This window comes from Burkholderia sp. PvR073 (assembly GCF_054055695.1).
On sequence record NZ_JBSRXO010000013.1, the window covers coordinates 1 to 192,910 of the forward strand.

Below are 192,910 nucleotides of genomic sequence, written 5' to 3' on the forward strand. Positions count from 1 at the left end.
GATGGTGCCCAGGAGAGGACTCGAACCTCCACGATGTTGCCACCGCTAGGACCTGAACCTAGTGCGTCTACCAATTCCGCCACCTGGGCACGTTTCGCTTGCTGCGATGCGAAGACCGCTATTGTAGCGTGTTCGAAGAAGCTGTCAACACAATTTGAGCGACGGCGATAAAAATATCGTGCGTTGCATGGGCGGGGCATCAGACTCCGATCGGCTCCGCACGCTTAGCCGTGAAATTCCAGCGCAGTGCATCGCCCGTGTCGACGCGGGCGGGCAGCAAGCCGGCTGCGAGGAACGTATCGGCGATCTTCTGCTGCTCACCGAAATTCTGCGTGACCACGGCGCGCACGAGATAGCTGCGTCGCGCGTTGGCGCGCTCGATCGTCTTCGCGTCGAGTCCCCAGATCGGCGCAAGGGTATCGGCGGCTTCCCGCTGATGCTCGCGCAGCCACGCGCCGGCCTGTGACAGACGGTCGAAGACGATCTGGATGACGTCGGGGCGCGCGGCGGCAAAGCTGCTCGACGCGAGGTAATAACGCTGGTACGAAGCAAGCCCGTTGCCGTCGGCCAGAATCCGCACGTCGGGGTTCGAGTCGACGGACGCGACATACGGATCCCACGTAATCCACGCATCGACGCTGCCGCGCTCGAACGCCGCGCGGCCATCCGCCGGTGTCAGGTAATGGATCGCGGCGTCGGTTGGGGCGAGCTTGGCGCGCGCGAGTGCGGCAAGCAGCAGATAGTGACTCCCGGCAGCCTTCGTGACGGCGATGCGCTTGGCTCTGAGATCGGCGAGCGTGCGCAGCGTGCTGTCGTTCTTGACGATGATGGCCTGCGCTTTGGGCGACGGCGCTTCCTGTGCGACGTACACGAACCGCGCATGCGCGGCCTGTGCGAAGACGGGAACCGTGTCGGCCACGTCGGCGCTGAAATCGATCGCGCCGACGTTGAGCGCTTCGGTCAGCGGCAAGCCGCTCGCGAATTCATGCCACGACACGCGCAGGCCCAGCGGCGCGAGCGACTGCTCGAGCGTGCCGCGCGTCTTGAGCAGCGTGATGAGCGTCGACGATTTCTGATAACCGATGCGCAGGGTGGATGGCGTGTTTTCGGCGTGCGTCCGGATGCCGGCGGCGCTCAGGCCGGCGGCCAGCATCGCCTGCGCGAATGCGCGGCGGTTCATCGACGTCATGGAGCGGGTTCCCCGTTGGGTTCGTTGAAAGCAACGCGGCTAACGTACCAACGGGAAGGGCAATCGATAACCGATTAATTCTGCTATCGATCGGAGTGACGGGCATATGGTGCGGCCAGTGCGCGTAAGGCAAGGCCGGAAATGAAAAAAGGCCGGCATAAGCCGACCTTTTCAAAAAACAGATGGTGCCCAGGAGAGGACTCGAACCTCCACGATGTTGCCACCGCTAGGACCTGAACCTAGTGCGTCTACCAATTCCGCCACCTGGGCACGTTTTGCAGTAGCTGCCTGCTGCAAAGAAGCGAAATTATAGCGCCCCAATTATCCGTGTCAACACATTTTTGCGATGCGCCGCGAACCGGCCGCCGCGGCGCCTGCACGCGGCATTCGCGGTTATTTGGCGACACTGTCGGATGATAGAATGATCCGCCGCCGTCACTATAGAACTGTCTGACGGACACTTCTATGTTGATGCCGTGCACCATCAGTCAACGCAACGAGAACAATCATCGACAAACCCTTGAGCAAATATCCGTACCCCATTCCGAGCCGTGAAGAAATTCTCGGCGTGCTGCGTACGAGCGACGCGCCGCTGGCCGCCAACGACATCGCCGAAGCGCTGTCGATCAAGCGCCAGGAACGCGAGGGGTTCTTCCGGCGTGTCGCCGCAATGGAACGCGACGGCCAGATCCGCCTCGACAAGCGCGGCCACTACCAGCTCACTCATCCGTCGAACTTCGTTGCCGGTCGCGTGCAAGGGCATCGCGACGGCTACGGCTTCGTGATCCGCGACGACGGCCAGGACGACCTGTTTTTGCCGAACGGCGAAATGCAGAAGGTGATGCACAACGACCGCGTGCTCGCGCGGATCGTCGGCTACGATCGCCGCGGTCGGCCGGAAGGCCATGTCGTCGAGGTCACCGAGCGCGCGAACAAGCGCGTGATCGGCCGCCTGCTCAACGAGAACGGCGCGCTGATCGTCGCGCCCGAAGACAAGCGCATCGGCCACGACATCCTGATCACGCAGAACGTGAAGAAGGCGAAGGTCGGGCAGGTCGTCGTCGTCGAACTGACCGACTTCCCGAGCCGCCACTCGCAACCGCTTGGCCGCGTCGTCGAAGTGCTCGGCGATATCGACGATCCGGGCATGGAAATCGAGATCGCCGTGCGCAAGTACGGCGTGCCGCACGAATTCGGCCAGCGGGCGCTCAATGATGCCGCCGCACTGCCGGACGCGGTACGTCCGACCGACCTGCGCTTCCGCGTCGATTTGCGCGACGTGCCGCTCGTGACGATCGACGGCGAGGACGCCCGCGACTTCGACGATGCCGTCTACTGCGAGCCGACCAAGGTCGGTCGCGGCGACGGCTACCGCCTGATCGTCGCGATCGCCGACGTGTCGCACTACGTGCAGCCGGGCAGCGGCCTCGACGCCGACGCGCTGGAGCGCAGCACGTCGGTCTATTTCCCGCGCCGCGTGATCCCGATGCTGCCGGAGAAGCTGTCGAACGGGCTGTGCTCGCTGAATCCGCAGGTCGACCGCTGCGTGCTCGTGTGCGACATGGTGATTACCGCGCGCGGCGAGATCAAGGCGTACCAGTTCTATCCGGCGGTCATCCATTCGGCCGCGCGCCTGACGTACACCGAAGTCGCGGCCGTGCTGTCGAACACGAAGGGGCCGGAGGCCGCGCGCCGCGCGGACCTGCTGCCGCACCTGCAGGACCTGTACGGCGTCTACAAGGCGCTGTTCGCCGCACGCCAGAAGCGCGGTGCGATCGACTTCGACACGACCGAGACGTACATCGTCTGCAACTCGCAGGGCAAGATCGAACAGATCGTGCCGCGTCAGCGCAACGATGCGCACAAGCTGATCGAGGAATGCATGCTGGCCGCGAACGTCTGCGCGGCCGACTTCCTGAAGCGCAACAAGCATGCGGGCCTGTACCGCGTGCACGCGGGGCCGACGCCGGAAAAGCTCGAGAACCTGCGCGCGTTCCTGCGCGGCATGGGCCTGTCGCTCGGCGGCGGCGAGAAGCCGCATGCGAGCGATTATGCGGCGCTGATGGCGCAGATTCGCGACCGGCCCGACGCGCAGATGCTGCAGCCGATGCTGCTGCGCTCGATGCAGCAGGCCGTCTACAGCCCGGACAACATCGGTCACTTCGGTCTCGCGTATGAGGCCTACGCGCACTTCACGAGCCCGATCCGCCGCTATCCCGACCTGCTCACGCACCGCGCGATCTACGCGATCCTGTCGGGCAAGAAGTACACGCCGAAGGCGCCGGACGGCTTCGAGCTGAACACCGCGCTGTCGCCGCGCGCCCGCGCGATGCAGCAGGCCGACGACGAAGCGCGCGGCCGTTCGCGCGTGAATACCGCGATCTGGGAAGAACTCGGCCTGCACTGCTCGGCGAACGAGCGGCGTGCCGACGAAGCGTCGCGCGACGTCGAGGCCTGGCTCAAGTGCTACTTCATGCGCGACAAGCTCGGCGAGGAATACGGCGGGATGGTGAACGGCGTCACGTCGTTCGGCATCTTCGTGCAGCTCGACACGCTGTTCATCGAAGGGCTCGTGCACGTCACGGAACTCGGCTCGGACTACTTCCAGTACGACGAGATCAAGAACGAGCTGCGCGGCGAGCGCACGGGCATCCGTTATCGCCTGTCGGATCGCGTGCGCGTGCAGGTGAGCCGCGTCGATCTCGATGCGCGCAAGATCGACTTCCGCCTCGTGCGCGACACGCCGGTGAAGGTGCCGCGTCCGGCACCGGCGCCGGCCGTCGTCGGCAACGGTAACGATCGCGGCGGCCCGCGTGTGCGCTCGTTGCCGCCGGTGGAGGAAGCCGCGCCGCGTCGCAAGCGGACGGCCAGCGCACCGACCGCCGCGGTGAACGACGCGCGTGCGGCGAAGAAGAAGGGCGGCGCGCCGGCGAAGACGGCCGCGAAGAAGACACACGCCCGCAAGAAGTATTGAGCGTTCGGGGCGGCGCACGCGCGCGCCCTTGCAGTATCGAGAGACGCCGCGTTCTACCGGTCACCGGCCGGCAACGCGGCGCTTTCCTTTTCCATGGATCGCGGCTGCGCACGTCGCGCGGCCGCACGTTTGATCGAAGGTTGTTCCAGTCATGTCACGTCTGAAGGTTCTTTACGGTTTTCATGCGGTGACCGCACGTTTGCGGCACGATGCATCGACGGTTGCGGAGGTGCTGTACGACCAGACGCGCCGCGACCGCCGCATGCAGGACTTCCTGCACACCGCGAAGGAAGCGGGCGTGCGGCTGATCGCGGCCGACGAAACCCGCCTGTGGGGCCTCGCGCATACCGAGCGCCACCAGGGCGTCGTCGCACGCGTCGAGGACGTTCCGCTCGCGCAGAACCTGTCCGAATTGCTCGACGGCATCCAGGGCCCGGCGCTTCTGCTGGTGCTCGACGGTGTCACCGATCCGCACAACCTGGGCGCATGCCTGCGTGTCGCCGATTCGGCAGGCGCGCATGCGGTGATCGCGCCGCGTGACCGCGCGGTCGGCTTGAACGCGACCGCGGCGAAAGTCGCGAGCGGCGCGGCCGACACGGTGCCGTACATCACGGTCACGAACCTCGCCCGCGCGCTGCGCGAGCTGAAGGAAGCGGGCGTATGGATCATCGGCACGTCGGACGACGCGTCGGCGACGCTGTACGACACGAAGCTCGACGGCCCCGTCGCCATCGTGATGGGCGCGGAAGGCGAAGGCATGCGCCGGCTTACGCGCGACACCTGCGACGACGTGATGAGCATCCCGATGGCCGGCAGCGTGGAAAGCCTGAACGTGTCGGTTGCAAGCGGCGTGTGCCTGTACGAAGCGGTGCGGCAGCGGCGCGTGAAGGGCTGATTCGCCGGCTGACTGACGGGCCGACTGACGGGCTGACGCACGCGGTCTCGCGCGATGCGCGGGCCGCCATGACCCGAACGACGCGTGCCGCGATTGTGCGCGGCACGCGGCCCCGGAACTCGCGAACCATGACCCTGATTCGCCTCGGCGCATCGTGCGCCATCCTTGGCCTGCTGGCCGCCTGCACGTCGCCGTCGCTGATCGAGCGCGGCGGCTACTACGCCGACACGAGCCTGCACGCGCGCGGCGCCGATGCGCGGATTCGCTTTCTCGTGATGCATTACACCGAAAGCGACGAACCGAAATCGCTACGCACGCTGACGGGCGATTCGGTCAGCGTGCACTACGTCGTGCCGCCGCAACCGCGCATCGAACACGGGATGCCGGTCGTCTATCAGCTCGTTCCTGAATCGAAGCGCGCATGGCATGCGGGCATCAGCGAATGGCAGGGCACGACCGAGCTCAATGCGGCGTCGATCGGCATCGAGAACGTGAATCGCGGCCCGCTCGATCCGCAAAACCTCACCTGGCAGCCGTATTCGCCCGCGCAGGTCGATGCGCTGATTCACCTGTCGAAGGATATCGTCGCGCGCTACGGGATTGCGCCGACGCGCGTGGTCGGACACAGCGATATCGCACCGCAACGCAAGATCGATCCCGGTCCGCTGTTCCCGTGGCATGCGCTCGCGCAAGCCGGCGTCGGCGCATGGCCGGACGATGCGACCGTGGCCGCGCGGCTCGACGGTCGCGATCCGCACGCGCTCGTCGACGTGCGCGAATTGCAGCTGAAGCTCGCGCGCTACGGTTACGACGTGCCGACCGACGGCGTGCTCGACGTGCGCACGCGACGCGTATTCGCCGCATTCCAGATGCACTTCCGGCCATCCGACTACGCGGGCAATCCGGACGCCGAGACCGACGCGATCGCACAGGCGCTGCTCGACAAGTATTTCCCCGCTGCGCCCGCCGGCAACGCGTCGGCCAACGGCACGCCGTGACCGTCGGCGTGGCCGGGGCCGACATCCGCGCGGAAAAAGCCCGGGGCGTCTTGCGAGTCCGGTAAACTGGCGGTTTTCCGCAATCCCGCTGTATTCCCACCTCATGACTCAAGACGAACTCAAACGCCTGGTCGGCCAGGCGGCCGCCGATTATGTGATCCAGAACGTGCCGGAAGGCGCCGTGATCGGCGTCGGCACCGGCTCGACCGCCAACTGCTTCATCGACGCGCTCGCGGCCGTCAAATCGCGCTATCGCGGTGCCGTGTCGAGCTCGCTCGCGACGACCGAACGCCTGAAATCGCACGGCATCAAGGTGTTCGACCTGAACGAGGTCGAGTCGCTGCAGGTGTATGTCGACGGGGCCGACGAGATTGACGCAAGCGGTGCAATGATCAAGGGCGGCGGCGGTGCGTTGACGCGCGAGAAGATCGTTGCGTCGGTGGCCGATACGTTCGTCTGCATCGCGGACGGCAGCAAGCGCGTGCCGATGCTCGGCGCATTCCCGCTGCCGATCGAGGTCGTGCCGATGGCGCGCACGGCGATCGGCCGGCGCGTGACCGCGCTCGGCGGCGTGCCGGTGCTGCGCGTGACGCAGGACGGCGCGCCGTACATCACCGACAACGGCAACGAGATCATCGACGTGAAGGGGCTGCAGATCGCCGATCCGCGCGGTTTCGAAGCGCAGGTCAACGCGTGGCCGGGCGTCGTGACGGTCGGCCTGTTCGCCGAGCGCGGCGCGAATCTGTGCCTGCTCGGCACGGCGAACGGCGTCGAGACGATCGTTTATCCCGGTTAATCAAAACTGAATGAGAAGCAGTCCGTAATGGCGTCAAGAAGCCGTAATGGATTGCATGTTTAAATCTTGTTGAAGTCCCGGCCCGGCAAGCGCAGCGCGCTTTCCGGGCTTTTTTTGAAGCCTTATAAATCACCTCTTCCAAAAGAGGGATAACCCTGTCAGGTGTTTACCAGATAGCGGAATATCCCCGAAATCATCAACTTATAGATCATAAGAACAGTCGTAACCAGGGCCGGCGGAACTGCGGAGCAGGTGTTCGCAAATCGACGCACGGGGAGGTGTCATGGAGCAGGGCAAAGACCGGTCACTGGTCGCCAAAGTGATGGATGGGCTTGTCGCGGGTATCGTCGAGGACAAGTACGGCGGCATTCTGCCGCCGCAGGACGTGCTGTCGAAAGAGTTCGACGTGAGCCGCACGGTGATGCGCGAAGCATTATCGATGTTGCTTGCGCGCGACATGCTCGACGTGCGTCCGAAAGTCGGTACGCGCGTTCGACCGATGCGCGACTGGCGCATGATCGATGAAGACGTCGTGAGTTGGCGGTTTCGTGCGAAACCGGATCCGCAATTCATGCGCGACGTCATCGAATTCCGGATGCTGATCGAACCGCGCGCGACCGCGCAGGCGGCGGTCCGTGCCACGGCCGTCGACATCGCGGGTATCCGTGAGGCGTTCGACGCGTTCAAGGTGTTGCAACCGGGCGACCCCGGCTACGACACGGCGGACGAACTGCTGCACACGCGGATCGTCCAGGCGAGCGGCAATCAGTTCTTCCAGCAGATGGCGGCGATCGTGCGCGGCGCGGTGCGGCTCGTGAATCCGCGCGTCGTGCAGAAGGATGGCGCGCACGACATCGCGGTCAAGGCGCATGCGCGCGTCGTCGATGCGATCGAACGTCGCGATCCGCGCGAAGCCGAAGCGGCATCGCTCGCCCTGATCGATTTCAGCGCCGACGAGATCTCGCGCGATTTCTCCGTCGACGTGCCCATGCGCGCCTGAATCCACCCGCGTCGCTCAGCCGTGAGCCGGCGAGCCGTTTATCATGACGGCCGGCCGGCAGCGTGTCGGCCACCGTCATACGAACGACACGGAAGATCCGGATGAACGACTTCGACAACCGCCCGGTGCGCTTCGGCATCGTCGGCGCAGGCAGCATCGCACGCCGTTTCGCGCAAAGCCTCGCTCACGTGCCGGGTGCCGTGCTCGCCGGCGTGTGGGCACGCCGCGCCGACGCGGCAGCCGCCTTCTGCGACAGCTGCGGCGGCACGCCCGCGGCCAGCCTCGACGCGCTCCTCGCGAGCGACATCGACGCGATCTACATCGCGACCCTCCACGACAGTCATGCGCAATACGCGCAGGCGGCGCTCGCCGCCGGCAAGGCCGTGCTGTGCGAAAAGCCGGCGACGCTGAACGCAGGGCAACTCGACGCGGTGCTGGACGCGGCGCGCGCTGCCGGACGGCTCTTCATGGAAGCGATGAAGCCGCCGTTCTTTCCGCTGTACCGGCAGTTGCGTGCGCACTTGCGTGACGATCCGATCGGCGAGATCCGGCTCGTGCGCGCGGGCTGCGCGTCGTCGTCGGTGCCGGACGATCATTCCGTCTATCGTCTCGATCGAGCCGGCGGCGCGCTGCTCGACATCGGGATCTACGAAGCGTTTCTCGCGGTCGACTGGCTCGGCGCCGCACGCGACGTGCAGACGCTCGGCCGTGTCGGCGCGACGGGCGTCGACGTCTTCGCGAGCCTGAACAGCCGCCACGCGAATGGCGGCATCGCGCAGCTCTTTTGCGGGCTCGACGTGATGGGACGCGGCGACGCGCTGATCGCCGCGGCGGGCGGGCACGTGACGATTCACGAGAAGTGGTGGAACCCCACGCGGGCGACGATCCGCTATGCCGACGGGCGTACCGTCGAACTCGATGCACCGTTCGACGGTGGCGGCCTGAACTACGAGACCGCGCATTTCTGCGACCTGCTGCGCGCGGGTGAACTGGAGAGCCCGATCATGACGCACGACCATTCACGACAGATGATCGCGATGACCGACGCGGCACGCGCGGCGCTCGGCGTGCGCTATTCGGGCGAGTAGGCGGGAAGGAAGGGGCCGGGCGCGCATCCGCGGCCCGGCGAGCGATGCAACGTGCTCAGCGCCGCGCTCAGTGCCGCGCGGGCAGCGACAGGCGCTTTTCGTACCAGCGCTGGACCCATTCGAGGATCTGGCACAGCACCCAGTAGACAGCGGCGGCGGCAAGGTACAGCGGCAACGGCTGATAGGTCGCCGCGATCACTTCCTGCGCGCTGCGCAGCAACTCGGTCACGGTGATCACGGACACGAGCGACGTGTCCTTGATCAGGCTGATCAGGCTGTTCGACAGGCTCGGCACCGCGATGCGCAGCGCCTGCGGGCCGATCACGTAGCGCAGCGTCTGCCCCCACGACAGCCCGAGGCTGTAGGCGGCCAGCCATTGGCCGCGCGCGATCCCGTTGATCGCGCCGCGCATGCTTTCGGACATGTAAGCGGCGACGTTCGCGGACAGCGCGATGACGCCGGCCGGCGTCGGATCGAGCGAGATGCCGAGGCTCGGCAATCCGTAATAAATCACGAAGATCTGCACGAGCAGCGGCGTGCCGCGCATCAGGCTCACATACGCGCGCGCGAGCCACGCGAGCGCGTTGACCCAGATGCGTTCGAAGCCTTCGAGCGGTTCGCTTTGCCGGATGCCCATCATCGCGAGCATGACGGCGCCGAGCAGGCCGAACACCATCGACAGCACGGCGAACTTGACGGTCAGTACGGCACCCTGGGCGAGCACCGGCAGCGATTGGACGAGCAGGGACGTTGTCGACATGGAATACGAAGCGAGTGCGTGCGCGAAAGCGCAATCATAAACCGGACCGATAAAACAAAGGGCGGCATCGTTTCGGATGCCGCCCATTCCGGCCCGCCGTCAGGCGGGAAACAGAGGCGTGCTTACTTGATCGGCTTCGTCACGTCGATGCCGAACCACTTGTCCGAGATCTTCGTGAACGTGCCGTCGGCCGCGAGTTGCGCCATGGCGTCGTCGATCGCCTTCTGGAACTTCGGGTTGCCCTTCTTGAACGGGATGCCCGACGGATTCGCCGAGCCGACGTTCGCGCCCGGACGCAGCGGCAGTTGCGAGTTCTTCGTCAGGTACGCGAGCATCAGGCGGTCGTTCAGTGCCGCGTCGAGACGGCCCGCCGCGAGGTCGCGCAGGTACTCGGGCGCGCCCGGGTACGTCTTCACGTCGATGCCGGGCACCGACTTCGCCATGTCCATGTAGTTCGTGCCGAGCGCGACGCCGAGCTTCTTGCCCTTCAGGTCGTCGAGCGACTTGAACTGGCGCGTATCGTCCTTGCGCTGGATCAGCTGCGCGGACGAGTACGTGTACGCCGGCGAGAAGTCGAGCGTTTCCTTGCGCTTGTCGGTGATGCCGACCTGGTTGGCGATCACGTCGAACTTGCCGGCCTGCAGGCCCGCGATGATGCCGCTCCATTCGGTCGTGACGAACTCGGCCTTCACGCCGAGCTTCGCGGCGACGGCCTTTGCGATGTCGACGTCGAAGCCGACGAGCTCGCCTTGCGGGTTCTTCGAGTTGAACGGCGGGAACGTGCCTTCGAGGCCGACGCGCAGCGTGCTGCGTTGCTTCACCTCATCGAGGAGGTCGGCCGCATGCGCGGTGGCGGCGGCGAACGACGTGCCGATCAGGCCGGCAACGAGCAGCTTCTTCAGCAGCGAAATTTTCATCGTGTGAGCTTCCTTGCCCCCGGCGGGGCGCTTGAGTCTGACAATGGGGTCGATCATAGCAAAAATGCAATCGACCACTAAATATCGTTTGTTTATGACTATATTACGCGGTGCGTTCGCGCGCGATGGCCTTCACGCATTCGGCCACGAGCGCGGGGCCGCGATAGATGAAGCCCGTATACAGCTGGACCAGCGATGCGCCGGCCGCGAGCTTCACGCGTGCGTCCTCGCCCGAGAAGATGCCGCCGACGCCGATGATCGGCACCGCGCTGCCGACTTCGGCATGCAGCTTGCGGATCACTTCGTTCGAGGCGTCGAACACCGGGCGGCCCGACAGGCCGCCGGCTTCGTCCGCATGCGGCAGGCCCTGCACGGCCGCGCGCGACAGCGTCGTGTTGGTGGCGATGACGGCTTCGATCTTGTGGCGCAGCAGCGTGTCGCCGATTTCCTTCACCTGTTCGTCGTCGAGATCGGGAGCGATCTTCAGCGCGAGCGGCACGAGCTTGCCGTGCAGGTCGGCGAGGCGCTGCTGCTTGTCCTTCAGCGCGGCGAGTAGCGCGTCGAGTTCGCCCGCGCCCTGCAACTGGCGCAGGTTCTTCGTATTCGGCGACGAAATGTTGATCGTCACGTAGCTCGCGAACGGGTACACGCGCTCGAGGCAGTAGAGATAGTCTTCCGCGGCGCGCTCGATCGGCGTGTCGGCGTTCTTGCCGATGTTCAGGCCGAGGATGCCGCGATAGCGGGCCGCCTGGACGTTCTTCACGAACTGGTCGACGCCGTGGTTGTTGAAGCCCATCCGGTTGATCAGCGCGTCGGCCTGCGGCAGGCGGAACATCCGCGGGCGCGGATTGCCCGGCTGCGGGCGTGGCGTGACGGTGCCGACCTCGATGAAGCCGAAGCCGAGCGACGCGAGGCCGTCGATGGCCGCGCCGTCCTTGTCGAGGCCGGCGGCGAGGCCGACCGGGTTGCGGAACGTGAGCCCCATCACGGTGCGGGGCGCATCGGGCACGCGCGCCGACAGCGCGCAGGCGAGGCCCGTGCGGCCGGCCGCGCCGAGCGCGCGCAGCGTGAGGTGGTGAGCGTCTTCCGCATCCATCTTGAACAGGGATGCGCGGGCCAGCGGATAGAGGGAACTGAACACGGGAATTGGGCGGACGGCCGGAATGAATGACAACCCGCTATTTTACCGGGAGTTGCGCGGCAAGGGCGGGCTTCGCTTCGCGCGCGCCGGCGGGGGCGCTTCTCGTGCGGTGCGGCGGCGCATGCACGGGCGGAAAGGGTGCCCGTTGCAGGCGCGAAGCCGCGCCGCGGGAGGGCCCGTCAACCCGACCCGGAATGTCCGCCCGGCAGCGGCGCGCGCGCCAGTGCCGCGTCGACCGGCGGCAGCTCGACACGATCGGGATCGAGTATTTTCCAGCGGCCGTCGAGCAACCCTTCGAGTGGATGGAAGTTCGCCTTGTAGGCCATCTTCGGGCTCTCGCGGATCCAGTAGCCGAGATACACGTACGGCAGGCCGAGGCTCTTCGCCTGTTCGATCTGCCACAGGATGTTGTAGGTCCCGTAGCTCGTGTGCTGGTCGTCGGGTTCGAAGAACGTGTAGACCGACGACAGTCCGTCGCCGAGGATGTCGATCATGCTGACCATGCGCAGCTTGCCCGGCTCGCCGCCCGGCGCGTCGAGGTCGCGGAATTCGACGAGGCGCGAATTGATCCGGCTCTGCAGCAGGAACTGCTCGTACTGGTCGCGGCTGTCGCGGTCCATGCCGCCGCCCGCGTGGCGCGCGGACTGGTAGCGCATGTAGAGCGCGTAGTGCTCCTCGTCGTAGTGCAGCGGCGAGACGGTCGCGACGAGCGCGCGGTGCCGCTTCCACATTCGGCGCTGCGTGCGCGACGGCGTGAACGCGCCGACCGGCACGCGCACCGGAACGCAGGCGCGGCAGCCGTCGCAGTACGGGCGATAGGTGAAGACGCCCGAGCGCCGGAAGCCGGCCTTTACGAGCTCGGTATAGATGTCGGAGTTGATCAGGTGGCTCGGCGTCGCGACTTGCGAGCGCGCGATGCGGCCGTCCAGATAGCTGCACGGATAGGGCGCCGTTGCATAGAATTGCAGCGCCGAAAGCGGTGAAAGCGGCAGCTCAGTCGGGTGAGTCATGGGCAGCTCTCGATGCAGGGAAGGAGTGCCGCGCTAGCGCTCGATCCCGGAGGGCGCCGCCGGTTCGGCGGGGCCCGTCAGCGCGGCGAGCACGCGCTTGTCGAACTGCCACGGAATCGGCGGTTCGGCCACCGCGCGGCGCACGTGAGCAACAAAGGCCTTGCGTGCGATCTCGCGGCCACCGAGCGACGCTAGATGCGACGTATTCTGCTGGCAGTCTATCATTTCCAGCCCCTGCTCGCGAAGGTGGGCGACCAGCGTCGCCAGCGCGATCTTCGACGCATCGGTGGCATCCGCGTACATCGACTCGCCGAAGAACATCCGTCCGAACGTAACCCCGTACAGACCGCCGATGCGGCGCCCGTCGTGCCACGTCTCGATGCTGTGCGCGTTGCCGGAGCGGTAGAGCGACGTATAGGCGTCGATGATCTCGGCGGTGATCCAGGTGCCGCGCTGCCCGCGGCGCGGCGCTTGCGCGCACGCGCGCATCACGCCCGCAAAGTCATGGTCGACGCGCACTTCCCACGCAGGTTCGCGCAGCACGCGCCTGAGCGTCTTGCGCAGCGACGGTGACACCTTGAATTCGGCCGGTGCGAGGATCATCCGCGGGTCGGGGCTCCACCACAGCACGGGCTGGCCGTCCGAATACCACGGGAAGATGCCGCGCAGGTAGGCCTCGATCAGGCGCGACGGCAGCAGGTCGGCACTCGCGGCGAGCAGTCCCGGCGCGCCGGTCGCGGGACCCAGTGCGCGTTCGACGGGCGGAAACGGATCGTCCGGGCCGAGCCAGGGGACCATGGGGCGCGCTCAGCCGTTGCGCAGCGAGCGGAAGATATCGCCGGTATGCACGCCGTAGTCGCCGGCGGCGCGATCGGCGAAGAAGAAGCGCAGGGTCTGGCTGACGGTCGGGAACGCGATTTCGTCCCACGGAATGTCGGCTTCGTCGAACAGTTTGACTTCGAGGCTTTCCTCGCCGGCCTCGTAAGCCGGATCGACGAGCCGCGCCAGGTAGAACAGGTGGACCTGATGCACGTGCGGCACGTTGAGCAGCGTGAACAGGTTCTGAATCTCGACACGCGCGCCGGCTTCCTCGAGCGTCTCGCGCGCGGCGGCCTCGGCCGTCGTCTCGCCCATTTCCATGAAGCCCGCCGGCAGCGTCCAAAACCCATAGCGCGGTTCGATCGCGCGGCGGCACAGCAGCACCTGATCGCCCCAGACCGGCACCGTGCCGACCACGTTACGCGGATTCTGGTAATGGATCGTGCCGCAGTGATCGCAAATGAAGCGCTCACGATTGTCGCCCGGTGGAATGCGCGCGATGACGTCGTGACCGCAGACGGAGCAGAATTTCATGTCGAGTGGAAGGGACGAGGTGAATGCGAGTGTATCACCGGGGCGGGGCATTCTCGAACGCGAGCGCATGGGCGCGGCGTGCCGCGCGAAGCGCAACCGCGATGCGCCGGATCGGGCGTGGAAAAACAAAAAGCCCGGCGTAGAGCCGGGCTTTTTGCATGAATCGGGACGTTGGTTGCGGGGGTAGGATTTGAACCTACGACCTTCGGGTTATGAGCCCGACGAGCTGCCAGACTGCTCCACCCCGCGTCCGTCGAAGAAGTGAATTATATGGAGTATCCCGAACGCATGCAAGCACTTTTTGACAATCGCGTTGCAGGCGCTCGTTGGCAGCTTGTGGGGCCGGTACGGCGGGCGCGTGCGCTAGAATCGAACGGTTTGCTCGTGTCGTTCATTCCTGCAGCGAAGCCGTGCGATTGCATCGGTGCCGTTGCAACGCTCACTACTGTTACTACTGCATCGACGGATTCATGGATATCGCTCACGATCTGCAATCGATCGGCGCGCAGGAACAGGCGCTCGTATTTCCCCATTTCGACCCGGCCCGCGCCTGGGCGCTCGGCAACCGGATGCATGCGCTCGCCACGGCGCGCGGTCACGCGATCGCGATCGACATCGTCACGTTCGGCCAGCCGCTGTTCTACGCGGCGCTCGCCGGCGCGACGCCCGACAACGCCGACTGGGTGCGCCGCAAGCGCAACGTCGTCGCGCATTTCCGCCGCAGTTCGTATGCGATCGGCCTGCGCATGCAGCAGGCCGGCGCGTCGCTCGCGGACAAGCACGGGCTGCCTATCTCCGACTATTCGCCGCATGGCGGTGCGTTTCCGCTGACCGTCGCGGGGGCCGGCGTGATCGGCTCGATCACCGCATCGGGGCTGCCGCAGCGCGCGGATCACGAGTTCGTCGTCGAAGCGCTGTGCGCCGAGCTCGGGCACGAGTACGCCGCGCTGGCGCTTTCGAGGAGCTGAGCGATGCAGCTTCCGGGTTACGCATGGCTCGCGATCGCGATCGTCGCGGAAGTGATCGGCACGTCCGCGCTGCGCGCGGCGGACGGCTTCACGCGCTTCTGGCCGTCGGCGCTCGTCGTGGTCGGTTACGGCATCGCGTTCTACTGTCTGTCGCTCACGCTGCGCACGATGCCGGTCGGCATCATCTATGCGGTGTGGTCGGGCGCCGGCATCGTGCTGATCACGCTTGTCGCGATGCTGCTCTATCGTCAGGTGCCGGACGTGCCGGCGGTGATCGGTCTCGGCCTGATCGTCGCGGGCGTCGTGGTGCTGAACCTGTTCTCGAAGATGCAGGCGCACTGAGCGTGCGCCCGCGATACGCCGGATGGCTCACATGACCGATTCCGCTTCCGTTTCCGATTCGGCTTCCGCCGAAGCCGCCCAGCCCGACGTGCGCGCGTATGTCGCGAACCGCATCGGCTATCTCGAACTGAACCGGCCGAAGGCGCTGAATGCGCTGTCGGTCGGGATGATCCGCCTGATGCAGCAGGCGCTCGATGCGTGGCGCGACGACGCCGACGTGGTGGCCGTCGTCGTGCACAGCCCGCATCCGCGCGCGTTCTGCGCGGGCGGCGACGTGCGCTTCTTCCACGACGCGTGGCAGCGCGGCGACCGCGATGCGATCGACATGTTCTTCATCGAGGAATACACGCTCAACCACACGATCTTCACCTATCCGAAACCGTACATCGCGCTGATGCACGGCGTCGTGATGGGCGGCGGCATGGGCATTTCGCAGGCCGCGCGGCATACGGGCGGGCTGCGCGTCGTCACCGATTCGACGAAGATGGCGATGCCCGAAACGCGCATCGGCCTGTTCCCGGACGTCGGGATGAGCTGGTTCCTCGCACGCACGCCGGGCGCGATCGGCCGCTACCTTGCCGTGACCGGCGCGTCGCTCGACGCGGCCGGCGCCCTGTATGCGCAGCTCGCCGACGTCTATCTGCCCGATGCCGCGCTGCCGGCGCTGCTCGATACGTTGCGCAGCACGCGCATCGACAGCGGCGCGCAGGCAGTCGCGTGCGTGGCCGACGCGGCTGCCGCGCACAAGGTCGTGCCGACGCCCGACACGTCGGCGCTGGCCGACGCGCGCGCCGGGATCGATCGGCATTTCGCGCAACCCGATATCGTCGCGATCCTCGCGTCGCTCGACGCCGAGCAGGATTGCGCGGCCGTCGACGGATGGGTCGAGAAGGCGACCCACGCGATGCGCAGCCAGTTGTCGCCGCTGTCGATGGCCGTGTCGCTCGAAGTCGTCGAACGGGCGCGTGGCGCGACGATGGCCGATTGCCTGCGGCGCGATCTCGACCTCACGCGCTCGACGTTCGCGCACGGCGACGTGATCGAAGGCGTGCGGGCGCTGATCGTCGACAAGGACCACCAGCCGGTCTGGCGCTTCAAGTCGGCCGCCGATATCGACCGGGCCGACGTGCTCGCGATGTTCGACAGCCCGTGGACGCCCGACACGCATCCGCTGCGCAACCTGAAGGACTGACGCGCGCGCTATCGACGTGAAAAGCAAAAAGGCCGCCTGCGCATGTGCAGGCGGCCTTTTCATTGGCGGATGCCGGTCGGGCTCGGCGGCGGTGGGCACGGGCCTCACCGCGAGACGTGCGTCAGTCGTCGCCGGCATCGTCCGACATGAACGCGCGCATGAACACGAGCGCGCCGAAGCCCCAGATCGCGTTCGCGGCGAACCCTGACGCGAGCACCGGCATCATGTTCCCCGACGGCCAGATTCCGCGCAGCGGATCGATCGCGAACACGCGGGCGGCCGTCAGCACGATGCCGCCGAACACCAGCGCGCCGATCCACGGCGCCTCGCGGTCCGGCGACACGCGCAGCAGCCACGCCATCGGGATGGCACAGCACGCGCTGATCAGCGCGTTCGCAACAAATTCAGGAATGCCGAGCGGTGCGAATGGTTGCGTGGAGAATCCGGCTGCGGCGATCAGGTCGGCCGTGTGCAGCAGCGCGAGCGTCGCTTCGCGAAAGAAGAGGGCGGCCAGGAAGCCGGACAGGAACGGCAGGATGACTTTCTGCATCGGTAAGTGCATTGCAGGCGCGGTTGGCCGGGGCCGTCCGCGCGAAGTTGTTCGGATTGGTGCGCCATTATAGGGCCCGGCCGCCGCGATATTCGCTGGAGCGTCGTGCTAATCACGAAAGCGGAAAACTTAAGCTCAAAAAAATCGTTCCAAAGCCCCGCACCGATCCATAGACTGATTTCCCAGAAACAGCCGTGCAATCGCGTACTCGCCCGCTGCACGGCCTGACCGGCGAGCCATCCCGATTCGAACGCACATCATGCATGCGTCGCTCATCCGCGACGCGAGCAGGGCCTCGTTTTATCCAGATTCCGGCAAGGACAGTCAAGCAGGAGCAGCAGATGAATGTTTTCTGGTTTATCCCCACGCACGGCGACAGCCGTTACCTCGGTACCGCCGAAGGCGCGCGCGCCGCGGATTACGATTACTTCAAGCAGATCGCCGTCGCGGCCGACACGCTCGGCTATGAAGGCGTGCTGCTGCCGACCGGCCGCTCCTGCGAGGATGCGTGGGTCGTCGCGTCGAGCCTGATTCCAGCGACGCAGCGCCTGAAGTTCCTGGTCGCCGTGCGCCCGGGCATCGCATCGCCCGGCCTCGCGGCGCGGATGGCCGCGACGTTCGACCGTCTGTCGGGCGGGCGCCTGCTGATCAACGTCGTGACGGGGGGCGACGCCGCCGAGCTCGAAGGCGACGGACTGTTCGCCGATCACGACACGCGCTACGAGATCACCGACGATTTCCTGCACATCTGGCGCGGGCTGCTCGCCGCATCGCACGACAACGGCGGGTTCGACTACATCGGCAAGCACCTTCAGTCGAAGGGCGGCAAGGCGCTTTATCCGCCCGTGCAGCGCCCGCATCCGCCGTTGTGGTTCGGCGGGTCGTCGCCGGCCGCGCACACGATCGCCGCGGATCACATCGACACCTACCTGACCTGGGGCGAGCCGCCCGAGGCCGTCGCGAAGAAGATCGCCGACATCCGCGCGCGCGCCGAATCGCGCGGCCGCAAGATCCGCTTCGGCATCCGCATGCACGTGATCGTGCGCGAGACCGGGGACGAAGCATGGCGCGATGCCGAGCGGCTCATCAGCCGTCTCGACGACGAGACGATCGCCCGCGCGCAGAAGGCATTCTCGAACATGGATTCGGAAGGCCAGCGCCGGATGGCCGCGCTGCACGGCGGCAAGCGTGGCGGCCGCGACGCGCTCGAGGTGTATCCGAACCTGTGGGCCGGTGTCGGGCTTGTCCGTGGCGGCGCCGGTACCGCGCTCGTCGGCAATCCCGAGCAGGTCGCGGAACGCATGCGCGAATACGCGGATCTCGGCATCGAAACGTTCATCCTGTCCGGCTATCCGCACCTCGAGGAGTCGTACCGTTTTGCCGAGCTCGTGTTCCCGCTGATCAAGGGCGAGGGCGCAAAGCGGCCGTCCGGCCCGCTGTCGGGCCCGTTCGGCGAGATCGTCGGCAACAACTACCTGCCCAAGGCGAGCCAGAGCTGAGCGAAGGAGGCCTGCAATGACAACGAAAACGTCGACGACGGGCGCCGTCGTGGCCGCACGCGCGTGGCGCGCAATCGCGCCGTGGCTCGTGCCGCTCGCGCTGCTGGTCGTGTGGGAGGTCGGCGCGCGCGTCGGCTGGCTGTCGACCCGCGTGCTGCCTGAGCCGGTGGCGGTCGTGCGCGCCGCATGGTCGCTCGTGACGTCGGGCGAAATGTGGGCGAATGTGAAGGTCAGTACCTGGCGCGCGCTGTTCGGTTTCGCGATCGGCGGCGGTGTCGGCCTGGCGCTGGGGCTTGCGACCGGCCTGTCGAAAGCGGCGGAGGTCGCGCTCGATTCGACGATCCAGATGATCCGCAACATCCCCGCGCTCGCGATGATTCCGCTCGTGATCCTGTGGTTCGGCATCGACGAGAAGGCGAAGCTGTTCCTCGTCGCGCTCGGCGTGTTCTTCCCTGTCTACATCAACACGTATCACGGGATCCGCTCGGTCGACGCAAACCTGATCGAGATGGCGAAGAGCTACGGCGTGCGTGGCTTCGCGCTGTACCGCGACGTGATCCTGCCCGGCGCGTTGCCGTCGATTCTCGTCGGCGTGCGCTTCGCGCTCGGGCTGATGTGGGTGATGCTGATCGTCGCGGAAACGATTTCCGCGCAGTCGGGCATCGGCTACATGACGATGAACGCGCGCGAATTCCTGCAAACCGATGTGGTGGTGGTCGGCATCCTGTTGTATGCGGTGCTCGGCAAGCTGGCCGACGTGCTGGCGAAATGGATCGAGCGCGTGACGCTGCGCTGGCACCCCGCTTATCAATCAGGAGCAAAGGCATGAATGCGACCACTTCGGCGGCCGCCTACGGCCCGCTCGCCGGCGCGGACCTCGAGGCCGAACTGGCGCAGGCGCGCGTGACGGACGCCGCCGCACGGGATGCGGCGATCGTCGATCGGGACGGCGGCGCATCCGTCGTTCCGCTCGCGCGGCGGCGCACCGGCAGCCCTGCGCCCGACGATGCGGTGACGCTGTCGGGCGTCAGCAAGCGCTTCGGCACGCGTACCGTGCTCGACAACGTCGAACTCGGCATCGCGCGCGGCAGCTTCGTCGCCATCGTCGGCCGTAGCGGCTGCGGGAAATCCACGCTGCTGCGCCTCGTCGCCGGGCTCGAGGTGCCGAGCAGCGGTGCGCTCGTGACGCGCGGCGAGGGCGGCGGCACGCTCGACACGCGGATCATGTACCAGGATGCGCGGTTGCTGCCGTGGAAGACCGTGCTGCAGAACGTGATGCTGGGCCTTGGGCGCGGCGCGCGCGATCGGGCCCGCGCGGTGCTCGACGAAGTCGGGCTGCTCGAGCGGGCGAACGACTGGCCCGCGCAGTTGTCGGGCGGCCAGCGGCAGCGCGTCGCGCTTGCCCGCGCGCTGGTGCACCGGCCGCAACTGCTGCTGCTCGACGAGCCGCTCGGCGCGCTCGACGCGCTGACCCGTATCGAGATGCATGCGCTGATCGAGCGGTTGTGGCGCGAACATCGGTTCACCGCGCTGCTCGTCACGCACGACGTGCAGGAAGCCGTCGCGCTGGGTGACCGCATCCTGCTGATCGAGCAGGGACGCGTCGCCCTCGATCAGCAGGTACCGCTCGATCGACCGCGTGCGCGCGCATCGGCCGCGTTCGCCGCGCTGGAGGACCGCGTGCTGCAACGCGTGCTCGCGGGCGGACCGGGTGGCGCCGATCAGGAGGCGGCGCTTGAAGTCGATCACGTACGACCGGTCGGGCAGATTCGCTGGGCCGTTTAAATCCGGGCGGCGCAGGCCGCCCGTTCTCAGACTTTTTTGTTCGGAGCGATCAACCCGATGAGCATCACTGCAATCAACGTGCGTAACCAGTTCAAGGGCAAGGTGAAGGAGATCATTCGCGGGCCGGTGGTGTCCGAGGTCGACGTCGAGACGCCGTTCGGCATCGTCACGTCGGTGATCACGACGCGTTCGGTCGACGAACTCGAGCTGAAGGTCGGCGCCGAAGTCGTCGCGCTCGTGAAGTCCACCGAAGTGTCGATCGCGCGCCTCTGAGCGCGGTTTGTATGCCGGCGCGGCGCGGGCGGTCTGACCGTGCGCGACGTACCGGCTTTCACGTCGCGCGTTTGCCTCGGTATTCGGCGTCCGGACGAAGTGCTAGGATGGAACGACACCGACGCCGGAGGCCAACGCATGACCCCCATCCTTTCTCCCGAAGCCATCGAGGCGCTGAAGTGGATCGACCAGTTCGGCGACACCCGGGCGGTCCCCGCCGCGTTCGACGATGTCGTCTATGCGTTGCTGAACGAAGGGCTGATCTACCAGGCGGCTGCCGACCGCGTCGATCTGACCGCCGACGGCAAATCAGTTTTGTCTAACGAATACGATTGAGCGCACGGCGCCGGCCGCCGAGGCGGCTTGGCGCTGCGTCGCCACGGAGCGAGCGATGGAACCGAGAGGCAGCGATCTCGGCGATTTCAGCGAGCCGTACCGCGGCTACGAGATCGAGGTGAAGACCGAGCAGGTGTGGGACGGCGAGCATGCGCACTACCGCGTGCTGCAAGGCGCGGCCGTGCGGATCGACTGGCGGCTCGTGAAGGTCGACGGGATACTGCTCACCGAACGGCGCGTGATCGAGCGCGTACTCGACGAGGCGCGGCGAGCCGTGGACGCCGAACTCGGCGAGGGCGGGCCGGTCTAGTCAACCTGCCGGGCTGGGCTGGGCTGGTCACGTTGCGGTAAAATGCCGGGTTGTTTCCCGCGCCGCTTGCTGCCCCGAATTCCATGTCCGCACCGTCCTCGCTTCCTCCCCGCCGCGTCTCAGTGGCGCCCATGCTCGACTGGACCGACCGTCATTGCCGGTCGTTCCATCGCACGCTGACGCGCGATACGTGGCTGTATACGGAAATGATCACCACGGGCGCGCTGCTGTTCGGCGACGCGCAGCGGCATCTCGCGTTCACGCCGAACGAATCGCCGGTCGCGCTGCAGTTGGGCGGCAGCGAACGGGACGATCTTGCGCGCGCCGCGAAACTCGGTGAGCAATGGGGCTACGACGAGATCAATCTGAATTGCGGCTGTCCGTCCGAGCGTGTGCAGCGGGGAGCGTTCGGCGCGTGCCTGATGAACGAGCCGCAGCTCGTCGCCGACTGCGTGAAGGCGATGCGCGATGCGGTCTCGGTGCCGGTCACGGTCAAGCACCGGATCGGCGTCGACGCGGTCGAGGATTATGCGTTCGTACGAGACTTCGTCGGCAAGGTGGCGGAAGCGGGCTGCGAGACGTTCGTCGTGCACGCGCGCAACGCGATCCTGAAGGGGCTGTCGCCGAAGGAGAACCGCGAGATCCCGCCGCTCAAGTACGACTATGCGTATCAACTGAAGCGCGATTTTCCATCGCTGGAGATCGTGATCAACGGCGGGATCAAGACGCTCGACGAAGTCGCGCAGCATCTCGAGCATGTCGACGGCGTGATGCTCGGCCGCGAGGCTTATCACAACCCGTATGTGCTCGCGGGCGTCGACGCGCGCTTCTATGGTTCGACCGCGGCGGTGCCGACGCGCGAAGAGGCCGAGGCGAAACTGATCGAATACTGCGCGGCGGAATTGAAGCGCGGCGCGTATCTCGGCGCGATTGTCCGGCACGCACTCGGGCTGTATCGCGGCGTCGCGGGTGCACGCGGCTGGCGTCGCGTGCTGTCGGACAACAAGAAGCTCGCGCGCGGCGATCTGGCCGTGTTCGACGAGGCGCGCACGCATCTGAACGACGCCATCGAAAATTTTGAAAAAAATGCTTTGCAAGACGGAAAAGTGTTCGTATAATCTTGTTCTTCGCTGCTGAACACGAACGAAACGAAACGGCGAAGAAACAAAGCAGTATCAGTGGTGGCTGTAGCTCAGTTGGTAGAGTCCAGGATTGTGATTCCTGTCGTCGTGGGTTCGAGTCCCATCAGCCACCCCAAAATTCTTGAACAAAACAGGCGCTTAGGCGCCTGTTTTGCTTTCCGCGGTATGAATTTCAGAATTCACGCCGTCGCGTCCGCTGATTCAATCTTCCATCGATCGTAATGCCGATACGTCGTTTCCGGATTCGCATGTGCCGCGAATTCGTGCACGTCGGCGTTTCGATTCCTGATCTTCGTCGTGATCGGCCATTTCCCGTCGCTGCGATGCGACGTTCTATTGAATGCTTCCTGGCGGGACAAAACGCGGATTGCGCCAAGCCTGCACGCCATCCACGATCAACTCCGGTATCCAGTTCTTGACCTGATAGAAAGCCGGCCTCTCCATTTCGATCAGCCAGCCGGCGGGCGCCAGAATGTCGTAGAGTCGCCCTTCGATGTGCTTCGAGTGAGTGCCGATCAGAACGTAGGCGACCTTCTCATTGAGGAGCGAGAGACACGATTCGATCAAGGCAGCCTCACCGCCCTGGATGTCGATATGCAAGAGATCGATGCGATCTCGATCGCCGATTGCCGATTGCCGACTCTAACGAGATCATCGGCAAGATGTCGTGACTGCCGTTTGCCACGGCCTCGTCTTGCTGCTCTTTGGTCGCGCCGAAAACCGGCTCAAGCCCCCAGCTGTGGCCGGCATGCTCCTGACGAGGGAAGAGGGCGCTTCCCGCGCTCGCGGCTGCAACGCCGCGATGCAGCGTATATTCGCGCTGCGCGAACCCGTTGCGGGCGAGTGCTTCTCGGGCGAATTCAAGATGGCCTTCGTCGCCCTCGATGCCTACGACATGCACCTTTCGGCCGGTACGTTTGGCGGCCATACCAGTGTTATTCATCCAGCAACCCCACCCGCAACCCAGCTCGATCATAGTGAATGTATCGGGGCGCGCCAATTCCACGGCGTGCAATGCGGAGGCCCATTCTGCAATATCGGCATGCCAGTTGGCCGGCAGCGGAAAATGATCCAGTTTGCCGCCCTGATCTGCAAGAAATGGCAGAATTTTCGGGTCCACCAGCACACCAAGCCAGTTCGTCTGGAATCCAGGCGTTGGCTTTCTGTCGTGTACTTCATGACGACGCATACATTCAAGCGCGTCAAAATTGGCGTAATAGGCAAAGAAGGGCGTGCCGCGAGTCGCCTCCACTTGATTTTCCAGATCGCGAATCCTCTGTTCGGCGACCAGAAGCGCTTCGGCCAGTGCGTTACGGTTATCGTGGAGCTTGCGAATTGGACCGATCGAGCGGCCAAGACTTTTCATCAAGGTCATTCCTTCCACTCCTGCGTCTCGTGCTAGGGCGACTGTTATCGTGGGATGCCGGCACGAGCACTTCTCGCCCGGCGGAAGTACGCAACAAGCTTTCAGTGGGATCAAGATGATGCGCCATAGCATAGCGATCGAAGGCTTCGGGCGCTAGTCGAGCCACCACGGATATTGGATGGCCAGCCTTCGGAAGTTGCCTCTAGCCGGTCCGGTGTGATGTGCGCGGTACTGCTGCGTCGATTCGAGTGGCGTTATTCCCCGGAGCGTTCGGCCCATTCGCTATTCGTTTCGGGTAATTCGCACGCAGCGTTTCGATACCGCGGCCGGTGCCGTTGCGTCATTCGAACGATGTCACCCAGGCAACGCTGCGTCATTTGCGAACTCGCCAAGCCAAACGATCGTCCTGGCACGCCCGTCACACGCAAATTGGCGGAATAAGCCAGTGACTTGGCGCAAGCCGCCAATGCTTAATATTCTTACATCGGTGTAATGTATCGATTCCTCGTGCCCTCGACTTTCCAGGGCCGTTCTGTCCTGGCGCCCCGGAAGGCGCCGGGGCATTTTTTTGCCAACTGCGGCGCCGTGCAACATCTAATGCATTTCGCGATGCAATCCGCCGTTGAAAACATCGCGACTGCTACACTTTTCCGGCCTCGATTACGCAACGGAAGCGACCCCAGCATGCCGGAACCCCGAACCATCACGCTGCGCAGTGCGACGTCACATGACGCAGCGCACATCGCGCGCTTGCACACGCTGAGCTGGCAGAACGCATATAGCCATATCCTGCCCGCGGCCTATCTGTCCGATGAGGTGCCGACGGAACACGCGACGCGGTGGCGACACTATTTCGACCGCAACGAAGCGGAATGGGGCCTCGTGCTGATCGCGGAATCGGATGGTGCGCCCATCGGTTTCGTGAGCGCCGAAAGATCGGTCGATCCGGCACTCGGCGTCCTGCTCGATTGCCTTCACGTCCTTCCCGCACATCACGGAAGCGGTATCGGCAAGCGCATGATCGAAGCCGTCCGCGCATGGACGCGAAATATCGGCGTGGACAAGGTTCATCTTTTGGTGCTCGAGGGCAACGTCCGCGCGATTGGCTTCTACGAGCACAACGGCTGGCGATTGGCGGCCGTCGAAACCAGCGTCATCGGCCGGACGGAAGTCGCCGACCGGATCTACGTGATCGAGGCCTGACGGCCTGTCGGCATCGCATCGAACGGCTACCCGCTGCACAACCCATTCCGCAATCGACCAAGCGTCCGTGCGTCACTCGCCGCAATACCGCACGAGCAGATCCGCCTCCGTCTCATGCACCTCGACCGGCAGGCTCTTCGCTCCCGCATACGCCAGATAGCGTGCGCGATGCTGACCGTTCCGGAACGACGCGACGCCGACTTTCGACAGGCCCGGGATGCCGAGCAGCGTCCGCGTTCTCATCTCGCGAAACGTGATGAAGGGCATATCGGGAATCCGCGGCTCGGCCGGGTCGAGGAATTCACGGATGCCGGCGGCCTTGCCGGGCGCCCAGTACTGAACCGCCGGCAGCACGTAGTCGGTCGTATCGCGATCGGCGCAGGCGAGCAGCTTCGTCAGGTCGACTGTCACGACGCGATGCCGCGAGTCGTCGGATGCGAATACCCGCTTGAGATGCGTATAGGCATAGGCGGCGTGTCCCGGAAGCTGGATGATCCAGACATCGACGCCGTCATGTTGTGCCCGAGCGAGTGTCATTGTTTCCTTGGGTGGCGAAGCGATTTTTGTGGCGGGACGGTAGCAGCGCGGTCGCGGCTGCGGAGCCGGCAGATACCAATCGCGAAACATGATTTCACGAAAATCCGAAAAGAAAAATCGCTGATTCAAGGAAAAATGGAATCATGCGGTTTTGGCCATGCACGCGACATGCCAGAGGCCGCAGCGCGATATAAGAAATCGCCCGCATAAATCAAAAATCCGCACTCGAAATCATGAACAGAAGAACGCTGCTGACTGCAGGCGTGATCGTCGCTGCCCGGCACGCCTGTGTGCATGGCTCGGGGCATTCCGGTTGAAAGGGTGAGTTGCCGCACAGATGGTTGCACGGGCCACGATCACAATCTGATCGGTTGACCGTTCTACCCCGGCCCGGTCAACCGTTTCCCCGCTCGCTCGTGCAGGAGCGGGGCTTTTTGCCCGCCCGGCGCGTGCAAGCCGCGTCGGCGAAACCGGACAGGCGTTCGGCAGGCGGCGTTTCGCGCCCCCGGCATCCGTTCGCCTGATCCGCATGAATCGCTTTTCTCGTGCCTGAGCGGTCGCTTGGGCCCATCGCCGGTTACGGCCGGCGATGCCTCGGTCCCGGCGGCGCGCGTTCGCGCCGCCGGGATGCTTTTTGTCCCGAACCCGTCAAGGCCCGGTCGCCCGCAACACGCGTGTCGGCCGGATCAGCCGGCCTGCTCGACGCTGGTTTCCCAGCCGTCGTATTCGCCGCCGAGCGAGCGTACCTCGCGATTGATCTCGAGCGTATGGTGCGTGATGTCGGCCAGCACCATCGTGCCTTCGTGCGCAAACCGCACGGCCGATTTGCCGTCCTCGGTCGGTGCGACCGATTCGACCAGATAGCCTTTCGACTCGGCCCAGTCGGCGAACTGGTGCGCGTCGCTGGGCTCCGGGAAGTAGGCCCAGTGCATCACGCGCCGGCTCATGTCGCTCACGTCGCCTTTCTGCCGCAGCGCATCGAGCAGACGCATGTCGCGCATCAGTTGCCAGTCGTCGTCGGTCGGGTAGAGCGTGCGCCAGTACGTTTCCTTGTCCGGGTCGTCCTGGTAGGCGTACTGAAGTGCGTAGGTCGTCTGTTCGGCCAGCGAGTCGACGATGCCGGCTGCGGTTTCTTCGTCGAACGGCACGTAGAACAGGAAATCCTGGTTGCCATCGACCGTGACGCGGCCGACCTGCACGCCGTTTTTCGCGGTCACGGCTGCGTCCAGCAGATCCTCGATCTTCGTGAGCTCGGCGAACTCGTCACCGCTCGGCAGGCCCTCGGGCGTCGGATGCGCAAGCGTGACGCGTACGCTGAGCAGCGACGTGCGCGGATCGCTTTCGGCGATTTCCGCAAAGCTCTGATTGAAGCTGATGAAAGCCTGATGGTCGCCCATTCTGGCAGGGAAGGTTCCCCAGGCGTCGGTCATGTGTTTCTCCCGTGCACGATTGTCTGTTGACGGTTGCAAAGCGTCCCAATGTATCATCGAAAATCTCGCTGGCCGACGCCGCGCCGATGATTGCTGGCCCGGCTGGCCCGGCTGGCCCGATGGCAGTCGAATTCGCCTGCTATCGCGCGATCGTCGGCTTCCAGCGTCAGGCGTTCGCCCGGCCGCAACCGTTTCGAAGGAGATTCCGATGTCGATGTTCGCTGTGAATGGTGTCCGAATCGACGTGCTCAGTGCGCGTGTGACGCACGTGCGCTGGGCGGCCGTCAACCCGACGGATTGGTCGTGGGCGGCGACGCCGAGCGAGGCGTCGGTGGAGGAAGTGGCACACGCGCTTGCGGCGGGCAACGACGTTCATGCCGTGTTTGACGAAGCTGACGGAACGGCGGTGGGGCCGAAACTGAAGCGCGTGCTGTATCGCGACGCGTCGGCAGGGATCGAACTCGACATCGATGCGACGAACGAGTCGCGCACGCTGCGTGATCTTCCGCAGATCTGAACGGCGATCGGCCCGTGTTCCCGCGAGCCGCCCACAAATAAATCACGCTACGGAACACGAAACCATGCCCAGATACGCCATTGCCCCGTTGGGAGCCGCACTTTGTCTGATGCTCGCGGCCTGTCAGACCGAATCCATACAGCCGTCGCCCGAGACCGCATCGGCCGCGGTTCCGGCGTCGTCGCCGGCGACGCCGATTCGCGGAATCGGCCTCGCGCCGCACCTCGCGGCGCAGAGTCACTGGGCGGTCGGTCAATGCACGTCCAACGGCACGGTCAATGTGTGCAATTGACGGGAGCGGCCGAAACGGTGAGCGAAGCAAGCGAAACGAACGATTCCGGCTGGCATGTCGATCCGGTTGCGGGAACGGTGATCGGCGCATTGCCGGTGGTCCTGCCGGTCGACGGCCGCAGTTTCAGACGCAAGGCGATCCTCTGCGCGGTGCTGGCCGGGTTGGCCGCGTGCGGGTACGCGGCCGACCGGACGCTCTGGCCGGTGGCGGCGCTGGCCGCGGTGCTGGCCCTCGCGAGCGGCGCCTTCTTCTTCGTGTCGCGCCGCAAGATGGCGCTGCATATCGACGAAACCGGCTTCAGGCTGGTCGGTTCCGTGCGTGAAAAGCCGGTGACGCGGTGGCGCGATGTGACCGAGTTCGGGATGATCAGCGTCGCAGGCAACCGTTACATCGGCTACCAGTTCTCGGCGCACTCGCCGCGCACCAAGGTGCCCGACGGCGTGATGCTGCCGATCAACCGGTTCGCCGACCTTCCGCTCGATGCGGTTGCCGCGCTGCTCGAAGCGTGCCGCCGGCAGTTCGGCATGCCGGATGATCCCGTCGGCCGAACGGACTGATTCCGTGCGTCGTGCGTGATCTGGCCGGCCTGTCGCGCGCGATAAAAAAATCCCGGCATGCGTGTCGATTTCCGTCGAGCCCGTCCGTCGTAGCGTTGGAGACGTGCGCATCGTGCGTCCGTCCCGATTTCCGATACGACAACCGACTGAAGGAGCGACACCCATGGCCACGTCCGTCAACCCGATCCCGGAAGGAATGCGCACGCTGACGCCGCATCTGATCTGCGCCGGCGCAGCCGCAGCCATCGATTTCTACAAGCGTGCGTTCAACGCGACCGAACGGTTTCGCCTGCCGACCCCTGACGGCCGGCTCGCGCACGCGTGCCTCGCAATCGGCGATTCGACGCTGATGCTCGTGGATGAAATGCCGGAGCATGGCGCACTCGGACCGAAGGCGCTGAAAGGCACGTCGGTCTGCCTGCACCTGTACGTGCGGGACACCGACGCGGCGATCGCGCAGGCCGTCGCGGCCGGCGCAACGGTCACGATGCCGGCCGCCGACATGTTCTGGGGCGATCGCTATGGGCAAGTGGAGGACCCGTTCGGCCATCGCTGGTCGATCGCGACCCATCAGCGCGATCTGACGCCCGAGCAGATCGCGGAAGCGATGGCGAGCGCGCCGCCGTGCGGAAGCTGAGCGAGTTGGGCTGAGCGCGGCTCGCGGTTGCGGTTCCGGTTCCGGTTGCAGCGGCGCGCGGTTCGTCTTCGCTCACGCGCCGGCGGCCTTGTTGCGCTGGTTGTCCTCGGACCTGTGACGATCGGCTGAGTCGAGCAGGGCGGCCACCGTATGATGCCGCGCAGGTTCGTAAGCGGCGTGACCGACACTGAACCGGATCGCGTAGCCGCGTGCGTCGGCTGCGTCGCGCAGCGCGAGCGTCTGCGTGACGCGCACGACCGGCTCGCCGACGTCGGCCGGATCGGCGGCGCTCAACAGCACGACGATCCCTCGCTGCCGAGCCGGGCGAGTTCGCCGGCGCAGCGTTCGCGCGGCCGCGTGCGCCGACGGGCAGGCCGTTCGGCGCAGCGAGCGGCCTGCCTGCGTGGAAGCGGATGCCCGGCTGGCCCGTGACGAGCGGGTTGTCGTGGAAACGATCGTCATTGCGCGCATCCTGGATCACCGTCGTGTCGTTCGCGAGCCGCGCATGCGCCATGCGCGGAGAACGATGCAGGCGCTTCACGCGTGCACGAGATGAATTCGTGTCGGGTGCCTCAAGCTGTTCGGTGCGATGCCGTAAACAGGGCGAGTCAATCGTTCATCTATCGCACCATGGTCCGAATTCTGTACGCGGGTTATCTCGCGCTGGCGCTGTACCTGCTTTATCCGATGGTCCAGAACACGCTGACCTTCAGCACGGACTGCGTACTGCGCGCGCTGCCGGGCGGCAATCGCGATCTGCCGAAGTTTTCGTCAAGCGATGCGCATGCGCGGGCGAGCCGGTGTGTCGCGACCGCGCAAGTCGCGGAGCGATCGCCCGACATTCACTGATTTCATCGATGCCGCTGATCGCGGCGCTGTCATGCACGGTGTGCCGGCCATTCGGCCAGGTTGATCGGCGCGTCGTGCGCACCGATCATTGACGACATCACGAAGCGAATGCATGCAACGACATGCGTCGGCCGTGCCGCACGCGAATCGCGATCGCGTGCGTGCGATGTGTCAGTAAGACGAGCGGTACGGCGCGCCCTGGTCGAAGCGGCTTTGCCAATGCGCGAGGTAGCGCGACGCGAGCTGCGGATTGTTCCAGACCACGACGACGTTTTCGGAATTGCGGCTGGCTGCCGAAGCGCTGTAGTTGAACGAGCCGGTCTCGACATGTTCGGCATCGATCACGAGGTACTTGTCGTGATGGATGGCATAGGCGTCGATCGTGCGCGTCGGAATGCCCGCGTTGACGAGCAGGTTCAGCGCCTGCTTGCTGCTCTTGGCGCGATTGCCCTTGTCGTCCACGACGACCGCGACATTCACGCCGCGCCGCTTCGCGGCGAGCAGCGCGCGCGTGACGGGTGGCGACGTGAACGAGTAGGCGGCCACGCGAATCGAGGTGCGCGCGGTGCCGATCGCCTTCAGCACGAGCGCCTCGGCGCCGCCATCGGGCGAGAACGCCGATTCGACGGCCTGCGTGGCGGGTGCTTCATGGGTCGGCGTCGGCAGCAACTGCGCGATGAAGTCGATTGCCTGTTGCAGCAGCGATTCATTGTGCGTCTTGCCGAAGGCGGCGAAGGGTGTGGCAAGCAGGGAAGCGGCGAGGCAGGTGGCGGCGAGGCGTTTGCGCGACAACATCTTGGACAGCGAATGATTTTGAGACAGCGGGCCGTGAGTGTAACGCAGACACGGCGGCGCGGTCACGCCCGGATGCGAATGGAAGCGATGGCGTGATGGCGTGACGGCCTGCAGCGGTCGATGGGGCGGTGCTCATCATTCCGTGGGGTTTCCGCAGCGGCCGGATGGTCGCGCTGGTTGACGGAGGTCGATTGATCAGCGCGTGCGTGCGCAGGTGGAACGACAAGGTCCCGAATGAAGAAATACACGTGCGCGCTGGTGCAGGTTCAATGCGCTATGCGATTGATTAGATGGGAACAGCCCATCGAGCGCGGCAACGCGAATTCTCGGTAGGCTGAAACGCATGCAACTCGCATCCGCATGAGGACGCGCTGCGATGCGCGTGGCACGCGCGCTGCATCAGGCATCAGGCATCAGGCATCACGGCATCACGGCATCACGGCATCACGGCATCACGGCTCGATCGGCCCGGTCGCCGCAGGTGTGACCCATCCGGGGCCGGGCTCCGGCTGCACGTCGTGCGCATCGAGCGGCTCGCCGCATGCCGAGCACACCGCGACTGCATGCATCAGCTGACCACAGGTGTGATGGCGCAATTGCAGGGGCGGCCCCTGGCCGTCGTCCTTCCAGCGGTCGCCCCATGTCATCAGCGCGAGCAGGGCCGGATAAAGATCGAGGCCTTTTTTGGTCAACCGGTATTCGAAGCGCGGCGGGCGTTCCTGATACGCGCGCTTGACCAGCACGCCTTCGTCGACGAGGCGCGCGAGCCGCTCGGCCAGCACGTGGCGCGTGAGGCCCAGTTGCGTCTGGAACGCATCGAAGCGGCGGCAACCGAGAAAGGCGTTGCGCAGGATCAGCATGGTCCAGCGATCGCCGAGCACGGCGAGCGTGCGCGCGACCGAACAGTTCAGCGTACCGATGTCATCCCATTTCATCGTCGAGTCTCACGCGGCGGTTCATCAAAGAAGTGGGTTCGATTATAGAACTTACCTTCGACTGCAATGGGCGTCGGCTCGTTGACAAGCCCGAGACGGTTGTCAATAATGGGTTCCAATTTAGAACTTACTCGCGCGGCGACGCGCCATCAACCCGGAGACAACCCGATGAATCCGCTTTCCCTGTCCGGTCTCGATCTGCTGCGTGCCGCGGCGGCCGGAGACGTGCCGCTCGCGTCGATTTCCGAAACGATCCCGATGCGTCCGCTGGGCGTCGAGTTCGGCTATGTGAAGTTTTCGGCGCGGGCGGACGGCCGGCACCTGAATCCGCTCGGCGGCGTCCATGGCGGGTTCGCCGCGACGGTGCTCGATTCGGTCACGGGCTGCGCGGTGCATTCGATGCTCGACGCGGGCGTCGGCTACGGCACGGTCGACCTGCATGTGAAGATGCTGCGTCCCGTGCCGCGCGACGTCGACCTGATCGCCGAAGGGCGCGTGATTCACCTGTCGCGTTCGCTCGGCGTCGCGGAAGGCACGCTGAAGACGCCGGACGACAAGATCGTCGCGCACGCATCGGCGACCTGCTTCATTCAGCGGCCGCAGTGACGCACCGGGCGGCGGCGTGCCACCTCGGCCGTCCGACGTCACCCGAACGACGCACACGCGGAGGCGGCCACAATCCGCATGAGCGAGGGCGGCGCACATGCCGAAGGCCGCCTGTAAGCACGCGGCTCGGCTGTCTGAAGCGTTCCGTTCAATGTGATAGCGTTTCTGCTTTCCACTGACGTGACAGGAACAGCATGGAATACCGCACACTCGGCGATTCGGGCATCGAGGTCAGCCTGATCGGTCTCGGCACGATGACGTGGGGCGAGCAGAATTCGGAGCGCGACGCCCACGAGCAGATCGATTACGCGCTCGGGCAGGGCGTCACGCTGATCGACGCTGCGGAGATGTACCCGGTGCCGCCGAAGCCCGAAACCCAGGGCCGCACGGAGCAGTACATCGGCACCTGGCTCGCGCAGCATCGTGCGCAACGCGACCGGATCGTGCTCGCGACGAAGATCGCGGGCCCGGCGCGGCAGCCGCACAATCCGCGCCACATTCGCGGCGAAGGCAACCAGTTTGACCGCAAGAACCTGACCGAGGCGCTCGACGGCAGCCTCAAGCGTCTGCAGACCGACTATGTCGACCTGTACCAGCTGCACTGGCCCGATCGCAGCACGACGACGTTCGGCCGCTCCGCGTATCCGTGGGTCGACGATGCGTATACGGTACCGATCGAGGAAACGCTGGGCGTGCTCGCGGAATTCGTGAAGGCCGGCAAGGTCCGCGCGATCGGCGTGTCGAACGAAACGCCGTGGGGCGTCGCGCAATTCCTGCGCGCGGCAGAGAAGCTCGGGCTGCCGCGCGTCGCGAGCATCCAGAATCCGTACAGCCTGCTGAACCGGACGTTCGAGAACGGCCTGTCCGAGTTCACGCATCGCGATGGCGTCGGCCTGCTCGCCTATTCGCCGCTCGCATTCGGCTGGCTGTCCGGCAAGTACGAGAACGGCGCGCGTCCGGCCGGCGCGCGCATCACGCTGTTCGAGCGTTTCCAGCGCTACAGCAAGCCTCACGCCGTCGAAGCGACGTCGCGCTATGTCGCGCTCGCGAAGCGCCACGGGCTGTCGCCCGCGCAGCTTGCGCTCGCGTTCGTCAACAGCCGGCCGTTCGTACGCAGCAACCTGGTCGGCGCGACGTCGCTCGACCAGCTGAAGGAGAACATCGGCAGCATCGACGTGAAGCTGTCCGACGAGATCGTGGCCGAGATCGACGCGCTGCACGAACTGCAGCCGAACCCGGCGCCGTAAACGGCGAGCGGCCCGCGCGGCAGGCTTGCCGCGATGGGCCGCGTCCGACGCGCATCGCTGCGCGGTCGTTTCCTTTGCGCGCGGTTAGCGCATCCCGAGCCGCGTGCGCGCGACCAACAAGGCGACGAGACTCAGCACCGCGCAGCCCATCAGATACAGTGCGGGCGACAGCCGGTTGCCGGTCGCGCTGATCAGCCACGTGATCATGAACGGTGCGAAGCCGCCGAACAGCGTGACGCCGGTGTTGTAGCTGACCGCGAGACCGGTCGCGCGGGTCTGCGCCGGGAACAGCTCGGCCATCAGCGCCGGCAGCGCGCCGCAGTACGTCGCCTTCAGCAGGCCGATCCAGATCAGCGCGGCGAGCATCGTCGAGAACGACGCGTGATGCGTGAGCCACACGAACGTCGGCCAGACGGTCGCGAGCATCAGCACGGCGGCCGCGGCCATCACGCGGATCCGTCCGGTGCGATCGGACAGATGGCCGACGAGCGGCGTGACGAGCGTCAGCACGAAGCCGGTCGCGAGCGTCGCCGCGAAGCCCGTCGATGCCGGCAGCCCGAGCTGCTTGATCGCATACGTCGGCATGTACAGCACCATGTAGTTGATCGCGGTCGAGATCACGAGCACGCCGATCGACAGCAGCACGCGCATCTTCTGGTCCGCGAACAGCTCGCGCACGGGCGCTTCGGAGCGCGCCTGCGTCTTGAACTCGACCCCTTCGTCGACGTAGCGGCGGATGTAGAGGCCGATCGGACCGATCGCGAGCCCGAACAGAAACGGTACGCGCCAGCCCCAGCTTTCGAGTTGCGCGGTGCTCAGCGTCGACGTCAGCAGCGCGCCGAAGCCCGACGCGAGCAGCGTCGCGAGCCCCTGGCTCGCGAACTGCCAGCTCGACATGAAGCCGCGCCGCTGCGGCGCATGTTCGACGAGGAACGCGGTCGAGCTCGCGAATTCGCCGCCGGCCGAAAAGCCCTGCATCAGCCTCGACAGCATGATCCCGAGTGGTGCGAGGACGCCGATGGACGCGTAGGTCGGCATCAGTGCGATCAGCAGCGTGCCGACCATCATCATCCCGATCGACAGCAGCAGCGACGCCTTGCGGCCCGCGCGGTCCGCGTAGGCGCCGAGCACGAAGCCGCCGATCGGCCGGATCAGGTAGGACAGCCCGAACGTGCCGAGCGTGAGCAGCAGCGACGTCGCCTCGCTGGTCGCGGGGAAGAACAACTTGGCGATCGTCACCGCGAAAAAGCCGTAGACGATCAGGTCGAACCATTCGAGCGCATTGCCGATCGAGGCGGCGAAGATGATGCGCCGGATCTTCGCGGCGCTGGGGAGCGCGGCGTCCTGCGAGGTCAGGGTGGTCGTATTCATCGTGTGAGCAGGTCCCGAGAAAGGGGCGAAGCGCGTTACAGGGCGGCGCCGGCCGCGGCGGGTGCCGCGCGGCGAACGGGCGGCGCGGCGTCGCCGAGATCCCAGAAGAGGCCGGCCATCATCTGCAGTCCCTCGCGCACGACGCTCGCGAGCAGGTGCTCGTCGGGCGCGTGTTGCGAGCAGGCCGGATACGAGTGCGGCACCCACAGCGTCGGCAGCCCGAGCGTATCGGCGAACACTTCGTTCGGCAGCGTGCCGCCGAGATTCGGCAGGATCGCGGGCTTCTTGCCGGTCGTGCGCGCGAGCGACGCGACGGCCCAGCGGACCCACGGATCGTCCGGCGGCAGGCGCGTCGCCGGCGCGCCGCGTTCGACGTCGATCTCGACGTCGGCGAAGCCATGCGCATCGAGATGCGCGCGCAGGTGCGCATGCAGCGCTTGCCAGTCGGTGCCGACTACGAAACGCAGTTGGCAGTGCGCATACGCGACGGGCGGAATCGCATTGACCGGATGGTCGGGATTGCCGGCCTTGAACGCGAGGATCTCGAACGCGTTCCAGCCGAACACGCGCTCGGCGGCGGACAGGCCGGGCTCGCCCCAGTCGGCGTCGAGCGCCGGATCGCCGGGGCCGCCGCCGACGGACAGGTCGGCGAGGGCGGCGCGCACGGCGGCCGGGATCGGCGGCGGGCGCAGGCCCGCCACGCGGATCGCGCCGCGCGCGTCGACGAGGCTCGCGAGCGCGTTGGCGAGCACGGTCGCCGGGTTGCGCAGCAGGCCGCCCCAGTTGCCGGAGTGATGGCCGCCGTCGCGGGCGCGCAGGCTCAGCTTGAAGTTGACCGCGCCACGCGAGCCGAGGAACACGGTCGGGCGTTCGGCGGTGACGCGCGGCCCGTCGGACGCGATCAGCACGTCCGCCGCGAGCGCGTCGCGCTCCTGGCGGCACAGCGCGTCGAGGCCCGGCGAACCCGCTTCCTCGCCCATCTCGATCAGCAGTTTCGCGTTGAAGCCGAGCTCGCCGCCGCGCGCGTCGAGCACGCTCGCCAGCGCGGCCAGGTTGATCGTGTGCTGGCCCTTGTTGTCGGCGCTGCCGCGGCCGTACCAGCGATCGCCGTCGACGGTCAGCGTCCACGGCGACAGCGGCGCGCGCCATTGTGCGTCGTAGCCGCGCACGACGTCGCCGTGGCCGTAGATCAGGACGGTCGGCAGCGCGTCGTCCTCGTGGCGCGACGCGAGCAGAAACGGGCCGCCGCCGACGACGGGGTTCTCGACGATCCGCGACGTGAAGCCGAGGCGCGCGGCTTCCGGCGCGATCTCGTCGGTCAGGTAGGCGCGCAAGGCGGCACCCGCGCCGCTGTCCTGGCTTTCGGTGCGCAGGCCGACGCGGCGGCTCAGGGTTGTGAAGAAGGCGCCCGATTCGAACTGGTTCAGCGCGTGCTGGATGGCGGTGGTACGGCTCAAGACGTGTCTCCTTTGTCGGTTCTCCTGCGGGCGCGGCGCGCACGGCGGGGAGTGCGATCGATTCTAGGAAGCCGATTTTTTTGTCACAATGATCGAATTTCGAACATTTCGTTGCCGAAAAGGCAAAGCAAAGCGGCCCGGACGAGGGGCCCGGAGACAGAACGATGGCGGCTTTCCTGCATGGTCTTGCGCTGCGGTACTTCGTCGAAGTGGCGCGCACCGGGTCGATCAGCGACGCATCGGCGCGGCTGCACGTGGCCGTCTCGGCGATCAGCCGGCAGATCGCGAAGCTCGAGAGCGAGCTCGGCGCGCCGCTGTTCGAGCGCCGGCCGCGCGGGATGGCGCTGTCGGAGGCCGGCGAACGGCTGCTGGGCTTCGCGCAGCGCAGCCTGCTGGAGGCCGAGCACGTGATGAAGGAAATCGGCGGGCTGGAGGCGCTGCACGGCAGCCTGCTGAAGATCGCCTGCTCGGAAGGGTTCGCGATCGATTTCCTGCCGGGCGCGCTCGCGGGCTTCAAGGCGCGCCACCCGGGCGTCGACTTCTCGGTGTGGGTCGTGTCGCCGGCGGAGGCGACGCGGCGCGTGCGCGACGGCGACGCCGACATCGGGCTGACGTTCAGCCTGGCGCCGGAGCATGGCGTGCGCGTGGAGCACACGGAGCGTGCGCCGGTCTTCGCGCTCGTGCGGCGCGACCATCCGCTCGCGGCGCGCGACTCCGTGTCGCTCGCCGACGTCGCGCGGCACCCGCATGTGCTGCCGGAGGCCGGCACGACGGTGCGCCAGCTGATCGACATCGCGTGCGTGCTCGACGGGCTCATGCTCGAGCCGGAACTGACCAGCAACAACACCGCCGTGATGTACCGCTATGCGCAGCGTACCGGTGCGGTGATGTTCACGGGGCTGCTGTCGGTACGCGACCGCTTCGACTCGGACGGCTTCGTCGTCGTGCCCGTCACGAACCCGCAACTGCGCGAGCGCAGCATCCAGGTGCAGACCATGGCGGGGCGCGACCTGCCCGCGTCGGTACGTGCGTTTCGCGACCATCTGGTCGACGTGATGAGCGCCGCGTCGCCCCCGCCCGTTGCCGCGCGCGGCCCGGGACGCCCGGGCATGAGATAATCGCGAATCCGCCTTCCGTGCCCGTGCGGCTCACCGAGCCGCATCGCCCCTGTTCGACGCCAAATTGAAGAACCTGATTGTCACCCTCGATCGCGCCGGCGAGTTCGACGAGATCATCGACGTGCGCACGCCGCTCGAGTTCGCCGAGGACCATATCCCCGGCGCGCTGAACGCGCCCGTGCTCAGCAACGAGGAGCGTGTGATCGTCGGCACGATGTACCGTCAGGTGTCGCCGTACGAAGCGACGCGCGTCGGCGCGGCGATGGTCGCACGCAACATCGCGCGCCATCTCGACACTACGTTCGCCGACCGTCCGCGCAACTGGCGGCCGCTGATCTACTGCTGGCGCGGCGGCAAGCGCTCGGGCTCGATGACGACCTGGTTCAACCTGATCGGCTGGCAGGCGCGGCAGCTCGACGGCGGCTACAAGGCCTATCGCCGCTCGGTGTGCGCGACGCTCGACACGCTGCCCACGCGGTTCCGCTACATCGCGCTCGTCGGCCATACGGGCTGCGGCAAGACGCGGCTCTTGAACGCGCTGCGCGACGAAGGGGCGCAGACGCTCGATCTCGAGGCGCTCGCGTGCCACCGCGGCTCGCTGCTCGGCGCATTGCCGGGCGTGCCGCAGCCCGCGCAGAAGTCGTTCGATTCGGGCCTTGTCGGAACGCTGGAGCGTTTCGACCCCGCATGGCCCGTCTTCGTCGAATCGGAAAGCCGCAAGATCGGGCTCGTGCAGTTGCCGCTCGCGCTGATGGACGCGTTTCGCGCGGGGCCATGGGTGCAGGTCGAAGCCGAGCATGACGAACGCATCGCGTTTCTGCTCGAGGACTATGCGCATCTGTTCGACGAACCGGACGCGTTCAAGGCGCAGCTGGATCGACTGATCGGGCTGCACAGCCGGGAGGAGGTCGCGCGCTGGAACGCACTGATCGACGCGAACGCGCGCGCCGAACTGTTCCGCACGCTGATCGACAAGCATTACGATCCTGCGTATGCACGCACCTATCGTTCGTCGTACGACAAATCGAACCGCGTGCTGACGTTCACATTCCGGCCGAATGCGGCCGACGTGCGCCAGCAGGCGCGCGCGCTGCTCGACGCACTCGCGCGCTCCGGGCTCCCGGCGTCGCCCGTCGCCGGCGACGCAGCAGGATCCGACACCGACACAAACCAATCGACCACCACACGATGACGACCACACGCACCCAACCCAATCCGGCGCTCGGCTGGATGACCTTCCTGCTGATCGCAGTCGCGGGACTGTTCTACGTGAAATGGTTCCCGTACTACAACAAGGCATTCGTCGCCGCCGAGCATCATTCGATCGGCCAGTCGATCCTGATGGGCACGTCGGCGACCGCGCCCGAGCCGTCGCTGAAGGCGGCGCTCGACTACGCATGGGCATACGGCAAGGCGATCTGGCAGGCGATGGTGCTCGGCTTGCTGCTCGGTTCGGCCGTGCAGGCGCTGCTGCCCGCGCACTGGGTTGCACGCGTGCTCGGTCGCACGGGCTTCGGCAGTGTCGCCGCGGGCGGCCTGCTGTCGCTGCCCGGCATGATGTGCACGTGCTGCGCGGCACCGGTCGTCGCCGGCCTGCGCGCGCGGCATGCGTCGCCGGGCGGTGCGGTCGCGTTCTGGCTCGGCAACACGGTGCTGAATCCGGCCGCGCTGGTGTTCATGGGCTTCGTGCTCGGCTGGCACTGGAGCGCGCTGCGGCTCGTGCTCGGCATTGCGATGGTGTTCGGGATCGGCTATCTGCTGAACCGCATCGCGCGTCCCGAGGACCGCGGCATCGACGACGCGCAACTCGCTGCGCTGGTGGCCGGGCAGGCCGCGGCCGGCAATCCGTTCGTCCGCTGGATCAAGCTGCTCGCGCGCATGGCCGTGCGGCTCGTGCCCGAATACATCGTGCTCGTGCTGCTGCTCGGCGCGGCGCGCGCATGGCTGTTCCCGCATATCGGCCCGGACATCGGCAACCATCTCGGCTGGATCATCGCGTTCGCGGTCGCGGGCACGTTGTTCGTGATCCCGACGGCCGGTGAGGTGCCGATCATCCAGGCGATGCTGTCGCTCGGCATGGGCGTCGGCCCGGCCGCCGCGCTGCTGATGACGCTGCCGCCGATCAGCGTGCCGTCGCTCGCGATGCTCGCGCGTTCGTTCAAGCCGTACATGCTGGCGATCGTCACGGCCCTCGTCGTCGTGTTCGGGATCGCGAGCGGGCTGCTCGCGATCGCGTTCGGGTTCTGACGGCGACGCACGGGACGGCCAGCCGGCGCGCATGCCCGGCAGCCGGCGACCGGGCCTGCGGGATGGCCGCTGCGCCGCGCGCAGACCGATCCCGTCGCTTGATCGTCGTATTCATCCGGCGCCGCCGCTTCACGCATGCGGCGCCCTTTACAAGAAGCAAACAGGAAAACGCATGACCCAACCGAAGATTCATCCTCGACTCGAAAAGGCGCTGACGCGCGGCGATCTCGCGATCCGCCAGGCCAATTCCGCGCGGGCGACTGCCGTGCTGAACGCGCTCGGCACGATGATCATCGAGGCCTCCGCCACGATCGGCGTCGAGGCCAGCATCGAGATTCCGCAGGGCGACCGCATTTACGATCCGGTGAACGGCCTGTGGCCGCAGAAGATGCTGGTGTCGTTCGACGGCCCGGTCGACGAAGCCGACGCGGAAGAGCTGCGTGCGGTCTATCTGATCGCCGACGATCCGGGTACGCAATTCCGCGTCGAATGGCATCGTGCGGACGGCAAGCTCGGTCGCCAGGAAGGCGGCCCGCTGGCGACCGTCGCATTCCTGACCGACGTCGAGATTCCGTGGAGCGATGACGACGAGTAACGTCGTCTCAAAGTCTTCACATCGGGCCGGCGCCGCGCGCGCCGGCCGTCAGCGCATCATTCGCCGCCGGAACAGCCACGCGCAGACCACGAATCCGCCGATCGCATAGCCGGCGAGCACCGCGAGATGCAGGCCGACGTCCGTCGCCGGCCGGCCGAGCATCGCGGGCCGGATCAGTTCGACCGCGTTCGCGAGCGGCAGCACGTGCGCCGCGCGCTGGGCGATCGGCGGCAGCTGCGTGATCGGGAAGAACACGCCCGACAGCAGCAGCATCGGCGTCAGCACGAGCGTCTGATAGAACATGAAGAAGTCGTAGGACGGCGCGAGCGCCGTGACGATCATCGCGGTGCTCGCGAACGCGAGGCCGGCGAGCGCGATCACGGGCAGCGCCGCGAGCATCGACGGAAAGTGCGCATAGCCGAGCAGGCCCGCGACGAGCATGATCGCGACGCCCGACAACAGCGCCTTGCTCGCACCCCAGACAATCTCGCCGAGCACGATGTCGCCCAGCGAGAGCGGCGTGTGCATGATCGCTTCCCAGGTGCGCTGCACGTGCATCCGCGAGAAGCCCGAATACATCGACTCGAAGCTCGCGGACATCATCACGCTCGAACCGACCGTGCCGGCGGCGAGGAACGCGATATACGACACGCCGTCGACGTGGCCGAGCATCAGTCCGAGGCCGAACCCCAGCCCGAACAGGTAGATCATCGGATCGGCGAGATTGCCGAACAGTGAGGCGAGCGCGAGCTTGCGCCACACGAGGTAGTTGCGCCGCCATACGGCGATCCAGTTGGTCGCGTTCGCGGGCAGTGCGATCGCGAAGCGTGACTCGCGTGGCGGCGCGGACGGCGCGGCGGCGGAATAGTTGCGTGCGTCCATGATCGATCAGTCCTGCATTTCGCGGCCCGTGAGCCGCAGGAACACGTCTTCCAGATTGGCCGGACGATGCAGATAGCGCAACCCCGTGCGCCCCTTGAGTCGCGCACTGAGCGGCTCGGGATCGGTCACGTAGCAGAACAGCGTTTCGCCGCTGATCTCGGTGTGCTTCGCGAACGGCGCCAGCTCGTCGCGCAATGCGACCGGGTCGGGCCCGTAGATCTCGATCACGTCGCAGCCGATCTCGGACTCGATCAGCGCATGCGGCGCGCCTTCGGTGATCTTGCGGCCTTCCTCGATCACGCACAGCCGGTCGCACAGGCGTTCGGCTTCCTCCATGAAATGCGTGGTGATCAGGATCGTCTTGCCGCGCGCGAGCAGCGAGCGCAACCGCTCCCACATCAGGTGCCGCGCCTGCGGATCGAGGCCCGTCGTCGGCTCGTCGAGCACCAGCACGTCGGGATCGTTGACGAGCGCACGGGCGAGCGTCAGACGCCGCTTCGTCCCGCCCGACAGCTCGCCCACCTTTGCATCGGCCTTGTTTTCCAGCTTCGCGAATTCGAGCAGCGGCTGCACGAGCGCGCGCGCAGCCTGCGCCGACATCCCGAAATAGCGGCTGAACACGAGCAGGTTTTCGCGGACCGTGAAGTCCGGATCGAGGTTGTCGAACTGCGGGACGACACCGACGCGCCGGCGCGCATGCCGCGCGCGTGTCGGAACCGGTTCGCCGCACAGTGAAATGGCGCCCGCATCGGGATAGACGAGGCCGAGCAGCATCTTCAGCGTCGTGGTCTTGCCGGCGCCGTTCGGCCCGAGCAGGCCGTAGCATTCGCCGGCCTGCACGTGGAAGGAGAGGTCGTTGACGACGAGCTTGTCGCCATAGCGCTTTTCAACGTTCCGGAAATCGATCGGTGCAACGGACATGGGCAGGTTGTCGTTGTAAGCGGGCGCGGACGCGTTTCGCGGCCAGCCCGCGGGGCGTGCCGGCCGGCGAACGGATCGGGCGAATGCGTGTCACATGAGCATGACCGGGGCGAACGCACGTCGAGGGCACGAACGGGCCATTCTAGTGCATCGGCTGCGTCTCTTCAGCGCATGCCGGCGCGGCACGGTGCATGGGCGCACGGATCGTGCACCGCATCATCGCCGACGCTCCCCGCGTGGCGAATCAGCGTTTTCCATCCCTTGCGTCCTGAATTGCGGCGCACCATGATGAGTGCATAGGGCACGTAGTCGCGATAGGGAGGTTTCATGGCTAGCTACAACAAGATTCTGCTGTGCTACGACGGCACGCTCGAGGGACGCAAGGCATTGCGGTGCGGTGCCAATCTTGCGCTGGACCTGAAGGCGGAAACGCATTTGCTGTCGGTCGTCGACATGCGCTCGAGCATCGCGCAAAGCGCGGGGTTGCTGACCGACGTCGCGTGCGGCCGCTTCGAGGAAACCGCGCGCGAGATCCTGCAGGAAGGCGTGAACTGGCTGCGCGAGCGCGGCGTCCAGGCGGAAGGCCATTTCGCGTTCGGCTATCCGATCGACGAAATCGCGAATCTCGCGACGGAGTTGAAGGCCGACCTCGTCGTCGTCGGCCATCGGTGCCGCAGCGGGTTGTCGAGATGGTGGATGGGGTCGGGCAACACACAGCTGCTCGATCGCGTGAACTGCAGCATTCTGGTCGCGTGTTCGTCGGCCGAAGAGCAAAAGGCCGAGATGGCGCGCGAACGCGAAGCGGCCACCGCGAACGGCAAGTAACGCAGTGATCGCGTGAACGGCCGGATTGCCGGCGGTTCACGCGCGGTCGCGCGCAGTGCCGCAACAGCGGTATCGAACGCGACCGCCACTGCGATTGCTCAGGCGTGCAGGTCGATCGCGGACAGCTTCCACGAGAACAGGCCGAAGCGGCGGAAGACCGCCGCATAGCGCGTGCCGTCGGCGCTGCGCTGGTAGGTCACGACGAATTCATCGATATTCCGGTAGCCGGCACTCGTTTGCTGCTGATGACCCGTATCGCTCGGGCTCGCTGGTGCGGGCGCGGGCGCGGGTGCCGGTGCCGGCGCAGACGCAGCGGTGGCATTGCTGCCCGGCACGGGTGCGCTAGCCGGATTGGCCGGTGGCGCGGCCGGTGCGTTGCCGGGCGCACCGCCTGACGGCGGGCCCGACCATCCGGGGGGCCGCTCGCCCGGATTACCACGCGGCGGGATGCCGTTCATCAACGCCGCCACACCTTCCGGTGTCGCATAGGCATCGACCAGCGGGCCGATCAACGCAGATCCGATCAGCGCGCCAATCACCGCGAACGGATTGTCCTTCTTCACCGCGTCGATCCGGCGCATCAACTCTTCCGTGACCTGCTGCTTCAGGCTGATGCGCAGCGACGGAAAGTCGACATATTCGCTGACCGCTTGCGCATCGCGCGCGTCGATCGCCGATTTCAGGCGACCTAGCGCGACGTACGGTGACGCGTAGGCATAGCCGACCGCCGCCAGGACGGCGACGGCCAGCACGACAATCAGCAAGGGCTTGAGCCGCCACGCGCGGCCCGACGATCCAGTCACGATGCCTCCGGTGCGGACAGGTTCCGCAATCAGAGACCGCCGTGCGTGGACGATCGTTCCTCGTCGATGCAGCGATCGATCATCCGGCACACGGCATCGATCGTCCCGACCATGATCAGGCGCGACCGACCGTGATAGACGCGCACCGGCGCGCGGCGCGCCGGTTCCGCGTGATTCAGGCCGGCGTTCAGCGAGACCCGCGCGAATGCGGGAAGCGCCGACGGCAGCAGCGACGCCTGCCGTTCAACTGCGACTTCTTGGCTCACCACGGGCGCGGCCGCGGACAGCGGCGCACAGGGCGTGCGGCCGCGCAGGTGACGCAGGCGACCGAATTGACGGAAAGGCAGCAAACGGGAAAGGCGTTCCATGGTGTTCTCCTCAGCGAGACCGATTGTCAGAGTTCGCCCGAGCGGATCAGCCCGACGGCGATGCCTTCCAGCGCGAATTCCGCGCTGCCGGCCTTGACGAAGATGTTTTCGTAATCCGGGTTCTCCGCGATCAGCTCGAGGCCGCCGGGCCGGCGCATCAGGCGCTTGACCGTGACGTCGTCGCCCAGACGCGCGACGATGATCTGGCCGTCCTTCGCTTCCGTGCGCTTCTGCACGGCGAGGAGGTCGCCGTCGAGAATGCCGGCGTCGCGCATCGACAGGCCGCGCACCTTCAGCAGGTAGTCGGGCTTGCTCGTGAACAGCGCGGGATCGCACGCGTAATGCTGCGAGATGTGCTCCTGCGCGAGGATCGGGCTACCGGCCGCCACCCGGCCGACGAGCGGCAGCGACAGCTGCATCAGGCCGGCGTGCGGCAGCGTGAACTGGTGCGGCGCATCGTCGATGCCGAGCAGGCGAATGCCGCGCGACGCGCCGGCGGCCAGCTCGATCACGCCCTTGCGCGCCAGCGCACGGAGGTGTTCCTCGGCCGCGTTCGGCGAGCTGAAACCCAGCTCGGCCGCGATCTCGGCGCGCGTGGGCGGGAAACCGGAGCGCTCGATCGCCCGGCGAATCAAGTCGAACACTTGCTGCTGACGTGCGGTGAGTTTGGTCATGGCTTAACTGTATGGATAGACAGTGAGCTGTATTTTTATACAGTACTTCGCGAATTTCAAGTGTTACTTGAGGTTCGACGCGATCGCGCCGGTTCCGCTGCGATTTCGCGACGTCCGGACGCCGGTTTGTCTGCCGCAACCGTCCGCCCAGTCTGCGTTAGCACTTTTGAGTATTAAAAAATGAAGAACGATTATTTTTAATCATGTAACCCGTTCGCTAGACTGGCCCGACATCGCAACATCGACAACACTGGAGAACCAAGGATGGCGAAGCGCAACACGGGGCTGGTGGGCGGAGCGGGCCGCCTGATCGCAACACTCGCGCTGGGCGCGGCGGCGGCGCTGGGCGTCGTGACGCATGCCCAGGCCGATACGACGTTCCTGAACGTGTCGTACGACCCGACGCGCGAGCTGTATCAGGACTTCAACCAGGCGTTCGGCAAGGAGTGGAAGGTGAAGACGGGCGAGACGGTCAACTTCAAGCAGTCGCACGGCGGCTCGGGCGCGCAGGCGCGCTCGGTGCTCGACGGCCTGCAGGCCGACGTCGTCACGCTGGCGCTCGCCTACGACATCGACGCGCTCGCCAACAAGGGGCTGGTGAACAAGGACTGGCAGAAGCGCCTGCCGGACAACGCATCGCCGTACACGTCGACGATCGTGTTCCTCGTGCGCAAGGGCAACCCGAAAGGGATCAAGGACTGGGACGACCTCACCAAGCCGGGCATCTCGATCGTCACGCCGAACCCGAAGACCTCGGGCGGCGCGCGCTGGAACTACCTGGCCGCATGGTCGTATGCCGTGCACAAGCCGGGCGGTAACGAGCAGGGCGCGAAGGAATTCGTGACGAAGCTCTACAAGAATGCAGGCGTGCTCGATTCGGGCGCGCGTGGCGCGACGACGAGCTTCGTGCAGCGCGGGATCGGCGACGTGCTGATCGCGTGGGAGAACGAGGCGTTCCTGTCGATCAAGGAATTCGGCACCGACAAGTTCGAGATCGTCGTGCCGTCGGTGAGCATCCTGGCCGAGCCGCCCGTCGCGGTGGTCGACAAGGTGGTCGACAAGAAGGGCACGCGCAAGCTGGCGGAGGCCTACCTGAATTTCCTGTATAGCCCGCAGGGCCAGGAGATCGCGGCGCGCAACTACTACCGTCCGCGTTCGAAGAACGTGCCGGCGGAGCTGACGAAGCAGTTCCCGAAGCTGAAGCTGTACACGGTCGACGACACGTTCGGCGGCTGGACGAATGCGCAGAAGACGCATTTCGCGGACGGCGGCGTGTTCGACTCGATCTACAAGCCGCAGTAACGCGAACAGTCACGCCACGCAGCAAACCCATAACGACAGCGGCGCGCCACGACAGCGCGTCGCATCCCCGACAGCCGCCGGCGCGATTCCTCGTGCCGGCGTTTGCGTCGGACCCATGAGCAGCATCGACCCAGCAAGAGCATCCGATGACGACGTACACCTTTCGCAAGCCGAGCGCGCTGCCCGGCTTCGGCGTGACGCTCGGCATCACGGTGGCCTATTTGAGCCTCGTGGTGCTGATCCCGCTCGCCGCCACGTTCCTGAAGACCGCGACGCTGTCGTGGGACCAGTTCGTCACCGCCGTCACGTCGCCGCGCGTACTCGCGTCGTATCGGCTGACGTTTTCCGCCGCCCTGGGCGGCGCCTTGATCAACGCCGTGTTCGGCTTTCTCGTCGCGTGGGTGCTGGTGCGCTACCGGTTCCCGTTCAAGCGCCTCATCGACGCGATCGTCGATCTGCCGTTCGCATTGCCGACCTCGGTCGCGGGCATTTCGCTTGCAGCGGTCTACGCGACCAACGGCTGGGTCGGCCAGTATCTCGCGCCGTTCGGCATCAAGATCGCGTTCACGCCGGTCGGCGTGCTGGTGGCGCTGACCTTCATCGGGCTGCCGTTCGTCGTGCGCACCGTGCAGCCGGTGCTCGAGGATTTCGAGCGCGAGCAGGAGGAGGCCGCCGCGTGCCTCGGCGCATCGCGCTGGCTGACGTTCCGCCGCGTCGTGCTGCCGGCCGTGCTGCCGGCGCTGCTCACCGGCTTCGCGCTGGCGTTCGCGCGCGCGCTCGGCGAATACGGGTCGGTGATCTTCATCGCCGGCAACGTGCCGATGAAATCCGAGATCACGTCGCTGCTGATCATCACGAAGCTCGAGCAGTACGACTATGCGGGCGCGACCGCACTAGCGGTCGTGATGTTGGTCGTGTCGTTCCTGATGCTGCTCCTGATCAACACGCTGCAGTGGTATCTGCAGCGTCGTACGAGCAAGGGGGCGAGCGGCCCCGCGCCGTCGACCGCAACCATTGCCGCGACCGCCGCAGGAGGCCAGCAATGAGCCAGGAGTCCAGTGCCGTGCTGAACAACCCGTCCGCCGCGCGCGCGCGCGCCGCGAAACAGCCCGACCCCGTCAGCGAGTCGCGCGTCGTGCGCTGGCTGCTCACGGGCACCGCGCTGGCGTTCCTCGCGTTCTTCCTCGTCGTGCCGCTCGCCGCGGTGTTCTTCGAGGCGCTGCGCAAGGGCGTCGGCTTCTATCTCGAATCGCTCGCCGATCCGGACGCATGGTCGGCGATCAAGCTGACGCTGACGGTCGCCGTGATCGCGGTGCCGCTGAATCTCGTGTTCGGCGTGTGCGCGTCGTGGGCGATCGCGAAGTTCGAATTCCGCGGCAAGGCGTTGCTGACCACGCTGATCGACCTGCCGTTCTCCGTGTCGCCGGTGATCTCGGGCCTCGTCTACGTGCTGCTGTTCGGCGCGCAGGGCTGGCTCGGGCCGTGGCTGCAGGACCACGACGTGCAGATCATCTTCGCGGTGCCGGGCATCGTGCTCGCGACGATCTTCGTCACGTTCCCGTTCGTCGCGCGCGAGCTGATCCCGCTGATGCAGGCGCAGGGCACCGACGAGGAAGAGGCCGCGCGCGTGCTCGGCGCGTCGGGCTGGCAGATCTTCCGGCGCGTGACGCTGCCGAACGTGAAGTGGGGCCTGCTGTATGGCGTGATCCTGTGCAATGCGCGCGCGATGGGCGAGTTCGGTGCGGTGTCGGTCGTGTCCGGCCACATTCGCGGCGTAACCGACACGATGCCGCTGCACGTCGAGATCCTGTACAACGAATACAACTTCGCGGCGGCGTTCGCCGTGGCGTCGGTGCTGGCGCTGCTCGCGCTCGTCACGCTCGCGCTGAAGCTGCTCGCCGAGCGTCATCTCGCCGCCGAACTGGCCGGCGCACGCGATGACGTTCCCGCTCATGCCGGCCCCGTCGCCGCCATTTCGTCGAAATCGTAAAGAGGCAACCAGAATGGGTATCACTGTCCGTCACCTTCAGAAGCGCTTCGGCGATTTCACCGCCCTCGACAACGTGTCGCTCGACTTCCCCGCGGGCGAGCTCGTCGCGCTGCTCGGGCCGTCCGGCTGCGGCAAGACCACGCTGCTGCGCGTGATCGCGGGCCTCGAGCACGCGGACGCCGGCCAGGTCGTGCTGCAGGGGCTCGACGTCGCGTCGGTCGGCGCGCGCGATCGCCAGGTCGGCTTCGTGTTCCAGCATTACGCGCTGTTTCGCCACATGACCGTATTCGAGAACGTCGCGTTCGGGCTGCGCGTGAAGCCGCGCCGCGAGCGGCCGTCGGAAGCCGTGATCCGCGAGAAGGTGCACGAGCTGCTGAAGCTCGTGCAGCTCGACTGGCTCGCGCAGCGCTATCCGTCCGAGCTGTCGGGCGGCCAGCGCCAGCGGATCGCGCTCGCCCGCGCGCTCGCGGTCGAGCCGAAGGTGCTGCTGCTCGACGAGCCGTTCGGCGCGCTCGACGCGAAGGTGCGCAAGGAACTGCGCGGCTGGCTGCGGCGCCTGCACGACGATCTGCACATCTCGACGATCTTCGTCACGCACGACCAGGAAGAGGCGCTGGAAGTGGCCGACCGGATCGTCGTGCTGAACCGCGGGCACGTGGAGCAGGTCGGCAGCCCGCAGGACGTCTATGATCATCCGCAAAGCGCGTTCGTCTACGAATTCCTCGGCGCGGCGAACCGCCTGCCGGGCACGGTCGCCGGCCGTGGCTTCGTCGCCGAGGGCGCGGCGGCGCCGATCGCGGTCGATGCCGATTTCGCGGGCCCCGCGAACGCGTATGTGCGGCCGCACGACCTGCAGCTGTGGCCGGCCGGCGACGGTCATCGCGACGGCATCGCGGTGGACGTGCGCCGCGTGATCCCGCTCGGCGGCTCGGTGCGGGTCGAACTCGAGGCGCGCACGGGCGGCGCGCTCGAAGCGGAACTCGATCGCGACGCGTGGCGTGCGCTCGCGCTGCAGGTCGGCGACGGCGCGACGGCCGTGCCGCGCGCGGTCCGGGTATTTCCCGCACACTGACGTCCGAACCCGGTAAAGAGAAGAGGGCGGATACCGCTCCGGAGTGACATTCAAACAACGACAGCCTAAGAGGCATACCCATGAATTTTCAGCAATTGCGTTTCGTGCGCGAAGCCGTGCGTCAGAACATGAACCTGACGGAAGTCGCGAACGTGCTGTACACGTCGCAGTCGGGCGTGTCGAAGCAGATCAAGGATCTCGAGGACGAACTGGGCGTCGACATCTTCATCCGGCGCGGCAAGCGGCTCACGGGGCTCACGGAGCCCGGCAAGGCCGTGCACCAGCTGATCGAGCGGATGCTGCTCGACGCAGAGAACCTGCGCCGCGTCGCGCGCCAGTTCGCGGACCAGGACAGCGGCCACCTCGTCGTCGCGACCACGCACACGCAGGCGCGCTACGCACTGCCGAAGGTGATCCGGCAGTTCACCGACGTGTTCCCGAAGGTGCATCTCGCGCTGCGCCAGGGCAGCCCGCAGCAGATCGCGCAGATGATCCTGAACGGCGAAGCCGATCTCGGTATCTCGACCGAGGCGCTCGACCGCTATCCGGACATTGTGACGTTCCCGTGCTATTCGTGGCACCACACGGTTGTCGTGCCGAAGGGGCATCCGCTCGTCGGCCGCGAGAACCTGACGCTCGACGAAATCGCCGAGTATCCGATCATCACGTATGACCAGGACTTCACGGGCCGCTCGCACATCGACCAGGCGTTCACGCAGGCCGGCGCGGTGCCCGACGTCGTGCTGACCGCGATCGACGCGGACGTGATCAAGACCTACGTCGAGCTCGGAATGGGGATCGGCGTCGTCGCGGCGATGGCCTTCGATCCGCAGCGCGACACCGGGCTCGTCGCGCTCGACACGCAGCACCTGTTCGAGGCGAGCACGACGCGGGTCGGGCTGCGCAAGGGCGCGTTCCTGCGCGCGTATGCGTACCGGCTGATCGAGATGTTCGCGCCGCAGCTGAACGAAGCGGAAATCGCCGCGCAGCTGCGCGAAACGGTCTAACGGTGGGGCGATGGCGCGGCAAGCGCCCGCCGGACGTGCTGCGCGATGGCTGTCATGACGGCGGTTTCGCGTCGTCATGGCATCGTGTGCCCACGCATCGAACCTGCGATGGACGTCTTCGCTGACAATCCGGCTTGCCGCGAGCGGCGACCGTCACATATGCGCCGATTAAACAGAACAACAAGACGGCACATTCGAATGCCTTGCTCGACCCTCTCGAGCGGGCCACTTTCACAAAGATATGATTTAATCCGCCGGAGCGCGGATCGGCAAACCGCGTCGGCGCTGCTGCGCGGGCCGTTGCCGCTGGCGGCTCGGGCCTGCAGCGGCCAGCGCATCGCATCGCGCTGAATGAAATCGGAACAGTGCACACGTGGAAAACGCAAAGCGAATTCGATGGTCAAGCCGGATTCGACGAAGGCCGATCATTGAACCGAAAGCGGTTTCCTTCGCGATCGCGACGAAGCGGCGCCGCGGCCCCCGCTGTAACGCGCCGCAATCGGCACGCGTAATCGCGTGCTCCGAATAAACCCTTAAATATTGATCAGACGGGTTGCGCGTCGAACCGAAACGGTACAGCATAGCTTTCACTCCGCCGGCGTCCCGCCGGCGGTGGCGCGTCGACGACAGCGCGCGCCAGGCAGTCGGCCGTCTGCCCCGCTTCCATTCCTTGGTACCGACAAGCAGCATCGATGGCCAGTGTCCGGGTAGTGTGGCGCAAACGTTTGCTCGCATTAAAACAACACCAAACAACAATCCGGCCCAGCGGGCCAGTCGCCAGGAGATGTGTATGAATGTCCTCTTTCGCCGTCGCTTCCTGACCGCCGCGCTTGCCGCCGTCGCGGTCGCCGCCGCACCGGCCGTCCATGCGCAAGCGCCGGGCAAGCCGAAGGTCGCGCTCGTGATGAAGTCGCTCGCCAACGAGTTCTTCCTGACGATGGAAACCGGCGCGAAGGAATACCAGAAGCACAACGCCAGCCAGTTCGACCTGATCACGAACGGCATCAAGGACGAGACCGACACCGCGAACCAGATCCGCATCGTCGAGCAGATGATCGTGTCGAAGGTCGACGCGATCGTGCTCGCGCCGGCTGATTCGAAGGCGCTCGTGCCGGTCGTGAAGAAGGCGGTCGACGCGGGCATCATCGTCGTGAACATCGACAACCGGCTCGATCCGGACGTGCTGAAGTCGAAGAACCTCAACGTGCCGTTCGTCGGCCCCGACAACCGCAAGGGCGCGCGCAAGATCGGCGACTACCTCGCGAAGCGGCTGAAGGCGGGCGACCAGGTCGGCATCCTCGAAGGCGTGTCGACGACGACCAACGCGCAGCAGCGCACGGCCGGCTTCCAGGATGCGATGAAGGCGGGCGGGATGAAGGTCGTGTCGGTGCAGTCGGGCGAATGGGAGATCGACAAGGGCAATGCGGTTGCGTCCGCGATGCTCAACGAATACCCGAACCTGCGGGCGCTGCTGTGCGGCAACGACAACATGGCGATCGGCGCGGTGTCGGCCGTGCGGGCGGCGGGCAAGCAGGGCAAGGTGTTCGTGGTCGGCTACGACAACATCAACGCGATCAAGCCGATGCTGAAGGACGGCCGCGTGCTCGCGACCGCCGACCAGTACGCGGCGAAGCAGGCCGTGTTCGGCATCGACACGGCGCTCAAGGCGATTGCCGAGCATCGCAAGCAGGCCGACATGACCGGTGTGGTCGAGACGCCGGTGGATCTCGTGACGAAGTAACGCCGCCCCGACGCGGCCGCCACGCTCAAGAATCCGGGCCGGCGGCCGTTATATGGAGTGAGCGCGATCACGGCCACTGCATGCACATGCACTTGTGAGCGTCATACCCGCGCGTCGCGTGCGCGCGGCCGCAATCAGGATCGCGATGGAACCGACCTTCCAACCCTCCCGTTCAGCCGTTCCCGTGCTGTCCGTTTCCGGCGTGGGCAAGACCTACGCCGAACCGGTGCTCGCCGACGTCACGCTGACGCTCGCGTCGGGCGAGGCGCTCGCGCTGACGGGTGAGAACGGCGCAGGAAAGAGCACACTGTCGAAGATCATCGGCGGGCTCGTCGACCCGACGACCGGCACGATGCAGCTCGGCGGCCAGGCCTATGCGCCGGCGAGCCGCACGCAGGCCGAGGCACTCGGCGTGCGCATGGTGATGCAGGAGCTGAACCTGCTGCCGACGCTGACGATCGCCGAAAACCTGTTTCTGAACCGTCTGCCGCGACGCTTCGGCATCATCGACCGCGCGCGGCTGCATGACGACGCGCAGGCGGCGATGGCGCGTGTCGGGCTCGACGCGGTCGACCCCGACACGCCGGTTGGTGCGCTCGGTATCGGCCACCAGCAGATGGTCGAGATCGCGCGCAACCTGATCGGCGACTGCCGCGTGCTGATCCTCGACGAGCCGACCGCGATGCTGACCGCGCGCGAGGTTGAGCTGCTGTTCGAGCAGATCGACCGGTTGAAGGCGCACGGCGTGGCGATCGTCTACATCTCGCACCGGCTCGAGGAACTCGCGCGCGTCGCCGAGCGCGTCGCGGTGCTGCGCGACGGCCGCCTCGTGCACGTCGGCGAGATGGCCGCGACGACGTCGGACGGGCTCGTCACGCTGATGGTCGGACGCGAGATCGGCGAGCACATCGATCTCGGCCCGCGCCGGATCGGCGCGCCGCGACTCGCCGTGTCGGGCATGACGCGCGGCACGGCCGTGCAGGACGTGTCGCTCGAAGTGCGCTCGGGCGAAATCTTCGGCATCTCGGGGCTGATCGGCGCGGGGCGCACTGAATTGCTGCGGCTGATCTACGGCGCGGATATGCCGGATGCCGGGATGATCGCGGTGGGTGATCCGCTGAAGCCGGCGCGCATCGGATCGCCCGTCGATGCGGTGCGGCACGGCATCGCGCTGATCACCGAGGACCGCAAGGGCGAAGGGCTGCTGCTGTCGCAGTCGGTCACGTCGAACGTGTCGCTCGGCCAGCTCGAGCGGCTCGCGCGCGGCGGCATCGTCGATACGGCGCGCGAAACGGCGCTGGCCGAGCAACAGATCGACGCGTTGCGGATTCGCACACACGGCGCCGCGCAGGCGGTTGGTGAGCTGTCGGGCGGCAACCAGCAGAAGGTCGTGATCGGCCGCTGGCTCGCGCGCGACATGGGCGTGCTGCTGTTCGACGAGCCGACCCGCGGAATCGACGTCGGCGCCAAATTCGAGATCTACACGCTGATGGGCGCGCTTGCGCGCGAGGGCCGCGCGCTGGTGGTCGTCTCGAGCGACCTGCGCGAGCTGATGCTGATCTGCGACCGGATCGGCGTGATGTCGGCCGGCCGCATGACCGCCGTGTTCGAACGCGGCAACTGGACCCAGGATGCGCTGCTGGCCGCGGCGTTCGCCGGCTTCGGCCGCGAAGCGCTGCCGGAAGGCACGCGCCACCTGGATGCGCAAGCGGCGCCGCGCGCGGCTTCCGGTACTTCGACGACAGGACGACAGTAATGACCCAGCCTCCCGTATCCCCGAGCGACGCAGGCGCGCAGCAGGACGTGACCGGGCGCCGCGCGCGCACGCTGTCCGGCACGCGGCTCGGCCTGTCGAACTATCTCGGGCTCGCCGGTGCGCTCGCCGCGATGATCGCGCTGTTTTCGGTGCTGAGCTCGCATTTCCTGACCTACGATACGTTCAGTACGATCGCGAACCAGATCCCCGATCTCGTCGTGATGTCGGTCGGGATGACCTTCGTGCTGATCATCGCCGGCATCGACCTGTCGGTCGGCTCGGTGCTCGCGCTGGCCGCGTCGATGGTCAGCGTGGCCGCGCTGAAATGGCAGTGGGGGCCGCTGCCGGCCGCGCTGATCGGGATCGCGGTCGCGACCGTGACCGGCTCGCTGACCGGCGCGATCACGGTGGGCTGGCGGATTCCGTCGTTCATCGTGTCGCTGGGCGTGCTCGAGGCCGCGCGCGGCGTCGCCTACCAACTGACGAATTCGCGCACGGCGTACATCGGCGACGCGTTCGATTTCCTGTCGAACCCGATCGCGCTCGGCATCTCGCCGGCGTTCCTGATCGCGGTCGCGGTGATGATCGCGGCACAGTTCGTGCTCACGCGTACCGTGTTCGGGCGCTATCTCGTCGGGATCGGCACGAACGAGGAGGCCGTGCGGCTCGCCGGGGTTAACCCGCGGCCGTATAAAATCCTCGTATTCGCATTGATGGGCGCGCTCGCGGGGCTCGCGTCGCTGTTCCAGATCTCGCGGCTCGAGGCCGCCGACCCGAACGCGGGCGCGGGCCTCGAACTGCAGGTGATCGCGGCCGTCGTGATCGGCGGCACGAGCCTGATGGGCGGGCGCGGCTCGGTGATCAGCACGTTCTTCGGCGTGTTGATCATCTCCGTGCTGGCCGCGGGCCTGGCGCAGATCGGCGCGAACGAGCCGACCAAACGGATCATCACCGGGGCGGTGATCGTGGTGGCGGTCGTGCTCGATACGTATCGCAGCCGGCGCGCGCGCGCCCGGTAAGAACTACACAGAAAGCAGACCAGAGAGAAACGGGAAATGGCGACGATCAAGGATGTGGCGGCCATGGCGGGCGTGTCGTTTACGACCGTCTCGCACGTGGTGAACAATTCGCGGCCGGTGTCCGCGGACGTGCGTGCGAAGGTCGAGGGCGCAATCCGTGAGCTGAATTACGTGCCGTCGGCCGTGGCGCGCTCGCTCAAGGCGCGTTCGACGGCGACCATCGGACTCGTCGTGCCGAACAGTACGAATCCGTACTTCGCGGAGCTTGCGCGCGGCATCGAGGATCAGTGCGCGGCCAACGGCTATTGCGTGTTCTTCTGCAACTCGGACGACGATCCCGTGAAGCAGCGCAACTACTTGCGCGTGCTGCAGGAAAAGCGCATCGACGGGCTGATCGTCGCATCGGCCGGCGAGGACGCGGTGCTCGCGCAGACGCTCGCGCACGCGCATGCGCCGCTCGTCGTCGTCGACCGCAACATCGAGGGGCTCGCGGCCGACCTCGTGCAGATCGATCACGAACGCGGCGCGTACCTGGCGACGCGTCACCTGCTCGAACTCGGGCACGCGAAGATCGGCTGCATCACCGGGCCGACCGACACGGCCGTCAGCGCGATGCGCGTGCACGGCTTCATCCGCGCGATGGCCGAGCGCGGGATCGACATCGTGCCGGGCGCGATCGCGGAAAGCGATTTCTCGTGCCTCGGCGGCTATCACGCGGCGTCGCGGCTGTTCGAGTCGGTGCATCCGAGCGCGATTTTCGCGGGCAACGACCTGATGGGCGTCGGTGCGCTGCGCGCGGCGGCCGAGCGCGGGTTGCGCGTGCCGGACGACTGCTCGATCATCGGTTTCGACGACATCGAATTTTCCCGCTACACGTATCCGGCGCTGTCGACGGTCGGCCAGTCGGTGCGCGCGCTCGGCGAAATGGCCGCGCAGACGCTGATCGAGCGGATCGGCGGTGGCTCGACGGCCGCGCCGAGCCGTCGTCGCGTCGTGTCGCCGCGCCTCGTGCTGCGCGAATCGACGGCGATCTACCGCGAGCCGGCCACGCCCGGCGCTCGCGCATGACGGCGCGCACCGCGGGCGCCGGCCGCGTGACGGTGGTCGGCAGCCTCAACATGGATCTCGTCGTGCGGGCGCCACGGCTGCCGCTGCCTGGCGAAACGCTCGCCGGCCATGCGTACGCGCAGGCGGCGGGCGGCAAGGGCGGCAACCAGGCCGTCGCGGCCGCGCGGCTCGGCGCGCAGGTCACGATGATCGGCTGTGTCGGCGCGGACGCGCACGGCGCCGCGCTGCGGGCGGGCCTCGAGACCGAAGGCATCGATTGCGCGCGGCTCGCGACGAGCGCGGCGGCGTCGACCGGTGTCGCGCTGATCGTCGTCGACGACGCGAGCCAGAACACGATCGTGATCGTCGCGGGCGGCAACGGCGAAGTCACGCCCGAGACGGTGGCGCGGCACGAGTCCGCGCTGGCCGCGACCGACGTGCTGATCTGCCAGCTCGAGACGCCGCCGGACGCCGTGTTCGCGGCGCTGTCGGCCGGACGACGGCTCGGCCGCATCGTGGTGCTCAATCCGGCGCCGGCTGTCGCGCCGCTGCCGGACGGCTGGCTGCCGCTGGTCGATTACCTGATCCCGAACGAAGTCGAGGCCGCCGCGCTGACCGGACTGCCGGTGCGCAACCCGGCCGAGGCGGAAGTCGCGGCGCGTACGCTGCAGGCGGGCGGCGCGCGCAACGTGCTGATCACGCTCGGCGCGCGCGGCGTGCTGGCGCTGCCGGCCGACGGCGCGGCGCGCCACTATCCGGCGCCCGTCGTGCAGGCGATCGACACGACCGCGGCCGGCGATACCTTCATCGGCGGTTTCGCCGCGCGGCTCGCCGCGGGCGAGGACGTCGACACCGCGATCCGCTTCGCGCAACGCGCGGCGGCGCTGTCGGTCACGCGTGCGGGCGCGCAGCCGTCGATTCCCACCCTCGCCGAACTGGCCGAATAGGGCCAGGGCGCGCATCGTGGCCGGCGCCTGCGACAGCAGGCGGCCGGCCCTCTCTTCCTGGTCGGCCGGAACCCGACGTTCGCTCCGTCATTTCACGGCACGGGCCAGCGTGTTTCGCACCTATTATTCAGTTATCTGTAATAAACCGATCAATTGCGGAGAAAATTGACGTCAATACCATCAAGTTGTGCGGCGAACGGTCGTAAATGCATCGGGGCGAAACACTGTTTCGAAAAACGGGCCCGGCCCGTTCATGACGACGCAACACAGGAAGAATGATGGTGATCGGAAACCTGACGATACGTGCGCGCATCGGTCTGACGATGGCGTTTCTCGCGGTGCTGCTGGGGTTGATCGGCGTGCTCGGCGTGTACGGGATGACGCGCTCGAACGACGCGACGCGTGAAATCTTCACGAACCAGATGCCGAGCGCGGTCGACGTGGCCGTGTCGGAAATGTACGCGGCGCGCGAGCGCCTGGCGCTCGATCGCGCCGCGCTGCTGGCCGGCTCGGCCGACTCCGCCGCCGCGGTGGAGCGCAGCCGCGCGATGCGCGCGCAGTCCGACGCGTGGTGGCAAAAGTACCTCGCGCTGCCGCGCGGTGCGCAGGAAGACCGACTTGCGCAGGACGTCGCCGCGAAGCGGCAGGCGTTGCAGCGCGGCTGCGACGCGTTCGGAAGCGCGATCGCGACGGGCGACCACGACCGGATCGGCGAGGGCGCCAAGCAGCTCCAGATGCTGTACAACGAGCTTTCGGTCGCGGGCGAAGCGCTGCGCAATTTCCAGTTCACCGACGCGCAGGCGGGCTTCGACCACGCGGAATCGGTGTACGACACGCTGCGCGTGCTGTCGATCGTCGTGCTGGCGGCCGGCCTGGTCGCCGCGGTGCTGTCGTGGCTGACGCTCAGCCGTGCGATCGGCCGCCCGCTCGCGGACGCGCTCGCCCATTTCGACGCGATGGCCGCGGGTGACCTGCGCCGCTCGATCGTCGTGCATCGGCGCGACGAAATGGGCCAGCTCCTCGACGGCCTCGCGCGGATGCAGCGCGGCTTTGTCGACACGGTGCGCACCGTGCGCGGCGGCAGCGAGTCGATCGCGACCGCGGCCCGGCAGATCGCCGCCGGCAACATCGACCTGTCGTCGCGCACGGAAGAACAGGCAGCGGCGCTGCAGGAAACCGCGTCGAGCATGGAGCAACTGACCGGCACGGTGAAACAGAACGCGGACAATGCACGACAGGCAAGCTCGCTGGCCGCGAACGCGTCGGAGATTGCAAACAAGGGCAATACGGTGGTCGGCCAGGTGGTCGGCACGATGGGCGAGATCAACGACAGCTCCGCGAAGATCGCGGACATCATCGCGATCATCGAGGGAATCGCGTTCCAGACCAACATCCTGGCGCTGAACGCGGCCGTCGAAGCTGCGCGTGCCGGCGAGGAAGGGCGCGGCTTCGCGGTCGTCGCGGGCGAGGTGCGCAGCCTCGCGCAGCGTTCGTCGAGCGCGGCCAAGGAGATCAAGGCGCTGATCGACGCGTCGGTGGACCGCATCCGCACCGGGTCGACGCTGGTCGACGAGGCCGGGCGCACGATGAGCGACGTGATCGCCGCCGTGCAGCGCGTGACGGACATCATGGGCGAAATTGCCGCGGCGTCGGAGGAGCAGAGCGGCGGTATCGACCAGGTCGCGCGCGCGGTCGCGCAGATGGACGAAGTCACGCAGCAGAACGCCGCGCTCGTCGAGGAAGCGGCGGCCGCCGCGCAGTCGCTCGACGAACAGGCCGCGCGCCTGCGCGACACGGCGTCGGTATTCCGGATCGACGACGAAGCGGCGCGGCCGGCAGCCGCTCCCGCTGCACGTCAGGCGCCGCGCGCGATGCCCGCGCCGGCTGCCGTGCCGGTGAGCCCCGCACCGGCCGTGGCGCGCGACGATCGCGAGGCAGCGCCCAAGCGTGCGGCGCCGGTGCGCAAGCCGGCGAGCGCGTCCGCGGCGCCCGCGCCGGCCGCCGCGACTGCCGGCGGGGACGACTGGGAGACGTTCTGATTCGGGCGCGCCGCGCCTCTTTCCCCCGCATCTATCCCCATTTGGCAGCACACGACGCCCGCGACTTGCGGGCGTTGTCGTTTCGGCGACCGATGGAATGTGACAGCGCACATGAACGTTCGCATATCACCGCGCGTTGCATGTGCGCATCCGCGCTACGGGTATCTCCGGACGATGCGAAAAAAATTTGTAACGGTGCGCGCGGCGTGTCGTCGTAAACGTGCGCTCGAACGTCTAGTGATGAAGGGGGAGTGAAGGGCGCAGCGACGACGGAGGTGTCCAACGCGTGAGACGTTCCGATGCTGGACGAGACGTGGCGGATGCAGTTTCTGCGGCTCGGGAGATCAATTGTAAAGCGTCAAAATGCGTTGTCCAAGCGGTGTTGTGGAGAATGACGCACTTCATACGAAGAGTTCGTGAAAAAAAATAAGAAAGGGTTTAGGATGAATTCGAACGCGCTTGCTTCTGCGCAGTCATACGAAGGCAAGCACGTCTTCAGACTCAGGCGAGGGAGGTAGCATGGATATTTACAGCAGCTTCGCGAACCGCTTCGAAAAAACGCGAGAGGAAGAGCTCTCGCTGGAGGAGTACCTCGCGCTCTGCAAGAACGATCCGTCAGCGTATGCCACGGCAGGCGAACGCATGCTGGCTGCAATCGGGGAACCCGAACAAGTCGACACCCGCAACGAACCGCGCCTGTCGCGGATCTTTGCGAACAAGGTGATCAAGGTCTATCCCGCATTCCGTGAGTTCTACGGAATGGAGGAGGTGATCGAGCAGGTGGTCGCGTATTTCCGCCACGCTGCGCAAGGGCTTGAAGAGAAGAAGCAGATTCTCTACCTGCTTGGCCCGGTGGGCGGCGGCAAGTCGTCGATCGCCGAGCGTCTGAAGCAACTGATGGAGCGCGTGCCGTTCTATGCGCTGAAGGGCTCGCCCGTCAACGAATCGCCGCTCGGGCTGTTCGATTACGACGAGGACGGCCCGATCCTCGAGGAGCAATACGGCATTCCTCGCCGCTACCTGAAGAGCATCCTGAGTCCGTGGGCCGTCAAGCGCCTGCACGAATACAACGGTGACATCCGCCAGTTCCGCGTGGTGCGCCGTTACCCGTCGATCCTGCGTCAGGTCGGCATCGCGAAGACGGAGCCGGGCGACGAGAACAATCAGGATATTTCGTCGCTCGTCGGCAAGGTCGACATCCGCAAGCTCGAGCAGTACGCGCAGGACGATGCCGATGCGTACAGCTATTCGGGCGGCCTGTGCCTCGCGAACCAGGGGCTGCTCGAGTTCGTCGAAATGTTCAAGGCGCCGATCAAGGTGCTGCACCCGTTGCTCACCGCGACGCAGGAAGGCAACTTCAAGGGTACCGAAGGATTCGGCGCGATTCCGTTCGACGGGGTGATCCTCGCGCACTCGAACGAGTCGGAGTGGAAGGCGTTCCGCAACAACCGCAACAACGAGGCACTGCTCGACCGGATCTTCGTCGTGAAGGTGCCGTACTGCCTGCGCGTGTCGGAAGAGACGAAGATCTACGAGAAGCTGATCCGCAATTCGTCGCTGGCCGAAGCCGTATGCGCGCCGGGCACGCTGAAGATGATGTCGCAGTTCTCGGTGCTGTCGCGCCTGCACGAGCCGGAGAACTCGAGCTTGTTCTCGAAGATGCAGGTCTATGACGGCGAAAACCTGAAGGACACCGATCCAAAGGCGAAGTCGTATCAGGAGTATCGCGATTACGCGGGCGTGGACGAAGGGATGACGGGCGTGTCGACACGCTTCGCGTTCAAGATCCTGTCGCGCGTGTTCAACTTCGATTCGAGCGAGGTCGCGGCGAACCCCGTGCACCTGATGTACGTGCTCGAACAGCAGATCGAACGCGAGCAGTTCCCGCCGGAAACCGAGCAGAAGTACCTGTCCTTCGTGAAGGACGTGCTCGCGTCGCGCTACGCGGACTTCATCGGCAAGGAGATCCAGACGGCCTACCTCGAATCGTATTCGGAGTACGGGCAGAACATCTTCGACCGCTACGTCACCTATGCGGACTTCTGGATCCAGGACCAGGAATTCCGCGATCACGACACGGGCGAGAGCTTCGACCGCGCCGCGCTGAACGCGGAACTGGAGAAGATCGAGAAGCCGGCCGGGATCAGCAATCCGAAGGATTACCGCAACGAGATCGTGAACTTCGTGCTGCGCGCGCGGGCGGCGAACGCCGGGAAGAACCCCGTGTGGACGAGCTACGAGAAGTTGCGCGTCGTGATCGAGAAGAAGATGTTCTCGAATACCGAGGAACTGTTGCCGGTCATTTCGTTCAACGCGAAGGGCTCGGCGGAGGAGCAACGCAAGCATGAGGACTTTGTGAACCGGATGGTCGCGAAGGGCTATACGCCGAAGCAGGTGAGGCTGCTTTGCGACTGGTATCTGCGCGTGCGCAAGTCGTCATGACGCGCGCGGTACCGCGCCCGTGCGGTTCGTCCGTACGGGCGCCCTCAGAGGCGCCGCCCGCATGACGGCAGACGGCATGTGCGGCGAGCGTCCCGGCATATCGACTTTCGAGCGGGAGACCGGGAGTGCTTCATCAAATCATCGACCGCAGGCTGGCCGGCAAGAACAAGAGCATCGCCAACCGCGAACGCTTTCTGCGTCGCGTCAAGAACTACATTCGTCGTGCCGTCTCCGACGCGGTGCGCGACCGTAGCATCAAGGATATCCAGAGCACGCAAAGCATCACGATCCCGCGCAAGGACATCGCGGAGCCGAATTTCCGGCACGCGCCGGGCGGGCGTCGTGAATACGTGCACCCGGGCAACGAGGACTACGTCCGCGGCGACAAGATTCCGCGTCCGCAGGGCGGCTCGGGCGGCGGCGGCAGTCAGGCGAGCAACGAGGGCGAAGGGCAGGACGACTTCGTGTTCGAGCTGTCGCGCGACGAATTCATGCAGTACTTCTTCGACGATCTCGAACTGCCGCGCCTCGTAAAGACGCACCTGCTGACGGTGCCGAGCTGGAAGAACGTGCGCGCGGGCTGGTCGGCGGAAGGCACGCCGAACAACATCGACGTCGTGCGCTCGCTGCGGAGCGCGCTCGGCCGGCGCATCGCGCTCGGCTCGCCGCTCGTCAACGAGTTGCGCGAGCTCGAAGCCCAGCTCGAGGCGATGAAGATCGACCCCGAAGACCGTCGCGCCGAAATCGCGACGCTCGAGGCCGAGATCCATCACCTGAAAGGGCGGATCTGGCGGATCCCGTTCATCGATCCGTTCGATCTGCGCTACATCAATCGCGTGAAGCAGCCGCAGCCGTCGAGCCAGGCCGTGATGTTCTGCCTGATGGACGTGTCGGGTTCGATGGACGAGCAACGCAAGGATCTCGCGAAGCGCTTCTTCATCCTGTTGTACCTGTTCCTGAAGCGCAACTACGAGCGCATCGAGGTCGTGTTCATCCGTCACCACACGCGCGCCGAGGAAGTGGACGAGGACACCTTCTTCCATTCGACCGAAAGCGGCGGCACCGTCGTGTCCAGCGCGCTCGAGCTGATGCGCAAGGTGATGAACGAGCGCTACTCGCCGACCGAGTGGAACATCTACGGCGCGCAGGCGTCCGACGGCGACAACTGGACCGACGATTCGCCGAAGTGTCGCAAAATCCTGGAAGAGGATATCCTCACGAAGACGCGCTATTTCGCGTATATCCAGGTGGCCCCGGAAGAGCAGAACCTGTGGCTGGAGTACGCGCAGCTGGCGCTGTCGCAACCGCACCTCGCGATGAAGAAAGCCGAATCGGCTGCCGACATTTACCCGGTGTTTCGCGAATTGTTCGAAAAGCAGGTGGAAATGTCATGACGACCCGCCATCTGCACAACGAGTCGCGCGGCTATGCGCCGCGCCCTTCCGGCGACGACACGGCCGGCCCTGCCGCATCGCAGCAAAGCGGCCGGGTCGAACCGGCGCCGCCGGCCGCCGACTTGCCCGGCTCCGGGCAGAAGGAAGCGCGTATGAACGTTGCCGAACGCAAGCCGCTGCCGTGCCCGTCCGATTGGACGTTCGAACTGCTCGAGGAATACGACACGCACATCTCGCAGGTGGCCGAGCAATACGAGCTCGACATCTATCCGATCCAGCTCGAACTGATCAGCGCCGAGCAGATGATGGACGCGTACGCATCGGTCGGGATGCCGGTCAACTATCGCCACTGGTCGTTCGGCAAGCACTTCCTCGCGACCGAGAAGAGCTATCGCCGGGGCCAGATGGGCCTCGCGTACGAAATCGTCATCAACTCGAACCCGTGCATCGCGTATCTGATGGAAGAGAACACGATGACGATGCAGGCGCTCGTCATCGCGCACGCGGCGTACGGGCACAACTCCTTCTTCAAGGGCAACTACCTGTTCCGGCTGTGGACCGACGCGCACGCGATCATCGACTATCTCGTGTACGCGAAGAACTACGTCGCCGAATGCGAGGAGCGCTACGGCCTCGATCGCGTCGAGGAACTGCTCGATTCGTGCCATGCGCTGATGAACTATGGCGTCGACCGCTACAAGCGGCCGCAGAAACCGTCGCTGTCGAAGGAGGCCGCGCTGCGGCGCGAGCGCGAGGCGTATCTGCAGTCGCAGGTCAACGAGCTGTGGCGCACGCTGCCGGGCAAGAAGCCCGAGCAGATGGAGGAGCAGGAGGATCGCTATCCGCCGGAGCCGCAGGAGAACCTGCTGTATTTCGCGGAGAAGAACGCGCCGCTGCTCGAGCCGTGGGAGCGGGAAGTGATCCGCATCGTGCGCAAGATCGGCCAGTACTTCTATCCGCAGCGGCAGACGCAGGTGATGAACGAGGGTTGGGCGACGTTCTGGCACTACACGCTGCTGAACACGCTGTACAACCAGGGCAAGCTGGAAGACGGCTTCATGATGGAGTTCCTGCATTCGCACAGCAACGTGGTCTACCAGCCGCCCGTGACGAAGCCGTACTACAACGGGATCAACCCGTATGCGCTCGGTTTCTCGATGATGAGCGACATCCGCCGGATCTGCGAAGCGCCGACGGAAGAGGACTACAAGTGGTTTCCGGAGATCGCGGGCACCCCGTGGCTGCCGGCGATGCACTACGCGATGCGCAACTTCAAGGACGAGAGCTTCATCGCGCAGTACCTGTCGCCGAACCTGATCCGCGAGATGCGGCTGTTCTCGGTGCTCGACGACGACATGCGCGATTCGCTCGAGGTGTCGGCGATCCACGACGAGGCCGGTTATCAATACGTGCGGCAGGCGCTGTCGCGGCAGTACGACATCCATCATCGCGAGCCGAACATCCAGGTCTGGGCCGTGAACACGCGCGGCGACCGCAGCCTCACGCTGCGCCACTTCATGACCGACAACCGCCATCTGTCGAACGACAGCGAAGAAGTGCTCAAGCACATGGCGCGACTCTGGCAGTTCGACGTGTTCCTGGAAAGCGTCGACGAGGCCGGTACCGTGCGCAAGCGCTACGAGTGCCGCTACGTGCCGCCCGAGGTGCGTATCTGAATCGCGCGGGAAGAGCTTGCATCGGACGCCAGCCTGACGGCTGGCGTTTTCATATGACGAACAGGTGGCGCGAGAAAATTTTTCTACATCCGGACGAACCCGGAAAGCCTGTTACTTTACATTTCGCTAAAATCCCGTAGCGCCGTGCACCGGAACCGGTGCCACGTCGACCGCACGCGGCGGCCCCTGGTCGTCTCGCCTAGAAAGCACTAAAAGGAACAGACCAACCCATGGACGTCCAGACCGACCAAGCTGCGCTGTCCGCGCATGACACCCGGCGGCGCGTGTTCGCCATCGTCGGCGCCTCATCGGGCAACCTCGTCGAGTGGTTCGACTTCTACATCTACTCGTTCTGCGCGCTGTACTTCGCACCGGCGTTCTTCCCGAGCGGCAACACGACGACGCAGTTGCTGAACACGGCCGGCGTGTTCGCGGCCGGCTTCCTGATGCGTCCGATCGGCGGCTGGCTGTTCGGCCGCATCGCCGACCGTCACGGCCGCCGCGCGGCGATGATGATCTCGGTGCTGATGATGTGCGGCGGCTCGCTCGTGATCGCGGTCCTGCCGACCTATGCGCAGATCGGTGCGCTCGCGCCGGCGCTGCTGCTGGTCGCGCGCCTGTTCCAGGGGCTGTCGGTGGGCGGCGAATACGGCACGAGCGCGACCTACATGAGCGAGGTCGCGCTGAAGGGGCGGCGTGGCTTCTTCGCGTCGTTCCAGTACGTGACGCTGATCGGCGGCCAGCTGTGCGCGCTGCTCGTGCTCGTGATCCTGCAGCAGGCGCTGTCGACTGACGAACTGAAGGCGTGGGGCTGGCGCATTCCGTTCGTCTGCGGTGCGGCGGCCGCGCTGATCTCGCTGTACCTGCGCAAATCGCTCGACGAGACATCGACGAGCGCATCGCGCGACAAGAAGGATGCGGGCACGATTCGCGGCGTGTGGCAGCACAAGGGCGCATTCTTCACGGTGGTCGGCTTCACGGCCGGCGGCTCGCTGATCTTCTACACGTTCACGACGTACATGCAGAAGTACCTGGTGAACACGGCCGGCATGCATGCGAAGACGGCCAGCAACGTGATGACCGTCGCGCTGCTCGTCTACATGCTGATACAGCCGGTGTTCGGCGCGCTGTCCGACAAGATCGGCCGCCGCACGTCGATGATCCTGTTCGGCACGTTCGCGGTGATCGGCACGGTGCCGCTGATGCACACGCTGAAGACCGTGACGAGCCCGACGGCCGCGTTCGTGCTGATCACGATCGCGCTGGCGATCGTCAGCTTCTACACGTCGATCAGCGGCCTCATCAAGGCCGAGATGTTCCCGCCCGAAGTGCGCGCGATGGGCGTCGGCCTGTCGTATGCGGTCGCGAACGCGATCTTCGGCGGCTCCGCCGAGTACGTCGCGCTGTGGTTCAAGTCGATCGGCAGCGAGGAAACCTTCTACTGGTACGTGACGGCGCTGTGCGCGGTGTCGCTGATCGTGTCGTGGCGGATGCGCGACCCGAGCAAGGAAGGGTATCTGCGTCACGAGCCGTGATCGACGGGGCAACCCGGCTGCCGCTTCGAGCGGCATGAAACAACGAACGGCGCTCCGCCATGCAGGCGGCGCGCTGTTTTTTCATGGGCTGCGCGTTCGCATCGCCGCGTGCATGCTCATCGCGCGCCGCGCGATATCGATATTGCAATCGCTTGGTTGTCCGCCGCCGGCGATGCTTTTATTCTGAACCCGTAGTTCGTGTGACACCTCCTTGACTGGGATTCGCGCCCGCTGCGTGCAGCGGGCGTTTTTTTATTCCCGGTTCGCCGACCGGCCTCGTCACACACTCGTTGCTTGCGGGACGCGAAATATAATGGCGCTCGCGCGGCTCACGCGCGATAACCCATACCAAGATCCCGATGAGAGAACAACACCCTTCCAGGCCGTGGCTGACGATTCTGCTGGCCGTCGTCAATACCGTGATATTCGTGCTGATGTGGCGACAGGCGTCGTACGGTTCGCTATCGAACGCGCTGCTGCTCGACTGGGGCGCGAACTTCGCGCCGTACACGCTCACCGGGCAGCCGTGGCGGCTGCTGACCAGCGCATTCCTGCACGGCAGCTGGACACATCTCGCGCTGAACATGTACATGCTGGTCGTGCTCGGCACCGTGCTCGAACGCGCAGGTGGCACGCTCCGGTTCGGCGTCGCGTACCTTTTGTCCGCGCTCGGCGGCTCGCTGCTGAGCGCGCTCTGGCATGGCTATCACGAAGTCGGCAGCACCACCTTTGCGTTCGGCGTCGCGCTGGCGTCCAGCGGGATCCGGCCGGTCGTGAGTGTCGGTGCGTCTGGCGCGCTGATGGGACTGGCGGGCGCGGCCGCCGCATTCGTGCTGCGACACCGACGCGACAGCGGACGCGATGCGCCGGTCGCCATCAACCTCGGCGCGCTCGGGCAAGTGATCGCGATCAACCTGGTGTCGGGCTTCCTCATCTCCGGCATCGATCAGGCCGCGCATCTCGGCGGCGTAGTCGTCGGATTCATCGCCGGCTGGCTGATGTACGGGGCCGGCCGCTCGATGCGCGTCGCCGTGCCGCTCGTGCTCGCGGTGCTCGGCAGCGCGGCGATGTTGTTCGCGGCGCAGCGGGCGGGCAGTGAGGAACTGCAAGGCTGGCGTGACGCGACCCACCGCGACATCGAGCGCGACGCCGCGAAGCGCAAGGCGCAACAGCAGGCGGCCGCGATTGCCGAGCAGATCCGCGACGACGAGCAACATCGTCCGACGCCCGTGTCGGCCGAGCAGGCGTCAGGCACCGTCGTACCCGTCGGCAAGTGGCCGTACGCGATGGTGCTGGGCGCATCAGGCAAACGCCTGTACGTGACCGACAACGACCGGAACACGCTCGTCGTCGTCGACGTCGAGCGGCAGGCGGTCGTGCGCACGATCGCAGGCGAGCCGTTCGCGACGGGACTCGACGGCTGCCCAGGTAACATGTGCCGCGGCCGCGGCGCGAGCGGCGTGTACGTGAGCCCCGACGAGCGCTACGCGTATGTTGCGTCGATGCGCGAGAGCGGCCTCGCGCGCATCGACCTGAACAGCGGTGCGATCGTCGATGGCGTGACGCTCGGACGGTTCCCGCGCGCGATCGTCGCGTCCGCGTCCAACGACAGGCTGTACGTGCTGAACAGCGTCGACGACACGATTTCCGTCGTCAGTCTCGCGCACTGGCCGCAGGTCATCGCGACGCTGCGGCTCGGCGATCACGATGCATCGGGCGTGGAGTTTGGCCGTGCGCTGTCGATGTGGCTGTCGCCCGACGGTCGGCGGCTGTATGCGTATGCAATGCAGAAGGGCGCGATCGTCGCGTTTGATACGGCGACGAACGCGCCGGTAGAGACCTATCCGGTCGATTCGGATTTCATCCAGGCACAGCCTGGCGAGAAGGGCGCGGGCATCTGGATCTACAACAAGTCGTCGGTTCAGTGGCGAGATGCGTCGAGCCTTGCCGTACGCGACAGTTATCCGGTCTGCCAGGAGTCGATGCACAGCTTCGACGGCAGCGGCGACGGTTCGCTGATCGCCGTGACCGGCTATGACGACAAGCCGATGCGCGTGATCAAGACCGCCACGCGCCGCACCGTGGGCGAGTTTCCGGTCGCGGGCGGCGTGTCGCAGGTCCTCTTCGCGCCGGATCACAAGACGTTGTTCGCGCTCGGCGCAGCGGGCACGCTCTCGTTCCTGCGCATGGACCGTTCGCTCGATTACCTGCAGGACGGCGGTGACGGCGAGTTCCTGTGCGCAGCGTCCGCGGCCGGCACCGACGACGACGGTAGCGAATGACCGTGAGTGCGGGTGCGTGCCGCGCGAGCGCGCGTCATCACGAAACCCGCAGAGCAAAGCACCATTTGTTGGTTCGGAATCGCCGCACGCGCTGATACGTTAGCGGCTTCGCGACGACACACCACGTCGCGACGTTCCTCGAACCGGGCCGCCGCGCGATCCGCGGCGGCCTTCATAACAAATCAGGTCGTGCTCATGAAAATCCACACTCTCGCCACGTGGCTCGTCGGGGCCGCACTCGTCACGGCAGGCACGGTCGCGCACGCGGACCGGCTCGACGACATCAGGAAGGCCGGCGTGCTGCGCGTCGCGACCTTCGACAGCAATCCGCCGTTCGGCTATGTCGACGGCAAGAGCAATCACATCGTCGGCCTCGACGTCGACTATGCGAAGGCGCTGGCCGACAAGCTCGGCGTGAAGCTGCAACTGCAGCCGACCAACCCCGCGAACCGCATTCCGTTCCTGACCTCCGGCAAGGTCGACCTGGTGCTCGCGAACTTCACGATTACCGACGAGCGCGCGAAGCAGGTCGACTTCAGCATCCCGTACTTCTCGTCGGGCCAGCAGTTTCTCGCGAAGAAGGGCGTGCTGAAATCGGCCGACCAGTTGAACAGCCTGCGCGTCGGCGCGGACAAGGGCACGACGAACGAGATCACGCTGCGCGAGAAGTATCCGAAGGCGACGATCGTCGCGTACGACGACACGCCGTTCGCGTTCGCCGCGCTGCGCGCCGGCAACGTGCAGGCGATCACGCAGGACGGACCGAAGCTGATCGGCCTGCTCGCGAACGTGCCCGACAAGCAGAACTACGAGATTCCGGCGTTCACGATCTCGAACGACTACATGGGCGTCGGCGTGCCGAAGGGCGAGACGCGCCTGCTCGGCTTCGTGAACGACACGCTGAAGGGGCTCGAGGCGAACGGCCGCGCGGGACAGATCTACGACGCGTGGTTCGGGCCGGCGACGAAGACGCCGCTCACGCGCATCTTCCGGATCGGCGACCGGACCTGAATTGCGCGCCGGGTGCGCCACCTGCGCCGCGATCCGCCGCCGGCTGTGCCGGTCTGCGCGGGGCGCGGCGCCTTCCGCTTGCTTCCGTCTCCTTTCGCCTTTTTCGATCGCGCGCGTCGCGACCGCACACAACAGCATGCTCGGCTTGGCTCCCAAATATCTGTCCTGGCTCTGGCAGGGCTTCCTGCTCACGCTCGGCCTCGCGGCCGCGTCGGCACTCGCCGCGACCGTCGGCGGGCTGCTGCTCGCCGTCATGCGGCATGCACGCGGCAGGGCAGTGCGCACGGTAGCGGCCGGCTACGTCGTCGCGTTCCGCAATACGCCGCTGCTCGTGCAATTGCTGTTCTGGTACTTCGGCGTCGCGTCGTTGCTGCCCGATACGTGGATCACGTGGTTGAATACGCGCCATGAACTGAGCGCGGGCCCGCTCACGCTCGCGTGGCCGTCGTTCGAGTTCGTCGCCGGCTGGGTCGGCTTGAGCGCCTATACGGCCGCGTTCGTCGCCGAGGAATGCGAAGCCGGGCTGCGCGGCGTGCGCCGTGCGCAACACGACGCGGCCGCGGCGCTCGGCCTCACGCCGATGCAGTCGCTGCGCTACGTGGTGCTGCCGCAGGCCGTGCGCATCGCGCTGCCGCCTCTGTTCGGCCAATACATGAATCTCGTGAAGAACTCGTCGCTCGCGATGGCGATCGGCGTCGCCGAGCTGTCGTATGCGTCGCGGCAGGTCGAGACGGAGACATTCAAGACCTTTGCCGCGTTCGGTGTCGCGACCGTGCTGTACGTCGCCGCGGTGGCCGCGATCGAGGCCGGCGCCTACGCGGCCACGCAATGGCGCGACCGGCTCGCGGCGGGGCGTTGACGATGGATGTCTCGCTGCTGCTCGACAACCTGCCGTACCTGCTCGTCGGCGCGTTCCCGGACGGCCCGCTCGGCGGCGCCGCGCTGTCGCTCGTGCTGGCGATCGCGTCGGCTGTCGCGTCGGCGGGGCTGGGGGTGGCGCTCGGCGTCGCGATGGCGCTCGCGCGCGGCCCGCTGCGCGTGCTGCTGCTCGCGTTCATCGGCTTCTTTCGCGCGATTCCGGTGCTGATGCTGATCTTCTGGACGTACTTCCTGCTGCCGATGCTGCTGCACGTGGATGTGCCGGGGCTCGCGACGGTCGTGTGTGCGCTGGCGCTGATCGGTGGCGCGTATCTCGCGCATGCGGTGCATGCGGGCATCGTCGCGGCCGGCGACGGGCAATGGCAGGCCGGGCTGTCGCTCGGGCTCACGCGCTGGCAGACGGTGCGCTATGTGCTGCTGCCGCAGGCGATCCGGATCATGACGCCGTCGTTCGTCAACCAGTGGGTCGCGCTCGTGAAGGACACGTCGCTCGCATATATCGTGGGTGTGCCGGAACTGTCGTTCGTCGCGACGCAGGTGAACAACCGGCTGATGGTGTACCCGGCGCCGATCTTCCTGTTCGTCGCGGCGCTTTACCTGGTGCTGTGCACGTCGCTCGACGGCGCGGCACGCTGGCTGCTGTCACGTCGCCCGCGTGCGGCGCGCATCGCGCAGGCCGCGGCCGAACGCACGGAACCCGTGCGGTGACGGCGGGCCGCGTCGCTGCTGCGCGCGCGGCGACGGGCGTGGCGGTGTGCTTCGGCGCGTTGGCGCGTTGGCGTCAGGACGCGCTGTAGTGCGTATTGAAGACCGCGCGCAGCGTTGACGAGTCGGTCGCGAAGTCGCCCCACAGCGGGCCGTCGTTTTGCGCGAACGCGAACGGCGACGTATTGATCGACGCGAGGCGGAAGCGCCATTGCGCGGCTTCCTGGCGGAACGCGGTGAGCTGCATGTCGGACAGGCCCGTCTGCGCGTTCGCGAGCGTGACGAGCGGATCGACCGGATCGTTCGCGACGCGCACCTCGAAGTGCAGGTGCGGGCCGGTGGCCGCGCCGGTCATGCCGACCGAGCCGATGCGCTGGCCTTGTTTCACGGTTTCACCCGTCTTCAGCCCGCGCGCATACGCGGACAGATGGGCGTAGTAGGTCGAATAGCCGTCCGCGTGATCGACGATCACGTAGTGGCCATAGCCGCCCGGATCGGTGCCGACGAACGACACGACGCCATCGGCCGCCGCGTTGACGGGCGTGCCGGACGGCGCGGCGAGATCGACGCCCGTATGGAACGCCATCGCCTGCGACAGCGGGTGGACGCGTTCGCCGAAGAACGAGCTGATGCGCGTCCACTTGACGGGCATCGTGAACGCGGCCGCCTCGAGCGGCGCGCCGTCGAGCGTGTAGTACGCGCCGTGGTCGGCGCCCGGTGCGCGGAACCAGATCGCACCGAACGTGCGGCCCGCGACGCGCAGCTCGAGCGCGGTGAGGTGCGGCGTGCCGTTGTTCGTGTCGTACGCGACGCGGTAGTAGTCGCCGCGCTGCGCGCTGGCGCGCATCGCGACCTTGCCCGTGACGAGATCGCCGAGCTGGATGCGCACCTCGGGCGGCACGTCGAGACGGTTCAGCGTATCGGAGAGCGTGAGCTCGATGTCGCCGGCGCGCGTCCCGTGCTGGTTTTCGGGCGCCGCGAACTGGAACAGGCTCGCATAGCCGAGCATGTCGTTGCGGTGCGCGCTGAGTGGCGCGAACAGGCCGGGTTGCGCGCTGCGGTCGCTATGTTCGTTGAGTTCGTTGCGCTCGCCGAGCGTGCGCGCGAGCTCGCTCGTCACGAAATGCTGCGCGGTGGGAAACGGCGTGTCGGACAGCACGCGCTGCGGCAGCGCGGCCGTGCCCGAATCGACGGCGCCCGGCAGTTGCGAGACGGCGGGCAGCGCGGCGGCGAGACCGAAGGCGGCGAGGGCGCCGAGCACGGCGGCCGGCACGAGCGCGCGCACGAGGCGCTGCGCGCGCCCGGGCGCGAAAGCATCAGGAGTTGCGGCAGGCTTGACCAAAAGTGTCCACATCCAGGAAAACGGTTCAAAGAGGTGTGGGCAGGAGCCATCGGCGGCACATCCGTCGGGTGACGACGGGGCGGGCGACGGGCGTGCAACAAAACAGGCCCCGCCAGGGGCCTGTGTCGTTTCCGTTCGACCCAACTTGCGGGGTGCCCGCTTCGAACGGCGGCGTGAGCTTTCCGGGTCGAACCCGGATTATCACGAAGACGCTAAAGAAAGATGACAGCGTCAGTCTACCGATGTTCCGCGAAATGTTAAAAATTTTAAAGAGGGTCAGCGTATTCGTTTCGCACTGCGGTAAATCGGGTTAAATCAGCATTTATTGCGCGACTTTTCGTCAGACAGGCAATTTTTGCGTGCGCACGCGCAGTGCGCTGGAGGTCCTGACCGCGTCGAAACCGGCGTCGAGCATCGCTTCCGCGTCGTTCCACAGATTGCCGCGCAGGCGGTTGGTCCAGATCATCGACGCGAACACGCCTTCGAGCAGCGACACGAGATGGACGGCCGCGAGGTGCACGTCGAGATCGGCGGCGATTTCGCCGGCCGCGATCGCGCGGCGCAGCAGCGCCTTCGTGATGCGCAGCATCTGCAGCTCGAGCAGCATGCGGCGCCGCTGCAGCGCGCCGTTCTCCTCGCTCTGCTCGCACTTCGTATAGAGGATCACCAGCACGCGCTGCATCGGGCCCGGCTCTCCGCATTGCTGCAGGTAGTGCGACGCCGCGCGGCGCAGCGTGGCGAACGCGGGCAGGCTGTCGACCGCGTCGAAGCCTTCCGAGGTCCGTGCGAACGCGCGGTCGCACAGCGCGAGACACACTTCCATCTTGTTGCGGTAGTGGCCGTAGACGGCGCCCCGCGACATCCCGGCGGCCTCGGCGAGGTCCGCCATCGCGGTTTGCGCGACGCCTTTTTCGAGCAGGACGAGCTCGGCGGCGTCGAGGATCCGGTGCTTGATGGCGAGCGATTCTTCCCGGGTCTTGCGGGCCATGGCGTGAATTTCCTTACAGTTTGCTGTCGTTTTATTGAGACAGTATGGCGGTCGAATGGCAACCGCATGTATTTAATCAGTCGTGACTGATTATAATCGGCCACCCTGAGCCGCCGCATTGTATCGGCGGCGAACGATCCGAGGTCACACATGAATAACAAACGCTCCCTGGGGCGCCGCCTCCGGTTGGCGCCCGTCGCGCTCGCGGCCATGCTGGCCGTGGCCGGATGCGGAAAGGGCGACAAGGACAAGGCGCCGGAGGCCATTCAGAACGCGACGGTCGTGACGGTGCGTCCGACGGCCGTGCCGATGACCGTCGAATTGCCGGGCCGGCTCGACGCGTATCGGCAAGCGCAGGTGCGCGCACGGGTCGCGGGCATCGTCACCGCGCGGACTTACGAGGAAGGCCAGGAAGTGACGCAGGGCGCGGTGCTGTTCCGCATCGATCCCGCGCCGCTGAAGGCCGCGCGCGATGCCGCGCAGGGCGCGCTCGCGAAGGCGCAGGCCGCCGCGCTCGCGGCGAGCGACAAGCGCCGCCGTTACGACGACCTGGTGCGCGACCGCGCGGTCAGCGAGCGCGATCACACCGAGGCCGTTGCCGACGACACGCGGGCGAAGGCCGATGTCGCTTCCGCGAAGGCCGAACTCGCACGCGCGCAACTGCAGCTCGACTATGCGACCGTCACCGCGCCGATTTCGGGCCGCGCACGACGCGCGCTCGTCACCGAAGGCGCGCTCGTCGGCCAGGACCAGGCGACGCCGCTCACGACCGTCGAGCAGCTCGATCCGATCTACGTGAATTTCTCGCAGCCGGCGGCCGACGTCGACGCGTTGCGTCGCGCGGTGAAGAGCGGGCACGCGACGGGGATCGCGCAGCACGACGTCACGGTGACGCTGCGGCGCGCCGACGGCACCGCGTATCCACTGAAGGGCAAGCTGCTGTTCAGCGATCTCGCGGTCGATCCGACCACCGATACCGTCGCGATGCGCGCGCTGTTCCCCAACCCCGAGCGCGAGCTGCTGCCGGGCGCGTATGTGCGGATCGCGCTCGACGCGGCCGTCGACCAGCGGGCGATCCTCGTGCCGCGCGATGCGCTGCTGCGCACGGCCGAGCGCACGTCGGTGCGCGTGGTCGGCACGAACGGCAAGGTGAAGGACGTCGAGGTCGTCGCCGACCAGATGAGCGGACGCGACTGGCGCGTCACGCGCGGGCTGGCAGGCGGCGAGCGCGTGATCGTCGACAACGCCGCGCAGTTCGCGCCCGATACCGCCGTCAAGCCCGTCGAGCAGGCATCGCCGACGAAGGCCGCGTCACCCGCGGCCGCCCGTCAAACCTGACCGGTTCAATAGACCAACATGGCACGTTTCTTCATCGATCGCCCCGTCTTCGCGTGGGTGATCGCACTCTTCATCATGCTCGGCGGTGCGTTCGCGATCCGCGCGCTGCCCGTGGCGCAATACCCGGACATCGCGCCGCCCGTCGTCAGCATCTATGCAACGTACCCCGGCGCGTCCGCGCGGGTCGTCGAGGAATCGGTGACCGCGCTGATCGAGCGCGAAATGAACGGCGCGCCGGGGCTGCTGTATACGTCCGCGACGAGCAGCGCCGGGGCCGCGTCGCTGTACCTGACGTTCAAGCAGGGCGTCAACGCGGATCTCGCGGCCGTCGAAGTGCAGAACCGGCTGAAGACGGTCGAGGCGCGCCTGCCTGAACCGGTGCGGCGCGACGGCATCCAGGTCGAGAAGGCCGCGGACAACATCCAGCTCGTCGTGTCGCTGACGTCGGACGACGGCCGGATGACCGACGTGCAGCTCGGCGAATACGCGTCGGCGAACGTCGTGCAGGCGCTGCGCCGCGTCGACGGCGTCGGCAAGGTGCAGTTCTGGGGCGCCGAATACGCGATGCGGATCTGGCCCGACCCGGTGAAGCTGGCCGGTCACGGCCTCACCGCGTCGGACATCGCATCGGCCGTGCGCGCGCACAACGCGCGCGTGACGGTCGGCGACATCGGCCGCAGCGCGGTGCCGGACAGCGCGCCGATCGCGGCGACCGTGTTCGCCGATGCGCCGCTGAAGACGCCGGCCGATTTCGGCGCGATCGCGCTGCGCACGCAGCCGGACGGCTCCGCGCTCCACCTGCGCGACGTCGCGCGCATCGAGTTCGGCGGCAACGACTACAACTATCCGTCTTACGTGAACGGCAAGGTCGCGACCGGCATGGGCATCAAGCTCGCGCCGGGCTCGAACGCGGTGTCCACCGAGAAGCGCGTGCGCGCGACGATGGACGAGCTGTCCGCGTATTTCCCGCCGGGCGTGAAGTACCAGATCCCGTACGAGACGTCGTCGTTCGTGCGCGTGTCGATGAACAAGGTCGTCACGACGCTGATCGAGGCCGGCGTGCTGGTGTTCCTCGTGATGTTCCTGTTCATGCAGAACCTGCGCGCGACGCTGATTCCGACGCTCGTCGTGCCGGTCGCGCTCGCGGGCACGTTCGGCGTGATGTACGCGGCCGGCTTCTCGATCAACGTGCTGACGATGTTCGGGATGGTGCTCGCGATCGGCATCCTCGTCGACGATGCGATCGTCGTCGTCGAGAACGTCGAGCGGCTGATGGTCGAGGAGGGCCTCGCGCCCTACGACGCGACCGTCAAGGCGATGCAGCAGATCAGCGGCGCGATCATCGGGATCACCGTGGTGCTGACGTCGGTGTTCGTGCCGATGGCGTTCTTCGGCGGCGCGGTGGGCAACATCTACCGGCAGTTCGCGCTGTCGCTCGCGGTGTCGATCGGCTTCTCGGCGTTTCTCGCGCTGTCGCTCACGCCCGCGCTGTGCGCGACGCTGCTCAAGCCGGTGTCCGGCGACCATCACGAGAAGCGCGGCTTCTTCGGCTGGTTCAACGGTTTCGTCGCGCGTTCGACGCAGCGTTATGCGACGCGCGTCGGCGCGATGCTGAAGAAGCCGCTGCGCTGGCTGGTCGTGTACGGCGCGCTGACCGCGGCCGCGGCGCTAATGCTCACGCAATTGCCGAGCGCGTTCCTGCCCGACGAGGACCAGGGCAACTTCATGGTGATGGTGATCCGGCCGCAGGGCACGCCGCTCGCGGAAACGATGCAGAGCGTGCGCGAGGTCGAATCGTATATTCGCCGCGACGAGCCGGCCGCGTACACGTTCGCGCTCGGCGGCTTCAACCTGTACGGCGAAGGGCCGAACGGCGGGATGATCTTCGTCACGCTGAAGAACTGGAACGAACGCAAGGCCGAGCGCGATCACGTGCAGGCGATCGTCGCGCGCATCAACGAGCGCTTCGCGGGCACGGCGAACACCACGGTGTTCGCGATGAACTCGCCGGCGCTGCCCGATCTCGGCTCGACGAACGGCTTCGACTTCCGGCTGCAGAACCGCAGCGGGCTCGACTACGCCGCGTTCAGCGCCGCGCGCGAGCAACTGCTCGCGGCGGGCGGCAAGGATCCGGCGCTCACCGATGTGATGTTCGCCGGCACGCAGGACGCGCCGCAGCTGAAGCTCGATATCGATCGCGCGAAGGCGTCGGCGCTCGGCGTGTCGATGGACGAGATCAACACGACGCTCGCGGTGATGTTCGGCTCCGACTATATCGGCGACTTCATGCACGGCACGCAGGTGCGCCGCGTGATCGTGCAGGCCGACGGGCTGCACCGGCTCGATCCGGCCGACGTGAAGAAGCTGCGCGTGCGCAACGCGGGCGGCGAGATGGTGCCGCTCGCGGCGTTCGCGACGCTGCACTGGACGCTCGGGCCGCCGCAGCTCACGCGCTACAACGGCTATCCGTCGTTCACGATCAACGGCTCGGCCGCGCCCGGCCACAGCAGCGGCGAAGCGATGGCCGCGATCGAGCGGCTCGCCGCGAAGCTGCCGGCCGGCATCGGTCACGCGTGGTCGGGGCAGTCGTTCGAGGAGCGGCTGTCGGGCGCGCAGGCGCCGATGCTGTTCGCGCTGTCGGTGCTCGTCGTGTTCCTCGCGCTCGCGGCGCTGTACGAGAGCTGGTCGATCCCGTTCGCGGTGATGCTGGTCGTCCCGCTCGGCGTGATCGGCGCGGTGCTCGGCGTCACGCTGCGCGCAATGCCGAACGACATCTATTTCAAGGTGGGGCTGATCGCGACGATCGGGTTGTCCGCGAAGAACGCGATCCTGATCGTCGAGGTCGCGAAGGACCTGGTCGCGCAGCGCATGTCGCTCGTCGACGCCGCGCTCGAGGCCGCACGCCTGCGGCTGCGGCCGATCGTGATGACGTCGCTCGCGTTCGGCGTCGGCGTGCTGCCGCTCGCGTTCGCGTCGGGCGCCGCATCCGGCGCGCAGATGGCGATCGGCACCGGCGTGCTCGGCGGCATGATCACGGCGACGGTGCTCGCGGTGTTCCTCGTCCCGCTGTTTTTCGTGATCGTCGGCCGCCTGTTCGACGTCGGCCCGCGCCGGCGCGGCGGATCGCAGCCGGCGACGATGGAGGGTTCGCAGTGATGTTTGCATTGAAAGCATGCGCCGCACCGAGGCTTCAGCTCGCGCTGGCCGCGGCGCTCGCGCTCGCGGGCTGCTCGCTCGCGCCGCGTTACGAGCGGCCGGCGGCGCCGGTGCCGGCCAGCTATGCGACGGTCGATGCCGACACGCAGCAGGGTGCCGGGCCGGCTGCGGTGGCCGACGCCGCGCTGCTCGACGACTGGCGCGCGTATTTCACCGATCCGGCGCTGCAGGCGTGGATCAATGCCGCGCTCGCGAACAATCGCGACCTGCGGATCGCGGCCGGCCGGCTCGACGAAGCACGTGCGCTGTACGGCGTGCAGCGCGCGGACCTGATGCCGTCGGTCGACGCGAACCTCGGCTACGAACGCACGCGCCAGTACGATCCGGTCGTGCGCGAAAGCGCGGTGAGCGGGCTGTATCGCGCGGGTGTCGGCGTCAGCGCGTACGAGCTCGACCTGTTCGGCCGCGTGCGCAACCTGTCCGATGCGGCGCTCGCCGAGTATTTCGCGACGGCCGACGCGCAGCGCACGGTGCGCATCGGCGTGATTGCCGAAGTCGCGGGGGCGTACGTGTCGGAGCGATCGTTGCACGAGCAACTGGCGCTGGCACAGCGCACGCTCGACGCGCGCGAGCGCATCGCCGCGCTCACCCAGCGCCGCTACGCGGCCGGCACGAGCGACGCGATCGAACTGCGTTCGGCCGAGATGCTGGTCGCGTCCGCACGGGCATCGCAGGCCGCGCTGCAGCGCGAGCATGCGCAATCGGTGCGCGCGCTGCAATTGCTCGCCGGCGATTTCGCGCGCAACGTGCCTGCCGACGGCACCGCGCTCGACACGCTCGCGATCGCGCCGGTGGCGCCCGGCGCGCCGAGCGCGCTGCTCGAACGGCGGCCGGACATCCGGCAGGCCGAGTCGCGGCTCAAGGCCGCGAACGCGCAGATCGGCGCCGCGCGCGCGGCATTCTTCCCGCGCGTCGCGCTGACCACCGACTACGGCTCGGTCAGCGATGCGTTCTCGAGCCTGTTCGCGGGCGGCACGAGCGTATGGACGTTCGCGCCGCGCATCACGCTGCCGATTTTCGCGGGCGGTCGCAATCGCGCGAATCTCGACGTCGCGAATGCGCGCAAGCACATCGCGGTCGCCGAGTACGAGAAGACCGTGCAGACCGCGTTCCGCGAAGTGGCCGACGCATTCGCCGCGCGCGACTGGATCGATCGCCAGCTCGCCGCGCAGCAGGACGTCTACGCGGCCGACGGCGCGCGCCTGAAACTCGCCGAGCGCCGCTATGCGGGCGGCGTCGCGACGTATCTCGAACTGCTCGACGCGCAGCGTAGCACGTACGAGTCCGGGCATGAGCTGATCCGGCTCAAGGCGCTGCGGCTCGCGAATGCGATTGCGCTGTATCGCGCGCTGGGCGGTGGCTGGGCGCCGGCCACGGCAGGCGAAGCTGCCGCGTGATGGCTTGACCGGGGCCGGCCAGGTGGCGGCGGCGCATTGCGATGCGTTGCCGCTGTCCCGGTCGGTGTTACTACTGTCGGGTCACCGACCGCGATCGACGATGCGTGCATGCGCGCGTCGTCGACTCCGTTTTTCCTCCACGCAGTCGGGTTGAAGGGCCGCCTTCCACTCGACTCGCATCCCGGCGACCGATCGTGTCGCCGCCGGCCTCCGATCGCGCCGGACTTCCTCCTGATTCGACTCCATCCAGTGCCGCGCATGTCGTCCTGGCGCACGGCTTTATGCGTCGCTTTAATCCCGGGTTGACGATTCGATTAATTCGCGCATTGGGAACAATAAGGGGCGACAAAGTGTCGCGGTAAAACGTTTGTGCGAATTTCGCAATCGTTTGCGCGAAAGTTTCGCGGTGTTGAATATCGACCGTTAATTTCCTGTCAGTTGAAAATCGTCGAATGTTTTCGTTGCGATCGGACAACGGTGGCGGGATCGGACAGAGTTTTGTCATTTCGTATCCGGTATCTGGAAAGTCCTTGTCCAGCAAGGAGAAGCGGGGATATTTCAATCCAGAAAAGGAATTGTCTTTAATTTTCAGTCGGTTCCGGAAACTAAAAAAGGACTGCGGACGAAAATGTTGGGATTGAGAATCGGCGGGAAGTAGTCGGTTTAAAAATACGTAAAACGAAGATTGTCATTGAGATTTGACAATGATTTACAGAATTCTTTCACCCGTATCTCGATAATGCCGCCTCGTGACGGACGGGAGCCAACCACATGCTGCCTTTTGTATCCGCCACGTCGTCTGTTCCCTTTGCAATTCTCACGGAAAACGTCATGAAAAAATCCCTCCTGAGCGCGGTCGCACTCGCAGCCCTGTCCACCTCGGCCTTCGCAGCGGGCACCGGCACGATCAACTTCACGGGCGAGATCGTCGCGGGCGCATGCGGCATCGATTCGAACTCCGTCAACCAGACCGTGCAGCTCGGCAAGGTGCCGACCAACAAGTTCAAGCAAGCCGGCGACAAGTCGGACGCGGTGTCGTTCGACATCAAGCTGACGGACTGCGACACCAGCATCGCGCAGAACGCGTACTTCACGTTCACGGGCACGTCGAGCGCGGGCCAGCCGAAGCTGCTCGCGACGATCGGTTCGGCAACCAATGTGGGCATCCGCCTGCAGGCCGCGTCGGGTGAATACCTCGACAACGGCGCCGAACAGAAGGCGCCGACCCTGCTGCAAAACGGCACGAACGTCGCACGCTTCGCGGCGATGTACGAAGCCACGGCCGCCGGCGTGACGCCGGGTACGGCCGACGGCGTCGCGAACTTCACGGTCCGCTACCAGTAAGCGGCCGTGCCGGAGAAGGGGTGTGCACACCCCTTCTCCGTCTTCCTTGCCTTCACGTCTCTACTTCCTCGGATTTCCGGTAGCGCCGCGTGCGAATCAGACATTCCTTCCTTTGCGTCTCCGTGCTGGTCGTCGGCAGCCCGAGCCATGCGACGGAATTCAATTCGTCGTTCCTCGACATCGACGGCACCAGCAATGTCGACCTGTCGCAGTTCTCGCAGCCCGACTTCACGCTGCCGGGCGAGTACATGCTCGACGTGCAGGTCAACGACCTGTTCTACGGGCTCCAGGCGATCCAGTTCATCGCACTCGATGCATCGGGCGCGGGCAAGCCGTGCCTGCCGCCGGAACTCGTCGCGCGGTTCGGGCTGAAGCCGTCGCTCGCGAAGGACCTGCCGCGCTTGCAGGGCGGACGTTGCGTCGATCTCGGCGCGATCGAGGGCGCGACCGTGCGTTACCTGAAGAGCGACGGACGGCTGAAGATCACGATTCCGCAGGCCGCGCTCGAATTCACCGATTCGACCTACCTGCCGCCGTCGAGCTGGTCCGACGGGATTCCGGGCGTGATGCTCGACTATCGCGTGATCGCGAACACGAACCGCAACTTCGGTTCGGACGGCGGACAGACGAATTCGATCCAGGCCTACGGAACGATCGGCGCGAACTGGGATGCATGGCGCTTTCGCGGCGACTACCAGGCGCAGTCGAACGTGGGCAACACGGCCTACGCGGACCGCACGTTCCGCTTCAGCCGGCTTTATGCGTTTCGCGCGCTGCCGTCGATCCAGTCGACGGTGACGTTCGGCGACGACTACCTGAGCTCGGACATTTTTGACACGTTCGCGCTGACGGGGGCGTCGATCCGCAGCGACGATCGCATGCTGCCGCCTTCGCTGCGCGGCTATGCGCCGCTGATCTCGGGCGTCGCGCGCACCAACGCGACCGTGACCGTGTCGCAGGCGGGCCGCGTGCTGTACGTGACGCGCGTGTCGCCGGGTGCGTTCGCGCTGCAGAACATCAACACGAGCGTGCAGGGCACGCTCGACGTCACGGTCGACGAGGAAGACGGCAGCGTGCAGCGCTTCCAGGTGACGACGGCCGCCGTGCCGTTCCTCGCCCGTACCGGACAGCTGCGCTACAAGGCCGCCATCGGCAAGCCGCGGCAATTCGGCGGCGCCGGCATCACGCCGTTCTTCGGGTTCGGCGAGGCCGCGTATGGGTTGCCGTTCGACATCACGTTGTACGGCGGCTTCATCGCAGCCTCCGGCTATACGTCGATCGCACTGGGCGTCGGCCGCGATTTCGGCACGTTCGGCGCGGTATCGGCCGATGTCACGCATGCGCGTGCGCACCTGTGGTGGAACGGCGCGACGCGCAACGGCAACTCGTATCGCATCAATTATTCGAAGCACTTCGACGGCCTCGACGCGGACGTGCGCTTCTTCGGCTATCGCTTCTCCGAACGCGAGTACACGAACTTCGCGCAGTTCTCGGGCGACCCGACCGCATACGGTCTCGCCAACAGCAAGCAACGCTACTCGGCGACGATGTCGAAGCGCTTCGGCGACACGTCGACCTATTTCTCGTACGACCAGACGACCTACTGGGCCCGCGCGTCGGAGCAGCGCGTCGGCCTCACGCTCACGCGCGCGTTCTCGATCGGCGTATTGCGCAACCTGAACGTCAGCGTGTCGGCGTTCCGCACGCAAAGCGCGGGCGCGAGCGGCAACCAGTTCTCGGTGACCGCGACGCTGCCGCTCGGCGGCCGCCACACGGTCACGTCGAACCTGACGACGGGCAGCGGCAGCACGAGCGCGAACGCGGGCTACATCTACGACGATCCGGCCGGCCGCACGTACCAGATCAACGCGGGCGCGACCGACGGCCGCGCGTCGGCGAACGCGAGCTTCCGCCAGCGCACGTCGACCTACCAGCTGAGCGCGCAGGCGTCGACGCTCGCCAACGCGTATGCGGCCGCGTCGCTCGAAGTCGACGGCTCGCTCGTCGCGACGCAGTACGGCGTGTCCGCGCATGCGAACGGCAACGCGGGCGATACGCGCTTGCTGGTATCGACCGACGGCGTGCCCGACGTGCCGCTGTCCGGCACGCTCACGCATACCGACTCGCGCGGCTATGCGGTGCTCGACGGGATCTCGCCGTACAACGTGTACGACGCGACCGTCAACGTCGAGAAGCTGCCGCTCGAGGTACAGGTGTCGAACCCGATCCAGCGCATGGTGCTGACCGACGGCGCGATCGGTTTCGTGAAGTTCTCCGCCGCGCGCGGCAGCAACCTGTACCTGACGCTGACCGATGCGGGCGGCAAGCCGCTGCCGTTCGGCGCATCCGTGCAGGACGCGGCGAACGGCAAGGAGCTCGGCATCGTTGGCGAAGCCGGCGCCGCGTTCCTGACCCAGGTGCAGCCGAAATCCGCGCTGGTGGTGCGTGCAGGCGAACGCACGCTCTGCGCGGTGAACGCACTGCCGAACCAGCTTCAACTCGAAGGCACGCCGATTCCGGTGACGTGCCAGCCGCCCGGCGAGTCGCATGCAGCGGCCGCACGGGTCGACCGATGATTTCACGGATCCCGCATGAACCCTGTTTTCTCTCTTTCCTTCCCGCGCCGCGCATCGTGCATGCTGGCCGTGGCCAGCGCGCTGCTCGCAAGCGCCGCGCACGCGGCGATCGTGCCGGACCGCACACGCGTGATCTTCAACGAAGGCGAACCGGCCGCGATCGTCACGATCACCAACAAGAGCACGACGTATCCGTATCTCGTGCAGTCGTGGCTCGAGGACACGCGCGGCAACAAGATCACGTCGCCGCTGATGGTCGTGCCGCCGCTGCAGCGCGTCGAGGCGAACGAGCGCAACGTGCTGCGCATCGCGAAGCTGCCGGGGGCCGCGCTGCCGGCCGATCGCGAATCGGTGTTCTATCTGAACATCCGCGAAGTGCCGCCGAAGACCGATACGCCGAACACGCTACAGATCGCGCTGCATACGCAGATGAAGCTGTTCTATCGGCCGAAGGGCGTGCAGCCGGCGCGTGACGAGGACTGGACGTTGCCGATGACGCTGCGCGTCGACGCGGCCGCGCACCGGCTCGTGTTCGACAATCCGACGCCGTACCACGTGACGGTGGTCGACGTGACGGCGGGCGCGCAGAAGACGCCGGTGCCGATCGAGCCCGTGATGGTGGGCCCGATGAGCACGGCCGACGTGCCGTTCAAGGTCGCGACGCCGTCGACGCTGTTCATCACGCATATCGACGATTACGGCGGCCAGGTGGCGGTCGAATATGCGTGTGATGCGGGGGCTTGCAAGAGCGTGAAGCGATGAGCGGCGCAATGCATGAACGGCCCATGCCGGCGCAATGGTTGCGCTGGATCGTGCTCGCATTGCTGGTCGTGGCGGCGCAGCCCGCGTGGGCGTTGCGGTGCCTGACCAACAGCGGCGCGACCTCGCTGACCGAGCCGATCGGCGGCGTGGCGTCGTATCCGACCGATGCGCCGGACGGTTACGTGATCTGGGTCTCTCCGGTGCGCACGACGTCGGGGTATTGCTACAAGGACCTCGGTGACGCCGGCAGCCTGAAAGTCGTCGACAACATCTATTTCTACGCGAACCCGAATCGCACGGACCCGGCCGCATGGGGGCTCGAGATCGGCATCCGCTACCGGGGCATCGACTATTTCGACAAGACGAGCAATCGCGGCGGCGGCGTGTTTACCGGCTATTCGGTGCCGCCGTGCAGCAGATACGATTTCGATCGCGGGCGTTGTCAGCAGACCCGAATCAGCATCGACTATCAGGTCGTCGTGCGCAAGAAGGGCAACTGGGTCCAGCCGCCGAGCGATATCTACACGGTCTTCCAGTTCGACGGCGAGTTCGGGCTGAATGCGTACAACCCGAGCTTCCAGTACCGGTTGAGCGGCCTGCGCAACCTCAAGCCGACGCCGTGTTTCGTCGACGTGCTCGTCACGCCCGAACCGGGCGTTGTCAACTTCGGACAGGTGCAGGCGGCGGGTAACGGCTTCATGCCGGCGGTGCCGCGCAAGCGGTTCTCGTTGTCATTGACCAAGAAATGCAACGTCGCGGTGCGGGTCGACGGGTATTTCGAAACGAGCTTTCCGGTTCAGAACGGGTTGCTGGTGCCGGCGAAGGACAGCAATTTCGGTATTGGCATCGAGGACAGCCAGGGCAAGGCCATTCCGTTCAATCAGCAGTTCACACTGGCGCAGTTCGCGTCCAACGTGATGAATCAAAGCGTGTTGATGGACGCGGTGCTGAAATCGTTCGGTCCGCCGAAGATCGGGCGATTCGATGCGACCGCAACGATCCGGTTGTTCATCTACTGACGTGACGTGCCACCTGCACGCGATGAAAAAAGCGCCGGCATGCCGGCGCTTCTTGCTCAACCGCGCGGTGCGATGCTCAACGCACCCAGCGGCACACCTTGTGATGGTGATGCTCGAAGTGGCACACGCGGTGCGGATGCGCTTCGGCGATGGCCGGCACGAGCACGGCGGCGGCAACGGCCGCGGCGGTCAGGGTTTTCAGTAGCGTCTTCATGTCGAGGTCCTGTCGTTCGGTGTCGGGGCACGGGAGGGGAAGGCATTACCACTGCGGGCGCTGGTCGTCGCGGCGCTCGTCCCTGCGATCGTCACGGCGCTCGTCGCGACGGTCGTCCCGGCGATCGTCATAACCGCGCGGATGCCGCGCTTCCCAGTCGTGGCGCTCCCAGTAGCGTTGTCCGTCCCAGTAGCGATCGCCATGCCAGCCGATCGTCACTTCAGCCGGGCCAGGGTAGGCGACGCAACCGGTCAGCATCACGCTCGACAGCGCGCCAACCATGACAGCGGATAACACGATGGATTTCATGTCGTTCTCCCTTGGAAACAGCAATTCGATCGTACGAGCCCCCAAAATTTCGCGTGGTAATAAGTTGCTACGGCACATGACAGCCGTAGGCTTTTAGTCAAACCGATGAAAGCTTGTGCCATCGCCATCCACGCGGTGTGCGTCGCGCGATCGCGCCGTGCGCGCGGCACGGTGGCGTGCACGGCATGGATGCGGGGCCGCTTCCGGCATCGGGCCTCTTCCTTTCACGCGGAAAGCTAGCTGAATGCAGCGGCATCCGTGACTCCCGGTCCGTCCGCCAAAACGCCGATCCCATCGATTGATCAGACAAATCCGGAGAACCGAAAGGGGTATTTGGTAATCGGATTGAGAATGATTTGCGTTTACGTTAAATTGTCTTATCTCGGAATTCGACGGAGCAGATCGATGGCAATGGCGGAAGTGCTCGAACGCCCGGCAGCGGCAACGGCGAACCCGTTCCTCGGCGGTTATCCGGACCTGCCGTCGCGCCCCGCGCCGCGTGCGCGTCGTGCCGCGGAGCCGCATGCGCAGGGCGCGCTGCTCGACGTGCTGATTGCCCATCGCGCGATGCTCGTCAACGTTGCGCGCGGCTTCGTCGGCTGCGCGAGCCGCGCCGAGGACGTCGTCCACGACGTATTCGTGAAGCTCGTCGAATTCCCGAACCAGGACGCGGTGCGCCAGCCGGTCGCGTACGTGACGCGGATGGTGCGCAACGCATCGATCGACGCGTGCCGCCGGCAAAGCCTCGAGAACGTCTATCACACGGAAGAGGACGACGGCTTCGACGTGCCGTCGCCGGAACCGACGCCCGAGGCCGCGCTGATGACGCGCGACACGCTGCGCCGCGTGTGGGCCGCGCTCGACGACCTGCCGGCGCGCAGCCGCGCGGCGTTCGAGATGGTGCGGCTGCGCGAGGAGACGCTGCAGACCGCGGCGCGCGCGTTGAACGTGTCGCAGACGCTGGTGCATTTCATGGTGCGCGACGCGGAGCGGCACTGCGCGGAGTGTCTCGACGCGTGCCATCGCGGCGTCGCGTGTCCGGTGTTTCTCGGCGGTCGCGCGCGGCGCCGGTAAAAAATCGCGCCGGCCAATCGTCTTCAAGACAGGAGCGGCCGATTCGACAGTTCGCCGCTTCGCTTCCTTCAACCGTCTCCCGCTTTTTTCCGATCATGACGCAAGCCACGACGCCTTCCGCCGACACCGACGACCTGGTCTACACGGTCGTCATCAACGACGAAGAACAGTATTCGATCTGGCCGACGTTCCGGCCCGTGCCGGCCGGCTGGCGCGAGGTCGGCGTGCGCGGCCCGAAGGCCGACTGCCTCGCGCACATCGAGACGGTCTGGACCGACATGCGCCCCGCGAGCCTGCGCCGCGCGATGGACGGCGAGCGCGCGACGCGCGCGTCGTGACCCGTTGCGCCGCGCTGGCGGCGCGCCACCTGAAGAGGACGTTGCATGACCCTGCTTTCGTTGCCGACGCTCGACGACCTGCGTATCGAGCCGGGGCTGCCCACCGTCGTGTCGCCGCGCAGCGCCGACGGCATGTCGATCGACGAAGTCGCGCCGCTGGCGCGTGCCATCGCGGCCGACACGCTCGAACGGGCGGGCGGTGTGCTGTTCACGGGCTTTCACGTGCCGTCGATCGATGCGTTCCAGCAGTTCGCGGCATCGTTCGGCGATCCGCTGATCGGCTATGAATACGCGTCGACGCCGCGCAGCCAGGTCGAAGGCGCCGTCTACACGTCGACCGAATACCCGCCGCACCGCGCGATTCCGCTGCACAACGAGCAGTCGTACACACGCGAGTGGCCGCTGCGGATCTGGTTCCATTGCGCGCTCGCGGCGCCGAAGGGCGGGGCGACGCCGATTGCCGACAGCCGCGCGGTCTATCGCGCGCTCGATCCGGCGCTCGTCGCGCGCTTCGAGCAGCGCGAGCTGCTGTACGTGCGCAATTTCGGCCAGGGGCTCGACCTGCCGTGGCAGCAGTCGTTCGGCACCGACGAGCCGGCCGAGGTCGAGCGGATGTGCGCGGCGCGCGGGATCGAATGCACCTGGCGCACCGACGACGACGGCGAACTGCTGCTGCGCACACGCGAACGCTGCCAGGCCGTCGCGCGCCATCCGCGCACCGGCGACCGGGTGTGGTTCAACCAGGCAAACCTGTTTCACCTGTCCGCGCTCGACGACGACATGCAGGAAGCGCTCGTCGATGCGGTCGGGCTCGAGAACGTGCCGCGCAACGTGTACTACGGCGACGGCGCGCCGCTCGAGGCCGACGCGCTCGCGGAAATCCGCGGGGTGCTCGAGCGCCAGCGCATCGTGTTCCCGTGGCGCACGGGCGACGTGCTGATGCTCGACAACATGCTGACCGCGCATGCGCGCGATCCGTTCGAAGGGCCGCGCAAGGTGGTCGTGGCGATGGCGCAGAGCTACACGGTCCCGCGCGCGACCGAACGGAGGACCGATGACGCGTAGTACCGCCGCGCTTGCCGCGCGCGGATTGACGGTGGGTTATCGCGACCATGTCGTGATCGACGGGCTGGACCTGTCGATCGCGGCCGGCCGCGTAACGGCGCTGTGCGGCCCGAACGGCTGCGGCAAGAGCACGCTGCTGCGTACGCTCGCGGGCCTGCAGCCCGCGCGTGCGGGTCACGTCGACGTGAACGGCCGGCCGCTCGCGTCGTTTCGCCGTCGCGCGCTCGCGCGCGAGCTCACGATGCTCGCGCAGTTCAACCAGATCCCGTCGGGGCTGACCGTGCGCGAGCTCGTCGCGTACGGACGCTACGCGTATGGCGGCTTCCTGCGCGGGCTGTCGCGTGCCGACCATGCGGCGATCGACGAGGCGCTCGACACAAGCGGCCTCGCCGGCGATGCCGAGCGTGACGTCGGCGCGCTGTCGGGCGGCGAGCGCCAGCGTGCGTGGATCGCGATGGCGCTCGCGCAGCAGGCGCCGATCGTGCTGCTCGACGAGCCGACGACCTATCTCGACATCCATCACCAGCTCGACATCCTCGACGCGCTGCGCGCGCTGAACCGCGCGCGCGGGCTGACGATCGTGTGGGTCCTGCACGACCTGAACCAGGCGGCCGCGTACAGCGACGAGATCGTGCTGATGCGGGCCGGCCGCCTCGTCGCGCAGGGTTCGCCCGACGCGATGCTGGAGCCGGCGCAGTTGCGCGCCGCGTTCGGCGTCGACATGCTGAAGCTCGCGCATCCCCAGACGGGCGCGCCGATGTGCGTGCCGGCCTACGGGCCGCCGGCGTCCGGCACGCCGCACGCGTTCGAGCACGCGGTCGACCGGGATATCGCCGTATGACGACGGTCGCGGTGCGCAAGCGGCTCGCGGCGAGCGGGCAGCGCACGGTATCCGGCCGCCGCGCCGGTGCGATCGCGCTCGGCCTCGTCGTGCTGATCGCCGTGCTGGCGGTGCTGCGCGTCGCGCCGGACCTGCGCGTGTGGTGGGGCGCCGTGCCGGGCAGCGACGCCGCCGCGCTCGCGGGCGTGTTCCTGTTCGATCTCAACCTGCCGCGCGTCGCGGCCGCGCTCGTCGCGGGCGGCTGTCTCGGCATTGCGGGCGCGCTGTTCCAGTCGCTCACGCGCAACCCGCTCGCGTCGCCCGACCTGCTCGGCGTGACGGGCGGCGCGCAGCTCGGCCTGCTCGCGGCGATGCTGGTGCCGGCGCTCGCCGGGGTCGCATCGGTGCCGCTGCTGTTCGTCTGCGGACTGATCGCCGCCGCATGCGCGATCGTCGCGGCCGGCGGCTGGCGCGCGACGCCGCTGAGGCTCGTGCTCGCGGGCAGCGTCTGCATGCTGCTGTTCGCGGCGCTGTCGACGCTCGTGCTCGCGTTCTTCGAGCAGAACATCGCAGGCGCCGCGCTGTGGACCAACGGTAGTCTCTATCAACCAGGCGCGACCGGGCTCGCGCTCGCCGCGCGCTGGCTCGTTGTGCCGCTGGTCGCGCTGCCGTTCGTGATCCGGCCGCTGAATCCGCTCGCGCTCGGCGACGAGGCGGCGGCCGCGGCCGGCGTGCGTGTCGATGCGACGCGGCTCGCCGCGACGATCGTCGCGGTCGCGTTCACGAGCGTCGCGGTCAGTATCGCGGGCCCGCTGTCGTACGTCGGGCTCGTCGCGCCGAACCTGCTGCGCCAGGTGCGCGGGGCCCGCGCGGCGCGGCTCGGCGTACTGGTGCCGCTGTCGGCGCTCGCGGGCGGTGCGCTCGTGCTGGTCACCGACAGCGCGGTGCTCGCGTCGGGCCTCGACGCGACGCTGTCGACGGGTGTCGCGATCGCGCTCGTCGGCACGCCGCTGATGCTCGCGATGATCCGGCGCGGCGCCGCGTGGTCGGGTGTGCTGCATGCGCAAGCCGAACGCGCGGCCGGCAGCGGCTCGACGCGCTTGGTCGGCTGGCTCGAAGGGCTCGGCTGGCCGCTGCGCACCGTGCTGTTCGTCGCGGCTGGCGTGCTCGCGGTGTTCGTCGGCGTGTCGGCCGGCCCCGAATGGTTGTCGCCCGCGCGCTGGTCCGCCGCGCTGTCGGGCCACGATGCGCTCGCGCGGATGCTGATCGACCTGCGCATGCCGCGGCTGCTGTGCGCGCTCCTCGCGGGCGCACTGCTGGCCGTGAGCGGCGTCGCGATGCAGAGCGTCGTGCGCAACCCGCTCGCCGGCCCCGAAGTGCTCGGCGTCACGCAGGGCGCGGGGCTCGTCACGTTGTTCGCGTTGTCGACGTGGCCGCTGATGGGCCACGTGACGCTCGCAGTAGCCGCATTGACCGGCGGTGCGCTGTCGCTCGCGATCACGCTCGTGCTGAATCATCGACATCGTTACGCACCGCTCGCGGTCGCGCTGACCGGCATCGCGATCGGCGCGCTGTGGACCACGCTCGCGCAATGGCTGATCACGCAGGAAAGCGTGCAGCCCGCGCGCTTCGTCGTCTGGCTCGTCGGCGGTACCTACGGCCGCAGCTGGGGCGAGGTGTCGATGCTGCTGCCGTGGTGCGTGCTCGCGGTCCCCGTATTCGCCTGGCTCGCGCGGCCGCTCGACATGTTCGCGCTCGGCGACGACCAGGCGGCCGCGCTCGGCCTGCCGGTCGCCGCGTTGCGGCCGCTCGCGCTGACGATCGCGACGCTGGCGGCTTGCGCGGCCGTCGCGGCCGTTGGGCCGGTCGGCTTCATCGGGCTGATGGCGCCGCACGTCGCGACGATGCTCGGCGCACGCCGGCATCGCACGCGGCTGTGGCTCGCGGCCGCCTGCGGTGCGCTGATCCTCGGCCTGGCCGATCTGGCGGCCCGCACGGTCGTCGCGCCGCGCGAAGTGCCGGCCGGCGTGCTGACCGCGCTGATCGGCGCGCCGTACCTGCTCGGGCTGCTGATCGTCGAGGGGCGCCGCGCTCGGCGCATGGGGCGATGACACCGGCGCTCGACGGCGCATGCGCCACGCGCTTCTCCGCGTTCGCGCCGGAACCGTTCGCCGAGCATCTCGACGTCGTATGGCTCGGGATGCCCGACGACACGCACGCGCCGGGCCGGATCGTCGTGCCCGTGAGCGCGCTGCCCGAGCATCGCGACGCGGTGCTCGACGCGATGGTCCGCCACTACGGCGGCGATCCGGCGCAGCATGCGCGCGCGCTGATGTCGCAATGGAGCAAGTACTACTTCGGCCGCGCGGCGCCCGCCGGCGTGGTTGCCGCGCTGACGCTCGGCCGGCCGCTCGACATGGCGCCGGAACGCACGTTCGTCGCGCTCGACGACGGGATGCCGGCCGCGTTGTATTTCGCGCCGGACGCGCTCGGCGCGCCGTGCAGCGATCCCGCGCCGCGCTATGCGGGGCTCGTCGCGCATCTCGGCGCGGTGATCGACCTGCTCGCGGCAATGGGCCGCGTCACGCCGCGCGTGCTGTGGAGCAACGCGGGCAACCTGCTCGACTATCTGCTCGACACGTACCGGTCGCTGCCGTGCGCGGCGGATCCCGTTCGGGATGCGGACTGGCTGTTCGGCGCGTCCTGCGTGCGCGGCGAGTCGAATCCGCTGCGCCTGCCGGTGCGCGATGCCGTGCCGCGCTCGCCGCTGCTGCCGACACCATTTCGCGCGCGCCGCGTGTGCTGCCTGCGCTATGAAATTCCTGGAGAAACGCAACTGTGTGGAAGCTGCCCCCTGCTATTGACGATGGACGACGCGGCGCTGACCGGGCAGGACGCGATCCGGTGACGCGTGCCGGCCGCCGCCATGCGCTCGGCGCACTGGCCGCGCTCGGCGCCGCGTGCTGCGGCGCGCTGGTTGCACCGGCCGTCGCGCTCGCTGACGACGCGCACGGCGGGCCGGGCAGCACGGCCTCGCCACCGGGCCACTCGCTTGCCGGCAACCCCGTCGTATCGCAGGCGAGCGCGACGATGCCCGTGCGGCCGCAACGGGTGGTCGCGCTCGACTTCATGTTCGCGGAAAGCGTGATCGCGCTCGACCTCGTGCCGGTCGGCATGGCCGATACGGCGTTCTATCCGGGCTGGCTCGGCTACGGGAGCGACCGGCTCGCGCACGTGACCGACATCGGCTCGCGCCAGGAGCCGGGGCTCGAGGCGATCGCCGCGGTGAAGCCCGATCTCATCATCGGCGTCGGCTTCCGGCATGCGCCGATCTTCGCCGCGCTCGACCGGATCGCGCCGACGATCCTGTTCCAGTTCAGCCCGAACGTGTCGGAAGACGGCGTGCCCGTCACGCAGCTCGACTGGATGCGGGAGATCTTCCGGACGATCGGCGCCGTCACCGGGCGCGACGCGCGCGCGAAAGCGGTCGACGCGCAACTCGACGCGGGAATCTCCCGCAATGCGGCGCGGCTCAGCGCGGCCGGGCGCAGCGGTGAACGCATCGCACTGCTGCAGGATCTCGGTCTGCCCGACCGCTACTGGGCCTATACGGGCAACAGCACGTCGGCGGGGCTGGCGCGCGCGCTCGGGCTCGAGCCGTGGCCGCGGAAGCCGACGCGGGAAGGCACGCTCTACGTGACGTCCGCCGATTTGCTCCGGCAACGCGATCTCGCGGTGCTGTTCGTCACCGCAACGGGGATGGACGTGCCGCTGTCGTCGAAACTCGATTCGCCGGTGTGGCGTTTCGTGCCCGCGCTGCGCGACCATCGGATCGCGCTCATCGAGCGCAATATCTGGGGGTTTGGCGGGCCGATGTCGGCGCTCAAGCTGGCCGACGTGATGACCGATACGATGCTGAAGCTGCCGGCCGTCGTGCGTTGAACGGCAGCAGCGCATCGTGAGCGGGCGGGGTGGTGTGGTCGGGAAACCGCGTTGCCGTCCGCATGCCGCCCGAACGGGCTGCAACATCCCGTGGCGTCACGCGTATGCAGGCACGCCGGACAACATTTCCTTCTGAATTTTCCGAATCTTCGATCCTTCCAACCGGACGCCGCCAGCGCGCCGCAATCGCTGCGCGCAGGCGGCCGGTGTTCACACCATGCTTACGCGCTCAGCGCATCGACACCCGCTTGGGCGCGTGAGCGCGCGGGCGTCGTGTCGCTGACGATCTGACCGTTGTCGAGCTTCAGCAGGCGATCGGCGAGATCGAAATAGCGGTCGTCGTGCGTGATCACGATCACGGCCTTGCCGCGTGCGCGCAGCTCCGGCAACAGCTGCTCGTAGAACACGGCCTTGAACGACGGATCCTGGTCGGCCGCCCATTCGTCGAACAGGTAGAACGGGCGGTCTTCCAGATACGCGACGACGAGCGCGAGCCGCTTGCGCTGCCCGGTCGACAGCGCACGGTTCGAGAACGCGCCGTCGACAACCTTCACCTTGTGATCGAGCGCGAGCTTCGCGACCAGCGCGTTCGCGCGCGCATCGGCCTGCGTGCGCGCCGGGTCGTCCGGATCGACGATGCCGAGCAGCGCATCGAACAGGTGGAAGTCGTTGAACACCGCGCTGAAGCGCTGCCGGTACGCGGCGCGCTCGCGCCAGCCGATCGTGCGGCCGTCGACCTCGATCGTGCCTTCCTCCGGCTCGTAGAGTCCGGTCAGCACCTTGGCGAGCGTCGTCTTGCCGCTGCCGTTGCCGCCGACGATGAACACGAGCTCGCCCGGCCGAATCGTCAGGTTGATCGGCCCGATGCGGAACATCCGCTCGTCGCGCTCGTGGAAGTACGCATGCGTGACGCCGCGCAGCGTGACGGCGCCGGCCGGCGGCACATCGGGCGCGTCGCTGGCGGGCGGCACCGTGCGCAGCGCGCCGAACTCGGCCATCACGCCTTCGATGCGCCCGAGCGACACGCGTGCCGCGTTGACGGTCGGCAGGTTGTTCAGCAGCCCGTCGAGCGGCACCAGCATGAACAGGAACACGACGACGTAGCCGGCCGCCGTACCGGCATCGGCATGCACGCCCAGCTGCGGCCAGAACGCGGCCGCGCCGAGGAACACGTAGAACAGGAAGATGATCCAGCCCACGCCGACCGCATACGCGCTGAACGCGCGGCGGCGGTGGTCGCGCACCTCGCCGATCGCGGCGCCGAGCTGGCCGTCGACGAACTGGCGCGCGCGCGCGTCGTGCAGCTTCAGCTCCTTCGCGCCGGAGAACAGCGAGCCGAGATAGCCGAACAGGCGGTCCTGCGCCTGGCCGGCCGCTTCGAGCGACGCGATCGCGCGGCGATCGCCGGTGTGATAGCCGAGCGAGCCCGCGACGATCGCGGTCAGCGCGAGCAGGCACACGGGCCACGACAGCCACGCGAGATAGCCGAGGCAGCCGAACACGATCGAGCCGTGCATCACCAGGTTCGGCAGCGCGAAGAACAGCATCGACACGTTGGTCGCGTCGTCGGTCAGCACCGACTGCACGGGCGCCGCGCCGATCCGCTCGATGTCGCGCAGCTCGGCCGCGCCGACGCGCCGCGCGAGATGCACGCGCAGCCGCGCCATCGTGTCCTGTGAGAGCCGGGCGAACAGCGTGCCCGACACGATGCGCGTGACGAGCGCGATCACCGCGCACAGCGCGAAGCGCCACGCGAGCGACGCATCGGCCGCGCCGGGCTGCGCGAGCGCGCGGTTCAGCGTCGCGACGAGCAGCACGCTCGCGACGCCGTTGAGCACGCAGGCGACGAGCGCCAGTGCGAGCGACGCGCGGCTTTCGCGCAGCAGCGCGAGGATCAGGCGGGCCGCGGGGCGGCCGGGGGAGGCGTCGAGGGACGGCGGGGAAGAAGGCTCGTGGGCGGCTGTCATCGGCAACGTCGGTAAATGAAGGGCAAGCAAACCAGGCGGAAACGGCAAGACTGACGCGAAAGCAGCGCGCGGGCCGGGCCCGGTTGCGGCTTTCCTTCCTGATAGACGAACGGGCCGCGCAAATATTTAGCCGTATCGTCAAAAAATGCATCAGTTCGGACTTTGCACGCAAAACGGTAAAAAACCGGCCGCGCCGTTCGTCACACCAGTGAAGCCGCCCCTTGCGGCCCCGAGACTTGGCCGAAGCGGCCGGACCGAAGGACTTCACGCACATGACGAGTTTCCCGACTGCGTTGCACCACCGAATTCGCGAACTGGCGCGCCGTGCGCCCGACGCGCCCGCGCTCGCCGCGCCTTTCCAGAACGACCTGCGCCTGTCGCGCGGCGCGCTCGACGCGCGTGCGTCGCACCTGGCCCGTCAACTGCGCGCGGCCGGGGTCGGCGCGGAAGTGCGGGTCGGCGTCTGCGTCGAACGCTCGTGCGAGCTGTTCGTCGCGCTGCTGGCCGTGCTGAAGGCGGGCGGCGTGTTCGTGCCGCTCGATCCGCGTCATCCGGCCGCGCGCCTCGACTGGATCGTCCGCGATGCGCAGCTGCGTCACGGGATCGTCGATGCAGCGGGCCGCGCGGCGCTCGGCGCACCGTTCGAACACGCGTTCGACGCGATGTCGGCCGCCGGTGACGGCGCGGATGCCGCCGCGTTCGCCGACGACGAAGACGTGCCGGTGCATCCGCGCGCGGCCGCCTACATGATCTATACGTCGGGCTCGACCGGCACGCCGAAGGCGGTGGTCGTCGAGCACGGGCCGCTCGCCGCGCATTGCGACGCGCTCGCGGCCGCGTTGCCGATCGAAGGCGGCGACCGCCTGCTGCATTTCGCGTCGGTCAATTTCGACGCCGCGCACGAATGCTGGCTCGCGCCGCTCGCGGTCGGCGCGAGCGTGACGATTGCGCCGCCGCAGCCGTTCGCGCCGGATGCCGCCCATGCGCTGATGGTGCGCGAATCGGTGAGCGTCGCCGCGTTTCCGCCGGCCTACCTGCGCGAATTCGCGGCGCACGCCGCGCGCGACGGCGTGCCGCCGGCCCTGCGCGTGCTCGCGTTCGGCGGCGAAGCGCTGCCGCAGCAGGCATTCGAATTCGTGCGCCGCACCTTCCCGTCGGTGCGCCTGATCAACGGTTACGGGCCGACTGAGGCCGTGATCTCGCCGATGCTGTGGCCGGTCGAGCCGGGCGACACGCCCGAGCTGGCCGCCAACGATGCGTATGCGTCGCTGCCGATCGGCCGCGTGATCGGTCCGCGTGTCGCGCGTATCGATGGCGACGAGGCCGGCGAGTCGGGCGAGGGCGGCGAGTTGCTCCTCGGCGGCGTGTGCATCGCGCGCGGCTATCACGGCCGCCCGGCGCTGACGGCCGAACGCTTCATTCCCGATGCGCACGGCGAGCCCGGTGCGCGCGTGTACCGCACCGGCGACCTCGCGCGCCTGCGCGCCGACGGGGCATTCGATTATCTCGGCCGTCTCGACGACCAGGTCCAGGTGCGCGGCGTGCGCGTGGAGCCCGCGGAAATCGCCGCGTGCCTGCGCACGCATCCGGCGGTGGCCGACGCGGCCGTGATCGCCGAAACCGGCAACGGGCCGACGCGGCTGATCGCGTGCGTCGCGCTGCGCGCGGCCGCCGACGATGCCGCGCTGAAGGCGCACGTGGGCGCGCAGTTGCCCGCCGCGTGGCAGCCGCACCGGTTCGTGCGCTGCGCTGGGCTGCCGTATACGCTGAACGGCAAGATCGACCGTGCCGCGCTGCGCGAGCGTATTGCCGCCGCGCGCGACACCGAACAACAGGCGGGCGACGCACCGCGCACGCCGACCGAAGCGCAGATCGCCGGCTTCTGGCAGACGCTGCTCGGCCTCGATGCGACGCCGTCGCGCGACGACCGCTTCTTCGCACTGGGCGCCGATTCGCTCGCCGCGATGCAACTGCAGGCCGCGATTCGCGCCGCGTTGCGCGTGAACCTGCGGCTCGACTCGCTGTTCGCCGATCCGACGCTGGCTGAACTCGCCGCGCACGTCGATCGCGCGGAACGCGAAACGGGCGAACCGCTGGCCGCGATCGCCGCGCGCCGTGTGCCGGCCGATCTGGATGTGCCGCACGTCGATCGCGCGGCATCGCTCGCCCAGCAACGCTTCTGGGTACTCGCGCAAACGCGCGACGCAAGCGCTGCCTATCACATTGCCGCGCACTGGACAATTGACGGCGCGCTCGACCGCGCGGCACTGCAGCGCGCGCTCGATCACGTGATCGAGCGGCACGACGCGTGGCGCACGACGCTCGTCGACAACGACGACGGCATCGTGATGCAGCGCATCCATGCACACCTGCCGGTGGCGATCACGACGCTCGACCTGCGCGAGCAACCGCCGGCGGCACGCGACGCGGAAGCCGCCCGCATTGCCGAGCGCGACGCGGGCGCGCCGTTCGATCTGTCGCGCGGGCCGCTGCTGCGCGCGACGCTCGTCGTGCTCGCCGACGAGCGCCACCGGCTGCTGCTGACCGCGCACCACGCGATTACCGACGGCTGGAGCTCGCGCTGCGCATTCGACGAGCTGTCGGCCGCGTACCGCGCATACGCACAAGGCCGCGAGCCGTCGTTGCCCGAACTGCCGATCCAGTACGCCGACTACGCGGACTGGCAGCGCGACATGCTCGCCGGCGGCGAAGGCGAGCGTCAGCTCGACTACTGGCGCGGCGCATTGCGCGACGTGCCGGGCCCGCTCGCGCTGCCGGTCGACCGCCAGCCGGGCGCGACGCGCACGCTGCAGGGCGCACGCGTGTCGGTCCGCCTGCCCGACGCGGCGGCGGCCGACGTGCGGTGTCTTGCGCGCGACGCGCAGGCCACGGTCTTCACGGTGCTGCTGGCCGCGCTCGACGCATGGCTGTCGCGCCTGACCGGCGAGACGGACGTGGTCGTCGCGGTGCCGGTCGCGCATCGTCAGCGCCCGGAGACGCGCGCGCTGCTCGGCCTGTTCCTGAATACGGTCGCGCTGCGCGTGCGCGTGGCGCCGACGCTGCCGTTCCGCGCGCTGGTCGACGCGGCACGCACGGCGGCACTCGACGCGGTCGCGCACCAGGACGTGCCGTTCGAGCGCGTCGTCGATGCGGTGAAGCCGCCCGTCAAGCGCGGCGACGAATGGCTGCGCGTGAAATTCGCGCAGCAGTTCGATGCGCGGCACGACAGCGTGCTGCCGGGCGCGACCGCGGTGGCGACGCCGGGCCCCGATCTCGCCGCGCGCTTCGATTTCGCGCTGGACTTCACCGACGACGCGAATGGGATCGAACTCGTCGCCGCCTACGCGACCGACTGCATCGACGCCGATACCGCGCGCGCATGGCTCGACAGCTATGCGGCGCTGCTCGCGTGCGCCGCACATGAACCGCAATGCGCGACGGCCGCGCTGCCGTGCGATGCGTCGCCGGCGACGCGCCAGCCGCGCGACGGCCGTGCGCTGAGCGTCGAACACGCCGACATCGTCGCCGCATTCGCGCGGCAGGCGGCCGCCTATCCGCATCGCGTCGCGTTGGCCGATGCGTCGGCGTCACTGACGTTCGCCGAACTCGACGACGCGTCGAACCGCATCGCGCACGCACTGAAGCTGCAGGGCGTGACGGCCGAAGCGCCCGTCATCGTCTGCATCGAGCGTTCGGCCCGCTTCGTCGTCGGCCTGCTCGGCGCGCTGAAGGCCGGCGCGCTGGCCGTGCTGCTCGACCCGGCGCAGCCGGCCGCGCGCCTGGCGGCCGCGGCCGCCGATTGCGGCGCACGCCGGGCGCTCGTCGCGGATGTGGCCGCGTGGCCGGCCGGCATCGACGCCCAGCCGCTCGAGGTCGACACGCTCGCGCAGGACGCGACGCTCGCCCATGCGGCCGGCGTGCGCGTCGCACCGCATCCGGAACAGGGCGCCTATCTGATCTATACGTCGGGCTCGACCGGCACGCCGAAGGGCGTCGTCGTGTCGCACGGCGCACTGGCCGATTACGTGCAGGGGATGCTCGATGAACTCGCGTTCGCGCCGGACGCATCGTTCGCGATGGTGTCGACCGTCGCCGCGGACCTCGGCCACACGACGCTGTTCGGCGCACTGTGCGCGGGCCGCACGCTGCATCTGCTGCCGGCCGCGTGCGCGTTCGATCCGGACCTGTTCGCGCAGGAAATGCGTCGCCGCGACGTCGGCGTGCTGAAGATCGTGCCGAGCCATCTGCAGGCGCTGCTCGACGCGCGCGTGCCGGCCGACGTGCTGCCGCGCCACGCGCTCGTGACCGGCGGCGAAACGCTGACGTGGGCGCTCGTTGCGCGCCTGGCCGCGCTCGCGCCGGCCTGCCGCGTGATCAACCATTACGGGCCGACCGAAGCGACCGTCGGCGCGATTGCATGCGACACCGCGTCGATCGCGGCCGATACGCGCGATCCGGCGAGCGGCGTGCCGCTCGGCCTGCCGCTGCCGAATGCGCGCGCGCTGGTGCTGGACGCGTTCGGCGCGTGCGTGCCGGCCGGTGCGACGGGCGAGCTGTATCTGGGCGGGCCGGGCGTGGCGCGCGGCTACCTGAACCGGCCGGCGCAGACCGCCGAGCGCTTCGTGCCCGATCCGTTCACGCCCGGTGCGCGCCTGTATCGCACCGGCGACCGCGTGCGTCTGCGCACGGACGGCCGTCTCGCGTTCCTCGGCCGCATCGACGATCAAGTGAAGATTCGGGGCTATCGCGTCGAGCCGGGCGAGGTGAGCGCGGCGGTGCGCGCGGCCGGCCCGATCGCGCAGGCCGAGACGCTCGCGATCGAGCACGACGGCCGCCTGCGGCTCGCGACGTTCGTCGTGATGCGCGACGGCGCGGCATTCGACGAGGCCGCCGTGCGCGCGGCGCTCGGCGCGACGCTGCCCGACTACATGGTGCCCGCGCAATTCGTCGCGCTCGCCGGCCTGCCGGTGACCGCGAACGGCAAGATCGATCGCGCGGCGCTGCGCGAACGGGCGGCCGCGCCGGTGGCGACGGCTTCCGGCGACGCGCCGCGGGGCCCGGTCGAGACGGCGCTCGCCGAAGTCTGGCAAGCGGTGCTGAAGGCGCCGCACGTCGGTCGCGACGACAACTTCTTCGAACTCGGCGGCGACTCGATCCTCGTGCTGCAGGTGATCGCGCGCGCCCGCAAGCGCGGCGTGCGCTTCACGCCGAAGCAGCTGTTCGATGGCCCGACGGTCGCCGAACTCGCACGCATCGCGAAGACCGGGGACGCCGCTGCTGCAATGACGACCACGCCGGCGCCGGCGCAGTCCGCACCCGCTGCCGCGGCGATCCTGACGCCCGCGCAGCAGCGCTTCTTCGCGCTCGACGTGCCGCATCCAGGCCACTGGAACCAGTCGGTCGCGTTCGACGTGCGCGGCCCGTTCGACGCCGATGCCTTCGCGCGTGCGTTCGATGCGTTGCTGACCCATCACGACGCATTCCGTCAGCGCTTCGCGCGCGGCGTGGACGGCAAGTGGCACGCGAGCGATGCGGCGAAGCCGTACGACGCGCTGCCGTTCGTCGAAGTCGCCGCCCGCGACGAAGCCGACGCACTGGCGCGCTTCGACGCGTTGCAGTGCCGCCTCGACCTTGGCCGCGGGCCGCTCGCCTGCGCCTGTGCGGCGCGGCTGCCGGACGGTTCGACGCAACTGTATCTGGCGATCCACCATGCGATCGTCGACGGCGTGTCGTGGCGCATCCTGCTCGACGACCTGGACGCCGCGTATCGCGCCGCATGCGAGGGCGTGCCGGCTCGCCTGTCGCTGCCGGGCCTGCGCGCGGATGCATGGGCCGCCCGCCTGGCGCGTGCCGCGACGCAGCCCGCATCGCCGTTCGCTGCTGAAACCGCATACTGGGCCGGCATGGCCCACGGCGACGACCTCGTGCCCGATCATCCCGACGCACCGGCGACGAACGCCGATGCGGCCGTGGTCGTGCAGACGATCGACGCGGCATTGACCCGCGCCGCGCTGACCGACGCCCACGCCGCGTATCGCACGCAGACGATCGAACTGCTGGGCGCGGCGCTCGCCCTGGCGCTGGCCGGTGCCGGCGGCGCCGCGTCGTGCCGCGTCGAACTCGAAGGACATGGCCGCGAGGCGCTGTTCGACGATGCGGACGCGAGCCGCACGATCGGCTGGCTGACGAGCCACTATCCGGTGACGCTGCCGGTCGAAGCCACCGCGCGCGACACGCTGTGCGCGGTCAAGGATGCGTTGCGCGCGGTGCCGCACAAGGGGCTCGGCTTCGGCGTGCTCGCGCACTACGGCGATGCGGCGACGCGTGCGGCGCTGGCCGCCGTGCCGCGTCCGCGCGTCACGTTCAACTATCTCGGCCAGTTCGACGCGCCGCGCGACGCGACGCTCGTGCCGCGCTTCGGCGGCACCGGCATCGAGCGCGACCGCCAAGGCCCGCTCGGCAACACGCTCGCGATCCATGCGTACCTCGATACCGATCGCGACGGCGCACGCACGCTGAAGGTTCACTGGGTCTACGGCGCGCCGCAGTTCGAGCGCGCGACGATCGACGCATTCACGGCGCGCTTTGCCGCCGCACTGCGCGAACTCGCCGATGCCTGCGCGTCGCGGGTCGCGCATCGCGGCGGCGGCGCGACGCCGGGCGATTTCCCGCTTGCGCAGGCCGCCGGCCTCACGCAGGCCGCGATCGAACGCGCGCCGCTCGACTGGCGCACGATCGACGACGTGTATCCGCTGTCGCCGATGCAGCAGGGGATCCTGTTCCATGCGCTGTTCGCGCCCGGTCACGCCAGCTACGTGAACCAGCTCGTCGCGACCGCGACGGCGCTCGACGCCGACCGGCTCGCGGCCGCGTTCGGTGCCTCCGTCGCGCGCCACGACATCCTCCGCACCAGCGTGATGGCCGACGAGGCCGCGCCGCTGCAATGCGTGCATCGCCATGCGCAAATGCCGGTCGAGCAGCTCGACTGGCGCACGCGCGGCGACACGCTCGACGCCGATTTCGACGCGTGGCTCGCGGCTGACCGCGCCCGCGGTTTCGACTGGCGCGAGCCGCCGCTGATGCGGCTCACGCTGATCCGCGTGACGGACGACGCGTGGCGCGTCGTCTGGACGCGTCACCACGTGCTGCTCGACGGCTGGAGCACCGCGCGGCTGCTCGCGGACGTGCTGCGCGACTATCGCGACCCCGATGCGGTGTCGCCGTTCGCGAGCCGCCCGGCGCTGCGCTATCGCGACTTCATCGCGTGGCTCGGCACCCGCGATCGCGCCGCGGACGAACGCTTCTGGACCGACCGGCTCGCGCGGCTCGACGCGCCGACGCTGATCGCCGAACGCGTGGCCGATCGCGCCGACGCCGAGATGGTCACGTGGCGCGCGACGATCGACGCGGATGCGATGACGCTCATCGCACAAACGGCGCGTGCGCTGAAGCTGACCGTCAACACGCTGGTGCAGGGCGCGTGGGCGCTCGCGCTGCAGCGCATGACGCACCAGCCGGCCGTCGCGTTCGGCGCGACCGTCGCGGGCCGTCCCGATGCGCTCGCGGACGTCGACACGGTGCTCGGCCTCTTCATCAACACGCTGCCGGTGATCACGGCGCCGGCGCCGCAGCAGCGCGCGGCCGACTGGCTGCAGGCGCTGCAACGCGAGAACGCGGCCGCCGCCGAGCATGCGCACACGCCGCTTGCCGATATCCAGCGCTGGGCGCGCGGCGCCGGCGGCGCCCTGTTCGACACGCTGGTCGTATTCGAGAACTATCCGGTCGACGAGACGGTGCGCGACGCCGATCCGCGTGCGCTCGCGCTGAGCGACGTGCGCAGCATCGAAGCGACCGATTTCGCGCTGACGCTCGTGATCGAGAGCGGTGCCGAGCTGACGATCGACTACGGCTACGACACCGCGCGCGTCGATGCGCACCAGGTCGAGACCTGGCACCGCGCGTTCGCATGCGCGCTCGACGCGTTGTCCCGCACGCCGGATGCGCTGCTCGGCACGCTGTCGATCGCCGACGACGCGGCGCGCGCCGCACTGGCGCGCGCGCAGGACACCGCGCGGACGTGGCCGCACGCGCAACGGCAGCCGCTGCATCTGCAATTCGCGGCCGCCGCACAGGCCACGCCCGATGCGATCGCGCTCGAATATGCCGATGCCGACGGCGCCGTGCAACGCGCGACCTATCGCGAACTCGACCTGAACACGACGCGCGTCGCCGCCGCATTGCGCCGGCGCGGCGTGCGGCCCGATACGCCCGTGGCGTTGTGCGTCGAGCGCTCGTTCGACATGGTGACGGCGCTCGTCGGCGTGTTGAAGGCCGGCGCGGCGTACCTGCCGGTCGATCCCGACTATCCGGCCGAGCGCATCGCGTACTTGTTGCGCGATGCGCGGCCGGCGGTCGCGATCACGCAGGCTCATCTGCGCGAGCAGGTGGAGGCCGCGCTCGGCGACGACGCGACGACGCAGCTGCTGACGGTGGCCGATCTGCTCGCCGACGAAGCGAACGAAGCAGGCGAAGCGAACGAAGCCGCCGCCGACGTCGCGACCGACATCGACGACGCCCGGCTCGCGTACCTGATCTATACGTCCGGCTCGACCGGCAAGCCGAAGGGCGCCGGCAACTCGCACGGCGCGCTCGCGAACCGGATCGCGTGGATGCAGCACGCGTACCGGCTCACGCGCGACGATGTCGTGCTGCACAAGACGCCGTTCGGCTTCGACGTGTCGGTATGGGAATTCGTGTGGCCGCTCGCGATCGGCGCGAAGCTCGCGATCGCCGCGCCCGGCGACCACCGCGATCCGGCCCGCCTCGCGGCCGCGATCCATGCGCACGGCGTGACGGTGCTGCACTTCGTGCCGTCGATGCTGGCCGCGTTCGCCGCGTATCTGGACGATTTCTCGGCCGCCGCGCAATGCGACAGCGTGCGCCTGATCGTCGCGAGCGGCGAAGCGCTCGCGCCCGAACTCGTCGCGAAGGTCGCACGGCTCTTGCCGAACGCGACGCTCGTGAACCTGTACGGGCCGACGGAAGCCGCGATCGACGTGTCGCACTGGACCTGCGGCCCTGACGACGCGAGCGCCGTCGCGGTGCCGATCGGCCATCCGATCGCGAACCTGCAGTTGCACGTGCTCGACGCGGCATGGCAGCCGGTGCCGGCCGGCGCGACCGGCGAACTGTATCTGGCGGGCGCGGGCCTCGCGCGCGGCTATCTCGGCCGCCCCGGGCTGACCGCCGAGCGCTTCGTGCCCGATCCGTTCGTGCCGGGCGCGCGCATGTATCGCACCGGTGACCTCGCACGGCGCCGCGCCGATGGCGCACTCGACTATCTCGGCCGCGTCGACACGCAGGTGAAGCTGCGCGGCCAGCGGATCGAGCCCGGTGAAATCGAGGCGCTGCTGCGCATGGCGCCGGGCGTGCACGACGCGGTCGTGATCGTGCGCGACGAGCAACTGATCGGCTATGTCGCACGCGGCGACGCGGCGTCGCTCGACCGGGCGGCACTGCTGGATTCGCTGCGCGCGCAGTTGCCGGCGTACATGGTGCCGTCGCAGCTGATCGAGCTCGACGCGCTGCCGGTCACGCCGAACGGCAAGTGCGACCGCCATGCGTTGCCGGCGCCGGTGCGCGAGTCGGCCGCGGCCGTCGAACTCGCGACCGACACGGAGCGCGCGCTCGCCGCGATCTGGCAGCGCGTGCTGCATGTGGACGCGATCGGCCGCGACGACGATTTCTTCCTGCTCGGCGGCCACTCGCTGCTCGCGACGCAGGCCCATGCGCAGGCGAACCTGCACTGGGGTCTCGCGCTGCCGCTGCGCACGCTCTTCGACACCCGCACGCTCGCACGCTGCGCGGATGCGATCGACGCAGCCTGCGCGGCACGGGGCGAGACCGACGCGGCGAGCGCGATCGATGCGCTGCTCGGCGAACTGGAAACCCAATAAGGACGACGGATGACGAAGGTTCAACCCGACTGGCTCGCGCTCGCGACGCGTTTCGCGCAACTGCCCGACGCGCAGCGCGCGGTGTTCATCGACAAGCTCGGCGCGGCCGGCATCGATTTCCGCGTGCTGCCGATCCCGCCGCGCACGCCGCGCGGCGATCGCGTGCCGGCGTCGTTCGCGCAGACGCGGCTGTGGCTGCACGCCCGGCTGATCGACGCGCCGGACGCATATCACATCACCGAGCGGCTCGCGCTGACGGGCCCGCTCGACGCGCACGCGCTGCGGCTCGCGTGCGATGCGCTGATCGCGCGCCATGAAGCGCTGCGTACGACCCTCGACGAAGCGGAGGACGGCGTCGCGCAGACGATTCATCCGCCGCTGCGCTGCCCGTGGCGCGAGACCGATCTCGACGCGCTGCCCGATGCGCAGCGCGTCGCGCGCGCCGAAAGCGTCGCCGCGGCCGACGAAGCCGCGGCGTTCGATCTCGGCGCGGCGCCGCTCGTGCGCGCACACCTGATCCGCTTCGACGCGACGCATCACTGGCTCGCGCTGACCGTGCATCACATCGTGTCGGATGGCTGGTCGTCGGGCGTGATGCTGGACGAGCTCGCGGCGTTCTATCGCGCGTATGCGTCGGGCCAGCCGGTGCCGCTCGCGCCGCTGCCGATCCAGTACGCGGACTATGCGTTGTGGCAGCGCCGCTGGCTCGATGCCGGCGAGCGCGATCGCCAACTGGCGTTCTGGCGCGAACGGCTCGATCCGCAGCGCGGCGTGCTCACGCTGCCCGGTGCGGCCGCGCGGCCCGCGCGCCGCAGCGCGCGCGGCGCACGCCATGTGTTTTCGCTCGACGCCCGTATCGGTGCACGGCTGCGTGCCTTCGCGGCCGCATCGGGTGCGACGCCGTTCGCGGTGCTGCTCGCGGCGCTCGACGCGCTGCTCGCGCGTGCGACCGGCGATGCGCGGATTTGCATCGGCGTACCGGCCGCGAACCGCGAGCGCGCGGAAACGGCCGGCCTGATCGGCTTCTTCGTCAACACGCTCGCGATCGACGTCGACGTGCCGGCACACGGTGATTTCTCGTCGCTGGTCGCGCGCACGCAGCGCGCGCTCGTCGATGCGCAGATGCACCAGGATGTGCCGTTCGAGCAGGTGGTCGACGCGCTTGGCGTGCCGCGCAGCGCCAGCCACCATCCGCTGTTCCAGGTGATGGCCGCATACGGCGAGCGCCGCGCGCTGCCGGCGCTCGGCGCGGCGTCGGCCGCATTGCTGCCGTCCGGCACGCCGTCCGCGAAATTCGACCTGACGCTTGCCGTCGAGGCGACGCCCGATGGCACGTTCGACGCTGCGTTCATCTACGCGCTCGACCTGTTCGATGCGGACGCGATCGAGCGGCTCGCCGCACGCTTCGTCACGCTGCTCGGCGACGCGCTCGCTCGCCCCGAGTTGCCGATCGGCGATCTCGACTGGCTGCCGGCCGATGAACGCGCGCAACTCTTCGCGTGGAATGCACCGGCAGGCGCGGCCGAAGCCGAGCCGTTCGTGCCGGTGCACGCGCGCATCGCCGCGCATGCGAAGGCACGGCCCGACGCACGCGGCGTCGCCGACATCGATCGCGCGCTGACGCGCGGCGAGGTCGACGTGCGCGCGGCACGCATCGCGCGCAATCTCGTCGCGGCCGGCGTGCGGCCCGAGATGCGCGTCGGCGTCGCGCTGCAGCGTTCGGTCGACCTGCTGGTCGCGCTGATCGCGGTGCTGAAGTCGGGCGCCGCGTTCGTGCCGCTCGATCCGGCTCATCCGCGCGAACGGCTCGCCCAGATCGTCGGCGATGCGGGCATCGCGCACGTGCTGACCGACGGCGCGAGCGTCGCCTCGCTGCCCGAGTTGCCGGCACTGCGCATCTGGCGCGCGGACGAAGTCGACGCGCTCGACGAGGCCGCTGACGTCGCGCTGCCGGACGTGCTGCCCGGCCATGCGGCGTATGCGATCTACACGTCGGGCTCGACCGGCAAGCCGAAGGGCGTGATCGTCGATCACGCGGCGTTCGCACGGCATTGCGTAGCGATTGCCGAGCGCTACGGCGCGGGTGAGAACGACGTGTTCCTGCTGTTCCAGTCGGTCAACTTCGACGGCGCGCACGAAGGCTGGTTTTCTCAATACCTGTCGGGTGCCGCCGTGTCGGTGACGGCCGACGTGCTGTGGCCGCCCGCGCAGACCTGCGCGATGATGGTCCGCGACGGCGTGACGATGACCTACGTGCCGCCCGGCTGCGCGGCTCAGCTCGCCGAATGGGCGCTCGCGCACGGGGCGCCGCCGACGCTGCGCTCGCTGACCGTCGGCGGCGAAGCGACGTCACGCGAAGCGTTCGCGATGCTGCGCCGCGCGATGCCGAACGTGCGCGTGGTCAACGGCTACGGCCCGACCGAAACCGTGATCACGCCGACGCTGTGGATGTTCCGTCCCGGCGACGATCTCGCGAAGCTGGGTGACGCTGCGTATCTGCCGATCGGCACGCTGGTCGGCGCGCGCACCGCGCACGTGCTCGACGAGCGGCTGCATCCGCTGCCGGTCGGCGTGATCGGCGAACTCTACCTGGGCGGCGAGGGGATCGGCGTCGCACGCGGCTACCTCGATCGTCCCGCGCTGACGGCCGAGCGTTTCGTGCCGGATCCGTACGGCGCGCCGGGTGCGCGCCTGTACCGCACGGGCGATCTCGTGCGACGCCGCGCGGACGGCGTGTTCGACTTCATCGGCCGCGTCGATCACCAGGTGAAGCTGCGCGGGCTGCGCATCGAACTCGGCGAGATCGAGGCCCAGCTGGCCGCGCACGACGCGGTGCGCGAAGCATGCGCGGTCGTGCACGGGCAGGGCGCGCACGCGCAGCTCGTCGCGTACGTCGAACTGAGCGCCGATGCGCAGGCCGCCGCCCAGCCGGTCGAGGCCGCGACCCTCGATGCGCACTTGCGCCGCACGCTGCCCGACTACATGGTGCCCGCGCAGCTGATCGTGCTCGACGCGCTGCCGCGCAACGCGAACAGCAAGGTCGACCGTGCGCGGCTGCCGGCCCCGGTGCGCGTCGAACGCACCTACGAAGCGCCGCACGACGGCGACGAGACCGCGCTCGCGGCGATCTGGCGCGACGTGCTGAACGTCGAACGCGTCGGCCGCGGCGATCACTTCTTCGAACTCGGCGGCCATTCGCTGGCGGCGGTGCGCGTCGCGACGCGCGTCGCCGAGCGGCTCGGCCGCGACGTGCCGGTGCGGGCGCTGTTCGAAGCGCCGGTGCTCACGCAATACGCGCGCCAGGTGGCCGACGCGCCGCGCGCCGCGCACGCCGGCGCCGCGGCGCCGGGCGTCGCGGTGGTCAAACCCGATGCGCATGGCGTGTGGCCGCTGTCGCCCGCGCAACTCGGCCTGTGGTTCCTGTGGCGCGCGCAGCCGGACAGCGCCGCGTACAACATTCCGGTCGCGCTGCGCGTGCGCGGTCCGCTCGACGTCGCTGCGCTGCGCGCGGCGTTTTCGGCGGCGGCGGCCGCGCATCCGGCGCTGCGCGCACGGCTCGTCGCGCGCGACGGCATGCTGCCGGGCCAGCGCATCGACGCCGCGGCGCCCGTCGCGCTGCCGCTCGTCGACCTGTCCGCGCAGCCCGACGTGCTCGCCCGCGCGGCGGCGCTGACCGACGCCGATGCGCTCGCGCCGTTCGATCTCGCGGCCGACGCGCCATTGTGGCGCGCACGCGTGCTGCGGCTCGGCGCGGACGATCACGTGCTGTCGGTGACGATCCATCACATCGTGTCGGATGGCGAATCGATCGAGCTGTGGCTCGACGCGGTGCGTGCGGGATATGTCGCGCTCGTGCGGGGCGACGCTTCGGCAGCGGCGGCACAGGCACCGGCAGCGTCAACGACGGAAAACACGTCGCTCGTGCTGCCCGCGCCGTGCCATCCCGCCCGCGTCGCGTACTGGCGCGACGCGCTGGCCGACCTGCCGTCGTCCGTGCTGCCCCAGCGCGCAAACGCGCCGGCCGTCCCGCAATGGCGTGCGGCGCGCATCGCGTTCGCGTTCGACGCGGCGCTGATCCGTGCCGCTCGCGACGCCGCGTCGGCCGCGCACGCGACGTTGCCGATGCTGCTGCACGCGGCGCTCAACACCGCGCTGTTCCGCGTGACCGGCGCGGCCGACCAGCCGGTCGGCGTACTCGCGTCGACGCGTGAGCTGACGGGCGACGCGGCGCGCGATGCGCTCGGTCTGTTCATCAATTCCGTGGTCGTGCGCACGCGGCTCGATGTGGCGGCCAGCCGCACGGACGTGCTCGCGCAGGTGCGCGATACGGCGCTCGCCGCGTATGCGCATGCCGACGCGCCGTTCGCCGACGTCGTCGCGGCGCTGCGCGCGCCGCGTGCCGTGCACGCCAATCCGCTGTTCCAGGTGATGTTCAACTACCTGCGCCCGACCGGCGCCGCCGCGCGCGACTGGGGCGGCCTGTCGCTCGCGGAATTCGACGACGTGCGCCATCGCGTGGTGTTCACGCTGGAGCTGGACGTCGTCGAGCATCCGGACGGGCGCGTGAGCGCCGCGTTCTCGTATGCGGACGAACTGCTCGACGGCCGCTTCGTTGACGCGCTCGTCGACCTCTATCACGACGAAGTCGCGCGTTTTGCCGGTGCGCCGGAAGCGGCGCTCGGGGTGCCCGATGCGCTGTTCGCCGCGCAGGCGACCGCGGCCGCGCCGCGCGTCACGGCGTCGAGCGACGTCGCGTCGAACGCGGCAGCCGCGCTCGCCGCGCTGTGGTCGGACACGTTCGCGACGGCCGCGCCCGGACCCGACGCCGACCTGTTCGAGGCCGGCGCGACGTCGTTCGACGTCGTGCGCTTCGTCGACGCGGCCGGCCGCGCCGGTCATGCGCTGACGGTAGCCGACGTGTTCGCGTCGCCGACGCTCGCGGCGCTCGGTGCGCGTGTCGAGGCCTCCGCCGAAACGGAGCAGGAGGTGCGTGATGCTGGCTGAAGTGCGTCCGGACGGATTCACGATGCCCGACACCTGTCGTCTCGCGTTCGCGGACGGCCTGTTCGCCGTGCGTGACGACGCGGAGATCCGCGTCGCGCAGGGCGACGGCATCGGCGCGCAGTTGCTGCGCGCGCAACTCGCGGACGACGGCACGCTGCGCCTCGTCGCGTACAACCATCGCGCGGCGCCGGCCGACCAGCGCCGTGCGCTGCTGGCCGCGCTCGCCGCCGCGTTTTCCGACGACGTGCGCCGCGCGGCGATCCGGCTCGACCCGGCCGCGTGGCCGGCGGTCGCGCGCGATGCGCTGCGCGCGAGCGGCGTGCTCGCCGACGGCGGCCTGTGCATGCGCGAAGGCTGGGCGCAGCAGGCCGATCTGTGGCGCGTCGGCACGCCGCTGCCATGCGCGACGCTGCCGATGCTGACCGACGGCCGGCGTCATCCGCGCCGGCCGCCCGCGCCGCGCGGCGACGTGTATGCGCGCGACCTGCCGGCGCTCGGCATGCGCTTCACGTTGCGCGGCTGGCAACCAGGCGAGGACGCCGCACGCGTCGCGCACTGGTTCGACGAGCCGCGCGTGCGCGACGGCTGGCCGGGCGCGCAGCCCGGCGCCCACGGCACGGCGCCCGACGCCGATCCGCACGTCACGCCGCTCGTCGGCTGCTTCGACGGCGAACCGTTCGCGTATATCGAGGCGTTCTGGCTGAAGGAAGACCCGCTCGCGCCGCACGTCGGCGCGCGCGACTACGACCGCGGGCTGCGGATGCTGGTCGGCGAGTCGCGCTGGCGCGGCCCGCATTGCGTGGCCGGCTGGCTGCCGTCCGTCGTGCATTACCTGTTTCTCGACGACCCGCGCACCGAAGCGGTCGGCTGCGCGGTCCCGGCCGGCCGCGCGCGGGTCGTCGACACCCTCGCGCGGCATGGCTTCGCGCGGCAGCGCCGTCTGGCGCTCGCCGACGCACAGCCGCTGTGGATGCGCACGCTGCGCGAGACCTTCTTTTCCGGCCGTCACGTCTGACGGGCCGGTTTCACCGACAAGGGAGCTGAGAGACATGCAGAGAGAAACCGTATTCGACCTGATCGGCGTCGGCTTCGGGCCGTCGAATCTGGCGCTGGCCATCCGTCTGGAGGAGCGGCGTGCGGCGCGCCCGCTCGCCCATTGCTTCATCGAACGACAGCCGGAATTCGGCTGGCACCGCGGCATGCTGCTCGACGACTGCCGGATGCAGATCTCGTTTCTGAAGGATCTCGTCACGATGCGCGATCCGAAGAGCCGCTACACGTTCATCAACTATCTGTTCGAACGCGGCCGGCTGAACGAATTCGTCAATCTGAAGAACTTCTATCCGACCCGCGTCGAATTCCACGACTACCTGAGCTGGGTCGCCGACGCGTTCGACGAGCACGTCCATTACAGCGAGACCGTCATGGCGATCGAGCCCGTGCGCGGCGACGGCGCGCGGATCGACGCGCTGCGCGTGCTGTCGCGCGACGCGACCGGCCGCGAGCGCCAGCGCGTGACGCGTGCGCTGTCGGTCGGCGTCGGCGGCACGCCGGCGGTGCCGGATGCGTTCGCCGCGCTCGGCCGCGATCGTGTGATCCATTCGTCGTCGTACCTGACCGACATCGACCGGCTGGTCGCCGCGCCGGACGGCGAACGCCGCCGCGTCGCGGTGATCGGCGCGGGGCAGAGCGCGGCCGAGGTGTTCATCGACCTCGCGCGCCGCTTCCCGCATGTCGACGCGAACCTCGTGATGCGCGCGGGCGCGTTGAAGCCGGCCGACGACAGTCCGTTCGTCAACGAGATCTTCAGCCCCGAGTTCACCGACGTCGTCTACGCGCAGCCGCACGATGCACGCCGCGCGCTGCTCGAGCGCTACCGCGACACCAACTACGCGGTGGTCGACCGGCCGCTGATCGAGCAGATCTACGAAATGCTGTACCTGCAGCGCATCGACGGCACGCCGCGCCATGCGCTGCTCGCGAACAGCGCGATCGAAGCCGCGGTGCGCACCGCCGACGGCCGCATCGAGCTGACGCTGCGCGACCGGATGAACGGCGCGACGCGCGTCGAACGCTTCGACGCGCTCGTGCTCGCGACCGGCTATCGCCGCGACACGCATTCGGCGCTGCTCGAAGGGCTCGCGCCGCACCTCGGCGACGCGCTCACGCGCGGCGACGTCACGCGCGACTACCTGCTCGCGACGCCCGAGCACTTCGCGCCGCGCATCTACCTGCAAGGCTGCTGCGAAGACAGCCACGGCCTGTCCGACACGCTGCTGTCGGTGCTGGCACGCCGCGCGGACGAGATCTGCGCGTCGCTCGAGGACGGGATCGCGCCCGCCCATGATGATGGCGCGGCCCGGGCACTGCATGAACAACGACATCAAAACGGGGCGAGCGCGGGCCGCATGGCTTTCGCTCTTTGACAAAGGCGCGGTCGGAGACCGCATCAAAAAAGTGGAGCAGAGAAAGATGGAGTGGGCAACAGGCACGCGTTTGCGTGCGATCGCGGCCGCGGCGAGCGTGACGTTCGGGATGGCGGCAGGGCACGCATTCGCGCAGACGGCACCGGCCGTGAACGCAGGCGCCGCGACGTCGGCCGACAGTGCGCGCAACGGTGCGGCGGCGAGTGCGGGGGCCAGCGCGCAGAACGGTTCGTCGACCGGTTCGTCGACCAACGCGCCGAACGGCCCGGCGACCGGCACGCTGCCGGCGATCAACGTCAACGCGGGCTCGGAAGGCGACGGCACGGTCGGTCTCGTCGCGAAGCGCAGCAGGACCGGCACCAAGACCGATACGTCGATCAATGAAATTCCGCAGACGATCAACGTCGTCACCGCGCAGCAGATCGAGATGACCGGCGCGACCGACGTGAACGCGGCGCTGCGCTACGTGCCGGGCTTCTCGTCGTACGGCTCGGACAACCGTTCCGACTGGTACGCGGCGCTGCGCGGCTTCACGCCGACGGCCTACGTGAACGGCCTGCAGGTGCCGAACACGCTGAACCTGTCGAGCTGGCGCGTCGATCCGTACATGATCGACAGCATCACCGTGCTGCGCGGGCCGACGTCGGTGCTGTACGGCGCGGGCGACCCCGGCGCGATCATCGACGTGCAGACCAAGACGGCCGACGGCGAGCGCGTGCGCGAAGCCGGCGTGCAGTTCGGCAACTATGCGCGCAAGCAGTTCATGATCGACGTCGGCGACAAGCTCGACGCGGACGGCAAGTACGCGTACCGGTTCGTCGGCGTCGCGCGTGACGGCAACGCGCTGACGGGCCCGAACAACGACCAGCGCGTCGCGCTCGCGCCGTCGTTCCGCTGGCGCCCCGACGCCGATACGTCGCTGACGCTGTCGGCCACGTACCTGCAGGACTGGGGCGACATCTCGTCGAACTTCCTGCCGGCGCAAGGCACGGTGCTGCCGAACCCGAACGGGCAGCTCGACAAGGACGTCTACGGCGGCGACCCGAATTTCAACTACTACCGCAAGAAGCAGTGGTCGCTCGGCTATCAGTTCGAGCGCAACCTGAACTCGATGTGGACGTTCCGGCAGAACGTGCGCTGGATGCACCTGTCGCTCGACAACGGTTCGGTGTTCGGCGCGGGCTTGGCGGACGGCAGCCTGACCGACATCAACCGCTGGGCCGGCGTGTTCCAGACGAACTACAGCCGCTTCGACATCGACAACAACCTGCAGGGCCGCTTCGGCACCGGGCCGCTCGAGCACACGCTGCTGCTCGGCTTCCAGTACAACCGGCAGACGGCGACCGACAGCGAATGGCTGGCCGCCGCGCCGACGCTGAACATCTACAACCCGGTCTACACGCCGGTCACGCTGTCCGTGTTCTCGCCGCCGAACACCACGTACCGTACCAACACGTACACGACGATGAACACGTTCGGGCTGTACGTGCAGGACCAGGTCAAGTGGAACCGCTGGACGCTGACGCTCGGCGGCCGCGAGGACTGGGTCAACCAGCGGCTGGACGACCGCGAGGGCGGCACGCAGTCGAAGGCCGACATCACGGCGTTCACCGGCCGCGTGGGCCTCACGTACCAGGGCGACTACGGGCTGTCGCCGTACATCAGCTACGCGACGTCGTTCAACCCGGTGATCGGCGTGAACCTGTACGGCGGCGGCCTGCCGCAGCCCACGCGCGGCAAGCAGATCGAGGCTGGCCTGCGCTGGCAGCCGCCCGGCAAGAACATGATGCTGAGCGCGGCGATCTACCAGATCAACCAGACCAACGTGCTCACGCCGACGCCGCTGAATCTCGATCCGGCCGGCACGACGTCGATCCAGACCGGCGAAGTGCGCTCACGCGGGATCGAACTGAACGCGACCGGCAAGCTCACGCGGAACCTGTCGCTGATCGCGTCCTACGTGTACCAGGACGTGAAGAACGTGAAGGCCAACGACGCATCGCTGAACAACTGGCCGGTCGACATTCCGCGGCCGCGCCAGATGGCGTCGCTGTGGGCCGACTGGACGTGGCACACGGGGCCGCTCACGGGCTTCGGCCTGGGCGGCGGCGTGCGTTACCAGAGTGCATCGGCCGGTGCGGCGGACAACTCGCTGACGGTATCGAGCTACACGCTGTTCGATGCGGGCGTGCATTACGACACGCGCAACTGGCGCTTTGCCGTGAACGGGACGAACCTGTTCAACCGCCACTACATCAGCGGTTGCCAGTCGACGAGCGTGTGCATTTTCGGTACCGACCGTACGGTGCTCGCCACCGCGAAATACAACTGGTGACGCCGCGCGCCGCGGCGCGCCGGCCGGCCTTCGGGCCGGTGCGGGCGGGTCGCGGCGCCGTCGTCCGCTTTTTCCACGACGCCTCCATGCCGAAGAAAAATCTCGTCTACATCCAGTCGCTGCGCAACGGCGCGGCCGATCGCGCCGGCCAGCCGGTCGCTTACCAGGGCGGCACGCGCTACATGAAGGCGCCGCTCGAATTCCTCGTCGAGCGCCTGAACGACTCGCCGCTCGGCGAGCGCTACACGCTCAAGGGCGTGATCGTCGACGACGACGAAGGGTCGCCCGTCGATCGCGCGAAGGTCGCCGACTACGGGTTCGCGCGCACGCCGGGCCGCCCGTGGATCCTGCCCGACGGGCTGACCGTGCAGGGCCGCCCGGTCGACGAACTGTTCTGCACGATCGCGTCGACGTACCGCCGGCTGCCGCGCGACGCGCGCGAGCGCGTGACGGGCAAGCAGGCGTTCGAGCGCCGCCTGCTCGAACGCCTGCTCGAACTCGACGCCGACGTGGTCGTGCTCGACGGGCTGCTCGTGATCCTCGACGAGCTCGTGCGTCCCGGCGCGCGCTTTCACCGCCGCATCGCGAACATCCACCCCGGCATCACGGCCGACGATTCGCCGTACCAGCGGCGCGGCGCGTGGGCGACGCTCGATGCGCTGCACGGCGCGCGCGGCGAACGGGTCGACTGGGCGAGCGGCGCGACGTCGCGCGTCGCTCCGGTGACGATGACGGGCGCATCGTTCCACTACGTCGACAACGGCATCGATTCCGGCGAGGTGATCTGCGACGTGCTCGACACGCCGATCGCGCCGGACGACACGATTCTCGAACTGCGCTGGAACAACTTCCAGCGCAGCCTGTTTCCGGCGCTCGAGCGGGGGCTGCACGTCCTCGCCGACCGCCACGACGCGGGAGTACTGTGATGGAAGACACGCTCACGAAACCGGCCGGCACGGCGGACGCCGTCGAAGGCGAGGTGGCCGCGGCGCTCGACGGCGCCGCGCCCGCGCATGCGGCGGCTGCCGCCGAGCGCACGCTCGACGCGTGGCGGCCCGACGATGCGCCGGCCGCGCTGCTCGCGGAATTCGTCGCCCTGTTCAACACGGACACGCGGCACGACGCGGCGACGGTATCGGTGCCGCTCGGCGGCGCCGAGCCGGCGGCCGTCGCGTCGTACGTCGAGCGCGCGGTGCGCGAGGGCGTGATTGACGGCGCGCAGGTCGTGGGCGACCGGCTGCGGCTGAGCACATCGCGCGCGACGTTCTGGCAGAACCCGCGGCCGTGGCTGAAGGCGCCTGCATCGGGCGGGATGCCGCTGCGCTATGCGATCACGAACGGCCACCGGCATCCGGTGCGGCCGCCGTCGCCGGCCGGCGAGATCTATGCGCGCTACATGCCGCAGGTCGGGATGACGTTCAGCCTGCGCACCGTCGACATCGACGAACATGCGCAGTTGTTCAGCGACTGGATGAACCTCGATCGCGTCGCGCATTTCTGGGATCAGCGCGGCACGCGCGACGAGCACGCCGCGTATCTCGCGGAGCGGCTCGCCGATCCGCACATGCATCCGATGATCGGCTATTTCGACGATATGCCGTTCGGCTATTTCGAGTTCTACTGGGCGAAGGAGGATCGCCTCGCGCCGTTCTACGACGCGCACGACTACGATCGCGGGCTGCATCTGCTGATCGGCGACTCGCGCTTCCAGAGCGCGGGCAAGCTGCATGCATGGTGGAGCGGGGTGCTGCACTACATGTTCGTCGACGAACCGCGCACGCAGCGGCTCGTCGGCGAGCCGCGCGTCGATCACGTGCGGCATATCGCGTACATGCATCGGCTCGGCTTCTACACGCTGAAGGAGTTCGACTTTCCGCACAAGCGCGCGGCGCTCACCGTGATGGAGCGCGAGACATTCTTCGACACTTTCCGGTTGCCGTGATGGGACGGGGGCGCGAAGCGTCGATGCGTCGATGCGTCAATTCGCAAGCGACGACGTTTCGCGCGGCTTGAAGGGCCGCCGACATCGGCCGTTCGGGATATGGATCGGGCGGGCGGCATGAGGAAGAATGGATTGCATCCTCATCACGGACAGGTCCCGCCGACATGGCAAGCACACCCGCGATAGCATCGGGCGCGATCCCCGGAGCACGTTCCCTAACGTTGACATATGTCAGCATATGCCTAGAATGGGCGCATCGTACTCCTGTGGAGTGGCTCATGCGCACCGTTTCCATTTTCAAGAACGCCCGTAACCAGGCAATCCGCATCCCGAAGGACATGGAGTTCGAGGGTGTGACGGAACTCGAGATCCGCCGCGAGGGCGACACGTTGCTGCTGCGTCCGGTGCGGCCGACGTGGCTGTCGTTCGCGAGTGAACCACGGGCCGATGCCGACTTCCTCGTCGAGCGCCCGACGGTCGTCGAACTTGGTCGTTTCGACCTGCCCGGCGCCGATGACGATGCACCGACGGAGTCGAACCGGTGACGACGCTCTACATGCTCGATACGAACATCTGTTCGTTCATCATGCGCGAGCGGCCATCCGCGGTGTTGTCCCGGTTGCAGTCGTGCGTCAATGCGCAGCACCGGATCGTCGTGTCGGCGATCACCTATGCCGAAATGCGGTTCGGCGCAGTCGGCAGAAAGGCGTCGCCGAAGCATGCGGAACTCGTGACGGCCTTTGTCTCGCGGCTGGATGGCGTGCTGTCGTGGGACACCGCGGCAGTCGATGCAACGGCCGCGATTCGCGTCGACCTTGCCGCACGTGGCACGCCGATCGGCGCGAACGACGCGTCGATCGCCGGTCACGCGATCGCGGCCGGTGCCGTGCTTGTAACGAACAACAGTCGCGAATTCAGCCGTGTCGCGGGGTTGTCGCTCGAAGACTGGGCAGCCTCGGCCTAGGGTGGCGAATGCACGATGTCGTTACTGTCGCGCGGCAGCACGTCACGCGCGAGGAACGGGCGGTTCCGAGAGGAAAGCCCTGCGGAACGCGTCGAGATACCGGTCGGCGTCATCGTTGAATTCGCCGGGCAACAGCGCGAACGCGCGGGCCTGCAGGTCCTGCGCGAGGGTTGCGTAAACCGCTTCGTCCGATAACAGCGCGCGGATCGCATCGTGCGTTTGCGGCGAAGCAATCCGCTTCGCATCGCGCGCGAGCAACCCGGCGGCCGCCAACTCCGGCTGGAAACCGTGCCGTTCGAGCAGATCGGGCGCGACGTCCCAGATGCGCTCGCGATTGCCCGCGTCGTGAAAATGCGTGAGCAGGAACAGCAGGTCGTACGCGTCGCTGTTCTGGCGCGCGCGCCGATCCTTCCACGCGAGCAACTTCAGCAGCGCGAGCGCCGGCAGGCTCGCCACCGGCACCGCGATATCGGCGCCGATCGACACGGCCAGCGCCGTATCGACCGCCTCCTGAAAGCCCAGCACGTTCAGCACGAACTCGCCGCGCGGCGGCCACGCGATTTCGCCTGGCGGTGCTTCGAGCGGCCCGAACGGCACGAGATCGAGCTCCGTGCGAAATCCCCGCGTCCCGCTGTCGAACAGCAGTTTCTGCTGATGCTTCGGTGCGCGCGCGAATTGCCCGGTCGCGACGAGCGCATCGACGAGCCGCTCGTGAAACGGCCAGCTCACCGCGCACACCGCGACGTCGACGTCCCGCGTCGCTCGCACCGGCCGGATGCCGTGGACATGCCACATCAGGATGTCGCGCGCGGTTGCGCCGGCGACGACGAATGCCGTGTCGAGTTGCACGCAGGTCTTGCCGACCGCCTGCAGCAGCGCGGCCGCCGCCGGCTCGAGCGGCCGGCGCGCGTCGACTTCAAGCGGGCGGGTGGGCAAGGTATCGGTCATGGATGTGTTCAGCGGCGGCGAGATTGCGGCTGTCTCCGGACGAGACGAGATCCGCGTAGATCAGCAGCGGCGGCACGAGCGGCACGTCCTGCTCGCGCCAGTCGAGCGCCGGTGACGGCGGCCAGAACGCTTCGAGCAGTTCGACGTCGCCGCGCTCGTCCGGGCGCAGGCGCGCCTGGAGCAGCAGGCGGTTCGACACGGTGCCGTGCGTATAGACGGTGATCACAGCTGGCTTCAGGTCGTGCGTCAGCAGGTCGGCCGCCGGTTCGCCGCCGAGCCGCGCATCGAATGCCGCGAAATCGAAGTCGCGCCACCAGTCGGGCGTGACGGCGGCAAACCGCCGGGCCGGCAGTTTCGCGCGCAGGCGGCTCGGATACAGCGCGACCCATTCCTGCACGAAGCGCGGCCAGTCGGGCATCAGGCGCTCGCCATTGCGCCGCTGCGCGACGAGGCCGCGCGCGAGCAGGTCGTCCATTGCGAGATTGACCGTGCCGAGCGCGACGCCCGACGCGGCGGCGATCGCCCGGTATGGTTGCGCGACGAGGCCCGGCTGCGTCGCGAGCGCGAACATCACGGCGAGCCCCTTGGGCGTCGTCGCGCGCGACGCCTGCCGGCGCGGCGTGCGGGCCGGTTTCGGCCGGCCGCAGATCAGCACGGTCGCCTCCGGCAGGATCAGGCTCGCGTTGCCGGCGGTATCGAGAAACGGGATGCCTTGATCGGTCAGGTGCGCGGCCAGCTCGGCCGACACATACGGCGCGACCAGCATCAGCTGCCGCTCGCCGGGCAGCGGGGCGGCGCCGCGCCGACGCAGCGCCGCGCGGGCCTCCTGCACCGATTCGACACCGACGGTCACGGCGGCGGGCATCTCGAAGGTCTGCCCGCCGATGCCGAAGCGGATCATCGCGTCGGCATACGCGCGGGATGCGGCCGGCACGCGCACCGGCCGTGCGTTGAAGCGTCGGGTCGCGCGTTCGAACGCAGCGCAGGCTTCGTCGAGCACGTGCTGTTCCGCTATCGACAGGGTGGCGTTCTCGGGCATCGGGAGGAATCGCTTGTTCACTTTTCCGTCAGCGTACACAAAAAATGTACAGCCGTCAAAAAATGAACAAGAACGCTCAACTCTTTGATGTGACGGAATTATTCCGGAATGTCTAACGGCAATCAACACACCTTCCCACCTGAGAAATCGAGACCGTACACCCAGTGTCGCGAATCCGGCTCAGGCGCGGCAGTCGCCCGGATGGTCGGTTTCCGCCGACGGACGATTTCTCACGCGCTGAGATGATCGACCAGCAACTCCAGGTTGTCGCCGCGACGACTTTCTGTCTGTTCGGTTGCCGCTCAACGGACTATCCTTGCCTGCACATTCCCCACTGAACCCAGGAGACGACACTGTGACGCACAGCGTGATCCCCGCAGGCCTCGCCGACGAAATGATCGAGATCCGGCACCGCATTCACGCCCACCCCGAACTGGGCTTCGAGGAATTCGCGACGAGCGACCTCGTTGCCGAGCAGTTGCAGGCATGGGGCTATACGGTGTACCGCGGGCTCGGCGGCACGGGCGTGGTCGCGCAGCTGAAGGTCGGCAACGGCACGCAGCGCCTCGGCCTGCGCGCCGACATGGACGCGCTGCCGATCCACGAGTCGACCGGCCTGCCATACCAGAGCACGATCCCCGGCAAGATGCATGCGTGCGGCCACGACGGCCACACGGCGATGCTGCTCGCGGCCGCGAAGCACCTGGCGCGCGAGCGGCGCTTTTCCGGCACGCTGAACCTGATTTTCCAGCCGGCCGAGGAAGGGCTTGGCGGCGCGAAGAAAATGCTCGACGACGGACTGTTCGAGCAGTTCCCGTGCGACGCGATCTTCGCGATGCACAACATGCCGGGCTTCCCGACGGGCAAGTTCGGCTTCCTGCCGGGGCCGTTCATGGCGTCGTCGGATACCGTGATCGTCGACGTGCAGGGGCGCGGCGGCCACGGCGCGGTGCCGCACAAGGCGATCGATTCGGTCGTCGTGTGCGCGCAGATCGTCATCGCGCTGCAGACGATCGTGTCGCGCAACGTGTCGCCGCTCGACATGGCGATCGTCACGGTCGGTGCGATCCACGCGGGCGACGCGCCGAACGTGATCCCCGATCGCGCACAGATGCGCCTGTCCGTGCGCGCGCTGAAGCCCGAGGTGCGCGACCTGCTCGAGACGCGCATCAAGGAAGTCATTCATGCGCAGGCGGCTGTGTTCGGCGCGACCGCGACGATCGACTACCAGCGCCGCTACCCGGTGCTCGTCAACGATGCGCAGATGACCACGTTCGCACGCGGCGTCGCGCGCGAATGGGTGGGCGAAGCGAATCTGATCGACGAGATGGTGCCGCTCACCGGCAGCGAGGATTTCGCGTTCCTGCTCGAGAAGCGGCCGGGCTGCTACCTGATCATCGGCAACGGTGACGGCGAGGGCGGCTGCATGGTGCACAACCCCGGCTACGACTTCAACGACGCGGTACTGCCGACCGGCGCGTCGTACTGGGTCAAGCTGGCCGAGACGTTTCTGGTGTGACGGTGAATGCGGGGGTGGGGCCGTCTCGGTTCAATCGCGGCTCGTGCCGAACCAGAACCCATCCCCGCTGAACAACGCCACCGCCGCATCCGGATTCGACGGCCAGTACATGTGCATGTACGTCGCGACGATCGAGCCCGTGCGATACACGGCTTCGCCGCTGCCGGGTTCCCCGTCGGGCCGGGCGGCGGCCGCCACCGGCGCCAGCGGCGTGTCGAGCCGCGAATAATGAAACGTATGACCGCGCATCGGCCCGCTGCGCGTGTCCAGCTGCTGCATGCCGAGCGCCGCGAACCGGCGCTGCATCGTCGCATGGCCTGACAGCAGCCCGAGCATCGATGTCGTCGCGCCTTCCACGTCGGTCAGCGACTCGCACAGATACACCATTCCCCCGCATTCGGCGACGATCGGCCGGCCGGCCGCCGCGTGTGCGCGAATCGTCCGCGCGGCCACGGCATTCGCCGCGAGCGTCGCTGCATGCAGTTCCGGATAGCCGCCCGGCAGGAACAGCGCGTCGCACGCGTCGGGCACGGGTTCGTCGGCAAGCGGCGAAAATAACCGCAACTGCGCACCGAGCGCATCGAGCAGCGCGAGATTGGCCGGATAGATGAACGAGAACGCCGCGTCGCGCGCGATCGCGATTCGCTTGCCGGCGAGCGCGCGCGGCAGCGGGGCGCGGGCCGCCGGTTCCGCGAACGAGACGGCAGGCGGCAATTCGGCGAGCGCCGTCTGCGCGAGCACGTCGGCCGCACGGTCGAGCCGCGCGTCGAGATCGCCGATGTCGGCCGGCTGGTGCAGGCCGAGATGCCGTTCCGGCAGCGCGATGCCCGCATCGGCCGGCACGTGCCCGAGCCAGCGCAAGTCGTCCGGCAGCGCCTGCCGCAACAGCTCCGCGTGTCGCGGCGACCCGACGCGGTTCGCGAGCACGCCGTGGAACGGCACCTCCGGCCGGAACCGCGCGAGCCCGAACGCAATCGCCGCGAACGTCTGCGCCATCGCCTTCGCGGATATCACCGCGACGACCGGCACGCCGAACGCGGCCGCGAGATCGGCGCTGCTCGGCGTGCCGTCGAACAGCCCCATCACACCTTCGATCAGGATCAGGTCCGCGTCGCGCGCGGCATCGGCGAGCAGCGCGCGGCAGCCGGCTTCACCGACCATCCCGAGGTCGAGCACGTGCACGGGCGCGCCGCTCGCGCGTTCGAGCAGCATCGGATCGAGAAAATCCGGCCCGGTCTTGAACACGCGCACGCGCCGGCCGAGCCGGCGGTGCAGCCGCGCGAGGCCGGCCGTCACCGACGTCTTGCCCTGGCCGGACGCGGGCGCGCTGACGAACAGCGCGGGGCAGGCCGGCATCGCTCAGAACTCCACGCCGGGCTGTGCCTTCACGCCTTGTTCCTTGTACGGATGCTTGACGAGCCGCATTTCCGTGACGAGGTCGGCCGCATCGATCAGTGCATCGGGCGCATGCCGGCCCGTGACGACGACGTGCACCGAATCCGGCCGCGCGACGAGCGTCGCGAGCACTTCGTCGAGCGGCAGGTATTCGTACTTCAGCACGGTGTTCAGCTCGTCGAGGATCACCATCCGGTACTCGCCGCTTTCGATCATCCGGCGCGCCTCGTCCCAGCCCTTGCGCGCGGTTGCGACGTCGGCGTCGCGGTTCTGCGTATTCCACGTATAGCCGTCGCCCATCGTCACGAAGTCGCATTGCGCGACCGCGCCGAGGAAGTCGCGCTCGGACGTGTGCAGCGCGCCCTTGATGAACTGCACGACGCCGAGCCGCATGCCATGGCCGAGCACGCGCACGGCCATGCCGAAGGCGGCCGTGCTCTTGCCCTTGCCGTTGCCGGTGTTGACGATCAGCAGGCCCTTTTCCTGGGTGGCGGCAGCCTGCTTCTTTTCATGGCCGGCGCGGCGGCGTTCGGCCATCCGCTGATGGGATTCGGCATCGGTCTTCATCGGGAATCGTCCTGTCGAAAGCGAAACAAAGGGTTCAGAGCGGGCCGGCGAGCGCGACCGTCACGCCGTCCCGGCTGGATTTGGGGCCGAGCAGCCGGCCATGCGGCGCCGCGAGTTGCGCGCATGGCTCGGCCACGCCCGCGACGCCGAAACGCGCCAGCGCGGCAGCCGACGGGCCGCTCAATGCCGGTGCGGGGCAATGCGCGAGCTGTGCCGCGTCGAACGCGACGAGCGGCCAGCCGCGCCGCGCGCACAGCGTGCGCAGCGACCGGGCACGCGCCTTGTCGGCGAGCGTCGCGACGACGGCTGGCTCGGCGCCCGGGTGGCTTGCCAGCGCCGCGCGGATCGCGGCATCGAGTTGCGCGGCCGTCACGCCCGCGCGGAAACCGACGCCGAGCGCGACGCGCATCATGCGCGTCCGCCAAGCGCCGCGCGCACCGCGGGATCGTCGGCGAGCGCCGCGACGCGGCCGATCACGACGATCGCGGGCGAACCGATACCGGTCGCGCCCACGCGCTCGACGATCGTGTCGAGCGTCGCGAGCACGTGCCGCTGTCCGTCACGCGTCGCGTTCTCGATCACCGCGCACGGCGTGTCGCCGGCCACGCCGCCATCACGCAGCGCGGCCGCGATCGCGTCGAGCCGGCGAATACCCATGTAGATCACGATCGTCATCCGCGTCGCGGCCAGCGCGCGCCAGTCGGGTTCGTCCGCGCCCGCGCCGTGGCCCGTGACGAAGATCACGCCCTGCGCGTCGCCGCGATGCGTGACCGGAATGCCGAGCGCGGCCGGGGCGGCGATACCGGCCGTGATGCCGTTCACGATCTCGACCGGGAACCCGGCCGCGCCGAGCGCGAGCAATTCCTCGCCGCCGCGGCCGAACACGAACGGATCGCCGCCCTTGAGCCGCGCGACGCTGCGGCCCGCGCGCAGATGCGCGAGCATCGCGGCGACGATCGTTTCCTGCGGCGTCGACGCATGGCCGCCGCGCTTGCCGACGTGCTCGATCAGTGCGTCGGGGCGCGCGTGGCGCAGCACGTCGGGGTTCACGAGATCGTCGACGAGCAGCACGTCGGCCGCGGCGATCGCGCGCACGGCCTTCAGCGTGAGCAGATCGGCGTCGCCGGGGCCGGCGCCGACGAGCCATGCGCGGCTCATCGGGCGCGGCACGGCGCGCACCGTGTCGTGGCAGTGGAAAGGGGACAGCGAGCGGCACATCGGCGGCCGGCGGACAGGCAATGCATGACGGATCGAGCGAAGCCCGCGCGAGCGCGGGCGGAAAGCGCACCCCATCCGTCCCCCGCGGATCGGGCGTTCGGCGAGCAGCGGGCTCGCCCCTTGCGTCGGCCGGTATCCGGGCTGGCCGCTTGCCAGGCCGCAGCCTTCCCGCCCGCTGAAGGGCAGTGGCATCGCGGGCAGCCTGGGCGCGTGCGGGGAACCGCGACGCGCGGGCGGCGTACCGTTGCGGGGACAGCACAGGCCGGGCGGACTTCCGCCTCCTGTTTCCCGTTTAACTGCGTGCGCCGGAGGAGCGCGCGCGAGCACCGAACGCGGCGCATACGATAGCACAGCGTGTATCGGGCGCGGGGCCGGCGAATCGCGCCCGCATCCGTTCGCGACCCGATCCGGGGGCGATGCATTGCGCAGTCGTAAATTGGTGTGCAATTATCTGGCCAGAGTCACAAGCAAGGCTCAGTTTCGGGCTGCCGGTCGCACGAGCCTGACGAAATCCATACCAAAATCGGCTCGCTCTGCCGGACCTGCAGGGCGATGGCCACTACATCGCGAAGTGCCGCGCCTATGGCGAACGTACGCAGATGGACAACCTCCAGCGGGGCCGGCCATGCGCTCGCGATCGGCATGCTGGTCGTTTCGGCCGGATTGGCGCTGGGAGCCTGGCCGCATGTCACGAAGGCCGTGCTGGCGCAATCGGTTGCCGGGCTGGGGACGCAAGTCGTGCAGCAGATCGACGTTGTGTTCGATTCGGCGGCCACGACGCTTGCCGACTTGGACGCATCGCCGTACGCGGACTGCTCGCCGCAGGATCTGCGCCTGTTGCGATCGGCTTCCGTCCGGTCGAAGTACGTCAAGGACGTCGGACGCCTGTCGGGCGCCGATCTGCTCTGCATGACGATGCTCGGCGTGCTGCCGAGGCCCTTTTCCCCGAAGCAGCAGCCATTCCGGCTGACCGACGCGATGTCGGCCTTCTGGACCGTTCCGTTGTTGTCGAGCCCTGGGACGCTGGGGCTCGTGGTCACGGGAAGGAGGACGAACCTGCTGATGGATCTGGACGCCTTCAGGGTACTGCCGCCGCCGTCAGATCTGCACTACGTGATCGGGCTCAGGGGCCGCCCGGCCGCGCTCGTCATCGGACTCGCCAAGGGCGGCGTCCCGGAGTACGTCGATGCCGGCCTGGTGCCGGGGTTTCGGGACGGCAAATCATTCTGCTCGGCCCGGGTGCCGCTGTGCACCATCGTCGTCGCGACGCCGCGAGCGCTGGCGAGCGCCAGTCGGCGCGCTGCCTGGCTGCTGGGGATCGCCGGCGGCGCGGCGGGCTGCTGTCTGGGGCTCGGGGCGCTGATGCTGCACCGACGCTGGGCCGCGCTTCCGGCGCAGATACGGCGAGCGCTGGCAAACGGACAATTTGTCATGCGCTATCAGCCGATCGTCGCGCCCGGCGCGTCATCGCGGATCGTCTCCGCCGAAGCGCTGATCCGCTGGATCGACGGGCCAGCCGCCCCGGACGTGTTCATTGCCGAGGCGGAACGCGCCGGAATGATCGTCGACGTCACGGCCTTCGTCGTGCGCACGGTCCTGCGGGAGATGCGCGTGCTGTTCGACGGCGAGCCGGACTTTCGCGTAACCATCAACGTCAGCGCTCCCGAGTTGCTGGACGGCAGCCTGATGGCGACGCTGGACAGTTGCTGGCCAGCCGGATTGTCGCGCGAGCATGTCGGTTTCGAACTGACTGAGCGGTCGACCGTGGAACTGCCGGAGATTCTGCCGGCGCTTCGGCAATTGCGCGACCTCGGGCATCCCGTCTACATCGACGATTTTGGCACGGGCTACTCCAGCCTGAGCCTGCTGCAGCATCTTCCGATCGACTACATCAAGGTCGACCGTTCGCTGCTGCCGGCCGCGCCGCAGCATGACGGCACGTCGATCATTCCGGAGATCCTGGCGATTGCCCGTCGGCTCGGGGTCGGCCTGGTCTTTGAGGGTGTCGAGACCCGTGAGCAGGCGCACATGCTCGACATCCAGGGGCAGTCGATCGGGGCACAGGGCTGGTATTTCGGGCGTCCCGATACAGTGGAAGCGCTGCAGAAGGCGATCGCGGAGCAGCCGCTGCGAACAGGCTGAGCATCCGGACCGAAAAGCCGGCCGCGACGCGCGCCCGCATTGGCACGCGGGCCGCCACCTTGACGCTCCCCGCACCGCCGCCTACACTCGCACGCGTTTTGGTGCTCGCGCGCGCTCCTCCGGCGCGCGCAGTTAAACGGGAAACAGGGAGCCTGCCTGCGCCGCAGTCGAGCCAACCTGTGCTGCCCCCGCAACGGTAAGCGAACGCGTCGCGCCCAGCGCGACGCAGCGCCGCTTCGCCGCATGCCTGCCGCATGCGGACGACCGCCACTGGATGCCGCGCATCCGGGAAGGCGAAGCGGCGTGTTCGTCAGCCCGGATACCGGCCGAAACGTTGGGGTTCAGCGCCGCGGGGAGGCGGCGCATCGTCCACGGCCGCAGCATGCCCGACGCCCGAGCGTTTCCCGCTTCCTCCGCCGATCCGCCCGCCGCCGCACGCGCGCCGTGCCGGGCCGGCGCGATGAACGGCAGGCGGCGCGGGCAGGGCCGGCGGCAGCCGTGTTGGCATTGACCATGCCGACCGTTCACAAGGAAGCGTCATGTCCGATTCGTCGTTCCGTGCGTCGTGCGGCCGTCCGTCCGGACTGCGCCGCGCCATCCCCGCGATCCACCCGACGACATGCCGCGCTGCATTCGACGCGACGATCCCGGCCTGATTCCATTTTCGCCACAGGACCTACCATGACCCTACGCAAGCTTCCCGTCACGATCGTCACGGGCTTTCTCGGCAGCGGCAAGACCACGCTGATGCGCCACATCCTGCAGCACGCCGAAGGCCGCCGCATCGCGGTGATCGTCAACGAATTCGGCGAGCTCGGCATCGACGGCGAAATCCTCAAGGGCTGCGGCATCGGCTGCGACGATACCGACGGCGCGCAGGGGGAAACATCGGGCCAGCTGTACGAACTTGCGAACGGCTGCCTGTGCTGCACCGTGCAGGAAGAGTTCTATCCGGTGATGGAAGCGCTCGTCGAGCGCCGCGCCGACATCGACCACGTGCTGATCGAGACGTCGGGCCTCGCGCTGCCGAAGCCGCTCGTGCAGGCCTTCAACTGGCCGACGATCCGCAACAGCTTCACGGTCGATGCGGTCGTGACCGTCGTCGACGGGCCGGCCGCCGCCAGCGGCCAGTTCGCCGAGAACCCGCAGGCCGTCGACGCGCAGCGCCGCGCCGATCCGAACCTCGACCACGAATCGCCGCTGCACGAACTGTTCGCCGACCAGCTGTCGTCCGCCGATCTCGTGATCGTGAACAAGGCCGACCTGGTCGCCGACGCGCAGTTCGCCGAAGTCGAAGCCGCGATCCGCGAAGAGATCCCGCCGCAGGTGAAGATCGTGCGCGCGACGCGCGGCGAACTGGATCTCGCGATGCTGCTCGGGCTCCAATCGGCGTCGGAGGAAACGATCCACCTGCGGCACGACCATCACGGCTCGGCCGACGACGGCGATCACGACCACCATCACGACGATTTCGATTCGGTGGTGGTGTCGGGCGACGCAGGCTCGCGCGAAGCGACGATCGCCGCGCTGCAGCGCGTCGTCGAGACGCACACGATCTACCGCGCGAAAGGCTTCGCGGCGCTGCCCGATGCGCCGATGCGGCTCGTGATCCAGGGTGTCGGCCGCCGCTTCGACAGCTATTTCGACCGTCGCTGGCAGGACGGCGAAACGCGCGCGAGCCGCTTCGTGCTGATCGGCGAGGATCTCGACGCGGCCGAACTGCAGCGCGCGTTCGAGGCCGCGTGCGCGGCCCAGACGCAGCAGGCGTAACGCGCGATGCATCTGCTGCGCACCACGCCGGGCGGCTTCGTCGACGATACGCAGGGCGTCGTCCGGATCGACCAGCAACCGGCCGACATCGTGATCCTGAGTTCGGCCGATACGACCTTGTCGCTGCTGGCCAGCGTCGTGCCGAAGCTGCCGGCCGGCTTTCCGAGCGTGCGGCTCGCGAACGTCACGTTCCTGCGACAGCCGGCGTCGGTCGATTTCTATGTCGACGACGTGCTGCGTCATGCGAAGACGGTCGTGATCGATCATCTCGGCGGCGAAGCGTACTGGCCGTACGGGATCGAACAGGCCGTGTCGCTCGCGTCCAAGCGCAAGCAGCAGCTCGCGATGTTCTCGGGCGACCTGCAGGAAGACCCGAACCTCGTCGCGAAGAGCACGGTCGCGCCGGCGCTGTGCCGGCTGTGGTGGCGCTACCTGCGCGACGGCGGGATGCACAACGCCGAAGCGCTGCTGCGCAGCATCGCATTCCATACGCTCGGCTTCGGCGACGAACCCGAGCCGCCGCGCCCGCTGCCGGCCGCCGCGCTGTATCACCCGGCGCGCGACCCGGCGAGCGTCGACGACTGGCGCGCGCGCTGGACGCCCGGCGCGCCCGTGGTCGCGATCCTGTTCTATCGCGCGCACTGGCAGGCCGCGAACACGGCCGTGTTCGACGCGCTGGCCGATGCGCTCGTGCACGAAGGGCTCAATCCGCTGCCGATCGCGGTCACGTCGCTGAAGGACGCGGTGAGCCGCGAGGTCATCACGCAGCTCTGCGACACGCACGGCGTCGCGCTCGTGCTGAACACCACGGCCTTCGCGGCCGGCGCGATCGACAGCCCCGAGCCCGACGTACTCGCCGGCGACGCGCCGGTGCTGCAGGTGATCCTGTCCGGCGGCAACCGCGACGCATGGGTGGCCGACAACCAGGGGCTGCACGCGCGCGACATCGCGATGCACATCGCGTTGCCTGAAGTGGACGGGCGCATCGTCACGCGCGCGGTGAGCTTCAAGGGGCTCGCGTATCGGTGTCCGCACACCGAAGTCGACGTCGTGCGCTACCAGCCGGACGCCGAACGCATCGCGTTCGTCGCGGCGCTCGCGCGCGGCTGGTGCCGGCTGCGCACGCTCGACAACGCCGACAAGCGCATCGCGCTGATTCTCGCGAACTATCCGCAAAGCGAAGGGCGGATCGGCAACGGCGTCGGGCTCGATACGCCGGCGTCCGCGCTGCGCGTGCTCGCGGCGCTGCGTGACGCGGGCTATGCCGTGGCCGACCTGCCGGCCGACGGCGACGCGCTGATCGCGCGGCTCACCGAAGGCGTGACCAACGACCCGGCCGTGCGCGCACTGCGCCCCGCGTTCCAGAGTTTCGCGCTGGCCGACTACGTCGCGCATTTCGCGCGGCTGCCGGCCGCCGTGCGCGATGCGCTGAACGAGCGCTGGGGGCCGCCCGACACGGACCCGACGCTGCGCCAGGGGCGCTTCCCGATCGCCGGCTGGCGCGCGGGCAACGTGTTCGTCGGCATCCAGCCGTCGCGTTCGCGCGGCGAAAACGACTATGCGAGCTACCACGACGCGGACCTCGTGCCGCCGCACGCGTACCTCGCGTTCTATTTCTGGCTGCGCGATGCGTTCGGCATCGACGCGGTCATTCACCTCGGCAAGCACGGCAACCTCGAATGGCTGCCGGGCAAGAGCGTCGCGCTGTCCGACGCGTGCTGGCCGGACCTGACGCTCGGGCCGCTGCCGCACCTGTATCCGTTCATCGTCAACGATCCGGGCGAGGGCAGTCAGGCGAAGCGTCGCGCGCAGGCCGTGATCATCGATCACCTGATGCCGCCGCTCACGCGCGCGGAAAACTACGGCCCGCTGCAGGATCTCGAACGGCAGGTCGACGAGTACTACGAAGCGCTGATGGTCGATGCGCGGCGCGCGAAGCTGCTGCGCAAGACGATCCTCGCGACGATCGCCGAACACCGGCTGCATGACGAGCTGAGCGTGTCGCCGCCGCGCGACGCCGGCGACGAGGATGCGCTGCTCACGCGCGTCGACGCATGGCTGTGCGAATTGAAGGAAGCGCAGATTCGCGACGGGCTGCACGTGTTCGGCGCGTCGCCGATCGACCGTCAGCGGCGCGATACGCTGCTCGCGCTCGCACGCTTTCCGGTCGGCGACGGCAAGGGCGAACGCGCGGGGCTGATCGCCGCGCTCGCGCGCGATCTCGCGCTCGGCGACGATTTCGATCCGCTCGCGGCCGACTGGGCCGCGCCGTGGACGGGCCCGCGGCCGGCCGTGCTGCAGGCGCTCGACGCGTCGCCGTGGCGCCATGCGGGCGATACGCGCGAGCGGCTCGAGCGGCTCGCGCAGCAGTGGCTCGACGGACTGTGCGCGGCCCCCTCTGTCGACCGCAGCCTCGACATCCCGCCACCCGGCGACTGGCCGCACACGCTCGCCGTGATCAACCGTGCGCGTGCGACGCTGCTGCCCGCGCTCGACGCGTGCGGTGGCGAGGAACTGCGCCAGCTGCTGCGCGGGCTCGACGGCCGCTTCGTGCCGCCGGGGCCGAGCGGCTCGCCGTCGCGCGGCCGTCCCGACGTGCTGCCGACGGGCCGCAACTTCTATTCGGTCGATACGCGTGCGGTGCCGACGCAGGCTGCGTGGTCGCTCGGCCTGAAATCCGCGCAGCAGCTGATCGAACGCCATCTGCAGGATCACGGCGACTATCCGCGCGCGATCGGGCTGTCGGTCTGGGGCACGGCCACGATGCGCACCGGCGGCGACGATATCGCGCAGGCGTTCGCGCTCATCGGCGTGCGGCCGAAATGGGCGCACGGCAGTCATCGCGTGACCGACTTCGAGATCCTGCCGATCGAGATCTTCGACCGGCCGCGCATCGACGTGACGCTGCGCGTGTCGGGCTTCTTCCGCGACGCGTTCCCGAACCTGATGCACCTGTTCGACGCGGCCGTGCAGGCCGTCGCCGCGCTCGACGAGCCCGAGGCGCTGAACCCGATCCGTGCGCGCATCGAGCGCGAACGCGCGACCTGGATCGAGCGGGGCGTGGCGCCCGACGAAGCGCGACGCCGCGCCGGCTGGCGCGTGTTCGGCGCGCGGCCGGGCAGCTACGGCGCGGGCCTGCAGGACATGATCGACCAGCGCCGCTGGCAGACCGACGCCGATCTCGCCGACGCGTACCGCCAGTGGGGCGGCCATGCGTACGCGCAGAACAGCGCGGGCGACGCGGCTCCCGACGTGTTCGGCGAGCGGCTCGCGACGATCGACGTCGTCGTGCAGAACCAGGACAGCCGCGAACACGACATCCTCGACTCGAACGACTACTACCAGTTCCAGGGCGGGATGACGGCGGCCGTGCGCCACCTGTCCGGCCAGCAGCCGAGCATCTACCACGGCGACCACGCGAACCCGGTCGCGCCGAAGATGCGCACGCTGCGCGAGGAGATCGCGCGCGTGATCCGCTCGCGCGTCGTCAACCCGAAATGGCTCGACGGCGTGAAGCGTCACGGCTACAAGGGCGCGGCCGAAATGGCCGCGACCGTCGACTACCTGTACGGCTATGACGCGACCGCACGCGTGCTGTCGGACCACCAGTACGCGCTCGTCGCAGACGCGTACCTGTTCGACGACGACACGCGCGCGTTCCTCGAACGACACAACCCGAAGGCGCTGCACGGCATCTGCGAACGCTTCGTCGAAGCGATGCAGCGCGGGCTGTGGCAGCAGCCGGGTGACTATCGCGAGCGGATCGAAGCGGTCTGGCTCGACAGCGAACAACTCCAGGAAGGAGGACGGCAATGACCGATCCGACGACGCCCCGCGCCCGCGCGGTGTTCCCGTTCGCGGCGCTGGTCGCGCAGCAACCGTTGCAGCAGGCGCTGCTGCTCGCCGCGATCGACCCGTCGCTCGGCGGCGTGCTCGTCAGCGGGCCGCGCGGCACCGCGAAATCGACCGCCGCGCGCGCGCTGGCGGAATTGCTGCCCGAAGGCGAATTCGTCACGCTGCCGCTGTCGGCGAGCGACGAACAGGTCACCGGCACGCTCGATCTCGCCCATGCGCTCGCCGCCAACGGCGTGCGCTTCCGGCCGGGCCTGCTCGCCCGCGCGCATCGCGGCGTGCTGTACGTCGACGAAGTGAACCTGCTCGCCGACGGGCTCGTCGATACGCTGCTCGACGTCGCCGCGAGCGGCGTGAACGTGGTCGAGCGCGATGGCGTGTCGCACGCGCACGATGCGCGTTTCGTGCTGGTCGGCACGATGAATCCCGAGGAAGGCGAACTGCGCCCGCAACTGCTCGACCGCTTCGGGCTGATGGTCGAGCTCGAGAACTGCTTCGACGCCGCGCAGCGCGAACGGATCGTGAAGGCGCGCCTCGCGTTCGATCTCGATCCGGACGCGTTTCGTGCGCGTCACGCAAGCGCACAGCGAGCACTCGGCGACGGGATTCACGCGGCGCGGGCCCGGCTGTCGACGCTGGATTTCGACGATGCGGTTCACGCACGCGTGAGCGCGCTGTGCATCGACGCGGCCGTCGACGGCCTGCGCGCCGACCTCGTGATGCTGCGCGCCGCGCGCGCGCTCGCGGCGCTGGAGCAGGCCGACGCAGTGACGGTGTCGCATGTCGAACGCGTGGCCGACGCGGTGCTGCGGCATCGGCGTCATGCGGGCACGCCGCCGTCGTCGGGCGCGTCGCCATCGCGCCGCGACGGCGAGCACGACCGCGACGGGCGTTCGCCACCGGACACGCGCCGGCAGCCCGACGATCAACCGGGCGCGGCACGCAACGATGCGACGGCGTCGCAAGGCGAGTGGGGCTACCTGCCGCCCGAACCGGCCGGACTGCGCGACGTGAAAAGCGTGGTGCCGCTGCCGCTAAAAAAACGCTGAGCCATCGAGCCGACGCCGCCGCGAACGCCGTTCGCGGTCCTCGATGGCAGCCAGGCGCCGCTGCGCGCGTGCCGGGGACGGCACGCGCCGGCACGGCCATTGCGTGGCCGGCGACGCTCGCCGCGAAGCGCGGCGGCCCGCTGCACGCCGGCCATCTGCGTTTTCGCAAACAGGCCGGCGCCCCGCGCGCACTCCATTGCTTCGTGCTCGACTGTTCGGCGTCGATGCTGTCGCACGAACGGCTCGCGCTCGCGAAAGGGTTGATCGTCGCGTACTTCGACCAGGCCGCGCGCGACCGGGTGGAAACCGCGCTGATCTGCTTCGGCGGCAACGGCGCCGCACAACGTTTCGGACCGGCCGTGCCGCGCTGGTGGAACGCGCGCTGGCTCGAGCCGGTGGACGGCGGCGGCGGTACGCCGCTCGCGGACGGCATCGCGGCCGCCGCGCAATTGCTCGCGCGCGCGGCATGCCGTACGCCGGACCAGCAGCGTTGGCTATGGGTGCTGTCCGATGGGCGCACGCGCGAAACGCCACCGAAGCCGGCCGCCGCCGATCACGTCGTGTTCGTCGATTTCGATGACGCGGCCGTGCGGATCGGGCAGGGCAGGCGGCTCGCCGACGCATGGGGCGCGCAATGGACGACGGCCGCGTCGCTGTGCCCCGGGCTGACCGGCTAACCGACTGATGGCGGCAGCCGCCGCGCGGGACGATCGCCGGCGCTGCGCTATGATCGCGGTTTCTGCTTACCGGAATGTCTGCCATGCAAGTACTCGTCGATGCCGACGCGTGTCCCGCCGTCATCAAGGACATGCTGTTTCGCGCCGCGCGTCGTGCCGAGATCTGCGTGACGCTGGTCGCGAACCAGTTCCTGCGTACGCCGCCGTCGCCGTTCATCAAGGCGGTGCAGGTGCCGGCCGGCTTCGACGTGGCCGACGCGCGGATCGTCGAGCTCGCACAAGCCGGCGATCTCGTGATCACCGCCGACATCCCGCTGGCCGCGGCCGTCCTCGACAAGGGTGCGCATGCGCTCGACCCGCGCGGCAACTGGTTCAGCCGCGAGAACATCGAGGAACGCCTGTCGACGCGCGCGATGATGGATCAACTGCGCAGTTCGGGCGTCGACACGGGCGGCCCGGCCCCGTTCAGCGCACGCGACGGCAAGGCGTTCGCGTCGCAGCTCGACCGCTTCCTGGCGCGCCACGGCAAGCCCTGACGCCCCAAGGCACCGGTCGTGCGGCGTGTGATGCGTCACCGGTTTCGCGTCGAATCGTCGGCTGCGGCAGAATACGGATTCGCGCCGACATCGATATCGTGGCGCGAACGAACCACCGGAGAGCATGGATGTCACCCACCCAACTTCTCGTTCCGACGTTGACCCAGATGCTGCGCGCGCAATCCGCGTGGCTCGACAAGGCCGTGGCGCACCGGCAGGCCGCCGGCGACGCACCCGATGCGCTGCTGACGCTCAAGCTCGCGCCCGACATGTATCCGCTCGCCGCACAGGTGCGGTTCTCGTGCTTCCAGGCGATGGAACCCGTCTACCGGCTGCGCGGCGAACCGCTGCCGGATGCGCTGCTCGCGCTGCGCGAAGCCGGCTGGCACGCCGATGCGCAGCCGGGCACGGTGAGCGACGCGCAAGGGATCCTCTCCGGCACGATCGCATTCCTCGGCGAACTCGCGCCCGACGCGCTCGATGGCGGCGCCGCGCGGCCGATCGCCCTCGAGCTGCCGAACGGCACCGCGTTCGACATGACGGGCGAGCAGTACGTGCGCGACTGGGCGCTGCCGCAGTTCTACTTTCACGCGATCGCCGCATACGCGATCCTGCGCCATTACGGCGTCGAGCTCGGCAAGGCCGACTACGTGCCGCACATGCTGGCGTACGTGCGGCCCGACACGATTCCGCAGGGATGACCGGACGAGCCGGCCGCGGCGCGCCGGCATGACGCGGGCGCTCTTCATCTGCAGCCGCAACCGGCTGCGCAGCCCGACCGCCGAGGCGGTGTTCGCGGCATTGCCGGGTGTCGAAACCGACTCCGCGGGACTCGCGCCCGACGCCGACACGCAAGTGTCCATCGAGCAGCTCGAATGGGCCGAGATCGTGTTCGTGATGGAACGCGCGCACAAGGCGAGACTGTCCGCCCGGTTCGGCGCCCGACTGAAGCACAAGAAGATCGTCTGCCTCGACATTCCCGACCGCTATACGTACATGCAGCCCGAGCTGATCGCGCTGCTCGAACGCAAGGCCGGGCCGTTGCTGCGCGCGTGACCGGCGCGGGCCGGTTCAGCGCAGACGAAGCGGGCCATCCGCGAGCGGGGAAAAGCGGTCGAGGTGCAGCAGTTCGATGATCTTGCGGGTCGGCACGCTCGCGCGCAGCGTCTCGAGGCGTTCGACGTCGAACCACTTGCAGCGCGCGATCTCGTTGCTCGCGCGCGGGATCAGATGTTTCGGCACCTCGGCCACGAACACGTGGTGCAGCTTCGTGAGACCGCCGAACTGCACCGCATAGTCGAGTGCGAGCCCTTCGAGCCGCGTTTCCTCCGCCAGCTCCCGCTGCGCGGCCTCGAGCGGTGTCTCGCCGCGCCGGATCGTGCCGCCCGGCAGCGTCCAGCGCGCCGCGGTGCGCGCGACCAGCAGCACGCTGCTGCGCTGGCGGCACACGATCGTGGCGCGCTCCTTGATGCTGGCGACGGTATCCGGCCCGGTATTCATGTTCGGCAAAACAGGTACTGAATCGTGGAGTGAAATGCCCGTCGACCGGCGTTGCCGGCCAGTCGCCCGATGGTCGGGCACGACGGCATGCAAAGCCGCCGCGCCGATCATACCGGCCGTACGTGACAGTTCCGTGCGTTGCCGCGCGCCACGCGCATCGCGTCACGCGTGCGTGTAAATCACCGGGCGTGCCGGCTTCCCGGACTGCCCGTGGCGCCGCTTGTGCAGAGCACGCCGGTGGTGCGGTGGCGTCACATGCCGACGCGCGGGCGCGGGCCGTGCCGCCGGCGCGGCGGCACGCGGCTGTAATTGTCCCTCGCCAAAATGGAAGGTCTGGGTTTGCGCGCGGGCGACGCCCAACGTCGACGCGAGCACGAGGGCCGCGAGCAGCATGCGTTTCATGAAATTTCCGCCTTGGTTCGGATGAGCACCGTCCGCAGCTTAGCGAACGGCGGCCCGGCGCCGCAACCGGAGCGCGTTCGGCATCGTCCCCAGGGCTGCCGCATTCTCCACAGGCTTACCGGCGTATATCCGGCTTGACAATAAAATTCTCCGGTGTGAATATAAATTCACACACAAGAATTATTATTCGAGCCAGGAAAACCGCGCCGCAGGGTCGGCATGGCGGAACCGGCGGTCCGAACAACCGGAAGCAGGAGCGAGACGCATGGCGGAGCTGGAGCAGCAGGGCGCGTTGGCGGGGTTGCGCATCATCGATCTGTCGCGGGTGCTGGGCGGCCCGTACGCGACACAGATTCTCGCCGACCATGGCGCGGAGGTGATCAAGGTCGAACCGCCGTCGGGCGACGAGACGCGCACCTGGGGCCCGCCGTTCGACGGCGACACCGCGTCGTATTTCCTCGGCGTGAACCGCAACAAGCTCGGCATCACGCTCGACCTGACGAAGCCTGATGATCGCGAGCGGCTGCTCGCGTTGCTCGAGCACGCGGACGCGCTGGTCGAGAACTTCAAGATCGGCACGATGGAGCGCTGGGGGCTTGGTTTCGACGCGCTGCATGCGCGCTTTCCGCGCCTCGTCCATTGCCGCGTGTCGGGCTTCGGCGCGGACGGCCCGCTCGGCGGGCTGCCCGGCTACGACGCGGCCGTGCAGGCGCTGGCCGGGCTGATGAGCGTGAACGGCGAAGCAGGGGGCGCGCCGCTGCGCGTCGGCGTGCCGATCGTCGATCTCGTCACCGGGCTGAACGCGGCGCTCGGCGTGCTGATGGCGCTGCGCGAACGCGATGCGAGCGGGCGCGGCCAGTTCGTCGAATCCACGCTGTTCGACTGCGCGCTGTCGATCCTGCATCCGCATACGCCGAATTTCTTCCATTCCGGGAAGGCGCCGGTGCGCACCGGCAACGCGCATCCGAACATCACGCCGTACGACAGCTTTCCGACCGCGAGCGTCGACATCTTTCTCGCGGTCGGCAACAACGGGCAGTTCGCCGCGCTGTGCGACGTGCTCGGCACGCGCGACTGGCCCGACGACCCGCGCTTCGCCGACAACCGCGCGCGCAGCGCGAACCGCTCCGCATTGCGCACGCTGCTCGAAACGGCGCTGGCCGCACACGACGGCGCGGCGCTCGCCGAACAGCTGATGCGCCGCGGCGTGCCGTGCGCGCCCGTGCTGGGGCTGGATGCGGCGCTCGACCATCCGCACGTCGCGCATCGACGGATGAAGGTCGAACTGGGCCGGCATCGCGGCATCGCGTCGCCGATCAAGCTCGGCCGCACGCCGGCCTCGTACCGGCGGCCGCCGCCCGCGCTGAACGAACATGCGGCGCAGGTGTTTGCCGACGCGCAACGAGACGACGCCGGCAAGCACGGCGACTGACACGCATCGCGGCCGGCGGCCGAGCGGTGGCGTTGCACGCCGCCGCACGGCCTCACGCCGCTTCGGACATCACGCCGCGCCGCGCCCGACGCGCGCCGGCGCCAGAGGAGACACATCATGCTCGCATGGATCGGCGCGATCGCGATCGTCGCGCTGTTCGGCCTGATCATCACGAAACGGCTGTCGCCGCTCGTCGCATTGATCGTCGTGCCGGTGGCCGCGTCGCTCGCGGCCGGCTTCGGACTCTCGACCGGCAAGTTCATCGTGCACGGCGTGCAGAACATCGGCCCGATCGCCGGCATGTTCGTTTTTGCGATTCTATTTTTCGGAATCCTCACCGATGCGGGGATGCTCGACCCGATCATCGCGGGCGTGCTGCGCGTGATCGGCTGCCATCCGCCGCGCATCGTGATGGGCTCGGCGCTGCTCGCGCTGCTGATCCATCTGGACGGCTCGGGCGCCGTCACGTTTCTCGTCACGCTGCCCGCGATGATGCCGCTCTATACGCGGCTCGGGATGGATCGGCGAATTCTCGCGTGCGTCGCGTCGATGGCGGCCGGCGTCAACTTCCTGCCGTGGGTCGGGCCGATGCTGCGCGCGTCCGCGGCGCTGCATATTCCCGGCTCGGCCATCTTCATGCCGATGATCCCCGTGCAGATCGTCGGGCTCGTGTTCGTGTTCGGCACCGCCTACGTGCTCGGTGTGCGCGAGGCGAAGCGGCTCGGGCTCGATCGCGCCGGCGCGGCGTCGCTCGCGATCGCGCCGCGCGAGCTGACCGACGCCGAACGCGCGCTGCGCCGGCCCGGGCGCTTCCGGATCAACCTGGCGCTGACGCTCGTCGTGCTCGGCACGCTGGTGTCGGGCATCGTCGACCCGATAGTGATGTTCATGCTCGGCACGGTCGCCGCGCTCGTCATCAACTATCCGGACGTGCAGGCGCAGCGCGAGCGGATCGACGCGCATGCGAAGGCCGCGCTGATGATGGCGAGCGTGCTGCTCGCGGCCGGCGCGTTCACGGGAATCATGTCCGGCACCGGGATGCTGAAGGCGATGGCCGAGGTCGTCGTCGCGCACGTGCCGGTCGAACATGCGCGCCACATGCCGTTCGTGCTCGGCCTGCTGTCGATGCCGCTCAGCCTGCTGTTCGATCCCGATTCGTTCTACTTCGGCGTGCTGCCGGTGCTCGCGGAAAGCGGGAAGCTGCTCGGCGTGCCGCCGATCCAGATGGCGCAGGCCGCGCTGCTCGGCCAGATGACGACCGGTTTCCCGGTCAGCCCGCTCACGCCGGCGACGTTCCTGATCGTCGGCCTGACCGGCGTCGAGCTGGCCGAGCACCAGAAATTCACGATTCCGTTCCTGTTCGCCGCCACCGTGCTGATGGTGTTCGCCGCGGTGATCGTGGGCGTGTTTCCGTTGTGAGCGCGCCGGACGTGCCGCTTCGCGCCGATGTTCCGGTGGGCCATCCCGCAAAGGGACGTTTTTCGACGCGCAAGCCCTCGCGCCATCCGGCGTGTTGCTGAGAGCGGCGCGGCCGCTCGCCTATTTCCAGGAGAGCAATCCATGCAGTTCGACCTGACCGACGACCAGCGCGCGATCGAAAGCGCGATCGAGAAAATCTGCGAACGCTTCGGCGACGACTACTGGCTCGAACGCGATCGCGCGGGCGGGTTTCCGTCCGACTTTCACGCGGCGCTCGCCGAGGCCGGCTGGCTCGGCATCGCGATGGACCCGGCCCACGGCGGCGCCGGTCTCGGGATGACCGAGGCCGCGCTGATGATGCGCACGATCAGCGCGTCGGGTGCGGGCCTGTCGGGCGCATCGGCCGTCCACATGAACATCTTCGGGCTGAACCCGGTGCAGGTGTTCGGCAACGACGCGCAGAAGGCGCGCTTCCTGCCGCCGCTGATCGCCGGGCGCGACAAGGCCTGCTTCGCGGTGACCGAGCCCGACGCGGGCCTCGACACCACGCACCTGAGCACGCAGGCGCGCCGCGACGGCGACCACTACGTGCTGAGCGGGCGCAAGATCTGGATCTCGACCGCGCAGGTCGCGAACAAGATGTTGATCATCGCGCGCACGACGCCGCTCGACGCGGTTGCGAAGCCGACTGACGGGCTCAGCCTGTTCTATACCGACCTCGACCGGTCGTGCGTCGAGGTGCGCGAGATCGAGAAGATGGGCCGCAAGGCCGTCGATTCGAACATGCTGTTCATCGACAACCTGCGCGTGCCGCGCGAGGACCTGATCGGCAACGAGGGCGATGGCTTCCGTTATCTGCTGCACGGGCTGAACCCCGAGCGGATCCTGATCGCCGCCGAGGCGATCGGCCTCGGGCAGGCCGCGCTGCGGCGCGCGACGCAGTATGCGTGCGAGCGCGTCGTGTTCGGCCGGCCGATCGGGCAGAACCAGTCGATCCAGCATCCGCTCGCGCAGGCGTGGATGCAGCTCGAGGCCGCGTGGCTGATGGTGATGAAGGCCGCGACGCGCTACGACGCGGGGCAGTCGTGCGGGGCGGAGGCGAACGCCGCGAAGTACCTCGGCGCGGAAGCCGCGTTCCAGGCGTGCCAGACGGCGATCGCGACGCACGGCGGGATGGGCTATGCGAAGGAATACCATGTCGAGCGCTACCTGCGCGAGTGTATGATTCCGAGGCTCGCGCCCGTGAGTCCGCAACTGATCCTGTGCTACATCGCGGAGAAGGTGCTCGGGCTGCCGAAGTCGTACTGATCGTACCGGCCCGGCGGCTCGCCCGGCGCGCGGCTTCCCGTTCCGAATCAAGCGCTCGTCATGGACGTCAAACTCGTTGCCCGCACGCTCGACCTGTTCGAGCTGTTCGCCGCCGAACGGCGGCCGCTGCCGCTCACCGAGCTCGCGCGCCTGCTCAATGTGCCGGCGTCAAGCTGTCTGGCAATGGCGCGCACGCTCGTGAGCCGCGGCTATCTGTACGAGGTGCGCAAGCGCGGCGGCTATTACCCGACGCGGCGCCTGCAGACGATCGCCGCCGCGATCGATGCGACCGATCCAGTCGTCGACATCGTGCATCCGCATCTCGTCGCGCTGCGCGATGCGAGCCGCGAGACGGCCGTGCTCGGCAAGATCCAGGGCGCGTCGGTCACGTATCTCGACGTCGTCGAATCCGAGCAGGCGATCCGCTATACGCGCGAGCCGGGCGAGCTGCGCCCGCTACATGCGAACTCGATCGGCAAGGCGATCTTCGCGGAACTCGCGAGCGATGCGCAGCAGGCGCTCGGCGCACAGCTGTCATTCGAGCGCTTCACCGACGCGAGCGTCGCGGACCTGCCGGCGCTCGTCGCACAAACCGCGCGGTTTCGCGAACTCGGCTGGGCCGAGAACTTCGGCGAAAGCGCGCCCGAGCTGTCGGCGATCGCGGTCGCGCTGACGCTCGACGGCGACTGGTACGGGCTGTCGGTCGTCGGCCCGACCGAGCGGATCCGCCAGCATCGCGACACGCATGCGGCGCTGCTGGTCGACGCGAAGACGCGGTTGCTGGCCGAGCAGGGGCGCGGGTAGCAAGAGCCGCGAAGCAGGGCGCAGCGCCTGCTTCGGCGGCCGTTCGCCGCTGCGCCGGACAGCGCCCCGGGGAACGGCCGCGGCCGGCCTGTCATGCGCCGGCGCGTCACGACTTCACGACGTCACGACTTCACCCACACGCCGCCGGCGCTCGGATTGTCGCCTTGCGTCCACCATTTCGCGCAGTATTTCGCGCCCTGATACATCACGCACGTGCCGCCCTGATACGCATTCGTTGCCGACCACGTCGCCGTGCCGCCGCCGATCGCTTTCCACACGCTCGCCTGGCCCGGCACGTCGCCCTGCGTCCACCATTGCGCCTGATACGTCGTGCCCTGATAGGTGACCGTCGCGCCGGCCGTATAGACCTGGCCGGCCGACCAGGGCGCGCCGGGCTGCGGCGTTCCGCCGTTCGAGCCGCCTCCATAGTTCGGGTCCTGCGTGACGCCTGTGCCCCACTTGCCGTCGAGCTTGCGGAAGATCGACGCGAACGCGTACGGCTGCTGCGCGATGCCCGAGCAGGTCGGCGACACATACGCGCCGTTGTTCGGGCACGGCTGGTCGCGGCCCACCGACCAGTTGCCGAAGAAACCGTAACCGTTGTTGATCGCCGTATTCAGCACGCTCTGCGCATTGGCGAGCGTGAAGGTTTCGCCCTGCACGTCGTTCATCCCGATCATCGGCGTGACACCGACCATCTGCCATAGTTGCGCGCCGGTCTTCGGCTGGCCGGCCGACTTGAACGCCGTGTCGAGCTGCGCGTAGAGCGCCTGCGCGGCGCTGATTGCCGCCGCGCCCATGTCGATGTTCGCGGGGCCGTAATCCATCGTCATCAGGTTCACGGCGTCGAACGCGACCTTGTTCGCGATGGCCGCGGTCACGACGTTCACGCCATCCTGCGTGAGCCCGGTCGGCATCGTCGGCAGCGTCAGCGTGACGTGCAGCGGCCGGCCTTTCGCCGCGTAGTCGGACTGCAACTGCGCGAGCGCCTGGAAGTTGCGGGCGACGGCGGCGCTGTCCTGCTGCGATGCACCCTCGATGTCGAAGTCGACATGCGTGAGGCCGTAGGTGTCGATTACGGTCTGATAGGCCGTCTTCAGCGCGGGGACGGTCGAGCATGCCTGCATCAGCGGCGTGCCGTTCGCGCCGCCGAACGAGACCGCGATCTCGCCGCCTTTCGCGCGATAGCTCGCGATCGACGTCGACAGCGACGCGAGCAGATCGCCGCTCGCACCGTTGCCGATCGGCTGCACGCCGCCCCAGGACGGCGCACAGCCGCTGCCCGCGATCACAAATGCGAGCGTGAACTGCTGGATGCCTTGCTGGACGCCGATCCGGTCGACGAGCGGCGTCGGGTAGAGCGTCACGTCGACGAACGGCGCATAGACGCCGGCGCCATGGGACACGCTCGCGACGGCGAGCAGGCAGCCCGCGACGAGCACGCGTGGATTGAAGCGCGGCAACACGTTGTTGTTCATTGTTTTCTCCAAGTGGAAGAGGGATACGCTGGCCCGCGTATCGCCGCCGGGCGGGCGGCTGAGCATGCCTGCCCGGCGGCATGCACATCTTGAAGTATTAGCTCCGAACAATGAACAGTTGCGCGTTAGTTTTATTATTGCATCACGTAGGATTAACAATTCTGCCGATTCGAGCACATATCGAAACGTAAAGCGGGCGATTTGTCCGCTTGATCGCGCGTTGAAGTGGAAGCGCCGGACGCGCGACCCGTGCCCACGGGGCACGGCCGACGCGTGCATGGACGAGTCAGCGCACCGGCAACGACGGCCGGCATGCTGGGCACGGGCGCGCCGCGATGTGCGCAGCGGCTTTCAGCGATACCAGCGCGGCGTATAGACCCACTCGCGGCCGTCGCCGATCGCGAATCGCCGCGTCGTCGACGAACCGACGATCACCATCGTGCGCATGTCCACCTGGTCGCTGCGCAGCGCGCCGAGCGTCGTCGTCGCGAGCGTCGCGCCCGGCCGGCCGATATCGCGGCCGAGCACGACGACCGTGTCGGCCGCGCGGTGTGCGCGCACGACGTCGAGCGCACGATCGAGCTGCCACGGTCGCGCACGCGAGATCGGGTTGTAGAACGCCATCACGAGATCGGCTTGCGCCGCATGCCGCAGGCGTGTCTCGATCACGTCCCACGGCTTCAGGTTGTCCGACAGCGAGATCGCACAGAAATCGTGGCCGAGCGGTGCGCCGGCCTGCGCGGCGGTCGCGAGCGACGCCGATACGCCGGGTTCGACCCGCAGCTCGACCGCGGCCCAGCGCGGGTCGCGCGCTTCGTCAAGCGCCTCCAGCACGGCCGCGGCCATCGCGAACACGCCCGGATCGCCCGACGACACGACCGCGACGCGCCGGCCCTCGGCCGCCAGTTCGAACGCATGGCGCGCACGCTGCATTTCCTCGCGATTGTCGGTGCCGTGTACGCGCTGGTCCGCGCGGAACGGGCCGGCCATCGTCACGTAGGTCGTATAGCCGAGGATATCGGTCGCTTCCGCGAGCGCGCCGCGCGCGGCGGGCGTGAGCCACGCCGCATCGCCCGGGCCGAGGCCCAACACCGTCAGGCGGCCGCGCGCCCGGCCGAGCGCGGCGGGATCGACGGGTTGCGCCGCGACCGCGCAGGCGAGGCCGTCGGACGTTGCGCGCAGCGTGTGCGCGACACGCAATGTGCTGCCGAGCAGTGCGGCGGCATCGGTGTCGCCTTCGCCTTTGCCTTCGCCTTTGCTTTCGACATCGCCGAAGCGCAGCGGCACGCCCAGCGTGTGCGCCGCCGCTTCGACCCGCGCATCGCCGAGCAACGTCGCCGGCGCGACGAGCGCGGCGAGCGCCAGCCGCGCGAGGCCGTGTGCATCGAGCAGCGCCTCGATGCGTTCGGCGAGCGATGGCGATGCGTCGGCCGGCACGCCGCGCGCGTCGATGCCGACCACCACGCTGCGCGGATGGATCACGAGTTCGTCGCGCGCGCCGCGCCACGCATCGGGCGTCACGCGGATCGCATGCGCGGCCGCGTCGTCGCGCGGCAGCGCGACGTCGTCGAGCCACGACGCCGCGCCGTCGACGCGCGTGGCCGCGCCCGCGAGCAGGTCGGACACGAAGCGCTTGCCTTGCTGCAGATCGGCGAGCGCATAGCCGTCGGGCGGGTTGAGCATGCACGCGCCGAAGCGCAGTTCGCCGCTCGTCGTGATCGCCGGCGCGACGCCGAGGCATTCGGCGATTTCGCGCGCGATCAGGTTCACGCCCGTCAAACCGCCGAGCAGCGGCACGACCGCCGAGCCGTCTTCCGCGACCGCGAGCACCGGCGGCTCGACACCCTTGTCGGCCAGCGCGGGCGCGACGCAGCGAATCACGATGCCGGCCGCGCACAGCGCGACGATCGGCAGGCCGCGCGCGTAAAGCGCGCGCAGGTGCGCGCCGAGTTCGTCGAACGGCACGTCGGCCTCGACGCGAGATGCGAGACCATGCACGCGAGAGCCCGGATAACGCGCCTGGATGCGCCGCGCGGTGTCGAGCGCGCCTGCGCCGAGAATCACGATCGCGGGCGGAGTCGTCATCCTTGCCATTTTTCCCCCGGCACGACGAGCAGCGAGAAATACGGCGACGCCATCGGATCGACTTCGTCGAGCGGCACGATGCGCTGGGCCGCCATCGTCGCGCGCTCGACGTACAGCGCGCGCTTCGCGAGCCCGAGTTCGTCGAGCACGCGCCGCACCTTGTCGACGTTGCGGCCGAGCTTCATCACGACGGCCGCGTCGGCTTGCGCGAGCCGCACGCGCAATTCGTCCTCCGGCAGCACGCCGGACAGCACCGACAGGCTCTGGTTGCGATAGACGAGCGGCTGGCCGAGCACGGCCGTGCCGCCGAGCATCGCGCACACGCCAGGGATCACTTCGGTGTCGTAGCGCGTCGCGAGGCGATCGTGCAGGTACATGTACGACCCGTAGAAGAACGGATCGCCTTCGCAGATCACCGCGACGTCGCGCCCGGCGTCGAGATGCGCCGCGACGATCTCGGCGGCCGTGTCGTAGAAGTCGGCGATCACCGTCTCGTAGCAGAGCGGCGGCGGCAGCGCCTCGGTCGTCACCGGATAGACGAGCGGCAGTTGCGTCTGCGCGTCGAGCAGGTGCGCTTCGACGATCCCGTACGCATTGCCTTTCTTGCCCTTCGCGACGAAATACGCGACCACCGGCGCGGCCTGCAGCACCCGCAGCGCCTTGATCGTCATCAGTTCAGGATCGCCGGGGCCGACGCCGACCCCGAACAGGCGTCCGCGCGGGGCCGTCATTCGGCCTCCGTCGCGAGTGCGTTGACGGCGGCGGCCGCCATCGCGCTGCCGCCGCGCCGGCCGAGCAGCGTGACGTAGGGCACGCCGCGGCTGTGCGCGTCGAGCATCGCCTTCGATTCGGCCGCGCCGATGAAGCCGACCGGAAAGCCGAGGATCAGCGCGGGGCGTGGCGCGCCGGCGTCGATCATGTCGAGCAGGTGGAACAGCGCGGTCGGCGCATTGCCGATCACGACGACGCTGCCGGCCAGATGCGGGCGCCACAGTTCGAGCGCCGCGGCCGAACGCGTGTTGCCGAGATGCCGCGCGAGGTCGGGCACTTCCGGTTCGCCGAGCGTGCAGATCACGCGATTGCCGGCCGGCAGACGCGCGCGCGTAATGCCTTCGGCGACCATCCGCGCGTCGCACAGGATCGGCGCGCCGGCCGCGAGCGCCGTGCGGCCCGCCGTGCCGGCGCCGGCCGAGAAGCGCAGGTCGTAGACGACATCGACCATCCCGCACGCGTGGATCACGCGCACCGCGAGTTTCTCGAGATCGGGCGGAACCTGCGACAGGTCGGCCTCGGCGCGGATCGTCGCGAACGACTGGCGGTAGATTTCCTGCCCGTCGCGAATGTAGTCAAGCATTAGTGGTGTCCTAGGGTCTGTTTGCATATGGAACGTGCATGCGTTGCCACGAGAACGGCCGCTCGCGAGGCGCGCGACGCCGCGAATACTGACGTATTCGCAAGGAGCGCAACGTGGCGAGCGGCCGTTCTCGTGGCAACCCCAAATTAAAAAACCATTCCAGGGGAATGCCCGAAATCGCCCGTATGGCGGCGTCGCTCGTCACTTGTCCCCCAAGGGGACTTCCTTCGGGGCGTTTGGCTCGGCCAAACGGCGCTCCTCACTTCTTGCCCTACGAGCGATTTCGGGCATTCGCATGTACGTTCCATATGTAAACAGACCCTAGCTGCGCCGCGTGCCCGTCAATCGGGCCGCGGCCTGGTCAATCGTCAGATGGCGCGCGAGCGGGGCGCCGAGGCCCGCGGCGGCGTCGCGCCGGTAAAGGTCGTAGTGTGCGGGCGCAACCGCGACGAGCGTGTACGTCGCGGGATGCGGCAGCGCGCAGTGGCGCTCGCAGCCGGTCAGGTGCACGTCGACCGGATGGCCGACGCGCGCGGCCAGCGCGAGCGCATCGTGTTTCGTATCGGCGCGCGCCTTCGCGCAGCCCGCGCTGCCGGTGCAGGCAACCAGCGCCGCCAGCGGGTCGGATGTCGTGCACACGAGACCGAGCGACGCGAGCGCATCGAGCACGGCCGGCGCGCGTTCGCGCCGCACGCCATGCACGAACACGCCTTGCCACGGCGTCATCGACAGCGTGGCGTCGCCTTCGGCCTCGGCAAGTGCCGCGAGCCGTTCCAGTTGCGTCGCGTCGAGCCGGCCGAGCACGAATTGCGCGCCGACGCTCCAGCGCGCCGCGTCGAGCGACGGTCGCGCGCCGAAACGCAGCGTGGCATCCGCGCGCATGCGCCGCCAGCCGGCCAATGCGGGATCGGTCTCGAGCGGGAAGGGGGCGTAGTGCCGCGCGCGCTCGCGCAACGCGCGTTCGCCGCCGGTCGCGAGCAACGCGCGCATCCGCGTGACGTCGGCCGGCGCAAGATCGAGGAAGGCGAGCAGCAACGCGCGCACCAGCGCAACGGCCTGGTCGGGCGCCACGTCGAACGAAGCGGGCGAATCGTCGGACGAGACCGGCGGACAGCCGGCCAGGCCCGCGGCGATGCGCAGCGCGCCGTCGCCGCGACGCCGCGCGGCAAGCCAGATGTCGTGCGGATGATCGAGCGCCGCGACCGATTCGCCGCCGTCGAGCTGGATCGAGAATTTCGGCGACAGTTCGCCGCGGCGCGGCTCGTGGGTCAGCATGTCGAGCAACGGCAGCGCGAGTGCGCGGCTGTCGAGCAGCGCGGCGGGATCGAGCCCGGCGAGCGGGCTGAGCATCAGGTTGCGGACGTCGTCGCTCGCGGCGAGCGCGGCCCTGTCGTCGGTGGCATCGGTGGCATCGGTGGCATCGGCGGCTGCGGCTGCGCTCGTGCGCGGGCCGAGGCCCGCGTCGAGCAATGCACCGGCCAGCGGATCGCCCGCGCCGTCGCGAATGCCGCGCAGCTGGAGATTCGCGCGATTGGTCGCGTCGATCGCACCGGAGCCGTAGCTGCGCGCCGCGGCAGCGATCGCACGCGCCTGCCGCGCGTCGAGCCGCCCGCCCGGCAGCTTGATCCGGCACAGCCCGCCGTCGGCGGCCGCGACGACGCGCACGAGCCCCGGGCACGCCGACGGGCGCACGACGGGCAACGCAGGAATCGAAACGGGGGCGGAACTCAACGGGATACCGGGGCAGTGTGGCGCCGCGGCCAACGCATCGGTACACCCCGCCCGACGCCGACTGGCACGCACGCACTTTCAGGCCGGCAGGTCTCCTGGCTGACAGGTCGGCGCCGGCTCCCGGCCTTCCCGGTGAAACCAGTGGCATGAGGGGGGAGATCGGCTCGCTGTCTACAGTTGCGGGGGCAGCCACAGCGGCGCGATGCGCGCCCTGTGTTCCCTCTTCGGCCCCGAAGGGCACCGGCGAACGAACGGCCGTAGGATACCCGATTTCACCGGCGCTTCGCGACCGTCGAGCGGGCGCCATGACCGAAGCGAAACGCGGCCCGGCGCGGGCAGTCCCGCAGATGAAACGTGCGGTGGAACACGGTACCATGCCGACTTTCGCAACGCGGACGGCCGCACCGGCGTCTTCACGGCCGGCGTGCGGCGACTCGATGGAATCGGACGATGGGGAAGGGTGCATGACGGCGTGGCTGACGGTAGTGGGCATCGGCGACGACGGTTACGCGGGGCTCGGACGCAGCGCGCGGCGCGCGCTGCTCGACGCCACGCGGATCGTCGGCGCGAAGCGGCACCTCGACATGCTGCCCGCGCGGCTGCGGGCCGCGCGCGAGCCATGGCCGTCGCCGTTCGACGTGTCGGGCCTGCTCGCGCGGCGCGATGCGCCCGTCTGCGTGCTGGCAAGCGGCGACCCGATGCTGTTCGGCGTCGGCGCCACGCTCGCGCGCGAGCTCTCCCCTGACGAATGGCGCGTGCTGCCCGCCCCGTCGTCGCTGTCGCTGGCGGCCGCACGGCTCGGCTGGGCGCTGCAGGACGTCGGCGCGGTGTCGCTCGTCGGCCGGCCACTCGCGACGCTGGTGCGCCACCTGCTGCCGGGCCGGCGCCTGTTCGTGCTGAGCGCCGACGGCCGCACGCCGGCCACGGTCGCCGCCGAACTCACGGCGCGCGGCTTCGGCCCGACCCGCATCAGCGTGTTCGAGCATCTCGGCGGCCCGCTCGAGCGGCGTCTCGACGGCCTCGCGCAAGACTGGCCCATCGCCGAAACCGCCGCGCTCAACCTGATCGCGCTCGACTGCCGGGCCGGCCCCGATGCGCCGCGCCGCGCGCTCACGCCCGGCCTGCCCGACGACGCGTACCGCCACGACGGCCAGCTCACCAAGCGCGACATGCGTGCGTTGACGCTCGGGCGCCTCGCGCCCGCACCGGGCGAACTGTTGTGGGACGTCGGCGCGGGCAGCGGCTCGATCGGCATCGAATGGATGCGCGCGCATCCGTCGTGCCAGGCGATCGCGATCGAGTCGCATGCGGAGCGTCAACGCTTCATCGAGCACAACCGCGACGCGCTCGGCGTGCCGGGGCTACAACTCGTCGGGGGGCGCGCGCCCGACGCGCTCGCGGGGCTCGCCGCGCCCGACGCGATCTTCATCGGCGGCGGCGCGAGCGCGCCCGGCGTGCTCGATGCGTGCTGGTCGGCGCTGAAGCCCGGCGGCCGGCTCGTCGCGAATGCGGTCACGCTGCAGGGCGAGCTGGCGCTCGCGGCCTGGCGCGACGCCCATGGCGGCACGCTCACGCGCGTGTCGCTCGCGCATGCCGAGCCGCTCGGCCGCTTCGACACGTGGCGGCAGCCGTTGCCGGTCACGCTGTATGACGGGCGCAAGCCCGATCCCACGGCAGCGGAATTCGCGGGCCCCGCGTAATGCGCGACGAAACCCCCGAACAACCGGCGCCGCTGCGGTTCGGCTATACGACCGGCAGTTGCGCGACCGCGACGTCGCTTGCCGCCGCGCGCCTGCTGCTCGCGGGCCACGCGGACGATGCGGTCGAGATCGTGTTGCCGAAGGGGCAGCGCGTGATGATGCGGCTCGAGTTCTGCCGGACCACCGCCGACGGCGCCGAGGCCGGCACCGTCAAGGACGCCGGCGACGATCCGGACGTCACGCACGGTGCGCTGGTGTTCGCGCGCGTCGCGCTGTCCGCCGCTCCCGGCGTGCGTTTTCATGCAGGGCCGGGGGTCGGCACGGTCACGCGCGCGGGACTCACGCTGCCGGTCGGCGAACCGGCAATCAATCCGGTGCCGCGCCAGATGATGACCACCCACCTCGACGCGCTCGCGGCCGAATATGGTTACGCAGGCGGCTTCGACGTGACGATCGGCGTCGAGGGCGGCGAGGCGCTCGCACTGAAGACGATGAACCCGCGCCTGGGCATCGTCGGCGGATTGTCGATCCTCGGCACGACCGGCATCGTGCGGCCGTTCTCGTGCTCGGCGTACATCGCGTCGATCCACCAGGGCATCGACGTCGCACGCGCGAACGGCGTCGCGCACATCGCCGCGTGCACCGGCAACACGAGCGAGGATGCGATGCGCGCGCACTACGGCCTGCCCGACATGGCGCTGATCGAAATGGGCGATTTCGCGGGCGCGGTGCTCAAGCACCTGCGCCGTGCGCCGGTCGCCCGCCTGTCGATGTGCGGCGGCTTCGGCAAGCTCAGCAAGCTCGCGGCCGGCCATCTCGACCTGCACAGCCGCCATTCGAGCATCGACCTGCCGCTGCTCGCGCAGTGGGCGGCCGAGGCCGGTGCAAGCGATGCGCTGCAGGCCGCGATGCGCGCGGCGAATACCAGCCAGGAAGCGCTGAAGCTCGCGCATGCGGACGGCGTGCCGCTCGGCGACCTCGTCTGTGCGCACGCGCTGCGGGTCGCGCGCGACATCGTGCCGGCATCGGTGGCCGTGGAGATGTTCGCGATCGACCGGCAGGGCCGTTTCGTCGGACGTGCACGATGAGCGTGCGCATCCTGCTCCTCGGCGGCACCGGCGACGCGCTGACGATCGCGCGCGCGCTCGGCCCGCGACACGTCTATAGCCTCGCGGGCCTCGGCAAGGTGCCCGACGACCTGCGCTGCGACGTGCGTGTCGGCGGGTTCGGCGGAGCGGCAGGGCTTGCCGCCTATCTGCGCGGCGCCGGCATCGGTCTCGTGATCGACGCGACGCATCCGTATGCCGCGCAAATCAGCGCGAACGCGGTCGCCGCCGCGCACGACGCGGGCGTGCCGCTGTGGGCGCTGCGCCGCGCGCCGTGGACGCCAGGGCCCGGCGACGACTGGCGGATGGTCGACGACTGGGCCGGGATCGAGGCCGCGCTCGCGCCGTTCCGGCGGCCGCTGTTCACGCTCGGGCGCGAACCGCTGGCGCATCTCGACGAGATCCCGCCCCACCAGTTCTGGCTGGTGCGCTGCCTCGATGCGCATCCCGGCAACGCGCGCGCGCAGATCGTCGCGACGCGCGGGCCGTTCACGCTCGACGGCGAACGCGCGCTGTTCGCGCTTGCGGGCATCGACGTCGTCGTCAGCAAGAACAGCGGCGGCGCCGCGACCGAGGCCAAGCTCGAGGTCGCGCGCGAACGACGGCTGCCGGTCGTGATGCTGCGCCGGCCGCCGCTCCCCGACGCCGATCGCGCGTTCGACTCGGCCGCCGCGCTGCTCGAGGCGCTCGATCCGGCCGCGCGCACGTGATGCCGCGCGACCGGCTGCCCAATGAATGAATGGATGGAGATTTCTGGATGACGGTGTATTTCATCGGCGCGGGCCCTGGCGACCCCGAACTGATCACGGTGAAGGGCCAGCGCCTCGTGCGCACGTGCCCGGTGATCCTGTATGCGGGCTCGCTCGTGCCGCCGGCCGTGCTCGACGGCCATCGCGCGGAGCAGGTCGTCAATACCGCCGAGCTCGATCTCGATGCGATCGTCGCGCTGCTCGCCGATGCGCATGCGAAAGGGCAGGACATCGCGCGCGTGCATTCGGGCGATCCGTCGCTGTACGGGGCGATCGGCGAACAGATCCGCCGGCTGAAAGCGCTCGGGATTCCGTATGAAATCGTGCCGGGCGTGACGGCCACGGCCGCGTGCGCGGCGACGCTCGGCGTCGAGCTGACGCTGCCCGGTGTCGCGCAGACGGTGATCCTCACGCGCTTCGCGGGCAAGACGACGATGCCGGAAGGCGAAGCGCTCGGCGCGCTCGCCGCGCACCGCGCGACGCTCGCGATCCATCTCGGCGTGCGCCATCTCGCGCGGATCGTCGACGAAGTGCTGCCGCACTACGGACCCGACTGCCCGGTCGCGGTGATCTATCGCGCGAGCTGGCCCGACGAGGAACGCGTGCCCGGCACGCTGGCCGACATCGTCGGCAAGGTGCAGGGCACGCGGATCGAACGCACCGCGCTGATTCTGGTCGGGCGCGTGCTCGACGCGGAAGGGTTCGCGGATTCGACGCTGTATGCAAGCGGCAGCTGATTGCGCGTAAGCGAAACGCGATGCGCGCCGAGGCACACTCTCTACGCACGCGCGACGCGCCGAGCAAGCTGCGGCGCGAAACCCGCCGCCAGCGCGAACAGCACGACACACAGGCAAGCCATCGCGACCCACGCAGGCGACAGATCCGCGAGATGCTGGCGCACGACGCCCGCCGCGAACGGAAACAGCCCCGCGACCAGATAGCCGACGCCCTGCACGAACCCCGTCAACGATGCGGCATCGGCCGGCGTCGCCGCATGATCGACCGTGACGATCAGCGACAGCGGAAACAGCGCGCCGATGCCCGCACCCAGCAGCAGCGCGGCCGGCAACGCAAGCGCCTGCGGCGCGGCCAGCATCACCAGCAGCCCCGCCAGTAGCGACGCGATCGCCGCGTGCAGCGCCGGCCGGCGATCGGGCAGGCGGTCGATCGTTGCGGAGATCGTCAGCCCCGCGACGACTTCCGCGAGTGTCACGCCGCCGAGCAGGCTGCCGGCCGCGGTCGGCGACCAGCCGAGCCGCATGTAGTACGGCGGCAGCCACGCCAGCACGAGCGTGTAGGCGCCCGTCGCGATCCCGAAGAACACCGCGAGCCGCCATGCGCGCGGCGAGCGCGACGGTCGCGCATGCGCAGCCGATGTCGCGGCCGACGCCGGCATCGCCCCGGACGCCGGCGCGTGGTCGCCACGACTGGCCAGCGGCCACGCCAGCGCCGCAATGGCGGCCGGCAGCGTCCAGCCCGCGAGCGCGACGAGCCAGCTCCAGTGGGCCGCGGCGAACGGCGCGACGACGCTCGCGAGCACCGCGCCGCCCATGATCGACGTCGAATAGACGCCCATCGCGCCACCGATCCGCGTCGCGAAATGTGCCTTCACGAACCCCGGCAGCAACGCCTGCACCATGGCGATCCCGATGCCCGCGCAGCATGCGCTCGCCAGCAGCAGCCACGCGTGCTGTGCGCCGATGCGCGACGCGCAGGCGAACCCGATCAGCACGACGCCGAGCCACACGCCGCGAGCAATTCCCGTCACGCGCTGCAGCCGCCGCGCGCTCAGCGCGCCCAGGCCCATCAGCAGGATCGGGATCGTGGTCAGCAGGCTCGCCGCGCCGTCGCCGATGCCGGTCGCGCGCTGGATCATGTCGAGCAGCGGACCGATCGCGGCCAGCGCCGGCCGCAGGTTCAGTCCGACCAGCACGATGGCGGCAAGCCGCCATCCCGGGGAAGTGCAGCGATTCATCAGAATTTGCTCCGAGAAACCCCGCCATTTCCCCCAAGGGGACTTCCTTCGGGGCGGATGGCGGGAAGGAAAGGAGTGCTGTTGACAGGCAGCTTCTTCCACGGGTTAGGATCACCGGCATGATTCTTGTCTACCGCTACCGCGTGAAGTCGCTCAACGGACTGCTCAACAAGCAGAGCCGTGCGGTGAACTACGTCTGGAAATTCTGCAACGACACGCAGAAGCACGCGCTCAAGTGGAGCAAGAAATGGCCGACGGGTTTCGATCTGAACGTGCTGACGACGGGGAGCAGCAAGGCGCTCGGCATCCACTCCGGCACGATCAACGCGACGTGCGAGCAATATGCGAAGTCGCGCAGTCAGCACCGTCGGCCCTACCTGCGCTATCGCGGCAGGAAATCGCTGGGCTGGGTGCCGCTGAAGGGGCGTGACCTGAAGCGCGAGGGTGACGCGTTCCGTTTCGCCGGCAACACGTTTCGAGTGTTCAACAGCAGGCCGCTTCCCGAAGGCAAGATCAAGGACGGGACCAACTTTGCGCAGGATGCACGCGGCAACTGGTTTCTCAACATCGCGATTGAGATGCCGGATGTTCAGGCCCGCCCGATCCATTCCGGTGTCGGCATCGATCTCGGCTTGAAAGACTTCGCCACACTTTCGACCGGCGAGAAGCTGCGCAATGACCGATTCGGCCGACGCGCGGCGGAGAAACTGGCGAAAGCTCAACGGGCGCGCAAGCACAAGCGGCATATCGCGAAGTTGCACGCCAAGGTCGCGAATACCCGCGCCGATTTTCAGCACAAGCTCGCGCTCGATCTGGTGCGGCGCTTCGATTACCTCGCGGTCGGCAACGTGTCGGCCGCGAAGCTCGCCAGAACCAGGATGGCGAAGAGCGTCTACGACGCATCCTGGTCGTCCTTCCGAAACATGCTCCGCTATAAAGCGATGGCGCACGGGGCCACGTTCGAGGAAGTCGACGAAAGCGGTTCTACCCAGTCCTGTTCGTCGTGCGGATCGAAAGACAGCACGACGCGGCCGAAAGGTATCGCGGGACTGCGAATGAGAGAGTGGGCCTGCGATGGCTGTGGTGTCGTGCATGATCGAGATACCAACGCTGCGCTGAATATTCTCCGATACGGACGTGCATCGCCAGGTGTGGGAATCACCTGCCTTTAGGCGGGTGAGGACGTCAAGGAAGGCCCTCGATATCGGTGCGCGACATCTCCATCGGCGTGTCGTGCGTTTTCATGTAAAGTATCTCGACATCAAGATAAATCGACATTTATCTCGACGTCAAGATAACTGGTGAGCCGAGGAGGGTTAATGGATCGAGCCGCGCATGCGCTCGCGCAATGGCGCGTCGAGCGCCCGGATCTGGATGCGTCGCCGATGCTCGTGATGGGACGGCTGCAGGAGGCCGCGCTCGTGATCGCGCGCGACGGTCTCAATCCGCTGTTCGCGCGCTACGGGATGCAGCCGGGAGAATTCGACGTGCTGGCGACGCTGCGGCGCAGCGGCGCGCCGTTCGCGCTGACGCCGACCGCGCTGTACGACGCGCTGATGATGTCGTCGGGCGGGATGACCGCACGGATCGACCGGCTGCACAAGGCCGGCTGGGTCGAGCGCCGGCCGAATCCGGCCGACGGCCGCGGCACGCTCGTCGCGCTGACGGACGCCGGCCGCGCGCTGATCGACGAGGCGGTGGTCGCGCACGTCGACAATCAGCGCGCGATGCTGGCCGTGCTGTCGCAGGCCGAGCAGACGCAGTTGTCGGCGCTGCTGGAAAAGCTGCTGGCGGGATTGGAAGAAGGGGCGTCGGCGCCGGCAGAAAAGCAGCGCCGCGGCTCGTCACGCTGAACGCGACGCGCGGAAAGCAGGAACGGAGAAACGCAGAAACGCAGAAAGGAAACCGGCAAACCGCCCGCCGCGCGAGGCGGCGGGCCGGACAGGCAGCGGGCCGCACCCGGTGCGTCCGCCGCGCGGATCAGCCGCGTGCCGGGATAGTGAGCCCGCGCGCGACGGCCGGACGCGCGACGAAGGCTTCGAGCGCCCGCGCGACATGGCGGAACTCACCGAAGCCGACGAGATCGCCCGCTTCGTAGAACCCGACCAGGTTGCGCACCCACGGGAAGATCGAGATATCGGCGATCGTGTACGTATCGCCCATCATCCATTTGCGGTTCGCGAGATGCGCGTCGAGCACGGCGAGCAGGCGCTTCGATTCGGCGGCGTAGCGGTCGCGCGGGCGCTTGTCCTCGTAGTCGCGGCCGGCGAACTTGTGGAAGAAACCGACCTGGCCGAACATCGGGCCGATGCCGCCCATCTGGAACATCACCCACTGGATCGTCTCGTAGCGGCCCGCGGCGTCCTTCGGCATCAGCTGGCCCGTCTTGTCGGCGAGATAGATCAGGATCGCGCCCGATTCGAACAGCGGCAGCGGCCGGCCGTCGGGGCCGTTCGGATCGATGATCGCCGGGATCTTGTTGTTCGGGTTCAGCGACAGGAATTCGGGCGACAACTGGTCGTCCGTGTCGAAGCGCACGAGGTGCGGCTCGTACGGCAGGCCGGTCTCCTCGAGCATGATCGACACCTTGACGCCGTTGGGCGTCGGCAGCGAGTACAGCTGGAGACGGTCGGGATGCTGGGCCGGCCATTTTTTCGTGATCGGGAAGGCGGACAGGTCGGGCATGAAGGTTCGCTCGTCAACGTGGAGGATCCGCGATCCGCCGGCCGGCCGTGCGTCGCGGAGCGCCCCCGGCACGGCGGCAGGGGCGGGACGAGCACATCGGCAAGCGGGCGGGGCGCGCCGAAAACGCCCACTGTAGCCGATCCCCGCGATCGCTGCAGACAGCGGTCGCGCGTCGCGCGCGAGCGCCGCCGCGCGTCACTTCGTCGTCAGAAGTTGTGCCGCAGCCCGACCATCGCGGCCGTCGTGCCGACCCCGGGCGCGACCGGCTGCCCGTACACCAGCATCTGGTCCATCGTGCCGCGGTTGTTCACGTGGCCGGCCTGCGCATAGACCATCGTCCGCTTCGACAGGCTGTAGTCGGCCGTGAGCACGACGGCCGTCGACCGGTTCGCGGAGCGGTTGCGGTCCTTCAGGTAGTACACGGCGGAGGCGACCTGCAGCGCGGGCGTGAAGCGATAGCCGACACCGGCCGACAGCATGTCGAGGTTCACCCGGTCCGCATGCGCGGGATTCCGGCCGTTGCCATACGACGCCGACACCGAGAAATCGCGGATCGTGTATTTCGCGCCGACGTAGACGAAGCGGTTGTTGTCGACGCCGGTCGGCGCGACACCCGGTGCCGGATTCGTGTCGTGGCCGTTGTAGTAGACGGCCGATGCATTGAGCCCGTAGTTCGAATACCTGAGCACGACCGATTCGCGCGTGCCGCCCTGAAACTGTCCGGCGACGCCGCCGGGTGCGTATTCGAGCGCGAGCGACACGCCCGCGAACGTCGGCGACTGATACACGAGCGCATTGCTGTCGTACAGCGCGCCGATCGCGCCGTTGGTGCTCGTCGCCGGCCAGCCGGCCGAGGTGTTCAGGCCGAGCCATGCGGTCAGCACGCTGCCGAAGAACTGCGCGTTGCGCACGTCGGTGTCGGCCATCGCGTAGATCATCGGCACGATCTGGCGGCCGGCCGTCACCGTGCCGAACGGCCCCGATACGCCGAGCGACGCAATCTGGTTGAAGATCGCGACGGCGCCCGGCGTGTCGCTCAGCTGGAGCCGGCCGGTGCCGCTGTCGAACGAACCCTGCAGCTTGAAGTTGACCTTGTAGCCGCCGCCGAGGTCCTCGCTGCCCTTGATGCCCCAGAAGCTCGAGTAGATGCCGCCGTCCTTCATCCGGAACACCTTGCCGGTGTTCGGCGCGCTCGGGCTGAACGAAGCGGCCGACGTGCTCTGGTACAGCAGGCCCGTGTCGACCACGCCGTACAACGTGACGGAGGATTGCGCATGCGCGAGCGCCGAACAGCCGGCAAGCGCCGCGAGCGCGGCCAGTTTCGTCTTCATCGAAGTCTCCAGGATCGTAATGGACCCCGCACGGGATCGAGCCCGGGCGGGTAAAGCGAGTGAAACGGGGAAGCATCGAGGCAGGCGGGAAGGCGCGCGAGGCGACGCCGGTGCGAGCCGTGCGGAAAGACTACGCAACGGCGCGCGGCCGCTCCCCCCCATGCGCGGGGGGCAGGGTCGCGGAGAATCTAGAGGGGACTGGCGCCGATGCCGCCGTCAATAGCCGCAGGCGCAACAGCCGGCAACGCCGGCCTACGCAGCGATCAAGGCGCGCTTTCGAGCAACCCGAGCACCAGCGCGCGGCGCACGACGTGCTTGCGCGAGCTGGCGTCGAGCTTGCCGAACAGGTTCTTCAGGTGCCACTTCACGGTTTCCTCGCCGACGGCGAGCGCCACCGCGATCTCCTTGTTCGACAGGCTGCGCGCGAGCAGCTCGAGAATCGCGCGCTCCTTGGGCGTCAACACGACGCTCGGCACCGCGCGCGGGCTGGCCGTGCTGCGCGGCGCGGGCGGCACGATGCGCGGCTGCGGTTGCGCGGACCTTGCCGGACCATCGCGCTCGATCGCCTCGTCGCCGATGCGGCGCGCCCAGTCGGCGACGGCCGGATGCGTGTCGGCGAGCGTGCGCGTCAGGCCGAACATGTCCGCGAGGTTCATCGCCTCGTCGAGCCGCGCGCGGCCGCCGTGCCCCGACTGTTCGAGCGCGAACGCGCCGAGCGCCATGATCTCGATGCGCGCGCCCCCCATGCTCATCTCCCGGGCCAGCACGGCCGCTTCGTCGAGCGCCGCGCAGGCATCGTCCCAGCGGCGCGCGGCAAGCGCGGCGCCCGCATGCGCGATCGCCTGCAGCAGCACGACGGGGCGCCGCCACAGCGGGCCGTGCGACGGAAACTCCGCCGCGGCGATCGCATCGATCCGCTCGACGAGCGCATGGCAGGTCGCCTCGCGATAGCGCGCCGCGTGAATGCGCACCTGCTCGGCGAGACTCGCCACCGACAGCCGCGGCAGCCGGCGCGCGACGCCCATCGCGTCGAGCGCCTCGAGCAGGTCGATCGCGCGATGCTCGACGCCGCGCAGCAGCGCGATGCGCGCGGCCGTCCGATAGCCGAGCAGCACGGTGTCGGGTGTGCCCGCGTGCTCGAGCACGTCGAGCCGGTTCGCGAGCAGCGCGGCGGCCTGATCGACGCGATCGGCCTCGTATGCGATCGCCGCGCACATCGCCGCGAGCATGCAGGTCAGCGGATGGCGGCGCCCGAGGTCGGCTTCCGCGCGCGCGAGTGCCGGCGACAACGCGTCGTCCGCGAGCCGGATCTGGCCTTCGCACAGGTAGCTCAGGCCGGTGATCAGCTCGCCCCAGCGCGCGACGTAGCCGAACCCGGCAGCCGTCCCGCCGCGCGGCGCGGCCTGCTGGTAGCGGCGCGCCTGCGCCGGCTCGCCGACGATGATCGCGCGTGCCGACAGGCGGTTCGCATGCATCTGCGCGAGCCACGTCGCCGCGGGCGGCGTGAAGTCGGCCCACGGCTCGAACAGCTCGACGAAACGGTCGATTTCGTCCGCGTAATAAGCCGCCGCGCTGAGGATCAGCGCACATTCGTAGCGCATCGCGGCCGGCGTGCCGGCGTCGGCGAGGATGCCGGCGATCTGGCGCTGCGCCTCGACGTGACGCTCGCCGAGCGCCAGCGCCCAGGCGACCGCGATCCGCAGCGTCGGACGCTTGTCGAGTTCCGCATCGGGCAGCAGCGCGAGCCAGTCGAGCACGTCGTTGATTCGGCCCTGCTTGATCGCATCCTCGAGGCAGCGCTGCGCGAGCGCGTACGCGGTCTCGACCTGGCCGGCCGCATACGCATGGCGCGCGGCTTCCTCCGTCATCCCGTGCGCATCGAGCCACGCGGCCGCGCGTCCATGCAGCGCGCTGCGCGCCGCGGCCGGGCCCGCCGCCAGGCGGTCGCGCAGCGTATCGCGCACCAGCGGATGCAGCCGGCACCAGTCGGAGTCATCCGACGCGATGAACAGCGGCGTATCGCGCGCGAGCCGCGCGAGCCGGTCGGGCGCATCCGCATCGTCGAGCAGCGCGGCGCACAGCGACGGATGCAGGCGGTCGGCGATGCTCGTGCGCGTCAGGAACGCGGTGTCGTCGGCGGACAGGTTCGCGAGCAGCAGCTCGACGAGCCGGTCGCGGGTGCCGTCCATGCGCGCGGCGAGCGCGTCGACCGCCTGGCGCGGATCGGCCGAGCGCGCCATCGCGGCCATCGCGAGCTGCAGCCCGAGCGGCCAGCCGTCGACACGCTCGAACAGCCGCGCGCATGCATCGGCGTCGACCCGCTGCGCGAAGCGCGCACCGACCAGCGCGATCGTCTCGTCGAGCGTGAAGCGCAGCCATTCGGGGCCCGCGAGCGTGCATTGCCCGCCGGCGAGCAGGTCGCCGGCCGCGCGATCGAGGCCGCGCCGGCCCGCGACGATCACACGCAGGTTCTGCGGTGCGTTGTGCAGCACATAGGTCAGCGCGTCGAGGCCGGCGGCCGGCAACCGCTCCGCGTCGTCGACGATCAACAGCGCGTCGATCGACAGTTGCGCGACTTCCGCCAGCCACGCGGTCAACCCCTCCAGCGCGCGCGCCGCGCCGCCCGCAATCAGGCGCCCGAAGCCGGGCCGCGCGCAACCGGTGCGCACCGCCTGCACGAGCCCCTGCAGCAGGCGCGGCGCGTCGTCGCGCTCGTCGGCGGACAGCCACACGACCGCGCGGCCGAGCGCGAGCGATTCGCGGCGCCATTGCGCGAGCAGCGACGTCTTGCCGTATCCGGCCGGCGCCTGCACGAGCATCACGGGCCGGGCGTCGAACGCCGGCGCGGCGAGGCTCAGCCGCGCACGCGCGAGCAACTGCGCCGGCACGCGCGGCGCGGTCGTCTTCAGCACGAGTTCGGTGGGGGGCGCGTCGGCGCGATCGGGTGGGTGGGCCATCGGGGCAGCAGTGGGATTCCGGCGATGCCGTGCGGGCCAGCGTCCGGGGTGGGCGTGGGGGGAAGGATCGGTCGAACCGCGCTCGCGCGTCAATCCCCCCCGCGACGAGTGGGGCCGCGCCGCGGCGTGGTCGATAGCATGGGTTCCGAAGCGTGACGAGCGCAACTGAATGAATGCAATTTACCCCAGCAACGAGGAGCGGACCATGAACATCGTATCGACCGGCGCGCGACACAGCGTGCCGAGCGCCGGATAAGCGGAGCGGCACGATGTATCGCCATCTGCTCGTGACGGTCGACGGCGTGCCCGGCGGCATCGACGCGATCGGCCATGCGCTGGAACTGGCGCGTGCGGTCGGCGCACGGGTCACGTTCGTGCTGTCGGGCACCGTGCCGGACTCGCGTTTATCCGGAGCGCGGATGCCGCGACACGATGCGAAAGTGGAAGCCGCCGCGCGGGCGCAGGGCCTGTCCCATGCGATCGCGGGGGCCGGCCATCCGGGGGCCGGCCATCCGAGTGCCGGCGACACGTCGCCCGCCACGCTCGCCGCCGAGCTCGGCTGCGACCTGATCGGCGTGGCGGCGCTGCCGCACGACGCCGATGCCGCGGCAGCCGCGCAACGGCGGGGCCTGCTCGCGACGAGCGACGTGCCGGTGCTCGTGTGCCCGGCGCGGCATGGGCCGGCCGAGGCGCGCGTGATGGCCCGCTGTCTCGCCGCGCATCGTGCGCTCGGCGAGCGGTTGGGGGCGCTGATGATGGCGAGCGAAGGCCCCGACGCTGCCGTGCGGCCGACGGCCGATGCGCCCGGCACGCTGGCGGCGCTGGAATCGCTCGCGGCGCTGCAGAACGCACGCTTCGGCACCTGCGCCGAAGCCCGTCTCTGCGCGGCATTGCGCATGCGGGCGCAGAGCACCACGGCCGAACTCGACGAGCTCGATCGCCAGCGGCGCCGCGATGCGCACGCGCTCGACGCGCTGGCGCGGCTTGCCGCCGACGGGTTGCCGTCGAGCGCGTTCGATGCCGCGCTCGCCGTCTATGCGCGTGGCGCATTCGAGCAGATGGGACGCATGGAAGGCGTGATTTTCCCGGCCGCGCGGCGCTATCTGGTCGACGCCGACTGGAACGAACTGGACGCGCCCCCGGCGAGCGGCGCAAGCGCGACGCCACCGGGCGCGGACGAACCCGACGATGCGTGACACGCATCCGACTGAATACCTACGGAGAACAACATGGCACATGCAGTGCGATTCCACGAAACCGGCGGCCCCGACGTGCTGCGCTGGGAAGAAGTCGACGTCGGCGATCCGGGCCCCGGCCAGGTGCGCCTGCGGCACGAGGCGGTCGGCCTGAACTTCGCCGACACGTATTTCCGCAGCGGCCTGTATCCGGTTGCGCTGCCGGCCGGCATCGGCGTCGAGGCGGCCGGCGTGGTCGAGGCCGTCGGTCCCGGCGTGACGAACGTCGCCGTGGGCGACCGCGTGACCTACACCGGCTTCCTGAACACGCTCGGCGCGTACAGCACCGAGCGGCTGATCGCGGCCGCGCCCCTCGTCCGGCTGCCGGCCGGCATCGCATGCGAAACGGCCGCGGCGATGACGATGCGCGGGCTCACGTCGGCCTACCTGCTGCGCCGCATCCATGCGTTCGCGCCGGGCGACACGATCCTGCTGCATGCGGCAGCGGGCGGCGTCGGACTGATCGTGTCGCAATGGGCGAAGCTGCTCGGGCTCACGGTGATCGGCACCGTGTCGAGCGAACACAAGGCGGCGGTCGCCCGCGCGCACGGCTGCGACCACACGATCGACTACAGCCGCGAGGATGTCGCGAAACGCGTGCGCGAACTGACCGGCGGCGCCGGCGTCGACGTCGTGTTCGACAGCGTCGGCAAGGACACCTTCGAAGGCTCGCTCGATTCGCTGAAGCGGCGCGGGCTGATGGTCTGCGTCGGCACCGCATCGGGCCCGATCCCGCCGTTCGATCCGCAGCGCCTCGCGATGAAGGGCTCGCTGTACCTGACGCGCCCGGCGCTGGCCGACTACATCGCCGATCCGGCCGAGAAGAACGACCTGGCCGGCGAACTGTTCGCGCATGTCGCGGCCGGCCGCATCCGGATCGGGATCAACCAGCGCTATGCGCTGCAGGACGCGGCGCAGGCGCACCGCGACCTCGAGTCGCGCAAGACGACCGGCTCGTCGGTATTCATCGTCTGAGGAGACGCGCATGCGAGTCGAACCCCTGACCTGTGCGATCGGCGCGGAACTGCTGGACGTGAGCCTCGCCGATGCCGTGCACGACGACGGCCTGTTCGCCGAAATCCGCACGCAGTTGCTGCGCCATCGCGTGCTGTTCCTGCGTGACCAGGACATCACGCGTGCCGAGCATGTCGCGTTCGCGCGCCGCTTCGGCGAACTCGAGGATCACCCGGTCGCCGGCAGCGACCCCGAGCATCCGGGGCTCGTGCGGATCTACAAGTCGCCCGACCAGCCGAACGACCGCTACGAGAATGCGTGGCACAGCGATGCGAGCTGGCGCGTGGCGCCGCCGTTCGGCTGTGTGCTGCGCTGCATCGACGGTCCGCCGGTTGGCGGCGACACGATGTGGGCGAACATGGTGCTCGCGTACGAGAACCTGCCGGACCACGTGAAGCAGCAGATCGCGGACTTGCGCGCACGCCACAGCATCGAGGCGAGCTTCGGCGCGGCGATGCCGATCGACAAGCGCCTCGCGTTGAAGGCGCAGTATCCGGATGCCGAGCATCCGGTCGTGCGCACGCATCCCGAAACGGGCGAGAAGGTGCTGTACGTGAATGCGTTCACGACACATTTCACCAACTTCCACACACCGGGGCGCGTGCGCTTCGGGCAGGACGCGAACCCCGGCGCCGGCCAGCTGCTGCACTACCTGATCAGCCAGGCGGCGATCCCCGAATACCAGGTGCGCTGGCGCTGGAAGAAGAACAGCGTCGCGATCTGGGACAACCGCGCCACCCAGCATTACGCAGTAATGGACTACCCGCCGTGCGTGCGCCGGATGGAGCGCGCGGGCATCGTCGGCGACGTGCCGTTTTGAGCACGCGCGCACCGTAACCGATCCGCAACCGATACAACGCGCCGGGCTCGCCGCCCGGCACGGCGGGATACGCACGCCCGTACACCCGAAACACAACGATTTCCACTGGAGGACGACATGCAATTTTTCGACGATTCGCTGCACCCGGAAAACCAGGACAAGGTAGTCATCACGGTCGCGCCGTACGGCCCCGAATGGATGCCCGCCGATTTTCCGGAAGACATTCCGGTGACGATGGACGAGCACGTGCAGAAGGCCGTCGACTGCTACAACGCGGGCGCGACGGTACTGCACATGCATGTGCGCGAACTCGACGGCCACGGCAGCAAGCGGCTGTCGAAGTTCAACGAACTGCTCGGCCGGCTGCGCGAGGCGGTGCCCGACATGATCCTGCAGGTCGGCGGCTCGATCTCGTTCGCACCGGAAGGCGAGGGCGCCGATGCGAAATGGCTGTCCGACGACACGCGCCACATGCTCGCCGAGCTGACGCCGAAGCCCGACCAGGTGACGGTCGCGATCAACACCGTGCAGATGAACATCACCGAGCTGATGAACCGCCAGGACATCGCCGGCACGTCGCTGAACGAACCCGCGCTGTGGGACGCGTACCGCGAGATGACGGTGCCGGCCGGCCCCGGCTGGGTCGACGAACACCTGCGCCGGCTGCAGGCGGCCGGCATCCAGCCGCATTTCCAGCTCACCGGCATGCATGCGCTCGAGACGCTCGAACGGATCATCCGCCGCGGCGTCTATCGCGGCCCGCTGAACGTCACGTGGGTCGGCATCGGCGGCGGCTTCGACGGCCCCAATCCGTACAACTTCATGGAATTCGTGCGGCGTTGCCCGGACGGCGCGTGCATCACGTTCGAATCGCTGATGAAGAACGTGCTGCCGATCAACACCGTCGCGATGGCGCTGGGCCTGCATCCGCGCTGCGGGATCGAGGACACGATCATCGACCAGAAGGGCAACCGGATGACGTCGGTGCAGCAGGTCGAGCAGTGCGTGCGGATTGCGCGCGAACTCGGCCGCGACATCGCGACCGGCAAGGAGGCGAAGGCGATCTACAAGATCGGTGTGCAGTACGACGGCATCGACGAGACGCTCGCGCAGCTCGGGATGGCGCCGAACCGCCGGCCGGGCCAGGCGAGCGTGCCGCTGCGCGCGGCCTGACGCGCCGCGCATCCGGGCGGCCTGCGAACGCCGCCCGCCGATCGATGTGGCGCGGCACCCACCCTCGCGCCGGGCGCGAGGCAAGCTCCGCTTGACGGAGCGGGGCCGCGCAAGCCGCGCCGGCGCGTTGCCGCACCGGTGCCGGAGGAGACACGCATGCTGATTCATCACGTCGAGCCGTCGCTGCAGGAGGCGGCCGCCACCGGCCGGCGCGCACCGGCCTATGCCTGGCTCGTGTTCGGGCTGACCGTCGGCCTGCTGCTGTCGGACTACATGTCGCGGCAGGTGCTCAACGCCGTGTTTCCGCTGCTCAAGCATGCGTGGGGGTTGTCGGACACGCAGCTCGGCTCGCTGTCCGGTGTCGTCGCACTGCTGGTCGGGCTGCTGACGTTTCCGTTGTCGGTGCTCGCCGACCGCTTCGGGCGCGTGCGCAGCATCGTGCTGATGGCCGCGCTGTGGAGCGTCGCGACGCTCGGCTGCGCGCTGTCCACCAATTACGCCGAAATGCTCGTCGCGCGCGGCCTCGTCGGGCTCGGCGAAGCCGCGTACGGCAGCGTCGGCGTTGCACTGATCCTCAGCATCTTTCCGGCCCGCCTGCGCGCGACGCTGACCGGCGCGTTCATGGCCGGCGGCGCATTCGGCTCCGTGTTCGGGATGGCGCTCGGCGGGCTGGTCGGCGCGCATCTCGGCTGGCGCTGGTCGTTCGGCGTGATGGCCGCGCTCGGCATCGTGCTTCTTGTCGCGTACCGCGGCGTCGTCACCGAACGGCGGCTCGCGGCGTGCCGCGTCGAACCGTGCCGGCCCCATCCCGATGCGCCGCGCGACCTGCGCGGCAGCGCGCGCGTGCTGATGTCGGGGCTGTTCGCGTCGCGTTCGGTGATCTGCGCGTATGTCGGCAGCGGGCTGCACCTGTTCGTGCCCGGCGCGCTGTTCGCGTGGCTGCCGAGCTATCTGAACCGCTATTACGCGATGGCGCCCGACCGCGCCGCCGTGCTCGCAGCCGGCTTCGTGCTGCTGTCGGGCGTCGGGATGGTCGGCTGCGGGATCGTCACCGATCGCGTCGGGCGTGCCGACGGCGCGAACAAATGGCTGACCGCGATCGCGTATTGCGTGCTGACGGGCGTGTGCCTCGCGATCGCGTTCCGGCTGCCGCCCGGTCCGCTGCAGCTCGCGCTGATCTGCGCGGGCATGCTGGTCGGCGCGGGGGCGTCCGGCGCCTCGGGCGCGATGGTCGCGAACCTGACGCCGGCCGCGATCCATGCGTCGGCGTTCGCGACGCTCACGCTCGCCAACAACCTGCTCGGCATGGCGCCGGGCCCGCTGCTGACGGGGTGGGTCGCCGATCGCGCCGGTCTCGTCGGCGCACTGCAATGGATTCCCGCCGTGCCGCTGGCGGCCGCCGTGCTGTTCGCGATCGGACGCGCGAGCTACTCGGCCGATATCGCGCGCGTCGAACGCGAACGGCGCGCATCCCGTCTTTCCTGAACCTTCCTGAACCGAACCCTCCCGGAGACTGCATGACCCTCGCGACCGCACCCACCATCCTGATCGTGCCCGGCTTGCGCGATCACGTCGAAGACCACTGGCAGACGCATCTGCAACGACGCCTGCCGAACGCGCGCGCCGTCGCGCCGCTCGAAGCCGACAAGCTGAGCCGAGCCGCGCGCGTCGCGGCGCTCGATGCGGCGCTGGCCGCGATCGACGGCCCCGTGATTCTCGTCGCGCACAGCGCGGGCGTGATGATCGTCGTGCATTGGGCGCTGCAGGCCACGCGTGCGATCGACGGCGCGCTGCTCGCCGCGCCGGCCGATCTCGATACGCCGATGCCCGCAGGCTATCCGGCGCCCGATGCGATCGACGCGCATGGCTGGACGCCGGTGCCGACCCAGCCGCTGCCGTTTCCGAGCATCGTAGCCGCGAGCCGCAACGATCCGCTTGCGCGCTTCGAACGCACCGAGGCGTTCGCGGCGGGGTGGGGCAGCAAGCTCGTCGATCTCGGCGAGGTCGGCCACCTGAACCCAGCGTCGGGATATGGCGAGTGGCATGACGCGGAGCGGCTGATCGGGGAGGTGATCGCGCTCCGTGCGGCCTGAGCGGCCTGAGCGCGCACAACGCATCGCAACACGGCGCGCGGGATTTCATGCCTGCGCGTCCCCGTGAACCGATTCCATTTCAGCGTCGATTGATATACGACGTCCTAACACGCAGTTTGTCCGTTGCACCGTCGCGCCGCGAAATCGGTCAATCAGCCAATCGTTGGCGAACGGAAGGTTTTTGTCAGGGAAAGTCCCGCCCCGCGCCGCTCGGTTTTTTGTTGACCGACATCGTATAACGCCGTCATGATTCCCCGAAAGAAAGGTCCCATCCACCGACCGAAGCGAGGAGACATGAACACCACCACGATCGCGCGCCGTGTCCGCCGGATCACCCTGGCGCTGGGCCTGACGCTGTCGGCCGCGGCCGCCGTCGCGGCCCCCGTGTCGCTGAATGTCGTCGACGTCGCGGGCAACCTGCAGCTCACGCGGGGTGCCATCGAGGCGTTCAGGGAGAAGAACCCGAATCTCGTGTCGAACGTCACGTTCACGAACGCGCCCGCGCCGCAACTGCCGGGCAAGATCAAGGCGATGCAGGCGGCGGGGCGCTCCGACATCGACCTCGTGCTGACGGGCACCGATGCACTGGCCGCCGGCATCGAGCAGAACCTGTGGATGAAGCTGCTGCCCGACAACGCGGGCGCTTTCCCCGGCGTGCTCGACAAGTACGCGCCCGGCCCGCGCAAGATGCAGGATGTCGCGCAGGGCTTCGGCCTCGAAGTCACCTACATGCCGGCCGGCCCGCTGCTCGAATACAACCCGGCGAAGGTCAGCGATCCGCCGAAGACGCCCGCCCAACTGCTCGCGTGGTGCAAGGCGCATCCGAACAAGCTGATCTACGCGCGCCCGGCGAACTCGGGCCCCGGCCGCACGTTCCTGATGGGGCTGCCGTACGTGCTGGGCGACAAGAACCCGCAGGATCCGATCAACGGCTGGGACAAGACCTGGGCGTTCCTGAAGCAACTCAACGACTGCGTCCCGTATTACCCGGGCGGCACGTCGGCCGTGATGAAGGAGCTCGGCGAGGGCACGCGCGACATGACCGTGACCGTCACCGGCTGGGACCTCAACCCGCGCGCGCTCGGCATCGTGCCGGCCGACTTCCGGATCCAGGCGTTCGACGACATGACGTGGGTCAACGACGCGCACTACATGGTGATCCCGAAGGGCGTGCCGAAGGAGAAGCTCGACGTGCTGTTCAAACTGATGAACTTCCTGCTCGAACCGGCGCAGCAGGCGATGACCTACGACGACGGCTACTTCTATCCGGGCCCGGCGGTGAAGGGCGTGACGCTCGAGATGGCGCCCGCGCACAGCCAGGAGGTGATCAGGAAGTTCGGCCGCCCCGAGTACGCGAAGCTGCTCGCGGATCGTCCGCACGTGCAGCCGCTCAATGCGCAGGCGATGGTCGCCGCGTTCCAGAAGTGGGACCGCGAGATCGGTTCGCAGAAGTCGAAATGACGCATGAACCCGCGGGCGCTGCGGCGCCCGCGCCGACGGAGTTCGCGTAATGAAGCACAGTTTCGAACGGTTGCGGCTCGACGGCGTGTGTCGCAGCTTCACCAATGCGGAGGGGGCGCAGGTCGCCGCACTGGACGGGCTCGATCTCGACATCCGGCGCGGCGAGTTCATCGCGCTGCTCGGCCCGTCGGGCTGCGGCAAGTCGACCGCGCTGAACTGCATCGCCGGGCTGCAGCCGCTCACGCGCGGCGGCATCTGGCTCGACGACACGCGCATCGACGTGCTGCCGCCCGAGCGCCGCGGCTTCGGGATGGTGTTCCAGAACTACGCTCTGTTTCCGCACATGTCGGTGCTCGACAACGTCGGCTTCGGGCTGAAGATGCGCGGCGTGCCGAAGCAGGAAACGCGGCGGCGCGCGCAGCAGGCGCTCGAACTCGTGCAGCTCGTCGGCCACGAGGGCAAGCTGCCCGGGCAGCTGTCGGGCGGGCAGCAGCAGCGCGTCGCGATCGCGCGCGCGATCGTCATCGAGCCGCCGCTGGTGCTGATGGACGAGCCGCTGTCGAACCTCGACACGAAGCTGCGCATCGAGATGCGCGCCGAGATCCGCCGCATCCACACGCAGCTCGAACGCGCGACGATCTACGTGACGCACGACCAGGACGAGGCGCTGTCGATGGCCGACCGGATCGTCGTGATGAAGGAGGGCGTCGTGCAGCAGGTCGCGTCGCCGAAGGACGTGTACACGCGCCCGCACAACCTGCACGTCGCGCGCTTCATGGGCTATCGCAACGTGCTGCCGTGTACGCTCGAAGGGATGGCCGGCGACTACGTGAACGTCGCCGCCGCCGGCGTGCGCATCACCGGCGTGCCGATGGTCGGCTTCGACGGCAAGGACGTCGTGGTCGCGCTGCGTCCCGACGACATCGAGCGTGCGGAAGCCGGCGCCGACAACGCGTTCGATGCGACCGTCGAAACGGTCGAGTATGGCGGCCGCGATTCGCTGATCCGTGCGATCACGCCGTTCGGCTCGATCTGGGCGCGGGTCGCCGGCGAATTCGTGGAAGGCGAGCGGTTGCGGCTGCGGGTGGCGCCGGCCCGCACGCTCGTCTATGCGGGAGACGTGCAATGAACGGCCGCTGCGCCGCGTGCGCGGCAGCGCGCCGGCGGGAGGCCGCATGAGCACGCTCGCGACCGGCGGCACGCCGCGCGACGCGAAGGCGTGGCTCGTCACGCCCGCGCTCGCGTTCATCGTCGCGCTGTTCATCTATCCGTTCGCCTATGGCCTCGTGCTGTCGTTCCAGCCGATGAACGGCGGCGGCGCGCTCGCGAACTACGTGCAGTTCTTCACCGACACCGCGATGTGGCCGACCGTGCTCGTCACGCTGAAGCTCGCGGTGCCGGCGACGCTGATCAACGTCGGCATCTCGGTGCCGGTCGCGTTCGCGCTGCGCCGCAACTCGCCATATCAGAAGTTCGTCACCACGCTGCTCGTGATTCCGGTCACGCTTGGCACGGTGCTCGTCGCCGACGGGATGCTCACCTACTTCGGCCCGAACGGCTGGTTCCCGCAAGCGCTGCAGGGGCTGCACCTGTACACGGACGAAGTGCGCCTCACGCACAACTACTGGGGCGTGCTGCTGTCGCTGATCGTGTCGGGCTTTCCGTTCGCGTTCCTGCTGATGCTGTCGTACATCAGCGGCATCGACCCGACGCTCGCGCGCGCCGCGGCCACGCTCGGCGCAAACCCGTGGCAGCAGTTCCGGCGGATCTACCTGCCGCTGCTCGTGCCGGGGCTCACGATGGCCGCGTGCCTGTCGTTCGTGCAGGCGTTCTCGGTGTTCCCGTCGGCCGTGCTGCTCGGTGCGCCGGCCGGGCCGACGCGCGTGATCTCGATCGCGGCCGCCGAAGCCGCGTTCGAGAGCTACGACTATTCGCTCGCGTCGGCGATCGCGATCGTGATGGGCTTCGTGCAGCTGCTGGTGGTCGCGTCGATGCTCGGCGCGCGCCGCTTCTTCTATACGGGGCCGGTGACTGGGGGCAAGGGCTGATGGCGACCGACAATCATGCCGCGCCGGCCTGGCCGCCGAAGCAGGACGCGCCCGATGCCCGCCCCGTCAACGCGAGGACACCGCAGAAGATGAGAAGCAACCTCGCCGGCCGGGCATGGAAAGCCCTCGTGTGGGGGCTGATGGCGTTCTTCCTGCTGAACGTGATGCTGCTGATCGCGACCGTCGCGGTGAACTCGGTCGCGACGCGCTGGTTCGGCACGCCGCTGCCGCAGGGCTTCACGCTGCACTGGTACGCGAAGGCGTGGGAAGACTTCCAGCTCGCGAGCGTGCTGTGGGTGACGGTCGAAGTCGTCGGCGCGGTCGTGCTGCTGTCGGTCGCGCTCGGCGTGCCGGCCGCCTATGCGCTCGCGCGTGTGCAGTTCCGCGGCAAGCGCTTCGCGCTGCTGGTGTTTCTGCTGCCGCTGATGGTGCCGCCCGTCACCTACGGGATCCCGATGGCGACCGTGATGTACAAGGTCGGGCTCGCCGGCACGCTGCCGGGCGTGATCCTCGCGAACCTCGTGCCGGCGCTGCCGTTCGTGATCCTCGTGATGACGCCGTTCATCGAGCAGATCGACCCGAATCTCGAGGCCGCCGCGCGCATCTTCGGCGCGAACACGTGGCGCTATTTCCGCTACGTGCTGCTGCCGCTGCTGGTGCCTGGCATGCTCGCGGCCGCGCTGCTCGTGCTCGTGCGCACGATCGGGATGTTCGAGCTGACGTTCTTCACCGCCGGCCCGAGCACGCAGACGCTCGTCGTCGCGCTGTATTACGCGGTGTTCTCGACCGGCGTGCGCGCGCCGCAGTCGATCGACGCGATGGCGATGATCTACATGGCCATCACGCTGGTGTGGGTCGTGATCGCGCTGCAGTTCGTGAGCCCGACGCAGCTCGTCAGCCGCGTGAAGCAGGAGCGGCAGTAAGCGCGACGGAAAGCGGCGGGGCAGTGACGCGCGTGCCGTGTCGTACCCTTCGGGCCGTCCGCGCTTGCGCAAGCCTGCGTGCAATTCGTTACAAATGGATACCGCGAACGACGCGCCGACGTTGCAGACTACGCAGCGTACCGGCCCGGCGATGCGTTCACTGGCATCGCCGCATGCCGCCCGACGCTCACCCGACCCACGGAGTTCCATGAAGTTTCCCACGCTGCTGACGCTCGGCTGTGCCGCCACGCTGCTGGCCGCCTGCAACCTGCTCCACGACGGTCCCGGATCGAGCAACGTCGACGCCGCGGTGCGACGCGCGCTCGAAGCGGAAAACCACGGCGGCCTGAACGCGCTGTTCGGCCAGCCGCTGCCCGTGTCGGCCGACGTGATTTCCGCGAAGCCCGACGGCGACTGCAGGAAGGTCCGCGAACGCACCTACACGTGCGATGTCGTGGTCACGTGGCGCAACACCGATTACGCGCCGTCGCGAGCGAACCTGACCTTCGTGCAGGCCGCCGATGGGTCGTGGCAGACCTCGGGCGTCGACGCCGCCATCGCGACCGGCACCGCCAAATCGCTGATCGACAAGATCGGCAAGGGATGGCCCGGCAACGCGGCCAGCGGCGCATCGGCGCCGCAGTAAGTCGTCCATCGCGCCTTCTGGCCTTCTATCGAATTTTCCGATTCTCCAGCACGACGGCCGTCGGCCCTCGTTCCAGCGGTTCGAGCACACCTCGCTGCACGGCCGGGCAGGCGTCGGCGCGGGGCATCTCGGCATTCACCCGGCTCCGCTCCGGGCCGTCGACGTGGCGCAATCGCACGGTCGGACTTGAACGGCGGCGGGAATCGACGAAAAGAGGGTACGACCTGAGTGATGGACGGTATGCCGACAGAGATATAGGGAAAACCCTTATTCTTCGTTATAATGTCGGCCTAGAAGAAAGGTCGAACCATGCCAGAACGTTTCCAACCCCTTGAAAAATTTGTGTTTTCCCTGGTCGTGATGTCCGCGGTCGTCTGCTCCGCCTTCCTTGCGTACGAGCGTCACCCCGAGATCAAGATCGCGCTGCACGAAGGCGAAGCGCTGATGCGCGAAAGCGCCAAGTATTCGGTCATCTGCTCGCCGTCCAAGGTCGATCCTTGCGTCGAGATGTCCGCTTACTGAAGCCTGCCCGTCCGCTGACGGCTCCCCGCTGATTCCCGCCGACGCGCGGCCGATGGCCGACACGCGTCGGCGGCGCGCATCGCGCACACGCGCGCACCGATTCGGGCCGCGTGTCGTCTGAACACCGTCTCCCCGATTGTCCGATCCTGCTGCGGCGAGTTGTCTGCAACGCGGCGTCACGTCTTCCTGTCTATGCGCGGCCGATGGCCGACACGCGCTGGCGGCGCGCATCGCGCACCGTGCGCACCGGTCCGGCTCGCGCGTCGCCTGAACACCGTCTCCCCGATTGTCCGATCCCGCTGCGGCGAGCTGTCCGCAACGCGGCGTCACGTCTCCCTGTCTTCATGTCCCCCGGAGCCGGCGCGGCGCTGCCGACGCCACGCAGCACACTGCCGAGCGTCGCCTTCGTGCCTTCCGAGCTCAACCCGCCATCACCACATGCCGCGGCTCGCCGCGCGCAAACGCCGCGACGTTGTCGACGAGCTGGTCGGCCAGCGCCTGCATCGCCTCGTCGCTCGCCCACGCGACATGCGGCGTCAGGATGAACGCCGGATGCGACAGGATCGCGTGGAACGGATGCGCGGCCGGCAGCGGCTCCTGCGTGAGCACGTCGAAGCCCGCGCCCGCGATTTGCCCCGACTGCAGCGCGTCGACGAGCGCGCCTTCATCCACGAGGCCGCCGCGCGCGGTGTTGATCAGCAGCGGCCGGCGTGCCATCCGCGCGAAGGCGGCCGCGTCGATCAGGTTCCGCGTCGCCGGCGTGAGCGGGCAGTGCAGCGTGATCACGTCGCTGTTGCGCAGCAGCGTGTCGAGCGGCACATGGTCGCCGCCCCGGGCGTCGCCGTGCGCGGCGAACAGCACACGCATGCCGAGCGCGCGGGCGAGGGCGGCCACCGCGCGGCCGAGCACGCCGGCGCCGACGATGCCGAGCGTCGCGCCGGCCAGGTCGCGGATCGGATGATCGAAGAAGCAGAACTGTCCGCTGTCGAGCCAGCGTCCCGCGCGCACCGAGTCGCGATACGCGACGAGGCTGCGCCGCAGCGCGAAGATCAGCGCGAACGTGTGCTCCGGCACCGTGCGCGCCGCATACCCGCGAATGTTGCTGACGACGATGCCGCGCGTCGCGCAGGCATCGAGATCGACGATGTCGGTGCCCGTCGCGGCGATCGCGACCATCCGCACACGCGGCGCATCGTCGAGCACCGCCGCGCCGAGCCGGACCTTGTTGGTCACGACGACGTCCGCGTCGCCGATGCGCGCGGCCACTTCGTGCGCGGCCGTCCGTTCGAAGGTCTGGAGGCCGTGCGGAAACGGGAACGGCTTCAGCACGGTCCGCGGCGACAGCGTCGCGCGGTCCAGAAACACGATCTTCGCGGGAGAGGAGCTGGAAAACATGGCGGGTCTCGCTGACGGGCGCCCGGCGGGCACGCAACGGTAACGATTCTGCCAACAGCGCGCGTGATCGGGCTTGAGCATTGCGCGAGTGCGCTTTCCCGCGCGGAAAGGCAGCGCGGCGTTCTCCCGGTCCTACGCGCCGTGTGCCTTTCCGTTCGGGAAAGGCTGGTTGAGCATCGATCGATTTTCGCCGGGCGCGAACGCCGTCATGATCGCCGTCATCGACAACACGATTTCATCGGAGACAGTCATGACGCGACCCCTGGACGGTATCCGCGTGCTGGAACTCGGCCAACTGATCGCCGGGCCGTTCGCGGGCCGGATGCTCGCCGAATTCGGCGCGGACGTGATCAAGGTCGAGCCGCCCGGCGTCGGCGACCCGCTGCGCAAATGGCGGCTGCTGCACGACGGCACGTCGGTCTGGTGGGCCGCGCAGTCGCGCAACAAGACGTCGCTCACGCTCGACCTGCGCACGCCCGAAGGGCAGGACGTCGTGCGCCGACTCGTCGCCGAGACCGACGTGCTGATCGAGAACTTCCGGCCCGGCACGCTCGAAGGCTGGGGGCTCGGCTGGGAGACGCTGTCCGCGATCAACCCGGGGCTCGTGATGCTGCGCGTGTCGGGCTTCGGGCAGACCGGCCCGTATCGCGACCGGCCCGGCTTCGGCGTGATCGCCGAGGCAATGGGCGGCCTGCGCCACCTGACCGGCGAACCGGGCCGCACGCCGGTGCGCGTCGGCGTGTCGCTCGGCGATTCGCTGTCGGCGCTGCACGGCGTGATCGGCATCCTGCTCGCGCTGCGGCATCGCGAGCAGCAGGGCGGCAACGGGCAGGTCGTCGACGTCGCGCTGTACGAATCCGTCTTCAACATGATGGAAAGCCTGCTGCCCGAATACTCGGCATTCGGCGCGGTGCGCGAGGCGGCCGGTAGCAGCCTGCCCGGCATCGCGCCGACCAACGCGTACCGTTGCCGCGACGGCAGGTACGCACTGATCGCCGGCAACGGCGACAGCATCTTCCGGCGCCTGATGGAGCTGATCGGGCGTCCCGACCTCGGCCGCGACCCGGCGCTCGCGCACAACGACGGGCGCGTCGCGCAGGTCGCGCGCATCGACGCGGCGATCGGCGAATGGAGCGCGCTGCACGACCTCGACGACGTGCTCGCCGCGCTGAACGACGCGCGCATCCCGTCCGGGCGCATCTACGACGTCGCGGACATCGCGGCCGATCCGCATTACCGCGCCCGCGACATGATCGTCGACGCCGCGCTGCCCGACGGCACGCCCGTGCTCGTGCCGGGCATCGTGCCGAAACTCGGCGCGACGCCGGGGCGCATCGAGCGTCCCGCACCCGCGCTCGGCGCCGATACCGACGCGGTACTCGAATCGATCGGCATCGATACCGCGACGCGCGACGCCTGGCGCACGCGCGGCGTGATCTGAACCGGCCAGCGGAGCGACGACATGAGCAAGCCCCCCCAACGACTCTACATCCACGAAGTCGCGACACGCGACGGTTTCCAGAATGAAGCGGCGTTCGTCGACACCGACGACAAGATCGCGCTCGTCGACGCATTGAGCGCCTGCGGTTACGCGAAGATCGAGGTCACGTCGTTCACGTCGCCGAAGGCGATCCCCGCGCTGCGCGACGCGGAGGCCGTGATGCACGGCATCGTGCGCGCGCCGGGCGTCGTCTATACGGTGCTCGTGCCGAACGTGCGCGGCGCGCAGCGCGCGCTGTCGTGCGGCGTCGACGCGGTGAACCTCGTGATGTCGATGAGCGAGAGCCACAACCGCGCGAACCTGCGGATGACCCGCGAGCAGTCGTTCGCCCAGCTGCGCGACGTGATCGACGCGGTGCGCGGCACCGGCGTCGCGATCAACGTGTCGCTGTCGACCGCGATGGGGTGTCCGATGGAAGGCGACGTGCGTGACGAAACCGTGCTCGCGTGGATGCAGCGCTTCGCGGATCTCGGCGTGCACGGCTTCACGCTGTGCGACACGACCGGCATGGCGTATCCGTCGCAGGTGCGCGCGCTGGCCGAACGCGCGCGCGAGCGCTTCGGCGCGCTGCAGCTCACGCTGCACTTTCACAACACGCGCGGGATGGCGCTCGCGAACACGCTCGCCGCGCTCGACGCCGGCATCGACCGCTTCGACGCGTCGCTCGGCGGGCTCGGCGGCTGTCCGTACGCGCCGGGCGCGACCGGCAACGCATGCACCGAGGAGCTCGTGCACATGCTCGCGCTCGACGGCTACGATACCGGCATCGACCTCGCGGCCGTGCTCGCCGCGGCCGCACGGCTGCCCGCGCTGATCGGGCATGACGTGCCGAGCCAGATCCTGAAGGCAGGCCGCCGCTCGGACCTGCATCCGGCACCGCGCGCCGAAGCCGGCGACATGCCGGCGCAGCGGGCTTTTTCGTGAACAGTCGTCAACAGGAGCGAATCACATGGCGCTGATCGACCACCTCGACCATCTCGTCCTGACTTGCGTCGATCCGGAGCGGACGAAGCATTTCTATACTGAAGTGCTCGGGATGCAACTCGAAACCTTCGGCGCGGGCCGGCTCGCGTTCCGCTTCGGCAATCAGAAGATCAACCTGCACGTGCGCGGCGCGGAGTTCGAGCCGAAGGCGCACGTGCCGGTGCCCGGCGCGCTCGATCTGTGCTTCATCGCGTCGGTGCCGCTCGACGACGTGATCGCGCATCTGCAACGCGTCGAATGGCCGATCGTCGAAGGGCCCGTCGAACGCACCGGGGCGACGCAGAAGATTCGGTCGGTGTACGTGCGCGACCCGGACCTGAACCTGATCGAGATCTCCGAATTGATCTGAGCGGTGCTCGTCGTGCGCTTCATCGTGCCGCTTTGTCGTACTGCTTAGTCGTGCCGGTCCGCCCGTTTGCTCGCGGGCCGGCACGACGTGCCCGCCAAGCGGCAGTCCTCCGCCGAAAGCGGACAAGCGCACGCCGCAGCCGCCGATTCCGGATAGCCGGCCCCGGTCACGCTGCGGATAATGTGCAACGGCGCCGGCCCGTCCGGCGCCTGCGCCGCGGGCACCGCGAATCCCGCGTAATCCGCCTATCCGCGTATTCGCCTATCCGACCGGACGCTTCCCGAATGACGATCCTCTATCGCGGCATGGACCGCGCGGCGCTCGACGCCGCCTACCTCAACACGAAGGCCGTTGCCGATTTCCCGGCCGTGCTCGCATCGTGCCAGGCGCGCAGCAGGGCGCTTTACGACGCGACGCCCGGGCAGCGCGACCTGCGTTACGGCGCGCGCCCCGCGCAGCGCTTCGACTGGTTGCGCTGCGGCCGGCCCGACGCGCCGCTGTTCGTGTTCATTCACGGCGGCTACTGGCAGCACTGCGCGAAAGAGGATTTCGCGTACGCGGCCGCCGGGCCGCTCGCGCGCGGCTTCGACGTCGTGCTCGCGGAATACACGCTTGCCCCGGCCGCATCGATGACCGACATCGTCGGCGAGATCGGCACGTTGCTCGACTACCTCTCGACCGATCCCGACGGCATCGGCACCGCACCGCGGCCGATCCACCTGAGCGGTCATTCGGCGGGCGGCCACCTGACTGCCGTGTATCGCGCACATCCGGCCGTCGTGTCGGCGCTCGCGATCAGCCCGCTCGTCGATCTCGAACCGATCTCGCTGTGCGTGCTCGACGAGAGGCTGCAGCTCACCGCGCACGAAATCGCCGCGTACAGCCCGCTGCGTCATATCGGGCCCGGCGCGCCGACCGTCGTCGCGGTCGGCGTGGCCGAGTTGCCGGAGCTCGTGCGCCAGGCCCACGAATACGCGCACGCATGCGAGGCGGCCGGCGAGCGGATCGCGCGCGCCTGGCTGCCCGGCATGCAGCACTTCACGGTGCTCGACGATCTCGCGACACCCGACAGCGCGATGCTCGCCGCGTTGCAGGCAGTCGCGCCGCGCTGAGCGCGCCGTATTGCACCGATTCGCACGAATTCGCATCGATTCGCGCCGCGCGCGGCCGGGCGTATGATCGGCATCAGGCCGGGCCGGCGTCGTTCGTCCACGCAGCATGGCTTTCCCCAGGACCTCATCATGGTGAACCCGCTTCATTTCGATCTGCAGTCGCTGCGCGTGTTCGCGCTCGTCGCCGAGCACGGCAGCCTGACCAAGGCGGCCGAACACGGCCAGCTCACGCTGTCCGCGGTCAGCAAGCGAATCGCCGAGCTCGAGAGCGTGACCGGCAGCGCGCTGTTCGTGCGGCATGCGCGCGGCGTCGAGCTGACGCCGGCGGGCCGCGCACTGCTCGACCATGCGGCAAAGGTCATCGAGCAAGTCAACCGGATGGCGCACGAGATGAGCGACTACGTCGCCGGCGTGCGCGGCCACATTCACGTGTGGACCAACACGTCGGCCATCGTCCAGTTCCTGCCGGCCGATCTCGCCGCGTTCCTCACCGACAACCCCGGCATCAAGGTCAGTCTCGAGGAGCGGCTGAGCCACGAGATCGTCGACGCGCTCGGGTCCGGCAAGGCCGATCTCGGCGTGTTCGCGGACAACGTGCCCGCACCCGGCATCGAACGCCGGCTGTACCGGCGCGACGAGCTCGTGCTGCTCGTGCCGCGCGGGCATCGCTTCGCCGCGCACGACAGCATCCGCTTCGCGGATACGCTCGATGAAGACTACGTCGGCCTGAGCGACGGCAGCTCGCTGCTCGCGCGGATGACCGACGCCGCGTTCGCGGCCGAGCGCTCGCTGAAGCTGCGCATCCAGGTATCGAATTTCGACGGTGTGAGCCGGATGATCGAGGCCGGGCTCGGGATCGGCGTGCTGCCGCGCGACGCGGTGACCGGCGAGCGCGCGGCGCGGCTCGGGGTCGTGAAGCTCGACGACGCGTGGGCGACGCGCACGCTGTGGGTCGGCGTGAAGGCCGGCACCGTGCTGACCACCGACATCGCGAAGCTGTTCGATTTCATGTCGGCACGCTGAACGAGCGGAACGCGCCGCACGCGCGATGCACGCCGGGGCACGCATGCGCACGCCCCGGACAGCGCGTCGCGTCATACCGGGTTGATGTCGTCCTGGCTGCGCCGCGTGGTCAGCGGCCCGAGCACGCGCAACGTGACGGCAACGATGCCGAGCGCGACCGATATCACGCCGAACATCGCACCCGCGCCGTGTGCGACCAGCACCGGTAGCAGCACGAACGGCAGCGCGCCGCTGACGATGCGCGACAGTGCGTACGTGCTGCCTATCGCGGTCGAGCGTACACGCGCCGGGAAAATCTCCGCCTGGTACACGTGATAGGCGTTGCTGAACACGTTCGACGCGCAGGTCGTCAGGAAACCGAAGCAGACGATCAGCGTCGTATTGCCCGAATACGCGAAGCACAGCCCGAACGCGGCGATCGACAGGATCGACACGATCACGAGCGTGCGCCGCTCGATCCAGTTCAACAACGGAATCGACAGCAGCGAGCCGATCGGATAACCGATGAACGACAGCGCAATGAACAGCGTGCTGTCCGTCACGTCGAAACCGCGGCTCTTGACGACCGTGCCCGCGAGCGTGCCGAAGCCGTAATAGCCGAAGCCCTGGAACAGGTGGAACACCGCGAGCATCAGGTAGCGCGCACCGTAGGGCCGGCGGCGCAGCAGCGCGATGCGCTCGCCGAGACTCAGCGGTCGCTGCGGTTCGGCCGACGCCGCGAACTGCTCGGGCACGCGCACGCCGGCGCTGTCCGCGAAGCGCCGCGCCGCGGCATGCGCCTCCGCCGTGCGGCCCTGCGCGAGCAGCCAGCGCGGACTCTCCGGCAGCCGGTGCTGGATCAGCAGCACGTATACGGCGCCGAGGCTGCCGATCGCGAGGATGATGCGCCAGCCGGCCACGCCCGCGATGTGAAGCGGGTTCAACCAGAGCGCGAGGAAGCCGACCAGCGGCACCGCGACGTATGAAGTCGTATAGGCCCACGCGGCGAGCCGCCCGCGTTTTTCCCTCGGCAGGATTTCCGACAGGAAGCTGTCGGCGACCGGGTAGATCGCGCCGACACCGATGCCCGTCAGGAATCAGCATGCCACCAGCATGTCGGCATTCACCGAGAACGCGCCGATCAGCGAAAACGCGCTGTACCAGACGAGCGTCATCAGGAATGCCTTGCGCCGGCCGATGCGGTCCGCGAGGCTGCCGAGACACATCGCGCCGACGAACATCCCGATGAATGCCGATGCCAGCAGCAGCTTGAAATCGGCGCTTTGCCGGCTCAGCCCGTATTCGTTCTGCAACGCGGAAGCGATCGTGCTGACGAGGAAGATCTCGTACATGTCGAAGAACAGCCCGATGCCGATCACCCAGACGACGAACCGGTGCAGCGCGCCGACCGGCAGGTCGTCCATGAATTCGCCGAGCGTGATGCCGCGGGCGGGCAGGGCCGTCGCATCGGCGCCGGCCCGGGCCGCGGGCGGTAGGGCGGACGCGGGATCTCCTGCAGTGCCGCCAAGGTCGAGGGATTGGCTGTTCATCGTGTCTCCTGATTATCGATTTGCCGTGGCGCGACGCCCGGCCATTCGCGGCCGGCGTTGCGGGCCCGGTCGCACGACGCGACGCACGTGCCCGCCAGGCCCGTGAAAGGCCGGATGCGCGGGTGACGCCGATCGTCCGAAACATGGTGGGCGAATTTGCGCGGCGCGATAATTGCGGATGCCTCAAGCATCCTTTCCTACGCAGAAAGGCTGCGGAACGCCCGCGGGACGGGCGTCGGACGGTGCGGCGGCCGCTGCGGGAACACGAGGGCAGGGAAAACCATGGGTGAAGTGGCGCGTGTCTGGCGTTCCGTGATGCCGTAGCGCGCGGTTCGGTGTCGGCCAGATCGGCCGACGTCGCACAACGGAGCCGCGGGCCTGGCTCCCGCGTTCGTCGGCGTCCGTCGATCGATGGAACGCATCGGGCGAGCACGTTGCCGGTCATCGCGACGCGCACGGATCGGAACGTCCGGCCGTCGCGGTCGCACCGGCATGGACCGCGGCGTCGCCCCGTTCATCCCGGACCGTATCAGACGCAACAGCCTGCAACCCTGCCGCCAGGTCGGGCGCGATGCCGAGTTGCGCGGCCGCTTGCTCGCGCGGGCCGAAGGTGCGGACGTCGACGCCGGCGATCTGCTGGAACAGCACGAGCGCGCTCAGGTAAGCGCCCGGCACGCCCGGATGCAGATAATCGGGTCGCGAGATCGGCGGGTCGTTCTGCGCATGCATGCCGTACCACAGCAGCGGCGCGCCGGACGGCACATACGGGTCGGGATCGGCAACACCGGTCGCCCATGCACGCTGCCACGCGCGGCCGACCGGCGCGACCGCGGCGATCGACGGATCGGTGCGGCGCGCGCGATCAAAAGCATCGCGATACGCGGCGACGATCTCGGCGAGACGCTCGACGTAGCGTGCATGAAAACCGTCGCTGCCCGGCTCGCCCGCGAGCGCTTTCGCGAGATCGGCGCGCGGCCAGGTTTCATACAGATAGACACGCGCTTGCGGCGCCGCCGCACGAATGCCGCGCGCCAGCTTCGCGACGCTCGCGCAGAAACCGGCCGGATCGCTCGCGCGGCTGTGCGTGAGTGCGAACGGCAGCGGCTTGACGCTCAGTTCCTGCAGGACGACCACATCCCACGCGGGCCGATCGATCACGTCCGATGCAACGCGGTCATGTTTCGCGAGACTCGTCGCCGACATCGCCTCGAGGTGCACGTCGTAGTCGAGCCCGGCTTCGACGGCAAGGCGCGCGAAGATACCCGGAATTCCGCCCCACGGGCCCGGTTCGCGTTCCGCGCGGGCATCGGTCCGCCCGAAGTTTTCGTCGACGACCTCTGCGGGGCCGGCGACGCCCTGGCCGCCGGTGCGCATTGCGCCGTACGAACGCACGGGCGCGTAACGGCCGTGTGTGAGGCTGTCGCCGACGAACAGGATGCGCTGCGGGACGTGGGCCGCCGGCACGTCCGCGGCAAAGGCGGCCGTCACCGGCCCGGCGACCAGCAACGCGGCGATGCACGTCAGCGCGCAACGCGTGACCAGGCAAAGGAACGAGGGTACGGCAGGCATGTCGGTCATCTCGGGGTTCCGGAAGGACGCGTGGCCGCAGTATTTCACGAAGCGGCGCGACGGGGCATCTGCCGTTCGGCAGACTTGGAGGCGGTTTCCCGGTCCGCTATCCTGAGCGCTGGATTTCTGAAACGCCGGCCCGCCGGCCCCCCCCCGCGTGCCACCCGCGGCACGCTCCCCGTTTGCGTTCGCGCCGCCCACAGGAGACGCACGACATGATTCCCTCGACCGACAACCGGACGCTGTTGCGCACGCTCGGCATCCGCACCCCGATCATCCAGGCGCCGATGGCCGGCGTCAGCACGCCCGCGCTGGCGGCAGCCGTGTCGAACGCGGGCGGGCTCGGCTCGCTCGGCGTCGGCGCGACGAACGCCGACGGCGCGCGCAAGATGATCCGCGACACGCGCGCGCTCACCGACCGGCCGTTCAACATCAACCTGTTCTGCCACCAGCCGGCCCGTGCCGACGCTGCCGTCGAACGCGCGTGGCTCGACTGGCTCGCGCCCGCATTCCACGAACAGGGCGCGACGCCGCCGGCGTCGCTGTCGGAGATCTATACGAGCTTCGTCGCGGACGATGCGATGCTCGCGATGCTGGTCGAGGAAAAACCGGCCGTCGTGAGCTTTCATTTCGGGTTGCCGTCCGACGAGGCAATCGCGATGTTGAAGCGCGCGGGCGTCACGCTGTTCGCGGCCGCGACGAATCCCGACGAAGCCCGGCAGATCGCCGCGGCCGGCATCGATGCGATCGTCGCGCAGGGCATCGAGGCCGGCGGGCACCGTGGCGTGTTCGACTCGACGGTGCACGACGATCGGCTCGGCACGTTCGCGCTCACGCGGCTGATCGTGCGCGAATGCGCGCTGCCGGTGATCGCCGCCGGCGGCATCATGGACGGCGACGGCATCGCCGCGGCGCTCGCGCTCGGCGCGCAGGCCGCGCAGCTCGGCACCGCCTTCGTCGCGTGCCCGGAGACATCGATCGACGACGGCTATCGCCGCGCGATCCTCGGCGACGCGGCGCGCCGCACGACGTTCACGAGCGCGATCTCCGGGCGGATCGCGCGCGGCCTTGCGAACCGGTTGACCGCGCTCGGCGATGATCCGCACGCACCGGCCACGCCGGCCTATCCGATCGCGTACGACGCCGGCAAGGCACTGCATGCGGCCGCGAAGGCGAAAGGCGAGTTCGGCTACGGTGCGCAGTGGGCCGGGCAGGCGGCGCCCCTCGTCCGGTCGCTGCCGGCGGCCGAGCTGTTCGCGACGCTCGAGCGCGAGACGCGAGCGGCTATCGCGCGGTTGCAGCACGTGCTGGACTGATTCCCGGGCCCGCGCCGCGCGCACCGGCGCTGGGCCAATGCGCCGCAATGCCACCGCAACGCGCGGTGCCGGGCACAAAATTGCAATGTTCTGTATCCGCACGCCGCGCGGATACAGCGCGATACAAAGCATGGGCCCGGGCCCGCTATAAAGCAGACATGACCTCCTGAGGAGCACGACATGTCTGCTACATGGTTCAACGGATCCTGCCATTGCGGCGCCGTGAAATTCGAAGTCCGGACGGCGCTTGCGCCGGCGGTCCGCTGCAACTGCAGCCTCTGCCGCCGCCGCGGCGCGCTGATGAGCCCGATGTTCGACGCAAGCGAACTGAAGATCGTCGCAGGCGAGGGCGCGCTGACGAGCTACCGGTTCAACACACGCACGGCCCACCACTTTTTCTGCAGCCAGTGCGGCATCTATCCGTTCCACCAGACTCGCAAGGATCCCGCGTGCTGGCGCGTCAATCTCGGCTGCCTCGAGGGCGTCGATCCGTACGCGCTCGAAGCCACGGTCGCCAACGGTGCGAGCCTTTCGGTCGTGGAGGACGCATGAAACGCTGGCTGATGATCCTGCTGTTCGCCGCGGGCGGCCTCGCGACCGAAATCGCCCATCCGGTGCAGTGTTCACTGCTGTCGATCAGCCGGCAGCGGGTCGGCACCCGCCGGGGCCGGAACGACAGCCAGTACTGAACATACAAGCGCGGGCGGGCGCCGCGCGAATCGCATCCTGTTGATCGGAAACGATAATCATGCTTCCGATAAGATCGCACGCGATATATAATCGGTTCATCTGCGACACGATCCCGTGTCGAGGGAGGACGCTCATGAAACCGACCGAAGCACCATCGCCCGCCACGCCGAAACTGTCCGAGTTCCTGTGTTTTGCGATCTACTCGACGAACCTCGCGTTCGGCAAGGCATACAAGCCGATCCTCGAAGAGCTCGGCCTCACGTACACGCAATACATCACGATCATTGCGCTGTGGGAGGAGGGCAACCAGACGGTCGGGCAGCTCGGTGAAAAGCTGTTCCTCGAATCGAACACGCTGACGCCGATCCTGAAGAAACTCGAGGCGATGGGCTATCTGGAGCGGCACCGCGATCCGTCGGACGAGCGCCAGGTGCTCGTGAGCCTGACGAAAAGCGGCCGCCGCGTGCGCGAGAAGGGGCTCGACATGGACCTCGTCGAAGCCACCGGGTTGAAGCCCGACGAATTCGCGAAGATGCAGAAGGCGATCGTCACGCTGCGCGGCAACCTGATCGATTCGATCGACGAATAGACACACGCCGGCGGCGCACCTGCCGCCGGCCATTGCCGCAGTTTCCGCAATTTCCGCACGCGTCCGGCGATCGCGTCCGACGCACCGCCGCGACGCGGCCGTTACGGCCGGCTCTCAGGCTGGCCCGTCCGGGTCTCCTCACGCTCCAGCACCAGCAAATGCATGTCGCGGCGCGTCACGAAGCCGAGTGCCCGATAGCGCTCGATCGCGACTTGATTCGACGTGAGCACGTGCAGGAATGGCGTTTCCGCCCGCGCGCGGATGGTCGCGATCAATGACCGGATCAGTCGGCCCGCGAGGCCCTGGCCCCGAAACGCGGCATCCACACACACGGCGCTGATCTCCGCATGGCCGCCGGCCCTCAGCCGCTGACCGGTCATCGCGACGAGCCGGCCCTGCCTGCGCACACCGATATAGCCGCCGAATTCGACCGTACGCGGGCCGAACGGGCCGGGTTCCGTCGCCGCGATCAGCGCGAGCATCTCCGGCACGTCGGCTTCGGTCAGCGGCACATGCTCCGAAGGATCGGCGGCGTCGAGCGCTCCCTGCCAGATCATCTGATGCAGCGTCGCACGCCGGACTACCGAAAGACCGGCCGGCGTCGGGATCTCGTCCGGCGAGAACAGTGCCGCCGGCCCGTAGGCGTCGATCAGTCCGCGCAACGCGTCGAACGCGGCCGGGCTGCGGTCGGCCATGCCGGCAAATGGCGCGAGCGCCGGTGGAAACCGCCGCGCACGCGCTTCGCCGAGCGCAAAACGGTGCTGCTCGCCGGCGAGCGCATGCCATACGGCGTTGTCGAGCGGATGCGATCCGCCTTCTTCGTGTCCCGCCGTTGCTTCCTGCATCGAATGCTCCTTGATTGAACGCCGTCCGTCGCACAGCATAGACGCGATCGGTCGCGCAGGTTGCAGACAAACAAAAAGCGCACGCGATTACATCGCATGCGCTTTATTTGACGGACGGTATCGCCGATTTCGTCGTGACGTTCAATGACCGAAATAGATCGAGCGCTCGGCCATGCTAATCGCGCTGCGACCGCCGGATTGCGTCGCGCCGTCGGCGTTGCTGCCATAACCGGCTGACTGCGTGTCGGCCGCCGTCGCGCCGTTGTCGCGAACCCGCTTCAGCGCTGCCTGCAGGTTGTCCGGGTAGTTCGGATCGTTCGGGCGATTCGGCAGATAGCCGGCCTGCTGGAGCGCAGCCAGCTCCGCCCGCACCTGCGCGCGCGTCACGGTGCTTTCGGTTGCGAAGGCCGGTGCGGCAACGGAAGCCGACACGGCGACGAGCAGGGCTGCAATCAGTTGAGTCTTCATCATTCACCTCGATAGAAAAGAGCGTATTCAGGGTTGTCCGGGCACGCCGGCAATCAATGTCGGTCGCGGTTTCGTTCAATGGCCAAAGTAGATCGAGCGCTCGGCGACACGCGTGACGGCACGGCTGCCCGACTGCGTGACGGCGGCGGCGTCGCTGCCATAACCGGACGTCGCCGTATCGGCCGCGACGGTGTCGTTGGCGTGGATACGCGTCAGCGCGGCCTGCAGATCGTCCGGATAGTGCGGATCGTTCGCGCGGCCCGGCACATAACCGGCTTGCTGCAGCTGGACGAGCTCGGTACGCACTTGTGCACGCGTCACGACGGCTTCACTGGCAAAGGCCGGGGCGGCAACGGCGGCGGACACGGCAACGAGAAGGGCAGCGATCAGTTGGGTTTTCATCATTTACCTCGACAAGAAAATAGCGGGAGATTCGTGAAGGCGGCGCCTGGCCGCCCGATGCAATGCTCAGACGATGCGGATCTCGACATCGATGTTGCCGCGCGTCGCCTTCGAATACGGGCAGGTCTGATGCGCGGTATCGACGATGTGCTGCACGACGTCACGATCGATCCCCGGCACGCTCACGTTCAGGCGGGCCTGCAGAAAGTACGCGTTGCCGCCCATGCCCAGGTCCACTTCGGTGTCCACCGCGAGATCGGCCGGCAGCGTCACCTTCGCCGCGCGCGCCGCAAGCTGCATCGCGCCGATGAAGCAGGCCGACCAGCCGGCCGCGAACAGTTGTTCCGGGTTGGTGCCGGTGCCGTCGCTGCCCGGCGACGACAGCTGGATGTCCAGGCGGCCGTCGGAACTGCGCGCCGCGCCGTCGCGGCCGCCGGAAGTCGTATGCGTCTTGCCCGTGTACAGCACTTTTTCGATCTTGCTCATCATGCACTCCGTCAGGTTTGAAGGTTTTTTCAGATGCGATTCGATCGCATGCGATGCAGTTTCGTCGAGGTGCCGCCTCACGTCAAGCGGATTCGATTAAATCGGATGCGATATTTTGTATTCCAATGTATCAGGATCGTGTCGAGCCTTGCGGGACAAGGCTTTTCATCGATACGCCCCTTATATTAAAAAGGCGATGCGGAGGGGAAAATTCACGGCGGGCAGGGCAGACACCGGTCGGAATGGCCGTTGTCTCGGCGGCGGCAACCCGGTTATGCCGGACGGATTTCGGCGATCACGACCAGGATCACGGCCGCGTCGGCAGGCAACTGGCGCTGGGGAAAGGCCGAGCGAGCGTGTCCGGCCTTGTCGCCCAGCACCGCGGCGAACAGGTCGGAGGCACCGTCGATCACGGCCGGCTGGCCGTAGAAGCCGTCGGCCGACGCGACGTGGCCCTCGACCCGCACGATGTGATGCAGTCGATCGAACCCACCCAGGTGCTTGCCGATCTGCGCGAGCACGTTCAGCGCCGCGAGCTGCGCCGCGTGCCGACCGTCATCGACGCTCAGTTGTTCGCCGACGCGGCCCGTATAGGCCACCTTGCCATCGGCGAGCGGCAGTTGCCCGGACACGAACAACAGGTTGCCGGCTTCGCTGACGGCCGTATAGCTGCCGAGCGGTTGGGGCGGTTCGGGTAGCGTGAAGCCGAGTTCGGCCAGTTTCTGTTCGATCGTCATCGCGTTCTCCTTCGGGGATGATTGATGGGTCTGTCAGTCACTCTGGTGAGGCGGTCGGCGCCGGTAAATATCGTTCGCGCAATTGATTTGGCACACGATGTAACGAATCGCGCGCGGCATCGAACGACGCGAACGCGTGCCGGCGAAGCCGCCCGGTGCCGCCCGCCGTGTTCGCCGGTTCGCTGGTTTGCCGCCGGGGATTCATGCACACTCGTTGCTTCGACGTCCCACGACGCAAGCACCGGACACCGCTGGAGCCGCTTCATGCAACGAAAATTCGACGACCTCCTGCTCGGCAGCATCGAGCTGTTCTGCCTGGCAGCCGAACTCGGCAGCTTCACGCTCGCCGCGACGGCCGCGAGCGTCACGCCGGCCGCCGTCAGCCGGTCGGTCGCGCGGCTCGAGGAGCGTCTCGGCGTACGCCTGTTCGTCCGGACCACGCGGCAAATCCGCCTGACCGATTCCGGACGGCGCTACTTCGAGCAATGCCGTGATGCGCTGTCTCAGCTCGTCGATGCGGAGCGCGAGGCAACGGGCCAGCAGGCAACGCCGGCGGGCGTGCTGCGCATCAGCATGCCGACGCCGTACGGACACTATCGGGTGCTGCCGCTGCTGCCCGCGTTTCGCGAGCGCTACCCGGACGTATGCGTGGAAACGCATCTGAGCAACCGCAACATCGACTTCGCCGAGGAGGGCTTCGACCTTGCGATCCGCGGCCGTGCGCCGGCGGACTCGAGCCTCGTCGCGCGCAAGCTCGAGGACGCCGAACTCGTCGTCGTCGCGACGCCCGGCTACCTGAAGCGCGCCGGCGTGCCGCGCGCCGTCGACGATCTGCACGCGCACGAATGCATCCAGTTCGAGCTCCCGAGCAGCGGGCGGCCGATTCCGTGGCTGTTCAACGACGGCGCGGCAGAACTCGAAATCGCGACGACCGGCGGCTACGGCACGTCGGGCGACGTCCTCGCAGGCGTCACGCTCGCGCGCAGCGGTGCTGGCCTGTTCCAGACCTACCGCTTCATCGTCGAACAGGATCTGCGGGAGGGCACGCTCGCGGAGGTGCTGTCCGGCCAGGGCGGCCGGTCGCGGCCGTTCATGCTGCTGTATCCGCATGCACGCTACCTGTCGTCGCGCGTGCGCGTCTTCGTCGACTTTCTCGTCGAACATCTGGAGCAGGCGCCCGGCAAGCGGAAGCGCTAGCTGCGTGCGGCCGGTGCGCGAACGGCGCGGCTGAGCCGGTAGCGGGCCGGCTCGCGCCATCCGCACCGGCCGTTCTCACTACTTTGCCGCTCAGTGCCCGGCGCTCTGGCCGCCGTCCACGTGCAGGATCTCGCCGGTGACGAACGGCGCCGAATCGAGATACAGGATCGCGCCGACGATGTCGCTCATCTCGCCCATCCGGCCGACCGGATGCAGCGCTGCGAGCGTTGCATGCGTGTCGGGCGCATGCATCGGCGAGTTGATGATGCCGGGCGACACGGCGTTCACGCGGATACCGGCCTTCGCATACTCGATCGCGAGCGACTTCGTCGCCGCGTTGAGCCCGCCTTTCGTCAGCGATGCGAGTACCGACGGCACGTTGCTGTTCGCGTGGTCGACGAGGCTCGTCGTGATGCTGACCACGTGTCCGCCGCCGTGCCGCTGCATCGCCGCGATCGCGCGCTGCGTGACGTGGAAGAAGCCGTCCAGGTTCACACGGGTGATGGCCGCATAGTCGTCCGCGGTGTATTGCGTGAACGGCTTCGCGATGAAGACGCCGGCGTTGTTGACGAGCGTGTCGAGCCGACCGAAGCGCTCGATTGCGGTGTCGACCACGCGCCGCGCGAGCGCCGGATCGCCGATGTCGCCCGCGACGGTGACGAGATGGGGATCGTCCGACGGCCCGATCGAACGGGACGTCGCGACCACCCGATGGCCTTGGGCGCGGAATGCATTGACCGTTTCAGCACCGATGCCTTGCGATGCGCCGGTGACGATGATGACTTTGGACGTGCTCATGATATGCCTCGACAGGTGACTGGTATTCGGCTTCAGTGCCGACCGGATCGATGAATCCGATGGACCAGACTCTAGGCGTGTCGGGCTGGAGTTCGAACACCCACCATGGAGCAACAGTCTTGCGACGCGGGAACAAATGCGGGGAGGGTGGTGGCGGTCGCAGCGGCGATTCGCGCGGCGGCGGTGTTGGCGCAGGTGGATCGACGTGATCGTCAACGAGCGGGCAATCGGGAGGGCTCGCGCGTCGAATCTTCGTGAATGCGGGGGTTTGCGCGGTCAAATGCTGCGAACGCCGGGCGCTGGTTTGTTCGTAACACGGCGGGCACTTCGAAAATTTATCAATGCTATCCGGATAACTTTTCTTATCACAATAGCTCGATTAAAAAGACGAACTCGCTCATTCCAGAATGCGTCTGACGTGGGGCTCCGGCCGCCGGGTGCGTGGAAGAAGCGAATGCACGCAGTCAATCCGGCGCGTTCACCACGCATGCAGCGCCGTCAATACGTTTGCCGTTGCCGCTCGTATGGGACGGCGAGCTGTTCGCGCTACCCGAGCAGCGGCGGTGTTACGAAGCGGCGTCCGCGTACGGCATGCGCACCGGTGTCGTGCTGCCGGCGCGCGGCGCGAAAGGGGAGGTCGGCATGCTGTCGTGCGCGAGCGTGGACGACATCGCCCGTCCCGGAACGCCACGCTGGATATCACGCGCGCTCGTCCGTTCGTCCCCGATCGTAGAACATGGCAAACAGCTCGGATTGCGATCCGACGCCGAGCTTCGCGTAGATATGCTTTTTGTGCGCACGCACGGTCTCGAACGAGATCGACAGCTTCTCCCCGATCGCGCGTGACGAGAATCCGCTCAACGACAGCATTGCGACTTCGATTTCGCGCGTCGTCAATGCGCCGCGCCCGTTCTTTCCGGTCAGCATGCCGAAGCGCGCATGCGGATCGGGCGCATCGATTTCCGCTGTGCGCGACGCGCCTTTGACCGCGAACGTTTCGAACCGCAAGCGCTGCTGCATCAGCGACAGCACCCATGGCGTGTACAGCGTGAGCAGTGCCATTTCGCGCTCGTCGTACTTGCTCGTCTTGCCGAGCGAGAAGCCGAGCGTGTGATCGCGATCGATCACGACGTTGAAATGCACTTCGTCGCCGACGATGTTCTTCTTGAAGTACCGCTCGTAGTACTCGGTCATCCGGAAGTTGTCCGGCGCGACGTCGGCAAGCGTGTAGAAGCCGGGCGCCTGCGTTTCGAACGCGGCGAGATAGAACGGATCGAGCTGATAGAGCGCGGCCAGATAGTCCTGAAACATCAGGTCGATCTTGCCGTCGGGCATCGCCTGTTCGGCGAGCACGAGCGGGGCGGCGTCGCGCGCGAAACGCAGCGCGACCCAGTTGCCGACAGCGACGTGCCGTTCGAGCACCCGCGTGAGGCGTGCCCAGAAATGCGGGCCATCGAGGGCATCGATGGCCGAACCAATCTCCCGATGAAAAGCGAGATCTCGCCATTCGAAGTCCATCGTGTCCTCCGGTGAGGTAACCCTGGCGGGGAATTTCAGGTCAAAAATAATAACCCGATAATTTGCCTCACTTCGTCACGCAGCAGACCATGCAGCGCTTTGCTCGGCGCGTGTGGCTGAGACGTGCAACTGAAAGGCGATTGGAAGGAGATGACTTCATGCAGGTAGCACTCGCGCAACTGACGCTCGTCGACGGCGACGTCGTGCACAACACGCGCAAGGTGATCGATACGATCGAACACGTCGACAGCGCAGGCGGTACCCGGCTGATCGTGTTCCCCGAAACGACGCTGTCCGGCTTCCCGACGCGGGACACGGTCGCCGACCTCGCGCAGCCGCTCGATGGCCCCGCCTTGTCCGCGGTACGCGACGCGGCACGGCAAAAAGGTGTTGCCGTGGCCGTGGGCCTCGCCGAGCGCGACGGCGGCCGGTTCTACAACACCACGGTGCTCGTCGACGAGCAGGGCGATATCGTGCTGCGCTATCGCAAGACGCATCTTTGGGCGTCGGATGTCGGCGTCTTCACACCGGGCGACCGCTTCGCGACCTGCAGCTGGAACGGTCTGACGGTCGGCCTGCTGATCTGCTACGACATCGAATTCCCCGAGACGGCACGCGCCGTCGGTGCACTCGATGCCGATCTGGTGATCGTGACGAACGGCAACATGGACCCGTTCGGTCCGGTGCATCGCCGTGCGATCGCCGCGCGCGCGATGGAGAACCAGATGTTCGCGGTCATGGTGAATCGCTGCGGTTCCGGCGACGGCAACCTGACGTTCGCCGGCCTTTCAACGCTCGTCGATCCATTTGGCGACACGGTGATCGAGCTGGGCCGAGACGAGGCGGTCGCGCACGCGAGCGTCGATCCGACGCGTCTCGAAGCGAGTCGTGAACACTACAGCTATCTGCACGATGCCCGTGTGGCGCTCGGTCTGTCGCCCGTCGAACAGGCCGGCGGGAACCGCGCGGTCACGATCGACCCGCGCCGTCACCGCGCCGAATAGCCGGAATCCACGGACCATTGAACGCATGGGGCAGGGCGCAATGCCCTGCACGTGCTCGCCCGTCCCATTGAAATGCCGACCAGACGGCACACTGGCTTTCGTATTGGCCGCCGAGGCCCAGGAGACAACATGCAAGCATCATCATCCCATGAACCCGCACGCCTGAAGCGCACACTCGGCCTGCCGTCCGTGCTGCTGTTCGGGCTCGCCTACATGGCACCGCTGATCGTCTACGGTACTTACGGCGTGCTGGCCAAGGCCAGCGACGACACGGCCGCGCTTGCCTATCTGCTCGCGCTGATCGCCATCGCCTTCACCGCGCTCAGCTACGGCAAGCTCGCGCGGCTCCATCCGGCCGCGGGCTCGGCTTATACGTACACGCGCAAGACATTCAACCCGCATCTGGGTTTCATGATCGGCTGGGCAACGCTGCTCGATTACTTCTTCCTGCCGATGGTGATCTGGCTGATCGGCGCAGCGTATCTGAACGCGGCATTTCCGCACGTGCCGACCTGGATCTGGATCGTGGCGTTCATCGTGTCGACGAGCGGCCTGAACATCGTCGGCATCGATCTGGCCGCGCGGTTCAACATCGTGCTGATGGTCGTGCAACTGGCGGTCGTCGCGATGTTCGTCGTGCTGTGCGTGCACTATGCGTCGGCTGCGGCAGGCGCGGGCGGTATTGCAATGGCGCAGCCGCTCTTCAAGCCGCACGTGCCGTTCGGCGCGACGATGGCAGGCGCCGCGATTGCCGCCTATTCGTACCTCGGCTTCGACGCGGTCTCGACGCTGACTGAAGAGACGATCGATCCGAAAAAGAACATGCCGCGCGCGATCCTGCTGATTGCGCTGATCGGTGGAGCGATCTTCGTGATCGCGGCGTACACGATGCAGCTTGCGCATCCGGGGGTCGAATTCAAGGATACGGATTCGGCCGCGTTCGAAGTGGCGAAGATGATCGGCGGCGATCTGTTCGTCACCGTGTTCCTCGCAGGCCTGATCCTCGCTCAATTCGCGTCGGGCATCTCCGCGCAAGCGAGTGTCGGCCGGTTGCTCTATGCGATGGGCCGCGACGAAATCCTTCCGAAGCGCATCTTCGGTTTCATCCATCCGCGTTTCAAGACGCCCGCGATCAACATCGTGCTGGCCGGCAGCGTCGGATTGATCGCGCTGAAGCTGGATGTCGCCACCTCCACGTCGTTTATCAACTTCGGCGCGTTTCTGGCCTTTACAGCCGTGAATCTGTGCGTGATCCGCCTGTACCTCCGGGGGCATCAGGGCGAACACCGAATCGGCGTGGTCGGCGGACTCGTTTTCCCCGCGATCGGCGCGGTATCCGATATCTGGCTGCTCGTGAGCCTCGAGAAGGCTGCACTCGTGCTTGGCGTCGCGTGGTTCGTGCTCGGGCTGGTGTATCTGTGCTGGATTACGCGCCTGTTCCGCCAGGCACCGCCGGAAGTTGCGATTTGACCGGGCCGCGGAAGGATGGGCAGCGAGCATTCAAATCCGGTTGGGGACATCACACAAACCTTCGGCGGCCGGTGCCGGCGCGGAATCTACAATCCAGCGTTCGGTCCGTTGCAGCGATCGCAGCGTCCGGCGGCCGGTCAGCTTACGCGGCGCAAAAAAAGCCCGGATATCCATCCGGGCTGGGCATGTGCGACATGGGCCTTAGAACCATTTCTAGGGCCTGATCATGAGCCCCGATTTTGTCATACCCGGATTCAGATGTCCACCTTCCAGCTATTTAAAAATGTCCGGTTTTAAGGTTGGTTTTGCTACTTCTGTTTCCTCGTTTTGACC

General features: G+C 68.2%; 169 protein-coding genes, 4 tRNA genes, 2 pseudogenes and 3 riboswitches. Of the genes and pseudogenes, 117 read left to right on the forward strand and 58 right to left on the reverse strand.

Features of this window, described 5'->3' with window-relative positions; translation table 11 throughout:
- Window positions 1-2 precede the first annotated feature (2 nt).
- From ACVK00_RS28995 to ACVK00_RS29005, 3 genes are all read right to left on the reverse strand, one after another.
- Window positions 3-89, reverse strand: a tRNA-Leu gene (locus ACVK00_RS28995).
- 110 nt (window positions 90-199) lie between these two features.
- A complete protein-coding gene (locus ACVK00_RS29000; protein WP_284891613.1) occupies window positions 200-1,189 on the reverse strand; it encodes an aliphatic sulfonate ABC transporter substrate-binding protein in 990 nt (329 codons plus the stop codon).
- 183 nt (window positions 1,190-1,372) lie between these two features.
- Window positions 1,373-1,459: transfer RNA gene (locus tag ACVK00_RS29005), tRNA-Leu, on the reverse strand.
- A 250-nt stretch (window positions 1,460-1,709) separates the two neighbouring features.
- Here ACVK00_RS29005 and rnr point away from each other — a divergent pair.
- The 6 genes from rnr to ACVK00_RS29035 all read left to right on the forward strand — a co-directional run bounded on the left by rnr (window position 1,710) and on the right by ACVK00_RS29035 (window position 8,940).
- The gene (rnr, locus tag ACVK00_RS29010; protein WP_228907516.1) at window positions 1,710-4,163 is read left to right on the forward strand and encodes a ribonuclease R; all 2,454 of its coding nucleotides are present in this window, start codon (window positions 1,710-1,712) and stop codon (window positions 4,161-4,163) included.
- 151 nt (window positions 4,164-4,314) lie between these two features.
- Complete coding sequence (gene rlmB / locus ACVK00_RS29015; protein ID WP_011656749.1) at window positions 4,315-5,058, forward strand: 23S rRNA (guanosine(2251)-2'-O)-methyltransferase RlmB; 744 nt, start codon at window positions 4,315-4,317, stop codon at window positions 5,056-5,058.
- A 128-nt stretch (window positions 5,059-5,186) separates the two neighbouring features.
- Window positions 5,187-6,056, forward strand: a complete 870-nt coding sequence (locus tag ACVK00_RS29020; protein ID WP_284891612.1) for an N-acetylmuramoyl-L-alanine amidase — start codon at window positions 5,187-5,189, stop codon at window positions 6,054-6,056.
- A 103-nt stretch (window positions 6,057-6,159) separates the two neighbouring features.
- Window positions 6,160-6,852 carry a ribose-5-phosphate isomerase RpiA gene (gene rpiA / locus ACVK00_RS29025; protein ID WP_284891611.1) on the forward strand — a complete coding sequence of 231 codons (693 nt, stop codon included), beginning with the start codon at window positions 6,160-6,162 and terminating at the stop codon, window positions 6,850-6,852.
- A 283-nt stretch (window positions 6,853-7,135) separates the two neighbouring features.
- Window positions 7,136-7,852, forward strand: coding sequence for a FadR/GntR family transcriptional regulator (locus tag ACVK00_RS29030; protein ID WP_166721538.1), 717 nt, complete (start codon window positions 7,136-7,138; stop codon window positions 7,850-7,852).
- Between the two features lie 101 nt (window positions 7,853-7,953).
- A complete protein-coding gene (locus ACVK00_RS29035; RefSeq protein WP_284891610.1) occupies window positions 7,954-8,940 on the forward strand; it encodes a Gfo/Idh/MocA family protein in 987 nt (328 codons plus the stop codon).
- Window positions 8,941-9,007: 67 nt separating this feature from the next.
- Here ACVK00_RS29035 and ACVK00_RS29040 read toward each other — a convergent pair whose 3' ends face one another.
- The 7 genes from ACVK00_RS29040 to ACVK00_RS29070 all read right to left on the reverse strand — a co-directional run bounded on the left by ACVK00_RS29040 (window position 9,008) and on the right by ACVK00_RS29070 (window position 14,370).
- Window positions 9,008-9,700 carry an amino acid ABC transporter permease gene (locus ACVK00_RS29040; RefSeq protein WP_006758016.1) on the reverse strand — a complete coding sequence of 231 codons (693 nt, stop codon included), beginning with the start codon at window positions 9,698-9,700 and terminating at the stop codon, window positions 9,008-9,010.
- Window positions 9,701-9,822: 122 nt separating this feature from the next.
- A complete protein-coding gene (locus ACVK00_RS29045) occupies window positions 9,823-10,617 on the reverse strand; it encodes a cystine ABC transporter substrate-binding protein (RefSeq protein WP_284891609.1) in 795 nt (264 codons plus the stop codon).
- A gap of 103 nt (window positions 10,618-10,720) precedes the next feature.
- A complete protein-coding gene (locus tag ACVK00_RS29050; RefSeq protein ID WP_006751029.1) occupies window positions 10,721-11,758 on the reverse strand; it encodes a quinone-dependent dihydroorotate dehydrogenase in 1,038 nt (345 codons plus the stop codon).
- Window positions 11,759-11,937: 179 nt separating this feature from the next.
- Complete coding sequence (locus ACVK00_RS29055) at window positions 11,938-12,768, reverse strand: arginyltransferase (RefSeq protein ID WP_166721541.1); 831 nt, start codon at window positions 12,766-12,768, stop codon at window positions 11,938-11,940.
- Between the two features lie 33 nt (window positions 12,769-12,801).
- Window positions 12,802-13,566 carry a leucyl/phenylalanyl-tRNA--protein transferase gene (gene aat / locus ACVK00_RS29060; RefSeq protein WP_166721542.1) on the reverse strand — a complete coding sequence of 255 codons (765 nt, stop codon included), beginning with the start codon at window positions 13,564-13,566 and terminating at the stop codon, window positions 12,802-12,804.
- Window positions 13,567-13,575: 9 nt separating this feature from the next.
- Window positions 13,576-14,121, reverse strand: a complete 546-nt coding sequence (locus ACVK00_RS29065; protein WP_166721543.1) for an NUDIX hydrolase — start codon at window positions 14,119-14,121, stop codon at window positions 13,576-13,578.
- A gap of 172 nt (window positions 14,122-14,293) precedes the next feature.
- Window positions 14,294-14,370 (reverse strand) — tRNA-Met (locus tag ACVK00_RS29070).
- A gap of 221 nt (window positions 14,371-14,591) precedes the next feature.
- Here ACVK00_RS29070 and ACVK00_RS29075 point away from each other — a divergent pair.
- Genes ACVK00_RS29075 through ACVK00_RS29085 form a run of 3 tightly spaced genes read left to right on the forward strand, consistent with a single transcriptional unit; the run spans window position 14,592 to window position 16,623 of the window.
- Window positions 14,592-15,089, forward strand: a complete 498-nt coding sequence (locus ACVK00_RS29075; protein WP_284891607.1) for a heme-degrading domain-containing protein — start codon at window positions 14,592-14,594, stop codon at window positions 15,087-15,089.
- Window positions 15,090-15,092: 3 nt separating this feature from the next.
- On the forward strand, window positions 15,093-15,431 hold the full coding sequence (locus ACVK00_RS29080) for a DMT family transporter (RefSeq protein ID WP_284891606.1): 339 nt from the start codon (window positions 15,093-15,095) through the stop codon (window positions 15,429-15,431).
- A gap of 31 nt (window positions 15,432-15,462) precedes the next feature.
- Entirely contained in the window at window positions 15,463-16,623 is a 1,161-nt protein-coding gene (locus ACVK00_RS29085; RefSeq protein WP_284891605.1) for an enoyl-CoA hydratase/isomerase family protein, read from the forward strand.
- A 121-nt stretch (window positions 16,624-16,744) separates the two neighbouring features.
- Here the strand turns inward: ACVK00_RS29085 and ACVK00_RS29090 are convergent, their stop codons facing one another.
- Window positions 16,745-17,173 carry a hypothetical protein gene (locus tag ACVK00_RS29090; RefSeq protein WP_284891604.1) on the reverse strand — a complete coding sequence of 143 codons (429 nt, stop codon included), beginning with the start codon at window positions 17,171-17,173 and terminating at the stop codon, window positions 16,745-16,747.
- A 341-nt stretch (window positions 17,174-17,514) separates the two neighbouring features.
- On the opposite strand from ACVK00_RS29090, the gene ssuD reads away from it, so the two are divergent.
- The 8 genes from ssuD (at window position 17,515) to ACVK00_RS29130 (ending at window position 22,633) form a co-directional block, all read left to right on the forward strand.
- Complete coding sequence (gene ssuD / locus ACVK00_RS29095; RefSeq protein WP_284891603.1) at window positions 17,515-18,672, forward strand: FMNH2-dependent alkanesulfonate monooxygenase; 1,158 nt, start codon at window positions 17,515-17,517, stop codon at window positions 18,670-18,672.
- Between the two features lie 16 nt (window positions 18,673-18,688).
- Complete coding sequence (gene ssuC, locus ACVK00_RS29100; protein WP_284891602.1) at window positions 18,689-19,501, forward strand: aliphatic sulfonate ABC transporter permease SsuC; 813 nt, start codon at window positions 18,689-18,691, stop codon at window positions 19,499-19,501.
- Complete coding sequence (locus ACVK00_RS29105; RefSeq protein ID WP_284891601.1) at window positions 19,498-20,457, forward strand: ATP-binding cassette domain-containing protein; 960 nt, start codon at window positions 19,498-19,500, stop codon at window positions 20,455-20,457. The genes ssuC and ACVK00_RS29105 overlap by 4 nt, the downstream gene beginning before the upstream one ends.
- Before the next feature lie 57 nt (window positions 20,458-20,514).
- Entirely contained in the window at window positions 20,515-20,730 is a 216-nt protein-coding gene (locus ACVK00_RS29110; protein ID WP_006400187.1) for a TOBE domain-containing protein, read from the forward strand.
- A gap of 138 nt (window positions 20,731-20,868) precedes the next feature.
- Window positions 20,869-21,066 (forward strand): hypothetical protein, encoded by a 198-nt coding sequence (locus ACVK00_RS29115; protein ID WP_006751018.1) that lies wholly within the window; start codon window positions 20,869-20,871, stop codon window positions 21,064-21,066.
- A 55-nt stretch (window positions 21,067-21,121) separates the two neighbouring features.
- The gene (locus tag ACVK00_RS29120; RefSeq protein WP_124610691.1) at window positions 21,122-21,376 is read left to right on the forward strand and encodes a hypothetical protein; all 255 of its coding nucleotides are present in this window, start codon (window positions 21,122-21,124) and stop codon (window positions 21,374-21,376) included.
- Between the two features lie 131 nt (window positions 21,377-21,507).
- Window positions 21,508-22,494 (forward strand): tRNA dihydrouridine(20/20a) synthase DusA, encoded by a 987-nt coding sequence (gene dusA, locus ACVK00_RS29125; protein WP_228907527.1) that lies wholly within the window; start codon window positions 21,508-21,510, stop codon window positions 22,492-22,494.
- Window positions 22,495-22,557: 63 nt separating this feature from the next.
- Window positions 22,558-22,633: transfer RNA gene (locus ACVK00_RS29130), tRNA-His, on the forward strand.
- A 218-nt stretch (window positions 22,634-22,851) separates the two neighbouring features.
- Here ACVK00_RS29130 and ACVK00_RS29135 read toward each other — a convergent pair.
- Together ACVK00_RS29135 and ACVK00_RS29140 are read right to left on the reverse strand one after the other, a co-directional pair.
- Window positions 22,852-23,118 carry a hypothetical protein gene (locus tag ACVK00_RS29135; RefSeq protein WP_284891590.1) on the reverse strand — a complete coding sequence of 89 codons (267 nt, stop codon included), beginning with the start codon at window positions 23,116-23,118 and terminating at the stop codon, window positions 22,852-22,854.
- Window positions 23,093-23,893, reverse strand: a complete 801-nt coding sequence (locus tag ACVK00_RS29140; protein WP_284891589.1) for a class I SAM-dependent methyltransferase — start codon at window positions 23,891-23,893, stop codon at window positions 23,093-23,095. Before ACVK00_RS29140 ends, ACVK00_RS29135 begins: the two co-directional genes overlap by 26 nt.
- A gap of 675 nt (window positions 23,894-24,568) precedes the next feature.
- Between ACVK00_RS29140 and ACVK00_RS29145 the strand changes: the two genes are divergently transcribed.
- On the forward strand, window positions 24,569-25,087 hold the full coding sequence (locus ACVK00_RS29145) for a GNAT family N-acetyltransferase (protein WP_284892796.1): 519 nt from the start codon (window positions 24,569-24,571) through the stop codon (window positions 25,085-25,087).
- A gap of 72 nt (window positions 25,088-25,159) precedes the next feature.
- Here ACVK00_RS29145 and ACVK00_RS29150 read toward each other — a convergent pair whose 3' ends face one another.
- Together ACVK00_RS29150 and ACVK00_RS29155 are read right to left on the reverse strand one after the other, a co-directional pair.
- Entirely contained in the window at window positions 25,160-25,624 is a 465-nt protein-coding gene (locus ACVK00_RS29150; protein ID WP_228907530.1) for a plasmid fertility inhibition factor family protein, read from the reverse strand.
- A 686-nt stretch (window positions 25,625-26,310) separates the two neighbouring features.
- Window positions 26,311-27,054, reverse strand: coding sequence for a DUF695 domain-containing protein (locus ACVK00_RS29155; protein ID WP_166721552.1), 744 nt, complete (start codon window positions 27,052-27,054; stop codon window positions 26,311-26,313).
- Window positions 27,055-27,262: 208 nt separating this feature from the next.
- Between ACVK00_RS29155 and ACVK00_RS29160 the strand changes: the two genes are divergently transcribed.
- The 4 genes from ACVK00_RS29160 (at window position 27,263) to ACVK00_RS29175 (ending at window position 29,057) form a co-directional block, all read left to right on the forward strand.
- The gene (locus tag ACVK00_RS29160) at window positions 27,263-27,571 is read left to right on the forward strand and encodes a phosphatidylserine/phosphatidylglycerophosphate/cardiolipin synthase (protein ID WP_284891588.1); all 309 of its coding nucleotides are present in this window, start codon (window positions 27,263-27,265) and stop codon (window positions 27,569-27,571) included.
- 64 nt (window positions 27,572-27,635) lie between these two features.
- Window positions 27,636-27,863, forward strand: coding sequence for a hypothetical protein (locus ACVK00_RS29165; RefSeq protein ID WP_350227428.1), 228 nt, complete (start codon window positions 27,636-27,638; stop codon window positions 27,861-27,863).
- Window positions 27,827-28,420, forward strand: a complete 594-nt coding sequence (locus ACVK00_RS29170; protein WP_284892794.1) for an aspartyl-tRNA synthetase — start codon at window positions 27,827-27,829, stop codon at window positions 28,418-28,420. Before ACVK00_RS29165 ends, ACVK00_RS29170 begins: the two co-directional genes overlap by 37 nt.
- Window positions 28,421-28,583: 163 nt before the next feature.
- Window positions 28,584-29,057, forward strand: coding sequence for a VOC family protein (locus tag ACVK00_RS29175; protein ID WP_228907532.1), 474 nt, complete (start codon window positions 28,584-28,586; stop codon window positions 29,055-29,057).
- 72 nt (window positions 29,058-29,129) lie between these two features.
- On the opposite strand, the gene ACVK00_RS29180 is transcribed toward ACVK00_RS29175, so the two are convergent.
- Window positions 29,130-29,357 carry a hypothetical protein gene (locus tag ACVK00_RS29180; protein WP_284891587.1) on the reverse strand — a complete coding sequence of 76 codons (228 nt, stop codon included), beginning with the start codon at window positions 29,355-29,357 and terminating at the stop codon, window positions 29,130-29,132.
- Between the two features lie 330 nt (window positions 29,358-29,687).
- On the opposite strand from ACVK00_RS29180, the gene ACVK00_RS29185 reads away from it, so the two are divergent.
- Window positions 29,688-29,906 (forward strand): hypothetical protein, encoded by a 219-nt coding sequence (locus tag ACVK00_RS29185; RefSeq protein WP_228907533.1) that lies wholly within the window; start codon window positions 29,688-29,690, stop codon window positions 29,904-29,906.
- Between the two features lie 171 nt (window positions 29,907-30,077).
- Here ACVK00_RS29185 and ACVK00_RS29190 read toward each other — a convergent pair whose 3' ends face one another.
- Both ACVK00_RS29190 and ACVK00_RS29195 read right to left on the reverse strand, forming a co-directional pair.
- Complete coding sequence (locus ACVK00_RS29190; protein WP_350227427.1) at window positions 30,078-30,701, reverse strand: phospholipase D family nuclease; 624 nt, start codon at window positions 30,699-30,701, stop codon at window positions 30,078-30,080.
- 452 nt (window positions 30,702-31,153) lie between these two features.
- Entirely contained in the window at window positions 31,154-31,636 is a 483-nt protein-coding gene (locus ACVK00_RS29195; RefSeq protein ID WP_228907535.1) for a winged helix-turn-helix transcriptional regulator, read from the reverse strand.
- A gap of 168 nt (window positions 31,637-31,804) precedes the next feature.
- On the opposite strand from ACVK00_RS29195, the gene ACVK00_RS29200 reads away from it, so the two are divergent.
- Both ACVK00_RS29200 and ACVK00_RS29205 read left to right on the forward strand, forming a co-directional pair.
- Window positions 31,805-32,242, forward strand: coding sequence for a PaaI family thioesterase (locus ACVK00_RS29200; RefSeq protein WP_006751003.1), 438 nt, complete (start codon window positions 31,805-31,807; stop codon window positions 32,240-32,242).
- A 194-nt stretch (window positions 32,243-32,436) separates the two neighbouring features.
- Entirely contained in the window at window positions 32,437-33,489 is a 1,053-nt protein-coding gene (locus ACVK00_RS29205; protein ID WP_284891586.1) for an NADP(H)-dependent aldo-keto reductase, read from the forward strand.
- An 84-nt stretch (window positions 33,490-33,573) separates the two neighbouring features.
- Here the strand turns inward: ACVK00_RS29205 and ACVK00_RS29210 are convergent, their stop codons facing one another.
- Window positions 33,574-34,860, reverse strand: a complete 1,287-nt coding sequence (locus ACVK00_RS29210) for an MFS transporter (protein WP_011656781.1) — start codon at window positions 34,858-34,860, stop codon at window positions 33,574-33,576.
- Between the two features lie 35 nt (window positions 34,861-34,895).
- Window positions 34,896-36,317 carry a M20 family metallopeptidase gene (locus ACVK00_RS29215; protein WP_284891585.1) on the reverse strand — a complete coding sequence of 474 codons (1,422 nt, stop codon included), beginning with the start codon at window positions 36,315-36,317 and terminating at the stop codon, window positions 34,896-34,898.
- 164 nt (window positions 36,318-36,481) lie between these two features.
- Here ACVK00_RS29215 and ACVK00_RS29220 point away from each other — a divergent pair, with 164 nt between their 5' ends.
- The 4 genes from ACVK00_RS29220 (at window position 36,482) to ACVK00_RS29235 (ending at window position 40,277) form a co-directional block, all read left to right on the forward strand.
- Window positions 36,482-37,435, forward strand: coding sequence for a LysR family transcriptional regulator (locus ACVK00_RS29220; RefSeq protein ID WP_284891584.1), 954 nt, complete (start codon window positions 36,482-36,484; stop codon window positions 37,433-37,435).
- Between the two features lie 64 nt (window positions 37,436-37,499).
- On the forward strand, window positions 37,500-38,627 hold the full coding sequence (mnmH, locus tag ACVK00_RS29225; protein ID WP_284891583.1) for a tRNA 2-selenouridine(34) synthase MnmH: 1,128 nt from the start codon (window positions 37,500-37,502) through the stop codon (window positions 38,625-38,627).
- Complete coding sequence (locus ACVK00_RS29230) at window positions 38,624-39,682, forward strand: permease (RefSeq protein WP_228907540.1); 1,059 nt, start codon at window positions 38,624-38,626, stop codon at window positions 39,680-39,682. The genes mnmH and ACVK00_RS29230 overlap by 4 nt, the downstream gene beginning before the upstream one ends.
- Window positions 39,683-39,854: 172 nt before the next feature.
- Window positions 39,855-40,277, forward strand: coding sequence for a hypothetical protein (locus tag ACVK00_RS29235; protein ID WP_006759454.1), 423 nt, complete (start codon window positions 39,855-39,857; stop codon window positions 40,275-40,277).
- A 48-nt stretch (window positions 40,278-40,325) separates the two neighbouring features.
- On the opposite strand, the gene ACVK00_RS29240 is transcribed toward ACVK00_RS29235, so the two are convergent.
- Both ACVK00_RS29240 and nodI read right to left on the reverse strand, forming a co-directional pair.
- Window positions 40,326-41,159 carry an ABC transporter permease gene (locus ACVK00_RS29240; RefSeq protein ID WP_166725339.1) on the reverse strand — a complete coding sequence of 278 codons (834 nt, stop codon included), beginning with the start codon at window positions 41,157-41,159 and terminating at the stop codon, window positions 40,326-40,328.
- Window positions 41,160-41,165: 6 nt separating this feature from the next.
- Window positions 41,166-42,080, reverse strand: a complete 915-nt coding sequence (gene nodI / locus ACVK00_RS29245; protein WP_354122964.1) for a nodulation factor ABC transporter ATP-binding protein NodI — start codon at window positions 42,078-42,080, stop codon at window positions 41,166-41,168.
- 327 nt (window positions 42,081-42,407) lie between these two features.
- On the opposite strand from nodI, the gene ACVK00_RS29250 reads away from it, so the two are divergent.
- Window positions 42,408-42,905: a universal stress protein gene (locus tag ACVK00_RS29250; protein WP_006754652.1), complete on the forward strand. Its 498-nt coding sequence runs from the start codon at window positions 42,408-42,410 to the stop codon at window positions 42,903-42,905.
- Window positions 42,906-43,003: 98 nt separating this feature from the next.
- Here ACVK00_RS29250 and ACVK00_RS29255 read toward each other — a convergent pair whose 3' ends face one another.
- Genes ACVK00_RS29255 through lexA form a run of 3 tightly spaced genes read right to left on the reverse strand, consistent with a single transcriptional unit; the run spans window position 43,004 to window position 44,750 of the window.
- Window positions 43,004-43,708, reverse strand: a complete 705-nt coding sequence (locus ACVK00_RS29255; RefSeq protein WP_284891582.1) for a DUF2939 domain-containing protein — start codon at window positions 43,706-43,708, stop codon at window positions 43,004-43,006.
- A gap of 29 nt (window positions 43,709-43,737) precedes the next feature.
- A complete protein-coding gene (locus tag ACVK00_RS29260; RefSeq protein WP_228907544.1) occupies window positions 43,738-44,076 on the reverse strand; it encodes a hypothetical protein in 339 nt (112 codons plus the stop codon).
- Window positions 44,077-44,102: 26 nt separating this feature from the next.
- Window positions 44,103-44,750 carry a transcriptional repressor LexA gene (lexA, locus tag ACVK00_RS29265; RefSeq protein ID WP_006754655.1) on the reverse strand — a complete coding sequence of 216 codons (648 nt, stop codon included), beginning with the start codon at window positions 44,748-44,750 and terminating at the stop codon, window positions 44,103-44,105.
- Window positions 44,751-45,014: 264 nt separating this feature from the next.
- On the opposite strand from lexA, the gene ACVK00_RS29270 reads away from it, so the two are divergent.
- From ACVK00_RS29270 to ACVK00_RS29290, 5 genes are all read left to right on the forward strand, one after another.
- Window positions 45,015-46,052, forward strand: coding sequence for a sulfate ABC transporter substrate-binding protein (locus ACVK00_RS29270; protein ID WP_284891581.1), 1,038 nt, complete (start codon window positions 45,015-45,017; stop codon window positions 46,050-46,052).
- Between the two features lie 146 nt (window positions 46,053-46,198).
- Window positions 46,199-47,098, forward strand: coding sequence for a sulfate ABC transporter permease subunit CysT (gene cysT, locus ACVK00_RS29275; RefSeq protein ID WP_284891580.1), 900 nt, complete (start codon window positions 46,199-46,201; stop codon window positions 47,096-47,098).
- Window positions 47,095-48,042: a sulfate ABC transporter permease subunit CysW gene (cysW, locus tag ACVK00_RS29280; RefSeq protein WP_228907546.1), complete on the forward strand. Its 948-nt coding sequence runs from the start codon at window positions 47,095-47,097 to the stop codon at window positions 48,040-48,042. Before cysT ends, cysW begins: the two co-directional genes overlap by 4 nt.
- A gap of 13 nt (window positions 48,043-48,055) precedes the next feature.
- The gene (locus tag ACVK00_RS29285; protein ID WP_228907547.1) at window positions 48,056-49,114 is read left to right on the forward strand and encodes a sulfate/molybdate ABC transporter ATP-binding protein; all 1,059 of its coding nucleotides are present in this window, start codon (window positions 48,056-48,058) and stop codon (window positions 49,112-49,114) included.
- Window positions 49,115-49,194: 80 nt separating this feature from the next.
- Window positions 49,195-50,121 (forward strand): CysB family HTH-type transcriptional regulator, encoded by a 927-nt coding sequence (locus tag ACVK00_RS29290; RefSeq protein ID WP_006755334.1) that lies wholly within the window; start codon window positions 49,195-49,197, stop codon window positions 50,119-50,121.
- A gap of 246 nt (window positions 50,122-50,367) precedes the next feature.
- Here ACVK00_RS29290 and ACVK00_RS29295 read toward each other — a convergent pair whose 3' ends face one another.
- Window positions 50,368-50,703: a hypothetical protein gene (locus ACVK00_RS29295; protein ID WP_284891578.1), complete on the reverse strand. Its 336-nt coding sequence runs from the start codon at window positions 50,701-50,703 to the stop codon at window positions 50,368-50,370.
- Window positions 50,704-50,911: 208 nt separating this feature from the next.
- On the opposite strand from ACVK00_RS29295, the gene ACVK00_RS29300 reads away from it, so the two are divergent.
- From ACVK00_RS29300 to ACVK00_RS29370, 15 genes are all read left to right on the forward strand, one after another.
- Window positions 50,912-51,862: a sugar ABC transporter substrate-binding protein gene (locus ACVK00_RS29300; protein ID WP_105788973.1), complete on the forward strand. Its 951-nt coding sequence runs from the start codon at window positions 50,912-50,914 to the stop codon at window positions 51,860-51,862.
- A gap of 145 nt (window positions 51,863-52,007) precedes the next feature.
- The gene (locus ACVK00_RS29305) at window positions 52,008-53,618 is read left to right on the forward strand and encodes a sugar ABC transporter ATP-binding protein (RefSeq protein WP_354122965.1); all 1,611 of its coding nucleotides are present in this window, start codon (window positions 52,008-52,010) and stop codon (window positions 53,616-53,618) included.
- Complete coding sequence (locus ACVK00_RS29310) at window positions 53,618-54,637, forward strand: ABC transporter permease (RefSeq protein WP_166725348.1); 1,020 nt, start codon at window positions 53,618-53,620, stop codon at window positions 54,635-54,637. Before ACVK00_RS29305 ends, ACVK00_RS29310 begins: the two co-directional genes overlap by 1 nt.
- Before the next feature lie 36 nt (window positions 54,638-54,673).
- Window positions 54,674-55,705, forward strand: coding sequence for a LacI family DNA-binding transcriptional regulator (locus ACVK00_RS29315; RefSeq protein WP_105834349.1), 1,032 nt, complete (start codon window positions 54,674-54,676; stop codon window positions 55,703-55,705).
- Window positions 55,702-56,631: a ribokinase gene (gene rbsK / locus ACVK00_RS29320; RefSeq protein WP_284891575.1), complete on the forward strand. Its 930-nt coding sequence runs from the start codon at window positions 55,702-55,704 to the stop codon at window positions 56,629-56,631. The genes ACVK00_RS29315 and rbsK overlap by 4 nt, the downstream gene beginning before the upstream one ends.
- Before the next feature lie 278 nt (window positions 56,632-56,909).
- Window positions 56,910-58,670, forward strand: coding sequence for a methyl-accepting chemotaxis protein (locus ACVK00_RS29325; protein WP_284892791.1), 1,761 nt, complete (start codon window positions 56,910-56,912; stop codon window positions 58,668-58,670).
- Between the two features lie 519 nt (window positions 58,671-59,189).
- The gene (locus ACVK00_RS29330) at window positions 59,190-61,112 is read left to right on the forward strand and encodes a PrkA family serine protein kinase (protein ID WP_006754311.1); all 1,923 of its coding nucleotides are present in this window, start codon (window positions 59,190-59,192) and stop codon (window positions 61,110-61,112) included.
- Window positions 61,113-61,237: 125 nt separating this feature from the next.
- On the forward strand, window positions 61,238-62,506 hold the full coding sequence (locus ACVK00_RS29335; protein ID WP_228907551.1) for a YeaH/YhbH family protein: 1,269 nt from the start codon (window positions 61,238-61,240) through the stop codon (window positions 62,504-62,506).
- Window positions 62,503-64,182 carry a SpoVR family protein gene (locus ACVK00_RS29340; RefSeq protein WP_228907552.1) on the forward strand — a complete coding sequence of 560 codons (1,680 nt, stop codon included), beginning with the start codon at window positions 62,503-62,505 and terminating at the stop codon, window positions 64,180-64,182. The genes ACVK00_RS29335 and ACVK00_RS29340 overlap by 4 nt, the downstream gene beginning before the upstream one ends.
- A gap of 230 nt (window positions 64,183-64,412) precedes the next feature.
- Window positions 64,413-65,717 carry an MFS family transporter gene (locus ACVK00_RS29345; protein ID WP_228907553.1) on the forward strand — a complete coding sequence of 435 codons (1,305 nt, stop codon included), beginning with the start codon at window positions 64,413-64,415 and terminating at the stop codon, window positions 65,715-65,717.
- A gap of 34 nt (window positions 65,718-65,751) precedes the next feature.
- Window positions 65,752-65,904 carry a hypothetical protein gene (locus ACVK00_RS29350; RefSeq protein ID WP_284891572.1) on the forward strand — a complete coding sequence of 51 codons (153 nt, stop codon included), beginning with the start codon at window positions 65,752-65,754 and terminating at the stop codon, window positions 65,902-65,904.
- 172 nt (window positions 65,905-66,076) lie between these two features.
- Window positions 66,077-67,999 (forward strand): rhomboid family intramembrane serine protease, encoded by a 1,923-nt coding sequence (locus tag ACVK00_RS29355; RefSeq protein ID WP_354122966.1) that lies wholly within the window; start codon window positions 66,077-66,079, stop codon window positions 67,997-67,999.
- 195 nt (window positions 68,000-68,194) lie between these two features.
- Window positions 68,195-69,010 (forward strand): ABC transporter substrate-binding protein, encoded by an 816-nt coding sequence (locus tag ACVK00_RS29360; RefSeq protein WP_166724628.1) that lies wholly within the window; start codon window positions 68,195-68,197, stop codon window positions 69,008-69,010.
- A 136-nt stretch (window positions 69,011-69,146) separates the two neighbouring features.
- Window positions 69,147-69,869 carry an amino acid ABC transporter permease gene (locus ACVK00_RS29365; RefSeq protein WP_284891568.1) on the forward strand — a complete coding sequence of 241 codons (723 nt, stop codon included), beginning with the start codon at window positions 69,147-69,149 and terminating at the stop codon, window positions 69,867-69,869.
- A gap of 2 nt (window positions 69,870-69,871) precedes the next feature.
- Window positions 69,872-70,597 carry an amino acid ABC transporter permease gene (locus ACVK00_RS29370; protein WP_011656806.1) on the forward strand — a complete coding sequence of 242 codons (726 nt, stop codon included), beginning with the start codon at window positions 69,872-69,874 and terminating at the stop codon, window positions 70,595-70,597.
- A gap of 73 nt (window positions 70,598-70,670) precedes the next feature.
- Here the strand turns inward: ACVK00_RS29370 and ACVK00_RS29375 are convergent, their stop codons facing one another.
- Window positions 70,671-71,936 carry a M23 family metallopeptidase gene (locus tag ACVK00_RS29375; RefSeq protein WP_456826974.1) on the reverse strand — a complete coding sequence of 422 codons (1,266 nt, stop codon included), beginning with the start codon at window positions 71,934-71,936 and terminating at the stop codon, window positions 70,671-70,673.
- Window positions 71,937-72,276: 340 nt separating this feature from the next.
- Window positions 72,277-72,924, reverse strand: coding sequence for a TetR family transcriptional regulator (locus tag ACVK00_RS29380; RefSeq protein ID WP_284891566.1), 648 nt, complete (start codon window positions 72,922-72,924; stop codon window positions 72,277-72,279).
- A gap of 150 nt (window positions 72,925-73,074) precedes the next feature.
- On the opposite strand from ACVK00_RS29380, the gene ACVK00_RS29385 reads away from it, so the two are divergent.
- From ACVK00_RS29385 to ACVK00_RS29415, 7 genes are all read left to right on the forward strand, one after another.
- A complete protein-coding gene (locus ACVK00_RS29385; RefSeq protein WP_284891565.1) occupies window positions 73,075-74,262 on the forward strand; it encodes a MexX/AxyX family multidrug efflux RND transporter periplasmic adaptor subunit in 1,188 nt (395 codons plus the stop codon).
- An 18-nt stretch (window positions 74,263-74,280) separates the two neighbouring features.
- Window positions 74,281-77,418, forward strand: a complete 3,138-nt coding sequence (locus ACVK00_RS29390; RefSeq protein WP_284891564.1) for a multidrug efflux RND transporter permease subunit — start codon at window positions 74,281-74,283, stop codon at window positions 77,416-77,418.
- Complete coding sequence (locus ACVK00_RS29395; RefSeq protein WP_354122967.1) at window positions 77,418-78,875, forward strand: efflux transporter outer membrane subunit; 1,458 nt, start codon at window positions 77,418-77,420, stop codon at window positions 78,873-78,875. The genes ACVK00_RS29390 and ACVK00_RS29395 overlap by 1 nt, the downstream gene beginning before the upstream one ends.
- An 831-nt stretch (window positions 78,876-79,706) precedes the next feature.
- Window positions 79,707-80,219 carry a fimbrial protein gene (locus ACVK00_RS29400; RefSeq protein ID WP_166724622.1) on the forward strand — a complete coding sequence of 171 codons (513 nt, stop codon included), beginning with the start codon at window positions 79,707-79,709 and terminating at the stop codon, window positions 80,217-80,219.
- Window positions 80,220-80,308: 89 nt separating this feature from the next.
- Window positions 80,309-82,795, forward strand: a complete 2,487-nt coding sequence (locus tag ACVK00_RS29405; protein WP_456826971.1) for a fimbria/pilus outer membrane usher protein — start codon at window positions 80,309-80,311, stop codon at window positions 82,793-82,795.
- Window positions 82,796-82,810: 15 nt separating this feature from the next.
- Entirely contained in the window at window positions 82,811-83,557 is a 747-nt protein-coding gene (locus ACVK00_RS29410; protein WP_284891562.1) for a fimbrial biogenesis chaperone, read from the forward strand.
- On the forward strand, window positions 83,554-84,576 hold the full coding sequence (locus tag ACVK00_RS29415) for a fimbrial protein (protein ID WP_228907564.1): 1,023 nt from the start codon (window positions 83,554-83,556) through the stop codon (window positions 84,574-84,576). Before ACVK00_RS29410 ends, ACVK00_RS29415 begins: the two co-directional genes overlap by 4 nt.
- A gap of 76 nt (window positions 84,577-84,652) precedes the next feature.
- Here ACVK00_RS29415 and ACVK00_RS29420 read toward each other — a convergent pair whose 3' ends face one another.
- Together ACVK00_RS29420 and ACVK00_RS29425 are read right to left on the reverse strand one after the other, a co-directional pair.
- Window positions 84,653-84,790: an HHHH-motif protein gene (locus ACVK00_RS29420; protein ID WP_014897078.1), complete on the reverse strand. Its 138-nt coding sequence runs from the start codon at window positions 84,788-84,790 to the stop codon at window positions 84,653-84,655.
- A gap of 45 nt (window positions 84,791-84,835) precedes the next feature.
- On the reverse strand, window positions 84,836-85,099 hold the full coding sequence (locus ACVK00_RS29425; RefSeq protein ID WP_228907565.1) for a hypothetical protein: 264 nt from the start codon (window positions 85,097-85,099) through the stop codon (window positions 84,836-84,838).
- 405 nt (window positions 85,100-85,504) lie between these two features.
- On the opposite strand from ACVK00_RS29425, the gene ACVK00_RS29430 reads away from it, so the two are divergent.
- The 7 genes from ACVK00_RS29430 to ACVK00_RS29460 all read left to right on the forward strand — a co-directional run bounded on the left by ACVK00_RS29430 (window position 85,505) and on the right by ACVK00_RS29460 (window position 92,338).
- Window positions 85,505-86,173: an RNA polymerase factor sigma-70 gene (locus tag ACVK00_RS29430; protein ID WP_284891561.1), complete on the forward strand. Its 669-nt coding sequence runs from the start codon at window positions 85,505-85,507 to the stop codon at window positions 86,171-86,173.
- Window positions 86,174-86,268: 95 nt separating this feature from the next.
- Window positions 86,269-86,511, forward strand: coding sequence for an MbtH family protein (locus ACVK00_RS29435; RefSeq protein WP_006753776.1), 243 nt, complete (start codon window positions 86,269-86,271; stop codon window positions 86,509-86,511).
- A 45-nt stretch (window positions 86,512-86,556) separates the two neighbouring features.
- Window positions 86,557-87,576: a TauD/TfdA family dioxygenase gene (locus ACVK00_RS29440; protein WP_175660743.1), complete on the forward strand. Its 1,020-nt coding sequence runs from the start codon at window positions 86,557-86,559 to the stop codon at window positions 87,574-87,576.
- Window positions 87,566-88,417, forward strand: coding sequence for an ABC transporter ATP-binding protein (locus ACVK00_RS29445; protein ID WP_165751372.1), 852 nt, complete (start codon window positions 87,566-87,568; stop codon window positions 88,415-88,417). Before ACVK00_RS29440 ends, ACVK00_RS29445 begins: the two co-directional genes overlap by 11 nt.
- Window positions 88,414-90,507: a Fe(3+)-hydroxamate ABC transporter permease FhuB gene (gene fhuB / locus ACVK00_RS29450; RefSeq protein ID WP_284891558.1), complete on the forward strand. Its 2,094-nt coding sequence runs from the start codon at window positions 88,414-88,416 to the stop codon at window positions 90,505-90,507. The genes ACVK00_RS29445 and fhuB overlap by 4 nt, the downstream gene beginning before the upstream one ends.
- Window positions 90,504-91,304 carry a siderophore-iron reductase FhuF gene (gene fhuF / locus ACVK00_RS29455; RefSeq protein WP_228907568.1) on the forward strand — a complete coding sequence of 267 codons (801 nt, stop codon included), beginning with the start codon at window positions 90,504-90,506 and terminating at the stop codon, window positions 91,302-91,304. The genes fhuB and fhuF overlap by 4 nt, the downstream gene beginning before the upstream one ends.
- On the forward strand, window positions 91,301-92,338 hold the full coding sequence (locus tag ACVK00_RS29460; RefSeq protein ID WP_284891555.1) for an ABC transporter substrate-binding protein: 1,038 nt from the start codon (window positions 91,301-91,303) through the stop codon (window positions 92,336-92,338). The genes fhuF and ACVK00_RS29460 overlap by 4 nt, the downstream gene beginning before the upstream one ends.
- 221 nt (window positions 92,339-92,559) lie before the next feature.
- Here ACVK00_RS29460 and ACVK00_RS29465 read toward each other — a convergent pair whose 3' ends face one another.
- Window positions 92,560-94,305: a cyclic peptide export ABC transporter gene (locus tag ACVK00_RS29465; protein WP_284891553.1), complete on the reverse strand. Its 1,746-nt coding sequence runs from the start codon at window positions 94,303-94,305 to the stop codon at window positions 92,560-92,562.
- A gap of 272 nt (window positions 94,306-94,577) precedes the next feature.
- Between ACVK00_RS29465 and ACVK00_RS29470 the strand changes: the two genes are divergently transcribed.
- From ACVK00_RS29470 to ACVK00_RS29510, 9 genes are all read left to right on the forward strand, one after another.
- Window positions 94,578-104,261, forward strand: coding sequence for an amino acid adenylation domain-containing protein (locus ACVK00_RS29470; RefSeq protein ID WP_456826972.1), 9,684 nt, complete (start codon window positions 94,578-94,580; stop codon window positions 104,259-104,261).
- Between the two features lie 9 nt (window positions 104,262-104,270).
- The gene (locus ACVK00_RS29475) at window positions 104,271-109,265 is read left to right on the forward strand and encodes a non-ribosomal peptide synthetase (protein ID WP_284891551.1); all 4,995 of its coding nucleotides are present in this window, start codon (window positions 104,271-104,273) and stop codon (window positions 109,263-109,265) included.
- Entirely contained in the window at window positions 109,255-110,280 is a 1,026-nt protein-coding gene (locus ACVK00_RS29480; RefSeq protein WP_284891549.1) for a GNAT family N-acetyltransferase, read from the forward strand. Before ACVK00_RS29475 ends, ACVK00_RS29480 begins: the two co-directional genes overlap by 11 nt.
- Window positions 110,281-110,314: 34 nt before the next feature.
- Complete coding sequence (locus ACVK00_RS29485; protein ID WP_284891548.1) at window positions 110,315-111,691, forward strand: lysine N(6)-hydroxylase/L-ornithine N(5)-oxygenase family protein; 1,377 nt, start codon at window positions 110,315-110,317, stop codon at window positions 111,689-111,691.
- Between the two features lie 46 nt (window positions 111,692-111,737).
- Entirely contained in the window at window positions 111,738-114,026 is a 2,289-nt protein-coding gene (locus ACVK00_RS29490) for a TonB-dependent siderophore receptor (protein WP_284891547.1), read from the forward strand.
- An 86-nt stretch (window positions 114,027-114,112) separates the two neighbouring features.
- Window positions 114,113-114,952 carry a formyltransferase family protein gene (locus tag ACVK00_RS29495; RefSeq protein ID WP_284891546.1) on the forward strand — a complete coding sequence of 280 codons (840 nt, stop codon included), beginning with the start codon at window positions 114,113-114,115 and terminating at the stop codon, window positions 114,950-114,952.
- Window positions 114,952-115,968 (forward strand): GNAT family N-acetyltransferase, encoded by a 1,017-nt coding sequence (locus ACVK00_RS29500; protein WP_284891545.1) that lies wholly within the window; start codon window positions 114,952-114,954, stop codon window positions 115,966-115,968. The genes ACVK00_RS29495 and ACVK00_RS29500 overlap by 1 nt, the downstream gene beginning before the upstream one ends.
- Window positions 115,969-116,246: 278 nt before the next feature.
- Window positions 116,247-116,513 carry a type II toxin-antitoxin system VapB family antitoxin gene (gene vapB / locus ACVK00_RS29505; RefSeq protein ID WP_228907578.1) on the forward strand — a complete coding sequence of 89 codons (267 nt, stop codon included), beginning with the start codon at window positions 116,247-116,249 and terminating at the stop codon, window positions 116,511-116,513.
- Window positions 116,510-116,932 carry a PIN domain-containing protein gene (locus ACVK00_RS29510; RefSeq protein WP_006755052.1) on the forward strand — a complete coding sequence of 141 codons (423 nt, stop codon included), beginning with the start codon at window positions 116,510-116,512 and terminating at the stop codon, window positions 116,930-116,932. Before vapB ends, ACVK00_RS29510 begins: the two co-directional genes overlap by 4 nt.
- Window positions 116,933-116,974: 42 nt before the next feature.
- On the opposite strand, the gene ACVK00_RS29515 is transcribed toward ACVK00_RS29510, so the two are convergent.
- Both ACVK00_RS29515 and ACVK00_RS29520 read right to left on the reverse strand, forming a co-directional pair.
- Entirely contained in the window at window positions 116,975-117,880 is a 906-nt protein-coding gene (locus ACVK00_RS29515) for a nucleotidyl transferase AbiEii/AbiGii toxin family protein (protein WP_284891543.1), read from the reverse strand.
- Window positions 117,849-118,919, reverse strand: coding sequence for a type IV toxin-antitoxin system AbiEi family antitoxin (locus ACVK00_RS29520; RefSeq protein WP_284891542.1), 1,071 nt, complete (start codon window positions 118,917-118,919; stop codon window positions 117,849-117,851). Before ACVK00_RS29520 ends, ACVK00_RS29515 begins: the two co-directional genes overlap by 32 nt.
- A 355-nt stretch (window positions 118,920-119,274) precedes the next feature.
- On the opposite strand from ACVK00_RS29520, the gene ACVK00_RS29525 reads away from it, so the two are divergent.
- Window positions 119,275-120,438 carry a M20 aminoacylase family protein gene (locus ACVK00_RS29525; RefSeq protein WP_284891541.1) on the forward strand — a complete coding sequence of 388 codons (1,164 nt, stop codon included), beginning with the start codon at window positions 119,275-119,277 and terminating at the stop codon, window positions 120,436-120,438.
- Window positions 120,439-120,468: 30 nt separating this feature from the next.
- Here ACVK00_RS29525 and ACVK00_RS29530 read toward each other — a convergent pair whose 3' ends face one another.
- Genes ACVK00_RS29530 through cobA form a run of 4 tightly spaced genes read right to left on the reverse strand, consistent with a single transcriptional unit; the run spans window position 120,469 to window position 123,558 of the window.
- Window positions 120,469-121,794: a cobyrinate a,c-diamide synthase gene (locus tag ACVK00_RS29530; RefSeq protein ID WP_284891539.1), complete on the reverse strand. Its 1,326-nt coding sequence runs from the start codon at window positions 121,792-121,794 to the stop codon at window positions 120,469-120,471.
- Window positions 121,795-121,797: 3 nt separating this feature from the next.
- A complete protein-coding gene (gene cobO, locus ACVK00_RS29535) occupies window positions 121,798-122,400 on the reverse strand; it encodes a cob(I)yrinic acid a,c-diamide adenosyltransferase (RefSeq protein WP_011656839.1) in 603 nt (200 codons plus the stop codon).
- A gap of 34 nt (window positions 122,401-122,434) precedes the next feature.
- Window positions 122,435-122,812, reverse strand: a complete 378-nt coding sequence (locus tag ACVK00_RS29540) for a cobalamin biosynthesis protein (protein WP_228907583.1) — start codon at window positions 122,810-122,812, stop codon at window positions 122,435-122,437.
- Window positions 122,809-123,558 (reverse strand): uroporphyrinogen-III C-methyltransferase, encoded by a 750-nt coding sequence (gene cobA / locus ACVK00_RS29545; protein ID WP_228907584.1) that lies wholly within the window; start codon window positions 123,556-123,558, stop codon window positions 122,809-122,811. The genes ACVK00_RS29540 and cobA overlap by 4 nt, the downstream gene beginning before the upstream one ends.
- Before the next feature lie 170 nt (window positions 123,559-123,728).
- Window positions 123,729-123,965, reverse strand: a riboswitch (cobalamin riboswitch).
- A gap of 295 nt (window positions 123,966-124,260) precedes the next feature.
- Here cobA and ACVK00_RS29550 point away from each other — a divergent pair.
- From ACVK00_RS29550 to ACVK00_RS29585, 8 genes are all read left to right on the forward strand, one after another.
- Window positions 124,261-125,760, forward strand: coding sequence for an EAL domain-containing protein (locus ACVK00_RS29550; RefSeq protein WP_354122968.1), 1,500 nt, complete (start codon window positions 124,261-124,263; stop codon window positions 125,758-125,760).
- An 82-nt stretch (window positions 125,761-125,842) separates the two neighbouring features.
- A riboswitch (cobalamin riboswitch) is annotated at window positions 125,843-126,105 on the forward strand.
- 336 nt (window positions 126,106-126,441) lie between these two features.
- Entirely contained in the window at window positions 126,442-127,530 is a 1,089-nt protein-coding gene (cobW, locus tag ACVK00_RS29555; RefSeq protein WP_284891537.1) for a cobalamin biosynthesis protein CobW, read from the forward strand.
- A 6-nt stretch (window positions 127,531-127,536) separates the two neighbouring features.
- Window positions 127,537-131,346, forward strand: a complete 3,810-nt coding sequence (gene cobN / locus ACVK00_RS29560; protein WP_228907587.1) for a cobaltochelatase subunit CobN — start codon at window positions 127,537-127,539, stop codon at window positions 131,344-131,346.
- Window positions 131,343-132,431 carry an ATP-binding protein gene (locus ACVK00_RS29565; RefSeq protein WP_284891535.1) on the forward strand — a complete coding sequence of 363 codons (1,089 nt, stop codon included), beginning with the start codon at window positions 131,343-131,345 and terminating at the stop codon, window positions 132,429-132,431. The genes cobN and ACVK00_RS29565 overlap by 4 nt, the downstream gene beginning before the upstream one ends.
- 68 nt (window positions 132,432-132,499) lie before the next feature.
- Entirely contained in the window at window positions 132,500-133,108 is a 609-nt protein-coding gene (locus ACVK00_RS29570; protein ID WP_354122969.1) for a vWA domain-containing protein, read from the forward strand.
- Between the two features lie 83 nt (window positions 133,109-133,191).
- A complete protein-coding gene (locus ACVK00_RS29575) occupies window positions 133,192-133,644 on the forward strand; it encodes a YaiI/YqxD family protein (RefSeq protein WP_175715654.1) in 453 nt (150 codons plus the stop codon).
- Between the two features lie 128 nt (window positions 133,645-133,772).
- Complete coding sequence (locus ACVK00_RS29580; RefSeq protein ID WP_284891532.1) at window positions 133,773-134,345, forward strand: DUF1993 domain-containing protein; 573 nt, start codon at window positions 133,773-133,775, stop codon at window positions 134,343-134,345.
- 28 nt (window positions 134,346-134,373) lie between these two features.
- Window positions 134,374-134,700, forward strand: a complete 327-nt coding sequence (locus tag ACVK00_RS29585; RefSeq protein ID WP_284891531.1) for a low molecular weight protein tyrosine phosphatase family protein — start codon at window positions 134,374-134,376, stop codon at window positions 134,698-134,700.
- Between the two features lie 15 nt (window positions 134,701-134,715).
- Here the strand turns inward: ACVK00_RS29585 and ACVK00_RS29590 are convergent, their stop codons facing one another.
- Together ACVK00_RS29590 and ACVK00_RS29595 are read right to left on the reverse strand one after the other, a co-directional pair.
- A complete protein-coding gene (locus ACVK00_RS29590) occupies window positions 134,716-135,144 on the reverse strand; it encodes an NUDIX hydrolase (protein ID WP_006755936.1) in 429 nt (142 codons plus the stop codon).
- Window positions 135,145-135,306: 162 nt separating this feature from the next.
- Window positions 135,307-135,546: a hypothetical protein gene (locus tag ACVK00_RS29595; RefSeq protein WP_284891529.1), complete on the reverse strand. Its 240-nt coding sequence runs from the start codon at window positions 135,544-135,546 to the stop codon at window positions 135,307-135,309.
- Between the two features lie 265 nt (window positions 135,547-135,811).
- Between ACVK00_RS29595 and ACVK00_RS29600 the strand changes: the two genes are divergently transcribed.
- The 4 genes from ACVK00_RS29600 (at window position 135,812) to ACVK00_RS29615 (ending at window position 140,509) form a co-directional block, all read left to right on the forward strand.
- The gene (locus tag ACVK00_RS29600) at window positions 135,812-136,978 is read left to right on the forward strand and encodes a CaiB/BaiF CoA transferase family protein (RefSeq protein WP_284891527.1); all 1,167 of its coding nucleotides are present in this window, start codon (window positions 135,812-135,814) and stop codon (window positions 136,976-136,978) included.
- A 117-nt stretch (window positions 136,979-137,095) separates the two neighbouring features.
- A complete protein-coding gene (locus tag ACVK00_RS29605; RefSeq protein ID WP_354122970.1) occupies window positions 137,096-138,397 on the forward strand; it encodes a CitMHS family transporter in 1,302 nt (433 codons plus the stop codon).
- 141 nt (window positions 138,398-138,538) lie between these two features.
- On the forward strand, window positions 138,539-139,705 hold the full coding sequence (locus ACVK00_RS29610) for an acyl-CoA dehydrogenase family protein (RefSeq protein ID WP_284891524.1): 1,167 nt from the start codon (window positions 138,539-138,541) through the stop codon (window positions 139,703-139,705).
- 60 nt (window positions 139,706-139,765) lie between these two features.
- Window positions 139,766-140,509, forward strand: a complete 744-nt coding sequence (locus ACVK00_RS29615; protein WP_228904167.1) for an IclR family transcriptional regulator — start codon at window positions 139,766-139,768, stop codon at window positions 140,507-140,509.
- Window positions 140,510-140,631: 122 nt separating this feature from the next.
- Here the strand turns inward: ACVK00_RS29615 and ACVK00_RS29620 are convergent, their stop codons facing one another.
- The 5 genes from ACVK00_RS29620 to cobG all read right to left on the reverse strand — a co-directional run bounded on the left by ACVK00_RS29620 (window position 140,632) and on the right by cobG (window position 147,118).
- The gene (locus ACVK00_RS29620; protein ID WP_284891522.1) at window positions 140,632-141,987 is read right to left on the reverse strand and encodes a chitinase; all 1,356 of its coding nucleotides are present in this window, start codon (window positions 141,985-141,987) and stop codon (window positions 140,632-140,634) included.
- Window positions 141,988-142,338: 351 nt separating this feature from the next.
- Complete coding sequence (gene cobJ / locus ACVK00_RS29625) at window positions 142,339-144,072, reverse strand: precorrin-3B C(17)-methyltransferase (RefSeq protein ID WP_284891520.1); 1,734 nt, start codon at window positions 144,070-144,072, stop codon at window positions 142,339-142,341.
- A complete protein-coding gene (locus ACVK00_RS29630; protein ID WP_284891518.1) occupies window positions 144,069-144,803 on the reverse strand; it encodes a precorrin-2 C(20)-methyltransferase in 735 nt (244 codons plus the stop codon). Before ACVK00_RS29630 ends, cobJ begins: the two co-directional genes overlap by 4 nt.
- A complete protein-coding gene (locus tag ACVK00_RS29635; RefSeq protein WP_228904170.1) occupies window positions 144,800-145,426 on the reverse strand; it encodes a precorrin-8X methylmutase in 627 nt (208 codons plus the stop codon). The genes ACVK00_RS29630 and ACVK00_RS29635 overlap by 4 nt, the downstream gene beginning before the upstream one ends.
- Before the next feature lie 321 nt (window positions 145,427-145,747).
- Window positions 145,748-147,118: a precorrin-3B synthase gene (gene cobG / locus ACVK00_RS29640; protein WP_284892788.1), complete on the reverse strand. Its 1,371-nt coding sequence runs from the start codon at window positions 147,116-147,118 to the stop codon at window positions 145,748-145,750.
- Between the two features lie 107 nt (window positions 147,119-147,225).
- Window positions 147,226-147,417: riboswitch (cobalamin riboswitch) on the reverse strand.
- Between the two features lie 204 nt (window positions 147,418-147,621).
- On the opposite strand from cobG, the gene cbiE reads away from it, so the two are divergent.
- From cbiE to cobM, 4 genes are read left to right on the forward strand one after another with little or no spacing between them, the layout of a single operon-like run.
- Window positions 147,622-148,857, forward strand: a complete 1,236-nt coding sequence (gene cbiE, locus ACVK00_RS29645; RefSeq protein WP_284891517.1) for a precorrin-6y C5,15-methyltransferase (decarboxylating) subunit CbiE — start codon at window positions 147,622-147,624, stop codon at window positions 148,855-148,857.
- On the forward strand, window positions 148,857-149,945 hold the full coding sequence (locus ACVK00_RS29650) for a cobalt-precorrin-5B (C(1))-methyltransferase (RefSeq protein ID WP_284891515.1): 1,089 nt from the start codon (window positions 148,857-148,859) through the stop codon (window positions 149,943-149,945). The genes cbiE and ACVK00_RS29650 overlap by 1 nt, the downstream gene beginning before the upstream one ends.
- Window positions 149,942-150,673: a cobalt-precorrin-6A reductase gene (locus ACVK00_RS29655; RefSeq protein ID WP_228904178.1), complete on the forward strand. Its 732-nt coding sequence runs from the start codon at window positions 149,942-149,944 to the stop codon at window positions 150,671-150,673. Before ACVK00_RS29650 ends, ACVK00_RS29655 begins: the two co-directional genes overlap by 4 nt.
- A 47-nt stretch (window positions 150,674-150,720) precedes the next feature.
- The gene (gene cobM, locus ACVK00_RS29660) at window positions 150,721-151,449 is read left to right on the forward strand and encodes a precorrin-4 C(11)-methyltransferase (protein WP_354122971.1); all 729 of its coding nucleotides are present in this window, start codon (window positions 150,721-150,723) and stop codon (window positions 151,447-151,449) included.
- Between the two features lie 41 nt (window positions 151,450-151,490).
- On the opposite strand, the gene ACVK00_RS29665 is transcribed toward cobM, so the two are convergent.
- Window positions 151,491-152,687 (reverse strand): MFS transporter, encoded by a 1,197-nt coding sequence (locus ACVK00_RS29665; protein WP_284891512.1) that lies wholly within the window; start codon window positions 152,685-152,687, stop codon window positions 151,491-151,493.
- Window positions 152,688-152,806: 119 nt separating this feature from the next.
- Between ACVK00_RS29665 and ACVK00_RS29670 the strand changes: the two genes are divergently transcribed.
- Window positions 152,807-153,859, forward strand: a complete 1,053-nt coding sequence (locus ACVK00_RS29670; protein ID WP_456826973.1) for an RNA-guided endonuclease InsQ/TnpB family protein — start codon at window positions 152,807-152,809, stop codon at window positions 153,857-153,859.
- A gap of 147 nt (window positions 153,860-154,006) precedes the next feature.
- Window positions 154,007-154,540: a MarR family winged helix-turn-helix transcriptional regulator gene (locus ACVK00_RS29675; RefSeq protein ID WP_284901837.1), complete on the forward strand. Its 534-nt coding sequence runs from the start codon at window positions 154,007-154,009 to the stop codon at window positions 154,538-154,540.
- A gap of 127 nt (window positions 154,541-154,667) precedes the next feature.
- On the opposite strand, the gene ACVK00_RS29680 is transcribed toward ACVK00_RS29675, so the two are convergent.
- The 3 genes from ACVK00_RS29680 to ACVK00_RS29690 all read right to left on the reverse strand — a co-directional run bounded on the left by ACVK00_RS29680 (window position 154,668) and on the right by ACVK00_RS29690 (window position 159,660).
- A complete protein-coding gene (locus ACVK00_RS29680) occupies window positions 154,668-155,372 on the reverse strand; it encodes a glutathione S-transferase N-terminal domain-containing protein (RefSeq protein ID WP_284901835.1) in 705 nt (234 codons plus the stop codon).
- A 206-nt stretch (window positions 155,373-155,578) separates the two neighbouring features.
- Window positions 155,579-156,703, reverse strand: coding sequence for a porin (locus ACVK00_RS29685; RefSeq protein WP_284901833.1), 1,125 nt, complete (start codon window positions 156,701-156,703; stop codon window positions 155,579-155,581).
- A gap of 263 nt (window positions 156,704-156,966) precedes the next feature.
- On the reverse strand, window positions 156,967-159,660 hold the full coding sequence (locus ACVK00_RS29690) for a LuxR C-terminal-related transcriptional regulator (protein WP_284901831.1): 2,694 nt from the start codon (window positions 159,658-159,660) through the stop codon (window positions 156,967-156,969).
- A gap of 269 nt (window positions 159,661-159,929) precedes the next feature.
- Here ACVK00_RS29690 and ACVK00_RS29695 point away from each other — a divergent pair, with 269 nt between their 5' ends.
- The 12 genes from ACVK00_RS29695 (at window position 159,930) to ACVK00_RS29750 (ending at window position 171,595) form a co-directional block, all read left to right on the forward strand.
- A complete protein-coding gene (locus ACVK00_RS29695) occupies window positions 159,930-160,856 on the forward strand; it encodes a universal stress protein (protein WP_284901829.1) in 927 nt (308 codons plus the stop codon).
- Window positions 160,857-160,889: 33 nt separating this feature from the next.
- Complete coding sequence (locus ACVK00_RS29700) at window positions 160,890-161,870, forward strand: quinone oxidoreductase family protein (protein WP_228904197.1); 981 nt, start codon at window positions 160,890-160,892, stop codon at window positions 161,868-161,870.
- Window positions 161,871-161,880: 10 nt separating this feature from the next.
- On the forward strand, window positions 161,881-162,729 hold the full coding sequence (locus tag ACVK00_RS29705; RefSeq protein WP_105834409.1) for a TauD/TfdA dioxygenase family protein: 849 nt from the start codon (window positions 161,881-161,883) through the stop codon (window positions 162,727-162,729).
- Between the two features lie 117 nt (window positions 162,730-162,846).
- A complete protein-coding gene (locus ACVK00_RS29710; RefSeq protein WP_228904201.1) occupies window positions 162,847-163,902 on the forward strand; it encodes a BKACE family enzyme in 1,056 nt (351 codons plus the stop codon).
- Window positions 163,903-164,058: 156 nt separating this feature from the next.
- Window positions 164,059-165,387, forward strand: a complete 1,329-nt coding sequence (locus ACVK00_RS29715) for an MFS transporter (protein WP_228904205.1) — start codon at window positions 164,059-164,061, stop codon at window positions 165,385-165,387.
- Between the two features lie 32 nt (window positions 165,388-165,419).
- Window positions 165,420-165,995: an RBBP9/YdeN family alpha/beta hydrolase gene (locus ACVK00_RS29720; RefSeq protein WP_284901823.1), complete on the forward strand. Its 576-nt coding sequence runs from the start codon at window positions 165,420-165,422 to the stop codon at window positions 165,993-165,995.
- Between the two features lie 294 nt (window positions 165,996-166,289).
- Window positions 166,290-167,456, forward strand: coding sequence for an ABC transporter substrate-binding protein (locus tag ACVK00_RS29725; RefSeq protein ID WP_228904211.1), 1,167 nt, complete (start codon window positions 166,290-166,292; stop codon window positions 167,454-167,456).
- Window positions 167,457-167,505: 49 nt separating this feature from the next.
- Window positions 167,506-168,585 carry an ABC transporter ATP-binding protein gene (locus ACVK00_RS29730; RefSeq protein ID WP_228904213.1) on the forward strand — a complete coding sequence of 360 codons (1,080 nt, stop codon included), beginning with the start codon at window positions 167,506-167,508 and terminating at the stop codon, window positions 168,583-168,585.
- Between the two features lie 46 nt (window positions 168,586-168,631).
- Window positions 168,632-169,504, forward strand: coding sequence for an ABC transporter permease (locus ACVK00_RS29735; protein WP_284901819.1), 873 nt, complete (start codon window positions 168,632-168,634; stop codon window positions 169,502-169,504).
- On the forward strand, window positions 169,504-170,427 hold the full coding sequence (locus tag ACVK00_RS29740) for an ABC transporter permease (RefSeq protein ID WP_284901817.1): 924 nt from the start codon (window positions 169,504-169,506) through the stop codon (window positions 170,425-170,427). The genes ACVK00_RS29735 and ACVK00_RS29740 overlap by 1 nt, the downstream gene beginning before the upstream one ends.
- A 208-nt stretch (window positions 170,428-170,635) precedes the next feature.
- Window positions 170,636-171,073, forward strand: coding sequence for a hypothetical protein (locus ACVK00_RS29745; protein ID WP_354122973.1), 438 nt, complete (start codon window positions 170,636-170,638; stop codon window positions 171,071-171,073).
- 309 nt (window positions 171,074-171,382) lie between these two features.
- Complete coding sequence (locus tag ACVK00_RS29750; protein WP_006753449.1) at window positions 171,383-171,595, forward strand: hypothetical protein; 213 nt, start codon at window positions 171,383-171,385, stop codon at window positions 171,593-171,595.
- Between the two features lie 420 nt (window positions 171,596-172,015).
- Here the strand turns inward: ACVK00_RS29750 and ACVK00_RS29755 are convergent, their stop codons facing one another.
- Window positions 172,016-172,990, reverse strand: coding sequence for a D-2-hydroxyacid dehydrogenase (locus tag ACVK00_RS29755; RefSeq protein WP_284901812.1), 975 nt, complete (start codon window positions 172,988-172,990; stop codon window positions 172,016-172,018).
- A 250-nt stretch (window positions 172,991-173,240) separates the two neighbouring features.
- Between ACVK00_RS29755 and ACVK00_RS29760 the strand changes: the two genes are divergently transcribed.
- The 5 genes from ACVK00_RS29760 (at window position 173,241) to ACVK00_RS29780 (ending at window position 177,959) form a co-directional block, all read left to right on the forward strand.
- Window positions 173,241-174,431, forward strand: coding sequence for a CaiB/BaiF CoA transferase family protein (locus tag ACVK00_RS29760; RefSeq protein ID WP_228904223.1), 1,191 nt, complete (start codon window positions 173,241-173,243; stop codon window positions 174,429-174,431).
- 21 nt (window positions 174,432-174,452) lie between these two features.
- Entirely contained in the window at window positions 174,453-175,415 is a 963-nt protein-coding gene (locus tag ACVK00_RS29765; RefSeq protein ID WP_284901810.1) for a hydroxymethylglutaryl-CoA lyase, read from the forward strand.
- A 25-nt stretch (window positions 175,416-175,440) separates the two neighbouring features.
- Window positions 175,441-175,824 (forward strand): VOC family protein, encoded by a 384-nt coding sequence (locus ACVK00_RS29770; protein WP_284901808.1) that lies wholly within the window; start codon window positions 175,441-175,443, stop codon window positions 175,822-175,824.
- A 284-nt stretch (window positions 175,825-176,108) separates the two neighbouring features.
- On the forward strand, window positions 176,109-176,936 hold the full coding sequence (locus ACVK00_RS29775; RefSeq protein WP_284901806.1) for an alpha/beta hydrolase: 828 nt from the start codon (window positions 176,109-176,111) through the stop codon (window positions 176,934-176,936).
- Between the two features lie 129 nt (window positions 176,937-177,065).
- Window positions 177,066-177,959, forward strand: coding sequence for a LysR family transcriptional regulator (locus tag ACVK00_RS29780; RefSeq protein WP_166723577.1), 894 nt, complete (start codon window positions 177,066-177,068; stop codon window positions 177,957-177,959).
- A gap of 71 nt (window positions 177,960-178,030) precedes the next feature.
- On the opposite strand, the pseudogene ACVK00_RS29785 reads toward ACVK00_RS29780, so the two are convergent.
- Together ACVK00_RS29785 and ACVK00_RS29790 are read right to left on the reverse strand one after the other, a co-directional pair.
- Window positions 178,031-179,488: pseudogene (locus ACVK00_RS29785) on the reverse strand (MFS transporter).
- A gap of 441 nt (window positions 179,489-179,929) precedes the next feature.
- Window positions 179,930-181,057, reverse strand: a complete 1,128-nt coding sequence (locus ACVK00_RS29790) for a hypothetical protein (RefSeq protein ID WP_284901804.1) — start codon at window positions 181,055-181,057, stop codon at window positions 179,930-179,932.
- 215 nt (window positions 181,058-181,272) lie between these two features.
- On the opposite strand from ACVK00_RS29790, the gene ACVK00_RS29795 reads away from it, so the two are divergent.
- The 4 genes from ACVK00_RS29795 to ACVK00_RS29810 all read left to right on the forward strand — a co-directional run bounded on the left by ACVK00_RS29795 (window position 181,273) and on the right by ACVK00_RS29810 (window position 183,652).
- A complete protein-coding gene (locus tag ACVK00_RS29795) occupies window positions 181,273-182,373 on the forward strand; it encodes an NAD(P)H-dependent flavin oxidoreductase (RefSeq protein WP_284901802.1) in 1,101 nt (366 codons plus the stop codon).
- 180 nt (window positions 182,374-182,553) lie between these two features.
- Window positions 182,554-182,925 carry a GFA family protein gene (locus ACVK00_RS29800; RefSeq protein WP_228904238.1) on the forward strand — a complete coding sequence of 124 codons (372 nt, stop codon included), beginning with the start codon at window positions 182,554-182,556 and terminating at the stop codon, window positions 182,923-182,925.
- A complete protein-coding gene (locus tag ACVK00_RS29805; RefSeq protein ID WP_166723572.1) occupies window positions 182,922-183,062 on the forward strand; it encodes a hypothetical protein in 141 nt (46 codons plus the stop codon). The genes ACVK00_RS29800 and ACVK00_RS29805 overlap by 4 nt, the downstream gene beginning before the upstream one ends.
- 134 nt (window positions 183,063-183,196) lie before the next feature.
- Window positions 183,197-183,652: a MarR family winged helix-turn-helix transcriptional regulator gene (locus ACVK00_RS29810; RefSeq protein ID WP_006754188.1), complete on the forward strand. Its 456-nt coding sequence runs from the start codon at window positions 183,197-183,199 to the stop codon at window positions 183,650-183,652.
- Window positions 183,653-183,753: 101 nt separating this feature from the next.
- On the opposite strand, the gene ACVK00_RS29815 is transcribed toward ACVK00_RS29810, so the two are convergent.
- The 5 genes from ACVK00_RS29815 to ACVK00_RS29835 all read right to left on the reverse strand — a co-directional run bounded on the left by ACVK00_RS29815 (window position 183,754) and on the right by ACVK00_RS29835 (window position 186,590).
- Window positions 183,754-184,497: a GNAT family N-acetyltransferase gene (locus ACVK00_RS29815; RefSeq protein ID WP_354122974.1), complete on the reverse strand. Its 744-nt coding sequence runs from the start codon at window positions 184,495-184,497 to the stop codon at window positions 183,754-183,756.
- A gap of 141 nt (window positions 184,498-184,638) precedes the next feature.
- Entirely contained in the window at window positions 184,639-184,968 is a 330-nt protein-coding gene (locus tag ACVK00_RS29820; RefSeq protein ID WP_228904242.1) for a DUF4148 domain-containing protein, read from the reverse strand.
- A 72-nt stretch (window positions 184,969-185,040) separates the two neighbouring features.
- On the reverse strand, window positions 185,041-185,367 hold the full coding sequence (locus tag ACVK00_RS29825; protein WP_284901839.1) for a DUF4148 domain-containing protein: 327 nt from the start codon (window positions 185,365-185,367) through the stop codon (window positions 185,041-185,043).
- A gap of 66 nt (window positions 185,368-185,433) precedes the next feature.
- The gene (locus ACVK00_RS29830) at window positions 185,434-185,853 is read right to left on the reverse strand and encodes an organic hydroperoxide resistance protein (RefSeq protein WP_284901795.1); all 420 of its coding nucleotides are present in this window, start codon (window positions 185,851-185,853) and stop codon (window positions 185,434-185,436) included.
- A 272-nt stretch (window positions 185,854-186,125) separates the two neighbouring features.
- Window positions 186,126-186,590, reverse strand: a complete 465-nt coding sequence (locus tag ACVK00_RS29835; RefSeq protein WP_284901793.1) for a RidA family protein — start codon at window positions 186,588-186,590, stop codon at window positions 186,126-186,128.
- A 264-nt stretch (window positions 186,591-186,854) separates the two neighbouring features.
- On the opposite strand from ACVK00_RS29835, the gene ACVK00_RS29840 reads away from it, so the two are divergent.
- The gene (locus ACVK00_RS29840) at window positions 186,855-187,787 is read left to right on the forward strand and encodes a LysR family transcriptional regulator (RefSeq protein WP_284901792.1); all 933 of its coding nucleotides are present in this window, start codon (window positions 186,855-186,857) and stop codon (window positions 187,785-187,787) included.
- Between the two features lie 90 nt (window positions 187,788-187,877).
- Here ACVK00_RS29840 and ACVK00_RS29845 read toward each other — a convergent pair whose 3' ends face one another.
- Complete coding sequence (locus ACVK00_RS29845; RefSeq protein WP_284901790.1) at window positions 187,878-188,585, reverse strand: SDR family NAD(P)-dependent oxidoreductase; 708 nt, start codon at window positions 188,583-188,585, stop codon at window positions 187,878-187,880.
- Window positions 188,586-189,026: 441 nt separating this feature from the next.
- Between ACVK00_RS29845 and ACVK00_RS29850 the strand changes: the two are divergent.
- A pseudogene (locus ACVK00_RS29850) lies at window positions 189,027-189,239 on the forward strand (autoinducer binding domain-containing protein); the annotation flags it as partial.
- A gap of 45 nt (window positions 189,240-189,284) precedes the next feature.
- Here ACVK00_RS29850 and ACVK00_RS29855 read toward each other — a convergent pair.
- A complete protein-coding gene (locus ACVK00_RS29855; RefSeq protein ID WP_284901788.1) occupies window positions 189,285-190,103 on the reverse strand; it encodes a response regulator transcription factor in 819 nt (272 codons plus the stop codon).
- Between the two features lie 158 nt (window positions 190,104-190,261).
- Between ACVK00_RS29855 and ACVK00_RS29860 the strand changes: the two genes are divergently transcribed.
- Both ACVK00_RS29860 and ACVK00_RS29865 read left to right on the forward strand, forming a co-directional pair.
- Window positions 190,262-191,107: a carbon-nitrogen hydrolase family protein gene (locus ACVK00_RS29860; RefSeq protein WP_284901785.1), complete on the forward strand. Its 846-nt coding sequence runs from the start codon at window positions 190,262-190,264 to the stop codon at window positions 191,105-191,107.
- A 129-nt stretch (window positions 191,108-191,236) separates the two neighbouring features.
- On the forward strand, window positions 191,237-192,577 hold the full coding sequence (locus tag ACVK00_RS29865) for an APC family permease (protein WP_284901783.1): 1,341 nt from the start codon (window positions 191,237-191,239) through the stop codon (window positions 192,575-192,577).
- Window positions 192,578-192,910 lie beyond the last annotated feature (333 nt).

What these genes read in the sequence shown, in the direction of transcription:
- ACVK00_RS29000 (WP_284891613.1), bottom strand. Translation starts at nt 1,189, where the DNA reads ATGACGTCGATGAACCGCCGCGCATTCGCGCAGGCGATGCTGGCCGCC.
- rlmB (WP_011656749.1), top strand. Translation starts at nt 4,315, where the DNA reads ATGTCACGTCTGAAGGTTCTTTACGGTTTTCATGCGGTGACCGCACGT.
- ACVK00_RS29020 (WP_284891612.1), top strand. Translation starts at nt 5,187, where the DNA reads ATGACCCTGATTCGCCTCGGCGCATCGTGCGCCATCCTTGGCCTGCTG.
- rpiA (WP_284891611.1), top strand. Translation starts at nt 6,160, where the DNA reads ATGACTCAAGACGAACTCAAACGCCTGGTCGGCCAGGCGGCCGCCGAT.
- ACVK00_RS29030 (WP_166721538.1), top strand. Translation starts at nt 7,136, where the DNA reads ATGGAGCAGGGCAAAGACCGGTCACTGGTCGCCAAAGTGATGGATGGG.
- ACVK00_RS29035 (WP_284891610.1), top strand. Translation starts at nt 7,954, where the DNA reads ATGAACGACTTCGACAACCGCCCGGTGCGCTTCGGCATCGTCGGCGCA.
- ACVK00_RS29040 (WP_006758016.1), bottom strand. Translation starts at nt 9,700, where the DNA reads ATGTCGACAACGTCCCTGCTCGTCCAATCGCTGCCGGTGCTCGCCCAG.
- ACVK00_RS29045 (WP_284891609.1), bottom strand. Translation starts at nt 10,617, where the DNA reads ATGAAAATTTCGCTGCTGAAGAAGCTGCTCGTTGCCGGCCTGATCGGC.
- ACVK00_RS29055 (WP_166721541.1), bottom strand. Translation starts at nt 12,768, where the DNA reads ATGACTCACCCGACTGAGCTGCCGCTTTCACCGCTTTCGGCGCTGCAA.
- aat (WP_166721542.1), bottom strand. Translation starts at nt 13,566, where the DNA reads ATGGTCCCCTGGCTCGGCCCGGACGATCCGTTTCCGCCCGTCGAACGC.
- ACVK00_RS29065 (WP_166721543.1), bottom strand. Translation starts at nt 14,121, where the DNA reads ATGAAATTCTGCTCCGTCTGCGGTCACGACGTCATCGCGCGCATTCCA.
- ACVK00_RS29075 (WP_284891607.1), top strand. Translation starts at nt 14,592, where the DNA reads ATGGATATCGCTCACGATCTGCAATCGATCGGCGCGCAGGAACAGGCG.
- ACVK00_RS29080 (WP_284891606.1), top strand. Translation starts at nt 15,093, where the DNA reads ATGCAGCTTCCGGGTTACGCATGGCTCGCGATCGCGATCGTCGCGGAA.
- ACVK00_RS29085 (WP_284891605.1), top strand. Translation starts at nt 15,463, where the DNA reads ATGACCGATTCCGCTTCCGTTTCCGATTCGGCTTCCGCCGAAGCCGCC.
- ACVK00_RS29090 (WP_284891604.1), bottom strand. Translation starts at nt 17,173, where the DNA reads ATGCAGAAAGTCATCCTGCCGTTCCTGTCCGGCTTCCTGGCCGCCCTC.
- ssuD (WP_284891603.1), top strand. Translation starts at nt 17,515, where the DNA reads ATGAATGTTTTCTGGTTTATCCCCACGCACGGCGACAGCCGTTACCTC.
- ssuC (WP_284891602.1), top strand. Translation starts at nt 18,689, where the DNA reads ATGACAACGAAAACGTCGACGACGGGCGCCGTCGTGGCCGCACGCGCG.
- ACVK00_RS29105 (WP_284891601.1), top strand. Translation starts at nt 19,498, where the DNA reads ATGAATGCGACCACTTCGGCGGCCGCCTACGGCCCGCTCGCCGGCGCG.
- ACVK00_RS29110 (WP_006400187.1), top strand. Translation starts at nt 20,515, where the DNA reads ATGAGCATCACTGCAATCAACGTGCGTAACCAGTTCAAGGGCAAGGTG.
- ACVK00_RS29115 (WP_006751018.1), top strand. Translation starts at nt 20,869, where the DNA reads ATGACCCCCATCCTTTCTCCCGAAGCCATCGAGGCGCTGAAGTGGATC.
- ACVK00_RS29120 (WP_124610691.1), top strand. Translation starts at nt 21,122, where the DNA reads ATGGAACCGAGAGGCAGCGATCTCGGCGATTTCAGCGAGCCGTACCGC.
- dusA (WP_228907527.1), top strand. Translation starts at nt 21,508, where the DNA reads ATGCTCGACTGGACCGACCGTCATTGCCGGTCGTTCCATCGCACGCTG.
- ACVK00_RS29140 (WP_284891589.1), bottom strand. Translation starts at nt 23,893, where the DNA reads ATGACCTTGATGAAAAGTCTTGGCCGCTCGATCGGTCCAATTCGCAAG.
- ACVK00_RS29145 (WP_284892796.1), top strand. Translation starts at nt 24,569, where the DNA reads ATGCCGGAACCCCGAACCATCACGCTGCGCAGTGCGACGTCACATGAC.
- ACVK00_RS29150 (WP_228907530.1), bottom strand. Translation starts at nt 25,624, where the DNA reads ATGACACTCGCTCGGGCACAACATGACGGCGTCGATGTCTGGATCATC.
- ACVK00_RS29155 (WP_166721552.1), bottom strand. Translation starts at nt 27,054, where the DNA reads ATGACCGACGCCTGGGGAACCTTCCCTGCCAGAATGGGCGACCATCAG.
- ACVK00_RS29160 (WP_284891588.1), top strand. Translation starts at nt 27,263, where the DNA reads ATGTCGATGTTCGCTGTGAATGGTGTCCGAATCGACGTGCTCAGTGCG.
- ACVK00_RS29165 (WP_350227428.1), top strand. Translation starts at nt 27,636, where the DNA reads ATGCCCAGATACGCCATTGCCCCGTTGGGAGCCGCACTTTGTCTGATG.
- ACVK00_RS29170 (WP_284892794.1), top strand. Translation starts at nt 27,827, where the DNA reads ATGCACGTCCAACGGCACGGTCAATGTGTGCAATTGACGGGAGCGGCC.
- ACVK00_RS29175 (WP_228907532.1), top strand. Translation starts at nt 28,584, where the DNA reads ATGGCCACGTCCGTCAACCCGATCCCGGAAGGAATGCGCACGCTGACG.
- ACVK00_RS29185 (WP_228907533.1), top strand. Translation starts at nt 29,688, where the DNA reads ATGGTCCGAATTCTGTACGCGGGTTATCTCGCGCTGGCGCTGTACCTG.
- ACVK00_RS29190 (WP_350227427.1), bottom strand. Translation starts at nt 30,701, where the DNA reads ATGTTGTCGCGCAAACGCCTCGCCGCCACCTGCCTCGCCGCTTCCCTG.
- ACVK00_RS29195 (WP_228907535.1), bottom strand. Translation starts at nt 31,636, where the DNA reads ATGAAATGGGATGACATCGGTACGCTGAACTGTTCGGTCGCGCGCACG.
- ACVK00_RS29200 (WP_006751003.1), top strand. Translation starts at nt 31,805, where the DNA reads ATGAATCCGCTTTCCCTGTCCGGTCTCGATCTGCTGCGTGCCGCGGCG.
- ACVK00_RS29205 (WP_284891586.1), top strand. Translation starts at nt 32,437, where the DNA reads ATGGAATACCGCACACTCGGCGATTCGGGCATCGAGGTCAGCCTGATC.
- ACVK00_RS29210 (WP_011656781.1), bottom strand. Translation starts at nt 34,860, where the DNA reads ATGAATACGACCACCCTGACCTCGCAGGACGCCGCGCTCCCCAGCGCC.
- ACVK00_RS29220 (WP_284891584.1), top strand. Translation starts at nt 36,482, where the DNA reads ATGGCGGCTTTCCTGCATGGTCTTGCGCTGCGGTACTTCGTCGAAGTG.
- ACVK00_RS29230 (WP_228907540.1), top strand. Translation starts at nt 38,624, where the DNA reads ATGACGACCACACGCACCCAACCCAATCCGGCGCTCGGCTGGATGACC.
- ACVK00_RS29235 (WP_006759454.1), top strand. Translation starts at nt 39,855, where the DNA reads ATGACCCAACCGAAGATTCATCCTCGACTCGAAAAGGCGCTGACGCGC.
- ACVK00_RS29240 (WP_166725339.1), bottom strand. Translation starts at nt 41,159, where the DNA reads ATGGACGCACGCAACTATTCCGCCGCCGCGCCGTCCGCGCCGCCACGC.
- nodI (WP_354122964.1), bottom strand. Translation starts at nt 42,080, where the DNA reads ATGTCCGTTGCACCGATCGATTTCCGGAACGTTGAAAAGCGCTATGGC.
- ACVK00_RS29250 (WP_006754652.1), top strand. Translation starts at nt 42,408, where the DNA reads ATGGCTAGCTACAACAAGATTCTGCTGTGCTACGACGGCACGCTCGAG.
- ACVK00_RS29260 (WP_228907544.1), bottom strand. Translation starts at nt 44,076, where the DNA reads ATGGAACGCCTTTCCCGTTTGCTGCCTTTCCGTCAATTCGGTCGCCTG.
- lexA (WP_006754655.1), bottom strand. Translation starts at nt 44,750, where the DNA reads ATGACCAAACTCACCGCACGTCAGCAGCAAGTGTTCGACTTGATTCGC.
- ACVK00_RS29270 (WP_284891581.1), top strand. Translation starts at nt 45,015, where the DNA reads ATGGCGAAGCGCAACACGGGGCTGGTGGGCGGAGCGGGCCGCCTGATC.
- cysT (WP_284891580.1), top strand. Translation starts at nt 46,199, where the DNA reads ATGACGACGTACACCTTTCGCAAGCCGAGCGCGCTGCCCGGCTTCGGC.
- cysW (WP_228907546.1), top strand. Translation starts at nt 47,095, where the DNA reads ATGAGCCAGGAGTCCAGTGCCGTGCTGAACAACCCGTCCGCCGCGCGC.
- ACVK00_RS29285 (WP_228907547.1), top strand. Translation starts at nt 48,056, where the DNA reads ATGGGTATCACTGTCCGTCACCTTCAGAAGCGCTTCGGCGATTTCACC.
- ACVK00_RS29290 (WP_006755334.1), top strand. Translation starts at nt 49,195, where the DNA reads ATGAATTTTCAGCAATTGCGTTTCGTGCGCGAAGCCGTGCGTCAGAAC.
- ACVK00_RS29295 (WP_284891578.1), bottom strand. Translation starts at nt 50,703, where the DNA reads ATGCTGTACCGTTTCGGTTCGACGCGCAACCCGTCTGATCAATATTTA.
- ACVK00_RS29300 (WP_105788973.1), top strand. Translation starts at nt 50,912, where the DNA reads ATGAATGTCCTCTTTCGCCGTCGCTTCCTGACCGCCGCGCTTGCCGCC.
- ACVK00_RS29305 (WP_354122965.1), top strand. Translation starts at nt 52,008, where the DNA reads ATGGAACCGACCTTCCAACCCTCCCGTTCAGCCGTTCCCGTGCTGTCC.
- ACVK00_RS29310 (WP_166725348.1), top strand. Translation starts at nt 53,618, where the DNA reads ATGACCCAGCCTCCCGTATCCCCGAGCGACGCAGGCGCGCAGCAGGAC.
- ACVK00_RS29315 (WP_105834349.1), top strand. Translation starts at nt 54,674, where the DNA reads ATGGCGACGATCAAGGATGTGGCGGCCATGGCGGGCGTGTCGTTTACG.
- rbsK (WP_284891575.1), top strand. Translation starts at nt 55,702, where the DNA reads ATGACGGCGCGCACCGCGGGCGCCGGCCGCGTGACGGTGGTCGGCAGC.
- ACVK00_RS29325 (WP_284892791.1), top strand. Translation starts at nt 56,910, where the DNA reads ATGGTGATCGGAAACCTGACGATACGTGCGCGCATCGGTCTGACGATG.
- ACVK00_RS29330 (WP_006754311.1), top strand. Translation starts at nt 59,190, where the DNA reads ATGGATATTTACAGCAGCTTCGCGAACCGCTTCGAAAAAACGCGAGAG.
- ACVK00_RS29340 (WP_228907552.1), top strand. Translation starts at nt 62,503, where the DNA reads ATGACGACCCGCCATCTGCACAACGAGTCGCGCGGCTATGCGCCGCGC.
- ACVK00_RS29345 (WP_228907553.1), top strand. Translation starts at nt 64,413, where the DNA reads ATGGACGTCCAGACCGACCAAGCTGCGCTGTCCGCGCATGACACCCGG.
- ACVK00_RS29350 (WP_284891572.1), top strand. Translation starts at nt 65,752, where the DNA reads ATGAAACAACGAACGGCGCTCCGCCATGCAGGCGGCGCGCTGTTTTTT.
- ACVK00_RS29355 (WP_354122966.1), top strand. Translation starts at nt 66,077, where the DNA reads ATGAGAGAACAACACCCTTCCAGGCCGTGGCTGACGATTCTGCTGGCC.
- ACVK00_RS29360 (WP_166724628.1), top strand. Translation starts at nt 68,195, where the DNA reads ATGAAAATCCACACTCTCGCCACGTGGCTCGTCGGGGCCGCACTCGTC.
- ACVK00_RS29365 (WP_284891568.1), top strand. Translation starts at nt 69,147, where the DNA reads ATGCTCGGCTTGGCTCCCAAATATCTGTCCTGGCTCTGGCAGGGCTTC.
- ACVK00_RS29370 (WP_011656806.1), top strand. Translation starts at nt 69,872, where the DNA reads ATGGATGTCTCGCTGCTGCTCGACAACCTGCCGTACCTGCTCGTCGGC.
- ACVK00_RS29380 (WP_284891566.1), bottom strand. Translation starts at nt 72,924, where the DNA reads ATGGCCCGCAAGACCCGGGAAGAATCGCTCGCCATCAAGCACCGGATC.
- ACVK00_RS29385 (WP_284891565.1), top strand. Translation starts at nt 73,075, where the DNA reads ATGAATAACAAACGCTCCCTGGGGCGCCGCCTCCGGTTGGCGCCCGTC.
- ACVK00_RS29390 (WP_284891564.1), top strand. Translation starts at nt 74,281, where the DNA reads ATGGCACGTTTCTTCATCGATCGCCCCGTCTTCGCGTGGGTGATCGCA.
- ACVK00_RS29395 (WP_354122967.1), top strand. Translation starts at nt 77,418, where the DNA reads ATGTTTGCATTGAAAGCATGCGCCGCACCGAGGCTTCAGCTCGCGCTG.
- ACVK00_RS29400 (WP_166724622.1), top strand. Translation starts at nt 79,707, where the DNA reads ATGAAAAAATCCCTCCTGAGCGCGGTCGCACTCGCAGCCCTGTCCACC.
- ACVK00_RS29410 (WP_284891562.1), top strand. Translation starts at nt 82,811, where the DNA reads ATGAACCCTGTTTTCTCTCTTTCCTTCCCGCGCCGCGCATCGTGCATG.
- ACVK00_RS29415 (WP_228907564.1), top strand. Translation starts at nt 83,554, where the DNA reads ATGAGCGGCGCAATGCATGAACGGCCCATGCCGGCGCAATGGTTGCGC.
- ACVK00_RS29420 (WP_014897078.1), bottom strand. Translation starts at nt 84,790, where the DNA reads ATGAAGACGCTACTGAAAACCCTGACCGCCGCGGCCGTTGCCGCCGCC.
- ACVK00_RS29425 (WP_228907565.1), bottom strand. Translation starts at nt 85,099, where the DNA reads ATGAAATCCATCGTGTTATCCGCTGTCATGGTTGGCGCGCTGTCGAGC.
- ACVK00_RS29430 (WP_284891561.1), top strand. Translation starts at nt 85,505, where the DNA reads ATGGCAATGGCGGAAGTGCTCGAACGCCCGGCAGCGGCAACGGCGAAC.
- ACVK00_RS29435 (WP_006753776.1), top strand. Translation starts at nt 86,269, where the DNA reads ATGACGCAAGCCACGACGCCTTCCGCCGACACCGACGACCTGGTCTAC.
- ACVK00_RS29440 (WP_175660743.1), top strand. Translation starts at nt 86,557, where the DNA reads ATGACCCTGCTTTCGTTGCCGACGCTCGACGACCTGCGTATCGAGCCG.
- ACVK00_RS29445 (WP_165751372.1), top strand. Translation starts at nt 87,566, where the DNA reads ATGACGCGTAGTACCGCCGCGCTTGCCGCGCGCGGATTGACGGTGGGT.
- fhuB (WP_284891558.1), top strand. Translation starts at nt 88,414, where the DNA reads ATGACGACGGTCGCGGTGCGCAAGCGGCTCGCGGCGAGCGGGCAGCGC.
- fhuF (WP_228907568.1), top strand. Translation starts at nt 90,504, where the DNA reads ATGACACCGGCGCTCGACGGCGCATGCGCCACGCGCTTCTCCGCGTTC.
- ACVK00_RS29465 (WP_284891553.1), bottom strand. Translation starts at nt 94,305, where the DNA reads ATGACAGCCGCCCACGAGCCTTCTTCCCCGCCGTCCCTCGACGCCTCC.
- ACVK00_RS29470 (WP_456826972.1), top strand. Translation starts at nt 94,578, where the DNA reads ATGACGAGTTTCCCGACTGCGTTGCACCACCGAATTCGCGAACTGGCG.
- ACVK00_RS29475 (WP_284891551.1), top strand. Translation starts at nt 104,271, where the DNA reads ATGACGAAGGTTCAACCCGACTGGCTCGCGCTCGCGACGCGTTTCGCG.
- ACVK00_RS29480 (WP_284891549.1), top strand. Translation starts at nt 109,255, where the DNA reads ATGCTGGCTGAAGTGCGTCCGGACGGATTCACGATGCCCGACACCTGT.
- ACVK00_RS29485 (WP_284891548.1), top strand. Translation starts at nt 110,315, where the DNA reads ATGCAGAGAGAAACCGTATTCGACCTGATCGGCGTCGGCTTCGGGCCG.
- ACVK00_RS29490 (WP_284891547.1), top strand. Translation starts at nt 111,738, where the DNA reads ATGGAGTGGGCAACAGGCACGCGTTTGCGTGCGATCGCGGCCGCGGCG.
- ACVK00_RS29495 (WP_284891546.1), top strand. Translation starts at nt 114,113, where the DNA reads ATGCCGAAGAAAAATCTCGTCTACATCCAGTCGCTGCGCAACGGCGCG.
- ACVK00_RS29500 (WP_284891545.1), top strand. Translation starts at nt 114,952, where the DNA reads ATGGAAGACACGCTCACGAAACCGGCCGGCACGGCGGACGCCGTCGAA.
- vapB (WP_228907578.1), top strand. Translation starts at nt 116,247, where the DNA reads ATGCGCACCGTTTCCATTTTCAAGAACGCCCGTAACCAGGCAATCCGC.
- ACVK00_RS29515 (WP_284891543.1), bottom strand. Translation starts at nt 117,880, where the DNA reads ATGACCGATACCTTGCCCACCCGCCCGCTTGAAGTCGACGCGCGCCGG.
- ACVK00_RS29520 (WP_284891542.1), bottom strand. Translation starts at nt 118,919, where the DNA reads ATGCCCGAGAACGCCACCCTGTCGATAGCGGAACAGCACGTGCTCGAC.
- ACVK00_RS29530 (WP_284891539.1), bottom strand. Translation starts at nt 121,794, where the DNA reads ATGCCGGCCTGCCCCGCGCTGTTCGTCAGCGCGCCCGCGTCCGGCCAG.
- cobO (WP_011656839.1), bottom strand. Translation starts at nt 122,400, where the DNA reads ATGAAGACCGATGCCGAATCCCATCAGCGGATGGCCGAACGCCGCCGC.
- ACVK00_RS29540 (WP_228907583.1), bottom strand. Translation starts at nt 122,812, where the DNA reads ATGATGCGCGTCGCGCTCGGCGTCGGTTTCCGCGCGGGCGTGACGGCC.
- cobA (WP_228907584.1), bottom strand. Translation starts at nt 123,558, where the DNA reads ATGAGCCGCGCATGGCTCGTCGGCGCCGGCCCCGGCGACGCCGATCTG.
- ACVK00_RS29550 (WP_354122968.1), top strand. Translation starts at nt 124,261, where the DNA reads ATGCTGGTCGTTTCGGCCGGATTGGCGCTGGGAGCCTGGCCGCATGTC.
- cobW (WP_284891537.1), top strand. Translation starts at nt 126,442, where the DNA reads ATGACCCTACGCAAGCTTCCCGTCACGATCGTCACGGGCTTTCTCGGC.
- cobN (WP_228907587.1), top strand. Translation starts at nt 127,537, where the DNA reads ATGCATCTGCTGCGCACCACGCCGGGCGGCTTCGTCGACGATACGCAG.
- ACVK00_RS29565 (WP_284891535.1), top strand. Translation starts at nt 131,343, where the DNA reads ATGACCGATCCGACGACGCCCCGCGCCCGCGCGGTGTTCCCGTTCGCG.
- ACVK00_RS29575 (WP_175715654.1), top strand. Translation starts at nt 133,192, where the DNA reads ATGCAAGTACTCGTCGATGCCGACGCGTGTCCCGCCGTCATCAAGGAC.
- ACVK00_RS29580 (WP_284891532.1), top strand. Translation starts at nt 133,773, where the DNA reads ATGTCACCCACCCAACTTCTCGTTCCGACGTTGACCCAGATGCTGCGC.
- ACVK00_RS29585 (WP_284891531.1), top strand. Translation starts at nt 134,374, where the DNA reads ATGACGCGGGCGCTCTTCATCTGCAGCCGCAACCGGCTGCGCAGCCCG.
- ACVK00_RS29590 (WP_006755936.1), bottom strand. Translation starts at nt 135,144, where the DNA reads ATGAATACCGGGCCGGATACCGTCGCCAGCATCAAGGAGCGCGCCACG.
- ACVK00_RS29595 (WP_284891529.1), bottom strand. Translation starts at nt 135,546, where the DNA reads ATGAAACGCATGCTGCTCGCGGCCCTCGTGCTCGCGTCGACGTTGGGC.
- ACVK00_RS29600 (WP_284891527.1), top strand. Translation starts at nt 135,812, where the DNA reads ATGGCGGAGCTGGAGCAGCAGGGCGCGTTGGCGGGGTTGCGCATCATC.
- ACVK00_RS29605 (WP_354122970.1), top strand. Translation starts at nt 137,096, where the DNA reads ATGCTCGCATGGATCGGCGCGATCGCGATCGTCGCGCTGTTCGGCCTG.
- ACVK00_RS29610 (WP_284891524.1), top strand. Translation starts at nt 138,539, where the DNA reads ATGCAGTTCGACCTGACCGACGACCAGCGCGCGATCGAAAGCGCGATC.
- ACVK00_RS29615 (WP_228904167.1), top strand. Translation starts at nt 139,766, where the DNA reads ATGGACGTCAAACTCGTTGCCCGCACGCTCGACCTGTTCGAGCTGTTC.
- ACVK00_RS29620 (WP_284891522.1), bottom strand. Translation starts at nt 141,987, where the DNA reads ATGAACAACAACGTGTTGCCGCGCTTCAATCCACGCGTGCTCGTCGCG.
- cobJ (WP_284891520.1), bottom strand. Translation starts at nt 144,072, where the DNA reads ATGACGACTCCGCCCGCGATCGTGATTCTCGGCGCAGGCGCGCTCGAC.
- ACVK00_RS29630 (WP_284891518.1), bottom strand. Translation starts at nt 144,803, where the DNA reads ATGACGGCCCCGCGCGGACGCCTGTTCGGGGTCGGCGTCGGCCCCGGC.
- ACVK00_RS29635 (WP_228904170.1), bottom strand. Translation starts at nt 145,426, where the DNA reads ATGCTTGACTACATTCGCGACGGGCAGGAAATCTACCGCCAGTCGTTC.
- cbiE (WP_284891517.1), top strand. Translation starts at nt 147,622, where the DNA reads ATGACGGCGTGGCTGACGGTAGTGGGCATCGGCGACGACGGTTACGCG.
- ACVK00_RS29650 (WP_284891515.1), top strand. Translation starts at nt 148,857, where the DNA reads ATGCGCGACGAAACCCCCGAACAACCGGCGCCGCTGCGGTTCGGCTAT.
- ACVK00_RS29655 (WP_228904178.1), top strand. Translation starts at nt 149,942, where the DNA reads ATGAGCGTGCGCATCCTGCTCCTCGGCGGCACCGGCGACGCGCTGACG.
- cobM (WP_354122971.1), top strand. Translation starts at nt 150,721, where the DNA reads ATGACGGTGTATTTCATCGGCGCGGGCCCTGGCGACCCCGAACTGATC.
- ACVK00_RS29665 (WP_284891512.1), bottom strand. Translation starts at nt 152,687, where the DNA reads ATGAATCGCTGCACTTCCCCGGGATGGCGGCTTGCCGCCATCGTGCTG.
- ACVK00_RS29670 (WP_456826973.1), top strand. Translation starts at nt 152,807, where the DNA reads ATGATTCTTGTCTACCGCTACCGCGTGAAGTCGCTCAACGGACTGCTC.
- ACVK00_RS29675 (WP_284901837.1), top strand. Translation starts at nt 154,007, where the DNA reads ATGGATCGAGCCGCGCATGCGCTCGCGCAATGGCGCGTCGAGCGCCCG.
- ACVK00_RS29680 (WP_284901835.1), bottom strand. Translation starts at nt 155,372, where the DNA reads ATGCCCGACCTGTCCGCCTTCCCGATCACGAAAAAATGGCCGGCCCAG.
- ACVK00_RS29685 (WP_284901833.1), bottom strand. Translation starts at nt 156,703, where the DNA reads ATGAAGACGAAACTGGCCGCGCTCGCGGCGCTTGCCGGCTGTTCGGCG.
- ACVK00_RS29690 (WP_284901831.1), bottom strand. Translation starts at nt 159,660, where the DNA reads ATGGCCCACCCACCCGATCGCGCCGACGCGCCCCCCACCGAACTCGTG.
- ACVK00_RS29695 (WP_284901829.1), top strand. Translation starts at nt 159,930, where the DNA reads ATGTATCGCCATCTGCTCGTGACGGTCGACGGCGTGCCCGGCGGCATC.
- ACVK00_RS29700 (WP_228904197.1), top strand. Translation starts at nt 160,890, where the DNA reads ATGGCACATGCAGTGCGATTCCACGAAACCGGCGGCCCCGACGTGCTG.
- ACVK00_RS29705 (WP_105834409.1), top strand. Translation starts at nt 161,881, where the DNA reads ATGCGAGTCGAACCCCTGACCTGTGCGATCGGCGCGGAACTGCTGGAC.
- ACVK00_RS29710 (WP_228904201.1), top strand. Translation starts at nt 162,847, where the DNA reads ATGCAATTTTTCGACGATTCGCTGCACCCGGAAAACCAGGACAAGGTA.
- ACVK00_RS29715 (WP_228904205.1), top strand. Translation starts at nt 164,059, where the DNA reads ATGCTGATTCATCACGTCGAGCCGTCGCTGCAGGAGGCGGCCGCCACC.
- ACVK00_RS29720 (WP_284901823.1), top strand. Translation starts at nt 165,420, where the DNA reads ATGACCCTCGCGACCGCACCCACCATCCTGATCGTGCCCGGCTTGCGC.
- ACVK00_RS29725 (WP_228904211.1), top strand. Translation starts at nt 166,290, where the DNA reads ATGAACACCACCACGATCGCGCGCCGTGTCCGCCGGATCACCCTGGCG.
- ACVK00_RS29730 (WP_228904213.1), top strand. Translation starts at nt 167,506, where the DNA reads ATGAAGCACAGTTTCGAACGGTTGCGGCTCGACGGCGTGTGTCGCAGC.
- ACVK00_RS29735 (WP_284901819.1), top strand. Translation starts at nt 168,632, where the DNA reads ATGAGCACGCTCGCGACCGGCGGCACGCCGCGCGACGCGAAGGCGTGG.
- ACVK00_RS29740 (WP_284901817.1), top strand. Translation starts at nt 169,504, where the DNA reads ATGGCGACCGACAATCATGCCGCGCCGGCCTGGCCGCCGAAGCAGGAC.
- ACVK00_RS29745 (WP_354122973.1), top strand. Translation starts at nt 170,636, where the DNA reads ATGAAGTTTCCCACGCTGCTGACGCTCGGCTGTGCCGCCACGCTGCTG.
- ACVK00_RS29750 (WP_006753449.1), top strand. Translation starts at nt 171,383, where the DNA reads ATGCCAGAACGTTTCCAACCCCTTGAAAAATTTGTGTTTTCCCTGGTC.
- ACVK00_RS29755 (WP_284901812.1), bottom strand. Translation starts at nt 172,990, where the DNA reads ATGTTTTCCAGCTCCTCTCCCGCGAAGATCGTGTTTCTGGACCGCGCG.
- ACVK00_RS29760 (WP_228904223.1), top strand. Translation starts at nt 173,241, where the DNA reads ATGACGCGACCCCTGGACGGTATCCGCGTGCTGGAACTCGGCCAACTG.
- ACVK00_RS29765 (WP_284901810.1), top strand. Translation starts at nt 174,453, where the DNA reads ATGAGCAAGCCCCCCCAACGACTCTACATCCACGAAGTCGCGACACGC.
- ACVK00_RS29770 (WP_284901808.1), top strand. Translation starts at nt 175,441, where the DNA reads ATGGCGCTGATCGACCACCTCGACCATCTCGTCCTGACTTGCGTCGAT.
- ACVK00_RS29775 (WP_284901806.1), top strand. Translation starts at nt 176,109, where the DNA reads ATGACGATCCTCTATCGCGGCATGGACCGCGCGGCGCTCGACGCCGCC.
- ACVK00_RS29780 (WP_166723577.1), top strand. Translation starts at nt 177,066, where the DNA reads ATGGTGAACCCGCTTCATTTCGATCTGCAGTCGCTGCGCGTGTTCGCG.
- ACVK00_RS29790 (WP_284901804.1), bottom strand. Translation starts at nt 181,057, where the DNA reads ATGCCTGCCGTACCCTCGTTCCTTTGCCTGGTCACGCGTTGCGCGCTG.
- ACVK00_RS29795 (WP_284901802.1), top strand. Translation starts at nt 181,273, where the DNA reads ATGATTCCCTCGACCGACAACCGGACGCTGTTGCGCACGCTCGGCATC.
- ACVK00_RS29800 (WP_228904238.1), top strand. Translation starts at nt 182,554, where the DNA reads ATGTCTGCTACATGGTTCAACGGATCCTGCCATTGCGGCGCCGTGAAA.
- ACVK00_RS29805 (WP_166723572.1), top strand. Translation starts at nt 182,922, where the DNA reads ATGAAACGCTGGCTGATGATCCTGCTGTTCGCCGCGGGCGGCCTCGCG.
- ACVK00_RS29810 (WP_006754188.1), top strand. Translation starts at nt 183,197, where the DNA reads ATGAAACCGACCGAAGCACCATCGCCCGCCACGCCGAAACTGTCCGAG.
- ACVK00_RS29815 (WP_354122974.1), bottom strand. Translation starts at nt 184,497, where the DNA reads ATGCAGGAAGCAACGGCGGGACACGAAGAAGGCGGATCGCATCCGCTC.
- ACVK00_RS29820 (WP_228904242.1), bottom strand. Translation starts at nt 184,968, where the DNA reads ATGATGAAGACTCAACTGATTGCAGCCCTGCTCGTCGCCGTGTCGGCT.
- ACVK00_RS29825 (WP_284901839.1), bottom strand. Translation starts at nt 185,367, where the DNA reads ATGAAAACCCAACTGATCGCTGCCCTTCTCGTTGCCGTGTCCGCCGCC.
- ACVK00_RS29830 (WP_284901795.1), bottom strand. Translation starts at nt 185,853, where the DNA reads ATGAGCAAGATCGAAAAAGTGCTGTACACGGGCAAGACGCATACGACT.
- ACVK00_RS29835 (WP_284901793.1), bottom strand. Translation starts at nt 186,590, where the DNA reads ATGACGATCGAACAGAAACTGGCCGAACTCGGCTTCACGCTACCCGAA.
- ACVK00_RS29840 (WP_284901792.1), top strand. Translation starts at nt 186,855, where the DNA reads ATGCAACGAAAATTCGACGACCTCCTGCTCGGCAGCATCGAGCTGTTC.
- ACVK00_RS29845 (WP_284901790.1), bottom strand. Translation starts at nt 188,585, where the DNA reads ATGAGCACGTCCAAAGTCATCATCGTCACCGGCGCATCGCAAGGCATC.
- ACVK00_RS29855 (WP_284901788.1), bottom strand. Translation starts at nt 190,103, where the DNA reads ATGGACTTCGAATGGCGAGATCTCGCTTTTCATCGGGAGATTGGTTCG.
- ACVK00_RS29860 (WP_284901785.1), top strand. Translation starts at nt 190,262, where the DNA reads ATGCAGGTAGCACTCGCGCAACTGACGCTCGTCGACGGCGACGTCGTG.
- ACVK00_RS29865 (WP_284901783.1), top strand. Translation starts at nt 191,237, where the DNA reads ATGCAAGCATCATCATCCCATGAACCCGCACGCCTGAAGCGCACACTC.